At 50.4% G+C, this 230,686-nt stretch carries 235 protein-coding genes, 1 other RNA gene, 5 pseudogenes and 1 riboswitch (2 of these 242 cut by a window edge); of the genes and pseudogenes, 26 read left to right on the forward strand and 215 right to left on the reverse strand.

Annotated features, from left to right (window positions below; all coding sequences use genetic code 11):
• The 13 genes from deoD to BBI15_RS08930 form a co-directional block, all read right to left on the reverse strand.
• Positions 1-396 carry the 5' portion of a purine-nucleoside phosphorylase gene (gene deoD / locus BBI15_RS08870; RefSeq protein ID WP_058380644.1) on the reverse strand. 309 nt of this gene lie to the left of the window's left edge, so only the first 396 of its 705 coding nucleotides appear in the window; it begins with the start codon at positions 394-396; its stop codon lies beyond the left edge, outside the window.
• Between the two features lie 69 nt (positions 397-465).
• On the reverse strand, positions 466-681 hold the full coding sequence (locus tag BBI15_RS08875) for a YozE family protein (RefSeq protein ID WP_068869233.1): 216 nt from the start codon (positions 679-681) through the stop codon (positions 466-468).
• Positions 682-733: 52 nt separating this feature from the next.
• Positions 734-1,159, reverse strand: a complete 426-nt coding sequence (gene msrB / locus BBI15_RS08880) for a peptide-methionine (R)-S-oxide reductase MsrB (protein WP_068869234.1) — start codon at positions 1,157-1,159, stop codon at positions 734-736.
• Positions 1,156-1,686 carry a peptide-methionine (S)-S-oxide reductase MsrA gene (gene msrA / locus BBI15_RS08885; RefSeq protein WP_068869235.1) on the reverse strand — a complete coding sequence of 177 codons (531 nt, stop codon included), beginning with the start codon at positions 1,684-1,686 and terminating at the stop codon, positions 1,156-1,158. The genes msrB and msrA overlap by 4 nt, the downstream gene beginning before the upstream one ends.
• 16 nt (positions 1,687-1,702) lie before the next feature.
• A complete protein-coding gene (locus BBI15_RS08890) occupies positions 1,703-2,278 on the reverse strand; it encodes a YpmS family protein (protein ID WP_068869236.1) in 576 nt (191 codons plus the stop codon).
• Positions 2,279-2,289: 11 nt separating this feature from the next.
• Complete coding sequence (locus BBI15_RS08895; protein WP_068869237.1) at positions 2,290-3,087, reverse strand: GDSL-type esterase/lipase family protein; 798 nt, start codon at positions 3,085-3,087, stop codon at positions 2,290-2,292.
• A gap of 29 nt (positions 3,088-3,116) precedes the next feature.
• The gene (locus BBI15_RS08900) at positions 3,117-3,956 is read right to left on the reverse strand and encodes a DegV family protein (RefSeq protein WP_068869238.1); all 840 of its coding nucleotides are present in this window, start codon (positions 3,954-3,956) and stop codon (positions 3,117-3,119) included.
• A 53-nt stretch (positions 3,957-4,009) separates the two neighbouring features.
• Positions 4,010-4,729 carry a lysophospholipid acyltransferase family protein gene (locus tag BBI15_RS08905; protein ID WP_068869239.1) on the reverse strand — a complete coding sequence of 240 codons (720 nt, stop codon included), beginning with the start codon at positions 4,727-4,729 and terminating at the stop codon, positions 4,010-4,012.
• Positions 4,722-5,219, reverse strand: coding sequence for a dihydrofolate reductase (locus tag BBI15_RS08910; protein ID WP_084632806.1), 498 nt, complete (start codon positions 5,217-5,219; stop codon positions 4,722-4,724). Before BBI15_RS08910 ends, BBI15_RS08905 begins: the two co-directional genes overlap by 8 nt.
• 19 nt (positions 5,220-5,238) lie before the next feature.
• Positions 5,239-6,180, reverse strand: coding sequence for a thymidylate synthase (locus BBI15_RS08915; protein ID WP_068869240.1), 942 nt, complete (start codon positions 6,178-6,180; stop codon positions 5,239-5,241).
• 123 nt (positions 6,181-6,303) lie between these two features.
• Entirely contained in the window at positions 6,304-6,897 is a 594-nt protein-coding gene (locus BBI15_RS08920; protein WP_058380634.1) for a YpjP family protein, read from the reverse strand.
• Positions 6,898-7,148: 251 nt separating this feature from the next.
• Entirely contained in the window at positions 7,149-7,931 is a 783-nt protein-coding gene (locus tag BBI15_RS08925) for a class I SAM-dependent methyltransferase (RefSeq protein ID WP_068869241.1), read from the reverse strand.
• Positions 7,928-8,362, reverse strand: coding sequence for a BrxA/BrxB family bacilliredoxin (locus tag BBI15_RS08930; protein ID WP_068869242.1), 435 nt, complete (start codon positions 8,360-8,362; stop codon positions 7,928-7,930). Before BBI15_RS08930 ends, BBI15_RS08925 begins: the two co-directional genes overlap by 4 nt.
• A 272-nt stretch (positions 8,363-8,634) precedes the next feature.
• Between BBI15_RS08930 and BBI15_RS08935 the strand changes: the two are divergent.
• The 3 genes and pseudogenes from BBI15_RS08935 (at position 8,635) to BBI15_RS16270 (ending at position 9,785) form a co-directional block, all read left to right on the forward strand.
• A pseudogene (locus tag BBI15_RS08935) lies at positions 8,635-8,997 on the forward strand (VOC family protein).
• Between the two features lie 278 nt (positions 8,998-9,275).
• Complete coding sequence (locus BBI15_RS16265) at positions 9,276-9,488, forward strand: hypothetical protein (protein ID WP_084632808.1); 213 nt, start codon at positions 9,276-9,278, stop codon at positions 9,486-9,488.
• A complete protein-coding gene (locus tag BBI15_RS16270) occupies positions 9,489-9,785 on the forward strand; it encodes a potassium channel family protein (RefSeq protein WP_084632809.1) in 297 nt (98 codons plus the stop codon). It begins immediately after the preceding gene.
• A gap of 92 nt (positions 9,786-9,877) precedes the next feature.
• Here BBI15_RS16270 and BBI15_RS08945 read toward each other — a convergent pair whose 3' ends face one another.
• The 4 genes from BBI15_RS08945 to BBI15_RS08960 form a co-directional block, all read right to left on the reverse strand.
• A complete protein-coding gene (locus BBI15_RS08945; protein ID WP_068869243.1) occupies positions 9,878-10,183 on the reverse strand; it encodes a hypothetical protein in 306 nt (101 codons plus the stop codon).
• 69 nt (positions 10,184-10,252) lie between these two features.
• A complete protein-coding gene (locus BBI15_RS08950) occupies positions 10,253-11,383 on the reverse strand; it encodes a conserved virulence factor C family protein (RefSeq protein WP_068869244.1) in 1,131 nt (376 codons plus the stop codon).
• Positions 11,384-11,403: 20 nt separating this feature from the next.
• Complete coding sequence (locus BBI15_RS08955; RefSeq protein ID WP_068869245.1) at positions 11,404-13,296, reverse strand: ABC-F family ATP-binding cassette domain-containing protein; 1,893 nt, start codon at positions 13,294-13,296, stop codon at positions 11,404-11,406.
• Positions 13,293-13,928, reverse strand: a complete 636-nt coding sequence (locus tag BBI15_RS08960; RefSeq protein WP_068869246.1) for an HD domain-containing protein — start codon at positions 13,926-13,928, stop codon at positions 13,293-13,295. Before BBI15_RS08960 ends, BBI15_RS08955 begins: the two co-directional genes overlap by 4 nt.
• Before the next feature lie 162 nt (positions 13,929-14,090).
• Between BBI15_RS08960 and BBI15_RS08965 the strand changes: the two genes are divergently transcribed.
• Entirely contained in the window at positions 14,091-14,297 is a 207-nt protein-coding gene (locus BBI15_RS08965) for a cold-shock protein (RefSeq protein WP_058380613.1), read from the forward strand.
• Positions 14,298-14,411: 114 nt separating this feature from the next.
• Here the strand turns inward: BBI15_RS08965 and BBI15_RS08970 are convergent, their stop codons facing one another.
• Positions 14,412-14,609 carry a zinc-finger domain-containing protein gene (locus BBI15_RS08970; protein ID WP_058380612.1) on the reverse strand — a complete coding sequence of 66 codons (198 nt, stop codon included), beginning with the start codon at positions 14,607-14,609 and terminating at the stop codon, positions 14,412-14,414.
• Positions 14,610-14,750: 141 nt separating this feature from the next.
• On the opposite strand from BBI15_RS08970, the gene BBI15_RS08975 reads away from it, so the two are divergent.
• From BBI15_RS08975 to BBI15_RS08995, 5 genes are all read left to right on the forward strand, one after another.
• Positions 14,751-15,446, forward strand: coding sequence for a queuosine precursor transporter (locus tag BBI15_RS08975; protein WP_068869247.1), 696 nt, complete (start codon positions 14,751-14,753; stop codon positions 15,444-15,446).
• A complete protein-coding gene (locus BBI15_RS08980) occupies positions 15,443-15,832 on the forward strand; it encodes a ribonuclease HI family protein (RefSeq protein WP_068869248.1) in 390 nt (129 codons plus the stop codon). Before BBI15_RS08975 ends, BBI15_RS08980 begins: the two co-directional genes overlap by 4 nt.
• A gap of 104 nt (positions 15,833-15,936) precedes the next feature.
• The gene (locus BBI15_RS08985) at positions 15,937-16,149 is read left to right on the forward strand and encodes a hypothetical protein (protein ID WP_068869249.1); all 213 of its coding nucleotides are present in this window, start codon (positions 15,937-15,939) and stop codon (positions 16,147-16,149) included.
• An 18-nt stretch (positions 16,150-16,167) separates the two neighbouring features.
• Positions 16,168-16,494 carry a hypothetical protein gene (locus BBI15_RS08990; protein WP_068869250.1) on the forward strand — a complete coding sequence of 109 codons (327 nt, stop codon included), beginning with the start codon at positions 16,168-16,170 and terminating at the stop codon, positions 16,492-16,494.
• A 251-nt stretch (positions 16,495-16,745) separates the two neighbouring features.
• Complete coding sequence (locus BBI15_RS08995) at positions 16,746-17,759, forward strand: PQQ-dependent sugar dehydrogenase (RefSeq protein ID WP_068869251.1); 1,014 nt, start codon at positions 16,746-16,748, stop codon at positions 17,757-17,759.
• 44 nt (positions 17,760-17,803) lie between these two features.
• Here the strand turns inward: BBI15_RS08995 and BBI15_RS09000 are convergent, their stop codons facing one another.
• From BBI15_RS09000 to BBI15_RS09010, 3 genes are read right to left on the reverse strand one after another with little or no spacing between them, the layout of a single operon-like run.
• A complete protein-coding gene (locus tag BBI15_RS09000; RefSeq protein WP_068869252.1) occupies positions 17,804-18,301 on the reverse strand; it encodes a GNAT family N-acetyltransferase in 498 nt (165 codons plus the stop codon).
• Between the two features lie 16 nt (positions 18,302-18,317).
• Complete coding sequence (locus tag BBI15_RS09005) at positions 18,318-19,328, reverse strand: S66 family peptidase (RefSeq protein WP_068869253.1); 1,011 nt, start codon at positions 19,326-19,328, stop codon at positions 18,318-18,320.
• A 12-nt stretch (positions 19,329-19,340) separates the two neighbouring features.
• Positions 19,341-19,550, reverse strand: coding sequence for a hypothetical protein (locus tag BBI15_RS09010; RefSeq protein ID WP_068869254.1), 210 nt, complete (start codon positions 19,548-19,550; stop codon positions 19,341-19,343).
• A 172-nt stretch (positions 19,551-19,722) separates the two neighbouring features.
• On the opposite strand from BBI15_RS09010, the gene BBI15_RS09015 reads away from it, so the two are divergent.
• Positions 19,723-20,367 (forward strand): SDR family oxidoreductase, encoded by a 645-nt coding sequence (locus BBI15_RS09015; protein ID WP_068869255.1) that lies wholly within the window; start codon positions 19,723-19,725, stop codon positions 20,365-20,367.
• A 45-nt stretch (positions 20,368-20,412) separates the two neighbouring features.
• Here BBI15_RS09015 and BBI15_RS09020 read toward each other — a convergent pair whose 3' ends face one another.
• From BBI15_RS09020 to BBI15_RS09035, 4 genes are all read right to left on the reverse strand, one after another.
• The gene (locus tag BBI15_RS09020) at positions 20,413-20,670 is read right to left on the reverse strand and encodes a hypothetical protein (protein ID WP_058380602.1); all 258 of its coding nucleotides are present in this window, start codon (positions 20,668-20,670) and stop codon (positions 20,413-20,415) included.
• A gap of 152 nt (positions 20,671-20,822) precedes the next feature.
• The gene (locus tag BBI15_RS09025) at positions 20,823-21,023 is read right to left on the reverse strand and encodes a hypothetical protein (protein WP_237150855.1); all 201 of its coding nucleotides are present in this window, start codon (positions 21,021-21,023) and stop codon (positions 20,823-20,825) included.
• Between the two features lie 17 nt (positions 21,024-21,040).
• The gene (locus BBI15_RS09030) at positions 21,041-21,760 is read right to left on the reverse strand and encodes an SDR family NAD(P)-dependent oxidoreductase (protein ID WP_068869257.1); all 720 of its coding nucleotides are present in this window, start codon (positions 21,758-21,760) and stop codon (positions 21,041-21,043) included.
• A 2-nt stretch (positions 21,761-21,762) separates the two neighbouring features.
• On the reverse strand, positions 21,763-23,343 hold the full coding sequence (locus tag BBI15_RS09035; RefSeq protein ID WP_068869258.1) for an amidohydrolase: 1,581 nt from the start codon (positions 23,341-23,343) through the stop codon (positions 21,763-21,765).
• A gap of 166 nt (positions 23,344-23,509) precedes the next feature.
• Between BBI15_RS09035 and BBI15_RS09040 the strand changes: the two genes are divergently transcribed.
• Complete coding sequence (locus BBI15_RS09040; RefSeq protein ID WP_167358034.1) at positions 23,510-24,823, forward strand: hemolysin family protein; 1,314 nt, start codon at positions 23,510-23,512, stop codon at positions 24,821-24,823.
• 41 nt (positions 24,824-24,864) lie between these two features.
• Here the strand turns inward: BBI15_RS09040 and BBI15_RS09045 are convergent, their stop codons facing one another.
• The 12 genes from BBI15_RS09045 to BBI15_RS09100 all read right to left on the reverse strand — a co-directional run bounded on the left by BBI15_RS09045 (position 24,865) and on the right by BBI15_RS09100 (position 41,580).
• Complete coding sequence (locus BBI15_RS09045; protein WP_068869259.1) at positions 24,865-25,797, reverse strand: sulfurtransferase; 933 nt, start codon at positions 25,795-25,797, stop codon at positions 24,865-24,867.
• A gap of 1 nt (position 25,798) precedes the next feature.
• Positions 25,799-29,380, reverse strand: coding sequence for a dynamin family protein (locus BBI15_RS09050; protein ID WP_068869260.1), 3,582 nt, complete (start codon positions 29,378-29,380; stop codon positions 25,799-25,801).
• Between the two features lie 91 nt (positions 29,381-29,471).
• Positions 29,472-30,230, reverse strand: a complete 759-nt coding sequence (locus BBI15_RS09055; RefSeq protein ID WP_068869261.1) for an SDR family NAD(P)-dependent oxidoreductase — start codon at positions 30,228-30,230, stop codon at positions 29,472-29,474.
• A 46-nt stretch (positions 30,231-30,276) separates the two neighbouring features.
• Positions 30,277-31,770 carry a carboxypeptidase M32 gene (locus BBI15_RS09060; RefSeq protein WP_068869262.1) on the reverse strand — a complete coding sequence of 498 codons (1,494 nt, stop codon included), beginning with the start codon at positions 31,768-31,770 and terminating at the stop codon, positions 30,277-30,279.
• 162 nt (positions 31,771-31,932) lie between these two features.
• Positions 31,933-33,840: an ATP-dependent DNA helicase gene (locus BBI15_RS09065; protein WP_068869263.1), complete on the reverse strand. Its 1,908-nt coding sequence runs from the start codon at positions 33,838-33,840 to the stop codon at positions 31,933-31,935.
• A 50-nt stretch (positions 33,841-33,890) separates the two neighbouring features.
• Positions 33,891-35,027, reverse strand: a complete 1,137-nt coding sequence (locus BBI15_RS09070; RefSeq protein ID WP_068869264.1) for a THUMP domain-containing class I SAM-dependent RNA methyltransferase — start codon at positions 35,025-35,027, stop codon at positions 33,891-33,893.
• On the reverse strand, positions 35,024-36,775 hold the full coding sequence (locus BBI15_RS09075) for a putative bifunctional diguanylate cyclase/phosphodiesterase (protein WP_068869265.1): 1,752 nt from the start codon (positions 36,773-36,775) through the stop codon (positions 35,024-35,026). The genes BBI15_RS09070 and BBI15_RS09075 overlap by 4 nt, the downstream gene beginning before the upstream one ends.
• Positions 36,776-36,887: 112 nt before the next feature.
• Positions 36,888-37,266: RNase P RNA component class B (gene rnpB / locus BBI15_RS09080), an RNA gene on the reverse strand.
• 48 nt (positions 37,267-37,314) lie between these two features.
• On the reverse strand, positions 37,315-37,608 hold the full coding sequence (gene gpsB / locus BBI15_RS09085; protein ID WP_068869266.1) for a cell division regulator GpsB: 294 nt from the start codon (positions 37,606-37,608) through the stop codon (positions 37,315-37,317).
• 75 nt (positions 37,609-37,683) lie between these two features.
• Entirely contained in the window at positions 37,684-38,940 is a 1,257-nt protein-coding gene (locus BBI15_RS09090) for a ribonuclease H-like domain-containing protein (protein ID WP_068869267.1), read from the reverse strand.
• Between the two features lie 4 nt (positions 38,941-38,944).
• On the reverse strand, positions 38,945-41,215 hold the full coding sequence (locus tag BBI15_RS09095) for a DEAD/DEAH box helicase (protein ID WP_068869268.1): 2,271 nt from the start codon (positions 41,213-41,215) through the stop codon (positions 38,945-38,947).
• A complete protein-coding gene (locus tag BBI15_RS09100) occupies positions 41,212-41,580 on the reverse strand; it encodes a YppE family protein (RefSeq protein WP_068869269.1) in 369 nt (122 codons plus the stop codon). The genes BBI15_RS09095 and BBI15_RS09100 overlap by 4 nt, the downstream gene beginning before the upstream one ends.
• Before the next feature lie 189 nt (positions 41,581-41,769).
• Here BBI15_RS09100 and recU point away from each other — a divergent pair, with 189 nt between their 5' ends.
• Both recU and BBI15_RS09110 read left to right on the forward strand, forming a co-directional pair.
• The gene (gene recU, locus BBI15_RS09105) at positions 41,770-42,372 is read left to right on the forward strand and encodes a Holliday junction resolvase RecU (protein ID WP_068869270.1); all 603 of its coding nucleotides are present in this window, start codon (positions 41,770-41,772) and stop codon (positions 42,370-42,372) included.
• A 27-nt stretch (positions 42,373-42,399) separates the two neighbouring features.
• Positions 42,400-45,084 (forward strand): penicillin-binding protein 1A, encoded by a 2,685-nt coding sequence (locus tag BBI15_RS09110; RefSeq protein ID WP_068869271.1) that lies wholly within the window; start codon positions 42,400-42,402, stop codon positions 45,082-45,084.
• A 98-nt stretch (positions 45,085-45,182) separates the two neighbouring features.
• On the opposite strand, the gene BBI15_RS09115 is transcribed toward BBI15_RS09110, so the two are convergent.
• The 16 genes from BBI15_RS09115 to BBI15_RS09190 all read right to left on the reverse strand — a co-directional run bounded on the left by BBI15_RS09115 (position 45,183) and on the right by BBI15_RS09190 (position 59,544).
• On the reverse strand, positions 45,183-45,515 hold the full coding sequence (locus BBI15_RS09115) for a YpoC family protein (protein ID WP_068869272.1): 333 nt from the start codon (positions 45,513-45,515) through the stop codon (positions 45,183-45,185).
• Positions 45,490-46,170 (reverse strand): endonuclease III, encoded by a 681-nt coding sequence (gene nth, locus BBI15_RS09120; RefSeq protein ID WP_068869273.1) that lies wholly within the window; start codon positions 46,168-46,170, stop codon positions 45,490-45,492. Before nth ends, BBI15_RS09115 begins: the two co-directional genes overlap by 26 nt.
• A gap of 11 nt (positions 46,171-46,181) precedes the next feature.
• Positions 46,182-46,883 carry a DnaD domain-containing protein gene (locus BBI15_RS09125; protein ID WP_068869274.1) on the reverse strand — a complete coding sequence of 234 codons (702 nt, stop codon included), beginning with the start codon at positions 46,881-46,883 and terminating at the stop codon, positions 46,182-46,184.
• 292 nt (positions 46,884-47,175) lie between these two features.
• A complete protein-coding gene (gene asnS, locus BBI15_RS09130; RefSeq protein WP_068869275.1) occupies positions 47,176-48,471 on the reverse strand; it encodes an asparagine--tRNA ligase in 1,296 nt (431 codons plus the stop codon).
• 29 nt (positions 48,472-48,500) lie between these two features.
• On the reverse strand, positions 48,501-49,691 hold the full coding sequence (locus BBI15_RS09135) for a pyridoxal phosphate-dependent aminotransferase (RefSeq protein WP_068872562.1): 1,191 nt from the start codon (positions 49,689-49,691) through the stop codon (positions 48,501-48,503).
• A 14-nt stretch (positions 49,692-49,705) separates the two neighbouring features.
• Positions 49,706-50,179: a hypothetical protein gene (locus tag BBI15_RS09140; protein WP_068869276.1), complete on the reverse strand. Its 474-nt coding sequence runs from the start codon at positions 50,177-50,179 to the stop codon at positions 49,706-49,708.
• A gap of 8 nt (positions 50,180-50,187) precedes the next feature.
• Positions 50,188-50,358: a YpmA family protein gene (locus BBI15_RS09145; RefSeq protein WP_068869277.1), complete on the reverse strand. Its 171-nt coding sequence runs from the start codon at positions 50,356-50,358 to the stop codon at positions 50,188-50,190.
• A gap of 41 nt (positions 50,359-50,399) precedes the next feature.
• On the reverse strand, positions 50,400-53,162 hold the full coding sequence (gene dinG, locus BBI15_RS09150) for an ATP-dependent DNA helicase DinG (RefSeq protein ID WP_068869278.1): 2,763 nt from the start codon (positions 53,160-53,162) through the stop codon (positions 50,400-50,402).
• Between the two features lie 137 nt (positions 53,163-53,299).
• On the reverse strand, positions 53,300-53,683 hold the full coding sequence (gene panD / locus BBI15_RS09155; protein ID WP_068869279.1) for an aspartate 1-decarboxylase: 384 nt from the start codon (positions 53,681-53,683) through the stop codon (positions 53,300-53,302).
• 3 nt (positions 53,684-53,686) lie between these two features.
• Positions 53,687-54,523, reverse strand: a complete 837-nt coding sequence (gene panC, locus BBI15_RS09160) for a pantoate--beta-alanine ligase (RefSeq protein ID WP_068869280.1) — start codon at positions 54,521-54,523, stop codon at positions 53,687-53,689.
• A gap of 220 nt (positions 54,524-54,743) precedes the next feature.
• Positions 54,744-55,724 (reverse strand): biotin--[acetyl-CoA-carboxylase] ligase, encoded by a 981-nt coding sequence (locus BBI15_RS09165; RefSeq protein ID WP_068869281.1) that lies wholly within the window; start codon positions 55,722-55,724, stop codon positions 54,744-54,746.
• Complete coding sequence (locus BBI15_RS09170; RefSeq protein ID WP_335645711.1) at positions 55,702-56,751, reverse strand: CCA tRNA nucleotidyltransferase; 1,050 nt, start codon at positions 56,749-56,751, stop codon at positions 55,702-55,704. Before BBI15_RS09170 ends, BBI15_RS09165 begins: the two co-directional genes overlap by 23 nt.
• Before the next feature lie 79 nt (positions 56,752-56,830).
• On the reverse strand, positions 56,831-57,973 hold the full coding sequence (gene bshA / locus BBI15_RS09175; RefSeq protein WP_237150856.1) for an N-acetyl-alpha-D-glucosaminyl L-malate synthase BshA: 1,143 nt from the start codon (positions 57,971-57,973) through the stop codon (positions 56,831-56,833).
• 11 nt (positions 57,974-57,984) lie between these two features.
• Positions 57,985-58,389: a methylglyoxal synthase gene (gene mgsA / locus BBI15_RS09180; RefSeq protein WP_068869283.1), complete on the reverse strand. Its 405-nt coding sequence runs from the start codon at positions 58,387-58,389 to the stop codon at positions 57,985-57,987.
• Between the two features lie 13 nt (positions 58,390-58,402).
• Entirely contained in the window at positions 58,403-59,203 is an 801-nt protein-coding gene (gene dapB / locus BBI15_RS09185; RefSeq protein ID WP_068869284.1) for a 4-hydroxy-tetrahydrodipicolinate reductase, read from the reverse strand.
• A gap of 2 nt (positions 59,204-59,205) precedes the next feature.
• Positions 59,206-59,544, reverse strand: coding sequence for a nucleotide pyrophosphohydrolase (locus BBI15_RS09190; RefSeq protein ID WP_068869285.1), 339 nt, complete (start codon positions 59,542-59,544; stop codon positions 59,206-59,208).
• A 102-nt stretch (positions 59,545-59,646) separates the two neighbouring features.
• On the opposite strand from BBI15_RS09190, the gene BBI15_RS09195 reads away from it, so the two are divergent.
• On the forward strand, positions 59,647-60,510 hold the full coding sequence (locus BBI15_RS09195; RefSeq protein ID WP_068869286.1) for a YitT family protein: 864 nt from the start codon (positions 59,647-59,649) through the stop codon (positions 60,508-60,510).
• Positions 60,511-60,566: 56 nt separating this feature from the next.
• Here BBI15_RS09195 and BBI15_RS09200 read toward each other — a convergent pair whose 3' ends face one another.
• The 36 genes from BBI15_RS09200 to BBI15_RS09375 all read right to left on the reverse strand — a co-directional run bounded on the left by BBI15_RS09200 (position 60,567) and on the right by BBI15_RS09375 (position 91,119).
• Positions 60,567-61,250: a zinc metallopeptidase gene (locus BBI15_RS09200; protein ID WP_068869287.1), complete on the reverse strand. Its 684-nt coding sequence runs from the start codon at positions 61,248-61,250 to the stop codon at positions 60,567-60,569.
• Between the two features lie 63 nt (positions 61,251-61,313).
• The gene (gene lhaT / locus BBI15_RS09205; protein WP_068869288.1) at positions 61,314-61,922 is read right to left on the reverse strand and encodes a lipoprotein heptaprenylglyceryl N-acetyltransferase LhaT; all 609 of its coding nucleotides are present in this window, start codon (positions 61,920-61,922) and stop codon (positions 61,314-61,316) included.
• A 60-nt stretch (positions 61,923-61,982) separates the two neighbouring features.
• Positions 61,983-62,765, reverse strand: a complete 783-nt coding sequence (locus tag BBI15_RS09210) for a menaquinol-cytochrome c reductase cytochrome b/c subunit (RefSeq protein ID WP_068869289.1) — start codon at positions 62,763-62,765, stop codon at positions 61,983-61,985.
• Between the two features lie 36 nt (positions 62,766-62,801).
• Entirely contained in the window at positions 62,802-63,476 is a 675-nt protein-coding gene (qcrB, locus tag BBI15_RS09215; protein WP_068869290.1) for a menaquinol-cytochrome c reductase cytochrome b subunit, read from the reverse strand.
• 21 nt (positions 63,477-63,497) lie between these two features.
• Complete coding sequence (locus BBI15_RS09220) at positions 63,498-64,001, reverse strand: QcrA and Rieske domain-containing protein (protein WP_068869291.1); 504 nt, start codon at positions 63,999-64,001, stop codon at positions 63,498-63,500.
• A gap of 140 nt (positions 64,002-64,141) precedes the next feature.
• Positions 64,142-64,594: a YpiF family protein gene (locus tag BBI15_RS09225; RefSeq protein WP_068869292.1), complete on the reverse strand. Its 453-nt coding sequence runs from the start codon at positions 64,592-64,594 to the stop codon at positions 64,142-64,144.
• A gap of 4 nt (positions 64,595-64,598) precedes the next feature.
• Entirely contained in the window at positions 64,599-65,162 is a 564-nt protein-coding gene (locus tag BBI15_RS09230; protein ID WP_068869293.1) for a ReoY family proteolytic degradation factor, read from the reverse strand.
• Between the two features lie 14 nt (positions 65,163-65,176).
• Positions 65,177-66,430: a tetratricopeptide repeat protein gene (locus tag BBI15_RS09235; RefSeq protein WP_068869294.1), complete on the reverse strand. Its 1,254-nt coding sequence runs from the start codon at positions 66,428-66,430 to the stop codon at positions 65,177-65,179.
• An 84-nt stretch (positions 66,431-66,514) separates the two neighbouring features.
• Entirely contained in the window at positions 66,515-67,798 is a 1,284-nt protein-coding gene (gene aroA, locus BBI15_RS09240; RefSeq protein ID WP_068869295.1) for a 3-phosphoshikimate 1-carboxyvinyltransferase, read from the reverse strand.
• 14 nt (positions 67,799-67,812) lie between these two features.
• On the reverse strand, positions 67,813-68,901 hold the full coding sequence (locus tag BBI15_RS09245; protein ID WP_068869296.1) for a prephenate dehydrogenase: 1,089 nt from the start codon (positions 68,899-68,901) through the stop codon (positions 67,813-67,815).
• On the reverse strand, positions 68,898-69,281 hold the full coding sequence (gene aroH, locus BBI15_RS09250; protein ID WP_068869297.1) for a chorismate mutase: 384 nt from the start codon (positions 69,279-69,281) through the stop codon (positions 68,898-68,900). The genes BBI15_RS09245 and aroH overlap by 4 nt, the downstream gene beginning before the upstream one ends.
• A complete protein-coding gene (gene aroB / locus BBI15_RS09255; protein ID WP_068869298.1) occupies positions 69,281-70,354 on the reverse strand; it encodes a 3-dehydroquinate synthase in 1,074 nt (357 codons plus the stop codon). Before aroB ends, aroH begins: the two co-directional genes overlap by 1 nt.
• Positions 70,355-70,357: 3 nt before the next feature.
• Positions 70,358-71,530: a chorismate synthase gene (aroC, locus tag BBI15_RS09260; protein ID WP_068869299.1), complete on the reverse strand. Its 1,173-nt coding sequence runs from the start codon at positions 71,528-71,530 to the stop codon at positions 70,358-70,360.
• 225 nt (positions 71,531-71,755) lie between these two features.
• A complete protein-coding gene (ndk, locus tag BBI15_RS09265; RefSeq protein ID WP_058380561.1) occupies positions 71,756-72,202 on the reverse strand; it encodes a nucleoside-diphosphate kinase in 447 nt (148 codons plus the stop codon).
• Between the two features lie 86 nt (positions 72,203-72,288).
• The gene (gene hepT / locus BBI15_RS09270) at positions 72,289-73,263 is read right to left on the reverse strand and encodes a heptaprenyl diphosphate synthase component II (RefSeq protein WP_084632813.1); all 975 of its coding nucleotides are present in this window, start codon (positions 73,261-73,263) and stop codon (positions 72,289-72,291) included.
• Between the two features lie 22 nt (positions 73,264-73,285).
• Positions 73,286-73,984, reverse strand: coding sequence for a demethylmenaquinone methyltransferase (locus BBI15_RS09275; protein WP_068872564.1), 699 nt, complete (start codon positions 73,982-73,984; stop codon positions 73,286-73,288).
• 5 nt (positions 73,985-73,989) lie between these two features.
• A complete protein-coding gene (locus BBI15_RS09280) occupies positions 73,990-74,766 on the reverse strand; it encodes a heptaprenyl diphosphate synthase component 1 (RefSeq protein WP_068869300.1) in 777 nt (258 codons plus the stop codon).
• Positions 74,767-74,841: 75 nt separating this feature from the next.
• On the reverse strand, positions 74,842-75,063 hold the full coding sequence (mtrB, locus tag BBI15_RS09285) for a trp RNA-binding attenuation protein MtrB (protein ID WP_058380559.1): 222 nt from the start codon (positions 75,061-75,063) through the stop codon (positions 74,842-74,844).
• Positions 75,064-75,088: 25 nt separating this feature from the next.
• Entirely contained in the window at positions 75,089-75,664 is a 576-nt protein-coding gene (gene folE, locus BBI15_RS09290) for a GTP cyclohydrolase I FolE (protein WP_068872565.1), read from the reverse strand.
• Between the two features lie 233 nt (positions 75,665-75,897).
• Positions 75,898-76,170, reverse strand: a complete 273-nt coding sequence (locus tag BBI15_RS09295; protein ID WP_068869301.1) for an HU family DNA-binding protein — start codon at positions 76,168-76,170, stop codon at positions 75,898-75,900.
• Positions 76,171-76,334: 164 nt separating this feature from the next.
• The gene (locus BBI15_RS09300) at positions 76,335-77,054 is read right to left on the reverse strand and encodes a hypothetical protein (protein WP_068869302.1); all 720 of its coding nucleotides are present in this window, start codon (positions 77,052-77,054) and stop codon (positions 76,335-76,337) included.
• Positions 77,055-77,067: 13 nt separating this feature from the next.
• The gene (locus BBI15_RS09305) at positions 77,068-77,271 is read right to left on the reverse strand and encodes a DUF2768 domain-containing protein (RefSeq protein WP_058380557.1); all 204 of its coding nucleotides are present in this window, start codon (positions 77,269-77,271) and stop codon (positions 77,068-77,070) included.
• An 88-nt stretch (positions 77,272-77,359) separates the two neighbouring features.
• Positions 77,360-78,379, reverse strand: a complete 1,020-nt coding sequence (locus tag BBI15_RS09310; RefSeq protein WP_068869303.1) for an NAD(P)H-dependent glycerol-3-phosphate dehydrogenase — start codon at positions 78,377-78,379, stop codon at positions 77,360-77,362.
• A gap of 133 nt (positions 78,380-78,512) precedes the next feature.
• On the reverse strand, positions 78,513-79,823 hold the full coding sequence (gene der / locus BBI15_RS09315) for a ribosome biogenesis GTPase Der (RefSeq protein WP_068869304.1): 1,311 nt from the start codon (positions 79,821-79,823) through the stop codon (positions 78,513-78,515).
• Positions 79,824-79,916: 93 nt separating this feature from the next.
• Positions 79,917-80,951 (reverse strand): type 2 isopentenyl-diphosphate Delta-isomerase, encoded by a 1,035-nt coding sequence (gene fni / locus BBI15_RS09320; RefSeq protein ID WP_269466043.1) that lies wholly within the window; start codon positions 80,949-80,951, stop codon positions 79,917-79,919.
• 21 nt (positions 80,952-80,972) lie between these two features.
• Complete coding sequence (rpsA, locus tag BBI15_RS09325) at positions 80,973-82,118, reverse strand: 30S ribosomal protein S1 (RefSeq protein ID WP_068869306.1); 1,146 nt, start codon at positions 82,116-82,118, stop codon at positions 80,973-80,975.
• A 72-nt stretch (positions 82,119-82,190) separates the two neighbouring features.
• Positions 82,191-82,778 carry a lysophospholipid acyltransferase family protein gene (locus BBI15_RS09330; protein ID WP_068869307.1) on the reverse strand — a complete coding sequence of 196 codons (588 nt, stop codon included), beginning with the start codon at positions 82,776-82,778 and terminating at the stop codon, positions 82,191-82,193.
• Positions 82,775-83,455, reverse strand: a complete 681-nt coding sequence (gene cmk, locus BBI15_RS09335; RefSeq protein WP_068869308.1) for a (d)CMP kinase — start codon at positions 83,453-83,455, stop codon at positions 82,775-82,777. Before cmk ends, BBI15_RS09330 begins: the two co-directional genes overlap by 4 nt.
• A 145-nt stretch (positions 83,456-83,600) precedes the next feature.
• Positions 83,601-84,275: a glutamic-type intramembrane protease PrsW gene (prsW, locus tag BBI15_RS09340; RefSeq protein WP_068869309.1), complete on the reverse strand. Its 675-nt coding sequence runs from the start codon at positions 84,273-84,275 to the stop codon at positions 83,601-83,603.
• 29 nt (positions 84,276-84,304) lie between these two features.
• A complete protein-coding gene (locus BBI15_RS09345) occupies positions 84,305-85,276 on the reverse strand; it encodes an asparaginase (RefSeq protein ID WP_068869310.1) in 972 nt (323 codons plus the stop codon).
• A 21-nt stretch (positions 85,277-85,297) separates the two neighbouring features.
• Positions 85,298-86,278 carry a YpdA family putative bacillithiol disulfide reductase gene (locus BBI15_RS09350; RefSeq protein WP_068869311.1) on the reverse strand — a complete coding sequence of 327 codons (981 nt, stop codon included), beginning with the start codon at positions 86,276-86,278 and terminating at the stop codon, positions 85,298-85,300.
• Positions 86,279-86,311: 33 nt separating this feature from the next.
• Complete coding sequence (locus BBI15_RS09355) at positions 86,312-87,097, reverse strand: metallophosphoesterase (protein ID WP_068869312.1); 786 nt, start codon at positions 87,095-87,097, stop codon at positions 86,312-86,314.
• Positions 87,098-87,166: 69 nt separating this feature from the next.
• Positions 87,167-87,796 carry a CBS domain-containing protein gene (locus BBI15_RS09360; RefSeq protein WP_068869313.1) on the reverse strand — a complete coding sequence of 210 codons (630 nt, stop codon included), beginning with the start codon at positions 87,794-87,796 and terminating at the stop codon, positions 87,167-87,169.
• A 61-nt stretch (positions 87,797-87,857) separates the two neighbouring features.
• On the reverse strand, positions 87,858-88,589 hold the full coding sequence (locus BBI15_RS09365; RefSeq protein WP_068869314.1) for a LysM peptidoglycan-binding domain-containing protein: 732 nt from the start codon (positions 88,587-88,589) through the stop codon (positions 87,858-87,860).
• An 80-nt stretch (positions 88,590-88,669) separates the two neighbouring features.
• Positions 88,670-90,097 (reverse strand): RecQ family ATP-dependent DNA helicase, encoded by a 1,428-nt coding sequence (locus BBI15_RS09370; protein WP_068869315.1) that lies wholly within the window; start codon positions 90,095-90,097, stop codon positions 88,670-88,672.
• The gene (locus BBI15_RS09375) at positions 90,094-91,119 is read right to left on the reverse strand and encodes a YpbB family protein (protein WP_068869316.1); all 1,026 of its coding nucleotides are present in this window, start codon (positions 91,117-91,119) and stop codon (positions 90,094-90,096) included. The genes BBI15_RS09370 and BBI15_RS09375 overlap by 4 nt, the downstream gene beginning before the upstream one ends.
• Positions 91,120-91,225: 106 nt before the next feature.
• On the opposite strand from BBI15_RS09375, the gene BBI15_RS09380 reads away from it, so the two are divergent.
• Positions 91,226-91,477, forward strand: coding sequence for a ferredoxin (locus BBI15_RS09380; RefSeq protein ID WP_068869317.1), 252 nt, complete (start codon positions 91,226-91,228; stop codon positions 91,475-91,477).
• Between the two features lie 57 nt (positions 91,478-91,534).
• Here the strand turns inward: BBI15_RS09380 and BBI15_RS09385 are convergent, their stop codons facing one another.
• From BBI15_RS09385 to BBI15_RS09435, 11 genes are all read right to left on the reverse strand, one after another.
• Positions 91,535-92,116 carry an ECF transporter S component gene (locus tag BBI15_RS09385; protein ID WP_068869318.1) on the reverse strand — a complete coding sequence of 194 codons (582 nt, stop codon included), beginning with the start codon at positions 92,114-92,116 and terminating at the stop codon, positions 91,535-91,537.
• A gap of 142 nt (positions 92,117-92,258) precedes the next feature.
• A riboswitch (FMN riboswitch) is annotated at positions 92,259-92,394 on the reverse strand.
• Between the two features lie 76 nt (positions 92,395-92,470).
• Complete coding sequence (locus BBI15_RS09390; RefSeq protein ID WP_068869319.1) at positions 92,471-93,646, reverse strand: hypothetical protein; 1,176 nt, start codon at positions 93,644-93,646, stop codon at positions 92,471-92,473.
• On the reverse strand, positions 93,636-94,169 hold the full coding sequence (gene sigX, locus BBI15_RS09395) for an RNA polymerase sigma factor SigX (protein ID WP_068869320.1): 534 nt from the start codon (positions 94,167-94,169) through the stop codon (positions 93,636-93,638). Before sigX ends, BBI15_RS09390 begins: the two co-directional genes overlap by 11 nt.
• 46 nt (positions 94,170-94,215) lie before the next feature.
• Positions 94,216-95,991, reverse strand: coding sequence for an ATP-binding protein (locus BBI15_RS09400; protein ID WP_068869321.1), 1,776 nt, complete (start codon positions 95,989-95,991; stop codon positions 94,216-94,218).
• Complete coding sequence (locus BBI15_RS09405) at positions 95,984-96,700, reverse strand: response regulator transcription factor (protein ID WP_068485838.1); 717 nt, start codon at positions 96,698-96,700, stop codon at positions 95,984-95,986. The genes BBI15_RS09400 and BBI15_RS09405 overlap by 8 nt, the downstream gene beginning before the upstream one ends.
• Positions 96,701-96,801: 101 nt before the next feature.
• Positions 96,802-97,986, reverse strand: a complete 1,185-nt coding sequence (ccsB, locus tag BBI15_RS09410; RefSeq protein ID WP_068869322.1) for a c-type cytochrome biogenesis protein CcsB — start codon at positions 97,984-97,986, stop codon at positions 96,802-96,804.
• Positions 97,983-99,635 (reverse strand): cytochrome c biogenesis ResB family protein, encoded by a 1,653-nt coding sequence (locus BBI15_RS09415; RefSeq protein WP_068869323.1) that lies wholly within the window; start codon positions 99,633-99,635, stop codon positions 97,983-97,985. The genes ccsB and BBI15_RS09415 overlap by 4 nt, the downstream gene beginning before the upstream one ends.
• A 13-nt stretch (positions 99,636-99,648) precedes the next feature.
• Complete coding sequence (resA, locus tag BBI15_RS09420; RefSeq protein WP_068869324.1) at positions 99,649-100,200, reverse strand: thiol-disulfide oxidoreductase ResA; 552 nt, start codon at positions 100,198-100,200, stop codon at positions 99,649-99,651.
• An 89-nt stretch (positions 100,201-100,289) separates the two neighbouring features.
• Positions 100,290-101,021 (reverse strand): pseudouridine synthase, encoded by a 732-nt coding sequence (locus tag BBI15_RS09425; protein ID WP_068869325.1) that lies wholly within the window; start codon positions 101,019-101,021, stop codon positions 100,290-100,292.
• A 164-nt stretch (positions 101,022-101,185) separates the two neighbouring features.
• Positions 101,186-101,776 (reverse strand): SMC-Scp complex subunit ScpB, encoded by a 591-nt coding sequence (scpB, locus tag BBI15_RS09430; RefSeq protein WP_068869326.1) that lies wholly within the window; start codon positions 101,774-101,776, stop codon positions 101,186-101,188.
• Entirely contained in the window at positions 101,748-102,518 is a 771-nt protein-coding gene (locus BBI15_RS09435; RefSeq protein ID WP_068869327.1) for a segregation/condensation protein A, read from the reverse strand. The genes scpB and BBI15_RS09435 overlap by 29 nt, the downstream gene beginning before the upstream one ends.
• A 62-nt stretch (positions 102,519-102,580) precedes the next feature.
• On the opposite strand from BBI15_RS09435, the gene BBI15_RS09440 reads away from it, so the two are divergent.
• The gene (locus BBI15_RS09440) at positions 102,581-103,081 is read left to right on the forward strand and encodes a DUF309 domain-containing protein (RefSeq protein WP_068869328.1); all 501 of its coding nucleotides are present in this window, start codon (positions 102,581-102,583) and stop codon (positions 103,079-103,081) included.
• A 3-nt stretch (positions 103,082-103,084) separates the two neighbouring features.
• Here the strand turns inward: BBI15_RS09440 and BBI15_RS09445 are convergent, their stop codons facing one another.
• The 7 genes from BBI15_RS09445 to BBI15_RS09475 form a co-directional block, all read right to left on the reverse strand.
• Positions 103,085-103,444, reverse strand: coding sequence for a GNAT family N-acetyltransferase (locus tag BBI15_RS09445; RefSeq protein WP_058380529.1), 360 nt, complete (start codon positions 103,442-103,444; stop codon positions 103,085-103,087).
• 181 nt (positions 103,445-103,625) lie between these two features.
• Positions 103,626-104,948, reverse strand: coding sequence for a diaminopimelate decarboxylase (lysA, locus tag BBI15_RS09450; protein WP_068869329.1), 1,323 nt, complete (start codon positions 104,946-104,948; stop codon positions 103,626-103,628).
• A 63-nt stretch (positions 104,949-105,011) separates the two neighbouring features.
• Complete coding sequence (locus BBI15_RS09455; RefSeq protein ID WP_068869330.1) at positions 105,012-106,316, reverse strand: pyrimidine-nucleoside phosphorylase; 1,305 nt, start codon at positions 106,314-106,316, stop codon at positions 105,012-105,014.
• Positions 106,317-106,334: 18 nt separating this feature from the next.
• Positions 106,335-107,519 carry a phosphopentomutase gene (deoB, locus tag BBI15_RS09460; protein ID WP_068869331.1) on the reverse strand — a complete coding sequence of 395 codons (1,185 nt, stop codon included), beginning with the start codon at positions 107,517-107,519 and terminating at the stop codon, positions 106,335-106,337.
• 68 nt (positions 107,520-107,587) lie between these two features.
• Positions 107,588-108,490, reverse strand: a complete 903-nt coding sequence (gene xerD / locus BBI15_RS09465) for a site-specific tyrosine recombinase XerD (RefSeq protein WP_068869332.1) — start codon at positions 108,488-108,490, stop codon at positions 107,588-107,590.
• 73 nt (positions 108,491-108,563) lie between these two features.
• The gene (gene fur, locus BBI15_RS09470) at positions 108,564-109,031 is read right to left on the reverse strand and encodes a ferric iron uptake transcriptional regulator (protein WP_068869333.1); all 468 of its coding nucleotides are present in this window, start codon (positions 109,029-109,031) and stop codon (positions 108,564-108,566) included.
• Positions 109,032-109,135: 104 nt separating this feature from the next.
• On the reverse strand, positions 109,136-109,687 hold the full coding sequence (locus tag BBI15_RS09475) for an NUDIX hydrolase (protein ID WP_068869334.1): 552 nt from the start codon (positions 109,685-109,687) through the stop codon (positions 109,136-109,138).
• An 80-nt stretch (positions 109,688-109,767) separates the two neighbouring features.
• Here BBI15_RS09475 and BBI15_RS09480 point away from each other — a divergent pair, with 80 nt between their 5' ends.
• Positions 109,768-110,670: an aldo/keto reductase gene (locus tag BBI15_RS09480; protein ID WP_068869335.1), complete on the forward strand. Its 903-nt coding sequence runs from the start codon at positions 109,768-109,770 to the stop codon at positions 110,668-110,670.
• A gap of 350 nt (positions 110,671-111,020) precedes the next feature.
• The gene (locus BBI15_RS09485; protein WP_068869336.1) at positions 111,021-111,440 is read left to right on the forward strand and encodes a hypothetical protein; all 420 of its coding nucleotides are present in this window, start codon (positions 111,021-111,023) and stop codon (positions 111,438-111,440) included.
• A 65-nt stretch (positions 111,441-111,505) separates the two neighbouring features.
• Here BBI15_RS09485 and BBI15_RS09490 read toward each other — a convergent pair whose 3' ends face one another.
• Both BBI15_RS09490 and BBI15_RS16435 read right to left on the reverse strand, forming a co-directional pair.
• Complete coding sequence (locus tag BBI15_RS09490) at positions 111,506-112,993, reverse strand: flotillin family protein (protein WP_068869337.1); 1,488 nt, start codon at positions 112,991-112,993, stop codon at positions 111,506-111,508.
• 106 nt (positions 112,994-113,099) lie between these two features.
• Entirely contained in the window at positions 113,100-113,270 is a 171-nt protein-coding gene (locus BBI15_RS16435) for a hypothetical protein (RefSeq protein WP_157101645.1), read from the reverse strand.
• Positions 113,271-113,500: 230 nt separating this feature from the next.
• Between BBI15_RS16435 and BBI15_RS16555 the strand changes: the two genes are divergently transcribed.
• Positions 113,501-113,644 carry a hypothetical protein gene (locus BBI15_RS16555; RefSeq protein ID WP_167358035.1) on the forward strand — a complete coding sequence of 48 codons (144 nt, stop codon included), beginning with the start codon at positions 113,501-113,503 and terminating at the stop codon, positions 113,642-113,644.
• Positions 113,645-113,687: 43 nt separating this feature from the next.
• On the opposite strand, the gene BBI15_RS09495 is transcribed toward BBI15_RS16555, so the two are convergent.
• A complete protein-coding gene (locus BBI15_RS09495; protein ID WP_068869338.1) occupies positions 113,688-113,897 on the reverse strand; it encodes a DUF3886 domain-containing protein in 210 nt (69 codons plus the stop codon).
• Positions 113,898-113,909: 12 nt separating this feature from the next.
• A complete protein-coding gene (locus BBI15_RS09500) occupies positions 113,910-115,094 on the reverse strand; it encodes an acetyl-CoA C-acetyltransferase (RefSeq protein WP_068869339.1) in 1,185 nt (394 codons plus the stop codon).
• Positions 115,095-115,168: 74 nt separating this feature from the next.
• Between BBI15_RS09500 and BBI15_RS09505 the strand changes: the two genes are divergently transcribed.
• Complete coding sequence (locus BBI15_RS09505; protein WP_068869340.1) at positions 115,169-116,068, forward strand: hydroxymethylglutaryl-CoA lyase; 900 nt, start codon at positions 115,169-115,171, stop codon at positions 116,066-116,068.
• A gap of 12 nt (positions 116,069-116,080) precedes the next feature.
• Positions 116,081-117,040: an alpha/beta hydrolase gene (locus BBI15_RS09510; protein WP_068869341.1), complete on the forward strand. Its 960-nt coding sequence runs from the start codon at positions 116,081-116,083 to the stop codon at positions 117,038-117,040.
• 88 nt (positions 117,041-117,128) lie between these two features.
• Here BBI15_RS09510 and BBI15_RS09515 read toward each other — a convergent pair whose 3' ends face one another.
• The 5 genes from BBI15_RS09515 to yneA all read right to left on the reverse strand — a co-directional run bounded on the left by BBI15_RS09515 (position 117,129) and on the right by yneA (position 121,068).
• Positions 117,129-117,362, reverse strand: a complete 234-nt coding sequence (locus BBI15_RS09515) for a YneF family protein (RefSeq protein WP_068869342.1) — start codon at positions 117,360-117,362, stop codon at positions 117,129-117,131.
• Between the two features lie 360 nt (positions 117,363-117,722).
• A complete protein-coding gene (gene tkt / locus BBI15_RS09520; protein WP_068869343.1) occupies positions 117,723-119,723 on the reverse strand; it encodes a transketolase in 2,001 nt (666 codons plus the stop codon).
• Positions 119,724-119,808: 85 nt separating this feature from the next.
• On the reverse strand, positions 119,809-120,042 hold the full coding sequence (locus BBI15_RS09525; RefSeq protein ID WP_068462747.1) for a DUF896 domain-containing protein: 234 nt from the start codon (positions 120,040-120,042) through the stop codon (positions 119,809-119,811).
• A gap of 58 nt (positions 120,043-120,100) precedes the next feature.
• Entirely contained in the window at positions 120,101-120,754 is a 654-nt protein-coding gene (locus BBI15_RS09530) for a YneB family resolvase-like protein (protein ID WP_068869344.1), read from the reverse strand.
• The gene (gene yneA, locus BBI15_RS09535; RefSeq protein ID WP_068869345.1) at positions 120,751-121,068 is read right to left on the reverse strand and encodes a cell division suppressor protein YneA; all 318 of its coding nucleotides are present in this window, start codon (positions 121,066-121,068) and stop codon (positions 120,751-120,753) included. The genes BBI15_RS09530 and yneA overlap by 4 nt, the downstream gene beginning before the upstream one ends.
• A 166-nt stretch (positions 121,069-121,234) precedes the next feature.
• Here yneA and lexA point away from each other — a divergent pair, with 166 nt between their 5' ends.
• Positions 121,235-121,855, forward strand: a complete 621-nt coding sequence (lexA, locus tag BBI15_RS09540; protein ID WP_068869346.1) for a transcriptional repressor LexA — start codon at positions 121,235-121,237, stop codon at positions 121,853-121,855.
• A 162-nt stretch (positions 121,856-122,017) separates the two neighbouring features.
• Here lexA and BBI15_RS09545 read toward each other — a convergent pair whose 3' ends face one another.
• The 5 genes from BBI15_RS09545 to BBI15_RS09565 form a co-directional block, all read right to left on the reverse strand.
• On the reverse strand, positions 122,018-122,212 hold the full coding sequence (locus BBI15_RS09545; RefSeq protein WP_068869347.1) for a hypothetical protein: 195 nt from the start codon (positions 122,210-122,212) through the stop codon (positions 122,018-122,020).
• A gap of 60 nt (positions 122,213-122,272) precedes the next feature.
• A complete protein-coding gene (locus BBI15_RS09550) occupies positions 122,273-122,815 on the reverse strand; it encodes a hypothetical protein (protein WP_068869348.1) in 543 nt (180 codons plus the stop codon).
• 194 nt (positions 122,816-123,009) lie between these two features.
• Positions 123,010-124,344, reverse strand: coding sequence for a type I glutamate--ammonia ligase (gene glnA / locus BBI15_RS09555; RefSeq protein ID WP_068869349.1), 1,335 nt, complete (start codon positions 124,342-124,344; stop codon positions 123,010-123,012).
• 37 nt (positions 124,345-124,381) lie between these two features.
• Entirely contained in the window at positions 124,382-124,768 is a 387-nt protein-coding gene (locus tag BBI15_RS09560) for a MerR family transcriptional regulator (RefSeq protein ID WP_068869350.1), read from the reverse strand.
• Between the two features lie 114 nt (positions 124,769-124,882).
• Positions 124,883-126,115 carry a methionine gamma-lyase family protein gene (locus BBI15_RS09565; protein ID WP_084632816.1) on the reverse strand — a complete coding sequence of 411 codons (1,233 nt, stop codon included), beginning with the start codon at positions 126,113-126,115 and terminating at the stop codon, positions 124,883-124,885.
• Positions 126,116-126,224: 109 nt separating this feature from the next.
• Here BBI15_RS09565 and BBI15_RS09570 point away from each other — a divergent pair, with 109 nt between their 5' ends.
• Positions 126,225-126,833 carry a trimeric intracellular cation channel family protein gene (locus BBI15_RS09570; protein WP_068869352.1) on the forward strand — a complete coding sequence of 203 codons (609 nt, stop codon included), beginning with the start codon at positions 126,225-126,227 and terminating at the stop codon, positions 126,831-126,833.
• 32 nt (positions 126,834-126,865) lie between these two features.
• Here the strand turns inward: BBI15_RS09570 and BBI15_RS09575 are convergent, their stop codons facing one another.
• The 81 genes and pseudogenes from BBI15_RS09575 to BBI15_RS09970 form a co-directional block, all read right to left on the reverse strand.
• Positions 126,866-127,168, reverse strand: coding sequence for a rhodanese-like domain-containing protein (locus BBI15_RS09575; RefSeq protein WP_068869353.1), 303 nt, complete (start codon positions 127,166-127,168; stop codon positions 126,866-126,868).
• A gap of 39 nt (positions 127,169-127,207) precedes the next feature.
• A complete protein-coding gene (gene hfq / locus BBI15_RS09580; RefSeq protein ID WP_068869354.1) occupies positions 127,208-127,432 on the reverse strand; it encodes an RNA chaperone Hfq in 225 nt (74 codons plus the stop codon).
• An 18-nt stretch (positions 127,433-127,450) separates the two neighbouring features.
• Positions 127,451-128,395 (reverse strand): tRNA (adenosine(37)-N6)-dimethylallyltransferase MiaA, encoded by a 945-nt coding sequence (gene miaA, locus BBI15_RS09585; RefSeq protein ID WP_068869355.1) that lies wholly within the window; start codon positions 128,393-128,395, stop codon positions 127,451-127,453.
• A complete protein-coding gene (locus BBI15_RS09590; protein WP_068869356.1) occupies positions 128,388-129,308 on the reverse strand; it encodes an alpha/beta fold hydrolase in 921 nt (306 codons plus the stop codon). Before BBI15_RS09590 ends, miaA begins: the two co-directional genes overlap by 8 nt.
• Positions 129,309-129,387: 79 nt before the next feature.
• Complete coding sequence (gene mutL, locus BBI15_RS09595; protein WP_418312484.1) at positions 129,388-130,938, reverse strand: DNA mismatch repair endonuclease MutL; 1,551 nt, start codon at positions 130,936-130,938, stop codon at positions 129,388-129,390.
• Between the two features lie 2 nt (positions 130,939-130,940).
• Complete coding sequence (locus BBI15_RS16805; protein WP_418312485.1) at positions 130,941-131,267, reverse strand: ATP-binding protein; 327 nt, start codon at positions 131,265-131,267, stop codon at positions 130,941-130,943.
• A gap of 4 nt (positions 131,268-131,271) precedes the next feature.
• The gene (mutS, locus tag BBI15_RS09600; protein WP_068869357.1) at positions 131,272-133,797 is read right to left on the reverse strand and encodes a DNA mismatch repair protein MutS; all 2,526 of its coding nucleotides are present in this window, start codon (positions 133,795-133,797) and stop codon (positions 131,272-131,274) included.
• Between the two features lie 135 nt (positions 133,798-133,932).
• Complete coding sequence (locus BBI15_RS09605; protein ID WP_068869358.1) at positions 133,933-134,361, reverse strand: YlbF/YmcA family competence regulator; 429 nt, start codon at positions 134,359-134,361, stop codon at positions 133,933-133,935.
• Positions 134,362-134,590: 229 nt separating this feature from the next.
• Positions 134,591-135,388 (reverse strand): TIGR00282 family metallophosphoesterase, encoded by a 798-nt coding sequence (locus BBI15_RS09610; protein ID WP_068872566.1) that lies wholly within the window; start codon positions 135,386-135,388, stop codon positions 134,591-134,593.
• 66 nt (positions 135,389-135,454) lie between these two features.
• On the reverse strand, positions 135,455-137,014 hold the full coding sequence (gene rny / locus BBI15_RS09615; protein WP_068869359.1) for a ribonuclease Y: 1,560 nt from the start codon (positions 137,012-137,014) through the stop codon (positions 135,455-135,457).
• Positions 137,015-137,240: 226 nt separating this feature from the next.
• A complete protein-coding gene (gene recA, locus BBI15_RS09620; protein ID WP_068869360.1) occupies positions 137,241-138,308 on the reverse strand; it encodes a recombinase RecA in 1,068 nt (355 codons plus the stop codon).
• A gap of 175 nt (positions 138,309-138,483) precedes the next feature.
• Positions 138,484-139,736: pseudogene (locus BBI15_RS09625) on the reverse strand (competence/damage-inducible protein A).
• A gap of 24 nt (positions 139,737-139,760) precedes the next feature.
• Positions 139,761-140,339 (reverse strand): CDP-diacylglycerol--glycerol-3-phosphate 3-phosphatidyltransferase, encoded by a 579-nt coding sequence (gene pgsA, locus BBI15_RS09630; RefSeq protein ID WP_068869361.1) that lies wholly within the window; start codon positions 140,337-140,339, stop codon positions 139,761-139,763.
• A 49-nt stretch (positions 140,340-140,388) separates the two neighbouring features.
• On the reverse strand, positions 140,389-141,264 hold the full coding sequence (locus tag BBI15_RS09635; RefSeq protein WP_237150857.1) for a helix-turn-helix domain-containing protein: 876 nt from the start codon (positions 141,262-141,264) through the stop codon (positions 140,389-140,391).
• Positions 141,265-141,275: 11 nt separating this feature from the next.
• Positions 141,276-142,076: a YmfK family protein gene (locus BBI15_RS09640; RefSeq protein WP_068869362.1), complete on the reverse strand. Its 801-nt coding sequence runs from the start codon at positions 142,074-142,076 to the stop codon at positions 141,276-141,278.
• Positions 142,077-142,165: 89 nt separating this feature from the next.
• Positions 142,166-142,821 (reverse strand): annotated as a pseudogene (gene ymfI, locus BBI15_RS09645) (elongation factor P 5-aminopentanone reductase).
• Positions 142,822-142,880: 59 nt separating this feature from the next.
• Positions 142,881-144,182 carry an EF-P 5-aminopentanol modification-associated protein YfmH gene (yfmH, locus tag BBI15_RS09650; RefSeq protein WP_068869363.1) on the reverse strand — a complete coding sequence of 434 codons (1,302 nt, stop codon included), beginning with the start codon at positions 144,180-144,182 and terminating at the stop codon, positions 142,881-142,883.
• On the reverse strand, positions 144,175-145,449 hold the full coding sequence (yfmF, locus tag BBI15_RS09655; RefSeq protein ID WP_068869364.1) for an EF-P 5-aminopentanol modification-associated protein YfmF: 1,275 nt from the start codon (positions 145,447-145,449) through the stop codon (positions 144,175-144,177). The genes yfmH and yfmF overlap by 8 nt, the downstream gene beginning before the upstream one ends.
• Before the next feature lie 270 nt (positions 145,450-145,719).
• Entirely contained in the window at positions 145,720-146,679 is a 960-nt protein-coding gene (locus BBI15_RS09660; protein ID WP_068869365.1) for an ABC transporter permease, read from the reverse strand.
• Between the two features lies 1 nt (position 146,680).
• On the reverse strand, positions 146,681-147,730 hold the full coding sequence (locus BBI15_RS09665) for an ABC transporter permease (protein ID WP_068869366.1): 1,050 nt from the start codon (positions 147,728-147,730) through the stop codon (positions 146,681-146,683).
• Entirely contained in the window at positions 147,720-149,261 is a 1,542-nt protein-coding gene (locus tag BBI15_RS09670; RefSeq protein WP_068869367.1) for an ABC transporter ATP-binding protein, read from the reverse strand. Before BBI15_RS09670 ends, BBI15_RS09665 begins: the two co-directional genes overlap by 11 nt.
• 166 nt (positions 149,262-149,427) lie before the next feature.
• Positions 149,428-150,507, reverse strand: coding sequence for a BMP family lipoprotein (locus BBI15_RS09675; RefSeq protein WP_068869368.1), 1,080 nt, complete (start codon positions 150,505-150,507; stop codon positions 149,428-149,430).
• 45 nt (positions 150,508-150,552) lie between these two features.
• Positions 150,553-151,281 (reverse strand): GntR family transcriptional regulator, encoded by a 729-nt coding sequence (locus tag BBI15_RS09680; RefSeq protein WP_068869369.1) that lies wholly within the window; start codon positions 151,279-151,281, stop codon positions 150,553-150,555.
• Positions 151,282-151,457: 176 nt separating this feature from the next.
• Positions 151,458-153,875 (reverse strand): FtsK/SpoIIIE family DNA translocase, encoded by a 2,418-nt coding sequence (locus BBI15_RS09685; protein WP_068869370.1) that lies wholly within the window; start codon positions 153,873-153,875, stop codon positions 151,458-151,460.
• Positions 153,876-153,952: 77 nt separating this feature from the next.
• The gene (locus tag BBI15_RS09690) at positions 153,953-155,620 is read right to left on the reverse strand and encodes a ribonuclease J (RefSeq protein WP_068869371.1); all 1,668 of its coding nucleotides are present in this window, start codon (positions 155,618-155,620) and stop codon (positions 153,953-153,955) included.
• A gap of 245 nt (positions 155,621-155,865) precedes the next feature.
• A complete protein-coding gene (locus BBI15_RS09695; RefSeq protein ID WP_084632818.1) occupies positions 155,866-156,900 on the reverse strand; it encodes an aspartate-semialdehyde dehydrogenase in 1,035 nt (344 codons plus the stop codon).
• 82 nt (positions 156,901-156,982) lie between these two features.
• Positions 156,983-158,194 (reverse strand): M16 family metallopeptidase, encoded by a 1,212-nt coding sequence (locus BBI15_RS09700; protein ID WP_068869372.1) that lies wholly within the window; start codon positions 158,192-158,194, stop codon positions 156,983-156,985.
• 76 nt (positions 158,195-158,270) lie between these two features.
• Positions 158,271-160,379, reverse strand: a complete 2,109-nt coding sequence (pnp, locus tag BBI15_RS09705; protein ID WP_068869373.1) for a polyribonucleotide nucleotidyltransferase — start codon at positions 160,377-160,379, stop codon at positions 158,271-158,273.
• 139 nt (positions 160,380-160,518) lie between these two features.
• Positions 160,519-160,788, reverse strand: coding sequence for a 30S ribosomal protein S15 (rpsO, locus tag BBI15_RS09710; protein ID WP_068462811.1), 270 nt, complete (start codon positions 160,786-160,788; stop codon positions 160,519-160,521).
• 134 nt (positions 160,789-160,922) lie between these two features.
• A complete protein-coding gene (ribF, locus tag BBI15_RS09715) occupies positions 160,923-161,864 on the reverse strand; it encodes a riboflavin biosynthesis protein RibF (RefSeq protein ID WP_068869374.1) in 942 nt (313 codons plus the stop codon).
• Between the two features lies 1 nt (position 161,865).
• Positions 161,866-162,795 (reverse strand): tRNA pseudouridine(55) synthase TruB, encoded by a 930-nt coding sequence (gene truB / locus BBI15_RS09720; RefSeq protein ID WP_068869375.1) that lies wholly within the window; start codon positions 162,793-162,795, stop codon positions 161,866-161,868.
• A gap of 98 nt (positions 162,796-162,893) precedes the next feature.
• Entirely contained in the window at positions 162,894-163,247 is a 354-nt protein-coding gene (gene rbfA, locus BBI15_RS09725) for a 30S ribosome-binding factor RbfA (RefSeq protein ID WP_068869376.1), read from the reverse strand.
• A gap of 18 nt (positions 163,248-163,265) precedes the next feature.
• The gene (locus BBI15_RS09730) at positions 163,266-163,544 is read right to left on the reverse strand and encodes a DUF503 domain-containing protein (protein ID WP_068869377.1); all 279 of its coding nucleotides are present in this window, start codon (positions 163,542-163,544) and stop codon (positions 163,266-163,268) included.
• A complete protein-coding gene (gene infB / locus BBI15_RS09735) occupies positions 163,541-165,838 on the reverse strand; it encodes a translation initiation factor IF-2 (RefSeq protein ID WP_068869378.1) in 2,298 nt (765 codons plus the stop codon). Before infB ends, BBI15_RS09730 begins: the two co-directional genes overlap by 4 nt.
• A gap of 14 nt (positions 165,839-165,852) precedes the next feature.
• Positions 165,853-166,161: a YlxQ family RNA-binding protein gene (locus BBI15_RS09740; RefSeq protein WP_068869379.1), complete on the reverse strand. Its 309-nt coding sequence runs from the start codon at positions 166,159-166,161 to the stop codon at positions 165,853-165,855.
• Complete coding sequence (gene rnpM / locus BBI15_RS09745) at positions 166,158-166,439, reverse strand: RNase P modulator RnpM (protein WP_058380470.1); 282 nt, start codon at positions 166,437-166,439, stop codon at positions 166,158-166,160. The genes BBI15_RS09740 and rnpM overlap by 4 nt, the downstream gene beginning before the upstream one ends.
• A 19-nt stretch (positions 166,440-166,458) precedes the next feature.
• Positions 166,459-167,586, reverse strand: coding sequence for a transcription termination factor NusA (gene nusA, locus BBI15_RS09750; protein WP_068869380.1), 1,128 nt, complete (start codon positions 167,584-167,586; stop codon positions 166,459-166,461).
• A gap of 25 nt (positions 167,587-167,611) precedes the next feature.
• On the reverse strand, positions 167,612-168,091 hold the full coding sequence (gene rimP / locus BBI15_RS09755; protein WP_068869381.1) for a ribosome maturation factor RimP: 480 nt from the start codon (positions 168,089-168,091) through the stop codon (positions 167,612-167,614).
• A 126-nt stretch (positions 168,092-168,217) separates the two neighbouring features.
• Positions 168,218-172,525 (reverse strand): PolC-type DNA polymerase III, encoded by a 4,308-nt coding sequence (locus BBI15_RS09760; RefSeq protein WP_068869382.1) that lies wholly within the window; start codon positions 172,523-172,525, stop codon positions 168,218-168,220.
• 81 nt (positions 172,526-172,606) lie between these two features.
• Positions 172,607-174,310, reverse strand: coding sequence for a proline--tRNA ligase (locus BBI15_RS09765; protein ID WP_068869383.1), 1,704 nt, complete (start codon positions 174,308-174,310; stop codon positions 172,607-172,609).
• Positions 174,311-174,396: 86 nt separating this feature from the next.
• Positions 174,397-175,656: an RIP metalloprotease RseP gene (rseP, locus tag BBI15_RS09770; RefSeq protein WP_068869384.1), complete on the reverse strand. Its 1,260-nt coding sequence runs from the start codon at positions 175,654-175,656 to the stop codon at positions 174,397-174,399.
• 44 nt (positions 175,657-175,700) lie between these two features.
• A complete protein-coding gene (gene dxr, locus BBI15_RS09775; RefSeq protein ID WP_068869385.1) occupies positions 175,701-176,843 on the reverse strand; it encodes a 1-deoxy-D-xylulose-5-phosphate reductoisomerase in 1,143 nt (380 codons plus the stop codon).
• Positions 176,844-176,861: 18 nt separating this feature from the next.
• Positions 176,862-177,653, reverse strand: coding sequence for a phosphatidate cytidylyltransferase (locus BBI15_RS09780; RefSeq protein ID WP_068869386.1), 792 nt, complete (start codon positions 177,651-177,653; stop codon positions 176,862-176,864).
• Positions 177,650-178,444 carry an undecaprenyl pyrophosphate synthase gene (locus BBI15_RS09785; RefSeq protein WP_068869387.1) on the reverse strand — a complete coding sequence of 265 codons (795 nt, stop codon included), beginning with the start codon at positions 178,442-178,444 and terminating at the stop codon, positions 177,650-177,652. The genes BBI15_RS09780 and BBI15_RS09785 overlap by 4 nt, the downstream gene beginning before the upstream one ends.
• A gap of 152 nt (positions 178,445-178,596) precedes the next feature.
• On the reverse strand, positions 178,597-179,154 hold the full coding sequence (gene frr, locus BBI15_RS09790) for a ribosome recycling factor (RefSeq protein WP_068869388.1): 558 nt from the start codon (positions 179,152-179,154) through the stop codon (positions 178,597-178,599).
• A complete protein-coding gene (pyrH, locus tag BBI15_RS09795) occupies positions 179,154-179,879 on the reverse strand; it encodes a UMP kinase (RefSeq protein WP_068869389.1) in 726 nt (241 codons plus the stop codon). The genes frr and pyrH overlap by 1 nt, the downstream gene beginning before the upstream one ends.
• A gap of 79 nt (positions 179,880-179,958) precedes the next feature.
• Positions 179,959-180,843 carry a translation elongation factor Ts gene (gene tsf / locus BBI15_RS09800; protein WP_068869390.1) on the reverse strand — a complete coding sequence of 295 codons (885 nt, stop codon included), beginning with the start codon at positions 180,841-180,843 and terminating at the stop codon, positions 179,959-179,961.
• An 88-nt stretch (positions 180,844-180,931) separates the two neighbouring features.
• A complete protein-coding gene (gene rpsB / locus BBI15_RS09805) occupies positions 180,932-181,648 on the reverse strand; it encodes a 30S ribosomal protein S2 (RefSeq protein WP_068869391.1) in 717 nt (238 codons plus the stop codon).
• Between the two features lie 596 nt (positions 181,649-182,244).
• Positions 182,245-183,024: a GTP-sensing pleiotropic transcriptional regulator CodY gene (gene codY / locus BBI15_RS09810; RefSeq protein ID WP_068869392.1), complete on the reverse strand. Its 780-nt coding sequence runs from the start codon at positions 183,022-183,024 to the stop codon at positions 182,245-182,247.
• Between the two features lie 95 nt (positions 183,025-183,119).
• Positions 183,120-184,520, reverse strand: coding sequence for an ATP-dependent protease ATPase subunit HslU (hslU, locus tag BBI15_RS09815; RefSeq protein ID WP_068869393.1), 1,401 nt, complete (start codon positions 184,518-184,520; stop codon positions 183,120-183,122).
• On the reverse strand, positions 184,517-185,065 hold the full coding sequence (gene hslV / locus BBI15_RS09820) for an ATP-dependent protease subunit HslV (protein WP_058380455.1): 549 nt from the start codon (positions 185,063-185,065) through the stop codon (positions 184,517-184,519). The genes hslU and hslV overlap by 4 nt, the downstream gene beginning before the upstream one ends.
• 16 nt (positions 185,066-185,081) lie before the next feature.
• A complete protein-coding gene (gene xerC / locus BBI15_RS09825; protein WP_068869394.1) occupies positions 185,082-185,975 on the reverse strand; it encodes a tyrosine recombinase XerC in 894 nt (297 codons plus the stop codon).
• Positions 185,976-186,044: 69 nt separating this feature from the next.
• Complete coding sequence (gene trmFO / locus BBI15_RS09830; protein ID WP_068869395.1) at positions 186,045-187,355, reverse strand: FADH(2)-oxidizing methylenetetrahydrofolate--tRNA-(uracil(54)-C(5))-methyltransferase TrmFO; 1,311 nt, start codon at positions 187,353-187,355, stop codon at positions 186,045-186,047.
• Positions 187,356-187,375: 20 nt separating this feature from the next.
• Positions 187,376-189,445, reverse strand: a complete 2,070-nt coding sequence (gene topA / locus BBI15_RS09835) for a type I DNA topoisomerase (RefSeq protein WP_068869396.1) — start codon at positions 189,443-189,445, stop codon at positions 187,376-187,378.
• A 109-nt stretch (positions 189,446-189,554) separates the two neighbouring features.
• Positions 189,555-190,442, reverse strand: a complete 888-nt coding sequence (gene dprA / locus BBI15_RS09840) for a DNA-processing protein DprA (RefSeq protein WP_068869397.1) — start codon at positions 190,440-190,442, stop codon at positions 189,555-189,557.
• 85 nt (positions 190,443-190,527) lie between these two features.
• Positions 190,528-191,271 carry a hypothetical protein gene (locus BBI15_RS09845; RefSeq protein ID WP_068869398.1) on the reverse strand — a complete coding sequence of 248 codons (744 nt, stop codon included), beginning with the start codon at positions 191,269-191,271 and terminating at the stop codon, positions 190,528-190,530.
• Positions 191,272-191,425: 154 nt separating this feature from the next.
• Positions 191,426-192,328, reverse strand: a complete 903-nt coding sequence (gene sucD, locus BBI15_RS09850) for a succinate--CoA ligase subunit alpha (protein WP_068869399.1) — start codon at positions 192,326-192,328, stop codon at positions 191,426-191,428.
• Positions 192,329-192,346: 18 nt separating this feature from the next.
• Positions 192,347-193,506 (reverse strand): annotated as a pseudogene (sucC, locus tag BBI15_RS09855) (ADP-forming succinate--CoA ligase subunit beta).
• A gap of 121 nt (positions 193,507-193,627) precedes the next feature.
• Entirely contained in the window at positions 193,628-194,398 is a 771-nt protein-coding gene (locus BBI15_RS09860; RefSeq protein WP_068869400.1) for a ribonuclease HII, read from the reverse strand.
• A 41-nt stretch (positions 194,399-194,439) separates the two neighbouring features.
• Positions 194,440-195,330 (reverse strand): ribosome biogenesis GTPase YlqF, encoded by an 891-nt coding sequence (ylqF, locus tag BBI15_RS09865; protein WP_068869401.1) that lies wholly within the window; start codon positions 195,328-195,330, stop codon positions 194,440-194,442.
• A gap of 11 nt (positions 195,331-195,341) precedes the next feature.
• Positions 195,342-195,899, reverse strand: coding sequence for a signal peptidase I (gene lepB, locus BBI15_RS09870; RefSeq protein WP_068869402.1), 558 nt, complete (start codon positions 195,897-195,899; stop codon positions 195,342-195,344).
• Between the two features lie 196 nt (positions 195,900-196,095).
• The gene (gene rplS / locus BBI15_RS09875; RefSeq protein WP_058383570.1) at positions 196,096-196,440 is read right to left on the reverse strand and encodes a 50S ribosomal protein L19; all 345 of its coding nucleotides are present in this window, start codon (positions 196,438-196,440) and stop codon (positions 196,096-196,098) included.
• A 135-nt stretch (positions 196,441-196,575) separates the two neighbouring features.
• Positions 196,576-197,304, reverse strand: a complete 729-nt coding sequence (gene trmD / locus BBI15_RS09880) for a tRNA (guanosine(37)-N1)-methyltransferase TrmD (RefSeq protein WP_068872569.1) — start codon at positions 197,302-197,304, stop codon at positions 196,576-196,578.
• A complete protein-coding gene (gene rimM / locus BBI15_RS09885; protein WP_068869403.1) occupies positions 197,304-197,819 on the reverse strand; it encodes a ribosome maturation factor RimM in 516 nt (171 codons plus the stop codon). The genes trmD and rimM overlap by 1 nt, the downstream gene beginning before the upstream one ends.
• Positions 197,820-197,879: 60 nt before the next feature.
• Positions 197,880-198,113, reverse strand: coding sequence for a KH domain-containing protein (locus tag BBI15_RS09890; protein WP_068869404.1), 234 nt, complete (start codon positions 198,111-198,113; stop codon positions 197,880-197,882).
• A 12-nt stretch (positions 198,114-198,125) separates the two neighbouring features.
• Positions 198,126-198,398 (reverse strand): 30S ribosomal protein S16, encoded by a 273-nt coding sequence (gene rpsP / locus BBI15_RS09895; protein ID WP_068869405.1) that lies wholly within the window; start codon positions 198,396-198,398, stop codon positions 198,126-198,128.
• A 92-nt stretch (positions 198,399-198,490) separates the two neighbouring features.
• On the reverse strand, positions 198,491-199,849 hold the full coding sequence (gene ffh / locus BBI15_RS09900) for a signal recognition particle protein (protein ID WP_068869406.1): 1,359 nt from the start codon (positions 199,847-199,849) through the stop codon (positions 198,491-198,493).
• A gap of 12 nt (positions 199,850-199,861) precedes the next feature.
• On the reverse strand, positions 199,862-200,185 hold the full coding sequence (locus BBI15_RS09905; RefSeq protein ID WP_068869407.1) for a putative DNA-binding protein: 324 nt from the start codon (positions 200,183-200,185) through the stop codon (positions 199,862-199,864).
• Between the two features lie 67 nt (positions 200,186-200,252).
• Positions 200,253-201,269: a signal recognition particle-docking protein FtsY gene (gene ftsY / locus BBI15_RS09910; protein WP_068869408.1), complete on the reverse strand. Its 1,017-nt coding sequence runs from the start codon at positions 201,267-201,269 to the stop codon at positions 200,253-200,255.
• 11 nt (positions 201,270-201,280) lie between these two features.
• Positions 201,281-204,828 (reverse strand): annotated as a pseudogene (smc, locus tag BBI15_RS09915) (chromosome segregation protein SMC).
• A gap of 2 nt (positions 204,829-204,830) precedes the next feature.
• Positions 204,831-205,586, reverse strand: a complete 756-nt coding sequence (rnc, locus tag BBI15_RS09920; protein WP_068869409.1) for a ribonuclease III — start codon at positions 205,584-205,586, stop codon at positions 204,831-204,833.
• 139 nt (positions 205,587-205,725) lie between these two features.
• Complete coding sequence (locus BBI15_RS09925) at positions 205,726-205,962, reverse strand: acyl carrier protein (protein WP_068869410.1); 237 nt, start codon at positions 205,960-205,962, stop codon at positions 205,726-205,728.
• 40 nt (positions 205,963-206,002) lie between these two features.
• Positions 206,003-206,749: a 3-oxoacyl-[acyl-carrier-protein] reductase gene (fabG, locus tag BBI15_RS09930; protein WP_068869411.1), complete on the reverse strand. Its 747-nt coding sequence runs from the start codon at positions 206,747-206,749 to the stop codon at positions 206,003-206,005.
• A complete protein-coding gene (gene fabD / locus BBI15_RS09935; protein WP_068869412.1) occupies positions 206,746-207,684 on the reverse strand; it encodes an ACP S-malonyltransferase in 939 nt (312 codons plus the stop codon). The genes fabG and fabD overlap by 4 nt, the downstream gene beginning before the upstream one ends.
• Positions 207,681-208,673: a phosphate acyltransferase PlsX gene (plsX, locus tag BBI15_RS09940; RefSeq protein WP_068869413.1), complete on the reverse strand. Its 993-nt coding sequence runs from the start codon at positions 208,671-208,673 to the stop codon at positions 207,681-207,683. Before plsX ends, fabD begins: the two co-directional genes overlap by 4 nt.
• Positions 208,670-209,254 (reverse strand): transcription factor FapR, encoded by a 585-nt coding sequence (gene fapR, locus BBI15_RS09945; RefSeq protein ID WP_068869414.1) that lies wholly within the window; start codon positions 209,252-209,254, stop codon positions 208,670-208,672. Before fapR ends, plsX begins: the two co-directional genes overlap by 4 nt.
• A gap of 89 nt (positions 209,255-209,343) precedes the next feature.
• Positions 209,344-211,386 (reverse strand): ATP-dependent DNA helicase RecG, encoded by a 2,043-nt coding sequence (recG, locus tag BBI15_RS09950; protein ID WP_068869415.1) that lies wholly within the window; start codon positions 211,384-211,386, stop codon positions 209,344-209,346.
• Complete coding sequence (gene sdaAA / locus BBI15_RS09955; RefSeq protein ID WP_068869416.1) at positions 211,376-212,275, reverse strand: L-serine ammonia-lyase, iron-sulfur-dependent, subunit alpha; 900 nt, start codon at positions 212,273-212,275, stop codon at positions 211,376-211,378. The genes recG and sdaAA overlap by 11 nt, the downstream gene beginning before the upstream one ends.
• 16 nt (positions 212,276-212,291) lie before the next feature.
• Positions 212,292-212,954: an L-serine ammonia-lyase, iron-sulfur-dependent subunit beta gene (sdaAB, locus tag BBI15_RS09960; RefSeq protein WP_068869417.1), complete on the reverse strand. Its 663-nt coding sequence runs from the start codon at positions 212,952-212,954 to the stop codon at positions 212,292-212,294.
• Positions 212,955-213,179: 225 nt separating this feature from the next.
• A complete protein-coding gene (locus BBI15_RS09965) occupies positions 213,180-214,832 on the reverse strand; it encodes a DAK2 domain-containing protein (RefSeq protein WP_068869418.1) in 1,653 nt (550 codons plus the stop codon).
• Positions 214,833-214,850: 18 nt separating this feature from the next.
• The gene (locus tag BBI15_RS09970; RefSeq protein ID WP_058383552.1) at positions 214,851-215,213 is read right to left on the reverse strand and encodes an Asp23/Gls24 family envelope stress response protein; all 363 of its coding nucleotides are present in this window, start codon (positions 215,211-215,213) and stop codon (positions 214,851-214,853) included.
• Between the two features lie 220 nt (positions 215,214-215,433).
• On the opposite strand from BBI15_RS09970, the gene rpmB reads away from it, so the two are divergent.
• Positions 215,434-215,622 (forward strand): 50S ribosomal protein L28, encoded by a 189-nt coding sequence (gene rpmB / locus BBI15_RS16275; protein ID WP_084632821.1) that lies wholly within the window; start codon positions 215,434-215,436, stop codon positions 215,620-215,622.
• Between the two features lie 57 nt (positions 215,623-215,679).
• Here rpmB and BBI15_RS09975 read toward each other — a convergent pair whose 3' ends face one another.
• The 13 genes from BBI15_RS09975 to BBI15_RS10035 form a co-directional block, all read right to left on the reverse strand.
• Complete coding sequence (locus BBI15_RS09975) at positions 215,680-216,318, reverse strand: thiamine diphosphokinase (protein ID WP_068869419.1); 639 nt, start codon at positions 216,316-216,318, stop codon at positions 215,680-215,682.
• Positions 216,315-216,980 carry a ribulose-phosphate 3-epimerase gene (gene rpe, locus BBI15_RS09980; RefSeq protein ID WP_068869420.1) on the reverse strand — a complete coding sequence of 222 codons (666 nt, stop codon included), beginning with the start codon at positions 216,978-216,980 and terminating at the stop codon, positions 216,315-216,317. Before rpe ends, BBI15_RS09975 begins: the two co-directional genes overlap by 4 nt.
• Positions 216,973-217,869: a ribosome small subunit-dependent GTPase A gene (gene rsgA, locus BBI15_RS09985; RefSeq protein WP_068869421.1), complete on the reverse strand. Its 897-nt coding sequence runs from the start codon at positions 217,867-217,869 to the stop codon at positions 216,973-216,975. Before rsgA ends, rpe begins: the two co-directional genes overlap by 8 nt.
• A 35-nt stretch (positions 217,870-217,904) precedes the next feature.
• On the reverse strand, positions 217,905-219,881 hold the full coding sequence (pknB, locus tag BBI15_RS09990; protein WP_068869422.1) for a Stk1 family PASTA domain-containing Ser/Thr kinase: 1,977 nt from the start codon (positions 219,879-219,881) through the stop codon (positions 217,905-217,907).
• 2 nt (positions 219,882-219,883) lie between these two features.
• Positions 219,884-220,633 carry a Stp1/IreP family PP2C-type Ser/Thr phosphatase gene (locus BBI15_RS09995; RefSeq protein ID WP_068869423.1) on the reverse strand — a complete coding sequence of 250 codons (750 nt, stop codon included), beginning with the start codon at positions 220,631-220,633 and terminating at the stop codon, positions 219,884-219,886.
• Positions 220,634-220,651: 18 nt separating this feature from the next.
• The gene (gene rsmB, locus BBI15_RS10000) at positions 220,652-222,007 is read right to left on the reverse strand and encodes a 16S rRNA (cytosine(967)-C(5))-methyltransferase RsmB (RefSeq protein ID WP_068869424.1); all 1,356 of its coding nucleotides are present in this window, start codon (positions 222,005-222,007) and stop codon (positions 220,652-220,654) included.
• Complete coding sequence (gene fmt, locus BBI15_RS10005; protein ID WP_068869425.1) at positions 222,004-222,936, reverse strand: methionyl-tRNA formyltransferase; 933 nt, start codon at positions 222,934-222,936, stop codon at positions 222,004-222,006. Before fmt ends, rsmB begins: the two co-directional genes overlap by 4 nt.
• Complete coding sequence (gene def, locus BBI15_RS10010; protein WP_068869426.1) at positions 222,933-223,439, reverse strand: peptide deformylase; 507 nt, start codon at positions 223,437-223,439, stop codon at positions 222,933-222,935. The genes fmt and def overlap by 4 nt, the downstream gene beginning before the upstream one ends.
• 18 nt (positions 223,440-223,457) lie before the next feature.
• On the reverse strand, positions 223,458-225,854 hold the full coding sequence (gene priA, locus BBI15_RS10015; RefSeq protein WP_068869427.1) for a primosomal protein N': 2,397 nt from the start codon (positions 225,852-225,854) through the stop codon (positions 223,458-223,460).
• The gene (coaBC, locus tag BBI15_RS10020; RefSeq protein ID WP_068869428.1) at positions 225,851-227,050 is read right to left on the reverse strand and encodes a bifunctional phosphopantothenoylcysteine decarboxylase/phosphopantothenate--cysteine ligase CoaBC; all 1,200 of its coding nucleotides are present in this window, start codon (positions 227,048-227,050) and stop codon (positions 225,851-225,853) included. The genes priA and coaBC overlap by 4 nt, the downstream gene beginning before the upstream one ends.
• Positions 227,051-227,125: 75 nt before the next feature.
• Positions 227,126-227,350, reverse strand: coding sequence for a DNA-directed RNA polymerase subunit omega (rpoZ, locus tag BBI15_RS10025; RefSeq protein ID WP_068869429.1), 225 nt, complete (start codon positions 227,348-227,350; stop codon positions 227,126-227,128).
• Positions 227,350-227,970 (reverse strand): guanylate kinase, encoded by a 621-nt coding sequence (gene gmk / locus BBI15_RS10030; protein WP_068869430.1) that lies wholly within the window; start codon positions 227,968-227,970, stop codon positions 227,350-227,352. The genes rpoZ and gmk overlap by 1 nt, the downstream gene beginning before the upstream one ends.
• 1 nt (position 227,971) lies before the next feature.
• Entirely contained in the window at positions 227,972-228,241 is a 270-nt protein-coding gene (locus BBI15_RS10035; RefSeq protein WP_068869431.1) for an extracellular matrix/biofilm biosynthesis regulator RemA family protein, read from the reverse strand.
• Positions 228,242-228,363: 122 nt separating this feature from the next.
• Between BBI15_RS10035 and BBI15_RS10040 the strand changes: the two genes are divergently transcribed.
• Positions 228,364-230,019: an Rqc2 family fibronectin-binding protein gene (locus tag BBI15_RS10040; protein ID WP_068869432.1), complete on the forward strand. Its 1,656-nt coding sequence runs from the start codon at positions 228,364-228,366 to the stop codon at positions 230,017-230,019.
• Positions 230,020-230,176: 157 nt separating this feature from the next.
• Positions 230,177-230,686: the 5' portion of a transporter substrate-binding domain-containing protein gene (locus BBI15_RS10045; RefSeq protein WP_084632823.1), read on the forward strand. Its footprint extends 339 nt past the window's final position; only the first 510 of its 849 coding nucleotides appear in the window; the start codon lies at positions 230,177-230,179; its stop codon lies off the right edge, out of view.

Here is a 230,686-nt window from a genome sequence, read left to right on the forward strand (position 1 = left end):
ATCGAAGTTGGCGATCGGCGCATACGAGATGCCGTTGAAGATGATATCGTTCATTTTTGAATCTGTCGAAGCTGCCTGTGCAAGGATGACGTCGCGAACTTTGACATCTTTGTGGATCGAGCCGCATGTGCCGACACGGATCAATTTTTGCACGTCATACTCTTGCATCAATTCCGTCACATAGATCGAGATGGATGGTACACCCATGCCCGTTCCTTGAACGGAAATGCGTTTGCCTTTGTATGTACCCGTATACCCGAACATATTGCGGACTTCGTTATACAATGTTACGTCTTCTAGGAATGTCTCCGCGATGTACTTTGCGCGAAGCGGGTCTCCCGGAAGCAGGATTGTATCGGCGATATCGCCTTTTTTAGCATTAATGTGGACACTCATCATAAAACCTCACTTTATTTTAGTCGATCTAATCATACTGTTTTTTTTCCCCAAGTGCAATGAAGAGCCTCAACCGGCCTCGTATTCTTCCCATATTCGGTCGAATGTGGAGGCTTGGAGAACGGGATGTGCCTTCTCTTCGATGTATTGCGAGATTTCATGGAAATCCTTGCTCGTTTTCGGGAAGCTGTGATCCAAAAACATCGCTTCGGCAAATCGGGAATACTCATCTTGCACGAGCTTGCCGCGGTATTTCAGTGCGAATTGATAAAACGGGCGCTCCATGAGAGGCTCCTCCTTTCAGCAAAAAGCCCGGACCGGAGTCCAGGCTGCCGTTTTATTCGAATAATTGCAGGTATTCGCCATAGCCTTGCTCTTCCAATTGGTCTTTCGGAACGAAACGCAAGGCTGCGGAGTTGATGCAATAGCGCAAGCCGCCGAGTTCAGATGGCCCGTCCGGGAACAGATGCCCGAGGTGCGAATCGGCAGTTGCAGAACGCACTTCCGTCCGTCTCATCCCATGGCTTGTATCGAAGCTTTCTTTGACTTCTTCGTCTTCGATCGGCTTAGAAAAACTTGGCCATCCGCAATGGGCATCGAATTTGTCTTTCGAGCTGAACAAAGGTTTGCCGGAGACGATATCGACATAGATGCCTTCTTCGAAATGTTGGTCGAATTCGCCTTGAAACGGCGGTTCAGTGCCGTTTTCTTGCGTGACATGGTATTGCATTGGCGTCAATTTCGCTTTCAAATCGTCTTTCATTTCGCTTCCCCCCAGTGATTTTGGATAAATGCCTTACGGCCGGATCCAGTCGCATAACGGTTATAATGAGTTGGGTTTTTCTGGTAATAGTCTTGGTGGTAGGTTTCTGCCGGGTAGAATTCCTTCGCCGGCAAAATATCGGTTGCGATCGGCTTGTCGAATTTGCCCGACCGCTCCAATTGCTGTTTGGATTCCTCAGCCGCGATCCGCTGTTCTTCCGTATGATAATAGATGGCTGTTTTATAGGAATCGCCGCGGTCGAAAAATTGGCCGCCCGCATCGGTCGGGTCAATCTGTGACCAATAAACGTCAAGCAGCCGCTCATAAGGGTATAGCTCGGGCTGGAACGTGATCTCCACAGCTTCCCGGTGGCCTGTCAGGTTTGTGCAGACTTGCTCATAGGTCGGATTCGGCAAATCGCCGCCGGTATAACCGCTTACGACTGCTTCGATTCCTTCAAGTGAATCGAACGGCTGCACCATGCACCAAAAACAGCCGCCGGCAAATGTCGCTTTTTCTGTTTTCATCTTACTCCTCCTCATATTATGGCTGGATCGTTACTAAAAGACGGATGTCGTCGTCTTCAAGATCGAACGATGTTGCGCGTACTGAAACGCCGCCGTTGATGGGAATTTCGGTGAGATTCAACACGACTTCCTCTTCTTTCGGCAGTACTTCCATAAATTCTGGAAGATCCACGGAGTCTCGAAGCAATTTTAACGCTGATTCCGGTGGTATGTCGAGCTGACCGACTTCAACTGAACGCTGTTCCAACAGCAAATTGCCATCCGACAGCACGACCGGGTCGAATGCCAAAAGGATCGGCAAGGTCACGCCGAATACAGTCAATTCGGTAGACAAGCTGACGTTATCGGTGACCGATAAACGCAACGGCATCGGTTGCCCTTCCATCGCATCCGCGATATAGGTATTCGCGATGCCTTCGAAATCGGATTTGGTCGTATTGACGACGACTGTATTGCCTGCAGGCGGCGGCACGCTTTCTGCCTGATAAGCATTAAAATTATCGGATGGTGTCGTGATGAACAGGAAAAATCCGATAGCAGCAATAAGGTTCAACACCAATAGCAAGAAGAATGCAAAGCGCCATTTCTTCATTTTTCCACCCCCTATCCCTGGAAGCTGATTCCGCATTGCCCCATCCTCTCCGATACCCGTTCAGCCATCAAGTCATAGCCTTTGCTGTTCGGGTGAAAGAAATCGGTGTGGTAGACCAAGTTCTCGTTGCCGACGAATAGGTCGCTGACGGGCACGAAACAGGCATGCGGGTCATCTTCCAATGTTTCTTGCATGACTCCGTTATAGGAAGCGATAATTTGGTCGAATTCCTCGACTTCATCCGTCACCAATGAAAATGGGTTGTACAGGCCGACGACGATGAGCGGCGCTGACGGGTTCAATGTACGGATCGATGCATAGATGGTCTCGAAGCGGTTCTGGTAGAGGACAAGTTCTTCGCTGAACGCTTCGATATTAAGTGAAAACAGATCGCGTTTGACGATGCGCATGACGTCGTTTCCGCCGATCGTCATGAAAATATAATCGGAAGCGAGCAGCGGACCGGACAGCTTGCCTTGCTGGAACAACGCCAATAATTGGTCGCTTCTCCTGCCGCGTTTCGCTGTATTCTCAAGGGCGATGCCTTCAACCCCCGGCCATTCCGCCATCTCGATCGCCAAGCGGCCGGCATAACCTCCGCGGTTTTCCGTATCGCCGACGCCTTGCGACAAGGAATCACCAAGGGCCGTGATGATGACCGTTTGCGGAATGAAATTGGGCGGGATCGTATAGGGTGTGAACTCTACCGGCAAACGTGCCGCCGCTTCTTCTTTACCGAAATTGAACGTCGAAGCACATCCCGCAAGCACAATCGATAAAGCGATGACAATATACAGGATGCGTTTCACGTCCGTCTCTCCTCCGTATTTCTTTTAGTTTACTCCGTATAATACATAAAACCGATGGCACCGATTCCGGTATGCGTGGATATGACCGGGGTCGTGAAATCATAACGGATATCGGTGAATCCGGTTTCCTTGATTTTCTCGCGCAGCGGCTCAGCCATTGACTGGCCATTCGCCTGTGCGATGCCGACGCCTTTGACCACTTTGCCTTTGGTGCGTTCGACAAAATCTTTCACCAAATAGTCCACCACTTGCTTATGGCTGCGCATCTTGGCGACAGGGGTATATTCGCCGTCGTCGAGCGAAGCGATCGGCTTGATCTTCAGGAACGAACCGATCATCGCACGGCCTTTGCCGATGCGTCCGCCTTTGACTAGATTATCGAGCGTATCGACCACCACATACAGCTTCGTATTGCGGCGTACCTGGTCTACTCGTGCAACGATTTCCTCCACCGATTTTCCCTCTTTTGCCATTTTCGCGGCTTCAAACACTTGGAACGTCAAGGCGTGGGAAATATAGCGGGAATCGATGACCGTTACATCGGTATCCGTCAATTCCGCTGCTGTGCGCGCCGATTCCACGGTGCCGCTCATGCCCCCTGTCATATGGATGGAAATGATTTGGCTTCCATCCTTGCCGAGTTCATCATACAGCTCTTTAAAGACGCCCGGTGCTGGTTGGGAACTTTTCGGGAATTCATCTGAATTTTTCATCAGGTCAAGAAAAGCTTCGGGTTCCAAATCAACGCGGTCGAGGTAGGTCTTGCCCCCGATCTGGATCGAAAGAGGGACCACGTGAAGCCCGTATGACTCTATTTCTTCTGCTTTCAAGTCTGCAGTCGAATCCGTTACGATATGAATTTTCGACATTCGATCACTTCCATTTCCTCTGCATAAATGATGTGGCACTTCTTGTAAAAATTTCACTGCACCTTAGCCAGCGCTTGCTCGATGCGGCTTTTGACCACTTGCGCCGCTTTTACGCCCGCAATGTCCATCTCTTCCGGGGTGATCGGCTTGAGCACCTGGACAGTCACATGTGCCGGGCAAATACGGTTGTTATTGTTTTCCATAATGCGCGCTGTGCCTTCGATGGCGATCGGCACGACGGGCACTTGCGCTTCTTTTGCGATGCGCATGAAGCCGGCTTTGAATTCCTTAAGCCCCTGACCTTTACTTCTCGTTCCTTCCGGGAAAATCAGGATGGAATGGCCTTCCTGAAGCTTGCCGATGGAATCGGTGATGGACTTGAAAGCGCTGCGCCGGTCGGTCCTGTCAAGAAACACGCAATTCATCTCTTCCATATAAGCTGGGATGATCGGAAACTTCTTCACTTCTTCTTTCGAGATGAAGCCGAACGGTTTCGGGATCGACGACAACAGCACCGGAATATCGAAATTGCCTTCATGGTTGCTGACAAACAGTACCGGCCCTTTTGGCAAATGCCCGAGCCCGCTCACTTCGACTTGGCTGCCGGTGCGTCTCATGATGCCTGTTGCCCATTTCTGGGGCTCACTATGGATCAGCCGGCTGTACTCCTCATGGCTCAAGCCGGCTTTACGCTTTTTAAACTTCGCCAGATTTTTGGCGGCAATCGGCAAATAGCCGAATAGATAGGAAAAGGTTCGGGCAGACTTAAGCACCTGTTTCTCCTCCTGCGTTTCGTTCGTACACTAAATACGAATACGGGATGCCGTCCGATTGATGGCGTTCAGACTCCGATACTAAGGTCCATTCCCTTCCGTATTCAGGGAAAAACGTATCGCCCTGGAATCGTTGATGGATAAGGGTAATGTAAAGCCTGTCCGCAATCGGCAAGGCTTCCCGGAAAATCTGTTCGCCCCCGATGACCATCACTTCTTCGTGCTGCTGTTTTGCCAATTCGATTGCATCGGTCAGGTTGTGGGTGATGTCAGCGCCTTCAGCCGTATACGCCGTATTGCGCGTCACGACAATATTGCGCCGCTTCGGCAGGGGCCGTCCGATCGATTCGAATGTGTTGCGCCCCATCACCATGCCTTTTCCGATGGTATGTTTTTTAAAATACGCTAAATCTTCCGGAATATGCCAGGGCAATTGATTGTCCTTGCCGATCACGTGATCTGGGTCATGCGCCACCATTAATGAAATCATCAGTTCTCCTCCTTGGCCGTTATACTGCAACAGGCGCTTTGATCCGCGGATGCGGGTCATAGCCCTCGATTTGAATGTCTGACATGTCCATGTCGAACATCGATTTGCCTTCTGTTAATTTTAAAGTCGGCAAAGCTTTCGGTTCTCTGCTCAACTGCTCCTGCACTTGCTCCAAATGGTTCACATAAAGATGCGTATCGCCGGTCGTGTGGATGAATTCCCCAGGCTCGAGCCCGCATTCCTGCGCGACGAGGTGCGTCAGCAGCGCATAAGAGGCGATATTGAACGGCACGCCGAGAAAGACGTCTGCGCTTCTCTGGTATAGCTGGCACGATAATTTGCCGTCCGCTACGTAAAACTGGAACATGATGTGGCAAGGCGGAAGCGCCATGTCGTCGATGAATTCCGGATTCCAAGCCGTCACCAAATGGCGGCGGGAGTCCGGATTGTGCTTAATCGATTCGACGACGTTTTTCAACTGGTCGATCTGGCCGCCGTCAGTCGCTGCCCACGATCGCCATTGCTTGCCGTAAACCGGCCCCAAATCACCGTATTTTTTCGCAAACTCGTCATCTGCCAGCACTTTTTCCTGAAATAGCGCCATTTGCTGTTTGTACAGCTCCGCAAATTCCGGATCGCGCTGTGCCCGCCGGCCGAAATCACTCATGTCCGGCCCGTCGTATTCATCGCTTTCGGCCCACTGCGCAAATGCCCACTCATCCCAAATATGGTTATTATCCTTCAATAAGGTCTGGACGTTCGTATCGCCTTTGATGAACCATAAGAGTTCTGAGACAATCAGCCGGAACGCCGTTTTCTTGGTGGTCATGAGCGGAAAGCCCTCCGCCAGGTCAAAACGCATCTGGTGGCCGAATACGCTCAGTGTCCCGGTTCCCGTACGGTCTTCTTTCTTGGCTCCTTGGTCCAAAATATGTTCACACAACGCTAAATATTGTTTCATGCAATTCCCTCCATTATTAGTATCATCATAACAAAAACAACTCGAATAAGAAAAACTTTAAGAATATCACATCTTAAGAAAGAAATGGGCGCATTAAAAAAAACCGTTATGGTGATAACGGTTTCAGGAAAGCCATTTAGGCGGTGTATTTTTTGACCAGTAGATGTCCCCGATGCTGATGTGACGCTGGTACTGATCGCTTGCCAAATGGTAATGGAAATTGAATGAATAGCCTTCAAGCGGTTTTTTCTCGGTCCGGACATGGAAGCGGATTTCATCTTGCCCGCTGTCTTTATCGTAAACGTGGAAAATTTTTTCGGCATGGTCGCCGGATGGTTTTTCGGAAATCGTCAAATTGCGCAATCTGTCTTTGCTGTATCCGGCCAGTTCCGTGTCGATCACGTCCTGGATCGTCGGCAAAATGCGCGTACGGAATTCCGAGTCGATCACCGGGCCGATGCGCGATCCGAATTTTATGTAGGACTGCTCTTCAGCGGCTTGGCGAAAATCGGCAAGAATTGAGTCTGCCGTCACATAATATTCTGCAGGATCGATCCATTCAAGCGTATACTCTTTTGTTTGCCCTTGGCTTGCATGCGTTTTTGGGCCATCCTCTTCATCGAGCAAGGATTCCCAAATCATATGGTTTGGCGTAATGGCTCCTAGCGTCAGAACCGTTACAGCAACCATCAAGGACTTCTGCCACCAACTCTTCACTAAACATCACCCTCAATTTTGAACATTTTGTCAAGATAGTTATAGTAATAAACGATTTTTAAGTGGAAAGGTTTCATCTTGCTCCATTTCATTGTACAATAAAGCGAGTAAGTACGCCTTGTTTTTTTCAAAAAGGAGGAATTTTCATGGACGCGTCATTATTGATTGGATTGGGTCTATTGTTTATGCTTGTGTATTTGACTTCGCTATCCTTTACAGACTAAAAAAATCTCCCGCTTTGGGAGATTTTTTTATTGGGTCTTATTCATTTGTATGACGCCGAAATGGAATTTCGTATTTGGGCGTACGCGCCGCTTGAAGCCGAACGACTCGAAATCAGTCGAGCGGAAATGCGCTTTCAAGACGACGCTTTTCCTTGCGACGCGCTTCGCTTCCTCTACCCACTCTTCCGTCAGTTGGCCGTGATCGGCGTTGTTCCGCAGCGGCGCGAAGTTTGACGCTTCGGCGATCTGTTCCGTGAACATCGGATCCATATAAACGACATCGAAGGAATTATCATTAAGGCCATTCAGATAATCGACGGCATTTTGCGGGATGACTGTGATGCGCCTCATCGAATCGTGCAGCTTCGGCATGTCCTCATAATTTTTCAAGCCTTCACGGATGACATGGGCGATAACCGGGTCGCTTTCACAGCCAACGACTCTTCCTGTGTCCCCAACGACAAGCGAAGCGATGAGCGCATCGCTCGCCATGCCGAGCGTGCAATCGAGAAAAGCGTCGCCCGGCTCGAGTCCTGACACTTCAATAAGCGGATCGTTTCCGAGCGGCCGCTTTGAGCGGAATGCTGCCGAATTGGGATGAAAAAAGAACGGCTCGCTTTGTCCGACTGGATAAAGCTCGAGCCGTTCTTTTTTGCAGACGATGACGTCCGCAGCTAGTTCTTCGTGCAGTTTGTAGATCGGCCGCTTATTGCGCTCGACTGCCTGCAACCCAAGGAGCTGTGCGGTCTCTCGTGCACAGAGCTTGGTCGCATCCGTCGGCCGGTAAGCGGTCGTGACGATCGTCTTCACTGCGCTGCTTCCTCGATCGCTCTTTTCACGGCATCACGTACTTGTTCCATTTCAAAGCCTTCAATTTCTTCGCGCGGGATGAAATGCGCAAGCTGCCCGTCTTTCAATACCGCGATCGAAGGTGACGATGGCGGAACTTCCTCGAAATACTGGCGCATCTGCGCAGTCGCTTCCTTGTCCTGTCCTGCAAATACCGTTACCAAATGGTCTGGCTTCCGCTCAGCCAGTTCAACCGCTTCACGTACCGCTGGTCGCGCAAGCCCTGCGGCGCATCCACAGATCGAGTTGATGATCACGAGGCTCACGCCTTGTGCAGTACTCATATGTTCGTTGACGTCTTCTGCTGTCGTCAGCTCCGTGAATCCGGATTCCGTCAATTCTTTGCGCATTGGGACGACAATGCCTTTCATGTACTCATCGTAAGCGTTCATATATCTCCCTGCTTTCTTTATAATTTCTGGTAGCTTGAATATACTTCTTCCATTAACATTCTAACTTAGTTTTGCTTTAATTTCATTGATTCAGATGCGTTTAATTGCCACTGCTGTTTACAGAATCTCCGAATTGGGATATTATTGCGCACACCGGGACCGTTCAACAGAAGGCTAAGCGAATACTCAGTCTAAAAAGTTAGGAGTTTTCGATATTTGACTAGCATTATCGAAAGTTCTGATAAACTAAAGCTAAAAAGGAAGTGACATGCATGAAGCCAAGAATCTCTGTCATTACGATCGGTGTGGACGATCTCGTGCGATCACTGGAATTTTACCGGAACGGCCTGGGCTTACCGACAGAAGGAATTGTCGGGGAAGAATTCGATAACGGCGCCGTTGCATTTTTCGATCTTCAGCATGGGCTGAAACTCGCCATCTGAAAACGCCAAGATATCGCCCACGAAACGAAAGTAGCGATGGGCCCGCCAAGCCCTACAGAATTCACGCTTGGCCATAACGTCAACAGCAAAGCGGAAGTCGACGCGGTAATGGACCAGGCTGAACAGGCGGGAGCCCTGATAACGGATCCGGCACATGACACGTTTTGGGGCGGCTACTCTGGCCATTTTTAAGACCCGGACGGTCATTTATGGGAAGTCGTCTGGAATCCTGCATGGGGAGAAGTGGATTAATTCCTGTCTTAACTTAAAGGGGGATTAACATGAAATTACGCAATTTCTTTTACGAGGCTTTCCTATTCCTGCTGGTAATCGTATCCGTCGTCATTGCGCTCGTTTCCAATGAACGTTTCACCTTAGTTCATTAGGTCATCTGGGGAATTTTCTTCGTTGATTATTTCATCCGCTTCGTTGCAGCAGAGCGCAAATGGCAGTTCGTTAAATCCCCCCCATTGGAATTGGTCGCCATCATTCCGCTCGATGCGATTTATCAGGCAGCACGCTTTTTCATGTTTTTCCGGATGTTGAAATTATGGGGCATCCTCCCCCGCTTTTTGAAACCTGTGTATGTCGTCTTAAAAACGAATGGCTTGGAAAAATTGCTGATTTTCGCGGTTATTTTGATCTTTCTCGTGCCGATCCCGATGATCCTAATCGAGCCTTAGATCGTTACTTATACTGATGTCATCTGGTGGGCAATTGTGACGATTACGACTGTCGGATATGGCGATATCTACCCCGAGACCGGCGTCGGGCGCTTGTTGGCAGCTATTTTGATGTTTGTCGGAATTGGTATTATCGGAACGTTCACCAGCGCCATTTCTGCCTATTTCGCCTCCCGCAGGCGAGCAATGGAAGAAGACCACGTGCTCGACATCGTCAATTCGATCAAGAAAATCGACAAACTGACTGAAGAAGACCACCAGCTCATTCAAGCTTATCTAAAGAAAAAAATGGAATGATGTACTCTAGAAGCTTATACCGCTATGCAAAAAGAGTCGGCCGCCTGTGAATTCCACAAGCGGACGACTCTTTTTTTATTCTCATTTACTTCTTATTTGTTCTTATACTGCCCATTGATGTAAGACAGCATATCCCCGAAACTATCGTAATGGAACCAGTCATAGCGCATTTTCTGGTCCACTTCGCCTTCGTCATCGATATGGACGGAATTGGCGCTCAGCTGCAGGATTTCCGTGTCTTCCACATCTGTCGGTTCTTCTTCGAAAGCGTGATCGGCGAATTTTTTCTTCACCGACTCATAAAACCTGTCGCGCTCTTCTTCCTGTTCAAATTCCCACGATTCGTATTTGCCGCGGCAAAGCACTTCTATTGAGTACACTTGTTTATTATTCACCATTTTCTCTCCTCCAAGTAAAGCGTCGTATTGCTCTTTACCTCAAGGAAGCAGGCGGGAAACATTCCCCTCTTACTTATTGTCTTTCATCGTCTGGCGGGCTTCGGTCATTTGCTTCCATACCGAACCGCGCGCTTCTTCGCCTTGTTCGATGCGGGCGATCGCCATCTTGATCTGGAGCTTCACTTCGAACTCAGGGTCATTTTCCGCTTCCTTAAGTGCCGGAAGCGCTCGTTCTGTCCCGGTTTCATACAAGAACATCGCGGCACGCCAGCGCACGAGCTTGTTCTTGTCTTTCAAGGTTTCGATCATGATCGGCTCGAACGCTTCGAAGCCAAGGTCGCTGATGGTGTCACCAGCTGTGCGGCGGACCGCCCATGACTTGTCTCTCATCGCCTGTTCTGCATACGGTACGACTGCTTCGTCGTCGATATCGCCAAGATAGATGGCTGCTTGGCGGCGGATCGACATTTTGTCGTCTTCCAATGCCTTGCCTAACAGCGGCAAATCTTCAAGATCCGCTTCAACCAATTGGCCGAGCAATTGGAAGCGTGTCTCCCAATCCGGTGCGTCGAATTCTTCCAGCGACACTCTGCGTTTGTTGATTTTGCCAGCCGATTCATTCGATTCGGTTTTGCTTGTCAAAGACACCAAACGGTCATCGGGGTAAGCCGCTTCGATTTCTTCGACGATGCTTTTGCCGATTTCTTCTTTTTCGCCGTAGCGGACGCCGTAATCTGCCCATTTACGCTGGAAAATGAAGTTTTCATCGGTTGGATCCATGACTTTGTTCATCGCCTGCACAAACCGTTCCGGCATCGCAAAGCGCTCTTCCGATTGTGAATCGAACACTTTTAATTGCAGCGGAATGCCTTTGAATTCCTGGACATGGACATACACTTCGCCGAAATGCTCATCGATCTCGAGTTCTTCTTCGGAGCCATTGCCTTCGCCGAAGACTTTACGCACATCCGCAAGAATGCCTTCCCAGTCGGATTTCGCATTGCGTTCGACTGCGAGGAAATCTGCCACATGGTAGACGCCTTTGACGCCATCGATTTCTAAGATTTGCTGCACTTCTTTCGGCGCGCCTTCTGTTTGGTCTTTCTTGTAATTATGGCTTTTCCCGAACGGCAATTCCTGATCGATGATCACTTTCATCGTATTCGGGCTTGGTGTCGGTTCAATAGCTACTATTTTCAAGATAATCCCTCCTGTGTAAATTACGCTTCTGCCAGTTCCTGCAGATAGCTCCACCGTTCGATCAATTCATCGTACTGGGCGGTGTAGGCATCGATTTGGTTGGTCAATTCCTGCAATTTATCAAAGTCAGACCCAGCTTTGGACATTTCTGCCTCGGTCTGTTCGATCTTCTCTTCCACTTCCGCGATTTTGTCGAGTATGCCGTCATATTCCTTTTTCTCGAGGAAACTCATCTTTTTCTTTTTTTCCGGTGCCTGCGGTGCAGGTTCAACAGCCGGTGCTTCATTTGCCACAGTAACAGCTTGCGGCTCAACTACCGGCTTCTTTTCTTTCAGCCAGTCCGTATAGAGTCCTTGGTACTCGTCGACAGTGCCGCTGCCAAGCGTCCATAGCTTTTTCGCAATTCGGTCAAGGAAAAAGCGGTCATGGGAAATGGTCAAGACGACGCCTGGGAAATTCTCCAAAAAGTCCTCTAAAACAGATAAAGTCTGGATATCCAAATCATTTGTCGGCTCATCGAGCAATAAGATATTCGGTTTTTCCATCAATAATTTCAGTAAGTACAAGCGCTTGCGCTCGCCTCCTGACAATTTGCCGATCAAAGTACCGTGTGCATTCGACGGGAACAGGAATCGTTCAAGCATTTGTGTCGCGGACAAGCGTACGCCTTTTTCCGCTTCAAAATCGCTCGACACTTCCTGGATGTACTCGATCATGCGCTGGGATTCGTCCATTTCCGGCAAACGCTGCGTGAAATGGGCAATCTTGACGGTACTTCCGTAGTCCAACGTGCCGCTTGTCGCTTCCAAGTCGCCAGCGATCAATTTCATAAGTGTCGATTTCCCTGCGCCATTCGGGCCGACGATGCCAATGCGGTCGCCGCCTTGCAAGAGGAAGTCAAACGAATGGAAAATTTCATGGTCGCCGTATGAAACGCCCAAGTTTTCCCCTTCAATAATCTTCTTGCCGAGTCGCTGGCTCTGCATTGATAATTCAAGGCTCGTATTATCGGACGTTGATTGCAGATCTTCCGACAATTGGTCAAAACGCTGGATGCGTGCTTTTTGTTTCGTGCTGCGGGCTTTCGCGCCGCGGCGGATCCATTTTAGCTCCGAGCGGAAACGGTTGTGCATCTTTTGTTTCGTCGCTTCGGCCATTTCTTCTCTAACAGCTTTCGCTTCTAGGTAATCGCCATAGTTTCCTTTATGCGTATACATCGTCTGATCCGCCAATTCAAAGATATGCGTCGAGACAGCATCGAGGAAGTAGCGGTCATGCGTCACGAACAGCATGGCGCTGTTCATGCGCAGAAGCGTTTCCTGCAGCCATTCAGTAGAGCCTGCGTCCAAATGGTTGGTCGGCTCATCCAAAAGGATCAAGTCGGCCGGTTCAATCAAGGCTTTCGCGAGTGCTACTCGTTTGCGCTGGCCCCCAGACAATTCGCTGATCTGCTGGTCGTACATATCGATGCCAAGTTTGGTCAAGGCCGTTTTCGCCAAGGCGTTGATGTCCCAAGCGTTTTCGCGTTCCATGCCTTCCTGGATTTTCATCAATTCTTCCTGCAATTGTTCGGATCCCGAATCGGCGATCATGTTTTGCAGCGCTTTTTCATAGGAGCGGTTGAGTGCGAGCAGCGGCGAGTCGCCGGAGAAGACAGTCTCAAGGACGGTCAACGATTCATCGAACTCAGGCTCCTGCATCAAATAGGTAATCCGGTATTTTTTCGGATGGTCCATTTCCATCGTGTCGGATTCGAGATCTCCTGCCAGGATCGACAAAAGAGTCGACTTGCCGGTGCCGTTGACGCCAATCAAGCCTGCGCGCTCTCCCGGGTACAGCGAGAATTCGACATTGGTGAAAAGGGTTTTGACCCCCACTGTTTTGCTTAAGTTTGTTATGTGTAAATGGCTCATTTTTTCCCATCCGTTTCGTTTTGTAGTTGCTCTAGAAAGGATAGCATAAATCGGTGGCGTTCTTCAGCCATTTGCTTTCCGCTATCCGTCACCATGCGCTCTTTCAACAACAAAAGCTTTTCGTAAAAATGCGTTACGGTGCTCGTATCGCCGTTCCGGTATTCGCTTTCAGTCATCGCTGTGCGTGCTTGTTCATCCCGGTCATATAATTTACGGCCTTTTGCGCCGCCGTAGGCAAAGGCGCGGGCGATGCCGATGGCGCCAATGGCATCGAGCCGGTCAGCATCCCGGACGATTCTGCCTTCGATTGATTGCGGCTCCTCGTTCGTCCCGCCTTTAAAGGAAACGGTCCTGATGATTGAGCGGATGTCACTGCGCTCTTTGTCTGAGAGCTCGAGCTGCAAGAGGATTTCTTGTTCCGGGTCTTCCCCTGCTTTTTTGTATTTCGGATCGGAGACGTCATGCAACAGCACGGCAAGCTCGATCAGCGCCAGATCGCCGCCTTCCGCCTGTGCAATATGGCGGGCATTTTCCAGCACGCGCTCGATGTGCTGCCAGTCGTGGCTCGCGTCAAACTGTTCATAGATGCTTTTTACTCTCATGCGGCAGTCCGCAATTACTTGAGGATTCATGGATTCTCTCCTTTAAGGTGTCCTGACTCCATTATAACGCGAAACGGGCTGAAACGGCGCCCCATCGCTGTATTGACCTTGTATGCACCATCATGTATAGTTAAGCCATCCATTGGCTCTATGGCTGAGGGGTTGACAATCTGAATATTAGGGGGAAGGTCCATGCACCACGGAATTGTGAAATGGTTCAATTCAGAAAAAGGCTATGGCTTTATCGAATGTGACAACGGTGATGATGTTTTTGTCCATTTTACCGGCATCCAAGGTGATGGTTTCCGATCGCTGCAAGAAGGCGCAGCTGTCTCGTTCGATATTATCGACGGCAATCGCGGACCGCAAGCAGCAAACGTCGTGCAGGACCAACCATAACAATAGAAACTGCAAAAGACCCAGGAATTTTTCCTGGGTCTTCTTTTTATTCAGGCAAATCCGTGCATACTGGATTGCTATGCTAATGAAAACACCCTGCAACTGCTCGAGGATTTACTTACCGCCCGTGCCAATTTTATTTAATTCCTGCCCCAAAAACTGCAATTGGGTGCCGACTGTGCATTCGCTGATGCAAAAGCGGTGCGCCGCCGTTTTTCCTTCGTCCTTGCGGAGTTGGGCTTTGACAAAGCAGCCTTCACAATACGTATTGAGCATTTCATCGATTTCGTTGATGATGGATACTTTTTTCATTCGGGTCCCTCCGCAAAATGTCATTCTATTATTCTACTATGAATTTGTTTTTTTCTGCAACAATCGGTATACTGGCTTGGGACATTTTCGTCCTTAGCGGTTCGAAACTTCCCGCTCTACCAAAACTAAGGAGGAAGCAGTTTGTTTAATGAATTTTTAGGGCTAGGCTTCGCCCTGTTCAATTTTGTGTTATTGCTCATCATGTATAAAGTGTTCGGCAAGACCGGGCTGTTCGCCTGGGTCGCGTTCGCCACCATCCTGGCGAATATTCAAGTGACAAAGACGATTGAGATCATCGGTTTGACCGCAACGCTCGGCAATAGCTTGTACGCCTCGACTTTTCTCGCAACCGATATTCTCAATGAAAAATACGGCAGAAAAGAAGCGAAGAAAGCAGTATGGCTCGGCTTTTCCTCACTTTTGATCATGGTCGTGACGATGCAGTTCGGCCTTCAATTCATTCCGGCGGACAGTGATTTTGCGCACGAAGCACTCGAGACAGTCTTCGGATTGGTGCCGCAAATCGCCATTGCCAGCATGATCGCTTACTTGCTCGCGCAGCATATCGACGTCATCGTCTTTTCGGCTTTGCGAAAAATCTTTCCGAAAGACAGCCAGTTCTGGATTCGCAATAATGGCTCGACTTTGCTTAGTCAATTGATCGATACCTTGATCTTCACATCGATCGCTTTTTTCGGCGTCTTTCCGTTCGATGTCTGGATCCAGGTCTTTATTTCAACGTATGTATTGAAATTCATCGTGTCGGTGCTGGATACGCCGTTCGGCTATATCGCGAAGAAAATTCGGCCGCTCGATGAACAGGAGGCCGTGCGATGATCGAATTGTTCGTGGACGCATCGACTGCTGGCGGTGTCAACGTCAGCGCAGTCGGCGTATTTTTAAGAGGCGAAGGGCATTCCATCAAATGGAGTGAATACGTCGGCGAAATGGATAATCACCAGGCCGAATTCACGGCGCTATTAAAAGGGCTGGAGCTCGCTCGTCCGCTCGCGACCGGCATGGTGTCCATCAAATCGGACTCAAAACTCGTCGTTGACGCCTTCGAAAAACGCTTTGTGAAAAATCCGGTCTACAAAAAATTGCTGGACGAGTCCTTGTCGATTGCGGACGAATTCGATTATTGCTTCATCAAATGGATCCCCGATTCCCAGAACAAGGCGGCTCACACACTTGCTAACGACAAACTAAAAGAGCATAAATAAAGAAAGCAGCCGTTCAACTTTGAGCGGCTGCTTTTTGCTTTGGGCATGCCAGGTACATGCGATTCTGATATGATGGTGACATACTGATTTACTGGAGGCTATTTATGAGATCGAAACTAGGAACCGCACTCGATATTTTCATCATCCTGATCGGCCCATTCATCATCTATGCACGCATCGTAGACATCATGCAAAACGGCGTATCGCTCTATCCCTTATTATCGGTGATCATCGTCGGGCTTGCACTCGCTTTCGCCGTCTACAATTTGATCCAGCTATTGAAAGAACGGCAAAATAGCACTCCGCGCAAAAAATAGCAGAAATGAGGATCTCCCTTGAAAACGCTTTTATTGTATCTCGTTCCATTAATCGTTTACGCACTGATGAATAATCTGGTCAACGACAGCTTTACTTGGCCACAATACTTGATTCTGTTATTCGCTTTTCTGGCGTTCCAGCTCGGCCGGCTGCGCTATCCGAAAAACGAAGTGCCGCCTGCTGCAAAAGTTACACAGGCCGTCTTTTACGTCTTGACGGTCGCCATCATTTTCCGCGATAAGTATTTGGATGCTGGGCTGATCAATTTGATGATCGTCCTTGTAGCAGTGTTCGTGATCGTCGAATGGATCATTGCCAAACCGCAGCAAAAAACAAAAGCTTAACTACAAAAACGCGAAGCCCGTAGTTTGGGCTTCGCGTTTTCCTATGCATTCCCTTTAAATTACATACCATAGGATGAACAGCACGACTGCGATGCTAATCCACGTGATGATGCGGACCAAATTGCGTTTTTTGCGCAGCTCTTCTTGTTCTTTGACGTCTTTTAGCAGCGGCATTTTTCGCCCTCCTTGCTGTTTTACATTTCCCATCGCTTCCTGCTTAGATTATGATGAATAAAAAGGAGGTTTTCAAGTTGAAAAAATGGCTTTTTCCCGGGATTCTTGCAGCAGCTCTTGCCGGATGCAGCAATGGGCCGGCGAATCCCGATGAAGCGACCGCACCTGCAGATGTAATCGCGACAGACCTTGAAGCCCCTTGGTCAATCAACAAACAAGGAAACGCTTTCTATATATCAGAACGCCCAGGCACAGTCGCTTATATCGATGCCGAAGGAAAGTTGGAGCGCCAGGATGTCAATTTCTCTTCGCCTTTGTCTTCGGCTTCTGAAGCAGGGTTTCTCGGATTCGTGCTGAAGCCGGATTTCGATGACTCACAGGAAGCTTACGGCTATTATGTTTATGAAGACAATGGCAATTCCTATAATAAAATTGCGGAATTCCGTTTAGACGGCGGAAGCTGGTCGGAAACGGCCGTTCTCTTGTCAGGCATTCCGACAGGCAATGTCCATCACGGCGGCAGGTTAGAATTCAGTGAAGACGGCACGCTTTATGCGACTATCGGAGACGCATCCGAACCCGACCTTGCGCAGGACCCCGCTTCAGTCAACGGGAAGATTCTCCGTCTCAACGAATTCAATGAATTTGAAATCTACTCACTCGGCCACCGCAATCCACAAGGCTTGGCGTGGGACGGGGAGACGATGTATGCAGCAGAACACGGCCAATCCGCGAACGATGAAATCAATATCATCGAACAGGATGCCAATTATGGCTGGCCCGATATCGAAGGAGAAGAAACGGCGGATGGCTTAGAAGCACCTCTGGCGACGAGCGGCGCCGATGATACGTGGGCGCCAAGCGGGATCGATTTCCATGACGGTGTACTGTATATCGCAGCGCTTCGCGGGACGGCGATCAAAGTGCTGGATCCGGAATCAGCAGAAATCACCGATTCCATCGAAGGCTACGGCCGCATCCGCGACGTCCATTCCGACGGCGACGATTTGTATTTCATCACGAATAATACCGACGGCCGGGGCACCCCGACAGAAGGCGACGACAAATTGTATATTTTAAATGAACAGTAAAAAAGCGGAGACAAATGTCTCCGCTTTTTCTATTGCTTTCATTACTACAGCTTCAGCACCATCAACAATTCATCGATATAACGGCCCTCCGCCTTTTGGGCATTCGGCGTGATGCCGATGGGCTGAAAGCCGGATCGTTCGTAAAAACGGATTGCGCGTGGGTTTGCTGAATTGACGGCTAGTTCGAGCTGCTCGAGCCCATCCCATTCACTTGCAAACGCCAGCAAATGGTCAAATAGCTTTGACGCGACTCCTGTTCCTCTTGTTTCTTCCGCTGCATAGACAGCGAGTACTTCGGCTCTGTGGCTGGTCTTTTTCCCAGATAATCTGAGCAGCGTCATCATGGAGAGCAAACGGCCTTCGTCGTACGCACCGAATGTCACGGCTGAAGGATTGCTGAGATTTTTAGCCGTCGCACTCACCGGCCTTTGGTTTGCTTCATTGAAATCAGTCGAAAACGCATCGGCATCTGTCTGCAATGCCGTCAAGCGAAGTTCTCGGTACTGTTCGGCATCATCTTGCGTTAATCGGCGATAGTCCATGACATTCATCCTTTCTTTAGCGGAATTCCTGGACGACACGCCCTTTTCCATCGTCAACGTGGAAAATCGCATGCGCCCCGTTGACAAGAATCACTTGCGGCGGTTGATGGCCGATATCGGCATCATAAACGATGGGGATTTTTAATTGCTCTGCAAGTTCCTCGTACACCATCTCCGCGCTATAGCCTTGTACGGCATCATTCGCTTCGCTTCTGCCAAAGACAATTCCAGAACAATTATCGAACCAGCCTGCATACTTCATCTGCAGCAAACTGCGCTTCAAATCCGGTGTGTTCATTTCGCAGTTTTCCAAAAACCACACGACCGGCTCCCCTGAAATGAATTTCTTCCGGAAAGCATCCACGTTACCATATGGTGTACCAATGAGGTGGCGGATCACGTCGATGCATCCGCCGAGAAGACGGCCTTCCAGTCGTTCGGCTTGTCCCGATACGGTTTTCCATTCGGTCGGCTCGGTCAAATTGAAAACGCCAGCAGCCGGCTTGTCATGGCTCCAATTTTTTTGGTATCGCTCAGAAGAGACTTGTTTAATGACTGAGGCTTTCGTCGAAGACAACACATCCACCCAGCGAGCTGTGGTCGCATCGGTTTCACTGCCGCGCAAGTCGACAATATTGGTGCCGTGTGCTGTCGCGATCCCGGTATTTAACGTAATCGCCAAGGCCAGCAAGCTGACATCCGAATACCCGAGAAGCCATTTCGGCGTGAACTTCTGGAAATCAAGATACTCCAAAACTTCCAATAATAGCTCCCCACCCCATGGCGGGATGATGGCGTCGATTTGGGAATCACGCCAAATGCTGATCAGTTCTCTCGCACGGACAGCTGCAGGCGACGATTTGGCTTCCTTTTGGCTCCAGGCGTTCGGTGTGGCTTTGACAGCAAAGCCTTGCCGCTCCAATTGGGCAATCGCCCCTTCCAGCAAATGATGGAGTTCTTCAGGCACCCCTGAAGAAGGTGCCGTGACGCCGATGGTTCTTAACGCTCGATCGGGATAGCGGATCATTGTCTCTCCTCCTTACCAATTGATATAATTGAACAACACATAAACGATGCCCAGCAGTAAAGCGGCTCCAAAACCGGTTAAGACCACGTGGACCAATCCGTCCACTAAAAGATTCGGCTGCTTGTCGAGACGTTTGCCTTTGAACTGTGAAAAATCCGGAGGCGTTTCTTTTAGATTGCGTTGCTTTATGGACAGGTCATTTTCCTCGAATTGTTTGCTCATATATAAACACCCCTATAATTTAACATTTTTAAATTATTTTTCTTTTTACAATTATACTAAAAGTTGCGCCAAGAAAACATGCTAGTTTTTTGCATCATATCCTATATTTTGGCTATAGTCCGATTTTTCGGGTATAGGGTGTAGGTAGCCAAATTTTAAGGAGGAAATTGAAATGAAGACACTCGTAATTGGAGCAAACGGCAAGATTGGACAGCATTTGGTGCGCCTGCTTGCGAAACATCCAGAGCACACAGTGAAAGCGATGATCCGCAAACCAGAGCAACGACCGTTTTTTGAAGAGTTAAAAGCGGAAACTGTCGTGGCAAGCCTCGAAGGAAGCGTGGAAGAACTGCAAAAAGCGATGACTGACTGCGATGCAGTAGTCTTCACAGCTGGCAGCGGCGCTTCAACCGGTGCAGACAAAACGATGACTGTCGATTTGGACGGCGCGGCAAAAGCGGTAGAAGCGGCAGAACTAGCCGGCATCGATCGCTTCATCATGGTCAGCGCCATCCATGCCGATGACCGCTCCCATTGGACCAAGGAAATGACGCCGTACTATATCGCCAAACACCACGCTGATCGCATCTTGCAATCGAGCAGCTTGGCGTATACGATTGTCCGGCCCGGCTTATTGACAGACGATCCGGCAACAGGGCAAATTGCTGCAGCCGGGAAACTCGATTCCGGCAGCATTCCGAGAGAAGACGTCGCAGCTGTCATCGTCGCGTGCCTTGAATCCACGGATCTTACAGACAAAGTATTCGAGCTGACCGCAGGCGCCAGCCAAATCGAAGACGCCTTAAAACAAATTTAATGAAACGAAAAAGCAGGTGAAGACTTTCTCTTCACCTGCTTTTTTTCATGCTTTTGTATACTCCTGGCCTTTCCAATTGCGGTAGCCGATCACCACTTGGAAAACGAATGCGATCGAACAGACCACAATGGCGATATAGCCAAGTATCGTAATCGGCTGCATCAAAATCGACTGAACGACAAGCAATAGCATCAAAGCCGCGATTCCGAAATTGACGATATAGGGTTTATCGTAGTATTTCTTTGACGCGATCCCGACAAAAACCGCCACCCCAATTATTGCGATAAATAACAACGTGTCCATTGAATTCCATCCTTTTGTTGAAAGATTAAGTCATTTTTTAACATCAACTACAGCTACTATAGCATAATTCACATCCAGAAAGCGGCTTGCTTTCGGCTGAAACAACAGCCAAAAATCCCCAATCCACAAATACTGGATTGGGGGTTTTTAGCTTAATGCGCTTTTAATTCCGCTACAAGCTTCCGATAGTAGTCAAAATCGAATTCAACGCTTCCTTTTTTATAGAACCATAGCACGGCTTCTTTATCCCCGCGTTCGAGCATATGTGTGACAAGGGCTTTTGGGCTCGACACATCGATGCCTGCTTGGTCCGCTTCACGCAATTTCGTTAGCATTTGCTGTTTCGTAGCCAATTGGGCTTCCCCCTTTTTCATTTCGGCAGCTCCCTCAAATCAAGCAATACCGGCAGTTCATTGAAATCAGGGCGTTGCATCAACTGGATCAAGCCTGATGCTGTGTCTTCCGGGGTGCTCAGTTTGCCGCTGCGCTTATAATCACGGAAATGCTCGATCTGAGGGAAATCCTCTTCCCCGCTTTCCCGTATTTTTTCTTGCATGCCGGTATCGATGATGCCCGGTGCGACTGAAACCGCTTTAAGGTTTTCGTATTCCGCATCCAGACAGGTCGTGTAATGGTCGAGACCCGCCTTGCCGGCGCAATAGGCGCTCCAGCCTTTGATTTGTTTTCTACCGGCACCTGATGAAATATTAACGATGCGGCGCGTCTTTATGGACTCTGTCCCGCCCAAGAAAGCGGAAGACAAAGCCATTGGCGCCGTCAAGTTCAAAGTGATGCTCTTCTCGATGTCCTGTCCGTCGTTCGCGGCGGCAAAGCCGATTGGTTCGACCGTCCCGGCATTATTGACCAAAGTAACCGCTTCGGCTTCCGCTGAAATTTCTTTTGCCGCTTTCGACATGACATGTGAAATCCCTGCGATATTGGTCAAATCATGGGTGATGAAGAGCCCGCCCGCCCATTCTTCAGGTTCCGTGCGGGCGATGCCGATGACTTGATGGCCCGATTCTGCCAATTGCTTGCTGAGAGCAAGGCCGATGCCTTTGGATGCACCGGTAATGATAAAGGTTTCCATCGTTATACCTCCACCCCATTTTTCTCGTACATGACTTCGCCTGCGACAACGGTCATTTCCACTTCGGCTTCAAGCAATTGCTCCTCAGGCCCATTGAATAAATCACGATCGAACACGGTGAAATCCGCATCGAACCCTTCTTTGATCAAACCGCGGCGATGCTCCATGCAAATGGCTTGCGCACTGCCATAGGTATACAGGCGGATCGCTTCGAAACGGCTAAGTTTTTGTTCAGGCAAATACCCTGCATGTGTATCTTCAGGATTTCTGCGTGCAACAGCCGCAAACAAGCCTTGGCGCGGGTCGACTTCCTCGATCGGCGCATCGGATCCGCCAGCGCAGATAATGCCCTCATCCAATAAGGTCTTCCAGGCATACGACAACGCGAGCCGGTCGTCGCCGAGCCGTTCCACTACCCATGGAAAATCCGAAGGCACGAAACTCGGCTGCAGGTCAAGTGCCACGTCAAGCCGTTTCAGGCGTTCAAGCAAATCTTCTCTCAGGACCATCGCATGGATGAGCCGGTCCCGTTTGCCTTCAGGCGTCGGATGCGCTTCGATGGCATCGAGCGCTTTTTCCATGGCGAAATCGCCGATGACATGGATAGCGACCGCTTCGCCGTGCTTTCTCGCAACCGATACCAGGCGCTTTAATTCTTCATCGGAATGGATCGCGACGCCGCTAGTCGATGGGTCGTCTGTATAAGGGCGGCTGAGCAAAGCCGTTCTGCCGCCGATCGACCCATCTGCAAACAATTTCATCGGGCCCGGATCGATAAACGGTTCCAAATACTCGGCGTTTTCCATCATTTCCTCAAAAGCCACGTGTGCCCGCAGCAAATGGGCACGGAACTTCGTTTCCTTGCCGATCACGTTTCGGAACGCTTGCAGCGGCCGTGAGTAATGGCCGTAATACCCCATATCTTCCGTATGGCCGCCCGTCAAACCGAGCTTGAGTAAATCATCGACTGAAGTTTTTAACGCTTTGGTCAAGTACTCGACGCTCACTTCCGGAACGACTCCGGCGACGAGTTCCTGTGCAGCGTCCAGCAAATAGCCCGTCGGTTCCCCATTCGTATCGCGCACAATGACACCGCCTTCTGGATCTTCGGTTTCTTTCGTGATGCCAGCCAGTTCGAGCGCGCGCGAATTGGCAAGCACTGCGTGTCGGCATACACGTTTCAGCATCATCGGCGACTCGCAGATGGCATCAAGTTCGCTGCGGTGGAATATCTTCCGGTCCGGGAAATTGTTCTCATTCCATCCTTCACCGATAAACCATTCATCGCCCGTATGGCCTTCGGTCGAACGGATCAATTGCTGTTTCATGTCTTCCGAGCTCTCGATTTTCGACAAATCGACGCGCATCAGTTTCTCTCCGTGCTGGATCAGATGCAGGTGGCTATCGACCAGCCCTGGGTACATGGTGCGGCCGGCCAGATCGATTTCCTTATCGGCTAAATGACGCAATTCTTCGTAAGCCCCAGTTTTTTCTATGCGGTCATCAGAGACCAGCACCGCTTCTACGGTCTCGCCTTCTGTTTCCATCGTATAAATCTGTCCCCCGTAAATAAGCACCTTCATCTAAAACCACTCCTTTTCTCTTTGTTCATCATAAATATATTTTTCAGTGCATTCAATAAGTTTGGCTGGAAATGGCTAAATTTTTCTGCGCCTGCCCGCAGATACAAGCCTCCTTATTTATGATATACTATGCACAACTTTAGAAAGCTGAGGTGAGCTCCCGGACATGGGGGACGAATTGGACAGTATATTTTATCTTTATATCACAACCGCAAGCATTCTTTTATTTTTCACCGCTTTTTTTGTAGGGGCGGAATTCTCCATCATCCGGGTGCGTTTGTCGCGCATCGAGCAAGCCTTGTCGGAAGGGCGCAAAAATGCCGTTTGGATGGAAAAAATCAGCAATAATCTCGATTATTATCTGTCCGTTTCACGCTTTGGCATCGCAGTGACGGCAATCGGCCTTGGCTGGCTGTCAAAAAACATTGCCGAGCTGCCTTCTGTACAGGCAGTGGCGGACAGGGCCGAATCGAATGCGGCAGGACCGATCGCTTATATTTCCGTGCTCGTCCTGGTATTTTTCATCCGCGCCATCATCGGTGAGCTGGCGCCGAAAGCCTTGGCTGCCCAGTACGCAGAACGCGCGGCGTTTCGCCTCGCTCCTGCGCTGAGTCTCGCCGGCAGTCTATTCGCACCCGTATTATGGCTCCTCAATGCTTCGGCACGGCTGTTGTTGCGCCCGCTCGGCATCCGGACTTTGCAGCCGGCCTATGGGCATTCCGAAGAAGACTTAAAGCATTTGATGCACGAGAGCTACCAGAGCGGCGAGATCAACCACAACGAGTTGGCGTATATGCAAAACATCTTCTCGTTTGATGAACGCTTGGCCAAAGACATCATGTTGCCGAGAACGCAGATGATCACCATCTCTATTGAAATGGATCATGATGAATTAATGGAAATCATTGAAGAGCATCAATATACGCGTTATCCGATAACTGAAGACGGCGATAAGGATGCCATCATCGGCTTTATCAACATCAAGGAATTATTGACGAGCTATACGACTGCAGGGGATCTCTCAAAAAGTTTGACGGTCCATGATTTACCGTTTGTCCATGACCAGGCACCGATCCAGGATGTCCTGCTGCGTATGCAAAGCCAGCACGTCCATATGGCGATCGTTGTCGACGAATACGGCGGGACAGCCGGCGTCATCACCATGGAAGACATCCTTGAGGAAATTGTCGGCGAGATTCGCGATGAATTCGACCATGATGAAACCGATGATATCAAACGTTTGGACCATCATAATTTCCTCGTTAACGGCCGGGTGCTGCTGTCAGAACTCGAAGCCCGCTTCCCGATTGAATTCGAGGAAAGTGAAGACATCGATACCATCGGCGGCTGGGTCCAGATGATGGACACGGATATCGCGGAAGGCGGCGTCATCGACTTAAGTGATTTCCGCTTTATCGTGCGTGAGATGGAAAACCACCAAATCATCACTGTCCAATTGAACAAGAAGAATAAATCATAAAAAAACGGCATTGCGAGTCATCAGCAATGCCGTTTTTCTATTTATTTTTCATCTTCCAACAATGATTTTTCGTACTCGAATTTCTTCATCAGCATCTCGCCGGTATAGCCTTCTTCGATCAACCTCGCCAATACCGCTTTCGTCCGGTCATCGGCCGCTTCCGGATGATCATCACGGTCGAATTCCACTACGCTGTCCTCATCGGAAATCCAGTCGGAATAGCTTCCGACATAGAGCTTCAGGTTTTCATGCTGTTTTTCGGCAAGCACGGCGTACAGCGCAGCCGCTGTGACGCCGCTGCCGCAATACACAACAGCCGGCTCTTTCGGTTGCAATAGGCTGCTGAATTCTTCGTCGGTCCGGAATGCTTTATTCGACACCAATTGGGACCAATCGTAATTGCGCGCGCCTGGGATCCGACCGGCGACAGCGTCAATCGGTTCATTGATGCCGGCATAGCGTTCAGGGGAACGGGCGTCGATCAAGACGCCCAATTCTTTGCCGTCGACGATTTGCTGGACATCGCTGCGCGTTGCGAGCAGCTCGTCATGGAAAGCTGGCATCACCGATGAAACCGGGTAGGATGCCGATTCTGTCGTCGTCGCAATGCCCTGCCGTTTCAACTCGTCAAAGCCGACGCGGCTGATATAGGCATGTTCGAATCCGGCATACTTGAGCAGCCACCATGCCCGCGCTGCGTAAGGAGAACCGCCTTGGTCGTAGACGACGATCGAATCGGCCAATTCCAAACCGGCTGCTTGGAATAATCGCGTCAACTGATCTTTAGTTGGCATCGGATGGCGCCCGCCTTTGGATGCCATGTCGGATAGATCGTTCTCCAAATCCCAGTGGGTTGCTCCTTCCACATGTTCCGCGGCAAAGCTTCCACTTCCCCATCCGGAATCCTTCAAGTCAAAACGCGCATCGATCCAACGGTAATTTTCTGTATCTATCGTTTCAATAAAAACAGTCATGTTATCCCCTGCCTTCCATCAATTTTTCATGCAATTGCTTCCATTGCACCAGAATTTCGCCTTGCTGCAACAGGCTGCGCTCCGAATCAATCTGCTCGATCGCCTGGCGCAACAAATGTTGCCGGAGGCCTTCAGCTTCCTGCTCAATCCAGAATTCCGCCCATTCCAGGAGTTCGGCCTTTTCCTGATCCAAATAACGGCTGGCATCGGGTTCCATCATGCCCTGCAAAGCGTCGCGCATCGCTTCTTTCTCATTTTTCTCGAAAAAGCTCTTGTTGTTTTTATAATATGATTTTGCCGCGGAATAATCGGCATCGCCAAACGGCTGGCCGGCTTCGAGAAGCTGTGCTTCCTTCACTTCATATGGAAGGAACGAAAACTCGTGGTTCCAGTCCTTCAGTTTGGCAGCATCGTCCTTGAAACGTTCCGTCAATTTCTGCTCGACAAATCGCGCAAGCCGCAAGTTGGTCACTCTCATCTCCTGCTGGAAATCAAAAGCCGTCATGTCACGCAAATCGCGCAATGCCATATCGAGCGCCTGCTTGGAGGATTCCCTCGCGAATAGCGAAGGGTTGAATGCTTCCTTGAAGAAATCGTTGAAGCGGTAGAACACACGCTGTTTCACATAGTACAGCAATTCGCCGAGTTCTTGGCCCGCTTCTCGCTCCAATACCGGTGCCATTGTTTCACTATAGCGTTTTCGCACTTTCTGCTCTAATTGCTTTAACTCTTCCAGGCGCTCATCTTTGCGTTCCAGGTTCTTTTCCGTGGACTGGATCAAATTGCGGAAACGGTCCACCGTTTTCTGCTCTTCTTCCGACAAAGACTGGACCGCCATCCCTTTCAGCTCTTCTTTCAGGAAATGCTGGAAATCTTCTTCGAACTCCGGCATGCCTGAAATAGAGCGGTCTTTCAAGGCTTGCAAGCTTGAGACGCCGTACAGGCGCGGGAAACGGATTCCGAAGCGCTGCAATTCATTGCCGACATAGTCGATGACTGCCTGTTTTTCTTCCTCATCATTCGCCAAATCGATGGCATTGACCACAAAGAACATCTTGTCCATTTCGAAAGCGTCTTTTACGCGGCCGAGCTGGATGAGGAATTCGCGGTCCGCGCGTGCAAACGCGTGGTTGTAATACGTGATGAACAGGACAGCGTCCGCATTGCGGATGTATTCGAATGCAACGTTCGTGTGGCGCGCATTGATGGAATCCGCTCCTGGCGTATCCACCAAGGTAACGCCATTTCTTGTCAGCTCGCAATCGAAATAAAAATCGATTTCTTCGACAAAGCAACTGCGTTCCTCTTTGGCGACATACAAGCCGAACTCTTGACGATTAACGCGCAAAGTTTCCCCGAGATGCCCGCTAAAGGATTCGTACCCGCTCCTGAATGCCAGCAAGAACGATTTATGGATTTGCTGCTCAGTCGTTGCGTCATCCGGCAATGCTTTTGTTTTCGCATAGGCCTCTTCGAGGGTCTCTACTTTCACGCCAAAGATTGCAAAGGAGTTTTTGACATCTTCCGTCATCGCCGCTACGGTTTTCAATCGCACGTCTGCCGTCTCATGTGGATGTGCTTCCGTCACGGGGCGGATGCGGTTGATGGTCGCGGTCGTCGGGTTCGGAGATACCGGAAGCACCGTCTCGCCCATCAAAGCATTCGAGAACGATGATTTCCCCGCACTGAAGGCGCCGAACAAGGCAATCGTGAATTCCTGCCCTTCCAGCCGCTTCGCTTTCCGCTTCAAATATTCTACCGTTTCCGAAAACCCTCGGACAGGCTCCAGAATATCGGCGGTTTTTTTCACGCGCGACAACACTTCCTGTTCATCAAACGATGCCAGTTCATGTGTCGGGGCGGTCTCGCCACCGTCCCATTGCTGCTGTACTTCCTCTTCGAGCATCGACGGCGTGAATTCTACCATGTCTTCCGCCGACAAATGAAACGCATCTTGCCAAGCGGCTACTTGTTTTTCCGCCGCGTCCATCTGCTTCGGCAAAATGGCGGTGAAGGATTTCTTCACTTTATCGATCGCTTCGTCCATTTCCTCGAGCGTGCGGATCGCGAGCACCTTTTGTTCAAGCGACTCGGATTTCATGTCGATTTCCACACCCGCATCGTCCGGCAGTCCTTCAAAGCCTTCCTGTTGGCGGGCTTTCCAGGGATCGGTTTCCTGGATGAGCCAGCGCTGCACTTGGGCAGTCAAGCTCTTGCTGACATTGAGTACAGTATCTGCAGTCATCGTAGCCGTTTCCGGCACATTTTCTTCGACAACTTCAAACGGCAAGCCGAATTGCATGTTATCGATTTCAAGCGATTCGGTATCCGTCAACAGCCCAGCTTCGCGCAGGGAGGTTTTCATCAATTTTTTCAAATGGCCCGACATTTGCGAGTCGATCGTTTTCGACAATTTGTCTTGAAGGTCTTTTCTGCGGTTTTCCCGTTCTTCTTCGGTTTTCTTGCCGCTGAACAATATGCCCACTTTGAATCCCGGTTGGCGCGCTTCGATATAAGCACTTAGCGCGTCCCTCACTTCATAAGGCATAATGTTGGCGTTTTCGAGCAGCTCTTTGCGCTTTTTCTCGAAATTCAACCGCCAATTATCATAATCCTGGACAGAACTGCGCCGCTTGATCAATTCGTGTTCTTTTTTCAAGTCTTCCCGCATATTCCATTCTTCTTCTGATAGGACCTTCGAAAATGCTTCCAGCCGCTCCGCTTTTTCGTCTTCTAAAAAGCCGATGTGCTCATCTTTCAATTGGCGGAGCGCAGAAGCCGAAGCTTCACCGATATGTCCTTGCCAATTATCCATGACCGAGGAGACGAGCTGTTTTACTTCAGGAAATTCATTGCCCGGGAAGTCGTGCACTTTCAAGGAAGTGAAAAAGATCCCTTTCGGTTCGACCCCCCATGCCGCAAAACTATCCGCCACCGATTGCTGGAATTCCGCAAACGACATTTCGCTTTCCTGATGCTTATCGATCTGGTTGACGATCAAGTAAAGGTCCGTGTATTTCTGCAATTCCCGCGTGAAATTGAAGTTGAGCTCTGATTGCACATGGTTGTAATCCATGACATAAAACACCATGTCGGCTACATGCAAGGCCGATTCCGTCGACATCCTATGGGCATCGTCTGTGGAGTCGACGCCCGGCGTATCCATGACCGTGATGCCTTCAGGCAACACCGAAGTCGAATGGCCGATGTCGATTTGTGTGACATCGCCGCTCTTGCAGAAATCCTTGACCGCTTGGAAATCATAGTTTTCAGGGAAATACACAGGGCGGTCGCCCCTGCGGTTGACGATGGCATAGTCTTTTTCTGCCTTATGGACGTTAACGATGTTTGCACTCGTCGGAATCGGGCTCGAGGGCAAAAGCGTCTCGCCCGTCAAGGCGTTGATCATCGATGATTTTCCGGAAGAGAAGTGGCCCGCAAAGCCGATGATGAATTGGTCTTTCAGGATTTTACGCGCAAATAATTCCGCTTTCTCTTCACGCTCCGTGTCTTCGTTGTCCTTGAAAATCCGGTAAAGATGCGCTGTTTCGATTAATTCCTGCTTATGGTCTGTCGCTGTCATATGTATATCTCCTTCACCGTTACTTCTATTCATCATATCATTTTTTCCAGCAGAACGAAAAACATCCTTCCAGTGATGGAAGGATGTTTTCTCAGGAAAATCCGTGAATCGACATGCCGCCGTCGATGAACAAGGTCTGTCCGGTCATATAGCCCGCTGCATCCGAAGCGAGGAACACGACAGGCGAAGCCACTTCCGGCAACTCGCCGACGCGTTTCAGCGGTGTCACTGCAAGGATCGAATCCAGGTATTCCTGATCCGACAGCAAACTCTCCGTAAGCGGCGTACGGAAATACCAAGGACCGATTGCATTGACGCGGATGCCCCGCTCGCCCCATTCCATGGCCATCACTTTGGTCATTTGAATGATCGCCGCTTTGGAAGCCGCATAGACAACGCCCGTCTTCAGCGCCCGGTCACCGCCGACGGAGCTGACATTGATGATCGATGCCCCTTTTTTCATATGCTTCGCTGCCTCCTGGGAAAACATGAATACGCTTTGCGCATTGGTATCCATGATCTTATGCCATTCGCTGTCAGTCGCATCGTCCAGTTTCGAACGGATATTCATCCCTGCATTATTGACGAGAATGTCCACACCGCCGAACCGGCTGACGGCTTTTTCGACCGCTGATTGGATATCGTTCCGGTCGGTCACATCCGCGACTGCATAGGATGTGCGGTCAGCCGCCATTTCATGCATCACATGCTCCAAATCGCTTTCGGTCCGTGCCACGAGCAACACATTCGCCCCTGCTTCACCGAGTGCCAGTGCAATCGCACGCCCGATGCCTTTTCCGGCTCCGGTCACGATTGCGGTCTTGCCTTCCAAACGAAAAGATGCCAACACAGATAAATCCCCCTTTAGTCATTTCACCCAATTTTCCATAGTTTTTTTAGTCCAATTGATAGATTTTGGCGTATTTTGCTTCTAAATAATCGGCCAAATGATTTCCATTCAAGCCTTCACCCGTCGCATCTTGTAAGAGCTCAAGCGGCTTCTTGACAGCTCCGTGCCGATGGACTTTATCCGTCAGCCATTCGGTCAACGGGCCGATTTCACCGTTTGCCAGTAATTCATCGAAATTCGGGAGGTCTTTTTGCATCGCCTTCTTGAACTGCGCTGCATATAACAGCCCCAATGCATAGGAAGGGAAATAGCCGAAGCTGCCGCCAGCCCAGTGGACGTCCTGGAGCACGCCTTCACCATCATGTTCCGGGCGGATACCCAGGTATTCCTCATATTTATCGTTCCATAATGCTGGCAGGTCCTTCACTTCGTAATCTCCGTCGAATAAGCCTTTTTCCAATTCATAACGAATCATGATATGCAGTGCATACGTCAATTCATCGGCTTCGATGCGGATCAAGGAAGGCTTTGATTCATTGATGGCTGCCAGGAATTCATCCAGCGCCACGTTCTGGAACGAATCCGGTGCATAAGACAGGAATTTCCCGTAGTTATGGCGCCAGAATGATTCATTGCGCCCGACAAAGTTCTCATAGAACAAGGACTGTGATTCATGGATGCCCATCGAGGATCCGTCATCAACCGGCAACCCGCTCAACTCATCGCTGATGTTCTGTTCGTACAAAGCATGGCCTGCTTCGTGGATCGTGCCGAAAACGGCTGTACGGAAATCTTCTTCATCGTATTTCGTGGTGACCCGGACATCGCCGCGGTTCACTGCGATCATGAACGGATGGACTGTCTCATCCAGCCGCCCCGCCTCGAAATCATAACCGAGTTGGTTTAGCACTTCCAAGCTGAAATCCTGCTGGGCTTGTTTCGGGAAATGGCCATATAAAAATCGGGTGTCCGGCTGATTATGAGACGCCTGGATTTTTTTGACGAGCGGCACGATGCGCTCCCTCAATTGGCCAAATACCCGATCCAGCTGTTCGGTTGTGACGCCTGGCTCATATTGGTCGAGCAAAGTATTATAGACGCTGCCATTTTTAACGCCCCAATAGCCGACAAAGCGTTTCGTCGTCTCCACGAGCTGTTCTAAATATGGCTGGAACATGGCGAAATCCGCCTGCTCTTTCGCTTGTTCCCATACGGATTCCGCTTTGCTCGTCAAGACAACGAACGCACGGTACTCTTCCGGGGGTATTTTGGCATTCAATTGGTATTCGCGCTCTGCCTCTTCCACCGAGCGTTTCATCGCGATCGACAAACCGTCCTGTTCTTTCAACCCGGCAATGAGCTTGCCATATTCTTCAGAGGTCGACATCGCGAACAATTCTGAAGATAAGGTTCCAATCGTCTCTGAACGCAAGTCCTGTCCTTTTTTGGGCGCGCCTGTCCGCATATCCCAATAAAGTAATGAGAGGGCTTCGTTATAACTTGTCATTTTTTGATGAAGATCCCTGAATTGTTGTTCCATTGACACAATATTCCTCCTTCTTTTCCGCTCTATTGTATCATAAGGGGTCTTTTCTCTGCCGCATCAGCTTTCGGGAATTTCATTTCTAAGGGGAGGATATCGGAAAAAGACATAAAAAATCAGCGGAGGAGTTCCCCCGCTGATTCGTCACTTCTATTCTATTTAGCGATTTTTCGCCGGCACCGGCAAGACAGTCTTCCACAGGTGTTCAATGCGCAGTTCCTCTTCGGTCAGAAGCAAATGGATTTCGCCGTGGTCGGATGAAGAACGGATCAATCGCCCGACGCCTTGTTGCAGGCGCAGCTGCATGAACGGCAAGTCGATTTCTTCAAGTGGATGTTCGCTGAATTTGCGCTTGGCGTCGAAGACTGGATCGCTCGGAGGCATCGGCAAATCGACGATGATGACTTTCGTCAAGGCATCTCCAGGCAAGTCCATTCCTTCCCATAGGTGGTGGGAACACAGCACTTGGAATTTGCCGTCCTGGAAATCGCGGACGACAGATGAAAGCTCGCGGTCGCCTTCGAATTCGATGGCAAGTCCGGAAGCTTCCGGCATTGCTTGTTTGAAGGCCTGCATGGCGGCTTTTGACTTGAACAATACCAAGGTCTGGCCGCCTTCTGCTGCGAGTTCCAGCACTTTTTGCGCTTTTGCTTCCGGTGAAACCGGATGCTTGAAAATCTCCATGACTTCGTCGTACTCGAACGGGGACGGCACCGAGAATGATTCGAAATGATCGATGCCCAAAGTGTCCGCCAGGTAAGTGAAATCCTTCGCGACGGATAAGGTCGCGGAAGAAAAGACGATCGGCAATTTGCCATCGAATAGTTTCTCCTCAAGAATATCCGTCACGAGGCGCGGCATGATGACCAAGGTCTCGATTTCGTCTTTTTCTTCCAGCCAGCTGATGGCATCGCCGTTCTCGACAAACAAGCCCATCGAGAAATTATACTGCTCGAAATATTCCTCAGCCAAATTCAGTTCATATTCGGGAATGCTGAACAATTCGCCTTCAAAAACAAATTCCTCCAGCAAAGTGTCGACGGTTCGGATCAATTCCGTGCCGATGCGTTTCAACAGCGGATCGTCCTGGATCGCTTTTCGATCCTCTTCGCTCGGGACCAGATCATTGCGCAACACACGGAAAAATTCGGTATGCAAGTCGATGGTCCGTTCAATAAGGGCCATCGTCTTTTCACGGACGCCGTCGACCATGATCTTTTCCGTCACATCGTATAGCGAGCTTTCCTGCACTTCATAAGTGAGTGCGCGCTGTGCCGCAAATTCGAGTAAATGGCCTTCATCGAGCACAATCTGGGAAACTTCGGGAAGCAAGGGCGCCTGGCCCTCGTGCTTGCGGTTTTCCTTCGTCCAAATATGCTCCATCAGGAAGTCATGTGAGCAGATGACGAGGTCGGTCGCTTCCCGGTAATGGTTGCGGTGAAGCGTTTGCCCGCATTTATTGCGCATATCGCAGGCATTGCAATTTTGGATCGGATGGTAATTGACTTGCTGCCACTGGTCATCCGTGAGTTCCGGATAACTCGACCGTTCGCCGTATGGATACATATGTTGCATCGAATAGGTTTTATTGACGAATTCGGGAAGCGTGTCTTCGATATGGTCGAGAAATTCCGCTTCGCTGCGTTTTTTCGCCCCTTCGAAACGTTGCAGGCATAAATACTGGTCGCGCGATTTCGCGAGGCGGACGTCCAGGTTCAAATCGAATAATTCATCCAAGCGGTCGATGTCCCCGCCTTTTTTCACCAACTGTTCGATCAACGCCTCATCCGCACAAGAAATGAGCGCCGGTTTGCCGGTATAGCGGGCGTATGCAATCGCCGGCAATAAATAGGCCATCGTCTTGCCTGTCCCGACGCCGGCTTCTGCAAATAGCACTTGGCGTTCTTTCAATGCTTTTTCCAACTGAAACGACATGAAAATCTGCTCATCGCGAAGTTCATACCCTTTTTCAGGCAAAATATCGTAAAAGATATCCCCGATCCAATCGTTCAATGAATCAAAGAAGGTTTTATCCTTGGATAACGGAAATGGCAATGCTTGTCTCATATAAAACTCCTCACAGAGAAACGGAAGGGCGCACAGCCCTTCCGTTTTCTTCATTTATTTTTCGGGCGCTCTCCCCAGAATTGAAACAGGTCTGTACGGATAAAGCCATTATACAATTTGCGTTTTTTTGTCGCTTTCTGTCCGTAGAGCTTTTCAAAACCTTCCATCGACGATAGCATATAAACGGACCATGTCGGGTATTTCGAGAACATCCGTCCCATATCGCCGATCATTTCCTCGATCACTTCCACTTCACCAATCCGTTCCCCGTATGGCGGATTTCCGATGACGACGCCATTCTCTTCGGTCGTCGTGAAATCCTTCACTTGCCGCTGCTGCAAACGGACAAGCCCGGCGAATCCAGCTTCGATGACGTTTTCCTCGGCGATCTGGATCATCCGGTGGTCGATATCCGTGCCGAGAATATTCAGCGGCTGGTCGTAATCCGCTTGTTCTTCCGCTTCCGCACGAACTTCCTCCCAGATCTTGGAACCGATCCATGGCCATTGTTCGCTGTCGAATTCACGGTTATAGCCCGGCGCGATGTTCTGCCCGATCATCGCTGCTTCGATGACGATGGTTCCCGAACCGCAGAACGGATCGACAAATGAGCGGTCTGGCGTCCAGCGGGATAATTTAACAAGCGCTGCTGCCAATGTTTCCTTGAGGGGGGCTTCGCCCTGCCCGACACGGTATCCGCGTTTATGGAGTCCCGCTCCACTGGTGTCGATCGATAATTGCACTTTATCTTTCAGGATCGATACTTCGATCTTGAAGCGCGGTCCAGATTCGTCCAAAAAAGCGTTGCGGTGATAAGCTTTTTTCATGCGTTCGACGATGGCTTTCTTGACGATCGACTGGCAGGTCGGCACGCTGTGAAGTTTCGATTTGACCGATTTCCCTTGCACAGGGAATTCAGCATCGACCGGCAAGTATTTCTCCCATTCGATCGCTTTCGTCTGTTCAAACAACTCATCGAAAGTGGTCGCTTCGAATTCACCGGCGATCAATTTCACGCGGTCGGCGGTGCGCAGCCATAGATTCGCTTTGGCGATATCCCGGGCCGTGCCTTCGAAAAATACTTTTCCGTTGTCTGTCGTCGTTTCGTATCCAAGTTCCTTTACTTCATTCGCCACTATGGATTCCAGCCCCATCGCTGCAGTGGCCAGTAATTTATAACTAGTCATAACAACTTCCTTCCTTTATCAACGATTGCAAGTTCTTCTATATAACCTTGGATCTCTTCGGGCGGCATCGGCTTGGCAAAGACATAGCCCTGTACCCTATCGCAGCCAAGTCCCGCCAGAATCTCCACTTCCTCGTGCGTTTCAGCGCCTTCTGCGACTACTTTCATCTGGAGGCTGTGCGCCATCTTGATGATCGCTTCGACGATATGCCGGTTTTCTTTTTTTCCTGCGATGCCGTGGACGAAACTGCGGTCGATTTTCAGCCAGTCCACCTGGAAACGCTGCAAATAACTTAGCGAGGAGTAGCCAGTGCCGAAGTCGTCGATCGACAGCCCGAAGCCCGCTTCGCGCAAACGCGCCAGCAAGTCTTCAATGGCTTTGCCTTCACCCATCACGGCGCCTTCCGTCAACTCCAGTTCGAAATGGCTTGGGCTGCAATTCATTCGTTCGAAAATGGACAACAAGCCTTCATATAGAGCCGGATGCTTAAAATGGAACGCCGATATGTTCAAGGAGATTTTGGCTGGGGAGAGTGTTGCAAAATCATATTTTAGAAAATCGGCGCACGCAAGTTCGATAATCTGCTCACTTAGCGGGATGATCAGCCCGGTCGTTTCGGCCAGCGGGATGAACTCGCCAGGTGAGACGGGCCCGAGGCGGTCACTATTCCAGCGTACCAATGCTTCCATGCCGGCGAATGAACCATCGCGAAGCGCAATTTTCGGCTGGTAATGGACCCTCATTTGCTTGTATTCGATAGCGCGCCGAAGTTCATTTTCCAAAATCAAGGTACGTTTTGCCGTGTCATGGGAATCGCCATGGAAGAAAGAGAACTGCCCCGAGCCGAATTGCTTCGCTGAACGGAGTGCATGTCCCGCTTTCTGGAGAAGTTCTTCTCCGGACTTGCCGTCATCAGGGTAAAGGCTGATGCCGATACTGGTCGAGATGCGCACTTCTTGCCCTTCGAACTGGAACGGCTGTTCAAGTTCATCGACCAATTCTTCCGCAAGCTGTGCGGCTTCTTTCGGATGTTTCAAAGCGGACATCGCGATGACAAACTCATCGCCTCCATAACGCGCCAATAAATCCTTGCTTCTGAGCTTTTTGCGGATCCGCCCCGCCACTTCCACAAGCAAGCGGTCGCCCGCACGGTGGCCAAGTGATTCGTTCACTTGCCTGAAGCGGTCAAGATCCATGAACAGGAGAGAATGCCTGAAACCATAGGAAGCGGCCGTCTTGATCAAATGGTCCATGCGCTCCGCGAAATCGTAGCGGTTCGAGACGCCTGTCAACGGGTCGGACAAGGCCAATTCCTTCATTTCACGTGCAGCCGCCTTGCCTTCGGTCAGGTCCGTGAAAATGCCGCAATAATGGCTCACTTCGCCATCGTTACCGGGCACGCCGGTAATCATCAGCCACTCCGGATATAGATCGCCGTTTTTTCGGCGGTTCCATATTTCACCTTGCCACTCCCCGTCCTTTCGGATAGCCTGCCACATCGTTTCATAGAAAGCCGAATCGTGCTTGCCGCTTTGAAGGATTTTAGGCGTTTTGCCAAGAACTTGCGTTTTTTCATATCCGGTGACCAATTCAAAAGCAGGATTCACAAAAAGGATCTCTCCCGTGAGGCTGGTCACCATCATGCCTTCTGCCATCTTTTCAAATACACGCCCCTGCAATGCGGCCGGAAAGCCATAGCTTCCCGCTTTTTCCTGCTGGGCATCATCCGTAAAGCACATATCATCCATCACTGTCCCGTGTCTGATTTAATTCCAATCAACTTCGTTTAAATTGCTTCATATGAAGAAAAGCTCCCCGACAGGAGAGCCTTTAAAAAAGATAAGTTAAGACCATTCAAAATTCTATAAGCCATGTTTTGTCTCCGCGTACTCAAGCGGCCGAAGCCTCGTACTGGCGGATGGCAATCATCTATCTGCGGATTCACTCCGCCTCTTCCGTCGGTTCATTTCCCTTGGAAAAGTGCCCCTACCATAATTTGGGTTTCTCACTCGCGGGGTTTACCTCGTTCCACCTGCATAGTTTCCTAGACAGCTCCGTCACTGTGGCACCTTCAGGGTATTTCGGCCATATCCGAAGACTTAGGCGTTCTACCCGCCGTCAGCATAAATGCTGCCCCAGCTTATTGTTTCGCTGGGCGCGATCACTACGGTCATCGCAGATCCGTGTGAGCATGGACTTTCCTCTCCTGCATCAAGTGCAGGAGCGATTGCCAGAATTTCAAATGGCTAACTAAGTATACGCTATTCGGCTGCCGTTGACAAGCTTGTTATCTATTGTCGAGCTTATTGCCGAATACGTGGTTTTCCAGATGGGACAATCTGCGCAAAATATCAAAATTGGTCGTTCCAGGCGCGGGAGTCGCTTGCTTTTTTGGCGATTCCTCCAGCTCCGCGCGCAATCGGCGGTTTTCATTTTGCAATTGTTCGATTTTTTTGTTGTACAATTCATAGTCTTGAATGATTTCATCCAGGAAATGGTCCACTTCGTCCTGGTTGTAGCCGCGCATGGCTGTTTTAAAGTCTTTTTCGAGAATGTCTTTTGCTGCATATTTAATATCCATTCGAATCGTCCTTCCATTAAAAGAAACTTCGTGAAATATGTCTATTCCTTACGGCTAGTATAGCATAAGCGATATTTATCGTGTTCTGTGAACCGTAGATTCGGCGGCTTTTTTTCGTTTTTTCTCCTCGAGCCGCAATTCGCGCTTGGCCAAGTCATCCAATATCGACTTTCTGACTTTTGTATGGCTGGCTGCTTCTTTTGCAAAGCCGGTCATGACGAGCGCCTGCGCCGGGTCTTTGAATTGATGTTCATGAAGTTTCGCTAGATGTACCCATGCCTCGACTTCGACCGGGCCGCGCAGATGGGGTGCTGCTTCTTTGAACAATTGAAGCGCTTCCGCAAATTCGCCTTTGCGTTTTTTTTGGACTGCCAGCAAAAAGCGGGCAAGCGCTCCGGCGTCTCCGCGCTCTAGCGTGACATGCTCGAGATAAGCGGCGCTTTGGTCGAATTGCTTCAAGTCCGCATACCATTTGCCGATATTCGTATAAGCGCCGCTCGATTCGCTTGAAAGATCCTCCATCAACAAATCGGATGAACGGATATAAAGTGACACGAGCGACAGGATGTCCAACTCATTATGGTACAGCACTTTCGCCAAGCCTTCCGGAAATCCACTTTTCACCGCATCGAGATAAATCGCGGGGATCAAATACCCGGGCACGTCTCCGCTACGGGCAAAGCCGAGCTTTTCTTCTTCGATGACGCTGAGCTTGAGCCGTTGCAATTCGTTTTTCCAGATCCGTTTCGTGCCGTGGAATAAATCGATCTGCTTTGGGTCGGGCAGTTTCGGCAAGGCCCCACGGTGCATCGTCCAGCGTGAATGAAGCTGCGGCCAGTCGAAGCTTTTGCCATTATAAGAGAAAATGACCGAGTCCTGTGCCTGCCATAAATTCGACTCATAGAGAAACGCCGCTTCCTGCGAAGGATCCGGCATGATCCATTGGGTCATTTCAAAACCGCCTTGTTTCCTTTCCAACACACCGAGCAGGAAAATATATGCTCCTGTCCCTCCAAGACCTGTCGTTTCCGTATCGAAAAACACCAAAGGGGCTTCTTCCGATAGTTTGAACGGATGGTCGTAATCGGTGTTCTGCCATGCTTCAAGCACACGGTCGAGTTCGCCCAACACGACATTGCCGTGGAGGTAATCAAGCGGATACTCGATTTTCTTCTCGAAGACAAAACCGAATTTATTTTCCTTTAAGGTCAGTCCGATTTCCTTCCATTGCGTTTCATGAGGCGGCCGAGCAGGAGCGGTTTGCGCTTTTCGGGCTGCCGGTTTTTTGTTCAGCATGCCTTTCATCTGCATCAGCTTGTTTTCAAAAGACATACGCTCACCCCTCTTTCTCCAATTCCATGAGCAATTCGATGACGCGCCCTTTCATATCCGTCGCCGCATCCTGTGCCCCGATGCACGACGGGCAACCGTCGAAGCATGGACATTCGGTGACGTGCTGGCGCGCTTTTTCGAGCAGCGGCTGCCATAGCTCATAGATGCGTTCGCTGATGCCGATGCCGCCTGGGTAGGAATCGTGAATGAAAAATGACGGCTGGTCATTATGCGGCGATTTCACTTGCGGCACGACATGGACGTCCCTCCGGTCACATTGCACGAATATCGGGATAAAGCTTTCGATTGCATAAGCCGCGCCGGTCATCATATCCGACAAATCCGAATCGCTGAAATCAGCAGGCTTGTCGAAGCTGAGCCAAGTCGATGAGGTATGCAATTCTTCGGCTGGGAGTGAAATTGGCCCCGAGCCGATATTGTCATGCGTATCGAAACGGATTTTCTTGAAAATCGTCGGCATGGCAAGAACCGCCACATCGCCGTAATACACATTGGATTGATGAAGTTTCCGGTGTTTGTCTTCGCTGATCACTTTCAATTCGATTGCCAGATTCGCATCGGTGAAATAATCGACATCCACTTCGCGCACATACGCTTTTTTCTCTTCCCAGTCCAAGATCTCCACTTGGAACTGAGTGCCTTGGTGAAGGTAGATCGCTTCTTCGTGCAAAAGCGTCATGGCGCTGAAGCGGTCCATCTCGCCGATGACTTTCGTATCGGCCGGAACCGATTGGTCGACGATGACGACGTTTTCCTGCGTCGCTGAACGCAAGGAAATATCGTGCGCCGGGAAGCGGTCGCTCATCCAATGCCAACGATCCGATGTCCGGACCAGAACACCTTCTTCCTGAAGGTATTCAAGCAAAGACTGGACATCGAATTCCCCGTACATATCATCTGTCGAAAACGGCAGTTCGAACGAGGCGCATTTCAAATGATCCATCAGGATGATGATGTTCTCCGGATGGATGCGCGCTTCTTCCGGTGATTGGTCGAGAAGATATTCTGGATGGTTGATGATGTATTGATCGAGCGCTGTCGACTGAGCGACATAGACGACAAGCGATTCGTCCTGGCGCCTGCCCGCGCGTCCTGCCTGTTGCCATGCGCTCGCGATATTGCCTGGATAGCCGGTCATGATGCAAGCCTGCAATTGGCCGATGTCGACGCCGAGTTCTAATGCATTGGTCGATACGACGCATTGGATCGAGCCGTCGCGCAAGCCTTTTTCGATGGCGCGCCGCTCCGAAGGCAAATAACCGCCGCGGTAGCCTTTAATCGATTCGTCCTGCAACTTATATTTCGTAATTTCGTTTAAATAAGTTACCAGCATTTCCACGCGCACACGTGATTTAGCAAAAACGATCGTTTGGACGCCTTGCTTGACAAGATATGTCGCTAAATCACGCACTTCGAGCACCGCACTGCGCCGGACGCCGAATGTCGGGTGGACGATCGGCGGATTATAGAACAGGATATGCTTTTTGCCCGCCGGCGCCCCATTCTGGTCAATCAACTCGTGATCGGTATTGGTCAAACTTTCAGCCAGCTGCTTCGGATTGGCGATGGTCGCCGACGTACAGATAAAGACTGGATCGCTGCCGTAAAAGTTGCAGATCCGTTTCAAGCGGCGTATGACATGCGCCACATGGGTGCCGAATACGCCTTTATAAGTATGCAGCTCATCGATCACTATATAATGAAGGTTCTCAAAAAGAGACACCCATTTCGTGTGATGAGGCAAGATCCCCGAATGGAGCATATCGGGATTGGTCATGACGATCTGCCCCGCCTTTCTCACTTTCGTCCGGATCGACGGGGACGTGTCGCCGTCATAGGTATAAGACAGGATCGACTGCTCGGTCTTTTCAATCAAATCGTGCAAATCGCTTTTTTGGTCTTGCGCCAAAGCCTTTGTCGGAAACAAGTACAAGGCGCGTGCATTCGGGTCATTCAATATTTTATGCAGCACCGGCAAATGATAGCAATACGATTTGCCGGAAGCGGTCGGCGTGACGGCTGTGAACGAATTACCGGCTTGCGCCAAGTCGAACGCCTGCCGTTGATGGGTATACAATTGTTCGATGCCTTTCTTGCGCAATGCCTGTTTCAGGCTATCGTGCATCGCTTCCGGAAAATCGGCATAGCTTGCCGGTTTTTCAGGCTTCGTATGCCAATGGTAAATGCGCTCCATCATCTCCGGCTCCACTTTCCATTCTGCGAGGATTTCCGGTATCGTCTTTTTGATTCTCATTGTTTCTCATCGCCCTTTTCATCTATCGCTGTAAGCAAGGTCTGTATCGTGTACTGAGCCGCTTGTATCGTCTGGACAAAACGTTTTTTGCTCGTATCTTTATAGAAACTTTGGACGAATACTTGCCCCATGCCTTCTGCCGCATTGTCGATTTGCAGCTTATGGACGTATTTTGGCCGTTCGTTTCGGATAAACAATAGCGAAGCATCTTGCCATTCATCTATGACAGCATGCCATTTATCGGCATACGGTTTTACCTCTTGGAAAAAATCGGGATCGGCGTCCAGTTCACGCATTTTCTTAAAGCGTGCGAGACACATATCGCATTCTTGGTAAAGATTGGTTGATAATTGCTTGAGGTCCATTTTCTTCCCCTCCATAGCCATTAGTTTATCACAATCCCGCACGCCATATACAGTTTGCCGAACAGGTATTCTTTTCAGTTGGAGATGGCTCGAAAATCCGCTATTATTAGGAATAAAGTTCGGAAACCTTTCATCATATTTGTCGTCTATGAGCGTGTGATATGATAAAGTAAGCGAGGTGTATCACAAATGGCGATCAATTACCCAAACGGAAAGAAATTTTCTCCACCCAAGGATCAACCGGTGCAGAAAAAGAAAAAAGATGTTTCATTCAGCAACCGTGGAAAGACCCTGGAAGATGAACTGAACGAAACGAATAGTTTTTATTTGCAGCGCGGGCTTGCCGTTATCCATAAAAAGCCCGTGCCGGTGCAAATCGTGCGGGTCGAGTATCCGTCCAGGAGCGCCGCGGTCATCCGGGAAGCATATTTCCAAGCCCCGTCGACGACCGATTATAACGGCATCTGGCAAGGCCGCTACGTCGATTTCGAAGCGAAAGAAACCGAGATCCGGACTTCCTTCCCGCTGAAGAACATCCACGAACACCAAGTGCACCATATGGCGGACATCATCCGCCACGGGGGGCTGGCCTTTCTGATCATCCGGTTTTCGTCGCTCGACCGTTATTTTGTCCTGCCTTTCGAAACACTGGAAACGTATTGGAAACGCATGGCGGCAGGCGGCCGGAAATCGATGACACTTGCGGAAGTCGAAGAAGCATCGGTCGAGGTAAAACCGGGCGCTTTCCCGAGAATCGACTATTTATCCGTACTCCATCAGCTAATGAATTAGCATATACATGAAAGTGAGGAAGCGCTTGTGAGTGATAAGAAAATATCGCGTGAAGAACGCAGAAAATCAATTGAGCGACAGCGGAAGCACTCGAACAAACAAAAGAAATCCGGTGCAAAAACATGGATCAAGAGAGGGTTTCTGGCGATTGCCGCATTAGCCGTCGCAGGATTTCTATTCGGTGCTGTTCTATTCGCTGTTTATGCAGCCAGTGCGCCTGAGCTCGACGAAGAATTGTTGAGGGACCCGATCAGCCCCGTCTTCCTGGCCAATGACGGCGAAACCGAAATTCCGTATTTCACCGCACAGAACCGGGAATATGTGGAATATGAAGACATTCCACAAGTCATGGAAGACGCAATCCTCGCAACCGAAGACAATCGCTTCTATGACCACTCGGGGATCGACTTGATCCGCCTCGGCGGTGCAGTCGTCGCCAACATCACAGGCGGCTTCGGTTCCCAAGGTGCCAGCACCATCACCCAGCAGGTCATCAAGAACTCCTTCCTATCCAATGAAAAGACATTGAAACGGAAAGCACAGGAAGCTTACTTGGCATTCAAGCTGGAACAGGAATACTCCAAAGAAGAAATTTTCGAGATGTATTTCAACAAAATTTTGATGTCGGGCAATACTTACGGCTTCGGTACTGCCGCAGAGCAATTCTTCGGAAAACCGTCAGCTGAACTGGAACTGCACGAAGCAGCCTTGCTTGCCGGCATGCCGCAAAGCCCGAACCGATACAACCCGTTCAAGAACCCGCAAGCCGCCGAAGAGCGCCGCGATGTCGTCTTGAACTTGATGGAGCAGCATGGCAAAATCGATGAGGCCCAAAAGGAAGAAGCATGGAATACGCCAGTCGAATCGACCCTTGTTCCTGAAGAACAACGTTCAACAAATGAAGAAAGCAACGAATATACAGCATTCATGGAAATGGTTGTCGATGAGCTTGAAGCACTTGATGGCGATTATTCGCTTGATGAAGGCTTGACGATTCACACGACACTTGAACCGTATGTGCAAGAACGTGTCAACGAGACGATGGCTTCAGATCTCTTCTTCGATGACGAAGTCGAATCCGCCATGACGGTTGTCGACACAAAGACCGGCGGCATTAGCGCAGTCGGTGCAGCCCGTGAATACGAAGGCGATGTGCGCAGAAACTTTGCCACGGCGAGAGACCGTGTAATCGGCTCGACGATCAAGCCGCTTGTCAGCTATGGCCCAGCCATCGAGTATTTGGATTGGTCGACCGGGCAGACATTGGTCGATGAAGAATATTCCTATAGCAGCGGCCAGGAGATCCGCAACGTCGATGGCCAGTTCCTTGGGCCGATGACAGCGCGTGAAGCCCTATACCGCTCACGCAATATCCCAGCAGTCAAAGCACTGGCTGAAGTCGGATCCGATAACGCCAGTGAGTTCACCCAAAAGCTCGGCCTGGATTTTGGCGGGATTTATGAGTCAGCAGCACTTGGTACGCCAGAGAATCAAATTTCAACAGTGGATATGGCAGGTGCTTTCGCAGCATTCGGCAATAACGGCGTATTTACCAAGCCGCACACGATCAAGAAAATTGTCTTCCGTGACGGTTCGACAGAAGAAATCGTCGCCCCTGAGCCGGTGACGGCGATGAAAGACAGCACCGCCTATATGGTGACTGACATGCTTCGTGATGCAGTCGACACAAGCATTGCCGGAGCGACCGGCAAAGAAGCCGCCATCAGCGGGCTCGATATGGCCGGTAAAACCGGTACATCCAATTATTCTGAAGATAAACTCCAAGAATATAATCTTGATGCGACTTCTGCACGTGATGTCTGGTTTGCCGGATACACAACTGATTATTCAATCTCTGTGTGGAGCGGCTACCCTGATGTCCGTACACCGATCGACACCGCTTCAAACGAACGCTTGCTTGCACAGCGTTTATTCAAGCAAGTGATGAGCCAGATCTCCTCACCGGAAACGGCAAGATTCCAGCAGCCGGATTCTGTGACACAGGAAGTCATCGAAGTCGGCACAGAGCCGCTCCGCCTGGCGAGCCCGTTCACTCCGTGGAGCATGCGCAGTGAAGAATTGTTCGCCAGGGGGACGGAGCCCAGTACAGTATCAGAGCGATTTGTGGCAGACCCTGACCGACCTTCTGGATTAAGGGCAGACGTCAGCGGCAACACCGCGAACTTGAGCTGGAGCCATGGTTCGGATGATGTATCATTCGAAGTGTCCGTCAACGGCGAAGTGCTGACGACGACAGATGATACCAGCTATTCCTACGATGGACTTGAAGGAGGCGTCACTTATACTTTCCGCGTGGTCGCCACCCAAAATGGCAGACGCAGTGACCCGGCTTCCACGACCATTGAGATTTCCCCTCCGCCTGAAGAGGAGCCGGAGGAAGAACCTGAAGAAGAACCGGTAGAGGAAGAACCGGCCGAAGAGGAACCAGCGGAGGAAGAGCCGGCCGAAGAAGAGCCAGCCGAAGAGGAACCCGCTGAAGAAGAATCTGCAGAAGATGAATCCGCAGAGGAAGAACCAGCCGCAACCCCTGATGAACCCGTAGACACTCCAGAGCAGCCGGAAGAACCTGAAGAAGGGTCAGGCAGCAATGCTTCATCTAATGGAAACGGCAATACTAACGGGAACGGCAATGGAAATGGCAATAACAATGGCAACAATTCAGGTGATGGAGACAGCGAAGAGCAACCTTAAGCTTCCCCCTCTACCTTTTCGAAGGCCTGCCCTCAATGGGGCAGGCCTTTTTCTGCATAAAAAACCCCGGACAGATGGATTTTCTGTCCGGGGTTCGTTCATTCAGCCGGATAGCTGATCTTTGTGCGCGCGATTTTCTTTTTTAACTCTCCGAATAATTGCTCTAGCTGCCGGGAAGCTGCATGGGCACTCCTGGAGTTCTTAACAAACGCTAGCCGCTCGCCTTCATTCAGTGGACAGGGCGCTGAGTCCCCGAACAAGCCATGAAGCGCTTGTTTCAATGCTTCATAAAGCTGCCAGCCTTCAGCAATGAGCTTCCGGCAATCACCAGTCCCCTCGCCAAAACAGGCGTTTATCGCCTGCGATAAGGCAGCCCAATCTTCATAAAATGGCGAAACCGCTTGATCAATTGATTTTCGTGACGGCATCATGTTTTACAAGCCCTTTTTTATCGCGCTTTTTCCCTTCCCGGCAACGGTCGAACAACGGGCAGACATGGCAGCCGGGATTTTGCGCCTTGCAATGGTAGCGGCCGAAGAAAATAATTTGGTGATGGGTTTTCGACCAATCCTCTGCAGGCGTTTTTTTCATGATCGTCTCTTCCACTTGCAGCGGCGAATCTTTCCAGCGGCACAAACCGAGCCGCTTCGAGACGCGCTCGACATGGGTATCGACTGCCAAAGCCGGCTTATTGAAGGCGACGGAAACGACGACATTGGCCGTCTTTCTGCCAACGCCTGGTAAAGTCATCAATACATCCCGGTCTTCCGGGACACGCCCGCCATGCTGCTCGATCAGTATCCGGCTGAGCGCTTGGATGTTTTTCGCTTTATTGCGGAACAAGCCGATGGAACGGATGTCCTGTTGCAATTCTTCCAACGGGACCGACAGATAATCTTCCGGTGTATGGTATTTCTCGAAAAGATCCGCTGTCACTTTGTTGACGAGCTTGTCGGTACATTGTGCGGACAACAAGACCGCAATGACCAAATCGAACGGATTGCGATGGATCAATTCACAATGGGCATCCGGAAACATATGGTCCATTTCCTCCAGGCAAGCGAGCCATTCTTTTTTTGTCATCATCCTATCACCTGCTAATTCCGTTCCTCCAGCCAATTATAGAATTGCACTTTTTTCGCTGTGCTTTCCTGCGGCTGGATGCGGATGTTTTTTTCCCGGAACGAATTTGCATGCCGTGATACTTGGCTTGACGTCCGGATATTCTTTTTCTTCCACTCGAACAGGATCCTGTCGACATAGCGCAAGCTGATCTTCTGCGCAATGACCGCTTCTTTCAAGGCCATGCGGATGACTTCCGGTGTATGGCCGTCCTGGTCCATCCACATGGAAATCGTCTCGATCTCCATCGGCGATAGAAAACGCCCGAATTCCTGTTCAAAGAGCTGAAAGATCTCGCCTTCCTGCTCTTTTTGCGTATGCTCTTTTTCGGTTTGCGCTTGAACTTCCAGGCAGTCCACGAGCTTGTCCCATAAAGGTTGAAGTGAAATCGTCTCTGTCAGCATGCCATCTACCGTCTCTTGGCGTATGGTCAAATAGCCTTGTTGCATTAATTTCTGCAGCATTGTCGTCACCCCGTTCGGGTTCGCGGACATGCGTGAAGCAATTTCATCGGGCGTCGGAAATGCATTTCCTGCCTGCTGAAAGGAATGGATCTGCAATAGCATCATCGCTTCCTCATCACTGATTTTCAAGCGCCGGTAAAACTGAAAAAAAAGCTGGGAAATGGTCACATTTCCCTGCTCTATCCATTGCTGCAATCGGTCAGTCTGTTTCATATCCCAACCACCTTTCTGTATGCAAATTTCTAGCTGTCTTAATCTTTTAGGATATTTCATCTCGTCGAGAAATTTAAGATATTGTATTTTCCGAAGCTTATCGCACGACTCCGCGGGCGGGAATCGAGCGAACACTTCTCCAAATACTTCGAGAGAACATTAATTTTTGATTGTAGAAACGATGATTCCCTTTTGATCTACTGCAAATTATAGACTTCTTTGACACTCTGATTTTTTATCCGCCGCGGCAGAAATCCCGTTGAAAGGATTTCTCGAGCAGTCGTTTAACTTTTTAAGGGTACAGGCGGTTCAACAAGCGCGGGAATGGAATCGATTCACGGACATGTTCCGCTCCGCTGATCCAAGCGACCGTGCGCTCGAGGCCAAGGCCGAATCCGGAATGCGGCACCGCTCCGTATTTGCTGAGGTCCAAATACCACTCATAAGCGGCTTCATCTAAATTATGCTCCTGGATACGCTGCTTCATCAAATCATAGTCATGGATCCGTTCAGACCCGCCGATGATTTCCCCGTAGCCTTCCGGTGCGATCATGTCAGCGCACAGCACGACATCGTCACGATCCGGATGCGGCTGCATATAGAACGGCTTGATCCCTATCGGGTAATGGGTGATGAAAATCGGCTGATCGTAGCTTTCAGCTAAGGCCGTTTCATGAGGAGCCCCGAAATCTTCGCCCCATTTGATGTCGTCGAAGCCATTGTCGTTCAGCCATTTAATCGCTTCATCGTATGTGACGCGCGGGAACGGAACTTGGATTTTCTCCAGCTTCGTCGTATCGCGGCCAAGGCGTTCGAGTTCAAGCTTGCAATTCTTCAAGACGGACTGCACGATATGCGCTACATACTGCTCTTGTACTTCCAAGCTCTCAGCATGCTCCACAAATGCCATTTCCGGTTCGATCATCCAGAATTCGATCAAGTGGCGGCGGGTTTTCGATTTTTCGGCGCGGAAAGTCGGGCCGAACGAGAATACTTTCCCGAGTGCCATCGCGGCCGCTTCCATATAAAGCTGGCCGGATTGTGACAGATACGCATCTTCATCGAAGTATTTCGTCGCAAACAATTCCGATGTGCCTTCCGGCGAAGATCCCGTCAAAATCGGCGGGTCCACTTTGACGAATCCATTGTCATTGAAGAATTCATAAGTCGCACGGATGATTTCGTTGCGGATTTTCATGATGGCATGCTGTTTTCTCGAACGCAGCCACAAGTGGCGATTGTCCATCAAGAACTCCGTGCCGTGTTCTTTCGGTGTAATCGGGAAATCTTTCGCTTCCTGGATGACTTCGATCTCTGTAATCGCGAGCTCGTAACCAAAAGCCGAACGCTCGTCTTCTTTCACTTCACCAGTCACATACAATGAAGTTTCTTGCGTCAACGCTTTTGCTTTGGCAAAGATTTCATCGCCCACTTCTGCTTTGACGACAACGCCTTGCACAAATCCGGAACCGTCGCGCAATTGAAGGAAAGCGATTTTGCCGCTTGAGCGTTTATTGGCGACCCAAGCGCCAAGTTTAATCGTTTGTCCGTTATATTTTGCCATTTCGGCGATAGTGATTTTTTTCATCTGTCAATTAGCCTCCAAAAGTATAATGCTTATTCTTTCCAATGTTTGTGCACAAATTGGCTGATGCGGTCGACTGCCTCTTCCAACAGCTCCAGTGATGTCGCATAGGACAAACGGATGGTCGAGTGGGCACCGAATCCGGACCCCGGGATTACCGCGACATTTGCCTCTTCGAGTAACGCTTTCGCAAAATCATCCACCGAAGAAAAGCCCGTTTTCGCCGCAGCTTCAGACACATCCGGCAGCAAATAAAATGCTCCCTGCGGACGCAATACGGTGAAACCTGGAATTTTTTCCAGTTTCGGGAAAATGGCTTCCAGCCGGCTTTCAAATGCCTGGCGCATTTCTTCCACGGCATCTTGCGGCCCGTTATAGGCTTCGATCGCCGCGTATTGCGAAGTGGTCGTCGGGTTAGAAGTCGAATGGCTCGCAAGGTCGGTCATTGCTTTGATCAATTCTTTATCGCCGGCCGCATAGCCGATCCGCCATCCGGTCATCGAATGCGATTTCGACACGCCATTGATGATCACCGTACGGTTTTTAGCATCTTCCGACAGTTCTGCCACGGAAACATGAACAGCATCGCCATAGACCAATTTTTCGTAGATTTCATCTGAAACGATGAGGATATCCGCCTCTCGGCAAACTTCAGCCAATTCTTCAAGCTCTTCTTTCGAGTACAGCATGCCTGTTGGGTTGCTTGGCGAATTGATGATGACGGCTTTTGTGCGGTCTGTGATTGCTTCGCGCAACTGTTGCGGTGTAATTTTATACGATTGGCCGGCTGTCGCTTCTATGTAGACCGGCACGCCTCCTGCCAGTTTCACCTGTTCAGGGTAGCTGACCCAATAAGGGATCGGGATGATGACTTCGTCGCCTTCATTCAAAAATACTTGGAATAACGTATAAAGTACATGTTTCGCCCCGACGCCGACCAGGATTTCATTTTTCTCGTAGCTTAATCCCTGGTCGCGCTGCAATTTATCCTGTATCGCTTGCTTTAACGCCGGCAAACCGCCCGCAGGGGTATATTTGGTCTTGCCTTCTTCCATGGAACGCTCGGCTGCATCAAGAATGTTTTGAGGCGTATTGTAATCAGGTTCTCCTGCCCCGAGCCCGATCACATCGACGCCTTGTGCTTTCAGTTCATTCGCTTTTGCCGTAATCGCCAAAGTCGTCGATGGCGTTAAGGTTTGTACACGGCTTGCTAATTTCAACAAATTGATCAACCCTTTCACAAATTCAATATGCGTTTCCACCAAGTACCGTCTTCCGCCAAAAGATAGACGTAATTCAAGCGCCCAGCTTCGTTCAAAAAGGCGATTTCCCATACGGCACCGGCCTCTTCCATGCCAAGCTTCGTATGGAGGATTTCCTCGACTTCCATATCTTCCTGAACGATTTCGCGCGCTTGCTGTGCGGTCACTTGGCCTTCCAGCATCAATGCTTCGATCTCTCCTTCTTCAGGAACGAAGGCAGCTTTTATCCGTCCTTCCCCGTCTGTTCCAAGCACCGTCACGGATTGGGCCGAGCTGGAATAGACATAGGCCCGTTCCACTTCATCGAGCAGCCCTTCCGCTTCCACTTTTTCAACGGCTGCTTGTTCCGCTTCCGAAAACGGTTTATTGCCGAGGAATAGAATGGCCAGTACGATCGCGACAGCCAAAAAAGACAAAAAAACGATGATGAATTTCGTCCATTCTTTCATATGATCACCTAGGTTTTATAAATTGTGAAAACCGCTTTTGACTGGTCGTCTTTATCAAGCGCCAAGCCAAACATCAAATCGCGGTCTTTCAATGTCCGGTTCAATGCATCGACCACTTTGTACAGGTCGGATTGATACTCGACTTGCACGGTATTTAATACTTCGATCTTGGATTCCATTGTTCGGCACTTCCTTTCGGTTGGGGAAATAATCCCCCTCTTTATCCTTGCCTATTATACCAATGTTCAATATCGGTTACCATCTTTTCCAAAGACACTTTGGCGACCGGCACCTCAGGCAGGGCATGCAGGAATTCCTCCCCGTATGATTTGGTTTCGATCCGGCGGTCCAGCACGATGAACAAGCCTTTGTCCTCTTTCGAGCGGATCAGGCGGCCGAATCCCTGGCGCAGGCGCAGCACCGCTTCAGGCAAGGCATAATGCATGAACGGATTGATGCCTTCCTTGGAGATGATCCGCGATTTCGCTTTGAACACCGGCTCTTCTGGAGAAGTGAAAGGCAGCCTTACGACGACGACCGCGCGCAGCGCATCGCCCGGCACATCGACGCCTTCCCAGAAACTATTCGTCCCGAACAATACCGATTTCTGGAATCGCTGGAACGATTTCAATAATTTCATGCGGCTGCCTGAAGACATGCCTTGCGCAAACAGCATATAATCATCGAGAAGTTGGGAGTCCTGTATCAAATCGACCGTTTTCCTGAGCATGTCCTGTGAAGTGAACAACACAAAACAACGCCCTTCGGTAACGAGCACCGTCTGGGTGACCGCATCCGCCACGGATTCGATGTATTCCTGCTGGGACACATGCTGGATATCCGGCATGTCCTCGACAATATACACTTTTGCGCCACTGTAGAATTGATCGGCAGGTTCGAACTTATCGATCGCCACATGATTCGGTATGCCGAGCTGATTGACGATAAAGCGTTCATTCGATGGGACGCTCATCGTGCCCGATAGCCAGATGACCGCTCGTTCGCCTCTCGCCTGGCCGATGAATTTATTGACAAGCGAGGCGACTTCATAGGGCCGTTTATAGAGTGATAGGCTCGTTGGCATGCTGCGCAAATCACCTTCGATCCAGGACACTTCATCTTCTTTCGGGAACAGGAAGATCTCACTGAACTCCACCGATTTCAGCATCAATTCCTCAGTCCAATACCGGAAATCCGCAAGCACCAGCCGTTCATCCATCGTCAGTTCCGTATAATGTTCCGCTTTTTGCAGGATGGTCTGCGCGATGTCGATCCAGCTATTCAAGAATCTCAGGAAATCCATGAAGCGGTCCCGTTCAAAATCCAACTCATCCAATAGGGACGCGCATTTCCGGGAGCGGCTGTTATGGAATTTATTCTGGAAGGCCTGTGCCAGATAAAGCGTCACTTCATCGAATAGACTGGTGTATTTCATATATAAGGATTCCATCTGCAGAAGATCGGGTACTCTGCCAAAGCCGTGAGAGTCGGCAACCCGGTAGAATTTCGAAAACAGCTGGTTCTCATCGAAACTTCCCAGCTGGCCGAACACATAGCGCCATTGTGTATAGACGAAAGTTTTTTCTTTATGGGCTACCGCCGCCTGCACGACTTGATGCGCTTCATCCCATATATAAGCGTCCACGTTTTTCAATATGGCCCGTTTTTGGTTATGGGGGTTCAATAAGAATGCATGGTTGGTCACGATGACATGGGCACGTTCAGCTTGTGTCAATGCGTGTTCATAGAAATCGACGGTCTTTTCCAGCTTGGTCAATTTCCTTAAATGCGAACGCCTCACTTTGTCGATGAGCAATTGCCCGCCGCTCGACACATTCAATTCGTTTAAGTCGCCGGTCCGTGTCGATGTCAGCCAGACCATGACTTGCATAATCGTGAACGTTTCATCGTAAGACTCATCATCCCCGTGGAGCAGCTCGAAAAAGCGGCCCAAATCGATATAATGCGACAGCCCTTTGACGAGCGCCACTTGGATTTTAGCTCCGAGAAATTCTTCCGCGAGCTTGACCTCTTTCGAGACGAGCTGATCCTGCAGATGGGTCGTATACGTACTGATGACCACTTGCTTGCCGGATTCTTTGGCATAGGCCGCTGCCGGCAACAGGTAGCCGAGCGTCTTGCCCATTCCTGTCGATGCTTCGATCACCAATTCGCTGCGCTCGCGGATCGCACGCTCCACCGCTTGCATCATCGCGACTTGGCTCGGCCGCTGTTCGTATTCCGGATTGACCTTCTCCAAGCCTTTTTTCCAAGCGGTTTGTTGCGGTGAATCATCCAGGGCTTGCGCCCGCTCGGCTTTCGGGACGATCGGGATGCCCCGGAAACGGCCGAACCGGTCAGCTTGCCCATTGCGTTTTTCCTGCGTGATCTCAAACAGCAGGCGCGACAGGTCCGATTTCAATTGGAAAGACCGCTTATGCAAAAGGACCAATGTATCATAAGGAAGTGCGGCCAGTTCCTGTTTTGCACGCAAAAACAATTCAGCAGTCGCCAAGGCATCGTCATCTGCGCGATGCGCATTTTTCAAATGGATGCCTTGTTCTGCCGCTATGTCCTGCAATTTATAGCTGAAGGCAGTCGGATAGACGAGGCGTGAAAGCTCCACTGTATCCATTGCCAGCCCCTGCCATTTCGGCATGCCGGCGCGGCTTAGTTCCGCTTGAAGAAACGGCAAATCGAAGTGGATGTTATGGGCAATGAAAATGGATCCTTCCAATTGCCTGTAAATCTCCTCTGCGTACGCTTCGAAAGGCTCCGCCCCTTCCACGTCACGCTCCGTGATATTGGTCAAATCCTGTATGAACGCCGGAATTTTTCGCTGCGGATTGATGAATTTCGTATATGTATCAACGATTTCTCCTTGTTCGATCGCCACCATCGCCAATTGGATGATCCGGTCACCTTTTGCAGGGGAATGGCCCGTTGTTTCGATATCGACAACGACATATTTTTGGGAATTCATGATAACCCCTCTTTCTCAGGTGATTCTCTCAGGAGAAATTGTAACATATTCCCCAGCAGTTCGCCGGCAGGAGCACGGCAAAAAAGAAACACTCCAAAAGGATGGCTTTCCTTATGGAGTGTTTCTAAGCCGAACTATTACATGACCGTCGCTTCCGGTTCGTAATGGATGATTTCTTTGATGGAATTGTCGGCATCCATGATGGCAACGGTCGGTTTGTGGCTGCGCGCATCTTTGTCCATAACATAGCCATAAGACAAGATGATGACGATGTCACCGCGCTGCACGAGCCGCGCTGCCGCACCGTTGACGCAGATAACGCCGCTTCCGCGTTCCCCGGCGATGATATAGGTCTCAAAGCGTGCACCGTTGTTGTTGTTGACGATATGGACTTTCTCGTTCGGCAGCATGCCGACTGCATCCAGTAGATCCAGGTCGATGGTGATGCTGCCGACATAATTCAAATCGGCTTCAGTTACCGTCGCGCGGTGGATTTTGGAATTGAGCATCATTCTAAGCATAGGTCAGTTCTCCTTTAAAGTGAAAATGATATTGTCGATGAGCCGGGCTTTTTGGAATTGGACAGCGAGCGCAAGTATCGCCTGGCCGTCCGGCGCTTCGTTCAAGTCGGGGTAAGACAGCAGCTCGATGTAATCGATCGTGCCGGATGTTTCCGATTGGATAAGGCGGGCCATCTCCGGGACCGGGTCTTTGCCTTCCCGGGCAGCCGCAGCCCCTTGCTGCAGGGCTTGATAAAGTTTCGGGGCTTCGGCGCGTTCCGTTTCACTCAAGTAGACATTGCGTGAGCTTTTGGCAAGCCCATCCTGTTCACGCACTGTATCGACACGGCAGATTCGAAGCGGAAAGTTGAAATCTTGCACAAGCGATTCGACGATCGCCAGCTGCTGTGCATCCTTCTGCCCGAAATAGGCAGAGTCGGGCTGGACGAGATGGAATAATTTCGTCACCACTTTCAGCACGCCATCGAAATGTCCCGGCCGGCTTTTGCCGCATAAGACATTGGCAAGCGTTCCTGCCCCCATCGTGATCGGGGATTCTCGCGGATACATCTCTTCTGCCGATGGCGCAAATATCATATCGACGCCCGCCTTCTCAGCGAGCTGGCTGTCCCGCTCAAAATCACGTGGATAGCGTTCAAAATCCTCATTCGGCCCGAATTGTGCCGGGTTGACGAAAATGCTCATGACCACGAGATCATTTTCCGCTTTAGCGGCTTCAACCAACGATAGATGCCCTTCGTGCAAGAACCCCATTGTCGGCACCAAGCCAATCGACCGTCCGCTTTCTTTTGTATGCCGGACCCAATTGTTTATATCCTTCACCGTTTTTGCAACTTGCATGTTTTCCTCTCCTTTTTAGGAGAAAACCATATAAAAATCCTTCTGTTAGAAGACAGAAGGACAGAAAATTTCAATTCGGTTTCCTCCGTCCCTGTCACGTAATGATCAAGGCAGATTCCTATTCATTTATTGCTTGCTGTTACGTGCCACGGTGCAGTTCACATCGGATACTGCCCGTTATTCTCACTATAGCAGAATTTTTGTCAAATGCCTATATCCCTTACTTCAGCTCGATATCTGCCGAATAGATGCCGTGGACCTTGCCGTCCGCCGTACGCAGCTGCAAGACCCCATCTTCTGTAATGCCTTCTGCAATGCCTTCCAAGGTTTCACGCGACATGCGCGCGCGGACGGCTTTGCCGATGGTCGCAGAATGTCCTTCCCATAATTCCTTTAACGGGGCAAAGCCCTCTTCGATATACATATCTGTGTATATTTCAAGGCAGTGCAGGATTTCCTGCACCAGCTTCCTGCGGTTGACCGGCTGGCCGGATTCAAGCCGCAACGATGTGGCAATGTCTTGGACCTCGGCATCGAAATCTTCCCGTTCCTGATTGACATTGACGCCGATGCCGATGATCAATGCCTGGATGCCGTCTGCGTCCGATTGCAGCTCCGTGAGGATCCCTGTCGCTTTTTTCGTGCCGAACAGGATATCGTTCGGCCATTTTATGGATGCATCCAAGCCGGTTACTGACTGTATGGCACGGACAATCGCCACCGCGGCGACCAAAGTGAATTGGGGCGATTTATGGGGCGGGAGTTCGGGACGTAAGATGATGCTCATCCAGATTCCTTGACCCTTGGCGGAATCCCATTTCCTCATCAAGCGCCCCCTGCCTTCTGTCTGGAGTTCCGAAATGACGGCCGTCCCGTCCGGAGCGCCTTCTTGCGCCAATTGATGCGCAACGATCTGAGTCGAAGCACATTGTTCCAGATATTCGATACGCTGACCGATTTTTTTCGTCTTGAGCCCGGCCTGGACTAGGAAAGCTTCGAGGCTGTCCGGGCTGTTGTTGATACGGTAGCCTTTTTTACGCACTGATTCGATTTCATACCCCATTGCTTCCAGTTCTTTCATATGCTTCCAAATCGCTGTCCTTGAAACGCCGAATTCTTCTGCCAATTGTTGGCCGGACACCGGTTCCGTCCCCGCTGCCAATAGCCGGGTCGCCAATTCATGTGTGACGTTGATATTCATCTATAAACCAGTCCTTTATCCGTTCTTTATTATTGGCCAAGCGGCGTTCGACCACCGCTTTTTCCATTTGCCGGGTCCACTCTTTCAGCCAAGGCCCTGCTTTTTTTCCTGTCCATTCCATTAAATCGCGCCCATTGGCCGCAAGCTCCGATTTCGACCGGACCGGCAAAGCCTGTTGCCGCCTTTTCACTTCTACCGTTTTATGGGAGACCGCCTGGACGAGGGCCAATTGCCGTTCCGTGAAGCTGTAAAACACCCAGTCATCCCAATGTGGCAGGCGGCTCGCTTCCAATGCGTGTTGAAGGTCTTTCCTATCCTGATTGGAAAAACGGTAGTCACGAATGGAGTTGAAAGTTTCGCCGTTTTGATACAGGAGATAAAACCAACCCGACAATGGGTCGTTGCCGGCCGGGTATTCAGACCAATCAATTTCAAATAAGCCGCCGGAAGGCAAATAACAGCTCAGGCGGGTCTCGGTCAAATATTTCATGCTGATATCCGGCGCTACGGAAACCATGATTTTATCCAATTCCGCCTTGATGCGTTCCATCGCAACGAACTGTAAATTCTCTGCATGCTCGCTGATGGCCTGTTTGGTCGATGGATCAATCCGGAAATTCAACTGCCCCGAAAATCGGATCGCCCGCAACATCCGCAAGGCATCTTCCGAGAAACGCTCTTCCGGAACACCGACTGCACGGATGATGCCGGAATCCAGATCTCCCCTGCCGCCAAACGGATCGATGATTGCCATTTCCTCAGTCATTGCCATCGCATTGATGGTGAAATCACGGCGTTTCAAGTCTTCAATCAATGAATTGACAAATTCCACCTTGTCCGGGCGCCGATTATCCGAATAACCGCTTTCAGTACGGAACGTGGTCACTTCTGTGCCTTGCCCTTCAATGACGACCATCACGGTGCCGTGTTCGATCCCCGTATCGATCGTCCGCTCGAATAGGGCTTTTACTTGTTCAGGAGAAGCGGATGTCGCTACGTCGATATCATGTGGCGTAGCTCCACGCAGATGATCACGGACCGCCCCCCGACCATATAAGCTTCATAACCCGCTTCTTTCAATCGCGCGATGATGCATTTGGCCTTTTTCATTGTCCCTCACCCTTGTTCAGCAACCGTTTGTAAAGCGCTTCGTATTCAGCCAGGATTTTCTCTGAACTGAAGCGTTTGCTTGCCGTTTCCAAAGCCTGTGCAGACATTTCTTCATGTAGTTTGCCATCGGTCAATACGCGGATCGCCGCTTCAGCAGCCGCGCCGACATCGCCGAGCCCGACCAAAAAGCCGTTTATACCGGGCTCGATGATTTCAGGGATGCCGCCGACCTGCGTTCCGATCGCCGGCACGCCGCATGCCATCGCTTCAAGCAAGACGAGGCCGAATGCTTCTTTTTCAGACATCAGCAGTTTGACATCGCTCATGCTGTACAGTTCCGATAGGTTGTCACGTTTTCCGAGAAACAGGACTTCCTGCTCGATCTGCAGGTCTTTCACTTGTTGATGGATGCGGCTCATCTCCGGGCCGTCGCCGACCAACAACAATTTGGCACCCACCTTTTCCTGCACTTTCGCGAAAGTGGCGACCACATCTTCCACACGCTTCACCTTGCGGAAATTCGATACGTGGATCAAAACTTTCTCATGCGCTTCGATGCCCAGCTCTTCTTTTAATTTCGCTGAATCGTGCTGATGGTATTCCCGTTCATCGACAAAATTATGGACGGTTTCAATCCGTTTATCCGGCGCAATCATGTCATAGGTCTGCTGTTTCAAGGAATCCGAAACCGCCGTCACGATATCGGATTTCTCGATGCCGTAACGGATTGCATCCTTCAATGAACTATCGGTGCCGAGAACGGTGATGTCCGTGCCGTGCAAGGTCGTGACGATGCCGATATCGGACCCTGCCATATCGCGTCCCAGTATCGCACAGACGGCATGGGGGATAGCATAATGCACATGCAGGAGGTCCAATTCTTCATTTTTGATCACTTCCGCGATTTTGGTCGCCAACGCAATATCATATGGTGCATATTGAAACACCGAATAGCTGTTGACATCCACTTGGTGGCTGAATATATTCGCATACAGGCGGTTTAGCCTAAACGGCGTACTCGAAGTGATGAAATGGATTTCATGGCCTTTTTCAGCCAGCATTTTCCCCAGTTCCGTCGCCACTACGCCAGACCCGCCGACTGTCGGGTAACATGTAATTCCGATCTTCATTTTTCGCAAAATCTCTCCTCCTATTTCCGGCGGTCACTCAGGAGCCGCCAATCGACCAAGCCATTTTCCAAGCCTTTCAGGAGGACCTCTGCTGTTCCCATATTGGTCGCGAGCGGGATTTGGTAAACATCACAGAGACGGATCAATGCCGTGACATCCGGTTCATGCGGCTGCGCCGTCAGCGGATCGCGGAAAAAGATGATCATATCCATCTCGTTCCGGGCAATCATCGCCCCGATCTGCTGGTCGCCTCCAAGCGGGCCCGATTGGAAACGATGGACAGATAAACCTGTCCCTTCGACCAACCGGGAACCGGTCGTACCGGTAGCATATAGGTGATGCTTTGCCAAAATGGGCTTATAGGCGATGGCGAATTCAATCAAGTCATCTTTTTTCCGGTCGTGTGCTATCAATGCGATATTCATCCTATCGTCTCCTCTAGCCGATGATGTGTTCCAGGCCATAAATTAATTCCTTGCGCTTCACGACTTCCTGAATGGACAAAGTGACGCCTGACATGAATGAGCCGCGATTGAATGAATCATGGCGCAGCGTCAATAGCTGCCCTTCCCCTCCGAGAAGCACTTGCTGGTGGGCAACCAACCCCGGAAGCCGCACACTGTGTATGCGCATGCCTTCATAATCTGCGCCGCGAGCGCCTTGCAAAGTTTCCTTTTCATCCGGATGCCCTTGCTGGTGGACTGTCCGCGCCTCGCTCATCATATGTGCCGTCTTCATCGCGGTACCTGAAGGCGCGTCAAGTTTTTGGTCATGGTGCATCTCGATGATTTCCACATCCGGCAAATACTTCGCCGCCTGTTCTGCAAACTTCATCATCAACACAGCTCCCACTGCGAAGTTCGGCGCGATAATGCAACCAAGCTCTCTGCTTTTTGAAAGTTGCGTCAATTCTTCAAGCTCTTCAGTCGAGAAGCCGGTAGTCCCGACTACGGGCCGGATGCCCAGTTGAAGCGCTTGTTTCGTATGGGCATAGACATGCTCAGGTGTCGTCAAGTCCACAAGCACGTCAGGTGCGTGCTGGCCGTGAAGCGTTTCCAGCTCGGTAAAGACCGGCACTTGAAAGCTTTCCGGAAACAGCCCGGTGTCTGCCAGTGTCGCTCCGATGTCTTTATAATCCAGTGCCGCCACCAGCTCCATATCGGCATTTTCCATTACAGTATGTACAGCTTCTTTGCCCATTTTCCCGCGGGCCCCGGCAATCGCCACTTTTATCATCATCATTATTCTTCCTTTCTTGTCCAGCGGTCTTTATCACGGGTACGGAATTTTTCCATGACCCCATCATGGGCTTTTTGTAAATCGATGTCCATGGAATTGGCCATGCAGATCAAGACGAACAGCACATCGCCCATTTCCTCTTCGATCAATCTTTCGGCCTCTGTCTCTTTTTTCTTTTTCGGCCCGTACACGTGATTGACTTCACGCGCGAGTTCCCCGAGTTCTTCCGTCATCCGCGCAAGCATCTCCATCGGCGCAAAATACCCTTCCTTGAACTGCCCGATATGGCGGTCCACTTCTTGCTGCAATTGCCTCATGCTTTTATCTGCGTTCACTACCATCACACTCCCATTCAATCGTAAAGAAAACAGGGGTTGTTGTCAAAAGCGGCATTATGGCAGATAATACAGAAGTTGACGACAAAATAGGGAGGCTGCTTTATTATGAAAGACCTGCAATTGAAAAATATCTTTTTCATCCTTCTCGGCTCAGCAATCTATAGTTTCGGCTTTGTCCATTTCAATATCCAGAATGAGCTCGGGGAAGGCGGCTTCGCAGGGATTACGCTAATCCTGTATTTCCTCTGGAATTGGGATCCGGCATTGATGAACCTGTTGTTGAATATCCCTTTATTCTTTATCGGCTGGAAACTGCTCGGGCGCAAAGTGTTTCTCTACACAATCATCGGCACGGTCGCTGTTTCTGCATTCTTGAAAATTTTCCTAATCTATGAAGTCCAAATCCCGTTGCGAGATGACTTGTTCCTTGCCGCATTGTTTGCGGGCGTCTTTGTCGGGATGGGCCTTGGCATCATCTTCCGTTACGGCGGGACGACCGGCGGGGTCGACATCATCGCACGGCTCGTCCAGAAATACTTCGGCTGGAGCATGGGCAAGACGATGTTTCTCTTCGATGCCCTGGTCATCCTGCTGTCCTGGCTGACCTTCCTTGACTACCGTTCCATGATGTATACGCTCGTCGCGGTCTTCGTCGGCGCACGCGTCATCGATTTTGTGCAGGAAGGGGCCTACTCCGGACGCGGCGCATTGATCATCTCCAACTCGCAGGAAGAAATTGCGAGCCGTATCGCCATCGAAATGGATCGCGGCATCACCATTCTCCGGGGCTATGGCCACTTCACCAAGGAAGAACGTGAAGTCCTATACTGTGTCGTCGCACGCAACGAACTCATCCGGCTGAAAAACATTGTCAATTCAGTCGACCCGCACGCATTTGTCTCGTTGATCGAGGTGCATGACGTAATGGGCGAGGGATTCACGCTCGATGAACAAAAACAGCCCCTTTAGCATGGCCAAAAAGAAACGGGCGGGAAAAGCATTCGCTTTTCCCGCCCGTTTCCTTATTATGAACGTTCCATGCTCGTATAGATCAAGATCAGGCGAGCAAGTTCGATCACAGCAACAGCAGTTGCTGCTACATACGTCATTGCTGCAGCGTTCAATACTTTCTTAGCGTGCCGTTCTTCTTCGTTGCGGATGATATTATGCGACAATAGCTGGTCCATCGCGCGGTTCGATGCGTTGAATTCGACCGGCAAAGTCACCAACTGGAATAATACGCCTACCGCCAGCAGCGCAATCCCGATCAACATGGCGCCGCTGATTTGGGCGAAAATCCCGATCATGATGAAGATCCACGACATATTCGATGAAATATTGACCATCGGCACCATGCGATGGCGGAAACGCAGGAAGGAGTAATCCGTTGCATCCTGGATCGCGTGCCCGACTTCGTGTGCAGCAACAGCCGTGCCGGCTACCGATGGTTCATGGTAGTTATGGCTGCTGAGAGCAACCGTTTTCGTCATCGGGTTGTAATGGTCGCTGAGCATGCCGCGGCTTTCCACGACTTTTACATCGCTCAAGCCATTCTGGTCAAGAATGATGCGCGCCACTTCAGCACCTGTGTGGCCGGAAGTCGACCGTACTTTGGAATACTTCTTGTATGTGCTTTTCAGCTTCATTTGAGCCCAAATCGGCACAATCAACAAGACGATAAAATAAATTATATAGCCGCTCAATCCCATTTTATTGATCAACCTCTCTTTGTGTTTCTATATGTCCATTTTACTTGTTTTTCTGACTTTTGGTCAACTGATACGCCGTGGTTCCAGGTGGCGGTTCTGTGACGCCGTGAACCATGCGAACACGATGCAGGCAATCGACAGCCAGAACGTGAAATAACCGATTTGTGCGCTAAATTCGCTTAAGCTCGAGTAAATCGGCATCTGCCCAAACACATAATCAATGACGTCGTTATGTAAAGTCCAGATTGCGGCGAGTGCTACAGACAGATATCCGAAGCGGTAATGCTCAAAGTACAACACAGCTTGCAGCGCCATGGCAAAATGGGAAACGACGAGCATCCAGCCAAGCCAGCCGATCGACCCGGTATGCAGCAGCGTCAATAAATTCATGACGACAGCCCACAATCCATATTTGATCAAGGTGACAAAAGCGAGCGCTTCGATGAGTGAATTGTGCTTGCCGATGATCCATAGGCCGAGGACAATCGTGAAAAACAGGCTGGCCGTCGGGCTGTCGGGCACAAATATCAGGAATATCGGCTCCGTGATGCGCAATTGCCAACTGTACCAAATGTACCCATAGACCGTACCACCCAAATTTATGAAGAACAGCAATATCAAAAACGGCCGGAACATCAGCCAAGCAGAAATTTTTGCCGCGAACTCCACCATCCAATCTCCCTTTCCTGTGCAGAAAAAAAGAGCCGGTTTCCCGGCTCTTTTTCTGTAAGTTTATTCGGCTTCAAGGCCAGAGATGAACTCTGTCATGACTTGAAGGTCTTCTTCTGAACCATCCCATGATGGCGGCATTAATTGAGTGCCCCCATCTTCGATACCGTTCACGGCAATTTCAGCGATTTCTTCTGGTGACAGGCCAGTTCCGATCAAGCTCGGCCCGACTGCCCCTTCCAAATTGTCGCCGTGGCAGCTGATACATGCAGAAGCGGAATAGATTTCATATCCAGGATCCGCTGTATCGATTTCCACTTCTTCCGTGATTTCCCCTTGGCGAGCCGCTGCTTCCCAGTCATGGTTAGCGACGGATTCCCAAGTAAGGAAGACGATGGATGCGACCGCCAAAAGCATAAAGCCTGTCGGCAATGGGCGTTTGGACGGACGGCGTTCCGGTCCACGGTCAAGGAACGGAGCAAGCATCAAGGCACCGAACGCAAGGCCCGGTATGATGATTGCGCCGACGATGTTGAACGGTCCGGACGCAAATTCATATTTCAATAATTGGTATAAGAACAAGAAATACCAGTCTGGCAATGGAATATAAGCCGTGTCTGTCGGGTCAGCCTGGCCTTCAAGAGGCGATGGATGGGCGACAGTCAAGAGCAGATAGCCAATCAGGAAGACAGAACCGATCATCCATTCTTTTAGAAGGAAGTTCGGCCAGAAGGCTTCTGTTTTGCCAGGATATTCGGAGTAATCTTTCGGGATATTCGGTTTCCTGAACTCTTTGCTCGGAACACGTGAATCCCCTACAAATTTCATCCCTTTTCCGCGGTGCATAGTGTCCCCTCCTTAAAATCCTTGGTCAAGGATGAATTACAACGGTCCTGAAATACCTTGTCTTCTGATCATGATAAAGTGTGCTGCGAGCAACCCAAGCAAAGCAGCAGGCAAGAAGAAGACGTGGATCGCGAAGAAGCGAGTCAAAGTTTGTGCCCCAAGGATCGTTGAATCCCCTGCAAGCAAAATCTTGATCGTTTCGCCGATCACCGGTACAGAAGCTGCAATTTCAATCCCAACTTTTGTTGCGAACAATGCTTTCATGTCCCATGGAAGCAAATAACCTGTGAAAGATAGGCCGAGGATTACGCCAAACAGCATAACGCCGACTATCCAGTTGAGCTCACGAGGTTTCTTATAAGACCCTGTGAAGAATACGCGCAGCGTATGAAGGAAAATCATAACTACGACTAAAGAAGCTCCCCAGTGGTGCATCCCACGCACGATTTCCCCAAAAGCGACTTCATTCTGGAGATAATAAACCGACTGCCAAGCATTTTCGATATCCGGCACGTAATACATGGTAAGGAACATGCCAGACAGGATCTGGATGACTGTGATAAAGAACGTCAGCCCTCCGAAACAATAGACAAATGCTGAAAAGTGGTGTGCGGGGTTAACGTGTTCCGGTACTTCATGGTCTGCAATATCGCGCCAGATCGGCGTGATGTCCAATCGCTCGTCTACCCAATCATATAACTTGTTTAGCACTGGTGTCGTACCCCCTAACTATTAAACTAAAGTATTTGGTTTTACTTGTCCGATGGCCACAAAACCATCCTGCTCCTGAACGTCGTACTCATCAAGAGGTCCGAGCGGTGGCGTACCTGGAATGTTCTGGCCGTTTTTCTCATAGCGTCCAGCGTGGCACGGGCAGAAGAACTGTGTTGGCTGTTCTGGGTCCCCGCCCCAGTTGACTGTGCATCCCAAGTGTTTGCAGACAGGTGAAAGCGCGATTAGCTTGTCGCCCTCTTTGTACACCCATGCAGAATTCGTGACTTCAGATGTATACCATGCGTCCACTTGTTCAAATGTAAAGTCGACACGTACAGGCTCTTCTGTGATATCGGCAACAGCCTGGTCAGTCAAGACATAGTCCCCAGCGTCATGTTGCTGCAATACTGGATCGACTGCAAAACGCACCATCGGCATTAACATTCCCGCTGCCATGAAACCACCTACACCAGTCAGTGTGTAACCCAGGAATTGGCGTCGTGATACACGATTATTACTCATTCTTTTCCCCCCTCTAACATTCAAGGTCAGTCCAATGGACATACTCATTCAAATATAATTACTAGGACAACCTAATGATATATCAATCAAAACTTAAGGTCAATATTGCATTCAGTCTATTAGAACAGTTTGTGAACATTTCATGAATGATGTGTCCATTCTTTCGTGAACAGCGGCAGCACCTGGCGCAACTGGTCTTCCATGACCGATTTCTTGAAAGACTGGTCCATATCCCCGGTCGGGATGGCCGGCAGCCATAAAACATTGTCCAATTCCTCGACAGAACGCCATTTGGGGTCTGTGGTCAAGTAAAAAACGTGCTTGAATCCCGTTTCCGAAAGCTCTTTTTTCAATTGTCCGCCCAGTTCTGTTCGGTCTGCCGCCCGGACATAAGAAATAGGCGGAAGCAAAAGGATCCGCCCTTTGAATTGCTTTTCCAATATAACGGTTAAGGACTGCAAATATTCAGATGCCCCGGCACTCGCCTTCATGCCGGAAGCAGTCAGGTTTAATTCGATCAACGGGACGACCGCAGTATCGACATAGTCTTTTTGGCTATCATATAAATCGATGTCTTTGCTGTTAAAATGCATATCTTCAGTCACTCTCCATTTTTTTAGCCGATTTCACCGCTGACAGCAGGGCAGACAGTTCGAAGAACCGCTCTTTGTCCCCTGCGTCCAGCGCTTCGTCGATTTTTTTGAGGATCGTTTCTTCCTGGTAGGACGATAAACTTTCATCCAGTACCCTTTCGGCAAGCAACCGGTCCTGTTCGCTGATTGCGGCCCCTTTTGGCATATGCGGGTTTTCTTCCAGCACCGCGAGATATAGCGGTGCTGGCGGGATGCTCGGGAAATTCAATTGCACATATAAAGGTTCATCGGGATGGAGCCTAAGGTCGTGGAAAGACTTTTCGGCATCGGCAGTCATCAGCTTCCCTTTATAGAATTGGAATGGGACTTCCTTCGATTCAGTAGTCGACATGACCATGGCACGGGGGCAATAATGCGCTTCTTCCACAAAATGCGTCTTCTCCAGCAATTCATCGTTGCTCAGCAAATAATTGAGAATCCATATGCATTCGCGCCTTTTCATCTTATAGGACCCGAGGAACCAGCGGACGAATTGTTTTTTCTCGCCTACAGAAACAGATGCAGTCATACCGTCTCCCCCTTTCATTCAAACGATTGGAGCCAATCGAACCATTGCGGGTTTTCCGGTTCCAGCGCTTGCAGCTGTTTGATTATTTCGAGAGCGCGGCCGCGTTTCCCTTCTTCCACTAAAAATAAGGCGTAGGATTCGAGGAATTCAGGATCATCGGAAAATGCCGGATGGGCTTTTTCGTAATACTCCAAGGCTTTTCCGAATTGTTCTGTCCGGTCATAAGCCTTGGCGATCATAGGATAAAGTGCATGCCAGTCGTTGCCGCTTTCGACAGCCATCGAGGCGAGTTCAAGCAATTCTTCATCCCGTTCTTCTGTATGGAAATAAGAGATTAATGCGTAAAGAGCTTCCATATATTCGGGATCGAGCGCGATCGCCTGACGGAGCATTTCGACACCTTCTTCGCCTTTACCCAGCTTCAACGCGAGTTTGCCAGCGAACAAATACAATTCCTTGTCGAGCTCATCACGCGCGAGCCCTTCCTTGATGGCATCGTAAGCACGTTTATAGTCTTCCAACATATTGAAGCATTGCGCTTTCAATAAATAGGCAGAGAAGTAATCGGGATCGGCATCCAAAAGTTCATCGAGCCGCTTTACCGACAGTTCGTATTGTTTCGCCTGGAAAGCGGCAAATGCAGCGCCGTATAATACATCTGGCTGTGCTTCGTCTTCCAGCGCACGCTCATAATAAGGCAAAGCTTCTTCGTAAGCCGCACCGGCGCTATAGACTTCAGCCAAGCGCTCGCTCAAGTTGACGCCCTCGATCTTGACATTGCGGCTTTCCAATTCCTGATAGATCCGCGCAGACTCCAAGTAGCGCCCGGAGTCGAGCAAAAGTTCCGCTTTTGCCTGCTGCAGGAGCGGTTCGTCCGGCATCAGCCCGATCGCTTCATCCAGGCGCAATTCCGCTGCCTCGAGAAGGCCTTGCAGCTGAAACAGATCCGCTAATGTAACGAGTGCTTGAGGGTATAGTTCATCATCTTTGGGAATCGCCATCAACTCGTTCAGTGCCTCATCTTCACGGTCGGCATCGATCAGCAGTTTGGAACGGTCGACACGCAATTGCGCCTCTTCCGGAAACATATACTGAAGATGTTCCACGACACGCAGCGCCTCCTCGATAAAGCCGATCTCCTGCAGCCATTCCATGACTGCATATTGTTCGTCGGGATCGCCTTTCAGCAAATACTGTTCGAGCATTGCGTCAAGTGCAGCCGTATCTCCCGCCTGCACCGCTTCTTGGATATTTTGTAAAGTTGCCATTTGCATCACCTATTCTTTGCCGTTATATAGTTATCGTACACGAAACCATCATTCTAGCATAATAAAAACTCCCCCGAAGGAGAGTTATTGCGCCAGCTTATCCAGATGTTCAAAAAAGTTCGGATAGGAGATCGAAATACATCCTGGGTCATCAATCGTCACGGGGCTGTCGGCAATGAGCGCAGCGACTGCTGCCATCATGCCGAGACGGTGATCGCCGTAACTCTTCATTTCCGCGCCATTCAATGGAGTCGGGCCTTGTATGACCATCCCATCTTCCGTCGCTTCGATATCGGCACCGAGTTTTTTCAGCTCAGTGACGACCGCCTGGATGCGGTCGGTTTCCTTGACGCGCAATTCTTCCGCATCGCGGATGACAGTCTTCCCTTGAGCCTGCGTCGCCACAAGCGCAATGAGCGGGATTTCATCGATCAATCTTGGAATGACGGCGCCTCCGATTTCAGTGCCCGTCAAGGAAGTGCTGCGGACCCTTAAATCGGCCGCCAACTCCCCTTCAGGTGTATGGCCCGTTGCCTGGATGTCTGCACCCATGGCTTCGAACACATCCAGCAAGCCTGTTCTCGTCGGATTAACCCCGACGTTTTTCAATTCGATTTCACTGCCTTCAGCAATAAGCGCGGCGCCGATCAGAAATGCAGCGGATGAAATATCACCTGGCACCTGGACGTGAGCGGCACGCAATTCCTGGCCGCCGGTCATTGAAATGACATCTCCAGTGCGCGTAATGTCCGCACCGAAATGCTTCAGCATGATTTCTGTATGGTCGCGGGACGGCACAGGTTCGCGGACGGTCGTCGTCCCTTGTGCCGACAATCCAGCGAGCAGCACTGCGGACTTCACTTGCGCGCTTGCGACAGGCATCGTATAGTCGATCGCCTGAAGGGCTGTCCCTTGGATGGCGAGCGGCGTGAAATGCCCGTTGGCGCGACCGCGGATATCCGCCCCCATCAAGCGTAGGGGTTCGACGATGCGCTTCATCGGCCTGCGGGCGATGGATTCATCCCCGGCCATGACCGAATGGAAATCCGTGCCCGCGAGCAAGCCGAGCATCAAGCGCGTCGTCGTGCCGGAATTTCCGGTATCCAATACGACATCCGGCTCTTTCCATGCTTTACGTCCGCCGCTTTCCACTGTCACATGGTCGCCATCTATTTGGATATCAATTCCGAGAGAACGAAAACAGCTGATGGTGCTCAGACAGTCATCTCCCATCAGGAAACCTTCAATGGTCGTCGTTCCCTGTGCCAGCGCACCGAACATGATGGCTCGGTGTGAGATGGACTTATCCCCAGGCACTTGAACGCTGCCCGTTAGCGCAGGTTTTGCGTAGCTGATCGTTTTGGACATGAATTTCATTCCTTTCAGGAGATATACGTATCGTAAGCGGTGCGTTCGGAAAAAACGCGTTGCGCACTTTCCCGGTCTTGCGCTGTCTGGAAACTAAGCACGAGAATCCCGAAGACATCTTCACGGGTTTCCAGAATCCTCAAATTGACGATGCTGATATTGGCTTCCGCCAAATAGCCCGTCATCTCCGAAATGATTCCCGGCACATCCGGAATATCGATGTAAAGGTCGAACACGGAATACATGGCCCCGTGCCCCGCAACCGGCAATTCATCGCGCGTTTTTTTGGCTTTAGCGAAAAACCGGTGAATCGGCTCGGGTTCATTGTTTTGCAGGATCTCGCGCAAATGCGCCATCTGGTCCATCCAATGGTCCAGCTGCTCGACAATCATTTCATTGTTTTGTGTCGTGATGTCACGCCACATATCTGGATTTGCAGAAGCGATGCGCGTCGTGTCGCGAAAACCGCCCGCTGCGAGCTGACGCGCAAAGGGGAATTGCTCTTCGCGGTCCAGCTGATGGACCAAGGCAGCGGCGATCAAGTGCGGGAAGTGGCTGACGATCGCCGTCATATGGTCGTGTTCTTTCGCTTCCAGCACTTTGATTTTCGCTTTGGTGACAGACAGTAGGGCTATCAGCTTGTCGACCTCTTCCTCTGCGGTTTCCTTGCCGGGTGTCAAGATGTAGAAGGCATTTTCGAACAACATCTCTTTGGCGGCTTCAACACCGCTTTTATGGGAACCGGCCATCGGGTGCCCACCAATGAAAGTGTGATCCAGTTTTTCAGCAGCTTCCATGATTTGTGCTTTAGTGCTGCCTGTATCCGTCAATATGACATTTTCCTTTAAATCCCAGTATTTGCTTTGTTCCATTAATTTGACAGTCGCCCCGACCGGTGTGGCAAAAATGATGACATCAGCCGCAGCGGCTGCCTGTTCGAGAGAAGGCGGAGCGCTTTGGGTGATGCCCATCTTAAAAGCTTTTCTGGCAGTCAATGCGTCGGCGTCATAGCCCGATACATGAACACCTTCATGGCGCTGCAATGCTTTTGCCAGCGATCCGCCGATCAACCCGAGGCCGATAATGAGGATTTCTGTTTTCACGCTTGGCTCACCTGGCTTTTTTGCGATAGGTCGGGACGCAGTTTTACAGCGTCATTCATGTAGATATGTTGGATTTTATCCTGGGCAAGTTTCGTATTGACATGCATCATGACACGGATGCATAATGGCATACTGCCCGGTACATCCATTTCATGTGTGCACATGACCGGCACGTAGGTCCAGCCTTCGATGGTGCGTACGGCTTTCGCGGGAAAAGCTGCAGAAATATCCGTCGTCGTCGACACGATGACCGAAGCCACTTCATCCGGTTCGATGCCGTTTTCCTTGGCCATTTCCAAGACCAGGCGGCGCGTTTGCTCCAAAATTTCAGGCGCTTCATCTTTCGTGATGGTGATGGCGCCTCTGACTCCTCGAATCATCAGATCATCTCCTTGATCGTTTTTCTCAGCTTGCCGTAAGCCGCTTGCGCTCGTTGTTCCGTGATGGTTTCCATAAACGGCTGGCCCACTGCTTCAAGCAAGACGAAGTTCAGTGCTGCAGCCGTCGATTTTTTATCTTTTTTCATATAGGGCAATAGTTCATCAAATGGCATGTCAAGCAATAGCATGAGTGGGTAACGGTTCGCTTTCGCCCAGTTCAAAAAACGCGGCAATTGCGGGCTTTCGGATAATTCTAGCGCATAGGCCATGCCGAGCACGACTGCTTCGCCGTGCGTCAGTTTGCCATAGCCCAAATGCGCTTCGATGGCATGGCCCAGCGTATGGCCGAAGTTGAGGAATTTACGGACACCGCCTTCGAATTCATCTTCTTCGACAATCGCCGATTTGACGGCAATCCCTTTCTCCAGATGCCCCTCGAGGCCCTGGCCGAACATTTTGCTTAAATCCTCATAGGCTAAAAGTTCATCCAGCCACCCTTCGTTTGAAATGAACGCATGCTTAATCACTTCAGCCATCCCAGAGCGGATTTCGTTTTCAGGCAGCGTTTGAAGAAAATCGGCGTCGTAAACAACCGCATGCGGCTGATAAAAGGTTCCGATCATATTCTTGCCAAGCGGGTGGTTAATAGCGGTTTTCCCGCCCACCGCGCTGTCATGCGCCAAGATCGTTGTCGGCACCTGGACGAAAGGCACTCCGCGCATGAATGTTGATGCGACAAAGCCTGCCAGATCCCCGACTGCGCCTCCCCCGAATGCGAGAATAACCGTGTTGCGCGAGCAATTCTCTGTCAGCAAAAAGCTATGGCAATCCATAAAGGTTTCAGCGGATTTTGCCTCTTCACCTGCCGGTACTCGGAAAACTTTCGGCTGAAAATCAGCCAGCGCTTCGAATAGCTGAGGCAAATGCAATTCAGCTACCCGGCTGTCAGCGATTACAACTACTTGATCGGCTGCAGCGAGCAAATCACGATAGTGCTGCCCCAGCAGTCCAACCGCCCCTCGCCCGATATGCACTATATATGGATGCTCAGTCTCGACGCGCAACTCCCTCATGGATTAAAACTCCTTTGTATAGGCTTTATAGCTTTCGATGTTTTCTTTCAATCGCGGCAATTGATCCGCGTCGAATTGTTCGAGCAATGCGTTGGCCGCTTCAAAAGCGACGACGTGTTCAGCGACGATCGAAGCTGCAGGGACTGCACAGCTGTCCGAGCGCTCGATGCTTGCCTGGAACGGCTCTTTCGTTTCGATGTCCACGCTCTTCAAAGGCTTATAGAGCGTCGGGATCGGCTTCATTACGCCGCGTACGATGATCGGCATGCCAGTCGTCATCCCGCCTTCAAAACCGCCGAGATTGTTCGTGCTGCGGCTATACCCGTTCTCTTCACTCCACACGATTTCATCATGCACTTCACTGCCCGGGCGGCGTGCCATCTCGAACCCGAGGCCGAATTCCACCCCTTTGAATGCATTGATGCTCATGACAGAAGCCGCGATTTTCGCATCCAGTTTGCGGTCATAATGTACATAGCTGCCAATCCCAGCTGGCATGCCTTCCACGATGACTTCGACCGTGCCGCCGATCGAGTCGCCATTTTTCTTCGTGGCATCAATCAAATCGGTCATTTCTTTCGTTTTGGAAGCATCCGCACAATAGACAGCATCCTGTTCGACGATGTCCCGGATTTCATCTGCCGATTTTCCGAGATAGCTTGCCGGGTCGACTTTAATGCCGCCGATTTCTGTCACATGTGACACGATCTTGACGCCAAGTTCAGCGAGAAGCTGCTTGGCCACTGCACCGACCGCCACGCGCACAGTCGTTTCCCGGGCAGAAGAGCGCTCCAATACGTTGCGCAGGTCACGGTGGCCGTATTTCATGCCCCCGTTCAAATCAGCATGTCCCGGACGCGGGCGCGTCAATTGGCGTTTCACTTCATCGGTTTCTTCAATCGGCTCGATGCCCATGACATTCGTCCAATGCTTCCAGTCGTCGTTCTTGACGACCAATGCGACAGGCGACCCCAAGGTCTTCCCGTGCCGGACTCCGGAGACGATTTCCACCGTATCTGTTTCGATCTGCATGCGGCGGCCGCGGCCGTGGCCTCCCTGGCGCCGTTTCAACTCTTTATTGATCATTTCCGCCGTCAAAGGCAGTTGTGCCGGCAACCCTTCAATAATGGCGGTCAATTGTGGACCGTGTGATTCTCCTGCTGTTAAATAACGCATGTACGCTTTCTCCCTTCAACGTGCTAAAGTATTTAACTATCACTATACCATATGGCATTTGTTCAATTCTATCCTAAATATGAAGAAAACTAAACATTCTAATAGCAACAAACCCGCGCCACTAAAAGAAACCGCTTTCATTTTAGCTTTTGCGACAATGCCCAATCGCTTTCCTGAAATAAAAAAATGCGGCCGATTGCGCGGCCGCATTTTTCAGAATCCGGATCAGTTGACCCAGCTATTCATTGTTTTTTCATAAGATACCAATTCTTCCTCTTTGAAGAACAAGCCGATTTCGCGCTCAGCGCTTTCAGCTGAATCGGAACCGTGGATCATGTTTTTGCCGACAGTGACTGCGAAGTCGCCGCGGATCGTTCCTGGAGCTGCATCTTTCGGGTTTGTAGCTCCCATCATTTGACGCGCAGTCAAGATGACGTTTTCGCCTTCCCAAACCATTGCGAAAACTGGACCGGAAGTGATGAAGTCTACTAGTTCGCCGAAGAATGGGCGCTCTTTGTGCTCGCCGTAATGCTGTTCAGCAAGCTCTGTCGGGATTTGCATCAATTTAGCACCTGCCAAATGATAGCCTTTTTTCTCGAAACGGGAAACGATTTCACCGATGACATTGCGTTGTACACCATCAGGTTTTACCATCAAAAATGTTTTTTCCATTATAGAACACTCCTCTGTTAAAAAGCTCGGGCATTTAGCCCACCTTAAAAAATACTATCATTGTCCGAACATTTGTCAACTGGAAACTAAAACTTTCGCTTGCCGATGAAGAATGCGATTTTGCGCATCGTTTTTGTCGCCGTCCCTTTCGGTAAATGTTCCAATTCTTTCAACGCCTTCTCCAAGTAACGTTCACTCATCCGCTTCGCTTCATCCACCGCTGCGCTTGTGCGGATCGTGCGGACGATTTCCAGGCGCTTCTCATCTGAGATGTCCCGGTTCAAATTGTCGCGAAGCAGCCGGTAGATCATGGGGTTTCCGCGCGCGAAAAGGATCGGCAACGTAATATTGCCTTGGATAAAATCACTTCCCGCCGGTTTGCCCAATTCCTGGTCGCTGGCCGTAAAATCGAGGATATCATCGATGATCTGGAACGACATGCCGATGAAGTAGCCGAAACGGCGCAAATGCGCGGCGGTTTTTTCATCTGTCCCCGACACCAATGCCCCCAATTCGCAGCTCGACGAAATCAACAAGGCGGTTTTGCGTTTAATGCGCCGCAAATAATCCCGCAAACTTTGGTCGAGCTTGTATTTATGTTCAATTTGGATGATTTCCCCACGGCATACTTCGATCAATGTTTTCGACAGGATGTCATGGATTCTCGGTGATTCGATTTCTGTAATGCGTTCCAGCGCCCTTGCTAGGATGAAATCGCCCGTATACATCGCCACGCTATTATTCCATTCCGATTTGACGGTCGGGCGGCCTCTTCGGATTTCCGAATCATCTATGACATCGTCGTGGACCAGAGACGCCATATGTATAAGTTCCAAAGGCACAGCGACGCGCTGCAGCAATTCGACGTCATAGTTCCCGAATTTTCCTGCAAGCAAAACAAAAACAGGGCGGATCCTCTTTCCTCCGGCCTGCAATAAATGAAGAGAAGCATCATTTAATAGTACGGATTCGGAATCCACTGCCTGTTCCAATTCTTTTTCGATCAGTTCCAGCTCTGGTTTCAGGTCGGAATAGAGCAATTTCAACTTCATCTTTTCCACTTAATAACCTTCTCCCGCTTGTTTACTTTTTCAATCCCATATGGAGGGCAGCAGCCCCTCCTGAGTACGGTTTATATTTCACTTTGTCGAAACCGACTTTACTGAAGAGCTTCGCAAGCTCCTTCATGCCAGGGAATGTCTTTGCCGATTCCTGCAGCCATGAATATTCTTTATAGCTTTTCGCGAAGAGCTTCCCGAATACCGGCATGATAAAACGGAAATACATGCGGAAAAACGGCTTGAATAGCAAGCTTTCAGGCTGTGAAGTCTCCAGGCAGGCGATCATGCCCCCCGGTTTCAAGACACGGTGCATTTCTGATAATACCTGTTCGTAATCCGGCACATTGCGCAACCCAAAGCCGATGGTCGCAAAATCAAAGGAATTGTCCGGATACGGCAAAGCCATCGCATTTCCCTGCACTAATTCCACTTGGGGCATATGGGCTGTCTTTTGATGTCCGACATTCAGCATATTCTGGCTGAAGTCCAATCCGACCACACGCCCTGTAAGACCTGCAGCTTCACCGAGCGCAATCGTCCAGTCCGCGGTGCCGCAGCAGACATCGATACATGCCGAGCCAGGTGCCACTTGCATTTTGTGCATCGTATCCTGCCGCCATTTATTGTGCTGCTGAAAACTGATGACGGAATTCATCTGGTCATAGTTTTCGGAAATTTTCTCAAACACTTCGTGAACTCTTTGTTCTTTCGTTTTCTGCATCATCGTCATCCTTCTCGCGTCAGCGGTTCAGCACTGTGCCGATGCGGAATAATTTGGTGGAGCAATATATTCTTGAGCTCAAAGCCCAATTCGCAATCGTTGATGGATTCCAGTATATCGTTGCCCAAAATTTCCAAGCGGCCTGTGAGCCATCGCTCGATGAACGTCGGATGTGTCAGCGTCTCATTCAGCAAACGCAGCACATAACTGAACTTCCCATCCCTCAGCGCTTCGAGCTCCTCTGTATACCGGATATACAGCAAGGATTGTTCCATCAGCTGCTTGTAATGGCTAAAACCATTCTCTTCGTAGAATGCGTTCAATAAAGCCGTTTCGATCACCAAGGCGGTTTCTTCCACTTGTTGCGGCTGCTGGATCGCAAGTTCATGGAAAGACGCCTTCTTCTCGCTCACTTGGATAATCGCCGTAGCAAGCTTTTGAACCATTTCAATATTTTCGCCTTCCGCCAGCAATTGGTAATAAATGCCGCTGTAAAAATCTCCGGCGAGTACCGTCAATTGCTGTTCCTTGCTGATGGGCATGTCTTCTTTCACACGGTCATGCGCGTGCAATGCAGCGTAGACGATCGCCACCGTCCGGGCGCTTGTCTCCATCTTGTCCGACCATTGCTCCCCGTTAAAAAACGGCAGCAGCAAGAAAAACAGGCGTGCCTCTTTGACATAAGGCCCTTCCGTCAACTGGTCTAGCGTGCGTTGGCGGACTGCTTTTAGTACGTCGATTTCCATGGAGATGATTTTGGATTGTATTTGTTGTCCGTTCATACTGCCTGCTCCATTCATAGGTTAGCCATAACTCATATTATAGCATAATGCCCTTATGGCCTTCACCATTAACGCTTATTTTTTCGCGTCGCTTTCAATGATGCCGTGTGCGGAATGGATTTCCGCTTTGCCGCGAATCTTCATCGCCGATGTATGCTCGGTGAATTGGGCGATCATCACTTCGCCCCGGTCCAGCTTTTCCGTATGATGGAATTTCGTATCGTTGCCGCGTGTCAGCCCGATGACGTTGACGCCGTCTTCCTGTGCACGGATAACTACATATTCAGTTTGTGCCATTGTTTACACCTGCTTTTCGATTTTATTAGTCCATATTGATATAAGTGATGACTTCCGAACGTTTGATGTCGTCAGTCTCCAATAGCCCTCTCGAGACAGCCGTTACCGTTTTTGACCCGGGTTTCTTGATGCCGCGCATCGTCATGCACATATGCTCGGCTTCGACCATGACATATACACCATGAGGGTTCAAGGTTTCCATCATCGAGTCGGCAATGGTCGAAGTGATGCGCTCTTGCAATTGTGGGCGTTTTGCGACGGTTTCGACCGCTCTCGCCAATTTGCTGAGGCCGGTGACCACTCCATCGCGCGGGATATAAGCGATATGCGCTTTCCCGAAGAACGGCACCAAATGATGCTCGCACATGGAATAGAATGGAATGTCTTTCACCAATACCAACTCTTCATGGTTTTCATGGAACACTGTGCGAAAATACTCTTTCGGGTCTTCCTTCAAGCCCGCAAAAACTTCCGCATACATTTTCGCGACGCGTTTAGGGGTATCCTGCAGCCCTTCACGGCCGACATCTTCTCCGACTGCCTCCAAAATCATCCCGACAGCTTGCTCTATTTTATCCAGATCTACGTTGTGGCTTTTCATATCTATCACATTGTTTCCTCCTGTAGAAAATCACTCTATTGGGGCAGCGGTTGAAAACAGCCATACATCATTGCAGTTTCATGCGCCTTTTCTGCAGAGCTTTGTGCAGCTCCGCAATTCTCACCTGAATTGTAGCATTTACGGGGGGTATTGGCAAAAACGGGGCCGAAAAAAAGAATGGCTTCTGCAAGATTAGATCTCGCAAAAGCCATTCTATGTACAATAGCCGAAGCTTATTTCACTGCGTCTTTAAGTGCTTTACCTGGCTTAAAGGCAGGAACCTTGCTAGCGGCAATCTCGATTTCAGCACCTGTCTGTGGGTTGCGTCCTTTACGGGCCGCGCGCTCACGAACTTCAAAGTTACCGAATCCGATCAATTGTACTTTTTCACCTTTAGTTAGAGCATCTTGAATCGCCTCAAATGCAGCGTCAACTGCTTTCGCAGCATCTTTACGAGAAAGTTCAGCCGCTTCTGCAACAGAGTTCACTAATTCTGTTTTGTTCATGCTATTCACCTCCTCTCAAAGGGGATGCTTGCCATCAATCCTGTAAAAAGAGTATCACAACGAAAATCGCATAGCAACAACAAATAGGCCGCATTTCAAAGAAAACCACCAAATACTCCCAATATTTTCAAAAACATGTGGATTTCAAGTGAATCCGTGCTATATCAGGGTTTTTCCTCGGTCAAAAAAATGGGCTCGCCATTTTCATCAATCGTGTAAGGAAGTGAATATGCTGGCACGACCGGGCTGTCTTCGTAGAGAATGAAACGGATATCCTGCCCTTGTTCGAGTTCGCCATCATAATTCTGGATCGCCTCATACAAATCGATTGAATAATCGATGTAAACCTCGCCGCGTCCCGTGATCACCATCGGCAGCATTTTTCCGCTGTAAGGGCTCTGGACCATCGGCTCTTCATTGAAGCCCATTGCTTCATGGTTGAATTTATACACATTATCGGCAATGATTTCGGAGATTGGGGCCCTTCCGCCATTTGCGCTCTTCCTGACGTTGACCGAGCGGATCCCCTCAGCGACCCGTAAGTCCACAAGCTTGACGGTCGGGTTTTCTTCCACATCCATCAAGACATACTGATAGATCCCGCCGACTTCAAATGCATTGCTCGGGATTTCGGCCGTGAAATCCGGTACAATCTTGGAGAAATCGATCGGATATTTGATGAATTGGTCGACGTCCATATCACGCGTCTTGATCGGCAATAGGCCGCCATTGGCTTCCTGGTAGCGTTCAACCGCCTGTTGCGCGGTAGCCAGCTGATCTTCATAGGGAATCTGATTTTCCGCACGCTCGCTGCTCGGGTATGCACAAGCCGTAAGGAGGCTTGCTGCAAGCAAAGCGAGCAGCAGCACTGTTGTTTTTTTCATTATGCCCATCCCCTCAGGCGCCACCGGTCGGTCCGCTGAATACAGTGAAAACCATAATAAAGAAGCCTAGGATCAGCAGGACGTACGCGATCAGCGCAAATAGAAATTTCAGGATGCCGTTTTGCAATTTGTATCGGCTCAAGTAGATCATCCCCATGGAAATGATCAAAAAAGCGATGCCTGCAAACGACACCCACATTTTATCCAAAGAACTCATGAATAAGCCGCCTTTCGTCGAGTTTCAGTCCATAGTATAGCATAAAAAAAGAAGGGGCAGCAGCAAGCAGCCCCTCCGTTTGTGACAATTAAAGCAAGTCGATCAAATCTTCCATTTCATTTTTCTTCATCCTGCCCATCAAGGCTTCCACGGCATTCTCCGGCTTGACGCCTTCAAACAATACCGCATATAAAGCTTCCGTTATCGGCATCGGCACCTGGTATGCTGCAGCCAATTGATGGGCTGCTTTTGTCGTCCGGATCCCTTCGACGACCATGCCCATCTCATCCAAAACCTCATCGACACTTTTCCCTTTTCCGAGCATATTGCCTGCACGCCAGTTGCGTGAATGGACGCTCGTGCACGTTACGATCAAGTCGCCTACGCCGGTCAAGCCCGAGAAGGTCAGGGGCGTTGCGCCCATCTTCACGCCGAGGCGGGCGATTTCCGCCAGGCCGCGTGTCATGATGGCGGCTTTGGCATTATCCCCATAGCCGAGGCCGTCCGTGATCCCGACCGCTAAAGCGATGATGTTCTTCAAAGCCCCGCCGATTTCCACACCGATTACATCAGTATTCGTGTAGACCCGAAAATAGGAGTTCATGAACAGATCCTGGATGCGGTTCGCCGCTTTTGTGTTTTCGCATGCTGCGGTGACGGTCGTCGGATGCTCCTGGACGACTTCTTCCGCATGGCTTGGCCCGGACAAAACGACCACTTCCTCGATCAGCTCGGCTGGAATTTCTTCCCGGATCATTTCGCTGATCCGCTTAAGCGAATCCGGTTCGATGCCTTTTGACACATGGACAAACAAGGCTTTTTTCGTCATCCGTTCACGGATATCCCGCGATACTTCGCGGATCGCCTTGGTCGGTACGGCCAGCACGAAAATATCGGCGTGCGCCACCGCTTCATCGAGCTTAGCTGTCGCTTTCAAGGTATCCGGCAAGCGGACCCCTTTCAGGTAGCGTTCATTCGTATGCCGGTTGATCTCAGCCGCCTGCTCTTCCCGATGGGTCCATACCAGAAGATCGTGGCCATTTTGCGCCAGCACGTAACTGAGCGCAGTTCCCCAGCTCCCTGCACCAAATACAGTAACTTTTTCCATCTTTATCTCTCCTTTATACCGCTCTAAGACAACAAACTCCCACCTCTTCAAGTGGGAGCATGAGGGTCTTTAAAGCCCGATTGGATCAATGAAGCTTCAGCAAAGAAACGGAGACATTTGCTGATTGAAGCGTTTATGTGCGCGCACGGGTAATCAAGCGCAGCGGTGTGCCTTCGAAATCGAAACTTTCCCGGATGCGATTCTGCAAGAAGCGCTCATAGCTGAAGTGCATCAATTCCGGGTCGTTGACGAATACAACGAAAGTCGGCGGTTTAACTGCCACTTGAGTGACGTAGTAAAGCCGCAGGCGGCGTCCTTTATCGGACGGTGCCGGGTTCATCGCCACGGCATCTTCGATTACTTCATTGAGTATGCTCGACTGGATACGGCGTGAATGGTTGTCATTGACGCGGTTGATGATTTCAAGAATGTTATGCACACGCTGACCGCTAAGTGCAGAAACGAAAATGATCGGCGCATAATCCAGGAACAGGAAATGCTCGCGGATTTGCTGCGTGAATTTATTCATGGTCTTGTCATCTTTTTTCAGGGCATCCCATTTATTGACGACAATCACGATCGCTTTCCCTGCCTCGTGGGCATAGCCTGCAATTTTCTTGTCCTGTTCCTGTATGCCTTCTTCGGCGTTAAGGACAACCAAAACGACGTCGGAACGTTCAATCGCACGCAAGGCGCGAAGCACACTGTATTTTTCAGTGCTTTCATACACTTTCCCTTTTTTCCGCATGCCCGCTGTATCGATGATGACGTAAGGCTGTTCGTCGAATTCATATTGCGTATCCACAGCATCGCGCGTCGTCCCAGCCACTTCACTGACGATGACACGGTCCTCCCCGAGGAATGCGTTGACCAAAGATGATTTCCCGACATTGGGACGCCCGATCAATGAAAACTTAATGACATTGTCCGGGTATTCCTCTTCGTCTTCTTTCGGGAAATGTCTCGCCACTTCATCCAACAGATCCCCAAGGCCAAGGCCGTGAGACCCCGAAACCGGGTATGGTTCTCCAACCCCCAGAGAATAGAAATCATAGATCATGTGGCGCATATCGGGGTTGTCGATTTTATTGACAGCCAGCACCACTGGTTTTTTTGTACGATAGAGGATTCGCGCTACTTGCTCGTCCTGTTCCGTCACTCCATCCCGCCCATTGACGAGGAAAATGATGACGTCCGCTTCTTCCATGGCCACTTCTGCCTGGCTGCGAATCTGTTCAAGGAACGGCTCGTCGCTCAGGTCGATGCCCCCTGTATCGATGATGTTGAATTCATGCGTCAGCCAATCCGCCGAACTGTAGATGCGGTCACGCGTAACCCCTGGAATATCTTCCACGATGGAAACACGTTCCCCGACCACGCGATTAAAAATCGTGGATTTACCTACATTCGGCCGGCCAACAATTGCTACTACCGGTTTTGACATAATTAATTCATCCTTCCACTTCTGATAAGCCTATTATACACGAAAAAGGGGATGGCATCTGAATAATGTCCATCCCCTTAAATTGTCCAATATTCAGTTTTTCGATGGAGCGGCAAAATGTCCCGTCTCATAGCCGCGCTGCTGCAGGTAGGAAAGCAATTCTCCGCTGATAACAGCCGGGCTCGTGCGGATGTCTTCAATTGTGCGGGCACCGAGCGCCGTCATGAGCATGCGTAAATCTTCATGCAGGCCTTCGATCTCTTCGATCAAGCCGGTTTCCCCAAGGCTGACCGCATGCTTCAGGAAGCTGCCGGCAATGCCTGTAGCATCTGCGCCGAGCCGGAATGCACGTATCAGGTCGCCGGCATCCTGAAGCCCTCCTGAAGCCAATACGGTGCCGCCGAAACCTTGGCGGCATTCGACGATAGCCGCAGCTGTCGGGATGCCCCAGTCTTCGAAATAAGCCAGCTTGCGTTTCCTGCGCTCATTTTCGATGCTTGCAAAATTGGTGCCGCCGAAGCCGCTCACATCGATGGCCGATACCTGGGTCCCCGCAAGCGCCTCGGCGGCTTCCTGTGAAATGCCGAAGCCGGTTTCCTTGACGATGACCGGCACATCCAGCTCTTCCGCAATCCTCCCAATGCGCTCCAGCGCTCCGCGGAACTCGCGGTCGCCTTCTGGCATCGTCAGTTCCTGTACGACATTCAAATGCACCTGAAACGCATCGGCTTCGATCATTTCAACCGCTTCAAGCGCTTGTTCAACTGTCGCTTCGCTCCCGAGATTGCCGAAGATGATCCCTTGAGGATTTTCTTTCCGGACGACTTGATAGCTTTCGCGCTCATTCTTGTCTTTCAAGGCAGCCATCTGCGAACCGACAGCCATCGCAATTCCCGTTTCTTTTGCAGCACGCGCAAGCATGGCGTTCAGCTGCAAAGTCTCGGAACCGCCGCCCCCGGTCATGGCATTAATAAAAACAGGTGATTTTAGGTTCAAATCACCTGTTTTCGGTTCCAATGATACATCGGCGACGCCGGTGCCCGGCAACGCCTGATGGACAAAACGGACGCAGTCGAGCCAAGTGGCCCGGCATTGCCCTGTGGACAGTGCATAATTGATATGATCCATCTTTCTTTTTGCCCGTGACATTTATTCGGATTTGAATCCTTTTAATTTATCACCGATGACATCGCTGATGGAGAATCCGGATGCTTCTTCCGGCATATCGTATTGGGAGAAATCCTGTTCCGCTTCTTTTTCCTGGAGCTCTTTGATGCTGAGTGACAAACGCTTGTCTTCTTTGTTGACTTCCAGCACTTTCACTTCAACTTCCTGGCCTTCCTGAAGCACTTCATGAGGCGTAGCGATGTGCTTATGCGCGATTTGCGAAATGTGCACAAGGCCTTCTACTCCCGGAAGCACTTCAACAAATGCACCGTAGCTGACCAAACGCTTGACTGTCCCTTTATGGACTGAGCCTTTTGGCGCTTTTTCGTCGATGGCATCCCATGGCCCCGGCAAAGTATCCTTGATCGACAGCGAGATGCGTTCAGAGTCACGGTCAACAGAAAGCACCTTGACTTTCACTTCCTGGCCTTCCGTCACGACATCCGATACTTTGTCGACATGCTCGTGTGACAGTTGGGAAATGTGGACAAGCCCGTCCACCCCACCGATATCGACGAATGCGCCGAATGATGCGATGCGCTGGACTTTGCCGTCAAGCACGTCTCCGGCATTGATTGAATCCATCACTTGTTCTTTCTTGGATTCTTTTTCACCTTCCACAACAGCACGGTGGGAAAGGATCAAGCGGTTGTTCTCTTTTTCCATTTCGACAATCTTAAAGGTCATGACACGGCCTTTGTAGTCCTCAAAAGATTCGACAAAATAATCTTCCACGAGTGAAGCCGGCACAAAACCGCGCACGCCCAGGTCGATGACCAAGCCACCTTTAACGACGTCCTTCACTTCAGCTTCGATGATTTCACCGGATTCGAATTTCTTCTCGAGATCGTCCCAAGCGGATTCGGCATCGACTTTGCGTTTCGACAACACAAAGTTCTCGTCTTCCACTTTCGTGATGATCAATTCAAGCTCGTCCCCTTCTTGGACCGAGTCTGAAGCTTTTTCGATGTGGAGGCTCGATAACTCGCTTATTGGGATGATCCCGTCGAACGGAGCTCCGTCAATTGTCACCGTTACCGCTTTTTCCTCGATCTTGGCGACTTTTCCTTTTACGCGATCTCCTGTTTGGAAGTCACGGTTTTCCATCAAATTCATATCCTCTGACATAAGTAGCCCTCCTTCACAAACTATCCAACTTCTATTTTATTCGAATTCTCTAATAAAAACAAAAATAATCACTTATTTTTGGGTGTTTTCATCCAGAATTTTTTGAATACTGGCCATGATGGCTTCCGTCACTTCTTCAGCTGAAGCTTTGCGTTCCCGATAAGGGCCCATCAGGATCGGGTCGCCGTATACCACTTTCACTTTTCTAAACGGTTTATACGGCCCGATGATGGCACATGGCATGACATCTGCATTGCCTCGAAGCGCAAAAAAACCGGCGCCGCTCAAACCTTTTTTCAAAACGCCGTCAGTCGAACGCGTGCCTTCCGGGAACAGCCCGACGACTTCGCCACCTTTTAGCAGCTTCAACGCCGTCCTTAGCGCTTCCCTGTCGCTCATGCCGCGTTTTACCGGAAACGCGTTGACTTTCGGCAGGATCGAACCGAGCACCGGGGCTTTGAACAATTCCTCTTTCGCCATGAAATGGACGGTTCTCGGTGCGGTCATGCCGACTACTGGAGGGTCGAGCGCATGGATATGGTTGCTGCACAGAAGCACACCGCCCGTTTTCGGGAATTTTTCGATGCCGCTGACCTGGAAGCGGTATAGCGGGCTCAGTGCCGTTTTCACAAGTGTTTTTCCTACTGCATACAAATTCATGACGCCATCAGCCTCTCTTCCGCTAATTTCAAGATGGCTTCCGCCGCTTCGGCAATCGTCAGCGGCGTCGTGTCTAGGTACACGGCATCCTCCGCTTGCTTCAAAGGCGCCACCTCACGCTCGGAATCCATCTTATCGCGCATGGCGATTTCCTCCTGGAGCTCAACAAGCGGCGTCAGGATATCGCGTTTTTTATTTTCCTCGAAACGGCGCCTTGCGCGTTCTTCGACCGTGGCGGACATGAATACTTTCAGGGCAGCGCCTGGCAGGACATGTGTCCCGATGTCGCGGCCATCCATCACGACGCCGCGGCTTTCCGCCAATTTCTGTTGGAGCTCGACCATGCGCTTTCTGACCAATTCATGCGCAGCCATTTCCGATACGGCCTTCGTCACGTACTGGGAGCGGATTGCCTCCGACACGTCTTGACCATCAAGCAGCACTTTCTGCCCGCCTTCCACTGGAATCAAATCGATTTCGGTCTCCTCGAGCAACGCGCCGGCTTCTTCATTGCTCGCCAGGTTGATGCCGGAATCCAAAGCTTTCAGTGTAATGGCGCGATACATCGCGCCGGTGTCGATATAAATATATCCTAATTTCTCTGCCACTATTTTAGCGATCGTGCTCTTGCCGGCAGCGGCCGGCCCGTCGATCGCGATTTGTATCGCTTTTGTCAAAACTGTCACCTCATCTTATGTAATGATTTCATTTTATCACATTCCCGGCGAAGGTTTCGGGCAAAATAACAGTGCCTTCAGAATAGATCCGGATCCACTCCTCGGCAACAAAAAAACAAAAGCCCCCGACGGAAGGCTCTTGCTCTTAATGTGGCGTATGCTTATGGTAATGGCTGACCGATAATTGGTGGGCTTGGCGGACTTTCCGCAATCCGAACCACCATAAGAACAGCATGAATGGGACTGCGCCGTACAATAGGTTATCGTTGGCATAAAGCGAAGCGTTGTAAGCGATGTGCAACAACGTTGAAGCAAACAGAGCTGCTGCGAGCCACCATTTGCTTTCCCTTCTTTCGGTGAATTTCGCCTTCCCGTAATAATAGCCCATGACGACACCGAACAAGGCATGGCTCGATACGGGAAGGAATGCCCGCAGGAAAGCTGCGCCAAGCCCGAACTCGAGCAGATAGAGGATGTTTTCGACCGTGGCGAAACCGAGCGATAAACTGGCACCGTATAAAATCCCGTCATATGGGTCTTCAAAGTCGATATGGTGGAAAACGGCCACAAACAGGACAATCCACTTGAAGAACTCCTCGAGTAAACTCGAGAACAAGACCGATTTCACGAAAACGTTTTGGAATACATTCTCTGCTTCAAACACATACTGGATAAATAATATCGGGAACGTCAGAAGGGCGCCGTATAGAAAGCAGTGGAAGATCAGCTTAGACGGTTCTCCTGCAAATTGATCACGCAAATAAAAATAACTGAACAATGCGAGCCCTGGCGCAATCGCCACCGTCAACAACTCCAACATAGGCGCCCTCCTCCCATCACCCGTGGCGGTTAAATTTCAAATGCTTCCTTGTCGATCGCTTCATTGCCCGACAGCAGGATCGCCAATTTGATGCGCGCTTTCTTGCTGTCATAATCGCTGCCCAATATGACGCCGCGTGTCAACAGGTCGTGTGCGCTTCCCGGATAGCTGTATGCCGGATAGGCATTGCCTTCTTCGGCGCTTGTCGTCACTACGACGGGAATGCCCGATTTCACGGCACGCTCGACCGCATCTACCATATGGGGGGAAACTTGGCCGCGGCCAGCTGCTTCGAGGATGATGCCTTTTGACCCGCTATCAACCAACATATCGACAATCGACCCTTCCTGCCCGGAATAGCATTTGACGATATCGACGCGCGGCATGCCGCCCGGTACGCGATGCACTTCACGCAGCACCGGCCTCTGGTAGATGCGGACTTTATCATTGTCGATGATGCCTAAATAGCCATGACCGAATGAATCAAATCCTTGCAAATTGCTGGCATGCACTTTCTTGACGTATTTCGCGCTGTAGATCCGCTCATTGAAGACAACGACCGTGCCGACACCTTTGATCACAGGGTCGACCGCTACATAGATCGAGTTGCGCAAATTGGAGTAGACATCCGTCCCTACGGCTTCCGGAGCACGCTGGCTCCCTGTCACCACGACCGTCCGTTCATCGCCTACGGTCAAATCCAGGAAATAGGCCGTTTCTTCCAAGGTGTCGGTACCATGTGTGACGACTACACCTTCAACTTCCGGGTCTTTCAATTCTTTTAAGATTGCTTCTTTGACGATGTTCATTTCATCGAAACCGATGTGCATGCTCGGCAACTGATATACATCGATCACTTTCACTTCGATCTCGGTCGGCAATTGGCAAAGCTCTGCCAATTCCTTGCCCGAAATGGCACCGGATTTCAGCAAACCTCCGTCGGAAATGGCTTTACTGGCAATCGTGCCTCCTGTCGTAATTAAAGAGACTTTCTTTTTCATATTGCACCTCGTTTGGATATTCTAGTCTTTCCGGTTCTGCAACGCTTCTTTTTCCGCGATTGCGGCAGCGATCTGCCGGCCATGGAAACGGCCGTTCTCGATGAAGATTTCATTGGCATTATTACCGGCTGCAATGACCCCTGCGATGAACAAATTTTCGATATTCGTTTCCATCGTGCCCTCATCGAACGATGGCCTTCCGCTTGCCTCATCGATCCCGATTCCCATTTGCTGAAGGAAACGATGGTCTGGATGGTAGCCGATCATCGCGAAGACAAAATCATTCGGCAAGGTCTCTTTCGTATCGTTCACGGTCAATTCCACTTCTCCATCGCGGATTTCATCGATAATCGAATCGAATAGCATGGTAATCTCCCCCTGGCGAACGAGCCCATCGAACTCTGGCAAAATCCATGGCTTGACGCTTTTCGAGTAGCTCGTGCCGTGGTAGGACACCGTCACACGGCTCCCGGCTTTGTGCAATTCGAGCGCTGCATCCACCGCTGAATTCTTGCCGCCGATCACCAGCACGTCACGATCGAAATAAGGATGCCCTTCCTTGAAATAATGCATCACTTTCGACAAATCGGCACCCGGCACGTCAAGCTTGTTCGGATGGTCATAATACCCAGTCGCCACCACCACGTATTTTGCTTTGTACTCGTTTTTGGACGTCTTCACGAGAAAACTGTCCGACCGTTCGATTGATAACGCCATTTCATAGGCACGGACATCCAAGGCATGCCGCTTCACGACTTCTCGGTAATAAACGAGAGCGTGGTTGCGCTTTGGCTTTCGCTCTTCGGTTATGAAAGGCACATCCCCGATCGCTAATTTTTCACTGCTGCTGAAGAAAGTCTGATGTGTCGGATAATGATAGATGGCGTTGACGATATTGCCTTTTTCGATAATGACGGGGTGGAGGCCCAGTTTTTGTATTTCGATGGCGGCCGATAAACCGCACGGGCCCCCACCTACGATGATGACATCTGCATTTTCCATATAACCACTCCTGTATTAATGTCCATATCCATCTTATCCGATTGAAGAGCTTTGTGCCAAATCCCGAACGGCTGGGGAAGGACATATTTCCAATATATGGAATTCTGCTTTCGCGCCCAGCCGGAGTGGCAAAGTCGTCGTGCCGAAGCCATTGCTGACGAGTTCCGTGACCCCTTCCGAAACAACCAAAGACCCCCGCTCGAATATCCCGAATCTCCCCAACCTGATCTGGCCGCCATGAGTATGTCCGGCCATCAACAAACTGGCCGGATAATGCTGTTTCACATGCTTGAATACAAAAGGCGTATGGGAAATGAAGATGTCGGAATCATGCTTATCGACAGTGCAAAATGCCTCTTCAATACTATTCTCACGGAAAGCGAAATAATCAATTCCGGTCAATTTAAGTTTAGGGTTCCCGAACAGTTCCACAGATTCGTCATCAAGGATGGTGACGCCTTGTTCTTCGAGCAGCTTCCTTAACCGTCCTTCGCCGATTTCCCTGTCGTTATTCCCGAACACGTAATAGACTGGGGCGAGCCCGCTTAAAACCTTCAAGTTTTCAAGGATGCGCTGCTCCGGAACCCCGTGTTCAACAAAGTCTCCTCCTATGACTACAAGATCGACTTGATCGCTGAACATTTTGTGCCGAAGCTTGCGCCGATGGACATCGGAGATGAAAAGCAGCTTGAATGGAGGGAATTGGGCATCTCCAGATAAATGGACTGCGGCCACTCTCTTCTTTTCGGTATGGGCAGAACGGAACATCCACGCCAATAACCCCACGCCCGCCAGTGCCATCCGTATAATCCATTTCATATTGCCACTCCTTCCCGAGGCAACAAAAAAACATAAGCTGCGCTTATGTTTTCCTGTTCAAGCCGCTATTCAATCTTCAGTGATATCCAGAATACGGAAGCCGGATTTTTCCAGCTCTTTCGTGAATTTGTCGATATTGTCCTTTTTCTTGACTTTCAACACGATGCGGCGTACCACTTTGTCCGTCTCATCGAAAGTAACGAGCGAAACGACGGATTCCTTGTATTTTTCGATGATTTCCCCGAGCCGCCCGATACGCCCTTCTGACTCCACCGATGTGAACGTGATACGGAAGCCTGATTGCTGCATGCCGAATGCGCTTTGCAATTGGTTGACGACATCAAACCGAGTAACGATGCCAATGAATTTCCCTTCGTCGACAACAGCGATGATCGGGAAATCCCTCAATTCGACCAACGCTTTTTCGTATACATCGTCAATATTCAAATAGACATCCTGGTTGACCATGATATCTTTCACTTTTGTCGAACGGATAAAATCATCTTTCTTGGCATCCGAATAAAAGAAAGCGCGGTATGCGTGATACCAGGTGAAGATTCCTTCGAATTTGTCGCCATCAACGACAGGCAAAGCATCAACGGAATGCTGTTCCAACAGCTCAAGCCCTTTTTGCATGGTATCTTCCGGCCTTACAGTAAAGCATTTCTCTTTTTTCACTAAAGCACTTTTGACAAACATCTGCTCACCTCTTTTTAGATTCTATCTATCATTTCCCCCACAGGCGGCATTTAATCTCGCTTTACGGCAAAATCAATGTTTGTCCCGGGCTGATGTTATTGGATGCCAATCCATTGGCTTGCTTGATTTTCTCGACAGCGGCGGCTGCCCCGCTGGCACCATAGTTATTGACGGCGATACGGTAGAGCGTTTCACTCGATTGGACGGTGATCGTCTTGCCGCCTGCAGTCGGTGTTTCCTCTTGCTCTTCTTCGGCTTTTTGTTCAGCCGATGCACGCCGTTCCGCTTCGGCTTTTTCTTTCGCTTCAGCTTCTTCGCGGGCTTTTTGTTCTGCACGTGCTGTGTCTTGCGCTTTTTTCTCTGCTTGTTCCTTAGCGGCTGCCTGTTCTTTCTCTTTTGCAGCTGCCTGTTTTTCACGTTCGCGCGCTTTTTCTTTCAGTTCTTTTTGCTCTGCCGCTTCTTTTGCTTTCGAATTTTTCTTTTCGTCTTCGTCCTGGCCTTCTGTCGCGGCAAGTACGGTGCTTTCGGAAGGCGGCTGGGAGTTCAGTTCGAAACTGACTTCATTTTCGTTGGTCTTGGCAGTTAGCGTGTCATCCGGTTCATAGTAAAACGCAACGTAGATCAACAAAGTGACCGGAATCAAGATAAAGATGAAAAACAAGGAAGGCAATAATAAACCCTTGCTTTTCGGCTTGGGCATTTGGCGTGCGCGCCTCGACAATTCTGCCATTCGTTCCTGTGACAATTCCTGGCGATTCTTTTCCATTGATTCATGATAATTATCGTTTCCCATTTCATGACTACCCCTATCTGTACTAATATATCTATTATGACGAAAAAAGGCTTATTTGTAAATAATAGAAATAGAGATTTTCATATAGGAAGAAGGGCCTCCAAACGCTCTTTCCAAGCTCCGCGCGGCGATGCCTTCATTTCGCTTTTCCCGCTTTGGAACTGACTTCGGTCGATTCCATGGAAACTGCAGCAATTGGGCGGTATGTCAGGGGTTTCCTGGTCAAAGCTTATGCTGATGTAGTGCCGGATGCAGCCATTCGAATGCACGAGTCCGCGGACGGACGCAGCTTGCCTTTGCTTTTCTTTTCTCAATTGGTCAATCTGGTTCAATGTGCCTTCAATGGGAAGGCGCTCACGCCAATAGGAGACGATACGGTATGCAGTTTCCCTTATCATCCCCTGCTCAATGAGCTGTTTCGCTTCTTCCCCGCGATCATAGACCAATTCGATTTCATGTGGTTCCGGTAAATCGTCCATGATCAAGCTTTCCACCAGCTGCTCATCGCCCGCCGCATACAATAAAGTCGCAAGCGATGGCAACGAATCGCGGCCGGCACGCCCGACTTCCTGTACATAACCTTCTATCGATGAAGGCAATTGGAAATGGATGACGTGGCGGATATCGGGAATATGGACCCCCATGCCAAACGCATTGGTCGCGCATACCCACTCGAGCTCTTTATTGGCAAATTGCTGTTGGACGAAAATGCGGTCCTGCTGCTCCATTCCGCCATGATAAAATGCCGCGCGGATCCCAAGCGCGAGGATTCGCTCCGCCAGTTCCTGCGATTTCCTCCTAGTTCCGGCATAAATGATTCCCGGCCCACCGTATTCTGCGACCAGTGTCATCAATGCTTCCTGCTTTTCATTATCGTTCTCGAATTTCCGAATGTCGTAACTGATATTTCCCCGGTCCATGGGATGGGAGTAGACGAATGGATCGCTCAATTTTAAATAATGCTTGATTTCATCCGTTACTTTATTGGTAGCCGTCGCGGTTAATGCCAAAGTTTGCGGGTTGCCAAGCTTAGGCAGAACTTCGGCAATGCGCAAATAATCAGGGCGGAAATCAAAGCCCCATTGAGAGATGCAATGTGCTTCATCAGCGACTAGCAGCGAAATGTCTAGTGCTTCCAGCTTGCCAAGTACATACGGCTGGACGAGCATTTCAGGGGCCACGAAGATGAATTTATAATTGCCCAGCGTATTCCATACCTTTTCACGATCTTCGGTTTTCATGAAGGAATTGATGGCGACGACCGATTTCTCCCCCATTTTCTTTAACTGCGCCACTTGGTCCTGCATCAGCGATAACAGAGGCGAAACGATGACGATGGCTCCAGACAGCACTTTCCCCGGCAGCTGATAACAAAGCGATTTTCCCATGCCTGTCGGCAGCAATGCCAAGACATCGCGGCCCGTAAGCACTTGCTCGATCACCTGTTTCTGGCCGGGGCGGAATTCCGTGTAGCCATAAGTATCGTATAACAGCTTTTCCATATTCATTTGCCGGCACCCTTCATCGCGAGCGCCAACCGGATCTGGAAATAGCTGGCTTCCGGTAAACGCTCCTTAATATCGCGTAGCCTCATCGACTTCAGCTCCTCGCTGGTTTGATGTATCGATTCGATTAACTGTCTATCCATAAACGGCGCAGCGCTGAAGGCTGGGTCATTCATCGCCATCTCGACGAAATGATCCTCGATCGTACTGGTCTTCAGCTGCCTGAGCCCGGCGATCTGGCCGAGTGAAAACCCGCGTTCAGATAGGTTCCGTGTCCGTTTCGCCGATTCGGTCAACGCGGATTGCTGGATGATGCCTTCAAGCATGCCGGATAGCAAGGGATACTCCATGCCTTCGAGCACATCCAGCCAAGCGTGTAATGTTTCCACTGCCGCAATTTTCACATCAATCGGCATGACACTGTGCTCCATGGCTAATTGATCCCATGTGAGCCCGCCGACACCGAACCCCGATAGCCGCTTGACCAGGATGTCTTTATGGTTTTCCGATATTTTCGCCAAGGCCAAACTGGTTTCGATTTGGCTTTTCAACGCCCCTTGGATAGCCGCTGAGCGAAAGTCGATGCGGTTCAAATAAGCCTTGGTCCATGCCTGCACCGTTTCATCGGTAACGACTGGATCAAAGCGTTTATGGTCCTGCATAAAATTGGACATCGTTTGGAGCACCAGGGAAAGGCGCGCAAAGAACCGGCTTTCATTGCCCCTGTATTTCCAGCCGTTCAGCGGCGTAGGCGGTATATCCAAGCCGGATGCAGCGCGGCCGAGCCGGATGGCATGTTCATCCGGCAGCAACAAGCCTTGTGCCTCGAGCCTTCCGATGGACGCTAGATAATCTTGCTTATCCAGTTTAGGGAGCACGGCGAAATAGGGGTGGAGCCCAAAATAACCGATGTCCTGAATCGTTTGCCCTGATTTCTTTCCTTTAATTAAATGATAAGGGGAAGATACGGTCCGTTGACCGTCAACCGCTTTCATGATTGCTAAAACGACTTCATCGAATCGCACTGAATTACCCTCCCGGCGGTTTTGGGTTGAAAAAACCTTAGAATATCTATAGAATAAACACGATAGTATAACTGAACTTGTTCGGAGATAAAGGAGAGGAACTGGAATGGCTAAATATACCATTGTTGATAAGGATACGTGTATCGCATGCGGAGCTTGCGGAGCAGCGGCACCGGACATTTACGATTATGATGATGAGGGCATCGCCTTCGTTATTCTTGATGATAACACGGGGACTGAACAAGTGCCAGATGAGCTGATGGAGGATATGGAAGACGCATTCGAAGGATGCCCGACCGATTCCATCAAGGTTGCAGACGAGCCATTTGAAGGAGATCCACTTAAATACGAAGACTGACCAATGCTTGGTCCATAGAAAAAAGCGGCTGGAAGAATCATCTTCCGGCCGCTTTTTTTATGATAAATAATAGGAACGTTGTTTTTCAATCCAGGTATGCATGCTACCGAAGATCAACAAGACGACCGTCGTAAGCGCCAGCCCTTTGATCAAGTTGAACGGCAGGATGCCGAGAACGATGGTTGTATACAAGGCGTTCCCAGTTTGTTCAGGCATGTTCAGGAAATACGTGTACATCGGCAGAAAGACGAAATAATTGAGCAGGCTCATGCCGATCGCCATCGAGAATGTCCCGATGACCAAACCGAACGCGATTCCTTTTTTCGTGGAAACTTTACGGTAGATTGCATAGACCGGCAAGATGAACAATAGGCTCGTCGCGAAATTCGCCATATGCCCTACAGGCACGCCAGTCGGGCTTCCAGAAAAAACCCAGTCCAATACATTTTTAAAGAATGCTACCAGGACCCCTGCAACAGGCCCCATCGTGATCGCCGCAATCAGCGCTGGCACGTCACTGAAATCCACTTTCAGAAATGCCGGCAACGCCGGCAGCGGGAAATTGAATAGCATCAACACAAACGAGATGCTGCTCAGCATACCGATGACGATCATCGATTGCAATTTCTTGTTCTTCATATTCCTCTCTCCTTGTCGTGATTCACCAGAAGAAAGGTTCGGATCGCATTGCCGTGAAAAATCCCTTAAGCAAAAATCACTTAAGGGAGAGTCAGGCACACTGAAATAAACGGTCCGCCTTCAAAACGGCATGCGTCCGTACCTTCACCTTCTCCCATCCAGACTATACTGTCGGCTTTGGAATCTCACCAAATCCTGCTTTTTACGGCTCGCGGGCTGATGGACTGCAAGGTCCAAATACCGCCGGTAGGGAATTGCACCCTGCCCCGAAGATGAATCGATATTTTATTATACAATTTCATCTTATAAAAAAATGACAGCAATGTAAACCATAGTGCTTACATTGCTGTCATTTTATTTTTCCGGCCAGTCGATGCGGTTGGGCGAAACCGGCAGTTCGAGTTCTTTCGAGAAATCGAAGCCAGCCCATTCGGCTTGAACTGTATTGGATATCCTCAGCGATGTATCATAGGATTGCGCCGTGAGCGCCATGCTTTCGATCATTTGCATCGCTTCAACTCCATCGAGCGTCTCTAAGTCCAACAACTCTTCAAATACCAATGTAGCATTCTCCCCGTCCATCTCAACGCGGTAATTGATCTCTTCCGGAACCGGCGAATGGTAATCATCGTTCGGCGATTGCTGAAGCGCCATTAGCGCTTCTTCCACATTTTCCGGCGACATCCCATAAGCTGGAGCCAGATGCCAGTCACCCGTTGAAGTGGCTAGCAAATAAAAGCTTTGCCCCTGCTCCCCGGGGACGAATGGTTCCACTATCCCTATATGTGATAATTGCGCAGCCTCGCCGCCTTCATCCAATACACGGATTTCCTGCTGATTCATGAATGTTTCTTCCAAGCTGGATAAATACAGCAAAGTGGAAGCCGAACCTTGGTCATAGGAATGGCCATCCGGCAGGAAATGGCTGATCACCGAATCATTTTGCTCAAGTTCGCCTGCATAAGGGTGATACTCATCAAACCCCAATGCGGATTCATCGATTTGAATGGCGAAAGTTTCATATAATTCGACCGCATCCGGTTCTGCCGTATCTGTCAACTGTTCTGGGATGACAAAACTTATCGGCACCACATAGCCATTGTAGGCAAGTCCGACGCGCAAAATATGGGACTGCTCCACGTCTCTTTCATAAACCGCTGTCCGCAGCGCCACCGGTTGTTCCGCGGCCAAATTAGCGTCCTCTTCAGACTCCCCTTCTGGCCCTTCCGGCGGCTCTGCCTGTTCCGTCTGCGCCTCATCAGTGGACATCGTCGGCCCGGAGTCACTGTTTTCGGTCTCGCTGCTAGAATCGGTTCCTCCTTGCTGAAGCAAAGAGGCGACAAGCACCGAGATGCTCAGGAATGCGACAATGGCCACAAGCAGCGGCAGCCATCGCTTCGGCTGCCTTGGCATTTTCTCTTTCTGGGCAAGTTTGTTGTATACCTCGGCTTTTTGCCGGCCATCTTGTATCTTGGGGAAATCCCGCAACAAATTTTCGATTTCTTCATCGTTCCATTTGTCATTCGGCATATTCTCCTCCCCCTTCTGCTTCCAGTAATTTTTGGCGGAGGGACCGGATCGCCCGGTGCTGTGTCGTCTTGACTTTGCCTTCCGACCACTCCAGGACTTCAGCCGTTTCCGCAATGGAGAGATCTTGGAAATAACGCATGATGATGACGAGCTTCTGGTCGCCTGTACAGAGGTCGAGCGTCCGATACAAGCGGATCTTGTCTTCATTAAGCAATGAAACTTCTTCTGGAATTCTTTCAGTTGAAGTCAATTGCTGGGTTTCCCAGTCGAAGAAATCCATTGAATGCTTTTTCCTCACTGCAGCTTTGCGGAAATGGTCGATGGCTACATTTTTTGCGATTGAGAAGAGCCACGTCTTTTCCGAACTCTTTCCCTGGAACCGGCCATAAGCGCGCAGTACCCTTACATAGACTTCATGCATCAGATCTTCTGCCACATGACGGTCCTTCACTAAATACACTAAAAATTGAAAGACATCCTGGTGGTATTGGTCATATAGCCGATGAAACACGGAGTCATTCACGCAACTCCCCCCGTTCCTTGGATTAGTCGTCGCGACTACGGAAAAGTTACATCGCCTTCAGCGGCAATGTGAAGATAAACGAAGTGCCTTCGCCCAATTTGCTTTCGGCACGGATTTCTCCCGAGTGCGCTTTGATGATATTGCTCGCAATCGCGAGGCCGAGCCCAGTGCCGCCCTTGCCGAGCGTTCTTGCCTTATCGGCTTTATAGAAGCGCTCAAAGACAAATTCCAGATCCTTCTCTGAAATTCCGGCTCCGGTATCGTTGATCGAAACTTTTGCGCGGTCTCCCATATTTTCGACATGTACATGCACTTGCCCTCCCTCGGGGGTATGGCGGAGTGCATTATCGATCAAATTCGTCATGACTTGTTCGATGCGGTCTTCATCCAGTTCGGCGGCCGCCCAATCGTCGAGTTCTGTCGTGAAGCTCAATTCAATGCCTTTTTCTTTTGCTGCTTGGCTGAACTTCAAGCTCATCCGTTCGATGGCATTATTGAATTGCACCAATTCCTTATAGAGCCGCATATGGCCCGATTCCAATCGCGCCAAGTTCAAGAGGTCCGTGACGAGTCTACCCATGCGCTGGGATTCCTCATAGATGATCTTGGTCATTTCGTTGCGCTCTTCTTCGCTTGCGCCGACGTCATCGAGCAAGGCTTCGCTATAGCCTTGGAGCATGGCAATCGGTGTCCGCAATTCGTGCGAAACATTGGCGATGAAATCTTCCCGCAGCTTCTCAAGACGGTGCTGTTCGGTCATGTTATGAAGCACGGCCACCGCTCCGCGCACGCTTTCACCGCTGTAAAGCGGGCTGAAATTGACTGCATAATAAGCACCTTCGATTTCAAGCTCTTCCTCGATCTCCTCTTGAAAAGTCAGGACATGATCGAGCATATGGAGCATTTCCGACGGCAATGCCTTAGCATCCGTGCCATCCTTAAAGAGCCATTGCCGCAGCAGCTTTTCAGCCGGGGGATTGCTAAGCAAGATGGTCTTATCCTGATTGAAGGTGATGACGGCATCCGCCATCGAGGTCAAGATGCTCGATAATTGTTCTTTTTCCTGATTGATCACTTCGAGATGATGTTTCAGCTGGCGGCCCATCTGGTTAAAGGCAATCGCCAATTGGCCGATTTCATCTCCCGAAGAGACTTTCACTTTCGTGTCGAAATTCCCTTTCGCCAATTCAAATGCCCCTTCACGCATATTGCGCAGCGGGGAAGTGATGCGAGTCGACAGGAAAAACGCAAAAAACGTCGTCAGTAATAAAGCGATGAATGCGGACAGGAAAACGATGTTGGTCGTCCTTTCAGCCGTGCGGTCCATCACTTCCAATGACTGGTAAATGAAAACCGTCCCGTGAAGTTCATCACTCGTCTGAAGGGGCGAAGCCATGACTATATACGATTCCATGCGGTCTGCTTCCGATAAGGAAGGCAACAGCATTTCTTTTGTGACGGTCTCATCGCTTTCGAAAACTTTCTGGAACTCTTTTTCACTGACGATCTTTTCCCTGATTTCCTCGCCATTCAAGCCATCGTGCAAATAATAGGAGATTTTCCCCGGTTCTTCGGCGATGACGGCATTGGTTTCAGGGCCGAGCACTTCATCGACAATGGATAAATTGCCTTCCCCGGATTGTTCGTTAAAGATCCTGGCAATCATATTCGCCTCGTTATGCAGTGCTTCTTCCACTGTTTCGCTGTGGAAGTTCCCGAGAAACTCCAACAGCAACACCGTCACAATAAACAAGACAAAGGAAACGAGAAGCAAAATGGTTACCCACAGCTTCCCGACGATGCTATTCCATATTCTATTCATTGCCGACCTCGAATTTATATCCAACACCCCATACGGTGACAATCATTTTAGCTGCTGATTCGGAGACCCGGTTCAATTTCTCCCGCAAGCGTTTGACGTGGGTATCCACGGTACGCAAATCGCCGAAAAAGTCATAATGCCATACCTCTTTGAGCAGATGCTCCCGGTCGAATACTTTATCCGGTGATTTTGCCAGGAAATACAATAGTTCATATTCTTTCGGCGTCAGGTTTACTTCGACACCGTCTGCGGTCACGCGGTGCGCATCATGGTCGATCGTCAGATGCGGAAACACGACTAAATCTTTCGAGACGGTCGAACTCGTAGAAGGCGAATACGCAGAAGAACGCCGCAAAATCGCTTTGACACGCAGCACCACTTCCCGCGGGCTGAACGGTTTGACGATATAGTCGTCTGCTCCGGATTCAAAGCCTTCCACGCGATTTGCCTCTTCGCCTTTTGCCGTCAGCATGATGATTGGCGTCATTTTCGTCTCACGGAGTTCAGTCGCCACTTCGATACCGTCTTTCTCAGGCATCATGAGGTCAAGCAGGATGCAATGATAATCCGTTTCCATCGCTTTTTCCAAAGCTTCCACGCCATTTTCCGCTTCTTCCACCATATATCCTTCACGCTCCAGATACATCTTCAACAAGCGCCGGATCCTCTCTTCGTCATCCACTACAAGAATCGTGATTTCTTCAGACATCCTAATCCCTCCAACTTTCATCTCTATACCTTTCATTGTACCGATAAGGGTACCAAAAATAAACGAAAAGCCTTTTCCATGAAAGGAAAAGGCTTTTGTCGTCAAGCGTATGAATGCAGGCCTGCAATAATCAGGTTAACAGCCACCAAGTTGAACATGATGATGACAAAACCGATGACCGCGAGCCACGCAGACTTTTCGCCTGCCCAGCCCCTGCCAAGGCGCAAGTGCAGATAGGCTGCGTAGAACAGCCATGTAACGAGTGCCCATACCTCTTTCGGGTCCCATCCCCAGAAGCGCGACCAGGCGATTTGCGCCCAGATCATCGCGAAGATCAAAGCCCCGAGAGAGAAGATCGGGAAACCGATGATGATCGAGCGGTAATTGATCTCATCCATCAGCTGCAGATTGACGTTCTTCGTGAACGGCTGGAGCATTTCGGAAATACGTTTGCGGAAAATCAGCCGGATCAATCCGTAGAGCACTGTCCCAACCATGACCGACCAAAAGACAGTCGTCAGTTTTCCCGCATGGACAATCGGCGGCATTTCCACCAGCGGCGTAAACGCCCCGTCCGTCATTGGCTCGAATTCGTTCATGCCGAAGATCGCTGGCATATTGTAGGTGATTTCCGACGGTTGGCCGTCTTTATTGACATAAGCGAAATCGGCTTCGTAATTCGTCAAGGTGAAGAATGTGCTCGTCACGACAAAGCCAAGGACGAGAACAAGCGAATACATGATGGCTTCAAGCCAGAAGCGCTGTTTCGACTTTTTCTTTTGGTCGACGACTTTGAGCAAATAAATTAAGCCGGCTGCCGCACTGATCGCAAGGATCCCTTCTGCGATGACGACTGTGATGACATGGATCGCCAGCCAATTCGTCTGAAGTGCCGGGATCAGCGGGCTCACTTCACTCGGGAACATACTGGCATAAGCAATGATCAATAACGCGATCGGCAGGACGATCATGCCGAGTACTGCGGTTTTGTACAATGCGTAAAGTACGATGAATCCGCCGACAAGCGTCATCCCGAATGCTGTCGTGAACTCGAACATATTACTGATGGGCGCGTGACCCGTGACCATCCATCGCGTGATGAAATAGCCTAGTTGCGCAAGGAAGCCGAGGACCGTAATCGTCATGGCGACTTTGCCCCACCGCTGTTCGGATCGGTAGGTGCCTTTCTTGTTGCCTTTGACGGCTCCGCCGAATACAAATGTCGCTAACAGATAGGCGAAAAACGCTGCATATAATAGATTGGAACTGATATCGGCTAATGTCATGTCAATTGTTCACCTTCCCTTTTCTCCTGTGCTTCCATGTCTTCCTGTTGGTCGCGATATGCCGGAAGAGAAGCGTGTTCAGTCACCTGATCCAGGTCTTTCTTAAGCCCGAACCAGTTTTTATTTGTGTGGCCTGCAAGCAAAATGCTGCCATCTGCCTGCTGCTGGATCCAGAAGCGGCGATGGTTGAAGTACATTCCTTGCGCCACGCCGATCATGAAGATCAAGCCGCCGAGCCCGAGAATAGGCAAGGTGCGGTCTTTGCGTACCGTTAAGCCCGAAGCGTCTCGGGTTTCGACTCCTTGGAAGGCAAGTTTGTACTCGTTATCGCCGAGTGGTTCCACTGTGTTCTGAATGGTAATGAAACTCGTTTCGCCATCCGGTGTGTCCGGGGTCGTCATTTTAACTAGGAAGCCCGGATTTTTCGGCAGCGGCGTCGCTGTTTGCGGTTCACCGTTTTCAAAACCGGAGAAGTCAGGATAGTAGCCGAGCAATTCCACAACCGAGCCGTCTGCAAGCTCGTACGTCGTTTCCGGATTGACCAAGTCGATCGTCAAATCTCCACGGCTTTCGCCGGTCTCCTTGTTCTGAAGCGCGAAGCTCATCGTTTTCAGTTCATCCTGCTGGAAATCCATCTGATACAAAGCGTAGCCATCGAACTTGAACGGCTGGTTGACCCGGATGGCGTGCTCCTCGACCATTTCCATATCGTCTGTATCGCCAGGCAATGCACCCTCTGGTATTTTGTAGAGGACGACATCCGTCTGGTAATTTTTCGCGACCGTACCGACACGGTCGATCGCTTCACCGAATTTCTCTTCTTCGCCCTCTCCTGTGTAGGTCTCCAAAGTGAATCCTTTGCTCTCCAACACATAACCGGGCGCATCCGGGATCGCACGCGTTTCGCCTTCACGGATCCATAAGGTTTCATCTACGTAGAAACCGGGCATCATGCGCAGCATGACGCCGAACAGGAAGATGATCAACCCGATGTGGTTGACATAAGGGCCCCACCGCGAAAAACGGCCTTTTTCAGCAAGCAAACCATTCTTATCGGTCGACACCTTATATTTCAATTCGCCCAATTTCTCTTCGGCTTTCTTTAGCGTATCCGCATCTCCTGGCCCTTCCGCGAAAATGCGCTGCTTGCGCATAAAGCTGGAATGGCGCAGCACCCGCTGGTTTTTCAATGATTTATAAAGCGGCACGAAACGGTCAAGGCTCGCAATGATCAGCGAGATTGCCAGCATGCCGACAAGGGTGATAAACCAAAACGAATTGTATAGGTCATGGAAGCCGAGCGCATGGTAAACCGTCCCGACGCTTCCATAGATATCGGTATAATAAGCTTCGATATCCGCTTCTGTCGCTGCCGGCACATATTGTTTCTGCGGCAGGATCGTGCCGAGGGCAGCTGCGATCAATAAGACGATGATAATCCCGACGCCCACTTTAACACTGGAAAAGAAATTCCAAATCTTGTCGATGATCGACTTGTTATACGTCTGGGAGCGTCTAGCCGTCCCTTCATAGCGCATGTCCGCCAATTTCTTGTTTTCTTCTTGCTCATTGAGCGGCCGTCCGCACGATTCACAGAGAATTGTGCCCGGCGGGTTTTCATGGCCGCATTTGCAAATCAATTTGTCCATCCCAAAAATCTCCTTATTCAGGTTTGATTTCTTCCATAAAACCTGCGATATCCTGCTCTGTCATTTCACCGGTCACGATGCGCTGGATTTCGCCTTGCGGATTCACCAGCATGGTCGTTGGAAGCGGGCGGATATTATATGCTGTCATGACGCTTTTGTCGCGGTCGATGACAATCGGGAAATCGAGGCCGTATTGACGTGCGAAGGTCTCCACTTCAAAATTCGATTGCGCAATATTCACCGCCAGGATCTGGACGCCTTGATCTTCGTATACATCGTACTGGCTGGCCATCGCGGGCATTTCCTTGATGCACGGTTCACACCACGTGCCCCAGAAATTCAGGAATACGCCTTGCCCTTTGTAATCGGACAGTTTATGTGTTTTCCCGTCCAGGTCCGTAAGGGTGAAATCCGGTGCCGGGTCTCCCACTTTCAGCACTTCCACTTCATCCGCTGTCACGCTGTTGTAGATCGTATAGCCGATGGCCGCGACCAATAGCAGCAAAATAACGGAACGCATAATCGTCCGGTTTTTCTTCTTGTTCCTTTTTTTCTCCGTACTCATAAAGATCCTCCTTCGAAGGATTGGATGCACATCAATTATAGCAAAGTTTCAAAGTGCGCCTGGCTGCAGTTTTGAAGGGTTTGTGAACGTTAACGTCGTTTACCGGTATCCGCAAGCACGCGCAATTGCTTTACTTCGTGGGGGCTGAGCTCTCTCGATTCACCGGCATTCAAGCTATGCAAAGTCAAGAAGGCGAATTGTTCGCGGCTCAGTTTCTGGACCGGATAGCCGATTGCCTCGAACATCCGGCGGACTTGTCGGTTGCGGCCTTCATGAATCGTGATCTGGACGATCGCTTTTGCAGCCTTCGAATCGGCCGACAATAATTTCACTTTCGCGGGCGCTGTCATGCCATCTTCCAATTTGATGCCGTGCTCGAGTTTCTGGAGGTCTTCCTTTGACGGGATGCCTTTCAAACGCGCGACATAGGTCTTGTCGATTTCGAATTTCGGATGCGTCAGGCTATTGGCGAATTCACCATCGTTCGTCAAAAGCAACAATCCTGACGTATCGTAGTCAAGCCGCCCCACTGGATAAATCCGTTCTTCGACATTCGGGAAGAAGTCCGTCACCACTTTGCGGTTCTTATCATCGGAAACCGCCGAAATGACACCGCGCGGCTTGTAGAGTAGATAGTATACTTTCCGTTCTTTTTCCATTTGGACGCCTTCCACTTCGATTTTATCGGAAGGTGTCACTTTGACGCCCAATTCCTTGACGGTCTTTCCGTTCACTTTCACTTTCCCATCAAGAATCATTTGTTCCGCTTTGCGCCTGGATGCAATCCCTGCATGCGCCATTACTTTCTGTAATCTTTCCATTTCCTGTTCACCCCATCTGATTAAATACCGCCTCCACAGGCGGCCGATTCACGTTCTTCGCGGTCTTTCTAACCGGAATTATGGCACAATTCCGTTCAAAGAGAAAGCGCGTCGCTCAAAAGAAAAGAAGACTGTACATGCGCCCCAGTCTTCCCAGTAAGCTCCTATGCGTTTACTTCTTCTTTGAATGCTTCCTGAAACTTTGTCATGAAGAGATCGGTATCTTCCTCCGGTTCTTCAGCCAACTCTTCCGGCAGCGGTGGCAACCCATCCAGGTTCTTCAAGCCGAAATAATCGAGGAACTCGTCGGTCGTGCCGTACAAAATGGCACGGCCGGTACCTTCAGCACGCCCACATTCCTGGACCAGCCCTTTGGCAGCGAGGGTGGCGAGCGCTTTTTCGCTTTTTACGCCGCGCAAGTCCTCGAGCTCCACCCGGGTGATGGGTTGTTTGTATGCTACAATCGCGAGCACTTCAAGCGATGCTTGCGACAAAGATTGAGGCGTCGGATTCTCCACTAGCTTCTGGATGGTTTCCGCCATTTCCGGTTTGGTCACCAGCCGATACACGCCTGCCAATTCTTTCAGCGTCACACCGGCTACTTCTTCATCATAGCGTGCTTTCAACTCAGACAGTGCCTGCTCCACTTGTTCCGCTTCTGCTCCAGCCAAGAACTGCAGTTGGCTGAAACTCAAGCCATCATCTCCTGTGACAAAAAGCAATGCTTCAATTTGGGCCGATAGGTTCTTCTTCATCTTGCCACGTTTCCTTTCTCAGTTCCACCGACAATTCAGTGAAATTCTTTTGCTGCTCGACGGCAATCACTTGACGCTTCATCAATTCAAGCAAGGATAGGAATGAAACGACGAGTACAGCCTGGTCATCTGATGGGAAAAGGTCGGAAAAATTCGCCCGTCCCTTAAAAGACTTCAAACGGTCGACCATCGAACCCATCTGTTCCTTAATGGATACTTCCTGCCGTGCGACACGGGTCGATAGCGGTGCCCTTAACTGTTTCCGTCGCAGCATCTTCTGGAAGGCCCCAAGCATGTCGTAGGCATTTGCGTCGTAATCCATGGCGTCGGGCTGCTGGAGATCCGATAGATCGGCGGGCGCTTTCGAATACAGCACCGCCCTGTCTTTTTCCAGCTTCTTCAGTTCGCCTGCCGCTTCTTTGTATTTCTTGTACTCGATCAGCCGCGACACCAATTCATCGCGCGGGTCTTCTTCATCGAATTCGTAATCGACTTCGTCGATTTCCCCTTCATGCACCGGCAGCAAGGTTTTACTTTTGATCGCAAGCAATGTCGCCGCCATCACGAGGTATTCGCTCGCCTCGTTAAGTTCGAGCACTTGCATTGCACGGATATGCTCCATATACTGTGTAGTGATTTGGGAAACGGGAATATCGTAAATATCGATTTCCAAACGCTGGATTAAATGCAATAATAAATCAAGCGGGCCTTCAAAGGCATCCACTTTCACTTCATAAGACATGTGACTACCACCTGACTGTTCATATTCCTGCTATAACTGATTATAAAAGAAAGGAGACCGAAATGCATCCGCTTAACCATCCCTTATTCCTCCAGTACATCATCCATTTCAATGATGAAAGAGATTACTTCGAATGCCATGAAGTCGGCGAAGAGTATTGGAAACAAATCGCACCGAAAGACAAGGCGCATCCTTTGACCGGATGGATCCAACTGGCGGTCGGCATGTATCATTGGCGCCGCAGCAATTATCCCGGGGCGCTCCGTTCGCTCATCCGGGCCAAACCGAAACTCGCCGAAGCAGGCGTCTGGAGCGAGGGTTTCGACCATGAACAATTGGCACTGCTCCTGAACGAATCGATCCAGGGCGTCACAGACCGCGAGCCATTCGAACCCCGCGACCTCCCGCTTTTGCCGGGCGACTTGGCCCAAGCCATCGAAGCCCGCAGGCAACAATATATAGCCCCTGCACATGACGAGTATTACTTGATGCATAAGCACCGCTTGCGCGACCGCACGGAAATCATCGCGCTCCGGCAACAGAAAAAAAGGCGGAACCTTTAAGAATTAAAGGCCGCCTTTTTTTACTGGGCATTTATTCAGGAAAGCTTCGGTTTCGTCTGTAGCCCGCATTTCCCGGTGCTGCATCATGTCTTGGATTTTATCGATCATCTGGTGGCCGATCCCGTCGCCTCGATGGGATGGATTCACCGATACATGATGGATGGTGTAATGATCATCTGCGACCTCCACACCTAATAACCCGACGAAATCATCCTCTTTTTTCCATAGGAACAATTGCCATTCCGGATTTTCTTCATAGATGTGCATGGTCTGCTGCAGCTTTTTCAGTTCGCGCTCTTTGGGCATGAAAGACAATAAACCCATGGCGATCTTTTCAAATGATTTTTTGTATCTGTACAACATAATTGATCCCTCATTTTCATCTTAAAAGCAGCTTTACCCATACTACTATAAACGCCGCAATAACTCAAGTTTATGCCCGGTCAGCCTCCTGTGACATTGTCCGCAAAAAACAGCCAGTAGGCGATACCCCAGGCAACCGCCATCAACAGGACGAACAGGAAGAGCATAATATTTTGCTTTCTCAACGCTTAGCCCCCTCCTGCATATAACCCACTTCATTTTTGATCAAGTCTTCAAAGCTTTCCCTCCGGATGACGAGCTGGTGCTTGCCGCCTTCCGCGAAAACGACTGCCGGGCGGGTGATCCGGTTGTAATTGCTCGCCATGGAATAGCCGTATGCACCGGTGCAAAAAACAGCCAGGATATCCCCGGCGGAAACTTCGGGCAATTCCGCTTCTTCGATAAGCTTATCACCGGATTCGCAGCATTTTCCGGCAATCGTATACACTTGACCCGCTTCCTCTTCTGCACGGTTGGCCAGCAAGGAACTGTATTTTGCCCCGTACAGTGCCGGGCGGATATTGTCTGACATGCCGCCGTCGACCGCTGCATAACGCCGTGTATCGGGCACATCTTTTGTCGAACCGATCGTATAGAGTGTCGTGCCGGCATCGCCGATCAACGAACGGCCCGGCTCGATCCAGATCTCGGGCACCGGGAATGCGGCCCCCTCGGAAGCTGCTTTGACCGTACGGATCATATCTTTCACATACACGGCAGGTTCAAGCGGCGCATCTTCTTCCGTGTACCGGATGCCGAAGCCCCCGCCCAGATTCAACACAGTGCATGTGTAGGAATGGTTTTGCTGCCAAGAAGCCATTTTCAGCAATAGCTTTTCAGAAGCCATCTGGAATGCCGCAGTATCGAAGATCTGGGACCCGATATGGCAATGGAGGCCGATCAAATCGAGGAATTCATGGGCATAGGTTTCCTCGAAAGCCCGGTCTGCCTGGCCGTTGTTCAAGTCGAACCCGAATTTCGAGTCTTCCTGGCCGGTCGTGATGTAGTCATGCGTATGGGCTTCAATGCCCGGCGTGACGCGTAGCAGGATATTTATTTTCTGCCGGCGCCGTTCCGCTGTTTTTTTCAACAGCTCGATTTCATGGAAATTATCGACGACGATACAGCCGATTTGTTCATCAAAGGCCATGTCGATTTCCGCCTGGCTCTTGTTATTGCCGTGGAAATGGATTTTCTCTTTCGGGAACCCGCTCTGGATGGCGGTATAAAGTTCGCCGCCCGATACGACATCGAGCGACAAGCCTTCTTGTGCCGCGACTTGGTAAATGGCAATCCCCGAGAACGCTTTACTGGCATAAGCGACTTGAAAGCCTACCTGTTCGTTTTCGAATGTTTGCTGGAAGGCCTGTGCTCGTTCGCGGAATAATGCGATGTCATAGACGAAAAGCGGTGTGCCATATTGCGCTGCCAGGTCTACCGTGTCTACTCCCCCGATCGTCAAATGGCCTTGTTCGTTGATTGTTTGTGTCCCGTATAGATGCATGTCGACTCCCCCTGGGCTATGTAAAGTAAAAATCCTGCTGGGCCAAAACCCAGCAAGATTCGTTTAATCGGTGATCAAAGCGGAGACGAGTTGAATCGGTTCAACCGGCTCGTTTGAATACTCGATACTATTGTATAACATTTCCTGGCATTCCGCGAGGTCTTGTGTGTTGGAATAAATTGTCGCCAAGGCTTCGCCTTTTTTGACGAAATCACCGACTTTCTTGTGCAGCACCAGGCCGACCGACAAATCGATGGTCGAATCCTTCGTTGCGCGGCCTGCGCCGAGCACCATGGCTGCCGTCCCGATTTCATCCGCTTCCATAAAGGAAATATAGCCGTCCTGCTTTGCCGGGAGTTCCGTAACGAATTCTGCTTGCGGCAATAGGCTGAGGTCATCGACAACAGCCGGGTTGCCGCCCTGGTCTTCGATCAGTTGGCGGAAGGCTTGCAGTGCGGAGCCGTCACGGATGGCGCCTTCTAGCATTGCACGCGCCTCTTCCAAAGTTTCCGCCTTGCCACCGACCACCACCATTTGGCTGCCAAGCACGAGGCATAGTTCCGTCAGGTCTTCCGGGCCTTTGCCTTGCAGCGTTTCGATCGCTTCTTTCACTTCCAGCGCATTGCCGATCGCAAACCCGAGCGGCTGGCTCATGTCCGAAATGATGGCCATCGTTTTGCGCCCTGTCGCATTGCCGATGCCGACCATGGCATGCGCCAGTTTTTTGGCATCTTCTTCGGTTTTCATGAATGCACCTTCGCCTGTTTTCACGTCAAGGACGATGGCGTCTGCGCCGGCTGCAATTTTCTTGCTCATGATCGAACTGGCGATCAATGGGATGCTGTTCACAGTTGCCGTTACATCGCGCAAGGAATACATCTTTTTATCGGCGGGCGTCAAGTTGCCGCTTTGGCCGATGACCGCCAATTTGTGTTCGTTCACTTGGCGAATGAAATCTTCTGTCGACAGCTCAACGTGGAAACCGTCGATCGCTTCGAGTTTGTCGATTGTTCCGCCGGTATGCCCGAGGCCGCGCCCGCTCATTTTCGCAACCGGCACGCCACAAGCTGCTACCAGCGGCCCAAGAACGAGCGTCGTCGTGTCGCCGACGCCTCCTGTTGAATGCTTATCCACTTTAATGCCATCAATGGCTGATAAATCGATCTGGTCGCCCGACTCTGCCATCGCCATCGTCAAATCTGCCCGTTCACGCTCGCTCATATCCTGGAAAAATACCGCCATCAAAAAAGAGCTCATTTGATAATCGGCAATTTCGCCATTCGTATAGCCAGAGACGATAAAACGGATTTCTTCTGTGGACAGCTCATGGCCATCGCGTTTCTTTTCAATCAAGTCCACCATTCTCATTGATCATTACCGCCTTTTTTAGTTTAGTTTCGTTAGAAAGCTTGTGCCGAATTTCGGCAGTTCACAAGCGAAATTCTCGGCAATGGTCGCACCGATATCCGCAAACGTCGATCCTGTTCCAAGGTCAGACCCACCGTTGAAACGCGGGGAGAATGCGAGAAGCGGAACATATTCGCGGGTATGATCGGTTCCCGGGAAAGTCGGGTCGTTTCCATGGTCTGCCGTGATCAGCAGCAAATCGTCTTCACGCAACTCCCCAAGTACTTCCGGCAGGCGTGCATCGAATGCTTCGAGCGCTTTTGCGTAGCCTTCCGGGTCTCTGCGATGGCCGAAAAGCGCGTCAAAATCGACAAGATTCAAAAAGCTCAAGCCGTTGAAATCCTTGCCGGCCACTTGGACCAGCTTGTCCATGCCGTCAGCATTATCGGCTGTTCTCAATGCTTCCGTCACCCCAGCACCGTTGTAGATATCGTTGATCTTGCCGATGGCGATGACATCTTTGCCGGCGTCCTGCAATTCGTTCATGACGGTGCGGTCGAAAGGCGTCAAAGCGTAATCGTGGCGGTTGGATGTGCTCTTAAAGGCTCCAGGTTCGCCGAGGAATGGCCGCGCAATGACTCGCCCGACCAGGAATTCGGGATCGAGGGTCAGTTCACGTGCCATTTCGCAAATCCGGTACAGCTCTTCCAGCGGAATGACTTCTTCATGTGCGGCGATCTGGAGAACCGGGTCAGCTGAAGTGTAGACGATCATCGCCCCTGTTTCCATATGCTCTTGCCCGAGTTCATCGAGGATTTCCGTACCGCTTGCCGGTTTATTGCCGATGACTTTGCGGCCAGTCGCCTGTTCAAGCTTGTCGATCAACTCTTGCGGGAAGCCTTCCGGGTATACTTTGAACGGCGTGTCGATATTGAGGCCCATGATTTCCCAGTGCCCTGTCATCGTGTCTTTTCCGACAGACGCTTCCTGTAAACGGCCGAAATGGGCGGCTGGCGTATCCTGTGCCTCAAGCCCCTCGACCGGCACGATATTGGCAAGCCCCAGTTTTTCCATATTCGGCATCTTGAGGCCACCGACCGATTGGGCGATGTGGCCGAGCGTATCTGCCCCTTTGTCACCGAACGCTTCGGCATCCGGCGCTTCGCCGATGCCAACAGAGTCCAGAACGATTAAATGTATACGAGTAAACGGTTTCATTGTCATGTAAGTTCCTCCTTATTTGCTCTTATATTCTATCATATGAATATCCCATGTCGGAAGTCAGACCTCTGTTATGCGCGTGGATGGAATTGCGAGTAGACATCTTTTAATCGCGTCTTGCTGACATGGGTATAGATTTGGGTCGTTGAAATATCGGCATGACCGAGCATCTCCTGCACGGCACGCAGGTCAGCGCCGTTTTCGATCAAATGGGTGGCAAATGAATGGCGCAATGTGTGTGGCGTCAATTCTTTTTGGATGCCCGCTTTCTGAGCGTGCTGCTTCAGCAGTTTCCAGAACCCTTGGCGCGTCAAACGTTTGCCGCGCTGGTTGATGAACAAGGCATCCGTTTTCTCAGCCGGGTTCCTCAAAGCGAGCCGCCCCGATTCAATGTATTCGCGGTTGGCTTCAAGCGCAGCCCTCCCGAGCGGGATGATCCGTTCCTTGCCGCCTTTTCCTGTGCAGCGCACGAACCCCATCGTCAAATGAACATCTTCCATATCCAAGTTGATGCATTCACTGACACGCATCCCGCTTGCATAAAGCAATTCCAGCATGGCCCGGTCGCGCAGCCCATTAGCTTTTGAGGTATCCGGGGAATTCAATAACGCATCGATTTCTTCTATAGATAGAACATTTGGCAACTTCTTATCCATTTGAGGCATTTCCAGATGGACGGTCGGATCCGAATCGCTGCGTTTTTCCCGTATCAAGAATTGGTGGAAACTGCGGATCGAGGAAATATGCCTTGCCACCGTACGTGAAGTTTTCGCCATTTCCTGCAAGTGCCGCAGATGATTTAAGATATGTACGCGTTCGATGTTCCCAAGCCGCTCCAATTGCTCGACTTCACTCATATATTGTATGTAAACTTTCAAGTCGCGTTCATAAGAAGTCAGCGTATTATCAGACAGCTGCCTTTCCACACGGAGAAAATGCAAATAATCGTCAAGTGCATCTTTTGCATCGTTCATAGTGATTCCTCCTTTTCGCCTTTAATTAAATGAAAATGAAGATGAAAAAAGACGGCCTTCTACAGGCCGTCTTTTACGCGTCTTTTTCTGGCTTATCAGCACCCGAATCATTGCAGCGCCAGCAAATGCCATGAAAAGTCAGACGGTGGTCCTTGATCTGGAAATTCCAGCGCTTTTCAACAACTGCTTCAACATCTTCAAGCAAATCTTCCTGTATTTCATCCACTGCCCCACACTCCAGGCAGACCAAGTGATGATGGAAGTGTGCTGCGCCTTCCTGACGCAAATCATAACGGGAAACGCCATCCCCAAAATTTATTTTATCGACAATCTTCAATTCGGTCAGAAGTTCCAATGTACGGTATACCGTAGCCAAGCCGATTTCCGGTGCGATGTCCTTGACCAAGAGATAGACATCTTCAGCGCTTAGATGGTCTTCTTCATGATCCAATAAAATTCGTACCGTTGCTTCACGCTGTGGCGTCAGCTTATAACTCGCAGCGTGTAATTGCTTTTTTATACGATCTATCCTTGTTTCCATGCGACGCCCTCCCTCAAACTGTATTCATTATATCAAAAGGGCGTTCTCGATTACAACAATCGATGCCGTTTATTATTTAGAATCATTATCATCTAGTTATTGGATTAATTCTTATCTGATAAGTAGTTTTTAACCCATTGCACAGCGTAAGCGGTTTTCGCATCATAAATCTGCTCATTATCAATTAAGCTTTGAGCTTCTTCCACCGTCACTTCGAGCAATTCCACGAATTCGTCGTCATCCGTCACGGCACCGTTTGCCGCTCGGTGCAAGCCCGTGGCAAAGAAAACGTGGACCACTTCATCGGCAAATCCGGGAGATGTCGAGAAGCTGATCACTTTTTCGAGCTTTTCCGCTGAATAGCCTGTCTCTTCTTCCAGTTCACGCATAGCCGTGTACTCCGGTGCCTCGCCGAGTTCCAGTTTTCCGGCCGGAATTTCGACCAGTGAGCGTTCGAGCGCTTTGCGGTATTGTTCGACCATGATGATTTTTTTGTCGCTTGTCAATGCGATGACCGCCACTGCGCCAGGGTGCTCGATCAATTCGCGCTTGGACTGTTTGCCATTCGGCAGCATCACATCGTCAACTTTCAAATTGATGACCTTGCCTTCGTATAAACGTTCGCTATGGATGGTTTTTTCTTCAAATTTCTTCATGCTGACCCTCATTTCATTTGTAGTTTCAATACTGCAAAGTATACCATAGAGGAAACAAATTTTTACAATGAGGTGAAATGATGAAATACAATACACTGGGAACCAGCGGATTTGAAGTTAGTGAAATTGCACTCGGCTGTATGTCATTGCCGGAAGACCCGAAACAAGCAGGAGCCATTATCGACGAAGCGATGGACAATGGCGTCACTTATTTCGACACAGCCGATTTCTACGGCAAAGGAAAGAACGAGGAAATCGTCGGCGGCGCCCTTGGCAATCGGCGCAAAGACATCATCCTTGCCAGCAAAGTGGGCAATGAATGGTCAGAAGGATCGGATGAGGTGAAATGGAATCCGACGAAAGCTTACATCAAAGAACAGATCCATAACTCGCTGCGCCGGCTCCAGACCGATTACTTGGATTTATACCAGCTTCATGGCGGTATGATCACCGACAATTCGGAAGAGACGATCGAGGCGTTCGAGGAATTGAAAAAGGAGGGCCTCATCCGCGCATATGGAATCTCATCCATCCGCCCGAATGTCATCCATCGCTTTTTGGCTGAGAGCGAGATCGCTTCCGTCATGATGCAATATAGCCTCCTTGACCGGCGCCCCGAAGAATTGCTTCCGGAAATCGGCCAAGCCGGCCGCTCTGTCGTGGCACGCGGCAGCCTGGCAAAAGGCTTGCTGACGGCTGAAGGGTTCACACGCGCAGAAAAGATGGGCGACTACCTGCAATACGGCTCGAACCAGCTGACGGATACTTTGAATAAGCTTACCGCTATCCATGACAATATCCATGCGCTCGCCCTGCATTCGGTGCTATCAGACAACACCGTCGCAGCCGCAGCGACCGGCGCGAGCAGTCCTGGGCAATTGCGCGAAACCTTGCAGGCTTATCAACAGCCTGTCAGCACGCAGCAGATCGAAGAAGCCAAGAAAGCGACACGGCTTGACCGCTATGAACAACATCGCGATTAACTCGTCAATCGTTTTACAACCGGTGCCCCGCTTGATGCGGGGCGCTTTTTTCAGCCTTTTGACGCACCTTTGCTGAACTTGAAATTCCACTAAGGACCTTTGTACCTTTTTTCACCGGCAAACTTTATACGGCGAATTTGACAGTCCGGCCCACCACCTGTCAACTCCTTTTACGATGGGGTTCTTCTCTATTTCTGCTTCTTTTTCTAACCAAATTCCCTTGTTTTTCACCGGAACATTAAATTTATCGAAAAGGACTTTTGCAGGTTTGAAAGAATACTTAGAAGTGAATATACTGATTACGACTGAAATTTTCAAACCTAATTATCATGAAATCGGGGGCGTGCAAAATGATGAATTTTTATTTGACCCAATCCAAAAAATCTTATCAGTCAGCAGACGGAGATGCCATTTCCATGCATTCCTACCTCGTTGTTGAATCTGTGACAAGATCCCTTGGACAGGAGTTTAAAAATCATAAGCTGGCTTGGGAAGCAGAAGACCACTGGCTGCTTGCAGACGCCCCTGAGAAAATCATCCATATGCCGAATGGCTATCAGCGTTTTGAACTCTCCGAGCCGGTGTTTGCTTCATTGCGCTTACTTGCTGAAACCCAACCGAAAGAGCTTCATACCTTGACGCCTTTTTCCAGAAAGCGCACTTCCGAAACATTCATCGAACAGCAGCAAGCTGAGGCGCGGAGGGAGTTTCACCTCAACGATGTGGCCAAGAGCTTAAAGCAGATGTTCAAGGACATCATGACGGTCTAGAAGCTCTTCATATAAAAGAGCCGGAGAACATAAACTGTTCTCCGGCTCTTTGTGTTTCATCCGTATTAAATTTGTTCCGGGTCTTCTTTTGCCGCCTCGTCTACAGGCTGGTCACTCACCGGTTGAGTTACTGGCTGTACAGCCGCTTGTGTAGCTTGTGTATTTCTTGAAGTGTAGGACTTCAGCATGTCAGCAATATCAATGCCCGTCATTTCTTTCAACGGTTCCTGCATATCGACCATCGTGCGTGTGACGCTTCTGCCGAAAGACGGAACGCCTTGCCCGTTTCCGGAATCGATGATTTTCACCGAATCGATATTGTTGAGCGGCTGTGCCACTTTTTCGGCGAAGACTGGCAGCATGTCGATCAGTTTCTCCGCAATGATGACATCGCCATGTTCTTCCATCGCTTCCGCTAGCAATTTGCGGGATTCGGCTTCCGCTTTCCCGCGCTCACGGATGACTTCGGCTTCTGCAGCCCCTTCATCGCGCTTGATCTTCGCTTTCGCTTCCCCATCGATAACAGAACGTCTCGCTTCCGCTTCTGCCGTCCGCGTCGTTTCGTAATAGCTGGCATCCGCTTTGGTTTTGCGTACCTTGCTTTCTTCTTCTTCCAGACGGACCGCACGTTCGCGCTCCATGAACTGCATATTCAATTCTTCTTCCTGGATCTCCATCGCGAGTTTCGCTTTTTCGAGTTCATACGACTGCTCAGACTTGGCGCGTGCGCGTTCGGTTTCTTCCTTGAACGCCGCGTCTTTCAAGTCTTTCTGTTTGCGCGATTCGGCAATGGCGATTTGGCGCATATACTCTTCTTCTTTCGCTTCCTGGTCGGTTTGGGCACGGTGGATGCGTGTTTCCCGCTCCGTATTTGCCTCCGCGATTTCCGCCTGCTTGCGCACTTCAGCGATGCGCGGCCGTCCAAGATTTTCAAGATAGCCATTGTCTTCATCGGCATCGCGGAGGTCCGTCAATCCGAGTGAAGTGATTTTAAAGCCCATTAAATCAAGTTGTTTTTGCGCGATTTCCTGGACATCGGTATTGAATTTCTCCCGGTCGCTATTGATATCTTCGACGGTCATCTTAGACAGGATGGCCCGCAGATTACTGCCGAGAACTTCGATGATCTCGCGCTCGATCTCATCCTGCTCTTTTCCGAGAAATTGCTCTGCATAATTGGCGATGCCATTCAAAGTATCTGCAACTTTGACCATCGCGACAGCATCCGCGACGATCGGCACCCCGGCATTCGTATAGACGCGTGGCGTCGACAGCTTCAACTGGAACGAGGTCAAATTGACCGGCGTCGAAGTCTGGAAACGCCGCAGCAAGTACCCTCCGCCCCGGATGATCTTCATGGAACGCCCTTCATCGTCCGTAAAGATGTTCGTGTCTTTTTTCGGGTCCCCTAGTTTCGGCCCTGTAATGATCAAGGCTTCATTCGATTTGGCTGTGCGGTAGCGGAGCTTCATCCAGAAGAAATAGCCGACGCCTGCAAGTGCCGCCAAAATGAGAATGACGATTAATACTGAAATAATGCCGATTGACTCCATTCGATCCCATCCTTTTCTAGTTACTGATTTTATCCTGCCCTTCTACATACGGATAGATCAGTAAGATGTTTCAAAAAAGGAAAAGTATAGCCATTATTTTTAAAATTCAATCTGCCATGACTTTAATTAGCGAAAAAATAATGGATAATGCCATTAACACAAAGACAAAATATCCGAAATGAATCCATGGATTCGCATGTCGCTGGCTGAGCTTGGATTTCATTTGTTGCTGGCCTTCTTCCAGCCCCGGAATTGGCGGCATCTCTTCGTCCCTCATCTTCTTATCCTCCTGTGATCAAGTCTTCAATCTTTATGCTTCGTTGATGTATCTTGATAGTCACGTGCACTCCTTTTATTATATCAATTGAAAAGAAATGGAATATAAAAATATTTTGTAAATAATTAACTAAAAAAACATTAACTTTTAGACTGCTCATTTGATAAGATTGAAAAAACGCTCGGCTTGCAACCGGTTATTACTCATATGAAAGGAAGGGGGGGAAGACCATGGGAATCATCGATGATTTGGCTGGCGCAATCTATGACGTCTTGGCTTGGATTTTATGGGGTTTTTCCTATCTTGCCGCCGGGGCCCTCATTGTAGGTGTGCCTTTATATTCAATCGCCTTTCTTTTCGAATGGCTAGGCTAAACGAAAAACCCCACTGTCGCTAGAAATGACAGGGGGTTCTTCGTCAATATTTATTTCCTGAATCTCCATGCCGCTCAAGCAATTCGGCAAACGTCATGTTTTTTTCACGTTCTTTGCGTTCGAACTGGCGTTGCGCTTCTTTTTCTTCCTCTAGCTTCTGCTGGTCCTTCAATAACTCTTTTTTCGTAGCTTTCAACTTCAACAACTGGTCTTCCGAGAAAAGGCCTTTATCGTTCACTTTATCTTTTGCCATCCTGCTCTCTCCTTATGGGCGTTTTACGATCGTCGCGACACCTTGACCGCCACCGATGCACAATGTCGCTAGGCCTGTCTTGGCATCGCGTTTTTTCATTTCGTGGAGAAGCGTCACGAAGATCCGTGTCCCGCTTGCGCCGATTGGATGGCCGATTGCGATGGCTCCGCCGTTGACGTTCAATTTTTCATGGTCGAACTTCAATTCACGGTCTACCGCAATCGACTGCGCCGCAAACGCTTCATTCGCCTCGATCAAATCGATGTCCCCAAGTGCCATGCCCGCTTTATCCAAGGCGTTTTTCACTGCTTGGACCGGGCCGATGCCCATGACCGCCGGATCGACGCCTGCATTGCCGTTCGCCGAAATGATGGCAAGCGGTGTGATGCCGAGCTCCTCTGCTTTTTCTTTCGTCATGACGATCACAGCTGCTGCGCCGTCGTTGATGCCGGAAGCGTTGCCGGCTGTTACACTGCCGTCTTTTTTAAATGCCGGGCGAAGTTTCGCCAGCTTTTCTTCAGTGGAAGAAGCCTTTACGTATTCATCCGTGCTAAAGATGACCGGATCGCCCTTACGCTGCGGGATTTCCACCGGCACGATTTCCTCGTCAAAACGTCCAGCTTCGATGGCGGCTGAAGCCCGGGCCTGCGAACGGGCCGCAAAACGATCCTGTTCTTCGCGTGAAATCTCGTAGCGATCGCAAAGGTTTTCAGCTGTCACGCCCATATGATAATCATTGAATGCACATGTCAAGCCATCATGGACCATGCTGTCGACCACTTTCTGGTCTCCCATGCGGTAGCCGCCTCTTGCGCCTTCTAACAGATACGGTGCACAGCTCATGTTTTCCATGCCGCCTGCGACAACGATATCGGCATCACCCGCGAAAATCGCTTGGTACGCCAAATGGATCGATTTCAAACCCGATCCGCATACTTTGTTGATGGTCATCGCCGGCACCGTCTCCGGCAGACCTGCTTTAATGGATGCTTGGCGCGCCGGATTCTGTCCGAGCCCTGCTTGCAGGACATTGCCCATGATGACTTCTGATACTTGATCGCCCGCTACCCCTGCGCGCGATAAAGCTTCCTTGATGACGATGGCGCCGAGATCCGTCGCCGGCACATCTTTCAAAGCCCCTTGGAACGAACCGACCGCCGTTCTGACAGCGCTTGCAATTACGATTTCTTGTGACATGTTCATTTTCCCCCTTGTCTACTTCTTGCTCTTTTATCCCCCCTATCGCTACAATGAAGCTAAGGGGGGATAGTATGTTTAGTTTACCAAAAACAACTACGATAATCGAGGTCGGGCCGCGTGATGGCCTGCAAAATGAAGCCAGGAATGTCAACACGGAAGACAAATTGGACTTTATCAGGGCTTTGCAAGAAGCCGGCTTACAGGAAATGGAGCTGACGTCTTTCGTATCGCCGAAATGGGTGCCGCAAATGGCCGATGCACGGGACATCATTGCCGGCGTAAAAAGGGCCGGGCGGCAAATGGTGTTGACGCCGAATGAGCGGGGCATCACGTCTGCCCTGGAAGCCGGTGCCGACGCAATCGCCGTCTTTGTCGGTGTGTCCAATTCATTCAACGAAAAGAACATCAACAAGACGACTGCCCAGTCGATGGAGGCGTTGAAACCATTGATTGAAAAGGTGAAGCGGGACGGTGTCTTTGTCCGCGCCTGTATTTCAACAGCGTTCCACTGCCCGTTTGAAGGCAAAGTCGACCCGCGCGACACGGTGGAGCTATGTCGCCAATTCGTCGATTGGGGAGTCGATGAATTGAGCGTCGCCGATACGATTGGGCTTGCGGACCCGCAAGAAAGCCACGAATTGTTCAGCCGCTTGAAAGAACAGTTTCCGGATGTACTGATTGCGGCACATTTCCATGACACAAGACGCATGGCACTTGCCAATGCTTATGCGGCACTTCTCGCAGGAGTGGATCGTTTCGACGCATCCGCCGGCGGGCTCGGCGGATGCCCATTCGCACCGGGCGCAACTGGAAATGTCGCGACAGAAGACCTTGTGCATATGTTTCACCACATGGGCGTCGACACAGGCGTCGATCTCGAGAAACTTTACGAAGCAATTTCACTTATCGAGCCCCATGTCTCGAACCCGCTGCAAACAGGCATGTATACGTTATACAAAAACAGAAAATGAGGTGTGTGCGCCATGAAAAAGCGATTATTGTTGACTTCAGCCGTCGTCTCGAGCACCTTGACCGCTTCTTTTGCCGCTTTGGGTTTTGCCGCAAGCAACCGTCTCATGTACGTGAAGAATAAAGACGCATCTTTGATTTTGGAACGCGAAACGGCCGCCAAACGCTACGACGAAGCTTGGTATGCGAACGCCAAAAAAAGTGAACGGTGGATCGAATCCGAAAATGGCTATCCGATCAAAGCGATTTTCCTGGAGCCGCACAACACGAACCGTTACGTCATCATTTGCCATGGCGTCACGGAAAGCAAAGTGAACTCGTTCAAATATGCACGCATGTTCGAACGACTCGGCTTTAACTCTGTCGTCTATGACCATCGCCGGCACGGGGAGTCGGGCGGCAAGACAACGAGCTTCGGTCATTACGAAAAGCTGGACTTGCAGGCCGTCGTCAAGGCGTTGAAACTCCATGTGGGGCCATCTTTGTTCTTCGGCATTCATGGCGAGTCGATGGGCGCTGCAACGACGCTATTGTATGCCGGAATGGAGGACACGGCGGATTTTTATATCTCTGACTGCGCCTATTCCGACATCAGCGAACAGATTTTGCACGTCATGCGCACGACGACACCGATGCGTACGTCCTTGGCGCTTCGCCTTGCCAATGTATTCCTGAAACTGCGTGACGGCTATTCCATTACCACCGTATCGCCGAGGGAAGTCGTGAAAAAGATTGCAAAGCCTGTACTGTTCATCCACAGCCTGCCAGATGAGTTCGTCTTGCCGAAAATGACGAAAGAATTATTCGAATTGAAACAAGGCGCCAAACAGCTGAAATTGTTCGATGTAGGCGAGCATGCCCAATCATTCAATAAAAATCCCGACGAATACGAAGGGACGGTGGCAGAATTCCTTATGGCCCATGATTTATTAGTGCCTAAAACTGCGGACGGGGTTTCGCAGATTTCCAGCTGATCCCAATACAAAAAAAGAACCACCGTTCAGAAACGAACGGTGGTTCTTCTTGTATTCATCACCTATGGGCGAATAATTGCATAAGCGTTTATTTTTTGCCCGGTTTTGTCGAGGCTTTGTTCATTTGAGCCATCATTTGGTTGATTTTCTTTTGAGATGGTTTTTGTCCCATTTGCATCATCATAATCCGCAGCATCTCTTCGTTGATCGGTGGATTGTCCTCCAAATATTTCATCATGTATCGGCGAGCGATAAAGAATCCAAGTGCAACACCTGCGAGTAAAGCCACAATAACGATAACGATCCAGATCCATGTATCCATACAAATTACCTCCTTCGTGTTGCCAATTAAATCATGCACCAAAAAGGATTATACTATAAATTTCAGGACGTGACTATATGAACGGCATTAAAATTGCGGAGAAACAGAGACAGCCGTTTCCTCACCTTGAAGCATGCCGCTCTTTGAAAACCGGTAGTGCCGGAAGCAGCCAACAAAGTTGAGAACGGTATATCCGCAAAATCCCTCCCTTTTTGTGGCTGTTATAGAAGCGCAAGTGAAATGCATGACAGAATCAGAATATTCCCCAGCACAAACAAAAGCCGCCAGAATAGGATTCTGGCGGCTTTCTTCTATCAGATGAAATTAGGCTAGAACAAACGAATCATCGGGCAATCGTGATTAACCGTTGATCAATTGTTTCACTTTAGCCGCTACGTTTTCAGGCGTGAAACCGAATTCTTCCATGATCTTCTCACCAGGGGCACTTGCACCGAAATGATCGATTGCAAGAACATCGCCTTCAAACCCAATGTAACGGTCCCAACCGAACGATGAGCCCATTTCGATGGCAAGGCGTTTTGTGATATTTTTCGGCAAGACGGACTCTTTGTACTCTTTATCCTGCTGTTCAAAACGATCCCATGATGGCATCGACACAACAGACACCGAGATGCCTTGCTCTTTCAATTGCTTCTGTGCATCGATTGCCAAGCTGACTTCAGATCCAGTCGCAAGCAGCAAAGCTTGTGCATCATCAGCTGGAGACACGACGTAAGCGCCTTTTTCGACGCCTGCTTCTGCTTTTTCACCAGTTGTTTCAAGGACAGGCAAGTTTTGGCGGGACAATACGAGCAAGGTCGGCTTGTCTTTAGACGTGAGCGCCAAACGCCATGCCGCTTTGGTTTCGTTTGCATCGGCTGGGCGGATGATGCCCAAGTTTGGCATTGCGCGCAGTGATGCAAGCTGTTCGATCGGTTCATGTGTCGGGCCGTCTTCCCCGACCGCTACGCTGTCATGCGTGAACACGTAGGTAACCGGAAGCCCCATCAATGCGCCTAGGCGGATCGCTGGGCGGACGTAATCACTGAAGACGAAGAACGTACCGCCGAAGACGTGCAAGCCACCGTGGAGCGCCATGCCGTTAAGTGCAGCACCCATCGCGAATTCGCGGACGCCGAACCAGATATTGCGCGCTTCTGGATGCTCCGCGTCGAAATCGCCGCCGTCTTTGATATTGGTTTTGTTCGAACCGGCAAGGTCTGCGCTGCCGCCGAAGAACGAAGGAACCGTTTTCGCGATAGCATTGACCATGTCACCTGACGACGCACGCGTCGCTTGTTTTTTGCCGACTTCATATTGCGGGAACTGGGAATCGAAATCTTCCGGCAAGTCGCCGCGGATCGCCGCTTGCAATTGGGAAGCAAGTTCCGGATGTTGCTCTTCGTATTGCTTGTAAAGGTCGTTCCAAGCCGATTCCGCTTTCACGCCAAGTGAATCCGTCGCTTCTTTGAATGTGTCATAGACTTCTTCAGGAACGTGGAAATCTTCTTCGAACGTCCATTTATAGTATTCTTTCGTCAATTTCATTTCATCTTCGCCGAGAGGGGCACCGTGTGAATCCGCTTTACCGGATTTGTTCGGTGAACCATAGCCGATGACCGTCTTGACTTCAACCAATGTCGGTTTGCCGGCCGATTTTTTCGCTTCAGCGATTTTTGAGGAAAGATCGTCCATGTCATTGCCGTCATCTACTCGAAGATAGTTCCATCCATATGATTCAAAACGCTTCTGGATGTTCTCTGAGAAACTCATCGACAAATCACCGTCGAGTGAAATGTCGTTGCTGTCATACAAAACGACCAATTTATCCAGCTTGAGATGCCCTGCAAGCGAAATCGCTTCTCCGGCTACCCCTTCCATCAAATCCCCGTCTCCGCAAAGTGCGAAGGTGTGGTGGTCGATAATGTCGAGGCCGTCTTTATTGTATGTAGCTGCCAAATGGCGTTCTGCCATTGCCATGCCGACTGCCATGCCGATCCCTTGTCCGAGCGGGCCTGTCGTCGCTTCGACACCGACTGTATGGCCGTACTCAGGATGGCCCGGTGTTTTTGAATCCCATTGGCGGAAATTCTTGATTTCGTCCATCGACAATCCATAACCGCTCAGATGAAGCAAGCTGTATAGAAGCATTGATCCATGCCCTGCCGATAGCACGAACCGGTCGCGGTTGAACCAGTTAGGGTTGCTTGGGTTATGGTTCATATGTTTTGTCCAGAGTGTATACGCCATTGGAGCGGCGCCCATTGGAAGTCCCGGGTGTCCCGAGTTAGCTTTTTCAATAGCATCGATTGAAAGTGTGCGAATGGTGTTAACTGCAAGTTGATCTGCCTGGTTTGACATAGTGACATCCTCTCTGAAACTAAATTTAATCCTATTCTAGTTTAGTCAACTCTAGGGAAGAATACAACGAAAAAGAGAATAAGTATTAATTCAAATACTTATTCTCCCGTTTATTTTTAATTTTATCTGGTGTTACGTCTTTCCCTTCCGGATCGATGACAGTGACATTTTCAATCGTCCCACGCATCGACTTGCGGAAACTTTGCAAGTATTCCTGGCGCAGCGCTGACTGCTCTTTCGCTTCTTCTTGCGTCAGGCCATCACGCTTGGACTTTTTCGATAGTTCATTGATGCGGCCGATTTTATCTGGAGATAGCATGTAAAGTCCCCCTTTCTACTGCTCCATGGTACAAAAAAAGGCGGGACAGTGCAAGATTTCAGCTTTCTTTCATCTGCTGATACTCGCGGAACCGGCGGTGCACCGTCGCTTTGCTAGCTTGGTAACCGAAACCTTGCAGCGTGACGGCGATTTCCTGAAAGGTCAAGCCGCTCGCTTTCAAGCTGACGATCTGGTCTACCGGGAGTTCGAGGCGTTCGCGGCCGTCAGGATTGCCTTTTCCTTTCAAATTGCGTTCGGGCTTATAGCCATTTTCCACGGCCCGCTTCATGCCCCGCTTGATTTTGGCATTATGGATCTTGCGCTGGTATTCCTCCACGATAGCCAAGATTTCAAGCACCATGTCATCCATATCGTTCAAGGCGATCGGGCCTTGGTCGGACAGTGTATAGACATCGACTTCATGCTTTTTCATGACATGCAGCAACGCGATGCGTGCATGCCCCCTGCCGAGACGCGTCTCATCCTGGATGAAAACAGCATCGACTTTTTCGCTTTTGACCTGGTTGAGCATCTCGAGAAGCCCTTCCCGGTCCATTTCGTAGCCGCTGTGCTGGTCAGAGTAAACATCTTCAACCAGATAGCCTTGCTTGAATGCAAACGAGAGCAATTCTTCCTCCTGCCGTGCGAGTGAAGTTTCCTGCTCGTCTTTCGTGGTGCTGACACGGCAGTAAACTAACGCTTTCTTTTTCATTCTGCATCACCTGCGTAGTATTTAGTTTCATCCGGAGAGAAGTTCAGTTGTTCTGCCGGAATCTTCAATGATTGACCTGCCACGATTTTGGTCGTCTTTAAATTATTCACTTCCATGATTTCTTCTATCCATTCATGATGGGGAGTTTCGCCGCTGAACGATTCAGCCAGCTCCCATAGCGTATCACCTTTTTCGATTTGCAGCTCGCCCATTTGCTGTTTCTCGGCATTATGGCTGATCACCGCGTAAAACGTAAACACCACTATGAGTGAGAAAAAGAAAACCAAATATGAGTTCTGTCGAAAGAATGTCATTCAAGCCGCCTCCTTAGAATATGTGTTCGGAATATATGTTCTCATATTAAAGCGAACAGGCGTTTCTTGTCAAGATTAAATTCGAACCTATGTTTGCATTTCAATGCCCGAGTTGCTATACTATAGATAGTTAATCTTGAATAAATCCTATAAAGAGGTGAAACTGGTGAAAAAAGTATCTAAGCGTCAGGAAGACATCCTGAATTTCATAAAAGATGAAGTCCGTGCAAAAGGATATCCACCTTCCGTCCGGGAAATCGGCGAAGCGGTCGGCCTTGCATCCAGTTCGACTGTCCACGGCCATCTAGCTCGACTTGAAAGCAAAGGGCTGATCCGCCGTGACCCGACCAAACCAAGAGCCATCGAAATCATCAGCCCGGAAGAGGCCCTTATCGATAAAAGCCCTGTCCTCCATGTGCCGCTGATCGGGAAAGTCACAGCGGGCATGCCGATCACTGCGATTGAGAACGTCGAAGAATACTTCCCGTTGCCTCAGACTTATGGTACGGAAGAAGACCATATCTTCATGCTGGAAATCATGGGTGAAAGTATGATCGAAGCCGGCATCTTAAATGGCGATTATGTTGTCGTCAAACAACAGCAGACTGCCAACAACGGAGACATCGTCGTCGCGATGACCGAAGAAAATGAAGCGACTGTCAAACGCTTCTTCCGCGAGGACAATTACTTCCGCCTGCAGCCTGAGAATTCATCGATGGACCCGATCATCGTGGACCAGGTGAGCATTCTCGGGAAAGTTGTCGGCGTCTACCGACAAATCCACTAGGAAAACAGCTTCGATTCATGGAGCCATAGAAAAAAGGAGGAAAGCACGGCTTCCTCCTTTTTTCTATGGCTCTCACTTTTATATAATCATCTTATGTCACCTTAATGAACCAAAACGACCGGGAGAATCATCTCCCGGTCGTGGATCATCCTATCTGATTATTCAAGTTTCCGTTACAACGATGTATTTAACCAAATTAATGGTGATGCGGTAAATCTTGCCATTCGCTTCGTCTGTCAATTCATAGGTACCGTTCGATGGAACTTGGCTGATCGCCGATTCCTTATCGATCGCTTTCACGGTATGGACGATGGTATTTCCCTGATCAAAAAAGAATTCTACTTGAAACGTTTTCACCGCGACCCCTCCCTTCGAAATGAATGGAAATGCACTTATTAGTGTAGCATAAACAGACCCTTAATTTCGGTTTTGCCATTCTTTGAAAATCATCACCTTAAGTGCAAGCATTTCTTCTTCATTCAGGTCATCGTCGAGTTCATCCATCACTTGTTCAGCTGTCATGGTATCGTTTTCCACCGCATTTTTCATTTTCAGCAAATTGCGGAAACCGACTTTTTCCATTATGACGCTGGCTGCATCTTCTTTCGTATCAAAAGCCAGTTCCTGCTTTTGCGTGTCTTGTGGCGGATCGCCCGCGAAACTATCGCTCTCTCCCATGTTCACTTCATCCACGTTCTCTTCAACCAGATGCTCATCCAATTCACTATCAGACGATTCAGAAAACACATCCTGCGATCCGAGCTCTTCCATATAACGATGGACCTTTGGGTCAGCTTCGATCTGCCGCACCATTTCCTCCATCTTGCCGCTTTGTTCAAGTTCTTCGAATGCTTTTTGCGCTACCGCGTCCGATGACAGCTCAGGCCCCACCGCATATAAGGTGATGCCTCCGAACGAAAAGGCGATGAGAAAAACGATGATGACATTCAATAAGCGCATTTAATCCCTCCACATATTAAAAGTTCTTTCATATAAGTAAAATCTTACCACGTTTCCATCATTCAGCGTATGTGTGAAAGGACGCAATCTTTCTCCAATTTGCCAAAGGCTCCCCCCATTCCATTTACCGGAAGGCCTAAAGAATTCGCAATCATCAATAAAACCCGGAGCACAGGGCTCCGGGTTTCGCTTCATTAATACATTTTCAGGTATTGCTCGCGTTCCCAAGGATGGACGTTGGTTCTGAACATATCCCATTCGATCTCCTTCGCTTCCACGAAGTTATTCAAGATGTGCGAACCGAGCGCTTTTGTCATGACTTCATCGTTTTGCAGCTCATCAAGCGCTGCATACAATGTGCCTGGCAGATCTTCAATGCCGACTTCTTTGCGTTCTTTGCGGTTCATCGCATAGATATTGCGGTCTACAGCTTTTGGCGGAGTCAAGTCACGCTTGATGCCGTCAAGGCCGGCCCCAAGCAACACAGCCATGGCCAAGTACGGGTTCGCAGCCGGGTCGACTGAACGAACTTCAACGCGCGTTGACAAGCCGCGTGAAGCTGGAATGCGGATCAAAGGACTGCGGTTCTGTCCAGACCAAGCGATATAGCAAGGCGCTTCGTAGCCAGGTACGAGACGTTTATAAGAGTTGACTGTTGGATTCGTCACAGCAGTGAATCCTTTGGCGTGCTCGATGATGCCTGCCAAGAATTGGAAAGCTGTTTTACTTAATTTCATGTCGCCATCTTCGTCAAGGAAAGCATTTTCGTTGCCTTTGAACAAGGAAACGTTCATGTGCATGCCCGAACCGTTGACGCCGAACAATGGCTTCGGCATGAACGTCGCATGCAGGCCGTGCTTGCGCGCAATCGTTTTAACGACGAGCTTGAATGTCTGGATATCATCGCAAGCCTTGATGGCATCCGCGTATTTAAAGTCAATTTCATGTTGTCCTGGCGCTACTTCGTGGTGGGAAGCTTCGATTTCAAAGCCCATTTCCTCCAGCTCAAGTACGATGTCGCGTCGGCAGTTTTCACCAAGGTCCATCGGTGCCAAGTCAAAATAGCCGCCGTGGTCATTCAGCTCAAGGGACGGTTCGCCTCTTTCATCGAGTTTGAACAGGAAGAATTCCGGCTCTGGCCCCAAGTTGAAATGAGTGAATCCAAGTTCTTCCATCTCTTTCAATACACGTTTCAAGTTCGTGCGCGGGTCGCCAGCAAATGGCGTGCCGTCTGCATTGTAGATATCGCAGATTAGGCGCGCGACTTTTCCTTTACCTGTGATCCAAGGGAATACAACCCATGTATCAAGGTCTGGGAACAAGTACATGTCAGATTCCTCGATGCGGACGAAACCGTCGATTGAAGATCCGTCGAACATCATTTTGTTGTCAAGTGCTTTTTCTAGCTGGGATGTCGGTATTTCCACGTTTTTGATAACGCCGAGAATGTCGGTGAATTGCAGGCGGATGAAATTGACGTCTTCTTCTTTTACCAATCGAATAATGTCTTCTTTTGAATACTTGCTCATGTACTGTTCACTCTCCTAGTTATATTATGTAGCCCGTTCATTTAAAGAAACGGGATAAATCACCGTGTCGTTGGGACGCCTGGCTGAATGGCCGGGCCTGATGCTTCAACTCCTCGCGCAATAAGCTGCGAAGTTCTGCATCGCTCAATGTTCTTGGCTCAGCTTGATCGTTGCTTGGCGTCTCCTTGGTTTCGTATAGTTTTCTGATGCCCGCGACATTCAGCCCCTGCTCGAGATAATCCTTGATCTCAAGCAGCGCGTCGACATCATTCAACGAAAACATGCGCTTATTGCCTTCTGTCCTGGCTGGACTGATCAACTTCTGCTCTTCGTAATAGCGTATTTGCCTTGCTGTCAAATCCGTTAATTGCATTACGATGCTGATCGGGAGAATGGGCATGGTGCGGCGAACCCGATTTGTCATAAGTTTCACCCATTTCAATAATTACTACATTTTCAGTTTATTACATGTCAGTTTATTTGTCAAACAGATGTTAGATTTTCTGACACGTTTTCTTAACCGTTAAAATTTCCATGTTCAAAGCAATTGTTCCTTCTCTAAAGTCATCATTGCGTTAACGACTGCGATCTTTACATGCTCATAGGTCAAGCCGCCTTGGACGAATGCCGTAAACGGCGCCCTGATCGGGCCATCAGCCGTCAATTCGATGCTCGCCCCCTGGACAAACGTGCCGGCTGCCATGATGACATCGTCTTCATAACCCGGCATGTATGCCGGTTCCGGCAAGAATTGGGCGTTGACGGGTGAGTTCGCCTGGATTGCGCGGCAAAACGCTACCATCTGTTCTGCTGTCCGGAAGGAAACCGATTGGATTAAGTCCGTCCGCGCTGCACTGTAATGGGGGCTGGTCACCATGCCTGCCGCCTCCAATAAAGCTGCAGTGAAAATCGCGCCTTTCAATGCTTGGGACACGATATGCGGAGCCATGAAAAACCCTTGATACATGTCAGGGAGCGCATTGAGAGAAGCGCCAGCCTCCCCTCCTATACCCGGAGAGGTCATCCGGTAAGCGCATTTTTCGACAAAAGCGCTTTTTCCGGCGATATACCCGCCAATTTTTGCAAAGCCGCCTCCGGGGTTCTTGATTAATGAACCGGCCATGAGATCCGCCCCTGCTTCGATCGGTTCTTCGGTTTCCACAAATTCGCCATAGCAATTGTCCACGAAGATGATGGCATCCGGCTTGATGTCGCGGATCTTCCCTATCATTCCCCTGATTTCACTGACCGTGAAAGACGGCCGGTTATCATACCCTCTCGATCGCTGTATCGCTATCATTTTCGTCTTATCGTTAACTGCCCGTTCGACCGCCGGCCAATCCACTTTATGTTGGCCGTTTAGTTCCACGTGGCGGTAGGAAATTCCAAAATCTTCGAGGGAGCCGGTATCTTCCCCTCCCCCCGAAACGATCGAGGCGAGCGTATCGTAAGGTTGCCCTGTGATATACAATAGCTCATCTCCAGGGCGCAGGATGCCGAACAGCGAAATCGTGATGGCGTGGGTGCCCGATATGATCTGCGGTCGCACAAGCGCCGCTTCTGCCCGGAACACATCCGCATAGACCCGTTCCAATGTATCCCTTCCTTCGTCGTCATAACCATAACCTGTAGAAGGGTGGAAGTGATGGTCGCTTACTTTTTGGCGATGGAATGCCTCGAGCACTTTCTGTTGGTTGTGCAAGGCTATGCAGTCTGCAGCTTCTAATTGCGGGCGGATCCTGTCTTCAGTCTTTCTTATCAGGTTATACATAAAAATCTCCATTTCTCTTAGGTGGTTATTTACGCTGCGTGCTATTTGAAAATGTCTTTAATTCTGCTACAATTCATAGAGTTGTTTAAGTAAAGGAGGGCGTCGAATAATGGCTTGGGAAGTACTAAGCGCCATCGGGACCATTGCTTTTGCCATATCCGGTGCGATCATCGCCATGGAAGAGGAATACGATATTTTCGGCGTCTACCTGCTTGGCGTCGTCACCGCATTCGGCGGAGGGGCCATCCGCAACCTATTGATCGGGGTACCCGTCTCCGCTTTATGGGAGCAGGAGTTCATGTTCCAATTAGCGCTCATCTCCATCACCATTGTGTTCTTGTTCCCGCATAAAACGCTCGGCCACTGGAATCGCTGGGGCCATTTCTTCGATGCAATCGGCTTGTCTGCTTTCGCGGTGCAAGGCGCTTTATTTGCGGTCGATTTGGGTTTGCCTGTTTATGCGGCGGTTGTGGCGGCTGTGCTGACGGGATCAGGCGGCGGCATGGTGCGGGATTTGCTTGCCGGAAGGAAGCCCTTGGTCTTAAAAGCGGAAATATACGCCGTATGGGCTGCGATTGCAGGATTGTTGATCAGCATTGATATTATCAGGACTGATTTCATGCTCTATGCCTTGTTCTTGGCCATTACACTGTTGAGGATCTTATCCTATACGTATAAGTGGAAATTGCCGACACGAAAAATACTCACCACAACATAAAAGCCGACCGGCAATTGCCGATCGGCTTTTTCTCATCCGTAAACTGTGACGCCGCGCCATGATGACATGCCGCCATCGACATTGACCGAATGGAATCCATTCGACTCCAAGTATTCTGCAGCTTTTGCGCTGCGGCCTCCTGCCTGGCAAACGACATAATACTCTTTCGAGGAGTCCAGTTCTCCTGTGCGCTCCGGTAATTCACCGAGTGGGATATGCTTGGCTCCCGGAATCATGCCTGCAGCCACTTCGTCTTTTTCACGAACGTCGATGATGTGAAGTTCATCTCCAGCATCCACTTTCTGGTTCAGTTCATCTGTACTGATCGATTTCATCCGCTATTCCTCCCATTGATTATTTTTACATGGTGCTATTTATTCCTGATGCTCGATCGATACCGGTTTCGAAGGCGAAAATGTCGAGATGGCGTGTTTGTAGATCAATTGCTGCTTGCCTTCCGTTTCCACGAGCACCGTGAAATTATCATAGGATTTGATGATTCCTTTCAATTGAAACCCGTTTAGCAAAAAAACGGTAACGAAAATATTATTCTTACGCAGCTGGTTCAAATAGACATCTTGGATATTAACCGGTTTCATGGAACTCCCCCTGTTTCTCTAGCGTATAGTTTTGGCCATCTGTTCAATTCGACGATTCCGGTCATTTTCCTGCCAGAAACGCATAATTTCTTCCAACTTGTTTTCCGGTCCCGCTGTTGCATCCAACCATAGAATCGGCATTTTATTGCGGAAATAGGTGAATTGGCGTTTGGCATACTTCCTGGAATTGCGTTTCAGTTTCAAGATCGCCTCTTCCAATGTATCGATACCATCAAAATATGCATACAATTCCTTATACCCGATCGCTTTGATGGATTGTACATCACGCAAACCACTGTCATACAAACGCCGGACTTCTTTCAGCAAGCCCGCTTCCATCATCCCTTCGACGCGGTCGTCGATGCGCTTATACAGTTCGTCCCTTGGCACATCCAGGCCGATGATCATTTCATCATATATCGGCGTCTGCGCCAAGCTGCCATCCTCTTTTTCCTCGCCGCTCAACAGGATCTCCAAAGCGCGCAGGACACGCCGCGTATTGTTCGGGTGGATGTCGATGTCCGGATCCAGCTCCATCAGCTTGCGGTGCATCGCCCCAGGGCCAGAGCGTTCGAGCTCGTCTTGCAGCCCCTTCCTTAATTCCTCATCCACCTGCCGCTTGGAGAAGCGGTAATCGAAGAGCACTGACTGGACATAAAGCCCTGTCCCGCCGACAATGATCGGCAGCTTGCCACGGCCCTGGATTTCAGCGATTTTTTCGCGGACCAGTAACTGATATTCAGCAACCGAGAAGGATTCGCCGGGGTCCCGGATATCGAGCAGGTGATGTGCAATGCCCCCCATCTCCTCCGGCCTGATCTTGGCGGTCCCGATATCCATTCCACGGTAGACCTGCATCGAATCGCCGTTGATGATCTCCCCGCCAAACCGTTTGGCCAGTTCGATGCTGAGTGCGGTTTTTCCTGAAGCGGTCGGCCCGACAATCGCAATCACTTCAACCATGGTCATTTATCCAATCGATGATGACTTGCTGATACGTTTTTGCGTTCATCTCATGCAGCACTTCGTGGCGCCCTTCTTCTGCCAGGTAAACTTTTACGGTTTCCAAGCCGGCCCGGTTGAATTGGCTAGCTGCTTCAAATACACCGTTCCCTTTCGCCCCGACCGGGTCCATGGATCCGCTGATAAACAGTACGGGCAGATTTTTGGGGATCCGCCTGACCTCATCCATGCGGTGAATGATTGCCAAGCCTTCGAAAAGATCGACGTAAAACTGGTTTGCCATTTCAAATCCGCACCATGGATCCGCTTCGTATTGTGCCACCGCTTCACTTTTCCGGCTCAACCAGGAAAACTTGGACTTTTCATCCTGGAAGTCTTTATTGTAACTGCCGAAGATCAATTTCCCCAAAACCGGGCTGCTTGCCGTCTTTCCTTCGAGCCTGCTGAAGCTCTTCGCGGTTGCGATGCCAGCAGACAATGAAAACCCTGGATGCCCACCGGTTCCGGCTAACACCGCACAATCCACTTCATCACCGTAAAGCTGAAGATATCGCCGCGCTACAAAAGATCCCATCGAATGCCCGAGAAGCGTGAACGGCAATTTGCCGATGCCTGCCTGGACATTCCGGATTATTTCATGTGCATCTTCGACAACCCGCAAGAAGCCTCCAGTATCCGCGAAATACCCGATCCCCCCATTATGTTCCGCCGTTTTTCCGTGCCCTCTTTGGTCATGTATGGACACGGTGAATCCTTGCTCGTTTAGCGCCTGGATGAAATCCTTGTAACGGCCGCTATGTTCTGCCATTCCGTGGATAATGTGAACATGGCCTTTCGGATTTTCAGCACTATGCACGCTGCAGAAGAGTTCGTGGCCGTCCGACACCCGAACGAATGAACTGCTCATTTCCATCGATCCACACCCTTTCCCTACTCTTTTGGTGAAACCTCTTTGTTCAAACGCTTAAGCTCATACCGGCAAGTGAGAGCCATCAATTCATCACACGCTTGAACATTTTTTCGATATCGTAAGTCTTGAAATGAATGATGACCGGCCGGCCGTGCGGGCAGGTGAATGGCTGTTCCGCATTCTTCAAATCGGCCAATAACCGTTCCATGTCGTGTTTTTGCAAAAAGTGGTTCGCTTTGATCGAACGCTTGCAGCTCATCATGATGGCAGCTTCTTCACGCAGTTTCTTGATATCCACTCTGCGCTCAGTCAACACCTGCTCAATCAAATCCTCGATGACTTCCTGTTCGAAGCCCTTCGGGAACCAGGTCGGGTATTCCCTGACAATGAACGTCGTCTCGCCGAATTCCTCCAGGAACACGCCACTTTCCTCCAGCGCATTCAATTGTTCTTTCAAATGCAGCGCTTCGTCCCGGCTGTAATGGAATGTTAACGGCAAAAGCAGCGACTGGCGTTCATTCGAATCGATGTCGCCGACTTTCTCGCGAAAAAACTCATACTTGATGCGTTCCTGCGCAGCATGCTGGTCAATCAGGTAAAAACCGTCTGAACTTTGCGCCACGATATAGGTCCCGTGAATCTGTCCGACGACTTCTAGTTCCGGAAATTGCGGGCTGGCGTCCACTGCAGGATAGTTTTCGGGTTCCTCATAGGGCATCTTCCCCTCTTCTGCCGGTTCCCGGTCCGGTTCCCGGTCCTGTTCCCAGCCCTGTTCATGAGCTGTCTTCACGACCGGTTCCAGCTTCGGCTCCAAATGAAAATCCTCGCCCCGTTCCTGTAGCTTCTCCTGTTTCCAATCCATCGACTTCAAGGTTTCCGGCTCACGTCTCACGGTTTCTTCAACCGGGCGCTTCCAGAGATCCAATTGCCGGCTCGGTGCCTGCTTGGCAGGTTTCGGTTTTTCGATGACCGGCGCACGCACGGCGGTCTGGATGGCCTTGCGTATTGTATCGTGGACAAGTTCCAGCAATTCCTTCTCCTTGCTCAACCGGATCTGCTGTTTGGAAGGGTGCACGTTGACATCGGTCAAATACGGATCCCCTTTGATGTTCAACACGACGATCGGCTGTCGCTCGAGCGGCAGGAAGGTATGGTAAGCCTTGTGCACCGTATTGGCGATGGCGTATTGCTTGACCCACCGGCCATTGACGAACAGCGAGATGTAATTTTTATTGGCGCGTGTAATTTCCGGCAGTGAAGCAAAGCCTTCGATTTGGTAATCGGGTGATTCACCTTCAAAAGCGACCATTTTCTTCGCGATTGCGACACCATAAATATCCGCCAGCACACGTCGGACCTCGCCGCTACCCGCTGTCTGCAGCAATTGTTTGCCGTCGTTGACCAAACGGAATGAAACCTCTGGATAACTGAGCGCAAAACGGTTCATCAAATCAATCGTATGGCCGAGTTCCGTCTGCAGTGTTTTCATATACTTCAATCTTGCCGGCGTATTGAAAAACAATTGGCCGATGCGGATATCCGTCCCTTGCCGCAATGCCCCTGCACGCTGTTCAGTTAGCCGGCCTCCTTCGATCTCCAGATAGGTCCCTGCCGTTCCATCGGATGTATGCAATATCACTTTAGAGACAGAAGCGATACTAGCAAGTGCCTCCCCCGGAACCCAAGTGTACGGATGCGGAACAGGTCGTGTTCGTTCTCAATTTTGCTCGTGGCGTGTCTTGAAAAAGACAAGAGCGCGTCTTCTTCGTCCATTCCCGCCCCGTTATCGATAATTTGTATCGATGTCAGCCCTGCTTCTTCAAGGAGTACTTCTATAGCTGTGCTGTCGGCATCGATTGCATTTTCCACCAATTCCTTGACGACGGAAGTCGGCCGTTCGACGACTTCCCCTGCCGCGATTTTATTGGATAGCGGTTCGTCCATTAACCGGATCTTGCCCATGGAATCAGCCTCCTCCGCTTATTTTCTCCTGCAAGTCGTTGATCAGCTGCAATGCTTCGAGCGGCGTCATACGTGAAACCGACACATCTTTGATCGTTTGCAGCACTTCTTCATTCGCCGTATCGCGTTCATCAAAAAACGATAATTGTTCTGCTTGCTGCTGTGTTTTACGGTTATCAGCCTCGAAACTTATCAATAATTCACGTGCACGGCTCAAGATCGCTTCCGGCAAATTGGCCAGTTCCGCTACATGGACCCCGTAGCTCTTATCGGCAGGCCCGCGTTTCACTTTGTGCAAAAAGACGACTTTCCCGGATTGTTCCATGGCCGAGACGTGGACGTTGCGCAAGTTCGGCAGCGTTTCTTCAAGTGCCGTCAATTCATGGTAATGTGTCGAGAATAACGTATTCGCCCCGATATGTTCATGGATGTACTCGATCATCGATTGAGCCAGTGCCATCCCATCATAAGTCGAGGTGCCGCGCCCAATTTCATCGAATAGCAATAAACTGCGTTCTGTTGCATGGCTGATGGCGTATTGCGATTCCATCATCTCCACCATGAACGTACTCTGGCCGGAGACGAGATCGTCCGCAGCGCCGATGCGCGTAAAGATCTGGTCGACGATCGGCAATTCCGCAGAAGCCGCCGGGACGTAGCTTCCGATTTGCGCCAAGACGATCGTCAGCGCGACTTGCCGCATATAGGTGCTTTTACCCGACATATTCGGCCCGGTAATCAACAGCATATTGCCATCGTCATCGAGTTCGCAGTCATTCGGGACATAATGCTGCTTGTTGAGCATCTTCTCGACAACCGGGTGGCGGCCTTCGCGGATCGAAATGTTCCGCCCGTCGTTGAATGCCGGTTTCGTGAAGCGATATTTCTCCGCAACTTCCGAAAAGCTGATATAGACGTCGAGCGCGCTGATTTTTGAAGCCAATTGCTGGATTCGTGAAATGTATTCCTTCACTTGCTCGCGCACACTGACGAATAATTCATATTCCAATGTCAGGCTTTTTTCTTCAGCCGTTAAGATCAGGGCTTCTTTTTCCTTCAGCTCCGGCGTGATATAGCGTTCTGCGTTGGCCAATGTCTGCTTTCGTTCGTATCGTTCGAGGTCCGCCAAATGCATATTCGCTTTTGAAATTTCGATATAATAGCCGAAAATCCGGTTATAACCGACTTTCAAGGAACGGATTCCGGTCTTCGCCCGTTCTTTTTGCTCAAGTTCCGCAATCCAGTCCTTGCCATTCCGTGAAGCGTCCCGGTATTCGTCCAATTGCGCGTTGAAGCCGTCGCGGATGACACCGCCTTCTTTCGCCGATAACGGCGGATTGTCGCTGATCGCAGCTAACAACTCGCATACTTCCGGGCACGGGTCCAAACCGGCGCTGAATTGCTCGAGCGAAGAGTGCCCCGAGCCTTTAAGCTCACGCACAAGCTCTGGAATCTTTTCCAATGAATTGCGCAGTTGCGCCAAATCCCGGCCGCTCGCACTGCCGAATGCCACACGGCCGGATAAGCGTTCCAGATCATAAACTTCTTTCAATAATTGCTGCAATTCCACGCGCACGAAATAACGGTCCATCAAGGCTTCGACCATTTGCTGCCGCGATTCAATCGCAAGTCGGTCCGCTAAGGGCTGATGCAGCCATTGCTTCAATTTCCGGCTGCCCATGGCCGTGACCGTTTCGTCCAACAGCCATAAGAGCGTGCCTTTATTGTCCCCTCCACGAATGGATTCGATCAATTCCAGATTGCGTTTTGAGTAATAATCGATGCCTAAGATCCGTGTGTTTTCCCGGTATTTAAAGGGCTGGATATGGCCCAGTGATTGCTTTTGCGTCGCGGCGATATAGGCGAGCAGCCGCTTGCCGCACGTCTCGAGCTCTTTTGGGCAGTCCACGAACAAGGACGCTTCAGCCATAAATGGCGCTTCCATGTGCTCGACTGATAAGATGAGCTGTTGGTCTTCTTCTGCGAGCAATAAACGCAATTGCTCGGAGACGACAAGTTCGCGGATATGCAGCGCCTGGAGTTCGTTGAGCAATTCCTTTTCATTGCCTGCTATGTAAGTAGCGGTCGATTCGCCGGTTGAAATATCCAAGTACGCAAGACCGAAACCGCCTGCCACTTCATCGGCTGCCGCAATGAAATTATTCGCCTTGGCATCGACGCTTTTGCCTTCGGTATGCGTGCCGGGCGTAATCAGGCGGACCACTTCACGTTTGACGACGCCTTTCGTCGTTTTCGGGTCTTCCACTTGTTCGCACACCGCGACTTTATGGCCTTTTTGGATCAATTGATCGATATAGTTTTTCGCGGAATGGTGTGGGACCCCGCACATCGGGATGCGGTCTTCACCATTGCCTCCGCGGCTCGTCAATGTGATTTCCAGCAGCTGGGACGCTTTGATGGCGTCGTCGTAAAACATTTCATAAAAATCGCCCAAACGGAAAAACAGGAACGCATCCTGGTATTCGGATTTCACTTGCAAATATTGTTGGATCATTGGTGTCGGTGCCATTGTCTACCCTCTCTCATTCAATCAATTGTTCGTTTCCCCATTATAACAAACTCAAAGGCAGAAACGAAAAAACTGAAAGAGCTGGGCTCTTTCAGTTTCTATAAAATCCTTACGCAAGTTGTTCTGGGCAGCGGGTTATGAGCAGCTTCCGCCGCCATCGTTTCTCACTTTGGACCCTGTTTCGCCGCGCAGCAAGTCGCCGCCGGTATCGGTGATGATATTGTTCGTCACTTGGTTGGCGATTGCCGTAGAAACCATTTGCAATAGCGAATTGACATCGCTTTGTGATTGCTTGAATTCCTGCACGATCGGCACGGCATCGATTTCGTCTTCGATTTTCTGGATTTTCTTCTCGATCAGTTCAAGTGCGCGTTCTTTCCCGTAATGCTGGAAATTAACCGCTTGCTTTTGAAGGCTCTTCAAGCTGGCGATTTTTTCGCGGATCTGCTGATTTTCGTTGATCTGTGCTTCCGCACGCTTGAAGAAATCGACTTCTTCTGTTGCAGCGATCATGTCCGCTACTTCACGCGCTTTATCGACGATTTGTTGTTTTGTATAAGTCATTTCCGTAAACACCCATTTCCCGGTCCGATGCCAACGACTGGCATCAGACGCTATATTTTGATTTTCTTTATCTGCCAGAACACGTTCGCTTACGATTGTACTGTGAATCCGCTAAGTCAGACAACAATTTCGCCTTGAGCGGGCGGTTTGTCCATCTTCACTTATTATACTGAACGATTGTGCTTCGTTACAAGCCGTCTAGCCAATTGTCGTTAATTCGACACCGGGATCAAGCCTGGAACGGATAATCTTCGTTGATGTAGATTCTCTCGCATCCCAAAGCTTTGCCGGTATTATCATCAATCTCTGTGAAAAATCCGCTGACGACCGAACGGCCCGATTTTGGCACTTCAAAGCGTGCCGGCATGTTCGTCTTGAAACGGTACAAAACGGCATCCTTTTTCATGCCAAGGATTTCGTCGTATGGCCCAGTCATGCCGACATCCGAGATATACGCCGTGCCACCCGGAAGAACCCGCGCATCCGCAGTCTGGACATGGGTGTGCGTCCCGACAACGGCAGACGCACGGCCATCCAGATGCCAGCCCATCGCGATCTTCTCGCTTGTCGCCTCCGCGTGGAAATCCACGAAGACAAGCGGCGATATTTGCTTCGCCTCTTCGATCAATTCATCTGCCATCTTGAACGGATCGTCATGCGCAGGAAGGAACACGCGGCCGTGCAAATTGATGACCGACAAGGTTTTGCCGTTTTTCGTGACTGTGGCCATGCCGCGGCCAGGTGCTTCTTCCGAAAAGTTCGCCGGCCGGATCAGGTAATCCGCCTCGTCGATGAAATCGAAAATCTCCTTTTGGTCCCACGTATGGTTGCCCATCGTCACCATGTCAACGCCCATGAACAACAGGTCCTGATAAATCGACTTCGTGATGCCGCGGCCTGCCGCGGCATTTTCGCCGTTTGCGATGACGACATCCGGCGCATATTTGCGCTTGAGTCTCGGCAAATACGATTCCAGCGCTTCTCTCCCGATGGATCCGACAATGTCCCCGATAAATAAAATTTTCATGCAATCACCTTTCCCCATAAGAAAAAGGCTTCTTTGAATGGATATTCAACGAAGCCTTTTTCGTTTTTATTTTGCGTATTCGACGGCGCGCGTTTCGCGGATGACCGTCACTTTGATATGTCCTGGATAATCCAATTCTTCCTCAATGCGCTTGCGGATATCGCGCGCAAGGCGGTGAGCTGTCATATCATCGATCTGCTCTGGGCGAACCATGATCCGGATCTCGCGGCCTGCTTGGATGGCGAACGATTTCTCGACACCTTCGTAGGACTCTGAAATCTCTTCCAGCTTCTCGAGCCGGCGGATGTAGTTCTCAAGCGTTTCGCTTCTGGCACCCGGGCGTGCTGCGGATAGCGCATCCGCTGCTGCGACGATGACCGAGATGACCGAAGTCGCTTCCGTGTCCCCGTGGTGGGAGGCGATGCTGTTGATGACAACCGGATGTTCCTTGTATTTCGTGCCGAGCTCGACACCGATCTCCACGTGGCTGCCTTCGACTTCGTGGTCGATGGCCTTGCCGATATCATGCAGGAGACCTGCGCGTCTCGCGAGTGTCACATCTTCCCCAAGCTCTGCTGCCATGAGGCCTGACAAGAACGCCACTTCGACCGAGTGCTTCAGGACGTTCTGGCCATAGCTTGTGCGGTAGCGGAGACGGCCAAGTATTTTGATCAAGTCTGGATGCAAGTTATGTACACCTACGTCAAATGTGGTTTGTTCCCCAATTTCACGAATTTGTTCATCGACTTCGCGTCTTGACTTCTCGACCATTTCCTCGATTCTCGCTGGGTGGATACGTCCGTCCGACACCAGTTTCTCAAGTGCCAGACGTGCTGTTTCGCGGCGGATCGGATCAAATCCGGAAAGAATGACCGCTTCCGGCGTGTCATCGATAATCAAATCGATGCCGGTTAAGGTTTCGAGCGTCCGGATGTTGCGTCCTTCGCGCCCGATAATGCGGCCTTTCATCTCGTCGTTCGGCAAGTTGACCACGGAAACGGTCGTTTCCGCCACATGGTCAGCAGCAAAACGCTGCATTGCGAGCGACAGGATGTTCTTCGCTTTTTTGTCCGATTCTTCTTTGGCACGGGCTTCCGATTCCTTGACCATCACCGCGATATCTGTCGACAGCTCATTCTCTACTTGTTCCAGAATGATGCTCTTCGCTTCCTCGCGTGTCAACGATGAAATCCGTTCCATTTCGGTTTGTTGCTGCTGAACCAAATTCTCAGCTTTGCTCTCCATCTGTTCAATATGCTGTTGTTTTTCGGCAAGTGCCTGATCCTTGCGCTCAAGGCCGGCCTCGCGTTTGTTTAATGCATCATCCTTGCGATCCAAATTTTCTTCTCTTTGCAACAACCGATTTTCATGTTTCTGCATTTCCGATCGGCGTTCACGAATTTCAGATTCAGCTTCAGTACGCAATTTATGATTTTCGTCTTTCGCTTCCAGCAAGGCTTCTTTTTTCAGCGCCTCTGCTTCCCGTTTTGCATCTTCGATAACTTGCTCTGCGGAATGTTTGGCGCCTGCCATTTTGGAATCGTTTGCCTTTTTCAATGCAAAATACCCAACAACTACACCGACGATGATACCAAGCAAAGCGAAGATGAACTCAGTAATACCCATTCGGACACCTCCTCTTGCTATTGATTTTTTACATTTTCAAAGGATGAATCGATAACTCGTTGTCTTTCATCAATCGTTTAAAAATTAGTAAATAATACAATTTTAATTGTATAGATGGACCTATTCCCTGTCAACCCTGCCAAACCGGCGCCAGCGCTTGTAAAAAGACTGCGAAGCATTCGCTTCGCAGTCTTTTGGAAAGGCTTTATGGAGTTTCAGCTGAAGCTTATTCCTCTTCGTCGATAAGCAAGTTGAATTCTTCTGCATCCTTCTTGTCATCTTTAGGGACTGAAACCGAATACGAAGCTGCGGACATGCCGTAATGCTCACGGACTTTCCCCGCGATTTCATTGCGGATGTCTTCATGCTCGCGCATGAATTGCTTGGCGTTTTCACGGCCCTGCCCAACACGTTCGTTGTTATAGGAATACCATGAACCGCTTTTTTGGATGATGTCCAGGTCTGCTGCAAGGTCGACGATCTCTCCTTCACGCGAGATCCCTTGTCCATACATGATGTCGACTTCGGCCGTACGGAACGGTGGAGCGACTTTGTTTTTGACGATTTTGATCTTCGTGCGGTTACCGATGATGTCATTGCCGGATTTCAATGCTTCCGCACGGCGCACTTCGAGGCGCACGGACGAGTAGAATTTCAATGCACGTCCGCCTGGCGTTACTTCCGGGTTCCCGAACATGACACCTACTTTTTCACGGATTTGGTTGATGAATACGGCAATGGTATTCGATTTATTGATGGCACCCGAAAGTTTACGGAGAGCCTGTGACATGAGGCGGGCTTGGAGGCCGACATGGGAGTCGCCCATTTCGCCTTCGATTTCCGCTTTTGGCACAAGTGCCGCTACGGAGTCGATGACGACGATGTCTACCGCACCGCTGCGCACGAGCGCTTCCGCGATTTCAAGTGCCTGCTCGCCTGTGTCCGGCTGGGACAACAATAGCTCATCCAAGTTGACGCCCAGCGCTTTTGCATAGACCGGGTCAAGGGCATGCTCTGCATCGATAAATGCGGCTGTCCCGCCGGAAGCCTGAACTTCTGCAATGGCATGAAGCGATACCGTCGTTTTACCCGAACTCTCCGGCCCGTAAATCTCGATGACACGCCCGCGCGGGTATCCGCCTATGCCAAGCGCGATATCAAGGGACAACGAACCACTTGAAACGGTCGAGACATTATGACCTGTACTTTCACCCAATTTCATGACAGACCCTTTACCGAATTGCTTTTCTATTTGTTTTAGCGCCATATCCAGCGCTGCTTTACGATCGCTCAAAAGAAATCCTCCTCTTATGTGAAAACCAATTTTCTAACTGATTTCAGTATACTAGTTTATTGAGAAATTTACAAGAAAAAAGCGAACGTTTATTCGTGTCCGGATGATCATTTCACGAATTTGATTCCCACTATCCTATGATTCCCCCAAAATGGGCATGAAAAAACACGCAAAATTAAATTTTGCGTGTGTCTTCATTTGCCAATGTGCGGATCAAATAGTACAAGGCCAGTTTCACCGCGCGGATGCGGTTCGTGTTTCTCATCCCCGACAGCTGGAGGCGATAGGCTTTCGTCCCTTCATCACTTGCGATGCCGATCCACACCGTGCCGGCCGGTTCCTCGCCGTGCGCGTCCGGGCCGGCTGCCCCGGTCAGGCTGACGCTGATGTCGGTATCGAATTTCTCCCGGACAGCCAAAGCCATCGCTTCAGCCGTTTCCTCACTGACGACGGAATGCGCTTTGAAAAATTCCCGCGTCATGCCGAGCTGCTGGATTTTCATTTGCTCATTATAGGTGACGACACCGCCATTCAACACGGCGCTCGCCCCAGCGATGGAAGCGAGTTCCGACTGGAACAACCCTGCCGTCAGGCTCTCTGCCGCCGAAACCGTTTTGCCTTGTTGCTTCAACAAATCGATCGCTTTCGAGGCGAGTGAGTCATCATCATAGCCGTACAGATAGTCGCCGACGCGTTCCAGGATTTCTTCTTTCGCGCCGTTGATCAATTCCCATGCCTCATCCGCCGTGTCCGTCTTCGCCGTGATGCGTAGCGTCACTTCACCCGCGGAGGCCAAGGGGGCAATTGTCGGGTTGGTCTGCTTATCCAGGATATCCTGCAGGCGGTCTTCGAGTTCAGCTTCGCCGATCCCATAGAACCTGAGCACGTGTGAAAGGATGACGTTTTCCTTATTGAGCATGCGTACCAATCTCGGTTTCGCCTCGAACTGGAACATCGGCTCCAGTTCATGCGGCGGCCCCGGCAGCAGCATATACATATGACTGCCGTTTTGATACATCATTCCCGGCGCCATGCCGTTCTCGTTGACCAGCACCTCGCTGCCATTAAGCACGAGTGCCTGTTTTTTATTGTTTTCGGTCATCGGGCGGCCAGCGCGCTCGAAAAACGCGGCAATCGATTCCATTGCCGCCTCGTCCATCGAAAGCGTCGTGCCCAGATGACGGGCGATCGTCTGTTTGGTCAAATCGTCTTTTGTGGGTCCAAGCCCCCTGAGAAGATGATCAAGTCAGCACGGGATTCCGCGATGGCGATCGTCTCTTTCAGGCGCTCAGGATTGTCGCCGACGACAGTATGGTAATAGACGTTGATTCCGATTTCAGCGAGATGTCCTGAAATGAAGCGTGCATTCGTATTGGTGATCTGGCCCAGCAGGAGTTCTGAGCCCACTGCAATGATTTCAGCGTTCATAGCGGTCTTCCTTTCATGTGTCGCTTATTTGGATGCCATAAGCCCTTTGCGGTTGGCGTAGAAATAATCCCAACCGGACCAGACCGTAAACAGCAATGCGATATAGAGCATGATCTCGCCGAATGGAATGCCGACCAAGGCAAAGAGCATATTGTATAGCAACAGCGAAATGATCGCGAGCAGCTGCGTGACGGTCTTGATTTTGCCTAAACTCCCGGCTGCCACGACTTCCCCTTCGCCTGCCAGCACCAATCGCAAGCCGGTTACGGCGAATTCACGGCTGATGATGACGATGACGACCCACGCTGGCGCAAAGCCGAGCTCGACCAGAATGATCAGCGCGGCAGAGACGAGCAATTTATCGGCAAGAGGGTCCAAGAATTTACCGAAGGTCGTGACTAAATTGTATTTGCGTGCGTAATAGCCGTCGACCCAATCGGTAGCGGATGCGAAGATGAAGATCAATGCCCCGATGAAATGTGCGACCGGCAACGTCGCACCGAGTAAGGTGATGTCTCCCCATCCGAAATCGATGAGCATGAACGCCATGAAGATCGGGATGAGCAAGATCCGGGAAATGGTGATTTGGTTTGGAATATTCATTTGTTATTCTCCTTTCAATCCTTGCAGAAAAATAGCCATCGGGTGATGGCTATTCGGCATCATCGAAACGGATGATGATGTTTTGCGGTTTTCGTTGTTGTTCATACGGCACCTTTTCACCGTTCAGTTCAATTGAAAGCATGGCATAATCTCCAACGCGCATGAAGACGCTCGCTTCATCGGATACATCGACGGCTTCTGTCTCTCCGGCTTCGAACACGCGGGCGAGGCTCAGTAGCTCTGTTCCGTCATCATTCAATACGGTCAGCCAGGATTCCCCATTTGCAGCGAATTCAAGCTGCCTCTCAGCTGGTCCGATGAAGGTATACGTCGTTGTTTCCCCCGTTACGCTTTCAAGTTCCAATTGCGCTTTCGGCTCTTCAGGTTCCGGTTGTTCTTCCGGTTCCTCAGCAGGGGCTTGTTCTTGTTCCTCTGCCGCTTCCGGCTGTGCTTCCGGCTGTTGTTCCGGCTGTGCTTCGTATTCCACACCGCCGCTTTCCTCTTCCGGCTGGACATCGTTGCCGGATGTGCTGAGCAGGTAGAAATACCAGATAACCAAAAGGATAAACACGATAAATAATGCCACCAACACTTTCGGCATCGATTCTGCGACGGGTCCAGAGCTGCTTCTTTTCTTTTCGGGCCTGCGTGTCAAATGCTCGACAGGGGCGGTAACCGGCTCGTCTTCCGGCAATTCGTTGTTATGCTCCCTTAACAGGGCATCTCCGTCCAAACCGACCGCCTGTGCATAGCGCTTGATGAAAGCACGCACATAAAAGCCTCCAGGGATCGAGGAATAATCCCCGGTTTCGATGCCTTCCAAATGATGCTTTTGGATTTTCGTCCGCTCATTAAGCTGTTCCAAGCTCATGCCTTGGTCCAGCCTTGCCTGTTTCAGCTTCGTGCCCAATTGCCCCATCGTCATCACCTGCCTGCTTAAAAGTTGAAACCGTCGCCGAACATGTCCATCTGGTCTTTATTGTCCATAAACGTATTTTTCTCCAATACTTCGTATGTGATCTTTTCTTCCGGATGATGGCGCAATTCGATAATATAATCGAAATCGTCGATGCTGTACTCGGAATGCTCGACGAATTTATCGGGATGTTCCACCACTTTGATGGTCGGCATGCGCATCATTTCCCGCACAAGCTGGAGATGGCGCTCATCGGATGAACGCCTCGTGACAATGCCGTCCAGGATGAAGATATTGTTATCGTTGTGTTCGTCGCCCATCAATTGATTGCGGACGGTCTGCTTGATCATCGTCGAGGATAGGAAAATCCATTTCTTATTGGCACTGACGCTCGCTGCGACGATGGATTCGGTCTTGCCGACACGCGGCATGCCCCGGAGCCCGACCAGTTTATGGCCTTCCTGCTTGAAGATTTCCGCCATGAAATCGACGAGCAGCCCAAGTTCATCCCGTACGAAGCGGAACGTCTTCCGGTCATCTGCATCGCGCTGGATGTAACGGCCGTGACGCACAGCGAGAATGTCCCGCAATTTCGGTTCACGGAACTTCGTCACCGCGATGGTTTCGATCGTCGACAGGATCTGCTCAAAACGTTCGATCTGCACGTCATGCTCTGCACGCAATAGCATTCCCCGGCGACCTTGGTCCACGCCGTTGATGGTGACGATATTGACCCGCAGCATGCCGAGCAGCGATGCGATGTCCCCGAGCAAGCCCGGGCGGTTGACTTGGATTTCATACTCAAAATACCATTCTTTCATGCTTCACTCCCCTCCCCATATATGTGCCATCCTATGGTCCATTGCCTTTATGATAGCCTACATCAACAATGATGAAAAGCTTGCGTCCGTTAAATGAGCCAGCCGCCGTTGACACGGATCGTCTGCCCGGTAATATAATCGGCCTTGCCACTGGCTAAAAACACGACCGCATGGGCAATATCTTCCGGAGTTCCTGCCCGAGCGGAATCTCTTCTTCGAGCGCCAGCCATTCCTGTTCTGTCAATCCAGCATTCATTTTCGTGCGGATCAAGCCGGGCGATACGGCATTGACACGTGTGCCGGACGGCGCCATTTCTTTCGCGTAGGCTTTCGTGAATGCGAGCTGCGCGCCCTTCACGGCTGAATAAGCCGTTTCCATCGAGGCTCCCGTCTCTCCCCAGATCGATGCAATGAAAATGACATAGGACTTTTCATGCCTCCTGAAATACGGCGACAATAGCCGAACCGTCTCGATCGGGTTCTTTACGTGGACACGCCACAGCGCTTCTTGATCCGCACTGCTCGTGTCTTGCAAGAGGCCCGATAGCGCATGGCCGCTCGCACAGATGACGCACGAGCAGTCGAAAACCTGGCTTGCAACGTCCTCGGCGCCGCTGTCTTGAGTGAAATCGCCCCGCACCGGGATGAATTCCTGCTGTGGATGGTGCATGCTGAGATCCTGCGCAAACGCATTCAATGCATTCGAATGGTAATGAAGATATAATGACCAGCCCTCATCCGCCATTTGCTTGGCAATCGTGCGGCCGATGTCTCCGGATGCCCCGAGAATCAGCGCGAATCGCTTCACGCCGGATCCTTCTCCGGTGATTTGATTGTAAAGACGGATTGTTGGCTTTCTGTGCTGACTGCCGCGAATGCTTCCTGCAGATCGGCCACTTCGATCTCCTCAAGCACCGGCACTACATCGAATAGGTTCATGCCGTTGAACGCATATTGCGTAAATTGGTTGGCGATGTATTCAGGCGAATTCAAGGCACGCATGAAAAAACCGATTTTCTTGCGGCGCACGCGGTCCAGGTCTTCCTGACCGAAAGGCCATTTTTCCACTGCCTGTCGGATCGTCTTTTTAATCTCTTGCGCAAATTTTTCGGGATGGTTCGTGTCCGAACCGATAAGCGCATAGCCGAATCCGCTTTCCAGTGAATAGTCGAATGAATACGATTCATCGATCCATCCGTTCTCGTATGCCTCGTGGTAAAAATCCGAAGTCCTGCCAAACAATAATTCATATGCAAGCTGAGCAGACAATTCGTGCTTAAGCATCTCCGGCCCGTACAGGTCAAGCCGCTCCGGCTTGACGCCAACGAAGACTTTCGGCTTTTGGACCGCCATTTCCAGTGTCCGTTCTTTGATGGCCGCCTCTTTCGGCTCATCCGGGAAAATGCGTTCGATCGGTGCAGGCGCATCGAAGGTTTTCGCCGCCTGGTTGTCCTTGACGAACTGCATCATGCTATCTGGCTCGACGTTCCCTACGATGAACAACGCCATATTCGACGGGTGGTAGAAGGTATGGTAGCACGTGTAGAGATGTTCCGCCGTGATGTGCTGGATCGATTCGACTGTCCCCGCGATATCGATTTTGACGGGATGGTTCTTGTATAGATTCTCGATCATGCCAAAATACAGGCGCCAGTCGGGCTGGTCGTCATACATGGTGATTTCCTGGGCGATGATCCCTTTTTCCTTCTCTACCGTCTGTTCGGTAAAATACGGGCTCTGGACGAAATCGAGCAATGTCGTGACGTTCTCCTGGATGCGCCCGGTTGCCGAAAACAGGTACGCCGTCCTCGTGAACGAAGTGAACGCGTTGGCGGAAGCGCCATTTTTGCTGAATTCCTGGAAAACATCGCCTTCTTCTTTTTCAAACATTTTATGCTCAAGGAAATGGGCAATGCCATCCGGTACTTGAATAGCTTCTTTTTCGCCGAGCGGGACGAAATGGTTGTCGATCGAGCCATATTTGGTCGTGAACGTCGCGTATGTTTTCGAGAATCCACGCTTCGGCAAAATGTAGACCGTCAAACCGTTCGGCAATTGTTCATGATAGAGCGTTTCTTCAAGTTGATTGAATTCCATTTTATTCATCGCTTGCTTCCTCCTTGCCGGACAAGAAATAGGTCATTTGCAGGCTCAATTCCTGTGCCGCCTGTGCTATCTGTTCTTTGGATACCTTTTCCCATCTTTCGATCAGATAAGCGGGTTCAAAGTCTTCCGATAGTTCCATGTATTGATCGTATATATCGATCTGGCCTCTTGCCGAATCGAGCGCTTCCTTTAATTGATTGGTAAGCAAGGCCTTGGTCTGTTCCAATTCGGTGTCGGTGATGTGCCCGTTCTTGACTTCCTCCAATTGGCCGAGGATCAGCGATACGGCTTTTTCTTCGAGCTTGCGGTCGATGCCGGCGAGGACGAACACCAGCCCGAACTGGGAGGCATATGAACTCGACACGTAGTACGCCATGCTTTCTTTCTCCCGGATATTGGCAAATAACTTCGAATGGGCATAGCCACCGAAAATGCCGTTCATCAATTGCATGACCGGGAAATCTTCATCGCGGAAAGTGACCGGCGTGAAGAACATCATATGCAATTTTCCTTGTTTCATGTCTTCATACTCGAGCACGCGTGACTGTTCAGGCGGCTGCAATTGGCTTTCCGTCTTCACAGGAAGTTCCTTGCGGTCGGCAAAATGGAAGTAGTCGCGGATATGCGCCGTGATCACTTCTGGCGAAACGTCTCCCACGACATAGATTTCCACCTCATTATTTTCGAGCATATGTCGGTATGCCGCAACAAGCGACTCATTCGTGACTTGCTTCACCTGCTCGATCGAGCCGTTGGACGTAATCGCTGCCGGATGCCCCGGAAGCGCGAGTTCCATCATGCGCTGCTGTGCATAACGGGTTTTGTCGTCAAATACCGATTCAATGCGCTGGACGATCGATTCCTGTTCGCGTTTGAAGATGTTTTCCTTGAATAGCCCATTCTCGAGATTCGGCTTGAACAGGACGATATACATCAAATTCATCACTTTCTCAAGTACGCCTTTATCCGATAGGTATTGGTCGTTGACAGTCTCGACGTTCAAGTTGATGATATGGTCGTCACCGCGTTTGGTGGAATCTATGTATAGCGATGTTCCGTATAAATCATCCAGCACCATGCGCAGCGCTGTATGAGATGGGTACATTTCGTTGCTATGCTGCAAAACGTTCGCCAGGATCGCGCGCTCCGAAGCGTTCTTCACGGTGAGCCGATCCTTGAAGCGGATCGAGAAATTTATTGTCTTGAATTGCGTCGTTTCATGTACGTGAACATGGACGCCTTGAGCAATCTTATTTGTTTCAAACATGTTGGATCCCCTCTCGTGATTCTTACACTAACTATACCGGACTTTTTCCTTTAATTGCAATGAAACCGGAGGAAACGGCTGGAAAAAAGCATGCGGATTTCAAGCAACTACCCGGCAATGCGCTTTCCTGTCAAGATCACCATCCCTGCGGTTTTCTATTTAATGAAGGATTCTCCCGGCTCGCCTTCCTTTACAGTTGATTTTTCCCATAAAAAAACTGGCGGGGACACCCCGCCAGTTTGATCTGCCGCTAGTTGGCGGCATTGAACCTTAACGCTGCCCTTTTATATACGGTTTCCCGTTCGCTTTAGGGGCATTGGCGCGGCCGATGAAGCCTGCCAGTGCGAAAATCGTCAATACGTATGGAAGAATCAACAGGAAGACATTCGGGATTTCCTGAATATAAGGAATCGAGGAACCGACAATGCTCAAGGATTGTGCAAATCCGAAGAATAATGCCGCACCCATCGCACCGAGCGGATGCCATTTCCCGAAGATCATCGCAGCAAGTGCCATGAATCCTTGGCCATTGATCGTAGCATGCCCAAAGTCTCCTGTAATGGTCTGTGCATAAATCGCGCCGCCGATTCCGGCTAGCGCACCGGAAATCATGACCGCTACATAGCGCATTCTTGCGACATTGATCCCCATCGTATCAGCCGCCATCGGATGCTCGCCGACCGCGCGGAGGCGCAAGCCGAACGGCGTCTTGTAGATGACGAACCACGCAAGGAAAGCGACACCGATCGCAAAGAATGAAGTATTGTAGACCGATGTGAAGAACAATGGCCCGATGACAGGGATTTCAGACAATACCGGCACATTATAGCGTGCAAAGCGTTCACTGATGAAATCCGTCTGGCCTTTATCGAAGATGCTTTTCACTAGATAAAGTGCCAAAGCAATTGCCAATAAGTTGATGGCGACACCTGAAACGACTTGGTCGGCGCGGAAGGAAATCGATGCGACGGCATGAAGCAGCGACAAGAGCAGCGCTGCGACCATCGCGGCTACCAATGCCAGCCATGGCGTCATCCCGCCGAATGTATCCGCGAACAGCAAGTTGAACAAGATCCCGACGAATGCGCCGATGACCATCAAGCCCTCAAGGCCGATGTTGACGACACCCGAGCGTTCAGAGAACACCCCGCCGATTGCCACAAGGATAAGCGGTGCTGCATAGAAAATCGCCGAAGGGACGATGAAATATAGGATATCCATAAAGCTCATATCACTTCGCCTCCTTCTTTTTGCCGGCTGCTCGGAGCAGCAGCAAACGAATGATATAACCGGATGCTACAAAGAAGATGATCACGGCGATGACGATCTCGACGATTTCGATCGGGATGCCCGCAGCATTCGGCATATTGAGCGCACCGTATTTCAAGGAACCGAATAAAGTAGCCCCGAAAATGACACCAAGCGGCGTATTCATGCCGAGAAGCGCAACGGCGATGCCGTCAAAGCCGATCCCTGTGAATCCGCCCTTGGACGAAACATACTCGAATGTCCCGAGCGCTTCCATCGCGCCTGCAAGGCCGGCAAATGCACCTGAAATGACCATTGCCAGGATGATGTTCTTGTTGACGTTCATGCCGGCATATTCGGAAGCATGCTGGTTGAAACCGACCGCTTTCAATTCGAAACCGAGCGTCGTCTTCTCCAGGATGAACCACATGACGCCGACCATGATGAGCGCCAGCAGCAATCCCATGTGCAGACGGGAGAATTCCGTCAAGTTCTCGAGGAACTCAGACCGCAGGGAAGCACTGGTGAAAATCCGCTCCGTGCGGTCCCCGCCATCCGAGACGGTCTTGATCAATGCGTTTGTTACGTGAAGTGCAATATAGTTCATCATGATGGTGACGATAACTTCGTGTACACGGAACTTGGCTTTCAATAGCCCTGGAACAAAGCCCCATAAAGCCCCTGCCACGGCCGCTGCCAGAATAGCCAGCGGCAAATGGATGATTTTCGGCAATTCAACCGCTACGCCGACATAAGCAGCGGCGAACCAGCCGACAATCAATTGCCCTTCGACCCCGATATTGAAGAGGCCTGAGCGGAAAGCAAATGCAACGGCTAAACCAGCCAGTAAATAAGGTGTAATTTGGCGAAGCGTTTCGCCGATGGTGTATAGGTCTCCAAAAATACCGTTCCATAATGCAGCATACCCTTCGATCGGGCTATAGCCGCTGACGAGCATGATGATCGCCCCTACAATCAGGCCGAGCACAACGGAAACGATCGGGACCAGCAAGTTTGTCGCTCTATTCGACACGGTGCTTCCCGCCTTTCTTGTCTTTTTCCGCATGTCCTGCCATAAGAAGACCCAGTTCTTGTTCAGTCGTTTCTTCAGGAATGACGACATCGACGATTTCGCCGTCATGGATCACGGCAATCCGGTCGGAAACGTTCATGACTTCATCCAATTCAAACGAAATCAACAAGACCGCCTTGCCGTTGTCCCGCTGTTCGATCAAACGGCTATGGATGAATTCGATTGCCCCGACATCCAAGCCTCGCGTCGGAAGCGCGGCTATGAGCAGATCAGGGTTGCGGTCGACTTCCCGCCCGATGATCGCTTTTTGCTGGTTGCCCCCTGATAACGCCCTGGCAGGTTCATGCGGCCCTTGCGTACGGACATCAAAATCTTTGATGATTTGCTGGGCTTTTTCCGTAATCTTGTTATAGTCCATAATCCCTGACTTGGAGATCGGCGCTTTGTAATAGGTTTGCAGCGCAATATTATGCCCAATCGGGAAATCGAGCACCAAGCCGTGCTTATGGCGGTCTTGCGGGATATGGCCAATGCCGGCTTCCGTCACTTTCCTCGGTTTCATGCCTGTGACATTCTTGCCATGTATCAATATCTCCCCGCTTTTGACTTTGCGCAGTCCAGTGATCGCCTCGATCAGCTCCGATTGGCCGTTGCCGTCAATACCCGCAATCCCGACAATTTCGCCTTTGCGGACGGTCAAGTTCAAGTTTTTCACCTTCGCTACGCCCCGGTAATCTTCGACAACGAGATCTTTGACGGTCAAGGTCTCCTCTGACGGAAATGCCGGCCCTTTTTCGGTCTTGAACGTAACTTGGCGCCCGACCATCAAGGCTGCCAATTCATTCGGGTTCGTTTCTGCCGTGGTCACGGTGCCGATCCCTTGGCCTTTGCGGATGACCGTGACACGATCTGAAACGTCCATGATCTCTTTCAATTTGTGTGTGATGAGGATGATCGATTTGCCTTCAGCGATCAAACGTTTCATGATCTGGATCAGTTCCGTGATTTCCTGGGGCGTGAGCGACGCAGTCGGCTCATCGAATATCAGGATTTCAGCACCGCGATAAAGCGTTTTCAAAATTTCCACACGCTGTTGCATGCCGACCGAGATATCCTCGATAATGGCGTACGGGTCGACATTCAAGCCATATTGCTCAGATAACTTCGCCACTTTTTGCGCGGCATCTTTCTTATTCGTCACGCCCATCTTTGTCGGCTCGCTGCCGAGAATGATGTTTTCGGTTACGCTGAAATTCTCGACCAGCATAAAGTGTTGGTGCACCATGCCGATCCCGAGATCGTTCGCTACGTTCGGGTTGGAAATATCGACTTTCTTGCCCCTGACGCGGATTTCGCCGCCTTCTGGTTGATACAAGCCAAACAAGACGTTCATCAAGGTGGATTTCCCTGCCCCGTTCTCACCTAGCAGTGCATGAATCTCCCCTTTTTCGAGTTGCAGCGTGATATTGTCGTTAGCGACAAAATTCCCGAACTCTTTTCGGATATTCAGCATTTCAATAACATATTCCACGGTTTTCACTCCCTCGGAGACTGGTTGTTTCTTGATTTAATGAATTAATACATGAAAGGCTTCTTTTGGCAGAAACCTTTCATCTATTAATCTTTCGAAAAATAGACGAAAAAAAATCATAAAGACCGGATACCCGGTCTTTATGATGACCGTATTTGACTACAGTTTATTCGGAAAGCGTTTCAGGAACTTCGATCTCGCCGGAAACCACTTTCTCTTTGTATTCTTCGATCTGGCTCATGACATCTTCTGGAATCGCTCCGCGTGAATCCGCAAGGCCTACCCCTTCGTCAGACAAACCGTAAGTGACCGTTTCCCCACCTGGGAATTCGCCGTTCATCGCTTGTTCTGAGATATTCATAACCGCAGTATCTACGCGTTTCAAGACTGAAGTCAAAGTTACGTTTTGATCGCCAGCTTGTCCTTCTTCGTATTGGTCAGCATCAACGCCGATAACCCATACTTTTTCATCAGGGTTAGCTTCGATGCGCTCTTTTGCTTCTGTGAACACGCCGTTACCCGTTCCGCCTGCCGCGTGGAAGATGATGTCCGCTCCAGCACTGTACATGCGGTTTGCAGTCGTTTTACCCAATTCCGCTTTATCAAAAGCACCTGTGTATTGAACATCGACTTCGATTGAATCATCAACAGCTTTTACCCCTTCAAGGAATCCGGCTTCAAAACGCTCGATAACCGGGATTTCCATGCCGCCGACAAAACCGATCTTGTCGGTTTCAGTCATAAGTGCTGCAGCAACGCCTGCAAGGAATGCGCCTTCTTGCTCTTTAAACATGACGCTTGCCACGTTTGGTGCATCCACTACTGCATCGATGATAGCGATTTGTGCATCCGGCTGCTGCTCAGCGATTTCCTTAACAGCACCTTCCATCAAGAAACCGATACCGAAGACGACATCGAAGTCACGGCGGATCAAGTTGTTCAAGTTGGTGTTATAGTCGGCATCAGAAGCGGATTGGAGGTAATCATACCCGCCGTCTCCTTTTTCAAGGCCGTTTTCTTCACCGAACTGCTGGATCCCTTCCCAAGCTGATTGGTTGAAGGATTTGTCATCGACGCCGCCGACATCCGTAACCATCGCTACCGAGAAATCACTTGCTTCTTCAGTGCCTTCTCCGCCTTCAGCAGAGTCGCCGCCGTTCGAAGTATCTTCTTCGCTTCCACATGCTGCAAGTACTCCAGCAGCCAGCATTAATGATAAACCTACGCCAAATTTACGTTTAATCAATGTAATAACCCCAAGGTTTTTTTGATAATAGCAGGAATCAGATGTTTACAGACGTTTACGAACTACATGAAAGCGGAATTTATCAGCCCGGAAGTAGTTCTTTGAATACAGCACTAAGCGATCGTTCTCATCGTAATGGTGCTGTTTTAATACCAGTAATGCAGTTTCCGGATCGCATTCAAGAATCGGCGAGGCTTCCTCGTGGTAACCAGTCGGGTCGATAAAAGTGACGGCATACGAGATGCGGATATCGCCGGATTCTTCAAGCGCCGAAAAAATGGAGCTTTCTTTGCGCCCGAGAAAGCCTTCAGGCAGATAAACAGAAGGCACTTTGTCGATACAATAGACGACAGGTTCCCCATTTGCCGTTCGGACGCGTTCGATTGTAATGACAGTATCTTCCGGATTGCAATGAAAGCGGTTAACATCTTCCTCAGAACAAATGGACTCTGAAGTGCTCAAATAGACCACTCCAGGTTCCATTCCCGCCTGCCGGATCATATCGGATACGCTTGTCAATTCCTCGATGCCCGATGAAAAAACCGGTTTCGAATTGACAAACGTCCCGACACCGTGGCGCCTGACGATTACATTATCTTCTTCCAGCAGCCGCAGCGCCTCGCGGAGAGTCGCGCGGCTCACTCCAAGGGATTTCGAAAGTTCGAACTCGGATGGCAATTTCTCTTTCTCTTTGTAGACACCCGAAGCGATATCCTGCTTCATTCGATCGATCACTTGGAGATACAATGCACGGTGATCCGATTTGATTGTCATACGATTCACCACCCATGACAGAGATCAGACATCTGATGTAAAACATTCCTACTAATCAGAAATACTATACCATTTAATAGAAGTGAAATAAATAGCAATTTGTCGAATTCTGCGAATTTTCCTTAACGCGCTTGCTCAAATACTAAACATTTTGTCACAAAACGGCTATTGACCGATCAATATTCTTCCTGCTTAGGAACCAGGACTTGCCGCGGTTTACTGCCTTCATACGGCCCGACCACCCCGTGCTGCTCCATTTGGTCTATGATGCGGGCAGCGCGCGAATAACCGACACGGAACCTGCGCTGCAGCATCGAGACGGATGCTGTCTGCATTTCCGTCACCAATTGCACTGCTTCATCGTAAAGTTCGTCCGTTTCCTGGTCGATGCTTACTTCCTCGACATCCGACGGGATCATGTCTTCCTGGTATTGCGCTTTTTGTTGTTCGATCGAAAAGTCCACGATTTTCTCCACTTCGGTATCCGATAGGAACGCCCCTTGTACACGCACCGGTTTTGACTGGCCTGCCCCGAGGAACAGCATGTCTCCGCGGCCCAACAGTTTTTCAGCACCACCCATATCAAGGATGGTCCGTGAATCGATGGCGGATGATACAGCAAACGCGATGCGCGATGGGATATTTGCCTTGATCACGCCAGTGATGACGTTAACGCTCGGCCGCTGGGTGGCGATGATCAGATGAATACCCGCTGCACGCGCCATTTGCGCTAAGCGGGTGATGGCATCTTCCACCTCATTCGATGCGACCATCATCAGGTCCGCCAACTCATCGACGATGACGACGATAAATGGCAGTTTCGGATGCTTTTCATCGTTCTCGGCGTTGAAGGTGTCGACGTAATCGTTATAGCCTTCGATATTGCGTGTGCCGGTATGGGAAAACAGCTCATAGCGCCGTTCCATTTCCGACACGATTTTCTTTAAGGCTTGCGCCGCCTTGCGCGGATCGGTCACGACCGGCGCAAGCAGATGGGGGATGCCGTTATAGACATTCAGTTCGACCATTTTCGGGTCGATCATCATCATCTTCACTTCGTGCGGCTTGGCGCGCATGATGATACTCGTGATGATGCCGTTGATGCATACCGATTTCCCGCTGCCTGTCGATCCTGCCACAAGGAGGTGGGGCATCTTGTTCAGTTCGGTCATGACTGCCTGCCCTGTGACATCGCGTCCCAGGCCGAACAGCAATTTGGAATCGGGTTTATTGTTTTCTTCCGATTCCAGTACTTCCCTTAGGCTCACGACTGCCACTTCCGTATTCGGCACTTCTATGCCAATCGCCGATTTCCCGGGGATCGGTGCTTCGATGCGGATATCGCGGGCGGCAAGCGCCAACGCCAAGTCGTCGTGCAGGCTGACGATTTTGCTGACCTTCACGCCGACATCGGGCAGCACTTCGTATTTCGTGACGGCTGGCCCCAGGTGGACTTGTGTCACTTTCGCGCGGACGCCAAAGCTTTGGAAAGTTTTTTCAAGTTTCTTGGCATTTTTCTGGATGCCCGAATACTCGCCGCTTTGGTCGCTATGCGGCGGCAATGTCAACAGGTCCATCGGCGGCAACGCATAATCTTCATTTTCCGCTTCCTCTTTCATCGACATGACCGGCTCTTTCAAGATTTCCCCTGTTTCCGGATCGACATGCCTGATTTCATCAGCTGTTTCGGCTTTTGGCTGTTCCTCTATCGCGTCCTGGCGCTTCGGCTTGACCTTTTCCGTGAATGCCGAGATGATCGGCTCTTTATCCGATTCTTCTTCCGGTTCCCGCTCGGTCTCCTGATCAAAGACCAGCGTGGTCTCTGTTTCCTCCTCCAGGGCATCGTCATAAGCCAATTGCTCATTCATTTCCAATACCTTTTCAGGCGCATTTTTTCTGCGCGGCTGTTTTTTCACCGGTTTGCGTTCCGGTTTGAAACGTTCTGCGAGAGACCGCATCGCTTCGCCGGCTGCCGGCAAGCGCTCTGCAATCACTGGCGCTGCCGCTTTGCCGGTCAGGATGATGGCGCCGATCGATAATAAGATGACAGCAATGACCCATGTGCCGGCTGTCGCGAACAACACATGAAGCAGCGCATACAATAAGGCGCCGAAAAAACCGCCCCCGGCCGCTTCGTAATTGCCCCAGATCGTGCCGGACATTTGTGTCATTTTCGATGTTTCCGATATGACATTTGCGGAAGTGATCGGCAAGATCGAACCGGCTGCCCAGATCAAGTGGCTGATCAATAATGCGCCAGCAAACAGGAACAGCGAGCCGACCGCAATTTTCGCGCGGATTTTCGGCAGCCCACGCTTGACCATGATGTGGAGAGCGGCTGCAATCAATGCCAGTGGCGCGAGAAAGGCCAGATAGCCGATCAGGTATTCAGCGATATTATTGAACATGCGGCCGATCAATCCGAGCCGGAAGACCATCAAGATCGCAATGCCGATCATGATGAGCCCTGTCACTTCATAAGCGATCATCGGCACCGGCTGCCGCTTCTTCGCCTTCGCTCTCGGTTTCGGTTTAGTGCGCGGCTTGGTGCGCGGCTTGGTAGTACTTTTTTTGTTCGTGCGGCTTGGCGCCATGGGATTCCCTCTTTTCTTACGTAATGAAAAAGGATTCCTGCCGATAAAATCGGTATGGAATCCCTTTACTTGTATTTTTAGTATTCCATGATGATCGGGATGATCATCGGACGCCGCTTCGTCTGCTGATACAGGTACGAATTGAGCGTGTCGCGGATTTCCTGTTTGATGTTGTTCCATTCGAACGCGTCGCGCGTCACATATTTATCGACGATCTTACGCACCAATTGGCTCGACTCATCAAGCAATTGCTCCGATTCACGGACATAGACAAAGCCTCTTGATATGATCTCAGGTCCTGAAGCGATGCGCTTCTCCTTGCGGTTCAAGGTGACGACGATGATAAAGATGCCATCCTGGGACAAAAGCTTGCGGTCGCGGAGGACGATATTGCCGACATCCCCGATACCGATGCCATCGATCAATACATTGCCTGTCGTAACGCGGCCGCTCATGCGGACTTTTTCTTTCCGGTATTCGACGATATCGCCTTTATCGGCGATGAAGATATCCGATTTCGCGATGCCGACTTGCTGCGCCAATTTCGAATGGGCGATGAGCATTTTGTATTCCCCTTGGATCGGGATGAAATACTTCGGCTTCATCAAGTTCAGCATCATTTTCAAGTCTTCCTGGCTGCCGTGGCCGGAAACGTGGACTTTCTTATTGGACGTCAATACTTTCGCCCCGGCTTTCGCCAATTTATTCATTGTCTGGAACATCGGCACTTCCATGCCCGGCGAAGGCGTGAAGGTAATCAATACCGTGTCCGTCTCATTGATGCGCACATCCTTGTGCTGGCGTCTGACCATCTTGTCGAGCGCTTCAAGCGGTTCGCCCTGGTTGCCGGTCACGATGATGACGACTTCATCATCGTTGTATTTTTCGGCATCCTTCATGGAGATGACCGTGTCTTCGTCCACCTTGAGGTAGCCTAGCCGCAAGCCGACTTCGTAGCTCTTCTCCAGGCTTTTGCCGATGACGGCTACTTTCTTGCCTGTCTGATGTGCAATATCGAACACTTGCTGGATACGGATGAAGTTGGATGAATAAAGCGAGACGAGAATGCGCCCCGGGGCCTGGTGGAATGCCGTCAGGATATGGTCAGCGATAACCGTTTCGGACGTTGTGTAACCCGGGCGTTCAGCTTCGGTGGAATCCGACAGCAGCATCAAGACGCCGTCTTCGCCGAGCTTCGCCATTTTGGCGTAATCCGGGCGGTAGCTTCCTTGCATCGACTGGTCGAATTTGAATTCACCGGTATGGACGATGGCGCCTTCCGATGTATGGAAGACGATCCCGAGTGCATCCGGAATGCTGTGTGTCGTATGGAAAAAGGTGACGTGTGTTTTATCGAAATTCATGCGGCTCTTGTTCGTGACTTCAAAGAATTTGTAATGCTTGAGCGAGCCGAGCTCTTTCACGTGTTCTTTTGCAAGCGCGATGGTCAGCTTCGAACCGTAGACCGGCGCTTGGACTTTCTTCAATAGGTAAGCGATCGACCCGATTGCATCCTCATGCCCGTGCGTCAGGAAGATCCCTTTGACCCGGTCTTTATTTTCTTCGAGATAGGTAACGTCCGGAATGACGATATCGACGCCAAGCATCTCATCTTCCGGGAACATCAATCCGCTGTCGACGACGAACAGGTCCTCGTCGATATCGATGACGTACATCGCTTTACCGATCTCTCCTACTCCGCCAAGCGGAATGACTCTTATGACTTCATTTTTAATTTTACTCAATTGATTTCCTCCTAAAAATATTTCACCCGTACAGATCCATAGACTTCATTATACGGTAATCACCGGTAACAGTCCAAATAAAAAAACAACCACTGCCATTTGCCTAGTGTGCCTGCCGTAAAAACATCCGTTCATGAAATAGAAAAGCCATCCGCATGCACGAGGAAGAACGGCTTCCAAGCAGCACCGGATGGCGATAGATTCAAACATCAGCCGATTATTCACGGCCACATGACGTTAACGGCTCACAGCAATTGTTCCTCGATAAGTGCTTCAGCAATTTGAACCGAGTTCAATGCCGCACCTTTGATCAAATTATCGGAGACGATCCACAAATGATAGCCATTCGGGTTGTCAAGGTCTTTGCGGATGCGGCCGACGAACACCTCATCTTTCCCGGCTGCCATCAATGGCATCGGGTATTCCTGATTGGCGGGATTGTCTTGCAATACGACGCCTGGCGCGCCGCCCAGTGCATCTCTCACCTGTTCGACAGACGGCGTGTCATCCAATTCCACATAGACGGATTCGGAGTGGCCTGTCACGACCGGCAAGCGCACACAAGTCGCCGCGACCGCCAAGTCTTGGTCGCTCATGATTTTCTTCGTTTCGTTGATCATTTTCATTTCTTCGAGCGTATAGCCGTTCTCCGCGAACTGGTCGATCTGCGGCACGGCGTTAAAGGCGATCGGGTAATGGCGATCGGATGACTTCACGGGCAAGACGTTCGCTTCGGCAGTTGCTGCGTTATCGAAATCCGCTGACTGTTCTTTCAATTCATTGATCGCATCAATTCCGGCGCCCGACACTGCCTGGTAAGTGGACACGATGATTTTCTGCAAGCCGAACTGTTCTTTTAGCGGCTGCAATGCGCACACCATTTGGATCGTCGAGCAATTGGGGTTGGCAATGATGCCCGTATGGCCTTTTAGCGCCGATTTATTCACTTCAGGGACGACGAGCGGCACGTCCTTATCCATGCGGAATGCACTCGTATTGTCGACCACGACTGCGCCGCGTTTCACGGCTTCAGGGGCAAACTTCTCTGAGATGCTGCCGCCTGCGCTGAACAAGGCGATATCGACGCCCTCGAAAGATTCTGGCACCGCTTCTTCCACTGTATGGGATTGTCCGTTGAATTCGATTTGCTTGCCGGCAGAGCGTGCGGAAGATAGGAACTTGATGTCCCCCACAGGGAAATTGCGCTTCTCCAGCTGTTCTTTCATTTGCTGGCCAACGGCGCCGGTTGCGCCCATGATCGCTACATTATACGTTTTCACTCGACTCTCTCCTTCTTGGCTGATTTGCGTTATTGTAACATAATTTATCGCATCAGCGCGACAAATTGTCGCAATTCATTTTTCATTGTGAACGGATGATGGAGACCGCTGGTGCGGCGATAGTCAATTGCATCAAATCCAGCACGTGTTTACGCTCCACTGCATCGATCAATCGGATAATGTCATCTGCGGATTGATGTTTGCCGTGAAGCAGTTCGTATTTCCCGTTACGGCTCATACGGGACCCTGTGCTTTCAAGCCCAAGCAGCAAATTGCCTTTTAATTGCTCACGGGAATCGGTAATCTCCACGTTGCTGATATCCCCCTCCCGCATGCGCTGCAGCGAGGCCCGGATCAATTCCTCGACTTCCCCGACTTGATGGTCGGCAGTGCCCCCGTATATGGCGAGCGTTCCATGGTCCGAGTAGGCCGAATGATAGGAATAGACCGAATAAGCAAGGCCACGGTCTTCGCGTATTTCCTGGAACAGCCGGGATGACATCGAGCCGCCGATGATATTGTTCAATACGGCCAGCGCAAACAGCCTATCGTCCTGAAGCGACAACCCTGGATACCCGAGGCAGATATGGGCTTGTTCGGTCTCTTTATGTTTGATCGATTGTCCTGGGACGAAGGTCGGCAGGACATGGGCATTGCCCGGGCTTTTCCGTTCAAAGGAACCGAATAAGGCTTCGATTTGGGTAAGCAGTTTAGCATCGATATGGCCTGCTACGGAAATTACCGTATTCGCTGGCGTGTAATGGCGCTCCATATAATCCAAAATCTGTTGTCGCGAAAAACGGTCCAACGTCTCGGCAGTGCCTAAAATCGGCGCCCCGATTGAGTTATCGGGATACATGACCCGCCACAATTGCTCGTGGACATCGTCATCTGCCATATCTTCGGTCATGCTGATTTCCTCTTTGACAACAAGCCGCTCTTTATCGATTTCCAACGGGTCCATCACCGAGTTGAAAAACATATCTGCCAACACTTCAACTGCGAGCGGTGCATGATGGTCCAGCACTTTGGCGTAATAGCAGGTACATTCCTTGGATGTGTAGGCATTCAAATCCCCGCCGATGCGGTCGAATTCCCGCGCGATGTCTTTGGCGCTGCGTGTCTTGGTGCCTTTGAACAAAAGATGTTCGATAAAATGCGTGATGCCGTTTTCTTCCGGCCGCTCATCCCGAGATCCTGTATTGACGAATACGCCGACCGCCACGGAGCGGAAATGGGGGATGTGTTCAGAGACGATACGCAAGCCGTTCTGGCATGTATAGGTGGTAACCATTGAAAGCCCTCCTGTATATGAAAAAAATTGCCGGCGAATGCCACCGGCAATTTTCCCACTTTTTTTATTTAGCGTTTCAAGCTTTTTCAGCTGCTTCTTTTTCTTCTTTCAATACTGTTTTACGGGACAAGTTGACGCGTCCCTGGCGGTCGATCTCGATGACTTTCACTTTGACGATATCGCCCATCTTCAGAACGTCTTCCACTTCCTTCGTCCGTTCTTCCTGGATTTCCGAAATGTGGAGAAGCCCATCTTTCCCTGGGAACAACTCAACGAATGCGCCGAATTTCTCGATGCGCTTGACTGCGCCTTCGTAGTATTCGCCGACTTTCGCTTCGCGTACAATATTCTCGATCATCGCTTTCGCTTTGGCGTTCATTTCTTCATCAACGGAAGAGATGAAAATCGTGCCGTCTTGTTCGGTGTCGATCTTGACGCCTGTTTCATCGATGATTTTATTGATAACTTTTCCACCCGGTCCAATGACGTCGCGGATCTTGTCTGGATTGATTTTCACCATGATGATCTTCGGCGCGAATTTGGACAAGGTCGTGCGCGGCGCGTTGATCGTGGCAATCATCGATTCCAAAATATGAAGGCGGCCGATTTTCGCTTGCGTCAATGCTTCTTCTAAGATTTCGCGCGACAAGCCATCGATTTTGATGTCCATTTGAAGGGCTGTGACGCCTTCTGCGGTTCCCGCTACTTTAAAGTCCATATCGCCGAGATGGTCTTCCATCCCTTGGATATCGGAAAGGACGGTATAGTTCTCGCCTTTTTTCACAAGGCCCATTGCAATTCCGGCTACTGGTGCTTTAATCGGCACACCCGCATCCATCATCGCCAAAGTGGAAGCGCAGATACTTGCCTGTGAAGTCGAACCGTTCGATTCCAACACTTCGGAAACGAGGCGGATCGTATAAGGGAAATCTTTTTCATTTGGAATGACCGCTTCAAGCGCTCGTTCGCCTAGAGCCCCGTGGCCGATTTCGCGGCGGCCGGGGCCGCGCAGGAAGCCGGTTTCCCCAACGGAGAACAATGGGAAATTATAATGATGCATAAAGCGTTTCGTCTCTTCCAATCCGAGGCCGTCGATGATCTGTACATCGCCGAGTGCGCCGAGTGTACAGATGCTCATCGCTTGTGTCTGGCCGCGCGTGAAGAGTCCCGAGCCGTGAGTGCGTGCAAGGACGCCGACTTCAGAAGAAAGCGCTCGGATTTCGGATGGGCCGCGGCCGTCCGGGCGGATTTTTTCATCCGTGATCAAGCGGCGGACTTCATCTTTGACCATTTTATCGAGCACTTGGCCCGCTTGTTTTTTAATATCGTCTTCTGAATCTGCGTAAGCTTCGAGTGCACGTTCACGCACAGCTGCGATGGCTTCGTTGCGTGCCTGCTTCTCGTTCACTTGGACTGCGGCATTCATGTCTTCTTCAACCGCCGTTTTCAATTCGGACGTCAAGTCAGCATCCAATTCGTATAGTTGGACCGCCGCTTTCTCTTTGCCTACTTCCGCTGCAATTTCTTCCTGGAAAGCGATCAATTTCTTGATTTCTTCGTGGCCGAACATGATGGCTTCCAGAATGGCCTCTTCAGACACTTCTTTCGCGCCGGCTTCTACCATGTTGATGGCATCTTTCGTGCCGGCAACCGTCAAGTTGATGGAGCTTTTTTCCATTTGCTCGCCTGTCGGGTTGATGATGTACTCGCCATCCACCATTCCGACGATGACGCCGGCGATCGGCCCGTCAAATGGGATGTCTGAAATCATCAAAGATAAAGAAGAACCGAACATCGCTGCCATTTCAGACGGGCAATCCTGGTCGACGGACATGACCATAGAAATGACCTGTACTTCATTGCGGAAACCGTCCGGGAATAGCGGGCGCAGCGGGCGGTCGATCAAGCGGCTGATCAAGGTCGCTTTCTCGGATGGGCGCCCTTCGCGCTTGATGAAGCCACCCGGGATTTTCCCGACAGCGTATTGGCGCTCTTCATAATTCACCGTCAGCGGGAAGAAATCCAGAGGCTTCGGTGATTTCGATGCCGTGGCAGTGGATAGCACGGCTGTATCGCCATAACGGATCAATGCCGCTCCGTTTGCTTGTTTTGCCAGTTGACCGACTTCAACCTTCAGTTCGCGGCCGGCCCAGTCAAATGTGTAAACCTTTTTTGTTTGCTCCATAGTCGAGCTCCTCTCTTACCGTGTTTCGTGTAGTATGTATCTTTCAATAGTGTATCAAAAAAGCACATCAAGTGCGATTCAATGATAAGTTTTGAGCATAAAGAAAAAGCGGGACGAATCCCGCTTTCTCTGCTTGCTATTATCGGCGTAGGCCAAGTCTTCCGATCAACTCACGGTAGCGTTGTACATCGTTCTCGCGTAGGTATTTAAGCAAGTTACGACGGCGTCCGACCATTTTGAATAGACCACGGCGTGAATGGTGATCTTTCTTGTGGGTACGCAAGTGCTCGTTCAAGTTGTTGATGTCTTCTGTAAGAATGGCGATCTGAATTTCTGGAGAACCAGTATCAGTGTCATGCACTTTGTATTCATTGATCAATTCATTTTTACGTTCTTGAGTGATTGCCATGCTGTTCCACCTCCTAATCTCTGATAGCCCCTATTACCTAGCAAACGTTGGTGATTCGATTTGCCAAGCAACGGTTAGTACGTTCAGTACTTTGATATCATAGCACAGTGATTTTCTGAAATCAACTGTCCGACTTATACTTCAAAATATCGCTTGGCAGTATCTTTATCCCGGCTGATTTGGGCTTTCAATTCATCAATTCCTGAAAACTTCTGTTCATCGCGGATGCGCTTATGCCATTCAACAACCACTTTCTCACCGTAGATCGACTTGTCGAACTCCAGGATATGGACCTCGATGACCAAATTTTTGACATCGGGATTATTGAAGGTCGGCTTATAGCCAACATTGCAGACGCCGTCGAAATAAGCACCTTGCACTTCAATCCGCACCGCATAGACACCGCGCTTCGGAACGAATGTGCCAAGTTCCGGTTCGACGTTCGCTGTTGGAAAACCGATCGTCCGTCCCCGTTTGTCACCGTTGACGACCGTTCCGGAAATCCGGTACGGCCTGCCGAGCAGATGATGAACCGGCTCGACCAGACCATCTTTCAACAAATGGCGAATGCGGGTCGAACTGACCTTTTCATTTTCCGCTTCGATTTTGCCGACTGTCGTGACCTGATACCGGCCATTGCCGTGCGATTCCATCAACGCCATATTGCCGCCGCCTTTATGGCCGAACGAGAAGTCAAAGCCGGCAACGACTTCTTTAACGTTTAAGCCGTCGATGAAATGCTCGATGAATTGTTCTGGGGAAAGTTTCGCGAACTCTGAAGTAAAGCGGACGATATAGCAGATATCAACGCCCATTTCCTCCAAGATGTCCATCTTCTGGCCAAGTGGCGTGATATAAAAAACTTCTTCTTTCCGGCCGCCGAGCACCAATGAAGGATGCGGATCGAAGGTCATGACAGCGGACTTCATCCCGCCTGCTTGCGCTTTGTCAATCGCCGTGCCGATCACTTGTTGGTGGCCCTTGTGGACGCCATCAAAAAATCCGATCGCCATGGACAGCGGCCCTTGTTCTTGTGCTTTCATCTCGTGAGGATAACTCAAGTGAATGATTTTCATACTACACCTCGTCCGTTGGAGGAAATCCAAACATTTTTTCGGGTTTCATTTTACCCGGCTTCTCGGGATGCCGTTTGTACAATGCTGCCGGTTTGCCATGATAAGTGAAAACGACAAACGGTTCTGTCTTCAAGACCGGATGCGCCTCGAGCACTTGGCCATTTTTGATGCCGAACAGTAGATCCGGCGTGATTTCTTCAAAAGGAAATGCACTTAAGCCGTATGCGAGAGGCTGCAAAATAGAACCGATATCCCCATTTTGCGCAATTTCCTCCACTTCGGCAAGCGTCACACATTGTTCTTTCGTAAAACTGCCGGACTGTGTGCGCGTCAGCTGTGACATATGGGCCGGATATCCAAGCGCTTCGCCGATCTGGACGGCAAGTGTTCGGATATAGGTCCCTTTGCCGCAGCGGATGCGGATGCGGAAACGAATATTCTGCCCTTCCCATGTGTCCGCCTCATCCAATAATTCGATAGAATCAATATGCACCGTGCGTACAGGGCGCTCCACTGATTCGCCTTTGCGCGCATATTCATACAGCTTTCTGCCGTTCACTTTGACCGCTGAATACATCGGCGGGATTTGTTCAATGTCGCCGGTCAGGCTTTGCAATACCTCTTCTAGCTGCTTGCGTGTAATCATTTTGTCGCTCAGGTCTTGTTCCACTACCGCGCCTTCTGCATCTTCTGTTTCCGTTGAAGCTCCGATCAACACTTCCGCTTCGTAAGTTTTCCCTTGATCCGTGATATATTCTGCCACCTTGGTCGACCGTCCCAAACAAATCGGCAACACGCCGTCCACTTGCGGATCGAGTGTTCCGGTATGCCCGACTTTTTTTGTTCTCAGGATTTTTCTCAGGCGAAAAACGCAATCATGCGATGTCATGCCCGGTTCTTTCCATAATGGAAGGATCCCATTCGGCTCCATATCGGAACCCCCTCTCTTTCATCGATTCCCCTGAGGAACCGTTTAGTATTATGTAGAAAAAAGCCTGCTGTCTAAAAATAGACTGGCAGGCTTTCTGTTTATTCTTCTGATGGATCTTTAATATCCCGCAACAAGGATTCAATCCGATTGCCGTATGCGACAGATGAATCGATTTCAAACGCCAATTCAGGAGTTTTGCGCAAACGGATCCGCTGCCCGATTTCCGAGCGGATGAATCCTTTGGACTTCGCAAGGCCGAGCAAAGTTTGCTCTTTTTCCTTATCATCGCCCAACACGCTGATATAGACGGTTGCCTGCTGAAGGTCGCCTGTCACTTCGACATCTGTCACGGTGACAAATCCGATGCGCGGGTCTTTCAGTTTTCTGCCGATAATTTCGCCGAGCTCTTTTTTCATTTGCTCAGCTACACGATTCGAGCGCATTGATGACATTTCGAATCCACTCCGTTCTTACAAATATTCTTTCTCTATTTCCATGCATTCCCACGACGGGTTGCTTTCCAGAAAGCGCAGCACATGCTCCATTTCCCGTTCCGCCGCTTCCTTCGAGGAAGAAACGGTGACAAACGCGAGGCGCGTGCGCTGCCAAACTTGCTGATGATCGACTTCCGCCGCCGATACATTGAATTTCTGCTTGGTGCGGGTCATCATGCTTTTGACGACCGCGCGTTTTTCTTTTAATGAATGCGCAGTAGGGATAAAAAATTCGCATTCCATCAACAGGATCATTTTCGTTCGATTTCTTCCATGATATAAGCTTCGATGATGTCGCCTTCTTTGACATCGTTGAAGTTTTTGATCGTCACGCCGCATTCATAGCCTTTTGCGACTTCTTTCGCGTCATCTTTAAAGCGTTTCAAGGTATCGATTTCCCCTTCGAAAACGACAATGCCGTCACGGATGATGCGCACGCCGCTATCACGGGTGATTTTGCCTTCCGTTACATAGCTTCCGGCAATGGTCCCGACTTTAGAGACTTTGAACGTGCTGCGGATTTCCGCCTGGCCGATGATTTTTTCCTCGAACTCTGGGTCCAAGAGGCCTTTCATCGCCGCTTCGATTTCTTCGATCACTTTGTAGATGATGCGGTGCAAGCGGATATCGACGCCTTCCGCTTCTGCTGCGCGCTTGGCGTTGGCATCCGGGCGGACATTGAAACCGATGATGATCGCATTGGAAGCTGCCGCAAGTGATACATCGGACTCCGTAATGGCACCGGCGCCTGTGTGGATGACTTTGACGTTGACGCCTTCCACGTCGATTTTCAAGAGTGACGCAGCCATGGCTTCGACCGTCCCTTGAACATCCGCTTTGACGATCAAGTTCAACTCTTTCATCTCGCCTTGCTTCAATTGGTCAAACAAGTTGTCGAGCGTGACACGGTTCTTTTCAGAACGCATTTCCTGCAAGGCTGTAGCGGAACGCGCCTCACCGATTTGACGGGCCGTTTTCTCGTCTTCAAAGACAACGAAACGGTCGCCGGCTTGCGGCACATCGCTAAGCCCGGTGATTTCAACAGGTGTTGAAGGGCCTGCAGTCTTCACGCGGCGCCCAAGGTCGTTGACCATGGCACGGACGCGGCCGAATGTATTGCCGACTACGATCGGGTCGCCGACATGCAAAGTGCCATCCTGCACGAGCAAAGTGGCAACAGATCCGCGGCCTTTATCAAGCTCCGCTTCAATGACCGTACCGATTGCCCGGCGGCCAGGGTTCGCTTTCAATTCCGCAACTTCCGAAACGAGCAAGATCATTTCAAGAAGCGTGTCGATTCCATCTCCCGTCAATGCGGAAAGCGGAACGAAAATCGTATCGCCGCCCCATGCTTCAGGAACAAGGCCGTGCTCGGTCAATTCCTGCATGACACGGTCCGGGTTCGCGGATGGTTTATCCATTTTATTCACTGCGATGATGATCGGTACTTCTGCAGCTTTTGCGTGGTTGATCGCTTCAACTGTCTGCGGCATGACGCCGTCATCCGCAGCGACAACGATAATGGCAATATCCGTTACTTTCGCACCGCGCGCGCGCATCGTCGTGAATGCTGCGTGGCCTGGCGTATCCAGGAACGTGATTTTCTTGCCGTCTTCTTCGACTTGGTATGCACCGATATGCTGGGTGATACCGCCCGCTTCTCCAGCAGTCACTTTCGTGTGGCGGATTGAATCGAGCAAAGTCGTTTTCCCGTGGTCGACATGCCCCATGATCGTTACGACAGAAGGACGTTCTTCTTTCTTGGCTTCTTCTTCAGGTTCGAAGTAAACTTCCAAATCGGTTTTGTCGACCAAGATTTCTTCTTCCACTTCAACATCGTACTCTGCACAGACGAGTTCGATGGCATCTTTATCCAACTCTTGGTTGATTGTTGCCATCACCCCGAGCATGAACAATTTCTTGATGATTTCTGAAGGCTCACGGCCGAGTTTTTTCGACAATTCGCCTACAGTCAACGATTCACTGAAAGTGATTTTTGACGGCAATTCCTTTTCCTTTTTCGGCATCGGCGGCATCGGGTTGACCGGGCGCTGTTGCTTGCCTTTGCGGTTGCGGTTTTGACCGCCGCGTCCTGGCCCGTTCGAACGGCCGCGCTGGCCTGGCCCTGGAGCCGGTTTAGCAGCTTTCGGCGTGAAATTGGAGCCGCGCCCCGACTGGCCAGTTCCTTGCTGGTTCGATTGTGAACGTGCTTGGCCGCCTTGTGTGCGGTTTTGGCCGGACGGACGGTTCTGGCCTTGCCCGCCTTGCGTACGTGCCTGTCCGCCTTGCGTGCGGTTTTGGCCGCCCTGGCTTCCTTGTCCGCTTTGCCCACGGCGCTGGTTTTGGCCTTGCGGGCGGGATTGTGAACCTTGCCCGCGGTTTCCTTGCGCAGGTTTTTTGTAAATGCCGTCCAATTTCGTTACAGCAGCATCTTCTAGTGTAGCCATATGGTTATTGACTTTAATATTCATTTTTGACAATTCATCGATAATGTCTTTGCTCGGTTTATTTACTTTTTTAGCGTATTCATGTACTCGAATTTTGGTCATCTGCTCACCCCCGGTTAGTTTTCATCAAACAAGTGCGTCATTTTCTTGGCAAAACCGTTATCGGTAATCGCCAAAACGACGCGTGCTTCTTTCCCTATAGCATGGCCAATCTCATAGCGGCTAGCGCCTATGCGCACTGGCACATTATAGGAATTGCATTTATCGTGCAGTTTTTTTCTCGTGTTTTCAGAGGCATCTTCAGCCACAATGACTAATTTCGCATTGCCCCGGCGCACTTCGCTGATGACGAGCTCTTCGCCGGTCACCAGTTTGCGCGCACGTGTTGCAAGCCCCAAAAACTGCAGGATTTTTTCTTTATTCATGATTTCAGCTGCTCTCTGCGTACGGCGTGGACAAGTTCTTCATAAATTTCGCCTGGAACTTTCACTTCAAGCTGCTTATCCAATACCTTCTTTTTTCGCGCCAATTCGATGGCATCCTCCGATTTGGAAACATATGCGCCTCTTCCCGACTTTTTGCCGGTAAGATCGACGAATACTTCCCCTTCTTTGGAACGCACCACGCGGATCATTTCCTTTTTGGGATGCATTTCACCGGTCGCGACGCATTTTCTTAACGGAATCTTCTTTTGCATAGCCAACGGATATCACCTTCTCAGCTTATTCTTCTTCGTCGTAAAAATCAAAGCCATCCGCATCTTCGTCATCGGCTGATTGAATAGCTGCTGACTCTGCAGACGGATAAATCCCTAGTTCACGGGCATCCGTTTCACTCTTGATATCGATCTTCCACCCTGTCAACTTCGCCGCCAGACGCGCGTTTTGGCCGCGTTTGCCGATTGCAAGGGACAATTGGTAATCCGGTACGACGACTGTCGTCGATTTATCGTCTTCACTCACTTGCACATCCAACACTTTAGATGGGCTCAGGGCGTTCGCTACGAATACGACCGGGTCTTCCGACCATTCCACGATGTCGATTTTCTCGCCTCCGAGTTCATTGACGATTGTCTGCACGCGGCCGCCTCGTGAACCGACACATGAACCGACCGGGTCCACTTCTTCATCGGTCGCATGTACCGAGATTTTCGAACGGTCTCCCGCTTCACGCGCGATCGATTTGATTTCGACAATGCCGTCATAGATTTCAGGCACTTCGTTTTCGAACAAACGGCGCAAAAGCCCCGGGTGCGTCCGTGAAACGAACACTTGCGGGCCGCGTGTCGTCCGTTCGACTTTCGTGATGTAGACCTTGATGCGGTCATGCGGCTGGTAGCTTTCATTCGGCATTTGTTCCGTCTGCGGCAAGACCGCTTCGACTTTGCCCAAACCGACATACAGATTGCGGGCATCCATGCGTTCGACAATGCCGTTGACGATATCATCCGCACGGTCGACATATTCTTCAAAGATCAAGCCGCGCTCGGCTTCGCGTACGCGCTGTGTGACCACTTGCTTCGCTGTTTGGGCAGCGATGCGCCCGAAGTTGCGGGGCGTGACTTCTTCTTCGACGATATCGCCGATTTCATAAACTGGATTGATGGCATGCGCATCTTCCAATGAAATCTGCAAGCGGTCGTCTTCGACTTCCTCCACTACATCCTTGCGGGAATAGACAAGCATCGTCCCCGTATCGAGATTCAAGTCGACACGGACGTTCTGCGCTTGGTTAAAATTGCGCTTATAGGCTGTGACCAGCGCCGCTTCGATCGCTTCGATCAGCACGTCGCGTGAAATCCCTTTTTGTTTTTCCAACACTTCTAAAGCATCCAATAGCTCACTGCTCATGTTTTTCACTCCTAAATTCTTCTATTCAGCTTGCAGAAAAATCGATCGCCAGACGGATCATGGCAATTTTCTTTCTCGGGATGCTGATGGTTTTTCTGCGGGTCTTGATTTTGATCTCGATCTCCACTTGTTCTTCATCAAATGACTTCAAATATCCTTCGAATTCTTTGGCGTCTTCCACCGGCTCATACGTTTTGATGTAGATGAAACTCCCCAAAGCTTTTTCGAAATCCTTTTCTTTCTTCAATGGGCGCTCAGCACCCGGTGAAGATACTTCGAGGAAATAGTTCTGCTCGATCGGGTCGGTTGCGTCGAGCTGTTCGCTCAAGCGTTCGCTGACGATTGCGCATTGGTCGATGTCGATCGGCTCCTGTGGATTGTCCACATAGACGCGCAAGAACCAGTTCTTACCTTCTTTCACAAACTCGACATCGACCAATTCAAGTTCCAGTTCATCGATGATCGGTTGTGCCATTGCTTCGATTTGTTCTGTAATTTTGCTCATAAAATGCCTCCTGCCAATAATATGCCATAACAAACAGAAAAGAGCGGGAGAACCCACTCTTCTGCGACAGAGCTATCAGTAAATGTTACTACAATAATACCATGATTGGCGGAGCGGCGCAACTGACTAGAACAAGGACAGCTGATTGGCATCAGGCATCCCTTCCAGGCAACCGTGGTCATCCATGTACTCGATGATCGTTTTTGAAACGCGGCCGCGCTGCTGCAAATCTTCCTTCGACAGGAACTCGCCTTCCGCTCTCGCTGCGACGATCGACTTCGCAGCGTTCGTGCCAAGCCCTGGAATGGCGTTGAACGGCGGAATCAAGGTATTGCCTTCGATCAGGAATTCATCTGCGGAAGATTTATACAAATCGACTTTCTGGAATGAATAGCCGCGCTCGACCATCTCTAGCGCCAGCTCCATGACCGTCAGCAAGTTCTTTTCTTTCGTCGAGGCTTCCAGTCCTTTGGAATTGATTTCATCCACTTTGGCACGGATCGACTGGGACCCTTTCGCCATGGCATTGACATCGAAATCTTCTGCCCGTACCGTGAAATATGCTGCGTAATAAAGGACCGGAAAATGCACTTTGAAGTAAGCGATGCGCACCGCCATCAATACATAAGCGGCAGCGTGCGCTTTCGGGAACATGTACTTGATCTTTTTGCAGGATTCGATATACCAGTTCGGTACGGCTTTCTCTTTCATCGCCGCTTCCATCTCCGGCGTCAAGCCTTTCCCTTTCCGTACCGATTCCATGATCTTGAACGCTAGTGATGATTCAAGCCCCTGATAGATCAAGTAGACCATGATATCATCCCGGCAACCGATGACGTCCGACAGCTGGCATGTGCCATTGTGGATCAATTCCTGGGCATTGCCGAGCCACACATCCGTACCGTGTGACAATCCGGAAATCTGCACGAGTTCCGAAAACGTCGTCGGTTTCGTATCTTCGAGCATTTGGCGGACGAAACGCGTCCCGAACTCCGGAATGCCAAGCGTCCCGGTTTTGCAGCCGATCTGCTCTTTCGTGACGCCGAGCGATTCAGGCCCTGCGAAAATCTTCATCACTTCCGGGTCATCCGTCGGGATCGTTTTCGGGTCAATGCCGGACAGATCCTGCAGCATGCGGATCACCGTCGGGTCATCGTGCCCGAGAATATCAAGCTTCAGTAAATTATCATGGATCGAGTGGAAGTCGAAATGCGTCGTCTTCCATTCGGAATCCTGTGCGTCCGCAGGGAACTGGATCGGCGAGAAATCATAGATGTCCATATAATCCGGCACAACGATGATCCCGCCCGGGTGCTGCCCCGTGCTGCGCTTGACGCCGGAACAGCCCTGCACCAAGCGGTCGATTTCCGCGCCGCGTATGGTCATATCCCGGTCATTGGCGTATCCGCGCACGTACCCATACGCCGTTTTCTCGGCTACGGTGCCGATCGTGCCTGCCCGGTAGACATTGTCTTCGCCGAACAGCACTTTCGTGTAATTATGCGCTTGCGGCTGGTATTCGCCACTGAAGTTCAAATCGATATCGGGTACTTTATCGCCTTTAAATCCAAGGAAGGTTTCAAACGGGATGTCCTGCCCGTCTTTTTTATACGGAATCCCGCAATCCGGGCAATCCTTATCTTTCAAGTCAAAACCGGAACCGACAGAGCCGTCATCGAAGAATTCGGATTTCTTGCATTTCCGGCACACATAATGAGGCGGCAGCGGGTTGACTTCCGTGATCTCGGTCAGCGTAGCGACAAGCGAGGATCCGACAGATCCGCGCGAACCGACGAGATAGCCATCATCAAGGGATTTTTTCACCAGTTTATGCGATATCAAATAGATGACCGCAAAGCCATGGCCGATGATCGACTTCAATTCCTTCTCGATCCGTGCCTCAACGATTTCCGGCAACTCATCCCCGTAAATCGAACGCGCCATCGTATAGCTGAGTTCACGGACCTCCTCGTCCGCGCCTTCAATTTTCGGCGTGTACAATTCATCTTTGATCGGCTTGACGACATCGATCATATCCGCAACCTTAAGGGAATTATCGACAACGATCTCACGCGCTGTCTCTTCCCCGAGAAAATCGAACGCATCGAGCATTTCATTGGTCGTCCGGAAATGCACTTTCGGCAATGTCGAACGGTTCAGCGGGTTCGCACCGCCTTGCGAACCGATCAGCACTTGACGGAAGATGGCATCCGTTTCATCAAGGTAATGGACATTCCCCGTCGCGACCAACGGCTTGTCGAGCTTGCGGCTCACTTTGACCAGCTTGCGGATGATGTCTTCCAAGTTCCATTCATCACGGATCATTTCCCGGTCGATCAAGGGTTGATACACTTCCTTGGGATGCACTTCCAAATAATCATAGAACTGTGCGGTGCGCTCCACTTCTTCCATCGATTTTTGCATGACCGCTTCGAAAACTTCGCCTTTATCGCAGCCCGAACCGACGAGCAGGCCTTTACGGTGGCGTTGAAGCAGCGAACGCGGGATGCGCGGGACGCGGTAGAAATAATTGATATGCGAAGCTGAAACGAGCTTGAACAGGTTTTTCAAGCCTTCCTGGTCTTTTGCCAAAAGCGTGCAATGCGTCGGTCGTGAACGTTTATAGGAATCCCCCGTCCCGACGTAATCATTCAATTGATCGTGGTAAAGGATGCCTTTATCGTCCGCTTCTTTCAGTAGATGCGTCAAAAGATACGCGGTTGCTTCCGTATCGTAAATAGCGCGGTGATGCTGCGTCAATTCGATATTGAATTTTTTCGCCAGCGTATTCAACCGGTGGTTTTTCATTTCCGGGTGAAGCATGCGGGCAAGTTCCAATGTATCGATCGTGGCATGCGTTTTATCGATGCCGTATTTCTTGTAGGCAACATACAGGAAGCCCATATCGAATGATGCGTTATGGGCGACCATGATGTGGTCGCCTGCCCATTCGTGGTATTCACGGATGACCTCCTCGACTTCGGGCGCGTTCCGGACCATATCATCCGTGATGCCCGTCAAGTCGATCGTCGTCGCCGACAAAGGATGGTGCGGGTTGGCGAAACGCTCGAATTTATCGATGATCTGGCCGCCCTTGATCTTGACCGCTGCCAGTTCGATGATCGTGTCGTAAACGGCAGATAGTCCGGTCGTCTCCAAGTCAAAGACGACGAAAGTTTCTTCTTCGAGCAAGGCATGGCGTTCTTCGTAGGCAATCGGTACGCCGTCATCGACCAAATTCGCTTCCAGTCCGAATATCGCCTTGATCCCGTGCTTTTGGCTTGCGGCATATGCGTCCGGAAATGCCTGGACGCCTGCATGGTCTGTCACCGCAATGGCCGGATGCCCCCATTTCGCCGCTTGGGCGACCAAGGACTCGACAGAAGACACAGCGTCCATCTGGCTCATCGGCGTGTGCAGATGCAATTCCGCCCGTTTGACTTCGGCGGTATCCTTGCGTACAGCAGGATTGATTTCGACCATGTCATTCGACATCATGACGAGATCCCTGACGAATGTATCGGTTTGGATGGAGCCTCTCGCTCTCAGCCACATGCCTTTTTTCGCCTGGGCCATGAGCTCGGCGTCTTCTTTGTCGCGCGAGAACATTTTGACGAGAATCGAATCCGTGTAATCTGTCATCTTGACGGTCAATAATGAACGGCCGCTGCGCAGCTCGCGGACTTCGACATCGAAAACGAAGCCTTCGATCGTCACGCGGCGTTCTTCGTCGACGATCGAACGGATTTCGACAATCGGCTCATCCGGCTTGATGGCGGCACCCATCTGGAACGGTCCTGATGGCGCGCCATTTTCTTTGCGTTCGGTCTCGCGTTTCTTCATATCCGCGACAGCCCTTTTGGCCATCGCTTCCTCTTCGGCTTTGCGTTCTTCCATGAATGCGGCGCGCGCTTCCTGCTGGTCTTCAGCCGATAGCTGAAAATCGATTGAAAACGCCGGGAACCCGAATTGCTGGAAAACCTGTCCCAGCTTCTCCGTGTACTTCGACTTCAAAGCCATCATTTCATGTTCATGGCAGCAGTCGACGATCAATTTATTGCCATTCCACACAGGCGCTTGAGCCAATAGCCGTTCCCTTAACGGCGGGGCCATATCCGCCAATTCGTCGACGACATGCCGCCAATAAGCGGCAACTTGATCCCCGTCTGTTTGTTGCGCGGGCGTTTCGATATATATTTGAACGCTTGCAATCGAAGAAAACTTGGTGTGCAGGCGTTCGCGGAACGTAATGAATAATTCCAACGGCAACACTTGCTTGAGTTTGACGATAAAGCGCCATGCCCGGTCTTTTTTATGGACCGTCATACGCGTCAATTCCGCCCCTTCAAAATATGGCATATGTACATCATCGGTTAGCTCCAGATGCTGCAGCAGCAATTTAAATCTCATTTTGGCGTCTTGCTCATTTATCATGGTTATCCCCTTCGCCATTTATTTCAGAAAAAGAAAGGAAAGTACGGATGTACTTTCCTTTTTATCATATCAGATTATTATTCATTTCTTAAAGAATTCGCGCACCTTGTCGAGCACTTCATCTTTATGCCATTCGACCGTTTCGTCGGTTTCGCGAATTTTCACTTCCAGGATTCCTTCAGCGGCACGCTTGCCGACAGTGATGCGGATCGGCAAGCCAATCAAATCGGCATCAGCGAATTTTACGCCGGCGCGCTCTTTGCGGTCATCGAGCAGCACTTCGAATCCTTGCGCTTTCAATTGCTCGTAAATTTCTTCGCCGGTTTCGCGTTGCACATCGTCTTTGACGTTGACCGGCACGACATGGATTTCATATGGCGCAACTGCAGTCGGCCAAGTGAAGCCCGAATCGTCCTGGAATTGTTCAGCGACAGCTGCGACAATGCGTGAAACCCCGATGCCGTAGCAGCCCATGATATAAGGCATCGCTTTGCCCTGGTCATTGAGGAAAGTCGCTTTCATCGGTTCGCTATAAGTCGTGCCGAGCTTGAAGATGTGGCCGACTTCGATTCCTTTAGCAAATTGGATCGTGCCGTTTCCATCAGGCGATGGGTCGCCTTCTTTCACAAAACGCAGATCTCCATATGCTTCTACCGTGAAATCTTCATCAGGCGTAACGTTTTTCAAATGGACGCCGTCTTCATTGGCGCCAGTGACGCCGTTGACGATCGATTTGACGGCGTTGTCCGCAAATACGCGGACGCCTTCAGGCAAACCAACCGGACCGATCGAGCCGATATCGCAGGACAGCATTTCACGCACGTCTTCTGGAGTCGCCATATCGATCAGCTTAGCGCCTGAAATATGCTTGACTTTTACGTCGTTCACTTCATGGTCGCCGCGTGATAACACGACGATAAGTTCGTCGTCCGCTTTAAACACAAGCGTTTTAATGCAGTTTTCAGGCGTCGTGCCGAGGAAATCTGCCACTTGTACAATGGTCTTCTGATCAGGCGTCGCAACTTTTTCGATTGGATGCGCTTGTTCATCGGATTTAGGATAATCCACATTTACGGCGGCCATTTCAATATTCGCTGCGTATGGCGAACTGTCCGAATACGCAATCGTGTCTTCCCCGATGTCCGACAGCACCATGAATTCATGGTTGTCCTTGCCACCGATTGCGCCTGAATCCGCGATGACGGCACGGAAGTTCAATCCGAGGCGGCTGAAAATATTGCTATAGGCTTGCATCATATCATCGTAAGTTTTATCCAGGCTCTCTGGCGTCGCGTGGAAGGAATACGCATCTTTCATCAGGAATTCACGGCCGCGCAACAACCCAAAGCGTGGGCGTTTTTCATCGCGGAACTTCGATTGGATCTGGTACAAAGTGAGCGGCAATTTCTTATAGGACTTGATTTCGTCTCGCAACAGGCTCGTGATGATTTCTTCATGCGTCGCGCCTAGCGCGAACTCACGGTCGTTGCGGTCTTTTAAACGCATCAATTCATCGCCGTAGGAATACCAGCGCCCCGTCTCCTGCCAAAGTTCAGCCTGTTGAAGGGCGGGCATGAATACTTCCACGCTATTGATCGCTTCCATTTCCTCGCGGATGATTTTCTCGACCTTGTGCAATACACGTTTGCCAAGCGGCAGGAATGAATAGATCCCGCTTGTATTCTGGCGGATGAATCCTGCGCGCAGCAATAATTGATGCGATTTCACTTCAGCATCGGCTGGAGTTTCCCGTAACGTCGGGATAAAGCTTAATGTTTGTCTCATATCCAAATACACCTCGACTGATTTTTGTATTTTTGAATCCCTATGTAGCAGAGAAAGGAAAGCGATAGACGCTTCCCTTTCTCACGTTAAAAGAAGAATCGCTGAATGTCGTTCCATGTGACGACTATCATCAAGAGCATCAACAGCATGATCCCGACAAAATGGACCATCCCTTCTTTCTGCTTATCGACCGGCTTGCCTCTTAACGCTTCGAGGAAGAAGAACATGAGGCGGCCCCCATCAAGCGCTGGCAGCGGCAAAAGGTTCATGATCCCCAAGTTGATGCTGAGCATGCCAGCCCAGCTCATAAGCGTAAAGATGCCGTACTGGGCGACTTCTTCAGTTGTTTTATAAATGCCGACTGGCCCGGAGAGCGCATCGATAGTGAATTGGCCCGTCACGAGCATGCCGAGCAAGCGGAATATCTCTTTAAACCAAAAGACTGTCTGCTCAGCGCCATAGGCGAATGACCCGAAAAAGTCTTTTTCCACAGGGCTTTGGTACAAGACGCCGATGACACCCACTTGTTCTGCCGATTGCTCGGACAATTCAGGCGTGATCGTGAAACTCAAAGGTTCCCCGTCACGCTCCACTTGGAAATCAAGCGGCGTTCCTGCGCTATCTTGAACAGATTCCACCAACTCGTCCCATGTGCTAATCGGTTGGCCTTCGATTTCTGTCACCAAATCACCGTCTTGCATGCCGGCCTGTTCAGCAGGGCTGTCTTCTGTCACTTCGGAAATGACCGGCTCAAAAGTCGGTACTCCTTGCATCATGCCGATTGCCGTAAAGATGAAAAAGGCCAGGATGAAGTTGAAGAACGGCCCGGCAAAAATCGTCATGAAACGGTTCGGCAAATTTTTCGCATCGAACGTGCGGTCATAAGGCGCCAAAATCGTTTCACGGCCGTTTTCTTCCACTACTGCATCCCGGGCTACTTTGATATTCACCAATTGTTCGTCTTCGTCATACCCCTTGATATATAACTCTTTTTCGAGATCTGCTTGTTCCACTTCCAGAAACAGGATATCGGGATAGACACGCTTTTGGTTGAGAATGACTTTTTTCGCCAGTCCCTGATCATCCAATAGCAATCCGATGCGGTGGCCTGCCTGCAAGTGGATGGCATCCATCTCTTCGCCCGCCATGCGGACATAACCGCCGATCGGCAGCAACCTGACCGTATACAGCGTCTCGCCTCGCGTGATGCCCAAGATCTTAGGGCCCATCCCGATAGCGAATTCACGAACAAGAATCCCAGCCCGCTTAGCGAACAGGAAATGGCCCAGTTCGTGGAAAAACACTAATGCGCCGAAAATGATGATGAACGCTAATACTGTCTCCATTTTGAACCCATCCTTAATAAACCATATTCGGTTTTAATCTGTCGCTATTTTAGCATGTTTTCCACGGTTTTTCTCGTTTCAGAATCTGCCGCGAGTATCGTCTCGAGATCAGGTGAAGCGATTGTCTTATGCTCAAGCATCGCCCGCTCAATAAATTCCTCGATCTGTAAAAAGCCGATTTGGCGGTTCAAGAACATTGCGACCGCTTGCTCGTTGGCAGCGTTCAAGACGGTCGTCATCGTCCCGCCTTCCCGCCCGGCATCGAATGCGAGTTTCAATGCACGGAACCGCTCGTAATCCATCGCTTTGAAGTTGAGCTGGGAGATTTCCGCCAGGTCCAGCCGTTTGGCAGCCGGGCGCGGAAGGCGATCGGGATAGGACAACGCATATTGGATCGGCACCCGCATATCAGGCGTCCCGAGCTGCGCCATGACGCTCGTATCCTGGAATTCGACCATAGAATGGATGATGCTCTCGCGGTGCAAAAGCACATCGATATCGTCATAGGCGAAATCGAACAAGACATGTGCTTCGATTACTTCCAAACCTTTATTCAACATCGTCGCGGAATCGATCGTGATTTTGGATCCCATCGACCAGTTCGGGTGGTTCAGGGCATCTTCTACCGTGACATCGGCAAGTTCATCGCGCGTTCTATCACGGAAGCTGCCGCCTGAAGCTGTCAGGATCAACCGGCTTGCCTGTTCGATCTTTTCGCCGTTGAGCGCCTGGAACAGAGCCGAATGCTCACTGTCCACCGGCAGGATGTCGGCGCCGTATTTTTTGGCGCTTTGCATGACCAAATGGCCTGCTGTCACCAATGTTTCTTTATTGGCGATGGCAATCGTGCGGCCAAGCTTGATCGCTTCCAAGGTTGGCTCTAGCCCAACGCTGCCGATCACGGCATTGACCAAAACATCCGCGTCATAGGTCGCTGCATCGATCAAGCCTTTGCTGCCATGGACGAATTGAACGCCTTCGAATTCCTGCTGTAGCTGCTGCGCGTCTTCCGCGAGTTGGACGCAAACGATTTCCGGCCGGAACTCCTGAATCAGCTTTCGCGTAACTTCCATGTTCCTGCCGGCAGAAAAACCGGCCAGCGTAAACTCTTCGGGATGTTCACGGATGATATCCGCCGTTTGGACGCCAATTGAGCCTGTCGCGCCGAGTAGTATGACTTTTTTCATAAATGAAACAATCCTCTCTTAAATAAAATGCAGGAAGTGCAATAACGGCATGACAAAAAGGATGCTGTCGAACCGGTCCAGGATGCCCCCGTGCCCCGGCAGCATCTTTCCGGAATCCTTGACATTGAAATGGCGTTTCAATGCTGATTCCACCAAATCGCCCAATTGGCCGAAGATCGATGCCACAATTGCGACGATGACGACCAATGCCATGGATTGCTCCATGCCGGCAAAATAGGCGAAAACAAGCGCGATGCCCACAGCCCAAATGATGCCGCCGAGAAACCCTTCAATCGTCTTATTCGGAGATATTTCGGGCCATAGCTTGCGTTTCCCGATTTTGCGCCCCGTAAAATAAGCGCCGGAATCAGTGAACCAGACAACCAAGAGCGCAAATATCAACACCGCAAGTCCCGATTCACGGGTTTCGATTAAGTAATAGAATCCCAGTCCTACATAAAGGGTACCGAGGATCGCGAACGCGGCATCATCAAACGTAAAGCTGTTTTTGACGACCACCGTATGTATAAGCAGTAGGATGACTGCCATGAAAACAAATTCCACTTTCAGATAGCCTGTCCATTCATACACTTGCTGCGACCAATCGCCCGGCAGCATGAATGCATACAAAGCCACAAGAGAAATAAGGCCGGGTATGCTCATCAAGCTCCGGCCTTTCATTTTAAGCAATTCCTGAAAACCGATTGTCGCAAGAATGTAGACTAAAATAATGAATGGAATCCCGCCGATGATGACAAATGGAATAAATAAGGCAGCTGCTATAGCTCCCGTGATAATGCGTTGCTTCAATGTGTTTCTTCCTCCTTCAAGCCACCATAGCGACGATTTCGTTTCTGATACACTTCGAATGCTTCAAGCAAGCAGTCTTCCCCGAAATCCGGCCACAAGGTATCGGTAAACCAAAATTCCGTGTAGGCCAATTGCCACAGCATGAAATTGCTAAGACGGACTTCCCCGCTCGTCCGGATCAATAAATCAGGCTCAGGCAATTCGCTCGTCATGAGGCGGTTTGTGATCATCTCTTCTGAAATTGCGGATGGCTCCAGCTTGCCTGCCTGCACCAAAGCGGCCAAACCTTTTACGGCATCGACGATTTCGGCCCGGCTGCCGTAATTCAACGCAAAGTTCAGCACCAAACCGTCGTTATGCTTGGTCGCTTCTTTCGCTTTTTGGATCGCCTGGATCGTGTGGGCTGGCAGGTCTGCCACATACCCCATCATTTCCACGCGGACATTTTCCTCGATGAGCTCCGGTAAGAAGCTGGATAAAAACTCTTCCGGTAAACGCATCAAGAAGTCCACTTCCATTTTCGGCCGCTTCCAATTTTCTGTTGAAAAAGCATACAGTGTCAAGACATCAACGCCGAGATGGCTCGCAAGTTTGGTAATCTTGCGGACCGTCTTCATGCCTTCATGATGTCCCGCCACTCTCGGCATGGAACGCTTTTTCGCCCAGCGGCCGTTGCCATCCATGATAATTGCCACATGGGATGGGACGCCTGCGCCGGCAACAGCCATGGCACGCTCTCCGTATTCCACCATTACGGGCTCTATATTTCTCTTTAATAGTTTATTGAACATAATTAATCCTCCACTTGTAACCAATCGGAATGTCTATTGCTTATCATATCAAAAAAATGCGCGTTGTGCGTGAACTTTCAAGGCACTTCCGAAATTTTGGCATGAAAAAAGCGTCCTGCTTTACAGGACGCCCGGTAACAGATGAAGTTCGCTTAAACTGCCATAATTTCAGTTTCTTTATCTTTGACCATGTCGTCGATTTTAGCGATATGCGTGTTGGTCATGTCTTGCACATCATCTGAGTATCCACGCAAATCATCGGCTGTAATCTCACTCTTTTTCTCAAGCTTCTTGAACTCGTCGTTGGCATCGCGGCGAATATTGCGGATCACGACTTTTGCATCTTCGCCTTCTTTTTTCACTTGCTTGACTAAATCTTTGCGGCGCTCTTCTGTGAGAGCCGGTACAGCAAGACGGATGACGTTGCCATCATTTGAAGGGCTGAGTCCAAGATCCGATTTCATGATCGCTTTTTCGATTTCAGGCAATACGGTTTTATCGTAAGGCTGGATCATGATCAAACGCGCTTCCGGCACAGAAATGCCCGCTACTTGGTTGATGGGTGTCGGGGCACCGTAATACTCGACCGTAATCTTATCAAGTAAAGAAGGGGTCGCACGCCCTGCGCGGATGGAAGCCAAATCACGCGAAAAAGCTTGAATGGCATTTCCCATTTTCGTTTTCGTATCGTTCATGATTGCATTCGGCATTATAATGATCTCCTCACTACTGTCCCGATCTTTTCACCGAGTACAGCTCTTTTTATGTTTCCTTTTTCCATTATAGAGAATACTACGAGTGGAATGTCATTGTCCATACATAATGTGGAAGCTGTCGAGTCCATCACTTGAAGCCCTTGCTGAATGACGTCAAAATACGACAATTCATCGTATTTGATTGCTTCAACATCGGTTTTTGGATCGGCGGAATATACGCCGTCCACATTGTTTTTCGCCATCAAGATGACATCGGCCTCGATTTCTGCTGCACGCAAGGCAGCTGTCGTATCCGTCGAGAAGTAAGGATTTCCGGTTCCGGCCGAGAAAATGACGACACGTTTTTTCTCAAGGTGGCGAATCGCTCTTCTGCGGATATACGGTTCTGCGACTTGCCGCATTTCAATCGATGACAATACACGTGTTTCCACGTCTTGCTTCTCAAGAGAATCCTGCAATGCGAGTGAATTCATGACAGTTGCAAGCATGCCCATATAGTCAGCAGTTGCCCGGTCCATGCCCATCTCCGAACCGACTTTGCCTCGCCAGATATTTCCTCCGCCGACAACTACGGCAACTTCTATGCCCAGGTCTACGATCTCCTTCACTTGCGCAGCGACAGATTTGATGATTTCAGGGGAAAGACCGAAACCTTGTCCGCCTGCCATCGCTTCTCCACTTAATTTCAGTACAATGCGTTTGTATTTTGGAACACTCATCGGTACCCTCCGTTACACGTTTATTGAAAAACAGGGAACACAACATTGTGCTCCCCGGATGACTCATATAGATATTGGCTTATTTTTTGTTGACTTGGCTCATAACTTCGTCAGCGAAGTTATCTTCGCGTTTTTCGATGCCTTCGCCCACTTCGTAACGGATGAACTCTGTTACAGTACCGCCGACAGATGCTGCGAATTCGCGGACTTTCTGGTCAGAGTTTTTGACGAATGCCTGGTCAAGCAAGCAGATGTCCTCGAAGTATTTCCCGAGGCGGCCTTCAACCATTTTTTCGACGATTTTTTCCGGCTTGCCTTCGTTCAAGGCTTGCTCAGTCAATACTTTACGCTCGCGCTCTACTTCGTCAGCTGAGACTTCGTCACGTGAAACGTATTTCGGGTTAAGTGCAGCGATGTGCATAGCGATATCGCGTGCAGCTTGTGAATCTGAAGATCCTTCCAAAAGGACTAGAACGCCGATGCGGCCACCCATGTGCAAGTAAGGGCCGAAAGCGTCATTGTCAGTTTTCGTGCGGATTTCGAAGCGGCGCAAGGTGATTTTTTCACCGATCTTAGCAATCGCATTCGAAATGTGGTCCGCTACTGTCAAGCCGTTCGACATAGTAGAAGCGTTTGCTTCATCGATTGTCGCCGGTTTTGTCGCAAGCAAGTGCTCGCCGATTTCTTTGACTAATGTCTGGAAACCTTCGTTTTTCGCTACGAAATCCGTTTCAGCGTTAACTTCATAGATGACTGCTTCGTTGCCTTCTTCAAGGATCGACGTGATCCCTTCAGCAGCGATGCGGTCAGCTTTTTTAGAAGCGCTCGCCAATCCTTTTTCGCGAAGGAAATCTAGGGCTGCGTCCATGTCGCCGTCAGTCTGTACCAATGCTTTTTTGCAATCCATCATACCTGCGCCTGTTTTTTCGCGCAATTCTTTAACCATTTGAGCTGTAACTGCCATGATTAAATTCCTCCTTCAGCTTGTCTGTGTTTTCTCAAAAAAAGGTGATAAGTGGGGTTGGCCGCTTATCACCTGTAAACATTGCGAATTACTCAGCTGTTTCCGCTGATGCTTCTTCGTCTTCTTCAGGCTTAGACTCAAGAAGAGCGTCAGCCATTTTGCCAGTCAATAGCTTGACTGCACGGATAGCATCATCGTTTGCAGGGATTACGTAATCGATTTCGTCCGGATCGCAGTTTGTATCGACGATACCTACGATTGGGATGTTCAATTTCATAGCTTCTGCTACTGCGATGCGTTCTTTACGAGGGTCTACGACGAACATTACGTCTGGAAGACCGTTCATGTCACGGATACCGCCTAGGAATTTCTCCAAGCGTTCGTGTTGTTTTTTCAATTGGACTACTTCTTTTTTCGGAAGGACTTCGAAAGTGCCGTCTTCTTCCATGCGCTCGATCTGCTTCATGCGGTTAACACGTTTTTGGATCGTGCCGAAGTTAGTCAATGTACCGCCCAACCAGCGTTGGTTGATGTAGTAGTTGCCAGAACGTTCTGCTTCTTCCTTGATAGCGTCCTGAGCTTGTTTTTTAGTTCCTACGAACAAGACTTTACCGCCTTCTTCGCCCACTTGTCTCATGAAGTTATAAGCTTCCTCGAGTTTGCGGACCGTCTTTTGAAGGTCGATGATGTAGATGCCGTTACGTTCCACGAAGATGTATTTTTTCATTTTCGGGTTCCAGCGGCGAGTCTGGTGGCCAAAATGAACACCAGCTTCGAGCAATTGTTTCATTGAAATTACTGCCATGATGTGTTTCCTCCTAATAGGTTTTTGTTTGCCTCCGCATTCTTCGCTTCTGAACCGTTACCAATAAAGGCACCTGCGGAACAGATCGGAATGCGTGTGTATTTAACACCATTTGAAATTATACCACGCAGTTGCTGGTGCCTGCAACTGATATTTATAAAAGTTAGTGAAAGCTCGGAAAAGGTATAAAGGCTTTTAAGAAACCTCGGCTATTTTTTCGTTCCGCTCCAGCCGGACGCTTTCGGGCCCACAGGATGTGGGTCATGCAGCTGGCGCGACAGTACGTCGCGTTGCCAGCTGCCAGGGCACGATTCGTAGAATAAGTCCAGCATTGAAAGCCGCTGCTCCCACATCTGCTAGCAGATGCGTCGCAAATGAACATACTCAGCAAGGCTTCGCATATTCATTAGTCGCCGGCTTCCGCTACACTAGCGCCGAAGGATGATTTATTCCCCCTTTTTACATTCCCTTAATGATAAACAGGAAATGGAACAGGCAAGTTGTAATGAAAAGCTGTAACTTCTTCAACATTCCGAGATAGTACAAAACGTAAAAGCCGCCCCGGAACTATCGGATAGTCCGGGGCGGCGATGGAATTAATTCATTTTCAATTGTTCGAGTTCTGCAAGGAACTTCGTATTCAATACTTTGATATACGTTCCTTTCATGCCGAGTGAACGCGATTCGATGACGCCGGCACTTTCAAGTTTGCGAAGTGCGTTGACGATGACCGAGCGCGTAATGCCGACGCGGTCAGCGATCTTGGATGCAACAAGCAAACCTTCGTTGCCGTCAAGTTCCTCAAAGATATGCTCGATCGCTTCAAGTTCACTGTATGAAAGCGAGCTGATTGCCATTTGGACAACTGCTTTGCTGCGCGCTTCCTCTTCGATGCGGTCGCCTTTTTCACGGAGGATCTCCATGCCGACAACTGTCGCGCCGTATTCGCCAAGGATCAAATCGTCATCGCCGAACTGGTCGTTGACGCGGCCAAGCAGCAATGTGCCAAGGCGTTCGCCGCCGCCGATGATCGGAACGATTGTCGTCAAGCCGTCCTTGAACAGTTCACGCTCTTCCACAGGGAAGATCGTATGTTCACTGTTAACGTCCAAATTAGCGGATGTTTCAGTGATGTTCGATAGGTTTTGTGTATATTCGAGCGGGAATTGGCGCTCTTCGAGCATATTCTTCATGCGCTCGTTTTCGATCTGCTGGTTGACAGCATAGCCAAGAACTTTCCCTTTGCGGCTGACGACGAAGACATTTGCTTCGATGACTTCGCTCAATGTTTCAGCCATGTCCTTAAAGTTTACCGGCTTCCCGGCTGCTGCTTGCAGCATAGAGTTAATGCGTCTTGTTTTTCCCAATAAATTCATAATTATGAACCTCCTACATGATTCGTACGTATTTCGCACCGTTTATTCAATATTCTAAAGGTTTTTACACTTTAATGAAACCAATACGCCTCGCTTTACAGGATAAATTGTGACAAATCCTTATTTTTTGCCACATTTTCAAGTTTTTCATTAACATATTGAGGCGTGATATCGATTTGTGCAGGTGAAATCTCAGATGCTTCAAATGATAGGTCTTCCAATAAGCGTTCCAATATTGTATGAAGCCGGCGGGCGCCGATATTATCCGTCTGTTGATTTACTTCATAAGCAATTTCCGCAAGTCTGACGATTGACGCATCAGTAAAGTGTACCATAACTCCTTCTGTTTCGAGAAGGGCTTTGTATTGATTGAGCAAGGAATGTTTCGGCTCCGTCAAAATCTTCACGAAATCACCGACTTCGAGCTTGGTCAATTCGACGCGGATCGGGAAGCGGCCCTGCAGTTCCGGAATCAGGTCCGACGGTTTCGACATATGGAACGCACCAGCTGCGACAAACAGCATATAATCCGTTTTCACCGCGCCGTATTTCGTCGAGACCGTCGAGCCTTCGACGATTGGCAGAATATCGCGCTGCACGCCTTCCCTCGATACATCGGCAGAGGAACTGGAACTCTTGCTTGCGATTTTGTCCATTTCGTCGATGAAGATGATGCCATGCTGTTCAGCCCGGCGGATCGCTTCGGATGAAATCTCCTCACTATCGACCAGTTTTTCCGATTCTTCAGCCGTGAGTATGCGGCGGGCGTCTTTCACTTGCATGCGGCGCTTTTTCTTTTTCTTCGGCATCAAGGAAGAAAGTGCATCTTGCATGTTCTCCCCCATCTGCTCCATTCCCGATCCTTGGAACGCGTCAAACATGGAAGCTGTGTTTTCCGTCACTTCCACTGTCACCCATTCTTCTTCGAGCTTTCCGGCTTTCAGGTCAGCGGCAATTTCGCGTCGCTTGACGCGCACTTCCACTTCCGCTTCCGGGTCTTCTTCTTCCTGCTCCTGCTGCTTTTGGCCGAAGAACATTTCAAGCGGATTCTGTACTGGTTGCTTTTTCTTCATCGATGGCGCCAGCAATTTCACCAGGCGGTCGTTGGCTGCGGTTTCTGCGCGTTCTTTCACGGCTTCGTATTTTTCTTCTTTGACGATGCGCACGGATGCTTCCACCAAATCGCGCACCATCGACTCGACGTCGCGGCCGACATATCCGACTTCCGTGAATTTCGTCGCTTCGACTTTGATGAACGGCGCGCCGGTCAGTTTTGCGATGCGGCGCGCGATTTCCGTTTTCCCGACGCCGGTCGGGCCGATCATCAAAATATTCTTCGGGATGACTTCATCCTGCATCTCCTCGTCGAGGCGGCTGCGGCGGTAACGGTTGCGGAGGGCAATCGCAATCGAGCGCTTGGCATCTTTTTGGCCGACGATGAAACGATCCAGATGATCAGTGATTTGCCGCGGAGTTAAATCGGTTTGTGTTTTCATTCTGACAACTCCTCCATGATGATTTGATGATTGGTGTAAACGCAAATGTCGGCAGCCGTCTCAAGCGCGGATTGGGCGATCTCGCCCGCCGTCAGCTGGTCGCCGGCATATTTCTTCAATGCCCGGCCGGCCGCAAGTGCATAATTGCCGCCTGAACCGATTGCCAAAATCCCATCGTCGGGCTCGATGACTTCACCTGTGCCTGACACGAGCAATAATTCATCTTTGTTCATGACGATGAGCATCGCTTCCAGCTGCCGCAGCATTTTATCGCCGCGCCATTGCTTCGCGAGTTCAACCGCAGCGCGCTGAAGATTGCCGTTGAATTCGGTGAGCTTGCCTTCGAACATTTCAAAAAGCGTGAAAGCATCCGCGACAGACCCGGCAAACCCGGTCAGCACTTCGTTGTTATAGAGCCGGCGCACTTTTTTCGCGGTGTGTTTCATGACGACCGCATTGCCGAACGTCACTTGCCCGTCTCCAGCCATCGCTGACTTGCCTTTATGTTTGACCGCAAAAATCGTGGTTGCATGAAATTCCTGCATGGTAAGGTTCTCCTCCTTATGCCCTTGGATGGGCTTTTAAATACGTATTGCGTAAATGGTCTTTCGTGACATGCGTATAGACTTGCGTGGAACTGAGGTGCGCGTGGCCCAGCAGTTCTTGGACGGTGCGCATATCCGCCCCGTTGTTTAACAAATGGGTCGCGAACGTATGGCGGATCATATGGGGATAGATGGATGAATTAAGCGATGCCTTTTTCATGCATTCGTTCAGGATATGGCGGATGCCACGGTCCGTTACCCCGTCACCCCGGCTATTGACGAATAGCATGTCGTGTTCTTTTGACTTCATCAACTTGGGACGCGATTGGCCAATATAAAGTTCCAGCGCGTCATGTGCAAACTGGCCGTAAGGGATGTAACGTTCTTTCCGGCCTTTGCCGAGTACTTTGACAATGTGCATGTGGCGGTCCAGATCTTTCATCTTGATCGACACGCATTCACTGACGCGCATGCCCGTCGCATAAAGCAATTCCAATAGAGCGCGGTTCCGGAGCGACAGCGCATCCTCGCCGGTGAGTGATGCGAATAGCTGCTCCAATTCTGCCTCGTAGAAAAACTGCGGCAGCCGCTCTTCTTTCTTTGGATGGAACAGCGATCGGAACGCGGCTTCGCTAAGCCCGAACTCGCGGTTGCCGTAGCGGAAAAACGACCGGATGGCGGAGATTTTCCGCGAGATGGACGTTCTGAATAATTCGGCTTCATATAATTTCGTGACATAATTTCTCGCATGGAGGTATTCGACTTCGTGCAGATCGTTCACGCTTTCTTGTTCCAGGAACAGAAAAAAACCCTCCAGATCCTGTAGGTACTGGTGGACAGTGTGGGCGGAATAATTCTTTTCCAATTGGATATAGCTCATGAACGATTCGAGCATCTGTTCTTTTGTCATCTGGCACGCCGCCTTTCAGGCATTTAAAAAAGCCTCTAAAGTATACCAATACTTAGAGACTTTTTTCAATTAAACCGTCACTGAATTCATATAATTTTGAATTGATTCCAAAGCGCGGTTGGCGTGGCGTTCAGCGCGCTCCTGCTTGGACTTGATGCGTTCACCGAGATCCGGGAACAGGCCGAAATTGATGTTCATCGGCTGGAAGTTCTTCGAATCCGCTTCGGTAATATAACGCGCCATGCTGCCAAGCGCCGTTTCCGCAGGCAATACGACCGGCTCTTCGCCAAGTGCCAGCTTCGCTGCGTTAATGCCTGCAAGCAAGCCGCTTCCCGCCGATTCCACATAGCCTTCGACGCCAGTCATTTGGCCGGCGAAGAAAATGTTCGGATCGGCTTTCAATTGATAGGTCGGCTTGAGGACATTCGGCGAGTTGATGAACGTATTGCGGTGCATGACGCCGTAACGGACAATTTCGACATTCTCGAGACCCGGGATCATGCGCAGGATTTCCTTTTGCGCTCCCCATTTCAAGTGGGTCTGGAATCCGACGATATTGTACAACGTACCCGCTGCATCGTCTTGGCGCAATTGAACGACTGCGTAAGGGCGCTTGCCGGTTTTCGGGTCTTCGAGCCCGACCGGTTTCATCGGCCCGAACGTCAAAGTCTTGTCGCCTCTGGCAGCCATCACTTCGACCGGCATGCAGCCTTCGAAATAGATTTCTTTCTCGAACTCCTTGAGCGGCACGACTTCCGCTTCCACTAATGCCGTATGGAAGCGGCGGAACTCCTCTTCTGTCATCGGGCAGTTCAGGTAAGCGGCTTCGCCTTTATCGTAGCGTGATTTCAAATAGACTTTATCCATATCGATGCTGTCTTTTTCGACGATCGGCGCTGCCGCATCGTAGAAATAAAGGTATTCTTCGCCTGTCAACTTGCGGACTTTCTCCGCAAGAGCCGGGGAAGTCAACGGACCGGTGGCGATGATGGTGATGCCTTCCGGGATTTCCGTCACCTCTTCGTTGATCACTTCGACGAGCGGATGGTTGCGGACATTTTCCGTGACCATCCCGGCAAACTCATGACGGTCGACCGCAAGCGCGCCACCAGCCGGAACCGACGCTCTATCGGCTGCGTCGATGATGACCGAATCCAATTTGCGCATTTCCTCTTTGATGACACCGACCGCATTGGTCAATGAATTGGCGCGCAGCGAGTTGCTGCAGACCAATTCCGCGAATTTATCCGTATGATGCGCTGGCGTCTGTTTGACCGGGCGCATTTCATATAGCCTGACATTGACGCCGCGTTTGGCGATTTGCCATGCCGCTTCGCTTCCTGCAAGTCCGGCACCGATTACATTTACAATTTTCGTCATGATAAAACACCTCTATATTATTATTGAACTTCTTCTTTGTAGTCGCACGCTGTGCAATTGATCTGCACGCCTTTTTTCACTTTCTTTTCGACCATCAAGCTGCTGCATTTCGGGCAGGGGCGTTCGATCGGCTTGTCCCAAGAGACGAATTCACATTCGGGATAGCGTTCGCAGCCATAGAACACGCGCCGCTTCTTGCTTTTTCGTTCGACGATCTCGCCTTCTTTACATGTCGGGCATTTGACGCCGATATGCTTGACGATCGCTTTCGTATTGCGGCATTCCGGGAAATTGCTGCAAGCCATGAACTTGCCGTAGCGCCCTAGCTTGAACACCATCGGCGAACCGCATTCCTCGCAATCCTCGCCTGCCGGCTCATCTTTGATCTGGACTTTCTCCATCTCGTTCTCCGCCACTTCAAGGTCCTTGGCGAACTCTTTATAGAAGGCATCGATGATGGCACGCCAATCGACTTCACTTTCTTCGATGCTATCCAAATCGTTTTCCATTTTCGCGGTAAACTCGATGTTCAAAATATCCGGGAAGAAATCACGCACCAATTGATGGACGATTTCCCCAAGCTCTGTCGGGATGAACCGCTTGGCATCAAGTGCGACATACCCGCGTTTTTGGATGGTATCCAAAGTCGGCGCATAAGTCGACGGGCGGCCTATGCCGAGCTCTTCTAGCGTCCGCACCAGGCGTGCTTCCGTATAGCGCGGAGGCGGCTGTGTGAAATGCTGGTTCGGCGTGATCTCGGTCGCCTTGACTTTGTCGCCTTCCTCCATTTCAGGAAGGATATTGTCTTTTTCTTCTTTCTTGTCGTCGGTCCCTTCAATGTATAGCTTCATGAAACCCGGAAACTTCACTTGTGAACCGTTGGCACGGAAAATCGCTTCGCCGTTTTGCAGCTCTGCCATTACCGTATCCAGTACCGCTGGCGACATCTGGCTTGCTACGAAGCGGTCCCAGATCAGCTTATACAAGCGGTAAAGATCGCGCGACAGGATACTTTTCAGCGATTCGGGCGTGCGGTGGACACTGGTCGGGCGGACAGCTTCGTGTGCATCCTGCGATTTTTGGGATTGCTTGGCTGCAGGTTTTTGCGTTACATATTCTTCGCCGTATTTATCAAGGATGTAACCGATGGTGTCTTGCTTGGCCGAGTCGGAAATGCGCGTGGAATCCGTACGCATATACGTAATCAAACCGGTCACGCCTTCTTTGCCGACCGAAATCCCTTCATAGAGCTGCTGGGCGAGCATCATCGTCTTCTTGGCACGGAAATTCAGTTTGCGTGCGGCTTCCTGCTGGAGTGAGGACGTAGTGAAGGAAGGGGAAGGATTGCGTTTGCGTTCCTTTTTCACAACGCTCTTGACGAGGAAATCCTTGCCTTTTATCGTAGCCAAAATGTCTTTGACATCTTCTTCGTTGGAAAGCTTCAGTTTCTTTTCCGAAGTCCCGTAAAACTGGGCTTCGAATGTTTTCTTCGCTTTTTCGAACTCTCCGGTAATTGACCAATACTCTTCCGGCTCGAAGTTCTTAATTTCGTTCTCGCGGTCGATGATGAGGCCGAGCGCAACCGATTGGACGCGTCCGGCTGACAAGCCTTTTTTCACTTTTTTCCATAGGATTGGGCTGATGCTGTAACCGACAAGACGGTCTAGGATACGCCGCGCCTGCTGGGCATCGACCAAATCCATATCCAGTTTGCGTGGATGTTTGAAGGCGCCTTTTACAGCATCTTTCGTAATTTCATTGAATACGACGCGGCAATCGGAATCGACATCCACACCGAGCGCATTCGCCAAATGCCAGGCAATCGCTTCACCTTCTCTATCGGGGTCAGCCGCGAGAAAGACTTTTTTCGCTTTTTTCGCTTCTTTCTTCAAATCTTGCAAAATCGGGCCTTTTCCGCGAATCGTGATATAGCGGGGCTCGTAATTATTTTCGACATCTACCCCCATCTGGCTGCGCGGCAAATCACGCAAATGGCCGAGAGAGGCTTTCACTTTATACTTTTTTCCCAAATACCGTTCAATTGTCTTCGCCTTTGCGGGCGATTCGACAATCACCAAATAATCCGCCATCTATACTCCTCCTCATAGAGGTCTCTTCAAATTGTGTAAAGAATCACCTGATGCAAAATGTATAACAGTTTTTGGCTGATTGCAAGGCTTTTCGTCGAACCGTGTGTTTTCAGCTTCTCAATTGGCGGTATTCTTCCAGCACTTGAGCACCGTCCCAGACAGGTTTTGCGCCTTCCGCAATCAATTTATGCGGGCCCGCGGAAAGCGGAGAAAAGATATCCCCGGGCACCGCAAAGATATCTTTCCCATGGTCGAGCGCATGCTCGATGGTGCTCAAGGTGCCGCTTTTCACTTCTGCCTCTGTGACGATGACGCCTTTTGACAAGCCGCTGATGATGCGGTTGCGCTTCGGGAAATTCCATTTCCTGGGCGGCATATATGGCGGGTATTCTGTCAACAGCAATTGAGTTTCTTCTATTATAAAGAATAGCTCTTCGTTGATTTTCGGGTAGCGATGGAAAAAGCCGCTACCTAAGACCGCGATGGTTTTTCCACCGGAATCGATGGCGCACCGGTGCGCCATCGCATCGGCGCCTTTGGCTAATCCGCTGACCACCACAAAACCTTCCGCCAGAAGAGGGGGAAGCAATTTTTGGATAGCCGATTGCGAATAGCGTTGCGCTTTTCTCGAACCGATAACCGCGATTTTCTCGGGCGCGCATAATAATCCGGCATCTCCTTTCAAATACAGCACGGCCGGCGGGTCGATCAATTCGCGCAGTGAAGGGGGGTATTGGGGATCGCGATAGGTGAGGGCTTGGATGTTTTGCTGCCCATAAATAGGCAAAAACGGGGTATCCATGTACTTGAGGTATGCTTGCTTTAAGGTGTTTGCTTTTTCCAAAGGAATTTGGAGCGTTTCAGCGATGTCATACGGGCTTCGCAAATCCAAGTACACCAAATCCGGATCGCCCCTTAACAAAGGCTTCAAGCGGTTCAAAGCTTGTGGGTATACATAATGCAGTGCCAGCAGTCGTTGCGTGAATTCGTCGTTCATGACATTCCTCCTCAACAAGGTATAGCGCCTGAAGACCTGCGCTTCCCTTTATCATAGGGCTTCCATCGCCATCCGTAAATCTTTTTTAAAAACGGATGAGCCCTTTATTGCGATGGGTATAGCGCTTATTGAAATGTTCATGAAATTGTTGGATAGCTTCCAATTCCGCTTCGCTGCACGCTTCCATCTCAAAAGCCTGGAAAATGATCCTCGCAAAATTCCCACGCCGTTCGCTGCGCAGTTCCTCATCCGCCATCAGCTCCCTAAAGACCCCCGCTTCGATTTCTTTCAATGCATCGGCAAAATAAGAGCTATGGCGAATCAATTCAAGGACGCTATCCGGCGCATCGCCCTGTAATTCCTCATGGCAAATAAACCACGCCGCGAATTGCTTCTCAAGCAACTTGGCTTCGCGTATGCGCGGATCCGTTTGGTTTAGCACATCCTCAAGAATGTTATTAACAAAATCCAAATACCAAAACAAGAAATGAAGCAACTCCTGCCGCTCGCTCTTGGCAAGTTCGGGAAAAGCCCGCATATGGAAAAGCGCACCGTGCCGGTCAAAGCGCCGATACGCCTCTTTGTCGCTTAGGCGGTATATCCCGTCTACGAGTTTTTCTTTATCCACCGTAGAAAAAGGGTCTTTCCCCAGTACCTCCAATTGGTAGAAACCCATCACGTCCGGCAGGAACGGCACGATGAATTCATTCATGATTTCCTGCTCTTGCGATTCCCGCTTATTGAACTTCACCTTATCATTCGCGATCTTCATTCCCGAAATCGCGGCTATCGCCCCTGCCGCTATCCCCACGACCCATTCTGCATCCATTCCGTGCCCTCCTACATGCGCTGCCTGCTATTGATTCCATTATAAATCAGTCATGGCCAATACTGCCGCATATTCGCTTGATTTCTTTATGCCTGGCTGCATTAAAGCAAAAAATCCCCGAAGCATCAAAAATGATGCTTCGGGGATTCGTTCATTAATGAGTCTTACATGCGTCGTAAAGGCCTTTTTCCTTGATCACTTTGATCAAAGTTTCGCCGATTACGGAAGGTGTGTCTGCAACTTCGATTCCAGCAGCGTTCATTGCCTTGATCTTGTCTGCAGCGGTTCCTTTGCCTCCGGAAATGATCGCACCGGCGTGGCCCATGCGTTTTCCTTCAGGAGCTGTCTGCCCGCCGATAAAGCCGACAACAGGTTTCGTCATGTTCTCTTTCACCCATTGCGCCGCTTCTTCTTCTGCAGTACCGCCGATTTCACCGATCATCACAACAGCGTATGTGTCTTCGTCTTCATTGAATGCTTTCAATACATCGATAAAGTTCGTGCCGTTGACCGGGTCTCCGCCGATTCCGACAGCAGTCGATTGGCCGATTCCTTCTTCAGACAATTGGTGAGTCGCTTCGTACGTCAATGTACCAGAGCGTGATACAACACCGACATGTCCTTTTTTGTGGATGTATCCAGGCATGATGCCAATTTTACATTCGTCCGGAGTGATGACACCCGGGCAGTTCGGTCCGACAAGACGTGTTTTCTTGCCTTCCATATAACGTTTCACTTTGACCATATCGAGTACCGGGATATGTTCAGTGATGCAGATCGCCATATCCAACTCAGCTTCTGTTGCTTCTAGAATTGCGTCAGCAGCAAAAGGAGCCGGCACATAAATTACAGATACATTGGCACCTGTCGCTTCAACGGCATCTTGAACGGTGTTGAAAACAGGTACGCCTTCAACTTCAGTTCCGCCTTTGCCTGGTGTTACACCCGCAACGATTTTCGTTCCGTATTCAAGCATTTGCTTTGTATGGAAAAGGGCAGTTGACCCTGTAATTCCCTGTACAAGCACTTTTGTGTCTTTATTAATGTATACGCTCATTTTTGTCCCTGCCCTTCTTTAGCCTACAAGTTCTACGATCTTTTTCGCGCCGTCTGCCATAGTGCCGGCAGCGACGATGTTCAGACCTGATTCGTTCAGCAGTTTTTTACCGATTTCCACGTTTGTTCCTTCAAGACGAACGACAAGCGGCACTTCCAGGCTGACTTCTTTAGCCGCTTGGATAACGCCTTCCGCAATGATGTCACACTTCATGATCCCGCCGAAAATGTTAACGAAGATCCCTTTGACATTCTTATCGGAAAGGATAATCTTGAAAGCTTCCGTTACTTTCTCAGCAGTGGCACCGCCCCAACGTCAAGGAAGTTAGCGGGTGAGCCGCCGTAATAGTTGATCGTATCCATTGTTGCCATAGCAAGGCCGGCACCGTTAACCATACAGCCGATGTTTCCGTCTAAAGAGATGTAGCTCAAGTCATACTTGGAAGCTTCGATTTCTTTAGCATCTTCCTCATCGTAATCGCGCATCTCCATGATGTCCTGATGACGGTATAGCGCATTGGCATCGAAGTTGAACTTCGCATCCAAAGCTACTACCTGCCCGTCGCCTGTCACGACCAATGGGTTGATTTCGACGATTGCTGCGTCTTTTTCAAGATATGCCTGATAAAGGCCGAGCATCAATTTGGCTGCTTTGTTGACAAGCTTAGCCGGGATATTCATGTTGAATGCCATGCGGCGGGCTTGGAAGCCAGTCAAACCGACAACCGGATCGATTTCTTCGTAGAAGATACGGTCTGGCGTGTTCGCTGCAACTTCCTCGATGTCCATACCGCCTTCTTCCGATCCCATCAACGTGACACGTGAAGTTTCACGGTCAAGGACCAGTCCAAGGTAGTACTCCTTCTCGATATTGCTGCCCGCTTCGATGTAGAGGCGTTTGACTTCTTTACCTTCCGGGCCTGTCTGATGCGTCACGAGGACCTTGCCAAGCAATTCCTTCGCGTATTCACGCACTTCGTCCAAGTTTTTCGCCAACTTGACGCCGCCTGCCTTGCCTCGTCCACCTGCGTGGATTTGGGCTTTAACAACGACAACATCCGAACCAAGTTCTTTCGCTGCTTTAACTGCTTCTTCAGGTGAAAAAGCAACATGGCCTTCTGGAACTGCTACGCCATATTGTTTCAGGACCTGTTTTCCCTGATATTCATGGATATTCATCTGTCATCCTCCAATCAAACATCTGTCTCTTAATTTTATTGCCTCTACCATTGTATTAAAGTTGCCACAGAATGTCCACAGCTGACAGCCACTCTGCATAAAACTTCGAATTTTCCGTCTCTTACAGTCCTTCAGCCATCGTTTTTACTGGTTCAAAGGTTTTTCGGTGGATCGGGCACGGGCCGTGCGCTTCAAGGGCAGCCAAGTGGTCTTTCGTGCCGTATCCCGCATGCTTCGCGAAACCGTATTGAGGGTATTGCGTCGAGTATTCGGCCATCAGATGATCCCTCCCGGTCTTCGCCAGAATCGAGGCCGCAGCGATACATAAACTTCTTGCGTCGCCTTTGATGATCGCTTCGGAAGGCATCGGGAGCGCCAGTTCCATGGCATCGGCCAATACGGCGTCAGGCGCAATGGCCAATTCCTTCACGGCCGCTTCCATCGACTGCTTTGTCGCCTGGTAAATATTCAGCCGGTCGATAACTTCAGGCGGCTGGACATGGACTGACCAACTGACCGCCCGCGCCTTGACGAGCTGCGCCAGTTCGTCGCGCCTGGCTTTACCGATTCTTTTCGAGTCATCCAATCCGATGAATGCGCTGCAATCTTCCGGCAAGATGACAGCGGCCGTCACTACAGGGCCGGCAAGCGGGCCACGCCCTGCCTCATCGATGCCTGCCACGAGCGAACCGGGATGTTCTTTGAACTGCCGGTCGAAAGCCTGTTTGTCTTCCAGGTCCTGCAATAGGGAAAGTCTTTTATCATAACGGCGCTGCCAAGAAGCGAGCAATTGCCGGACGCTTTTTCGCGAATCGCTTTTCAGCCCTTCCATCCAAGCTTCATGGCTTTCTGCCTTCAGTAATTTCTCCTTGATCGATGCTATCGTCTCCATCTCGCCACTTCCTTTTTCCAAAGAAATAGCGGGCCCTGTTTTTAGGACCCGCTGTCTTCCGCCAATTCTTCTTGCCCTGTAACCATTTCATCACGGTAATCGAATGTAACGCGCCCCAGATGCTGGTTGCGGATGTCACGGATGATGATTTCAGCCGTCATTTCATAATCGACTTCGCCATCAGGGCCGATCATATAGCGCTTCTTGCCAATATGGTCGAAAGTCTTCACCAGATCTTCGTCGATGTGGTCAATGCCGTAGCGGTCCATCAAACGGTCCGGGTAGCGTTTTTCCAAAAACTTCAACGCATAGATCGCCAGTTCCTGCATTTGGATGACCGAGTCTTTGATTGCCCCTGTCACCGCAAGCTTCTGGCCGGTCTCCTGGTCTTCGAACTTCGGCCAAAGAATCCCCGGCGTGTCGAGTAACTCGATTTCCTTGCCGACCTTAATCCATTGCTGTGCTTTCGTGACGCCCGGCATATTGCCTGTTTTCGCCAGGCTTTTCTTGGCCAAGCGATTGATCAATGTCGATTTCCCTACGTTCGGGATGCCGACAATCATGGCGCGTATAGCACGCGGCTTAATGCCTTTCGCTTCCATCCGGTCCCATTTTTCTTTGAGGATCTCCTTCGATGCCTTGGTGACCGCCTGAAGCCCTTTCCCTTCCAAGGAATTTATCGCCACGGCGCGTGTGCCTTCACGTTCGAAATGCTCGATCCACTTTTTTGTTTCCCGCTCATCGGCCATATCCATTTTATTGAGGATGATGAGACGGGGCTTTTGCTGGATGACTTGGTCGATCATCGGGTTGCGTGATGACAACGGCAACCGTGCATCCACCAATTCAAAAATGATATCCACCAATTTCAGTTTTTCCGTTACTTCCCGGCGCGCTTTCGCCATATGCCCGGGAAACCATTGAATCGTCATGACATCACTCCTTATTTTACGATGCCGGCTTCATCCACCGGCCAAAAAACGAAATTCGTATTGCCGATCACTTCATCGATCGGCACCAGCCCGATATGGCGGCTGTCCTTGCTCGCCCTTCGGTTATCGCCCATGACGAATACATAGCCGTCCGGGATAGTGGAGTGGCTGGTGATATCCTCAAGCACGAAATCTTCCGTCAAGGTGCCGGTAATGCCGGTCTTATATTGGTCCAGGTAAGGTTCTTCAACTGCTTCCCCATTTATAAAGAGCTGGTCTTCCTCATAGGCAACGTGGTCGCCCGGCAAGCCGATGACCCGCTTGATATAGTCTTTTTGTTCCGGCGCATGAAAGACGATGATGTCGAATCGATCCGGTTCGCCGATATCATAGCCGATTTTATTGACGATCATCCGGTCGCCATGCTCTAGAGTCGGCATCATCGATTCCCCGTCCACCACAATGGGGGTGAAGAGGAAAAACCGGATAATTGCCGCAAGGCCGAACGCGATCAGTAGAGCTTTGGACCATTCCCATACTTCATTTTTCTTTTTTCCTTCAGCTTCCATGCGTGTTCCTCCCCGCGCTTAATGCTTTAATTGTACAGCGAAACAGGGTGTTTAGCAAAGAAAAGAAAAGCCATCTCCTTGCAGGCGCTGTGCTCTTAGCGCCTTGAAAACAGTACAATAAAAGGCCCTGGCGAGAAGCCTGGGCCTTTTAAATGCAAAAGAAGAAGGCATTAAGCCTTCTCCCCTGTTTGCAATATTAACGGATTTCTTTGATGCGAGCTGCTTTACCGCGTAGGTTGCGCAAGTAGTACAATTTAGCACGACGTACTTTACCACGGCGAGTAACTTCAAGCTGAGCGATTTTCGGTGTGTGTACAGGGAATGTACGTTCAACACCTACACCGTACGAGATTTTACGGACAGTGAATGATTCACTGATTCCGCCTCCGCGACGGCTGATAACGACTCCTTCGTATACCTGGATACGTTCGCGAGTTCCCTCGACAACTTTCACGTGGACGCGAACAGTATCTCCTGGACGGAAATCTGGAAGATCCGCACGAAGTTGTTCTTTAGTGATTTCAGCAATGATGTTTTGCATGTTTTTTCTCTCCTTCTACAGATGCTCTTGCAATCCGTAATCTTTGCAGCGGAACACCGTGATTCGTGTACTTTACATAAAAGTACATTCTCCATACTATCACTTCGTGCGTCTGGCTGCAAGAGCTATCGCGATTTATTTTTCGGCTTGTAAACGAGCCAATATGGTTTTCTGCTTATCGCTAAGTTCTACATGGTCAAGAAGGTCCGGGCGGCGCTCAAGTGTGCGTTTCAGCCCTTGCTCCTCGCGCCAGTCTTCGATTTTGGCATGGTTTCCTGAGGTCAGGACACTAGGGACAGCCATTCCCCTGAAGTCAGCCGGCCGCGTGTAATGCGGATGCTCCAACAGCCCGGTCGAAAAGGAATCCCGGACCGGGGAATCGCTATTGCCGAGCACGCCCGGCAATAGCCTTACGACGCTGTCGATCACGGTCATGGCCGCCAGCTCCCCGCCTGTCAGCACGAAATCGCCGATGGAAATCTCGTCAGTGACCAAATGCTCCCGGATCCGTTCATCATAGCCTTCGTAATGCCCGCAAATGAAAACGAGTTCGTCTTCGCGGGCCAGTTCTTCCGCCTTTTTCTGCGAGAAGCGTTCGCCTTGTGGGCACATCAAGATGACACGCGGCTTTTTGCCCTCTTTCGTGATGCTTTCTACTGCATTGAAAACCGGTTCAGGTTTCAGCACCATGCCGGCGCCACCGCCGAACGGGTAATCATCCACCTGGCGCTTGTTGTCGGCAAACTCCCGGATATCGACGACCCCCAAAGTTACCGCCCCTTTGTCCTGGGCTTTCTTCATGATCGAATGCTGGAACACCCCTTCGAACATGGGCGGAAACAGGGATAATACTTGAATGTTCATCATGATAACAGGCCGTCCAATACATCGATGGTAATTTTCTTTCCTTCGATATCGACTTCTTTGACCACGTCTTCGATGTAAGGGATGTAATGCTTTTTGCCTTTGGCCGGCGTCACTTCCCAAACATCATTCGCTCCGGTCTCCAATATTTCCGTCACTTTGCCTATTTCCTCGCCTTCCTCAGAAAACACATGGCAGCCGAGGATTTCGTGATGGTAAAAAGCGCCTTCTTCCAAGTCGCCGAGGTCGTGTTCGGCGATTTTCAGAAAGCCTTCCTTGAACGGTTCGACATCATTGATGGTCGGGTAGCCTTCGAAAGATAAAAGGTCGAAGTTTTTATGGGTACGGTGGCTCGCCACTTTCACCATGATCGGTTTTTTTGCCCCTGCCGTAAAAAGCCCGAGTTTATTGCCGATCGCAAACCGTTCTTCCGGGAAGTCGGTGCGCGACATCACGCGCACTTCCCCGCGGATCCCGTGGGTATTGACTATTTTTCCTACGTTAAACCATTCCACGCCTATACACCCTTCCTGTTTTTTTCCTGAAAAAAAGGAAGGAACCGGGGCTCCTTCCTTTCAATCCACAATATCAAGGTACGTTTTCTTCTTATGATAATTCCCTGCTGCTGAATAGACGACAGAGCGCACGGCTTTCGCCACACGTCCTTGCTTGCCGATAACTTTCCCTGTATCGCTTTGATGCACGGAAAGCTTGTAGACGACTCGGTTAGTGTTTTCGTCTTTTTCAATACGAACTTCTTCCGGATGATCAACTAGCGGCTTGACGATCGTTTCAATCAGCTGCTCCATAAGAACGCTCCCTTACTTGTTTAGTTTTTCGTTATGGAATTTTTCCATAATGCCGTTCTGAGAGAACAAGTTGCGTACTGTATCAGACGGTTTAGCGCCATCGTGAAGCCATTTCAACGCCAATTCTTCGTCGATTTTCACTTCAGCTGGAACTGTCAGCGGGTTGTAAGTACCTACTGTTTGGATTTGACGGCCGTCACGTGGAGCACGTGAATCAGCGACTACGATACGGTAGAAAGGAGACTTTTTAGCTCCCATACGTTTTAAGCGAATTTTTACTGCCATTTTATAAAGCACCTCCGAATAGTTTCACACAAGATATTATATTAGCAAGCTTTAAAAGGTTTGTAAAGTATTTTTTCTTAACACTATCAAATTTACTTGAAAAGCGAGTCCAGCCCTGGCATCGACATCTTTTTCTTGCCCTTTTTGCCGGCCATTCCGGACATTTGTTTCATCATTTTCTTCATGTCCTCAAACTGCTTGAGCAGCCTGTTGACGTCTTGGATGGACGTTCCGGAACCACGCGCAATCCGTTTCTTCCGGTTTGCATTGATGATTTCGGGAGTCGTCTTCTCCTGGACCGTCATCGAGCGGATGATCGCTTCGACGCGGCCCATTTGGCTCTCATCCACTTTGGCGTTTTCAAGTCCCTTGATTTTACCCGCGCCTGGGAGCATCTTCAAGATTTCGTCGAGCGGACCCATTTGCTTCACTTGATCCAATTGCTCAAGGAAATCATCGAACGTGAACGAAGACGTGCGGAATTTCTCTTCCAATTCCTTTGCTTTCGCTTCATCGACGCTCGTTTGCGCTTTTTCGATCAAGGACAGCATATCGCCCATGCCGAGTATGCGGGAAGCCATGCGCTCTGGGTGGAATGGTTCAAGTGCGTCCATTTTTTCGCCTGTCCCGATATACTTGATCGGCTTTTCAGTGACCGTGCGGATCGACAGTGCTGCACCGCCACGCGTATCGCCGTCAAGTTTCGTTAAAACGACGCCTGTGATGCCGATTGCGTCATCGAAGCTCTGAGCTACGTTGACAGCGTCCTGGCCGGTCATTGCATCGACGACAAGGAAAATCTCATCCGGCTCTTTGATCGACCGGATATCTTTGAGTTCCTGCATCAATTGCTCATCGACATGCAGGCGGCCTGCCGTATCGATGATGACTGTATCGAGATGTTCCGCTTTGGCGTGTTCGATCGCTTCGCGCGCGATATCGACAGGATTCGCATCTGTGCCCTTGGAAAACACAGGCAACGATAATTGCTTGCCGATCGTCTCGAGCTGGTTGATCGCTGCCGGGCGATAAACATCCGCTGCGACAAGCAATGGCTTGCGGTTGTTCTTCTTGCGGAGCACGCCTGCAAGTTTACCGGTCGTTGTCGTCTTACCGGCACCCTGCAAGCCGACCATCATGATCACTGTCGGCTGTCGCGTGGAAAAATCGATCTTGCTTTGCTCGCCGCCCATCAGTTCCGTCAATTCGTCCTTGACGATTTTCACGACTTGCTGCCCTGGCGTCAAACTTTCCATGACTTCAAGGCCGACAGCCCGTTCACTGACTTTCTTGATGAACGACTTGACTACTTTCAAGTTGACGTCCGCTTCGATCAAGGCAAAGCGGACTTCGCGCATCATCTCTTTTACGTCTGCTTCCGACAATTTCCCTTTGCCCTTGATTTTGGTCATCGTCCCTTGCAGGCGTTCAGATAATCCTTCAAATGCCACTATTACCGCCTCCTAGTCCCATTCCTTCAATTCATCCAGAAACTTCTGGACATTGTCATCCGTGAATGGCTGTTTTTCAAAAGTCGAGACGAGTTGCTTTCGCCGCTGGAATTTCTCGAACAGCCGCAACTTCTCCTCATATTCTTCTAGCATCGCTTCGGTCCGGCGGATATTGTCATACACCGCTTGGCGGGTGATTTCATACTCTTCGGCAATTTCGCCGAGCGAATGGTCATCCAGATAATACAAGCTCATATAGCTGCGCTGTTTGGGCGTCAGCAGTTCCTGATAGAAATCAAAAAGATAATTCATTCTTGTCGTTTTTTCCAGTCCCATCAATGACGCTCACCCCATTCATACTCCTGTATACCATACTGAATCCCAAAGCCTCCGTCAAGTAATTTTACTTGTCTGAGCTCATTTCTTCCTGTTCTTCATGATCGAGGCCTTCGGCAAATAAACCGTAAACATATTTCTGCGGGTCGAACGGCTGCAGATCATCGAGCTTTTCACCGAGCCCGACGAATTTCACCGGGATGTTGAGCTTGTTGCGGATCGCCAGGACGATACCGCCTTTTGCTGTCCCGTCGAGTTTCGTCAAGACGATACCGGTCACTTCCGTCACTTCTTTGAAGGTCTGGGCCTGGATCATGGCATTTTGGCCTGTCGTCGCATCGAGTGCGAGCAGCACTTCATGAGGCGCTCCCGGGATTTCACGGGCAATGACGCGATGCACTTTCTGCAATTCGTTCATTAAATTGACTTTGTTCTGCAGGCGTCCTGCCGTGTCGCAGATCAGGACGTCAATATTGCGCGATTTTGCGGCGCGTACGGCGTCGTACATGACCGCTGCCGGGTCGGACCCCTCGCTTTGCTTAATGGTCTCGACGCCGACGCGCTGCCCCCACACGTCGAGCTGGTCGATCGCTCCGGCACGGAACGTGTCGCCCGCTGCAAGCATGACGGTTTTGCCTTCGTTTTTCAGGCGCTGTGCCAATTTCCCGATGGTGGTCGTTTTGCCGACGCCATTGACGCCGACCATCAAGATGACGGTCGGGCCGGATTCGGCAAATGTCAATTCGCTCAATTGCTGGTCGCCCGCCTCATAGATTTCGACCAATTTCTCGGAAATGACCGACTGCACATTGGACGTGTCTTTGACATTCTGGCGTTGCACTTCAAAACGCAATTCTTCCATCAAATCCATGACTGTCTCGAAGCCGACATCCGCCTGGAGCAGCACTTCTTCCAATTCCTCGAAAAAGTCTTCGTCGACTTTGCGGTAACGGGCGACCAGGTCATTGATCTTCGATGTGAAGCCGGTACGCGTTTTGCTCAGGCCTTCGCGGTATTTCTCTGTTGATTGTTCCTCTTCAACATTATTGCTGAACTTATCTTTCAATTTTTTAAAGAAACTCATCGAATCACTCCTTATTTGATGTCTTCCTGCAATTTCACGGAAACCAGTTTGGAAATGCCTGATTCCTGCATCGTGATGCCATATAATACATCAGCGCCTTCCATCGTGCCTTTACGGTGCGTGATGACGATGAACTGTGTATCTTCACTGAATTTTTTCAAGTACTGACTGTAACGCACGACATTCGATTCATCAAGCGCCGCCTCGACTTCATCCAGCACGCAGAATGGCACCGGCCGCACTTTCAAGATGGCGAATAGCAAGGCGATCGCCGTGAGCGCCCGCTCCCCGCCGGACAGCAGGCTCAGGTTCTGGAGTTTCTTGCCTGGCGGCTGCGCGATGATGTCGACACCTGTCATGAGCAGATCGGACGGTTTAGTCAATACCAGATCCGCCGATCCCCACCGAACAACTCACGGAACACATGGCGGAAATGACTGCGGATCGCGTGGAATGTTTCGTCGAAGCGCAAAGTCATCTCTTCATCCATTTCCTCGATCAGATTGCGGAGCGTGTCTTTCGCTTCATTCAGGTCATCCCGCTGCTCACTCAGGAAGCGGTGGCGTTCTGCGACATGTTCATATTCCTCGATGGCGCCGATATTGACGCTGCCGAGTTCTTCGATCGACTGCTTGAGAAGCTTCACTTGCTTTCTGACAGTCGCTTCTTCTCCTACTAGCGGGTAGTGGCTTGCCGCTTCAAGGTCCATTTCATAATGTTCCTCAAGCTGACCGAGCAGGCCTTGCAATTGCACTTCAAGGCGCGTCGCTTTCACTTCGCAGATGCGCACAGCTTCCGTAAACCCTTTATGGATGCGGCTTTGTTCACGCAACTGCTGTTCCTCCCCATCGAGTGCATGCTGCAGTTTTTGGCGCTCTTTGCGGGAAGCGTCGACGGTTGTGTTCGCTGACTTTCGTGCATCGGACCATTTCTGGATTTCCGCCTCAATTTCTTCATCCGAAAAGCTTTTTGAAGCTTCTTCCGATTGGATCCATTCCAGCTCGCGTTCAAGTTCCACGAGCCTATGGTCGCTGGTTGCCCGGCGTTCCGATAATTCACCCACTTGCGCAGTGAATTGCTGGATACGTTCTTTGTGGACAGCCATGTCTGATTTGAATTCCGCAAGTTTCGCCAGCAATTCGCCTCTCGCAGTTTCCTTCTGCTGCTTAAAGCCGGTCAATTCCTCAATTTCGCCGTTCAACCCTTCCAGTTCAAGGGCAATCGCTTCCATGCGCCCCGCCGCCTCTTCCTTGCGTGAAGCAAGTCCCAAGAGATCCTGCTTGGTCTGCTGTTCGGCACGGAACAGCGCAAAGCGGCTGTCGGTCGTTTTCCATACCGCTTCGATTTCCCGCAGATGAATCGCGCTTTCCGCTTCAAGTTCCCGGTAGCGCTCGCCTTCCATACGAAGCTGCTCTAATTGCTCTTTTGCCATTTCTGCACGCGATTGCAATTCCCGGACTTTCCCTTCGGCTTCTGCAATGGTGCCTTGAAGTTCAGCTGCCTGTTGTTGCAATTGCTCGAGTTCCGCTTTTCTTGTAAAGAACGAGGCCTGGTTTTTTGTCGCACCGCCTGTCATCGAACCGCCGGCATTGATGACATCGCCATCGAGTGTCACGACGCGGTACCTATGGCCGATTGCTTTGGCGATCGATGTTGCGCCTTCCAAGTCTTTCGCGACAAGGACATTGCCGAGCAGATTCTGGAAAATCATCGCATATTGATCGTCATAGCTGACGAGCTGTGCAGCGATATCCACAAATGCCGGATGCGCCGAAACCGATTGCACCGCTTGGGGGGAGATCTGTCTCGCTTTCATGACCGTCATCGGCAGGAATGTGGACCGCCCTGCCCGTTTTGTTCTTAAAAAGCGAATCGCTTCGCTGGCGCTTTTTTCATCGCTCGTAACGATATGCTGGCTGGCTGCGCCAAAAGCCGTTTCAATCGCTTTCGCATAAGGCTTCTGGACATCCGCGAGTTCCGCGACAGCGCCGATGATACCGCCCAGTTCATTGCGTTCCCGGGCCTGTAAGACTTCACGCACGCCGTGGAAGAATCCGGAGTAATCTGCCTCCAGGTCCTGTAAGGTCTCGATGCGCGCAGCTAATTGTTTATGGGATTGATATGCCTGGAATAACAAGGATTTCTTATGGTCATAATCCGCTGCCAATTGTCGTGCGCCGTCTTCTTGTTCTTTGAAATGTCGGCGCTTGAGTTCCAGGTCTGCATGGATTTCTTCATACGCTTTTTCCGCCTGCTCTTTTTCGCTCAATAAGCGGGCCAGTTCTTTCTTGAATGACGCTTCTTGTGCGGCAATGCGGCCGCTCGATTCGGTCATTTGCTGCTGCTGGAAATCGATGTTTTTCAGTTCGTTCTTGAGTCCAGCCTGTTCATTCATCAATTCGATATAGAGGGATTTCTTCGCTTCGATCTCATTGTCGATATCGGCAGGCGTCAGGTTCAATTGGGCCTCTATTTGCTGAATCGACTTGCGGATCTGCTGTTGCTGCAGTTTCTGCTGTTCGAGGGAAGCGCTTTGTTCCACATGGCGTTGCCCGAGTATAGCCGCTTCCTTGCGCTCAAGCTTAATCGACTCTTCCAATGCCTGTCGCTGGCGGTCTGCATTATGCTTTTTCTCGGACATCAGCAATTTGCGGCCTTCCCATTTTTCGGACTGTGAACTCGCTTCAACGAGTGACGCTTGTGCAACGTCGATTTTTTTGTCCAGCGCATGCACCGAGCGTTTCGAAGCCGCAATCAATTGTTCCGTTTCTGAAATTTCTCCCGCAAGCCGCTTTTCTTCCTTTGCATGCTGCAAGGCTTCCTGGGCCAGTTCCGAAAGCTCTGCCTTCAGCGTATTGGCGTCATGTGCCAATAATGCAATATCTGCGTCTTTCAACTGCGCACTCATGTCCAGATAATCCCGTGCCGCTGAGGCTTGCATCTGCAGCGGCTCCATCCGGCCGTCAAGTTCGTGCAGGATATCCAGCACACGGTTCAAGTTCTCGTCCGTTTCATTCAATTTGAACTCGGCTTTCCGCTTGCGTTGTTTGTATTTCAAGACACCGGCCGCTTCCTCGAAAATCGAACGCCTCTCGTCCGCCTTGCTGTTGAGGATCTCATCCACCCGACCTTGGGAAATAATGGAAAATGCTTCCTTGCCCAATCCCGAATCCATGAACAGATCGGTGATATCTTTCAGCCGGCATGCTTGCTTGTTCAGCAAATAGGCGCTTTCCCCACTGCGAAAAACCCTTCTCGTTACGCTGATTTCGCTGTAATCGAGAGGGGCTTTGCCGTCCGTATTATCCAAAACCAATGTGACTTCCGCAAAATTAAGCGCTTTCCTTGAATCGCTCCCGGCAAAGATGACATCTTCCATTTTCGCCCCACGCAGCGATTTTGCGGATTGCTCGCCGAGGACCCAGCGGATCGCATCGGTGACATTGCTCTTGCCGCTGCCATTCGGCCCGACAACGGCTGTGACGCCTGGGACAAAATCGATGCCGACACGGTCAGCGAATGATTTAAACCCGATTACTTCCAATCTCTTCAAAAACATGTTCAATCCTCCGCTGTTTCCTGCAATTTACGGATGGCAAGCTGTGCCGCCTTCTGCTCCGCTTCTTTTTTGGAGCGCCCATCGCCAAGGCCGAGTTCCTGGTCGCCCAATGATACGCGCGTCACAAAAATCCGGCTATGTGCAGGACCCTTTTCTTCGATGATTTCATAATTCAAGGTGCCGGTATTCTTTTGCTGCACCAGCTCCTGCAATTGGCTCTTATAATCCATCGCATGAGAAAAAGCACCGACTTCCACTTTCGGGAATAGCACTACCTCTAGAAAGCCCACGACCTTTTCCAGTCCCTGGTCCAGGTAAAGTGCGCCGACAAACGATTCAAAAACATCCGCAAGAAGTGCCGGGCGCGTCCTGCCCCCTGTCAATTCCTCGCCTTTGCCGAGCAGAATGTATTTGCCGAAGCCCAGTTCATTGGCGAATAGGACAAGTGACGGCTCGCAGACGATCGATGCGCGCAGCTTTGTCAGTTCACCTTCAGCCATATCGGGATATTTCATATAGAGGAAATGCGATACCGACAATTCCAATACAGCGTCGCCCAGGAATTCGAGGCGTTCATTGTCCGTGAATTGTCTTCTTCGATGCTCATTCACATAAGATGAATGGGTAAATGCCTGCTGCAGAAGGGCAGGTTGTTCAAACTGGATATCCAGCTCTTTTTGCAATTGCTCAAATGCCTGTTTCGCGCTTTCTTTAAGCGCCATTTGCTTGGTGTGTTTCGGTTTTCGTTTCATCGCCATTTTTATCTGCCTTCCTCTATTGTTCTCTTGTTGATTTTACCTGTTTTTGGGGCATTGTGCAAAAAGAGAATTGACGCACAGCTAGGCTGTGCGTCAATCTTTTGTGCTATCAAGCTGGGACGGATCCCGTTTATTCAACTTAAGCTTGTTTTTTTTCGATGTAAGTTACTGCGTCGCCTACTGTTGACATTCCTTCTGCGTCTTCATCGGAAATTTCCATATCGAATTCGTCTTCTAGCTCCATGACCAATTCAACCACATCCAGTGAATCCGCTCCAAGGTCGTCTGTGAAAGATGCTTCAGGTTTCACTTCGCTCTCTTCCACACCAAGACGATCTACGATTACTTTGGTTACTCGCTCCAATACTGTTGACAATGCCGTCACCTCCCCTCAAATCAGTATACATAATTGTGGTCTACATGACCATGCCTCCATCAAGATGCAGCGTCTGCCCGGTTACATAGCTTGCTTCGTCCGAAGCCAGGTACAAGGCCGCATTCGCCACATCTTCAGGCGCCCCGAAACGGGCAAGCGGAATCTGTGCGAGCATGCTCGATTGCACATCGTCGCCGAGCTTTTCCGTCATATCGGTCGTGATGAAACCAGGAGCCACAGCGTTTGCGGTAATCCCTCGGCTCGCAAGTTCCCTTGCGGTCGTCTTCGTCAAACCGATGACCCCCGCCTTCGCCGCCACGTAATTGGCTTGGCCTGCATTGCCCATGACGCCGACGATGGACGCGATATTGACGATGCGCCCTGCGCGCTGTTTCATCATTTGGCGTGTCACCGCTTTCGTGCACAGGAAGACGCCTTTCAGGTTCGTATTGATGACATCGTCCCATTCATCTTCTTTCATGCGCATCATCAAGTTGTCGCGGGTGATGCCGGCATTATTTACGAGGATGTCAATTGAACCGAATTCCTTCATCGCCACGTCCGCCAGCGCTTTCACCGCTTCGGCATCTGCGACATTGGCCTTTACGGCAACGGCTTTTCCGCCCGCCTGTTCGATTTCGGCTACAACAGCTTCCGCCTTTTCCTGGCTGCCGCTATAGTTGACGACGATATTTGCGCCTTCTTCGGCAAAACGGCGGGCGATGGCTGCGCCAATCCCGCGCGATGCCCCTGTAACAATGGCTGTTTTCCCCGTTAATCTGCTCATGATGTCAACTCCTCTACCGCTTTTTCGAATGACTCCAAGTCATGGACCGGGATGACCGTGACCGATCGGTCGATTTTTTTCACCAAGCCGCTCAGCACTTTGCCAGGGCCTACTTCGACAAAGGTGGTGACACCAAGTTCGATCATCTTGCGCACCGATTGTTCCCATAAAACCGGCGAGTATAATTGGTGGATCAACATGTCCTGCAATTGCGTCGCATTCGTTTCGGGCTCTGCCATAAAGTTCGTCACGACGGGAATTTTGGCATTGAGCAGGAATGAATCACTGAGCACTTTCGCCAAATCCTGCGAGGCCGAACGCATCAGCTCCGAATGGAACGGACCGCTAACATCGAGCGGAATGGCACGTTTCGCACCGCGCTCTTTCGCCAGTTCGCATGCTTTCTCAACGCCTGCTTTCGTTCCCGAAATCACGATTTGCCCCGGGCAGTTCAAGTTTGCCAACTGGACGACCCCCGCGCTCTCGGTCGCATCGTCGGTCACTTCTTCGAGCTTATCTGCGTCCATCCCCAGGATCGCAGCCATCGCGCCTTCACCTGCAGGCACCGCTTCATTCATGAACAATCCGCGCTTATGGACCACTTCAACCGCTTTCGGGAATTCCAGGACATTCGAAGCGACCAGCGCGCTGTATTCGCCGAGGCTGTGCCCCGCTGTATAATTCGGCCTTACGCCTGCACGGATCAAGCGTTCCGTAATCATCGAGCTGACGGTCAACAGTGCCGGTTGCGCGTTATAGGTCAATGTCAATTCTTCCTGAGGGCCTTCAAGCATCAGTTTCGACAAGCCCATGCCGAGCACTTCATCGGCGCTTTCGAAAAATTGGCGGCTCTTGTCATCTTCCAGGAAGCTTTCGCCCATGCCCACCACCTGTGAGCCTTGCCCGGGATAAATAAATGCGATTTGCTTCCTCATGATGGTTGTTCCTCCTTCAAAGTGCTGTATATCTTGCCGGCCACGTCGTGTTCGACCATCGTACGCGCCTGGCGGATGGCGTTATAGAATGCGGTGCCGTTGGATGAGCCATGCGCCTTGATGACAGGCGCCTTCAGCCCGAACAATCCTGCGCCGCCGTATTCGCTATAATCGAGCATCCCCTTGAGCGCACTCAAATCGTTTTTCACGAGCATCGCCGCAAACTTGGTTTTGGCCGAAGCCATGAAGACATCCTTGATCATCGCGAAGACGTTCATCGCAGTTCCTTCGATCGTCTTCAAGACCATGTTTCCGGTAAAGCCATCCGTGACGACCACATCGGCGGCACCGTTCAGCAAGTCACGTGATTCCACGTTGCCAATAAAGTTGACAGGCGCTTCTTTCAATAGCGGAAATGCCGATTTCGTCAATTCATTGCCTTTTTTCTCTTCCGTCCCGATATTCAGCAAGCCGACAGTTGGGTTTTGGACGCCGCGCACTTTCTCGGCATAGATGCTGCCCATGATGGCGTACTGGACCAGATGCTCCGGTTTGGCATCGGCATTGGCGCCGAGGTCGAGCATGAGAAAGCCTTTTCCGTCCATCGTCGGCAAAGTCGGTGCAAGCGCCGGACGGTCGACACCGTCGATGCGTCCGACGATGAACAAACCGGCGGACATCAAGGCACCTGTATTGCCTGCGGATACGGCTGCGTCCGCTTTTCCTTCTTTAACCGCTTCCGCCATGCGCACCATCGACGCATCCTTCTTGCGGCGGACTGATCGCACCGGGTCATCTTCCGCTTCGATCACTTCACTGCAGTGGATAATGGTCAAACGGTCTTGCGGTTTTATGTATTCATCGATTTTTTCCTGCTGCCCATAAAGCAATATCTCCACGTCGCTGAATGCTTCGAGGGCTTTTTTGACACCGTCGATAATTTCTTTTGGGGCGTTGTCCCCGCCCATTGCATCGATTGCTATTTTCACGTATGGTCACCTTCACTTTGTTCAGTCATGCGGTACATTTCAAATGTCCCGATAAATACTACTGCCTGGTCGACTGTCGACACCACTTTGACGAACGCGCGGTTCTTTTGCGGCTGCCTGTCGGTCACTTGGGCTTTGGCAACGACCCGCTGTCCTGCTTTAACAGGCTTCAGGAATTGCAATTCCGATTTCACCGTCAATGCCAATTCTTCGTTCATCACGGCCACCGCCAAGGAATTCGCCTGCGCGAACAGATGGTGCCCCCTGGCAATCCGGTTGCGCTGGAAAACATGTTCCGGTTTGACATCGAAAATCGAGATGGCTTTATTGTCCAGTTCTATATCGATTATCTCCCCGATCACTTCGTCGATCGGCAAGGATTTCACTTCATCGTCAAAGGTCTTCTCGGCCACATGCTTGATGCGCTCCCGAAGTTCCGGTATCGAAAGCTCCATCCGATCGAGACGGATCGTCTGGACACTGACCCCGAACTCCGCCGATAATTCTTCATCGGTCACGAACGGATTGTCTTTGATGGAGGATTTCAGCGCTGCTTGTCGCTCTTTTTTAGGTTTTCTCACTATGTCACCGCCCGCTATTAGCACTTGGTACTAATATGAGTATATAAACAACAAAAAAAGAATGCAAGGAAAATCGGTCTCCCTGCATCCTAATCAAGCCTTCCGCCTTCGAGAATGCCCGAGTCCTCAAGCATTGCCCGCAAGCATTTCGTTTCATCCGAGACCCAAAACGCTTCACTCGCGATCAATTCTTCAGCATCTTTTCTCGCTGCCTCAAGCGCGCGGTAATCATGCACCAGATCCGCCATGCGGAATTCGGGAATGCCGCTTTGCTTGCGGCCGAAGAAATCGCCGGGGCCGCGCAGCTCCAAATCCTTTTCAGCGAGAATGAAGCCGTCGTTCGTTTCGGTCATCGAGTTCATGCGCTCCTTGCCGATTTCCGTTTTCGGGTCCGCCAATAACACACAATACGACTGATCGCTACCCCGCCCGACACGCCCACGCAATTGGTGGAGCTGGGACAATCCGAAGCGTTCGGCGTCATAGATGAGCATGAACGACGCATTCGGGACATTGACGCCGACTTCGACGACTGTCGTCGACACGAGCACGGCGATCTTCCCTTCGGCGAATTCGCGCATCGTCTCCTCTTTTTCATCCGGGTGCAGGCGGCCATGCATCAAGCCGACCGTATGGCGCCCTTCAAAATAAGCCGTCAATTGCTGATACAGTTCCACTGCATTTTGGTATTCCAAAGTTTCGGATTCCTCGATCAGCGGCGCGATGACATAGGCCTGGCGCCCGGCGAGCAGCTCTTTCTCCATTCGGCCGACAATTTTGCCGAACATTTCTTTTTTCATCCAATAGGTTTCAATTTCTTTTCGCCCGGCCGGCATTTCATCAATGATCGAGACATCCATCTCACCAAAAGCCGAAATCGCGAGCGTCCGGGGAATCGGCGTCGCGGTCATGAATAGGACATCCGGGTTCAATGCTTTATCTTTCAGCACACGCCGCTGGTCCACGCCAAAACGGTGCTGTTCATCGGTGATGACGAGCCCGAGGCTTTTGAACAGGACTTCCGGCTGGATCAAGGCATGGGTGCCGATCAGAATGTCGATTTCTCCGTCCACCAGACGCTTCAGCACTTCCTTGCGCCTCTTGCCTTTGACGGAACCTGTCAACAGGGCGACACTGACGCCAAATGGACGGAACCATTCCTCGAGCGTATTGGCGTGTTGTTCGGCAAGGATTTCCGTCGGCGCCATGAGCGCCCCTTGCTTGCCTGCTGTTACGGCGGCATACAAAGCGATTGCAGCGACGACGGTCTTGCCCGACCCGACATCGCCCTGCAATAGACGGTTCATCCGGAACGGTTCTTTCATGTCGCGGCAGATTTCATTGACGACGCGTTTCTGGGCGCCGGTCAGATCGAATGGCAAGGCGTCGATGAATGCTTTCAGGCGCACAAGATCATAATCGATGAAAGAGCCGCCTTCCGCTTCCCGGTTTTTCTTGCGCAGCGCCTGCATCTTCAATTGGAACAGCAGAAGTTCCTCATACACGAAACGACGGCGCGCCTGCTTGAGCGATGCCGCATCTTCAGGAAAATGCACGGTTTCGAGCGCTTGCTCAAACGGCAACAATTGGTATTCTTCGCGGATTGACGCAGGCAGGCAATCCTGCAGGCTGCCTTTCGTCGCATCCAGCGCTTGCCGCATCAATTTACGGAAGGTTTTCTGGTGCATCGAACCCTTCAGGCTGTATACCGGCTCAAAATCTGCGCCGTCGGTCCGCGGTCCGATGGAATGGCTGGAAACCGTGATCAATTGGCGGCCACGGTCCCATTTGCCGGTCAAGGTGACGACCGCTCCGATTTGCAATTTAGCTTTCACGTAATGCTGGTTGAAGAACACGGCCTTGACGAGGTGACGCCCGACGAGCACCGTCACGGTCGTCCGCGATTTATTTTTCCCTAAAAAAAGGACGGAAGGCTCATTTTCGACCCTTCCCTCCACCGTTACCCGTTCATTATGGGGCGTTTCAGCCAGATCTTTCAGCTGGAAATCCTCGTGGCGATACGGGAAGGTCATGATCAAGTCTTCAAGACTTTCAATCTTCATGTCCCGCAAGGTTTCAGCCGCTTGCTTCCCGACTCCCTTCAATGAAGAAACGGGCGCTTTATTGTCCACTGCCGACTACCGATCCGCCGAAGATTTTCGATTCAAGCCATTTGCCGGTCGGTGTCGCGGCCAATCCGCCTTTTGCCGTTTCGCGGAACGCGCTAGGCATCGCTTGCCCGATTTCGAACATGGCGCTGATGACTTCGTCGCACGGGATGCGGCTGGTCACGCCGGCGAGCGCCATATCGGCAGCGACGACCGCATTGGATGCACCCATGGCGTTGCGCTTCACGCATGGTACTTCCACGAGCCCCGCCACAGGGTCGCAGACTAGACCGAGCATATTCTTCAAGGTGATGGCAAACGCTTCGGAACTTTGTTGAGGCGTGCCGCCAGCCATCTCGATGATGGCCGCAGAAGCCATCGCCGCCGCAGAGCCGACTTCCGCCTGGCATCCGCCGGCCGCGCCGGAAATCGAAGCGTTGTTGGCCACGACAAAGCCGAACGCCCCCGATGTGAACAGGTAACGGATCATCTGCTCACGCGTCGGGTTCAGTTTGTTCTTCACGGCAAACAATGTGCCCGGTACGACTCCCGCGGATCCTGCCGTCGGGGTCGCACAGATCGTGCCCATCGCCGCGTTCACTTCATTCGTCGCGACAGCTTTGCTGACGGCATCAAGCAATAGGTTGCCGGACAGGCTGTCGCCGCGCTCCATGTATTTCTGCAACAGGACTGCATCTCCGCCCGTCAGGCCCGAAACGGAATGGACGCCTTTAAGCCCCTTTTCCACCGCTTCTTCCATGACGGTCAAATTGCGCTCCATCTGCTGCATGATTTCTTCCCGTGAACGGTCGGTGATAAGCATCTCCTGCTCGATCATGATTTCGGAAATGAGCTTGCCTTCTTTCTCTGCCCGTTCTACGAGTTCCCTTACATTCCGGAATAGAACATCCATTTCTCATACCTCCAGTTTAGTCGGCGATGCGTGTGACTTGCGTAATATTCGGCAACTCGCGCAACTCGCCCATCACTTCTTGGCCGACGGTTTGGTCGACTTCGATGACCATCAATGCCATGTCCCCGCGTTCTTTGCGTGACACTTCCATATGGCCGATGTTGATATCGTATTTATATAAACAATTCGCTACATTTGCGATACAGCCCGAGCGGTCGTCATGGACGACAAGGATCGCCGGGTGGTTGCCAGATAGCCTGAGCGGGAAGCCGTTCAGTTCCGTGATCTCGATCTTGCCCCCGCCGATGGAAATCCCCATCATCGACATTTCGGATTTGTCGTCCCCAATGACGATGCGCGCCGTATTCGGGTGATCGACGTGTCCCGTCTCCGGAATGAATTCAAAGCTCAAACCGAGTTTTTCCGCTTCTTCGAAAGCGGTCTTGATGCGTTCATCGAATGTATCATAGTCCAATAACCCGCCGACGATCGCCACATCGGTCGAATGGCCTTTATAGGTTTCGGCGAAAGAACCGTATAAATGGATCTTCGCCCATGCCGGCTGCCTTCCGAACAGGTCGCGTGCTACCCTGCCGATGCGTGCCGCACCTGCAGTATGCGATGATGATGGCCCGATCATGACCGGGCCGATTATATCAAAAACAGATTTGAACTTCATGCCCAAACCCCTCACTTTCCGTCTCGTATAATTTCATTTTACATGAAATGCCCCAAGGAAACAAAGATAATAAAGCGCATACATTGTCTTAGCCGTGGGCTTTCACGCTCCGGTCGGCAATTTTCACTCGCTCGCGATATTTTATATATTGCCCATTCCTTCTCTATTTTGCCAAAATAAAAAAAGCGGAAACCCGCTGTCTGGTTCCCGGGCCTCCGCCTAAACTTATTCAACTGCCAGAATGTATGGATAAAGCGGCTGTTTGCCGTTGTGGATCTCCACTTCGACATCGCCGTTCAATGATTCGATGAATGCGCCTAGTTTTTCGGCATCTGATTCATTGACATCTTCGCCGAAGAGAATCGTGACGATTTCCGCCTCCGCATCGACCAATGTTTTGCACAGCTCTTCCGCGACTTTCTCGAGGCTTTGATCCGACACGACGATCTTGCCTTCGGAAATCCCCATGAAATCGTCTTTCTTGATGGAGATGCCATCGATTGAAGTATCACGCACCGCAAAAGTGACCGAGCCGGACTTGACGTTCTTGATCGCCTCGCCCATCGCTTGTTGATTGTCCGCAACAGCGGCTTCTGGGTTGAAGGCGAGAAGCGCCGACATTCCTTGTGGGACATCTTTCGTCGGCACGACTGCCGCCTCGATATCCAGAAGCTCTGCTGCCTGCTCCGCCGCCATGATGATATTTTTATTGTTCGGCAAGATCAATACGCGTTCCGCGCCGATCGAACGGACCGCATTGACGATGTCTTCGGTAGACGGGTTCATCGTCTGGCCGCCTTCGATGACGTAGGAAGCGCCGATCGAACGGAGCAATTCCGCTACGCCTTCTCCCATCGCTACCGTGACAATCGCATAAGGATGCTTCGCCTGTTCAGCCGGAGTGGCCTTTTTATGGTCTTCACCGACTATATCGGTGTGTTGCTGGCGCATGTTTTCGATCTTCATGCTGATCAGGCTTCCGTATTCCTGGCCATATGTAAGGACTTTACCCGGTTCTTCGGAGTGGATATGGATTTTTGCGATCTCGTCGTCTGAAATGACCAGAAGCGAATCGCCATAAGCGCTTAAGTCCGTCCGGAACTCGGCTTCATTGAATGGTCGTTTGCCTTCTTCGAATTTGACCATGAACTCCGTGCAATAGCCGAATTCGATATCTTCCGTGTTCATGAATCCTGCGATATTCTTATGGTGCTCGGCGCTGACCAGTTCATCCATCGAATTATCGACATGCTTCTCCGGCAATGCTTCGCCTTTCAATGATGCAAGAAATCCTTCATAGACATAGACAAGGCCTTGCCCGCCACTGTCGACAACTCCGACTTCCTTCAGTACCGGCAGCAGGTCCGGTGTTCTCTCAAGCGATGCTTTCGCTTCAGTGACGATCGCTTCGAACAGCACGATGATATCTTCTTCATTGTCTGCTAGGCTCATTCCTTTAGCCGCCGCATCTTTCGCGACCGTCAGGATAGTGCCTTCGACCGGTTTCATGACAGCCTTATAAGCGGTCTCGACGCCGTGTTGCAAAGCGTGCGCCAGTTTCTTCGCAGAAAGCTCCTGCTCATCGACAATGAATTTGCCGAACCCGCGGAACAACTGCGACAAAATGACGCCTGAGTTGCCGCGTGCGCCCATCAAAAGGCCTTTTGATAAAGCGCTCGCTGTTTTCCCGATATGTTCTTGCGCGTGGGCTTCTGTCTCTTTTGCTCCGGATGTCATCGATAAATTCATGTTCGTCCCAGTATCGCCGTCCGGCACCGGGAAGACGTTCAATGCATCTACATAATCCGCATTTTGGTATAGATGGTGCGAACCCATCTGCACCATTTCAGCGAATTTCACTCCGTTTAATGACTTCATAACCGAATTTTCCTCCTCTTACGGGTTCGTCACACGAACGCCCTGGACATAAATGTTTACCGCACTAACCGGCATGCCCAATGTTTTTGTAATTGTATATTTCACTTTGGATTGGACTTGATACGCCACTTCCGAAATTTTCGTTCCGTAGCTGATGATTACATACATATCAATGACCAAATCGCCGTCTTCCTGGCGCACAAGGACTCCTTTGGCGAAGTTCTCTTTGCGGAGAATGTCCGTGAGGCCGTCGCGGATCTGGTGTTTGGTTGCCATTCCTACGATGCCGTAGCATTCGATTGCAGCACCGCCGGCTATTTGGGCTATCACATCATTGGAAATATCGATTTGACCATATTCATTATTCAACTCAATCGACATTAAAATTCCTCCTCGAGTCCTATTTCACTCTTTTCATTCTACATGAAAGCCCTTTATAAGAAAAGCCAACGTTTTAGCCTGTAAAGGTTTTTTTCTTGAAAGGCTATGAATTTCACTTGCGCCCCTCTTTTTTCTATGGTAAATTATTAAAGTATGTGAAACGAAAAACGAACTGAAATTCTATTATAATTTTCAGCTTCACTTGTGAGGAGGGACTTACATGCCAAAAGTATGTGCAGTATCTGGACGTAAAGCTCGTTCTGGAAACAGCCGTTCACACGCGTTGAACTCGACAAAACGTACATGGGGAGCAAACCTTCAAAAAGTTCGCATCCTTGTTGACGGCAAGCCGAAACGTGTATGGGTTTCCGCGAGAGCATTGAAATCAGGAAAAGTTGAGCGCGTCTAAACCGCTCATGAATAATGCCAGGCCTGACATCTGTCAGCCTGGCATTTTTTCGTGCGTTCAATCTGAACTTTCGATGACGATCAGATGCCCGCCCGTGAATTCAAGCGTGCCGTCTCGCATTAATTCATTGCTGATAAAGCGCGTCGAACCAAATGGTATCCGCTCATCCTCCACTGGATATCTGAACCCTTCCAACGTGAAGCCGCTCACTTCTTCCGCAAACGGGTAAAAGGAGATGTACTTGAATTCCCCGCCCGCTTCAAAGTTGTACTTTCCGGGTTCCATGAAACGGATGCGGTTCTGCTTGTTCAATACAATGAAATCGATATCCGGATAGCTTCGTTGGTAAGCAAAGACAATATGCAGCGCAGCCATGTAATGGTCCAGCCTGCCGCCTGTCACGCCGGTGATGATGACCGTATCCGGGTTGTAATGCATCGCTTTTTTCAAGGCCAATTCCGTATCCGATTCATCCTTTTCCGCCGGCGACCGTTCAAGAGAAGGAAAAGCCGAGCGGATTTTTTCGTATTCGCGATCTGTCACCGAGTCAAAATCCCCGATCGCTTCCACCGGTTCGATCCCCAGCCCAAGCAATGTCATGACCCCTGCATCCACCCCGATATGTGAGGCTCCTTCATATAGAGAAAGGTCCGGCAATTCGTCTGCCGGACCTCCTGCTGTTAAGACGACAATCACGAGAGAGCCCCTTGCCCCGCTTTTTTGATTGCCTGCAAAGCTTGCGTGCGGTCTTGCTTGCCGAAAATGGCAGACCCGGCCACAAAGACGTTCGCTCCTGCCTGTGCACACGGAACGATCGTTTCTTCATTGATGCCGCCATCGATTTGGATATCGACAGACAAGCCTTTGTCTTTGATCAATTGCGACAATGCAGCAACTTTCGGGACGACTGAATGGATGAACTTCTGTCCGCCAAATCCTGGGTTAACGGTCATGAACAGCACCAAGTCGATATCTTCAAGAACATGCTGGATCGTTTCGATCGGCGTGTGCGGGTTCAAGACGACACCCGGTTTGACGCCGAATGAACGAATCAATTGGATGGTGCGGTGAAGATGTGGGCACGCTTCGACATGGACGGTAATATAATCCGCTCCTGCCTTGGCAAAATCTTCGATGTAGCGGTCCGGGTTCTCGATCATCAAATGGACATCGAGCGGAAGCTGTGTCAACGGGCGGAGCGCATCGACCACAATCGGTCCCATCGTGATATTCGGGACGAAATGGCCGTCCATGACATCGATATGGATCCAATCGGCTCCGGCTTTTTCGACTTCCTGTACTTCTTGTCCAAGTTTCGCGAAATCTGCTGCTAGTATAGACGGTGCAATTTTAATCATGTGAATACCTCGGCTTTCGATTCATTATTTCTTCCAAGAATTTCAAGTAATGCTTGTAACGGTATTCCGGAATCTCCCCTGTCTCAACCGCTTTTTTGATGGCACATTTCGGTTCATTCAAATGAAGGCATTCACGGAATTTGCAGCCCCCTGAACGCTCTTCCATCTCCGGGAAGCATGCCGATAATTCCTCTTTTTCCAGTTGCTCGAAATCGAATGAGCTGAATCCCGGCGTGTCCGCCAGCAAACCGCCGTTGACTTCGATCAATTCAACATGGCGCGTCGTATGCTTTCCGCGGTTCAAGGCTTGCGAAATGTCATCGGTCTTCAACTTCAACGATGGCAAGATCGTATTCAGCAAAGTCGATTTCCCGACGCCCGACTGTCCGGCAAGAACGCTTGTCTTGCCGTCAAGAACCGGCATCAAGCTTGCACGCAAGCTCGGATCGTCTATGAAAGTTTCAATGACTTCGTAGCCGATTGCCCGGTAGTCGTCTGCGTAGCGGTCCAAATCTTCGCGTTCCGTCTCAGACAATAGATCGGTTTTCGTCAGGCAAATCACCGGCTCGATACCGAACGATTCAACCGCCACGAGAAAACGGTCCAAGAGCAAAGGATGAAAATCTGGCTGCTTGGCTGAAAATACGAGAATCGCTTGGTCGATGTTGGCGATCGGCGGGCGCACCAGCTCATTGTCGCGTTCTTCAATGTCCAGTATCGTCCCTTCGCGCTCGTTTTCTGCCTTGTATTCCACGAAATCGCCGACGAGCGGCGTGATTTGGCGATTCCGGAAAACCCCGCGGCCGCGGCATTGCGTATAACGCTCCCCGTCTTCATCCAATACATAATAGAAACCGCTTAACGCTTTCCTGATCTGACCTTTCGGCATAGCACCACTCCTTATCCCTTTTTTGTTTGGTTTGCTTAATCAGCGTTCTCATACTCGACCGTCTCTTCCAGAATGATCGTGGCATCCCTGACGATGCGGTAGGAAGCGCTGCCGCCCTCGACGATCTGCATTTCAATCTGGTGTTCGGTCGTTTCCGTGATGGTGAACTCTTCGACAGGCTCGACCATACTTTGGTTCTGGTCCTGGATGTAGACACGGATTGTCTGCTCCACCGGCTCCTCGCCTTCTTCTGCCGGCTCTGCCGGCTCATAAGGGATTTCAACCGTTTCGACATAAGTCTTCACGGGAAGTTCTGCCCTGCCGGAAGATAGGACGACTTCGATCGTACTTCCCACTTCAAGCGTCTCCCCGCCCGCTACGTTCTGCGACAGCACCAATCCCGCTTCTACGGTATCGGACTCTTGTTCACGGACGATGCGGATATTGAATCCTGATGAACGGGCGTATTCGTTCAACTCCGCTTCCCCATATCCGCTCAAGTCCTCCACCTCACGCATATCCGGCCCTTTACTGACAACAAATTCGACCGCAGTCTCGCTGATGACCACTTCGGTCCCCGCTTCGGGGCTTTGGCTCAAGATCGTTCCGGGCGCTTCGTCGGAAAATTCCTCCCGTGAATCGATTGAAGCGAAATTCTTGCCTTCAAGCATGCGCTGGGCCTGTTCTAGCGAATCGCCGACATAGTCGCCGAATTCGGTTGTTTCTTTCCCCCTACTGATGAATAAGCTGATGCTCGCTTCGGGATCTCGCATTTTCCCGGCTTCGGGAATGGTGCGGATGACGTGGTTCTCTTCAACCTCTTCAGAGAATTGCTCGGATTCCTCGGCAACGACAAAGCCAGCGGCGGTCAACTCCTCATGTGCCGCTTCCCGGTCCATGCCGGAAACATCCGGCACAGCTACTTGACGCGGTTCGAACAGTCCAGGGAAAGCCAAGGCAACGATCAACCCGGTCAATAACAAAGCTCCCACTATCGCCAGGACAATCGGCATTTTCTTGCGCTTTTTCTTTTTTGCCGGTTTTGGCTCCAGTTTTTTTTCTTCTTTTAAAGGCAAGGCCATCGTTTTGGTTGCGTCGGCCTGTTCGTACGTGCCTGAATCCTTGATCGCCGGCATGGCCCGCGTTTCACCTTCATCTACAGGAATCATGAATTTCGGTTCGTTGAGCCGTTCCGGAGTGAGTGCCGTCGAAAGGTCTTCTGCCATTTCATCCGCTGATGCGTAGCGGTATTGCGGGTTCTTTGCGGTGGCTTTCAATACGATATTCTCAAGGCTTTGCGGAAGGCCGGGAACTGTATCCTTCAATGAAGGCGTTTCCGTCTGCAGATGCTTCAAGGCGATGGCGACAGCCGACTCGCCGGAAAACGGCAATTTTCCGGTCAATAGTTCATACATGACGATGCCAAGCGAATAAATATCGGATTTTTTATTGGCCGTACCGCCCCGTGCCTGTTCCGGGGACAAATAGTGCACGGTCCCGAGCACCGAGTTCGTTTGTGTGTAGGAAGTGGCACTCAAGGCCATGGCTATGCCGAAATCCGAGATCTTGACATTTCCGTCCTCGTCGACCAGCACGTTCTGTGGCTTGATATCACGGTGCACGATATGGTTGTGGTGGGCATGCGCAAGGGCAGAGGCCAATTGCTTCATGATTTCCACGGCGCGTTCCGGTTCGACCGGGGAGTGTTTGATGATGTATTCCTTCAATGTATCCCCTGGGACATATTCCATGACGAGATAAGGCAGGTCATTGTCTTCCCCGACATCGAATATACTGACGATGTTGGGATGGCCGAGGCTCGTCGAGGACAGCGCCTCCCGCTTAAAGCGGCGCCGCAATTCCTCTTCATTGCTGAAGTCGTAGCGCAGCACTTTGATGGCGACGTCGCGGTCAAGGATCATGTCATGTGCCAAATAGACATTGGACATGCCTCCGCTGCCGATCGCTTCAAGCACTTTATATCGGCTATTGATTCTTTTTCCGATCAACATCGCTAAACCTCCTCACCAAGCGCCGTCAACAATACGAATGAAATATTGTCTTCTCCGCCGAGGTCATTGGCAAGCGCGATCAAGGCTTTGCCTTTTTGCGAGAGCGATGCTTTCGAGCGGACGATCGATGAGATTTCCCGCTCGCTTAATTTATTGCTCAATCCATCTGTGCAAATCAGGAAATAAGAGATGCCGGCAAGAGAAAAATGGTGCATTTCCCGCTCGATATCCGGTTCCGTGCCGAGGGATCGCAATATCCAGTTTTTCTTCGGATGGTCTTCAGCCTGCTGTTGCGTGATTTCACCGTTATCGACGAGCACGTTGACATAGGAATGGTCACGCGTCATTTGAACCATGGAGGGGCCGATGGCATATGCACGGCTATCACCGATATGGCACAGCACGCAATCTTCCCCTTCGATCAATGCGGCGATCAATGTCGTGCCCATCCCTTTGCATTCGCTATGGGTGATGGAATGTTCATAGATGGCCCGGTTGACCTGCAGCACTTGTTCAGAGAGCCAGGCCATCTTCGCTTCCGTCGTCCCAAACATCTCTTCGCCGGCTTCCATGAACCTTTCGCCAAGTTCATCGACGGTCATCCGGCTCGCGACATCTCCGGCATTGTGCCCGCCCATACCGTCCGCGACAAGGGCGAGCAATAATCCGCCGGGGCGTTTGAGCACAGCGACGCGGTCTTCGTTGACTTCTCTTTTTCTGCCGGTATCGCTTTCAATTACATACTGAAACAATAGTGGACACCCCGCTTTTTAGCTTTCGGCAATGCTGCCGTCGGTTTTTCTGAAGCTTGCGATAAAAAATCCGTCACTCCCGAAATCCTGCGGGAATACTTGGACAAACCCTTTGCCCTTGCTTTTGAAAGCAGCAGGCAATTCAGCAGGGATCTGTTCCATTTGCGGATGTGTGTTCATGAATTTCTCGGCAGTTCCGCGGTTCTCTTCGGTATCGACCGTACACGTACTGTAGACGAGGATGCCGCCCGGCTTCAGTAGCTTCACCGCTTCATCGAGAAGCGCAAGCTGAATCGTCTGCAAGCGGCCGAAATCGTCCGGCGTTTTCGTGTATTTGATATCCGGCTTGCGCTTGATGACGCCAAGGCCACTGCACGGTGCATCCACCAGGATGCGGTCGAAGGTTTCTTCACCGAAACGTTCACTGCTTTCCCGGCCGTCTCCGACTGTGGTCTCGATTGTCTGGTGGCCCAAGCGCTTCGCGGTTTCTTCGATCAATTTGACTTTATGGGCGTGCAGATCCATCGCGAGCACATTCCCTTGCCCTTCAAGCTTTTCGGCGATATGGGTCGTCTTTCCCCCAGGCGCCGCGCACATATCGAGCACTTTCATGCCAGGCTGCACTTGCAATGCATAAGCTGGCAGCATCGAACTTTCGTCTTGTATCGTGATAAAGCCTTTTTCGAACGTTTGCGTGCGCACCGGCTGCCCGCCCGTGACGACGAGGCATTCCGGGATGATCTTGCTCGATTCAGCAGTCAGCCCTTCCGACTCAAGCATTTCGATCACTTCGCCAGGAGTTGCCTGGACGGTATTGACGCGTACCGTCTGTAGTGGCGCCCTGTTATTCTCGAGTGCCATTTCGCGGGCTTTTTGCATGCCGAATTGTTCGGACCAGCGCTTGATCATCCATGCCGGGTGGCTTGTTTCGATGGAAATCTTTTCGATCGGATCGGCAATTTCGTTGAATGAACGCACGCCTGACCGTTGGATGGAGCGCAGAATGCCGTTGAAAACAGACGCGATTCCCCCGTGCCCGCGCCTTTTGGCGATTTCCACCGCTTCGTTGATGACAGCGTGGAACGGGATGCGGTCCAAGTAAACGATCTGGTAGAGCGATAACCGCAGAAGCGTCCGCACCCATGGATCGAGCTTGCCTTTGATATACGGTTCCAGATAGTAATCCAAAGTCATTTGATGCTGCAGCGTACCGTAAGTGATTTCCGTCAACAAGCCTTTATTTTTGGCGGAAATGCCGTAGCTATCCATTGTCGAATTCAATAGGAGGTTGCTATATGCCTGTTTGTTTTCAACGGCATAGAGAATCGACAATGCTGCATCCCTCACATTGCCGTGAATTTTTTTGTTTTTCATTCGAATCGATCCCCTGCCTGTAATTTCGGCCCACGCAAATAATCTTCAGCTGTCATGCGTTTTTTACCGGCCGGCTGCAATTCCTTGATGGCAAGTGTGCCTTCGCCGGTTTGGACGATGATGGCATCTTTTGTCAATTCGACGATTTCACCCGGCGCACCGGTTTTTCCGCTGTTGGCGATCTCCGCCCACCACAATTTGACATTGGCGCCTCCAAACGTAGTGAACGCGACCGGCCATGGATGCAAGCCGCGCACTTGGTTATAGATGTCGCGTGCGGATTTGTTCCAGTCGATGCGTTCCTGCTCCCTTGAAATATTGCGCGCGAACGTGACATGCTCCTCGTCCTGCGGAATCCGCGGATTCGTCCCGTCAATGATCGACGGCAAAGTATCGCGCAATAAATCCATCCCTGCCGCACTCAATTTCTCGAACATGCTACCGGTATGGTCCGTCTCTTCAATCGCCACCGATTTTTGCGAGATGATGTCTCCTGCATCCAATCGGTCGACCATGTACATGATCGTCACACCGGTTTCTTTTTTGCCGTCGATGATCGCCTGGTGGATCGGCGCGCCGCCCCGGTATTCCGGAAGCAGCGAGGCGTGCACATTGATGGCGCCAAGTTTTGGGGCTTCAAGCACGGATGTCGGCAGAATCTGCCCGAACGCTGCCGTGACGATGAGGTCCGGATTCAAGTCGAGGATTTTCTGCGCCTGTTCGGGGTCTTTCAACTTCTCCGGTTGGTATACTGGCAATCCAAGTTCGAGCGCTTGTTGTTTCACCGGCGTCGGCGTCAGGATCTTCTTTCTGCCGACAGGGCGGTCGGGCTGTGTGACGACCGAAACGATGTCATATCCTTCTTCGGCAAGCATCTTCAGGATCGGCGCCGAGAATGCCGGCGTTCCCATGAATACGATTTTGGTCAAAGCACATCCTCCTCTTCCTGTTGGCGGATCAGTTCATCCAATTCTTCTTGGCTGACGTACTTCTCGATTTTGCTCGTGAACAAGACGCCATCCAAATGGTCCATTTCATGAAGGATGGCACGCGCTTCGTAACCTTCCGCCTCCAGCTCGTACCAGGAGCCGTCGCGTTCCTGTGCCTTGATTTTGATGCGGCCATGGCGTTCGACTTCACCGAAAATACCGGGGAAGCTCAAGCACCCTTCGATATCCGTCTCTTTTCCTTCGAATAGCGCGAGTTCCGGGTTGATCATTTCAATCGGTTCTTGCCCTTCCTGGAAATCGACGATCGCGACGCGCAGTGAGACACCCACTTGCGGTGCGGCAATGCCGACGCCGTCCGCTTCGATCATCGTCTCGTGCATGTCGTCCAATAGGTCTGCGAGCTCACGGTCGAATTCAGTGACCGTCTTGCACGGGGTTTCTAATACTTCGTTCGGGTGTTTCACGATTTCACGGATTGCCATTTCTATTCCTCATTTCTATTACATGACTGCTGTCGGATTCATGTCGATGGACAGAGTCGCACCTGTTTTGATCCAGTCGCTGCGGTAGATTTTAATCAATTGCTGCAGCACTTCAGCCAGCTTAGGTTCATTTTTGTATTTTATCAAACATTGATAGCGATATCTATTGTTCACGCGGGCGATGAGCGATGCCGAAGGCCCGATAATAATGGTTTTAGGCGACAGCCGGTGGCGCAGGTATTCGGTCATCTGCTCGGCATAGCCCGACACCGTCATCAGATCCTCATGGGTGAACTGGATATTGACGACGTAATAATACGGCGGGTATCCGCTTGCGCGCCTCATGGCCATTTCCTGCTCGTAGAACGGTTCATATAATTGGTCCTTGGCGAGCGTGATCGCGTAATGCTCCGGCGTATAGGTCTGCACATACACTTCCCCAGGCAGAATGTCGCGTCCCGCGCGCCCGCTCACTTGCGTCAATAATTGATAGGTTTTCTCGGCTGCCCGGAAATCCGGCAGATGCAAAGTCGTATCCGCCGATAAGACACCGACCAAGGTGATATTCGGAAAATCCAATCCTTTGGCGATCATTTGCGTACCGAGCAGAATATCGGCTTTGCCTTCGCCGAACGCGGACAAGATTTTCTCGTGCGCGCCTTTATTGCGGGTCGTATCGACATCCATCCGCAAAACACGCGCATCCGGCACGAGCTTCGCCAGTTCCTCTTCGACTTTTTGCGTTCCTGTGCCGAAAAAGCGGATATGGTCGCTCTCGCATTCCGGACAGCTCGTCGGTACGGGTTCATCATAGCCGCAATAATGGCATTTCATGCGTTCGCTCGCCCGGTGATAGGTCAGCGAGATATCGCAGTTCGGGCATTGCAGCACCGTCCCGCAATCGCGGCATAAGACGAATGACGAGTAGCCGCGCTTGTTCAAAAACAGCACGACTTGCTCTTTGCGCGCAAGGCGCTCGCGTATCGCTTCCGCCAATTCTACGGAAAACATCGACCGGTTGCCGGTCCGCAGCTCCTCGCGCATATCGACAATATGGACCTCGGGCAATGGCTGGTTTTTCGCCCGGTTTTTCAGCGCGAGCAATTCGTAGACGCCTTTTTTTGCGCGCGCATACGATTCCAGTGAAGGCGTCGCGCTCCCGAGAATAACAGGGCATTGATGCTGCTGGCTGCGCCAAATCGCCACATCGCGTGCATGATAGCGCGGCGAGTCGTCTTGTTTATAGCTCGATTCGTGCTCTTCGTCGAGGATGATCAAGCCGAGATTTTGAAATGGCGCAAAAATCGCAGAGCGCGCACCCACTACGACTTTCACTTCCGCACGCTGGATTTTTCGCCATTCATCGTATTTTTCCCCGGCCGATAAGCCGCTGTGCAGCACCGCGACCGAATCGCCGAAACGCTCCTTAAAGCGGATCGTCATCTGTGGCGTCAAGGAAATTTCCGGGACGAGCATGATCGCTTCCTTGCCTTCTTCAATCACTTGGGCGATCGTCTGCAAATAGATCTCCGTTTTTCCGCTGCCGGTGATGCCATGAAGCAAAAAAGTCTTTTCGGTATTGAGCGAGGATTGAATGGCATCAAAAGCCATTTGCTGTTCATCTGTCAAATCCAAGGCGATTTTTTCTTCAATGGCTGTCAAGAGCGATGGATCCCGGTACGATTCCATCGATGAAAAAGTGGCCAAGCCTTTTTCCGCCAGCGCATTGACCGTCGGAAGCGAAACATCTGCCTGCTTTTGCAGTCGGGAAGATTCAAAACTTTGGCCCACGTGTTTCAGGAAAAACTCCTGCAGCTTCAATTGCTGCTTGGCGTTCGCTCTTATGGAAATATTTTCTATATCCTCTATGGAGTCCGTAATATGGACCATGCGTACTTTTTTCACGCCGGTTTTCTGCTGGATGTTCGTATCCGCAAGCACCGTGCCTTTGTCCATTTCCTTTTTCATGAGCCCATATACAGCTTCCGCTTCCTGGGCACGGACAAAGTCACGCGTGCCGAAATACGGGTGCAGCTCTTTTGGCAGCTCTTCAATAGGAACGTTTAGCACGAAGCGCTTTTCGTATTTGGCGCGCAGTGCGGCAGGGACCATGACTTGCAGGGCATCGATTTCAAAACACACCGTCTGCCGTTTCATCCACTGGGCAAGCTCGAGCATTTCCCCGTTCAACACGGGCACGACATCCATCAATTCGTGGATCGGCTTCAAGCGTTTCGGGTCAAATTCCGACGTTTCTTTGATTGCTGTAATGAAGCCGAGCACTTTGCGGTTGCCAAAAGGCACTTTGACGCGCATGCCCGGCTCGGTGAGTGCCTGGAATTTTTCCGGCACTGCATAATCGAATGGCCGGTCAATTGGATGTGCGGCAACATCGACAATGACTTCGGCAATCATTTTGAAAATTCCTTTTCGGTGATGAGCGACAGCAACTCAAGCGCAAGCGCTTTTTTCGGCATGACCGGGAAAGCTTTTTCGAAATCCCCGCGGCCATAGACCGTCACTGCATTCGTATCGTGGTCAAAGCCTGCTTGGTCGGCGCTGACGTCATTGGCGATGATGTAATCAGCGTTTTTCCGCTCGAGTTTGTCTTTGGCATACTGTGCCACATGATCGGTCTCTGCCGCGAAGCCGACCAGGATTTGACGGCTCTTCAGTTGGCCGAGCTGCTGGAGAATGTCTACCGTGCGCTCCAGCTCAAGGACCGAATTGCCTTCTTTTTTCTTGACCTTCTGCCCGGCGATGGCCGCTGGGCGGTAATCTGCGACAGCCGCCGTTTTGACGACCATGTCTGCGCTTTCGTATTCGCCGAGCACCGCTTCGAGCATTTGCTGTGCGCTTTCGACTTGGATGCGCTTGACGCCGTTTGGCACCGGCAAGGAAACCGGGCCGCTGATCAAAATCGTGTCAGCGCCTAGTTCCGCTGCCGCTTCTGCCATCGCATAGCCCATCTTGCCACTTGAGAAATTCGTCAAAAAACGCACCGGGTCGATCCGCTCGCGTGTCGGCCCTGCCGTCACGACCACTTTTTTCCCTTTCAAGGGCTTAATTTTAGTAAAATGGCCGGCGACCAGTTCAGTGATCTTTTCCGGTTCTTCCAGTCGCCCTTTGCCGACATAACCGCAGGCCAAAAAGCCTTCAGACGGCTCGATGAACCGGATGCCGTCATGATGCAAACGGTCGATATTGCGTTTCACGGCCGGATGGTCGTACATATGGACATTCATCGCCGGCGCCACCCAAATCGGCGCAGTCGTCGCAAGAAGCACCGTCGACACCATATCATCGCCTAAGCCATTCGCCATTTTCGCGATCATATTGGCAGTAGCGGGTGCAACAATGACCAGGTCCGCCCAGTCCGCCAAATCGATATGGGCGATGACCGAAGAATCCTTTTCATCGAAGGTATCAAAATAGACATCGTTTCTGGACATCACCTGGAAGGATAGGGGCTGGACGAATTGCTTCGCCGATTCGGTCATGATCACTTTTACGTCCGCTCCCGCCTGGGACAGTTTGCTGACGAGAGCGACCGCTTTATAGACGGCGATGCCGCCGCTCACACACAATAGGATTTTTCGATTTGCCAACACCGCTAAACACCCTTTCTAAACAACAAACTCCCAAAGAACAGGTTCGCTCTGGGAGTCGTCAATTGAGATCATAAGTTAAATTTCGTCTTCGTAAATCGCGGATGCATCTTGCTGTACCGGCGTCAATGCGCCTTCCGCAATTTCTTCAAGCGCTTTTCCAACCGCTTTATGGGATGTGTAGGCATCCAGTTTTTCATCTCCATGTTCGTGCAATTGGCGGGCTCTCTTGGAAGCCAAAGCGACCAAAGAGTATTTCGAATCGATGCGGCTTTTCAGTTTATCAACGGATGGGTATAACATCAGGCATTCTCCTTTAGCATATCTAAGTATCTTTTCTCGACGCGTTCCCGCTTGCAATGCTCCGCGATGATGATGGCATTGATACGGTCGCATGCATTTTCGACTTCATCGTTCTCGACGACGTAATCGTACAAGTTCATCATCTCAAGTTCTTTCCTGGCGGCGTGGATGCGGGAAGCGATCACTTCGTCCGATTCCGTGCCGCGGCCGACCAAGCGCTCTTCGAGTTCCGAGAGGCTGGGGGGCGCAAGGAAGATGAACAAGCCATCCGGCACCTTATCGCGCACTTGCGCTGCCCCTTGCACTTCAATCTCCAGGAACACATCACGCCCGGCATCACGCATTTTATTGACGTATTCGAGCGGCGTGCCGTAATAATTGCCGACATACTCGGCATATTCGAGCAATTGCCCTTGGTCGATCAGTTCTTCAAATTCATGACGGGTCTTGAAGAAATAATCGACTTCGTCCACTTCCCCTTCGCGCGGTGCGCGCGTCGTCATGGAAATGGAATATTCATAATTCGTATCCGGCTGTTGGAACAGCTCTTTTCGCACCGTGCCTTTGCCGACCCCCGAAGGCCCGGACAGCACGATGAGCAGTCCGCGTTGTTTTCTCATTTTATCCCTCGCTTGCCTCATCATCATTTTCTTCAATCCGCGCTAGTGCCGTCTCGACCGACAAAGCGGAAATGACCACATGATCGCTATCCATGATAAAGATCGACTTGGTCTTCTTGCCGCCTGTCGCATCGACGAGCAAGCCTTTGCTGCGCGCTTCCTGTATTAGGCGTTTGGAAGGCGCCGAGTCCGGCTGGATCATCGAGACGATGCGGTCCACTGATACCGCATTGCCCGACCCGATGGATATGAACTTCGGCTTTCTCTTCATCTTCCCCACCGCCATCAATGCTCGAGTTATATGTTCGCGCTTAAAACTAACTGTCTTATTATATCATATTCTTCCGTGAAAATGATAAGATGGAACAAAACGATTTGAAAGAGGGATTTTTCATGGCATTTGATGGATTATTTACGAAAGCGATGACGAGCGAATTGCAACAGCTCATCACCGGAAGGATTTCAAAAGTTCATCAGCCTAATCAGCTCGAACTGCTCCTGCATATACGCGCACAAGGAAAAAACCATAAATTGCTCATCTCGATCCACCCGTCCTATTCGCGGATTCATTTGACCAACACGACAAACGTCAATCCATCGGAACCGCCGATGTTCTGCATGCTGCTCCGGAAGCATATTGAAGGCGGTGTCATCACAGGTCTCGAGCAACACGGTTCCGACCGGCTGATCATCTTGCGCATCCGCGCACGCAATGATATCGGCGACGAGATCGAACGCGAGCTCCATGTCGAAATGATGGGCCGGCATTCGAATATCATTTTAGTCGACGCCGAACGCGACATGATTCTCGACAGCCTCAAGCATTTGCCGCCGAGCGTCAACTCCTACCGGACGATTTTGCCGGGCCAGGATTATATGTTCCCGCCGTCCCAAGATAAACAGGATCCATTTGCGGCGGATGCAGACTTCAGCGGGCTCACCGACAAGGAAATCGTCTCCCGGTTTGCCGGCTTTTCCCCGTTGACGGCGAAAGAGCTGAACTACCGGCTCGAACAGGATCCAGAAAGCGCAGCTGCCTTTTTGCAGGATTTCAATGCTCCGGAACCGACCGGCTATTACGTCGAACAGCAAGGAAAAAGCTATTTTTCCGCGACTGAATTGACGCATCTCGGACAGGACAATATGCACTTTGACAACTTGTCAGAAATGCTCGACCGGATTTATTATGCGAAAGCCGAGCGCGACCGCGTCAAGCAACAGGCAGGCGATTTGGAGCGCTGGCTGCAGAACGAAATTTCCAAACTGAAACTGAAGCTGAAAAAACTCCAGAAAGAACAGGACCAAGCACAAAAACGCGATCAATTGCAATTGAACGGCGAATTGATCATGGCCAACCTGCACACCATCAAGAAGGGAATGAAACAGGCGGAAGTCGTCAATTATTATAATGAAGAAACTGTGACCATTCCGCTCGATCCGCGCAAGACGCCGATCGAGAATTCCCAGAAATATTACTCACGTTACCAAAAAGCCAAAACGGCGGTCGTCAAAACGCTCGAGCAAATCGAAAAGACGGAAGAAGACATCCGTTACTTCGAATTGCTCATGCAGCAAGTGCAACAGGCAGGGCTGTCTGACATCGAAGAGATCCGCGAAGAATTGTCGGAACAAGGTTATATGAAAGCCCAGAAATCGAAGAAAAAGAAAAAGCCGCAAAAACCGAATGTCGAGCATTATGTATCGAGTGCCGGCATCCCGATATCAGTTGGCAAGAACAATAAACAGAATGATTACGTGACATTCAAAGTCGCAGCGAAATCCGATACGTGGCTGCACACGAAAGACATTCCGGGCTCGCATGTCATCATCCACTCGCAAGACCCGGATGAAGAAACCATCCTGGAAGCTGCCAGCATCGCTGCTTATTTCAGCAAAGCACGTGAATCGGCCTCGGTCCCGGTCGACTACACGGAAGTCCGCCAAGTGAAAAAACCGAGCGGCGCCAAACCCGGTTTCGTAATTTATTTTGAGCAGAAAACCGTTTATGTCACTCCGGACGAAGATTTAGTATTGAAATTGAAAAAGTGATTCCCCCCTGCCCATGCCAGCTTAGCGTTGGCATGGGCCTTTTACCCATGTCTGTTTACATAATAATATTATATGAACACTTCATGCCGATAAAGCATTGCCTCGAGCCATGGTTAATGCTATCTTTTTATAGGACATAATATAAGGAGGCTTTACATTGATTACTTTCACGAAACGCACATACATAACTGCTGCTTTGGCCAGCACGGCAGCACTGGCACTTTCAGCATGCGGGGACGAAAATGCGGAGACCGAACAGCCATCGGAGTGGGACCGCATCCAGGAAGAAGGCGTCTTGACTGTCGGCACCTCGGGAACATTGCTCGCCACTTCGTTCCGAGATGAGGAAAGCGGCGAATTAACCGGATTTGAAGTGGAAGTCGTACGCGAACTCGGCGAACGGCTCGGCCTTGATATCGAATTCCGCGAACTCGGGTTCGATGAGATGTTGACGAGCGTCAGCACGGGACAACTCGACATGGCAGCGAACGATATCGAAGTGACCGATGAAATGACCGATCAATTCCTGTTCTCAACGCCGATCAAGTATTCGTACGGTACAGCCGTCGTCCGGAAAGATGACCTGTCCGGCATCGAATCACTGGAAGACTTGGAAGGCAAAAAAGCGGCCGGCGTCTCGACATCGGTCTATATGCAAATCGCCCGC

Source organism: Planococcus plakortidis, assembly GCF_001687605.2.
Taxonomy (GTDB): Bacteria; Bacillota; Bacilli; order Bacillales_A; family Planococcaceae; genus Planococcus; species Planococcus plakortidis.

What these genes read in the sequence shown, in the direction of transcription:
- BBI15_RS08875 (WP_068869233.1), bottom strand. Translation starts at nt 681, where the DNA reads ATGGAGCGCCCGTTTTATCAATTCGCACTGAAATACCGCGGCAAGCTC.
- msrB (WP_068869234.1), bottom strand. Translation starts at nt 1,159, where the DNA reads ATGAAAGACGATTTGAAAGCGAAATTGACGCCAATGCAATACCATGTC.
- msrA (WP_068869235.1), bottom strand. Translation starts at nt 1,686, where the DNA reads ATGAAAACAGAAAAAGCGACATTTGCCGGCGGCTGTTTTTGGTGCATG.
- BBI15_RS08890 (WP_068869236.1), bottom strand. Translation starts at nt 2,278, where the DNA reads ATGAAGAAATGGCGCTTTGCATTCTTCTTGCTATTGGTGTTGAACCTT.
- BBI15_RS08900 (WP_068869238.1), bottom strand. Translation starts at nt 3,956, where the DNA reads ATGTCGAAAATTCATATCGTAACGGATTCGACTGCAGACTTGAAAGCA.
- BBI15_RS08910 (WP_084632806.1), bottom strand. Translation starts at nt 5,219, where the DNA reads ATGATTTCATTAATGGTGGCGCATGACCCAGATCACGTGATCGGCAAG.
- BBI15_RS08915 (WP_068869240.1), bottom strand. Translation starts at nt 6,180, where the DNA reads ATGAAACAATATTTAGCGTTGTGTGAACATATTTTGGACCAAGGAGCC.
- BBI15_RS08930 (WP_068869242.1), bottom strand. Translation starts at nt 8,362, where the DNA reads ATGAACGCTTACGATGAGTACATGAAAGGCATTGTCGTCCCAATGCGC.
- BBI15_RS08945 (WP_068869243.1), bottom strand. Translation starts at nt 10,183, where the DNA reads ATGGTGAATAATAAACAAGTGTACTCAATAGAAGTGCTTTGCCGCGGC.
- BBI15_RS08955 (WP_068869245.1), bottom strand. Translation starts at nt 13,296, where the DNA reads ATGAGCCATTTACACATAACAAACTTAAGCAAAACAGTGGGGGTCAAA.
- BBI15_RS08960 (WP_068869246.1), bottom strand. Translation starts at nt 13,928, where the DNA reads ATGAATCCTCAAGTAATTGCGGACTGCCGCATGAGAGTAAAAAGCATC.
- BBI15_RS08965 (WP_058380613.1), top strand. Translation starts at nt 14,091, where the DNA reads ATGCACCACGGAATTGTGAAATGGTTCAATTCAGAAAAAGGCTATGGC.
- BBI15_RS08970 (WP_058380612.1), bottom strand. Translation starts at nt 14,609, where the DNA reads ATGAAAAAAGTATCCATCATCAACGAAATCGATGAAATGCTCAATACG.
- BBI15_RS08980 (WP_068869248.1), top strand. Translation starts at nt 15,443, where the DNA reads ATGATCGAATTGTTCGTGGACGCATCGACTGCTGGCGGTGTCAACGTC.
- BBI15_RS08985 (WP_068869249.1), top strand. Translation starts at nt 15,937, where the DNA reads ATGAGATCGAAACTAGGAACCGCACTCGATATTTTCATCATCCTGATC.
- BBI15_RS09000 (WP_068869252.1), bottom strand. Translation starts at nt 18,301, where the DNA reads ATGGACTATCGCCGATTAACGCAAGATGATGCCGAACAGTACCGAGAA.
- BBI15_RS09005 (WP_068869253.1), bottom strand. Translation starts at nt 19,328, where the DNA reads ATGATCCGCTATCCCGATCGAGCGTTAAGAACCATCGGCGTCACGGCA.
- BBI15_RS09010 (WP_068869254.1), bottom strand. Translation starts at nt 19,550, where the DNA reads ATGAGCAAACAATTCGAGGAAAATGACCTGTCCATAAAGCAACGCAAT.
- BBI15_RS09015 (WP_068869255.1), top strand. Translation starts at nt 19,723, where the DNA reads ATGAAGACACTCGTAATTGGAGCAAACGGCAAGATTGGACAGCATTTG.
- BBI15_RS09020 (WP_058380602.1), bottom strand. Translation starts at nt 20,670, where the DNA reads ATGGACACGTTGTTATTTATCGCAATAATTGGGGTGGCGGTTTTTGTC.
- BBI15_RS09030 (WP_068869257.1), bottom strand. Translation starts at nt 21,760, where the DNA reads ATGGAAACCTTTATCATTACCGGTGCATCCAAAGGCATCGGCCTTGCT.
- BBI15_RS09035 (WP_068869258.1), bottom strand. Translation starts at nt 23,343, where the DNA reads ATGAAGGTGCTTATTTACGGGGGACAGATTTATACGATGGAAACAGAA.
- BBI15_RS09040 (WP_167358034.1), top strand. Translation starts at nt 23,510, where the DNA reads ATGGGGGACGAATTGGACAGTATATTTTATCTTTATATCACAACCGCA.
- BBI15_RS09045 (WP_068869259.1), bottom strand. Translation starts at nt 25,797, where the DNA reads ATGACTGTTTTTATTGAAACGATAGATACAGAAAATTACCGTTGGATC.
- BBI15_RS09050 (WP_068869260.1), bottom strand. Translation starts at nt 29,380, where the DNA reads ATGACAGCGACAGACCATAAGCAGGAATTAATCGAAACAGCGCATCTT.
- BBI15_RS09060 (WP_068869262.1), bottom strand. Translation starts at nt 31,770, where the DNA reads ATGGAACAACAATTCAGGGATCTTCATCAAAAAATGACAAGTTATAAC.
- BBI15_RS09065 (WP_068869263.1), bottom strand. Translation starts at nt 33,840, where the DNA reads ATGAGACAAGCATTGCCATTTCCGTTATCCAAGGATAAAACCTTCTTT.
- BBI15_RS09070 (WP_068869264.1), bottom strand. Translation starts at nt 35,027, where the DNA reads ATGACTAGTTATAAATTACTGGCCACTGCAGCGATGGGGCTGGAATCC.
- BBI15_RS09075 (WP_068869265.1), bottom strand. Translation starts at nt 36,775, where the DNA reads ATGGATGATATGTGCTTTACGGATGATGCCCAGCAGGAAAAAGCGGGA.
- gpsB (WP_068869266.1), bottom strand. Translation starts at nt 37,608, where the DNA reads ATGGATATTAAATATGCAGCAAAAGACATTCTCGAAAAAGACTTTAAA.
- BBI15_RS09090 (WP_068869267.1), bottom strand. Translation starts at nt 38,940, where the DNA reads ATGTCTTTTGAAAACAAGCTGATGCAGATGAAAGGCATGCTGAACAAA.
- BBI15_RS09095 (WP_068869268.1), bottom strand. Translation starts at nt 41,215, where the DNA reads ATGAGAATCAAAAAGACGATACCGGAAATCCTCGCAGAATGGAAAGTG.
- BBI15_RS09100 (WP_068869269.1), bottom strand. Translation starts at nt 41,580, where the DNA reads ATGGACCTCAAGCAATTATCAACCAATCTTTACCAAGAATGCGATATG.
- recU (WP_068869270.1), top strand. Translation starts at nt 41,770, where the DNA reads ATGGCGATCAATTACCCAAACGGAAAGAAATTTTCTCCACCCAAGGAT.
- BBI15_RS09115 (WP_068869272.1), bottom strand. Translation starts at nt 45,515, where the DNA reads ATGATGCCGTCACGAAAATCAATTGATCAAGCGGTTTCGCCATTTTAT.
- nth (WP_068869273.1), bottom strand. Translation starts at nt 46,170, where the DNA reads ATGATGACAAAAAAAGAATGGCTCGCTTGCCTGGAGGAAATGGACCAT.
- BBI15_RS09125 (WP_068869274.1), bottom strand. Translation starts at nt 46,883, where the DNA reads ATGAAACAGACTGACCGATTGCAGCAATGGATAGAGCAGGGAAATGTG.
- asnS (WP_068869275.1), bottom strand. Translation starts at nt 48,471, where the DNA reads ATGAAAAAAATCACTATCGCCGAAATGGCAAAATATAACGGACAAACG.
- BBI15_RS09140 (WP_068869276.1), bottom strand. Translation starts at nt 50,179, where the DNA reads ATGAAAGAATGGACGAAATTCATCATCGTTTTTTTGTCTTTTTTGGCT.
- BBI15_RS09145 (WP_068869277.1), bottom strand. Translation starts at nt 50,358, where the DNA reads ATGGAATCCAAGATCGAAGTATTAAATACCGTGCAAGTCGAGTATCAA.
- dinG (WP_068869278.1), bottom strand. Translation starts at nt 53,162, where the DNA reads ATGAATTCCCAAAAATATGTCGTTGTCGATATCGAAACAACGGGCCAT.
- panD (WP_068869279.1), bottom strand. Translation starts at nt 53,683, where the DNA reads ATGCTTAGAATGATGCTCAATTCCAAAATCCACCGCGCGACGGTAACT.
- panC (WP_068869280.1), bottom strand. Translation starts at nt 54,523, where the DNA reads ATGCAAGTTGCAAAAACGGTGAAGGATATAAACAATTGGGTCCGGCAT.
- BBI15_RS09165 (WP_068869281.1), bottom strand. Translation starts at nt 55,724, where the DNA reads ATGAATATCAACGTCACACATGAATTGGCGACCCGGCTATTGGCAGCG.
- mgsA (WP_068869283.1), bottom strand. Translation starts at nt 58,389, where the DNA reads ATGAATATCGCATTGATAGCACACGACCGGAAAAAAGATGACTTGATT.
- dapB (WP_068869284.1), bottom strand. Translation starts at nt 59,203, where the DNA reads ATGATGATAAAAGTGGCGATTGCCGGGGCCCGCGGGAAAATGGGCAAA.
- BBI15_RS09190 (WP_068869285.1), bottom strand. Translation starts at nt 59,544, where the DNA reads ATGGTAGTGAACGCAGATAAAAGCATGAGGCAATTGCAGCAAGAAGTG.
- BBI15_RS09195 (WP_068869286.1), top strand. Translation starts at nt 59,647, where the DNA reads ATGAAAGACCTGCAATTGAAAAATATCTTTTTCATCCTTCTCGGCTCA.
- BBI15_RS09200 (WP_068869287.1), bottom strand. Translation starts at nt 61,250, where the DNA reads ATGGGATTGAGCGGCTATATAATTTATTTTATCGTCTTGTTGATTGTG.
- lhaT (WP_068869288.1), bottom strand. Translation starts at nt 61,922, where the DNA reads ATGGTGGAGTTCGCGGCAAAAATTTCTGCTTGGCTGATGTTCCGGCCG.
- BBI15_RS09210 (WP_068869289.1), bottom strand. Translation starts at nt 62,765, where the DNA reads ATGCACCGCGGAAAAGGGATGAAATTTGTAGGGGATTCACGTGTTCCG.
- BBI15_RS09220 (WP_068869291.1), bottom strand. Translation starts at nt 64,001, where the DNA reads ATGAGTAATAATCGTGTATCACGACGCCAATTCCTGGGTTACACACTG.
- BBI15_RS09225 (WP_068869292.1), bottom strand. Translation starts at nt 64,594, where the DNA reads ATGCATTTTAACAGCAAAGACATCGATTTATATGATAGCCAAAAAGAC.
- BBI15_RS09230 (WP_068869293.1), bottom strand. Translation starts at nt 65,162, where the DNA reads ATGACTGCATCTGTTTCTGTAGGCGAGAAAAAACAATTCGTCCGCTGG.
- BBI15_RS09235 (WP_068869294.1), bottom strand. Translation starts at nt 66,430, where the DNA reads ATGGCAACTTTACAAAATATCCAAGAAGCGGTGCAGGCGGGAGATACG.
- aroA (WP_068869295.1), bottom strand. Translation starts at nt 67,798, where the DNA reads ATGTCCAAAACGATCAGCTACGCAAAACCTGCGCTAACGGGCAGCGTT.
- aroH (WP_068869297.1), bottom strand. Translation starts at nt 69,281, where the DNA reads ATGATTCGAGGAGTCAGAGGCGCCATCACCATCACGAAAGATGAAGCG.
- aroB (WP_068869298.1), bottom strand. Translation starts at nt 70,354, where the DNA reads ATGAGGGAGTTGCGCGTCGAGACTGAGCATCCATATATAGTGCATATC.
- aroC (WP_068869299.1), bottom strand. Translation starts at nt 71,530, where the DNA reads ATGCGTTATTTAACAGCAGGAGAATCACACGGTCCACAATTGACCGCC.
- ndk (WP_058380561.1), bottom strand. Translation starts at nt 72,202, where the DNA reads ATGGAAAAAACATTTTTGATGGTAAAACCTGATGGTGTACAACGCAAT.
- BBI15_RS09275 (WP_068872564.1), bottom strand. Translation starts at nt 73,984, where the DNA reads ATGCAGAAAACGAAAGAACAAAGAGTTCACGAAGTGTTTGAGAAAATT.
- BBI15_RS09280 (WP_068869300.1), bottom strand. Translation starts at nt 74,766, where the DNA reads ATGAACGGACAACAAATACAATCCAAAATCATCTCCATGGAAATCGAC.
- mtrB (WP_058380559.1), bottom strand. Translation starts at nt 75,063, where the DNA reads ATGGCACAAACTGAATATGTAGTTATCCGTGCACAGGAAGACGGCGTC.
- folE (WP_068872565.1), bottom strand. Translation starts at nt 75,664, where the DNA reads ATGAAAAGCCACAACGTAGATCTGGATAAAATAGAGCAAGCTGTCGGG.
- BBI15_RS09295 (WP_068869301.1), bottom strand. Translation starts at nt 76,170, where the DNA reads ATGAACAAAACAGAATTAGTGAACTCTGTTGCAGAAGCGGCTGAACTT.
- BBI15_RS09300 (WP_068869302.1), bottom strand. Translation starts at nt 77,054, where the DNA reads ATGAAAAAAACAACAGTGCTGCTGCTCGCTTTGCTTGCAGCAAGCCTC.
- BBI15_RS09305 (WP_058380557.1), bottom strand. Translation starts at nt 77,271, where the DNA reads ATGAGTTCTTTGGATAAAATGTGGGTGTCGTTTGCAGGCATCGCTTTT.
- BBI15_RS09310 (WP_068869303.1), bottom strand. Translation starts at nt 78,379, where the DNA reads ATGGAAAAAGTTACTGTATTTGGTGCAGGGAGCTGGGGAACTGCGCTC.
- der (WP_068869304.1), bottom strand. Translation starts at nt 79,823, where the DNA reads ATGTCAAAACCGGTAGTAGCAATTGTTGGCCGGCCGAATGTAGGTAAA.
- fni (WP_269466043.1), bottom strand. Translation starts at nt 80,951, where the DNA reads ATGGATCATATCAATTATGCACTGTCCACAGGGCAATGCCGGGCCACT.
- rpsA (WP_068869306.1), bottom strand. Translation starts at nt 82,118, where the DNA reads ATGTCAGAGGATATGAATTTGATGGAAAACCGTGACTTCCAAACAGGA.
- BBI15_RS09330 (WP_068869307.1), bottom strand. Translation starts at nt 82,778, where the DNA reads ATGAATTTGTATGCAGTAGGAAAAACACTTGTGAAAACGGCACTGAGC.
- prsW (WP_068869309.1), bottom strand. Translation starts at nt 84,275, where the DNA reads ATGTTGGAGTTGTTGACGGTGGCGATTGCGCCAGGGCTCGCATTGTTC.
- BBI15_RS09345 (WP_068869310.1), bottom strand. Translation starts at nt 85,276, where the DNA reads ATGAAAAAGAAAGTCTCTTTAATTACGACAGGAGGCACGATTGCCAGT.
- BBI15_RS09350 (WP_068869311.1), bottom strand. Translation starts at nt 86,278, where the DNA reads ATGGAAAATGCAGATGTCATCATCGTAGGTGGGGGCCCGTGCGGTTTA.
- BBI15_RS09355 (WP_068869312.1), bottom strand. Translation starts at nt 87,097, where the DNA reads ATGAAATGGATTATACGGATGGCACTGGCGGGCGTGGGGTTATTGGCG.
- BBI15_RS09360 (WP_068869313.1), bottom strand. Translation starts at nt 87,796, where the DNA reads ATGTTTGTCAAAAGTGCTTTAGTGAAAAAAGAGAAATGCTTTACTGTA.
- BBI15_RS09365 (WP_068869314.1), bottom strand. Translation starts at nt 88,589, where the DNA reads ATGGGAAACGATAATTATCATGAATCAATGGAAAAGAATCGCCAGGAA.
- BBI15_RS09370 (WP_068869315.1), bottom strand. Translation starts at nt 90,097, where the DNA reads ATGAATATGGAAAAGCTGTTATACGATACTTATGGCTACACGGAATTC.
- BBI15_RS09380 (WP_068869317.1), top strand. Translation starts at nt 91,226, where the DNA reads ATGGCTAAATATACCATTGTTGATAAGGATACGTGTATCGCATGCGGA.
- BBI15_RS09385 (WP_068869318.1), bottom strand. Translation starts at nt 92,116, where the DNA reads ATGAAGAACAAGAAATTGCAATCGATGATCGTCATCGGTATGCTGAGC.
- BBI15_RS09390 (WP_068869319.1), bottom strand. Translation starts at nt 93,646, where the DNA reads ATGCCGAATGACAAATGGAACGATGAAGAAATCGAAAATTTGTTGCGG.
- BBI15_RS09400 (WP_068869321.1), bottom strand. Translation starts at nt 95,991, where the DNA reads ATGAATAGAATATGGAATAGCATCGTCGGGAAGCTGTGGGTAACCATT.
- BBI15_RS09405 (WP_068485838.1), bottom strand. Translation starts at nt 96,700, where the DNA reads ATGTCTGAAGAAATCACGATTCTTGTAGTGGATGACGAAGAGAGGATC.
- ccsB (WP_068869322.1), bottom strand. Translation starts at nt 97,986, where the DNA reads ATGACATTAGCCGATATCAGTTCCAATCTATTATATGCAGCGTTTTTC.
- BBI15_RS09415 (WP_068869323.1), bottom strand. Translation starts at nt 99,635, where the DNA reads ATGGACAAATTGATTTGCAAATGCGGCCATGAAAACCCGCCGGGCACA.
- resA (WP_068869324.1), bottom strand. Translation starts at nt 100,200, where the DNA reads ATGAGTACGGAGAAAAAAAGGAACAAGAAGAAAAACCGGACGATTATG.
- BBI15_RS09425 (WP_068869325.1), bottom strand. Translation starts at nt 101,021, where the DNA reads ATGGAAAGATTACAGAAAGTAATGGCGCATGCAGGGATTGCATCCAGG.
- scpB (WP_068869326.1), bottom strand. Translation starts at nt 101,776, where the DNA reads ATGAAGAAGAACCTATCGGCCCAAATTGAAGCATTGCTTTTTGTCACA.
- BBI15_RS09435 (WP_068869327.1), bottom strand. Translation starts at nt 102,518, where the DNA reads ATGTCTTATGAAGTGAAAGTGGATGCCTTTGAAGGCCCGCTTGATTTA.
- BBI15_RS09440 (WP_068869328.1), top strand. Translation starts at nt 102,581, where the DNA reads ATGCATCCGCTTAACCATCCCTTATTCCTCCAGTACATCATCCATTTC.
- BBI15_RS09445 (WP_058380529.1), bottom strand. Translation starts at nt 103,444, where the DNA reads ATGTTGTACAGATACAAAAAATCATTTGAAAAGATCGCCATGGGTTTA.
- lysA (WP_068869329.1), bottom strand. Translation starts at nt 104,948, where the DNA reads ATGCATCTATACGGGACACAAACAATCAACGAACAAGGCCATTTGACG.
- BBI15_RS09455 (WP_068869330.1), bottom strand. Translation starts at nt 106,316, where the DNA reads ATGAGAATGGTGGACTTGATTGAAAAGAAACGCGATGGCCATGAGCTG.
- deoB (WP_068869331.1), bottom strand. Translation starts at nt 107,519, where the DNA reads ATGACAATGAAACCGTTTACTCGTATACATTTAATCGTTCTGGACTCT.
- xerD (WP_068869332.1), bottom strand. Translation starts at nt 108,490, where the DNA reads ATGAACGATGCAAAAGATGCACTTGACGATTATTTGCATTTTCTCCGT.
- fur (WP_068869333.1), bottom strand. Translation starts at nt 109,031, where the DNA reads ATGGAAACAAGGATAGATCGTATAAAAAAGCAATTACACGCTGCGAGT.
- BBI15_RS09475 (WP_068869334.1), bottom strand. Translation starts at nt 109,687, where the DNA reads ATGAAGAAATTTGAAGAAAAAACCATCCATAGCGAACGTTTATACGAA.
- BBI15_RS09480 (WP_068869335.1), top strand. Translation starts at nt 109,768, where the DNA reads ATGAAATACAATACACTGGGAACCAGCGGATTTGAAGTTAGTGAAATT.
- BBI15_RS09485 (WP_068869336.1), top strand. Translation starts at nt 111,021, where the DNA reads ATGATGAATTTTTATTTGACCCAATCCAAAAAATCTTATCAGTCAGCA.
- BBI15_RS09490 (WP_068869337.1), bottom strand. Translation starts at nt 112,993, where the DNA reads ATGGAGTCAATCGGCATTATTTCAGTATTAATCGTCATTCTCATTTTG.
- BBI15_RS16435 (WP_157101645.1), bottom strand. Translation starts at nt 113,270, where the DNA reads ATGAGGGACGAAGAGATGCCGCCAATTCCGGGGCTGGAAGAAGGCCAG.
- BBI15_RS16555 (WP_167358035.1), top strand. Translation starts at nt 113,501, where the DNA reads ATGGGAATCATCGATGATTTGGCTGGCGCAATCTATGACGTCTTGGCT.
- BBI15_RS09495 (WP_068869338.1), bottom strand. Translation starts at nt 113,897, where the DNA reads ATGGCAAAAGATAAAGTGAACGATAAAGGCCTTTTCTCGGAAGACCAG.
- BBI15_RS09500 (WP_068869339.1), bottom strand. Translation starts at nt 115,094, where the DNA reads ATGTCACAAGAAATCGTAATTGCAAGCGCTGTCAGAACGGCGGTCGGT.
- BBI15_RS09505 (WP_068869340.1), top strand. Translation starts at nt 115,169, where the DNA reads ATGTTTAGTTTACCAAAAACAACTACGATAATCGAGGTCGGGCCGCGT.
- BBI15_RS09510 (WP_068869341.1), top strand. Translation starts at nt 116,081, where the DNA reads ATGAAAAAGCGATTATTGTTGACTTCAGCCGTCGTCTCGAGCACCTTG.
- BBI15_RS09515 (WP_068869342.1), bottom strand. Translation starts at nt 117,362, where the DNA reads ATGGATACATGGATCTGGATCGTTATCGTTATTGTGGCTTTACTCGCA.
- tkt (WP_068869343.1), bottom strand. Translation starts at nt 119,723, where the DNA reads ATGTCAAACCAGGCAGATCAACTTGCAGTTAACACCATTCGCACACTT.
- BBI15_RS09525 (WP_068462747.1), bottom strand. Translation starts at nt 120,042, where the DNA reads ATGCTATCTCCAGATAAAATCGGCCGCATCAATGAACTATCGAAAAAG.
- BBI15_RS09530 (WP_068869344.1), bottom strand. Translation starts at nt 120,754, where the DNA reads ATGAAAAAGAAAGCGTTAGTTTACTGCCGTGTCAGCACCACGAAAGAC.
- yneA (WP_068869345.1), bottom strand. Translation starts at nt 121,068, where the DNA reads ATGACATTCTTTCGACAGAACTCATATTTGGTTTTCTTTTTCTCACTC.
- BBI15_RS09550 (WP_068869348.1), bottom strand. Translation starts at nt 122,815, where the DNA reads ATGCGCTTATTGAATGTCATCATCGTTTTTCTCATCGCCTTTTCGTTC.
- glnA (WP_068869349.1), bottom strand. Translation starts at nt 124,344, where the DNA reads ATGAGCAAGTATTCAAAAGAAGACATTATTCGATTGGTAAAAGAAGAA.
- BBI15_RS09560 (WP_068869350.1), bottom strand. Translation starts at nt 124,768, where the DNA reads ATGACAAATCGGGTTCGCCGCACCATGCCCATTCTCCCGATCAGCATC.
- BBI15_RS09565 (WP_084632816.1), bottom strand. Translation starts at nt 126,115, where the DNA reads ATGTATAACCTGATAAGAAAGACTGAAGACAGGATCCGCCCGCAATTA.
- BBI15_RS09570 (WP_068869352.1), top strand. Translation starts at nt 126,225, where the DNA reads ATGGCTTGGGAAGTACTAAGCGCCATCGGGACCATTGCTTTTGCCATA.
- BBI15_RS09575 (WP_068869353.1), bottom strand. Translation starts at nt 127,168, where the DNA reads ATGAAATCGATCAGTACAGATGAACTGAACCAGAAAGTGGATGCTGGA.
- hfq (WP_068869354.1), bottom strand. Translation starts at nt 127,432, where the DNA reads ATGAAACCGGTTAATATCCAAGATGTCTATTTGAACCAGCTGCGTAAG.
- miaA (WP_068869355.1), bottom strand. Translation starts at nt 128,395, where the DNA reads ATGGTTGAAGTGATTGCGATTGTCGGGCCGACCGCTTCAGGAAAAACC.
- BBI15_RS09590 (WP_068869356.1), bottom strand. Translation starts at nt 129,308, where the DNA reads ATGGAAATGAGCAGTTCATTCGTTCGGGTGTCGGACGGCCACGAACTC.
- BBI15_RS16805 (WP_418312485.1), bottom strand. Translation starts at nt 131,267, where the DNA reads ATGGGCAAGATCCGGTTAATGGACGAACCGCTATCCAATAAAATCGCG.
- mutS (WP_068869357.1), bottom strand. Translation starts at nt 133,797, where the DNA reads ATGGCACCGACACCAATGATCCAACAATATTTGCAAGTGAAATCCGAA.
- BBI15_RS09605 (WP_068869358.1), bottom strand. Translation starts at nt 134,361, where the DNA reads ATGACTTATACAAAACAACAAATCGTCGATAAAGCGCGTGAAGTAGCG.
- BBI15_RS09610 (WP_068872566.1), bottom strand. Translation starts at nt 135,388, where the DNA reads ATGAAAATTTTATTTATCGGGGACATTGTCGGATCCATCGGGAGAGAA.
- rny (WP_068869359.1), bottom strand. Translation starts at nt 137,014, where the DNA reads ATGGGTATTACTGAGTTCATCTTCGCTTTGCTTGGTATCATCGTCGGT.
- pgsA (WP_068869361.1), bottom strand. Translation starts at nt 140,339, where the DNA reads ATGAATATTCCAAACCAAATCACCATTTCCCGGATCTTGCTCATCCCG.
- BBI15_RS09635 (WP_237150857.1), bottom strand. Translation starts at nt 141,264, where the DNA reads ATGACGATGGGGCAATTGGGCACGAAGCTGAAACAGGCAAGGCTGGAC.
- BBI15_RS09640 (WP_068869362.1), bottom strand. Translation starts at nt 142,076, where the DNA reads ATGAAAGAATGGTATTTTGAGTATGAAATCCAAGTCAACCGCCCGGGC.
- yfmH (WP_068869363.1), bottom strand. Translation starts at nt 144,182, where the DNA reads ATGAATAAAATGGAATTCAATCAACTTGAAGAAACGCTCTATCATGAA.
- yfmF (WP_068869364.1), bottom strand. Translation starts at nt 145,449, where the DNA reads ATGTTTGAAACAAATAAGATTGCTCAAGGCGTCCATGTTCACGTACAT.
- BBI15_RS09660 (WP_068869365.1), bottom strand. Translation starts at nt 146,679, where the DNA reads ATGAGCTTTATGGATATCCTATATTTCATCGTCCCTTCGGCGATTTTC.
- BBI15_RS09680 (WP_068869369.1), bottom strand. Translation starts at nt 151,281, where the DNA reads ATGACAATCAAATCGGATCACCGTGCATTGTATCTCCAAGTGATCGAT.
- BBI15_RS09685 (WP_068869370.1), bottom strand. Translation starts at nt 153,875, where the DNA reads ATGGCGCCAAGCCGCACGAACAAAAAAAGTACTACCAAGCCGCGCACC.
- BBI15_RS09700 (WP_068869372.1), bottom strand. Translation starts at nt 158,194, where the DNA reads ATGGTTACCACCTATACATGCCAGAACGGCTTGCGTATCGTCTCTGAA.
- pnp (WP_068869373.1), bottom strand. Translation starts at nt 160,379, where the DNA reads ATGGAGCAAACAAAAAAGGTTTACACATTTGACTGGGCCGGCCGCGAA.
- rpsO (WP_068462811.1), bottom strand. Translation starts at nt 160,788, where the DNA reads ATGGCAATCACTCAAGAACGTAAAAATGAATTGATCAATGAATACAAA.
- ribF (WP_068869374.1), bottom strand. Translation starts at nt 161,864, where the DNA reads ATGAAAATCATTCACTTGAGTTATCCTCACGAGATGAAAGCACAAGAA.
- truB (WP_068869375.1), bottom strand. Translation starts at nt 162,795, where the DNA reads ATGGAGCCGAATGGGATCCTTCCATTATGGAAAGAACCGGGCATGACA.
- rbfA (WP_068869376.1), bottom strand. Translation starts at nt 163,247, where the DNA reads ATGTCATCAATGCGCTCGAATCGTGTAGCTGAGCAAATGAAAAAAGAG.
- BBI15_RS09730 (WP_068869377.1), bottom strand. Translation starts at nt 163,544, where the DNA reads ATGATCCTGTTGATGGAATGCGAATTTTTTATCCCTACTGCGCATTCA.
- infB (WP_068869378.1), bottom strand. Translation starts at nt 165,838, where the DNA reads ATGACCAAAATTCGAGTACATGAATACGCTAAAAAAGTAAATAAACCG.
- BBI15_RS09740 (WP_068869379.1), bottom strand. Translation starts at nt 166,161, where the DNA reads ATGAATAAAGAAAAAATCCTGCAGTTTTTGGGGCTTGCAACACGTGCG.
- nusA (WP_068869380.1), bottom strand. Translation starts at nt 167,586, where the DNA reads ATGAGCAGTGAGCTATTGGATGCTTTAGAAGTGTTGGAAAAACAAAAA.
- rimP (WP_068869381.1), bottom strand. Translation starts at nt 168,091, where the DNA reads ATGAGCAAAATTACAGAACAAATCGAAGCAATGGCACAACCGATCATC.
- BBI15_RS09760 (WP_068869382.1), bottom strand. Translation starts at nt 172,525, where the DNA reads ATGATAAATGAGCAAGACGCCAAAATGAGATTTAAATTGCTGCTGCAG.
- BBI15_RS09765 (WP_068869383.1), bottom strand. Translation starts at nt 174,310, where the DNA reads ATGAGACAAACATTAAGCTTTATCCCGACGTTACGGGAAACTCCAGCC.
- rseP (WP_068869384.1), bottom strand. Translation starts at nt 175,656, where the DNA reads ATGGAGACAGTATTAGCGTTCATCATCATTTTCGGCGCATTAGTGTTT.
- dxr (WP_068869385.1), bottom strand. Translation starts at nt 176,843, where the DNA reads ATGAAAAAAGTCATACTACTCGGCGCGACAGGCTCAATTGGCGTCCAA.
- BBI15_RS09785 (WP_068869387.1), bottom strand. Translation starts at nt 178,444, where the DNA reads ATGTTCAATAAACTATTAAAGAGAAATATAGAGCCCGTAATGGTGGAA.
- frr (WP_068869388.1), bottom strand. Translation starts at nt 179,154, where the DNA reads ATGCCGAATGCAATCATGAACGATACGAAAACGAAAATGGGAAATGCC.
- pyrH (WP_068869389.1), bottom strand. Translation starts at nt 179,879, where the DNA reads ATGAGTGTTCCAAAATACAAACGCATTGTACTGAAATTAAGTGGAGAA.
- tsf (WP_068869390.1), bottom strand. Translation starts at nt 180,843, where the DNA reads ATGGCAGTTACAGCTCAAATGGTTAAAGAATTGCGCGAAAAAACAGGC.
- rpsB (WP_068869391.1), bottom strand. Translation starts at nt 181,648, where the DNA reads ATGGCAGTAATTTCAATGAAACAATTGCTCGAAGCTGGTGTTCATTTT.
- codY (WP_068869392.1), bottom strand. Translation starts at nt 183,024, where the DNA reads ATGAATTTATTGGGAAAAACAAGACGCATTAACTCTATGCTGCAAGCA.
- hslU (WP_068869393.1), bottom strand. Translation starts at nt 184,520, where the DNA reads ATGAAAACACAAACCGATTTAACTCCGCGGCAAATCACTGATCATCTG.
- hslV (WP_058380455.1), bottom strand. Translation starts at nt 185,065, where the DNA reads ATGCAGGAATTTCATGCAACCACGATTTTTGCGGTCAAACATAAAGGC.
- xerC (WP_068869394.1), bottom strand. Translation starts at nt 185,975, where the DNA reads ATGACAAAAGAACAGATGCTCGAATCGTTCATGAGCTATATCCAATTG.
- trmFO (WP_068869395.1), bottom strand. Translation starts at nt 187,355, where the DNA reads ATGACGAAAATTGTAAATGTAATCGGTGCCGGACTTGCAGGAAGCGAA.
- topA (WP_068869396.1), bottom strand. Translation starts at nt 189,445, where the DNA reads ATGGCGGATTATTTGGTGATTGTCGAATCGCCCGCAAAGGCGAAGACA.
- dprA (WP_068869397.1), bottom strand. Translation starts at nt 190,442, where the DNA reads ATGAACGACGAATTCACGCAACGACTGCTGGCACTGCATTATGTATAC.
- BBI15_RS09845 (WP_068869398.1), bottom strand. Translation starts at nt 191,271, where the DNA reads ATGGATGCAGAATGGGTCGTGGGGATAGCGGCAGGGGCGATAGCCGCG.
- sucD (WP_068869399.1), bottom strand. Translation starts at nt 192,328, where the DNA reads ATGAGCGTATACATTAATAAAGACACAAAAGTGCTTGTACAGGGAATT.
- BBI15_RS09860 (WP_068869400.1), bottom strand. Translation starts at nt 194,398, where the DNA reads ATGGAGACGATAGCATCGATCAAGGAGAAATTACTGAAGGCAGAAAGC.
- ylqF (WP_068869401.1), bottom strand. Translation starts at nt 195,330, where the DNA reads ATGACGATTCAATGGTTTCCCGGGCATATGGCGAAAGCGCGCCGGGAA.
- lepB (WP_068869402.1), bottom strand. Translation starts at nt 195,899, where the DNA reads ATGGAAGCTGAAGGAAAAAAGAAAAATGAAGTATGGGAATGGTCCAAA.
- rplS (WP_058383570.1), bottom strand. Translation starts at nt 196,440, where the DNA reads ATGCAAAACATCATTGCTGAAATCACTAAAGAACAACTTCGTGCGGAT.
- trmD (WP_068872569.1), bottom strand. Translation starts at nt 197,304, where the DNA reads ATGAACATTCAAGTATTATCCCTGTTTCCGCCCATGTTCGAAGGGGTG.
- BBI15_RS09890 (WP_068869404.1), bottom strand. Translation starts at nt 198,113, where the DNA reads ATGGAGCAGCTGATTGAAACGATCGTCAAGCCGCTAGTTGATCATCCG.
- rpsP (WP_068869405.1), bottom strand. Translation starts at nt 198,398, where the DNA reads ATGGCAGTAAAAATTCGCTTAAAACGTATGGGAGCTAAAAAGTCTCCT.
- BBI15_RS09905 (WP_068869407.1), bottom strand. Translation starts at nt 200,185, where the DNA reads ATGGGACTGGAAAAAACGACAAGAATGAATTATCTTTTTGATTTCTAT.
- ftsY (WP_068869408.1), bottom strand. Translation starts at nt 201,269, where the DNA reads ATGAGTTTCTTTAAAAAATTGAAAGATAAGTTCAGCAATAATGTTGAA.
- rnc (WP_068869409.1), bottom strand. Translation starts at nt 205,586, where the DNA reads ATGGCGATGAAACGAAAACCGAAACACACCAAGCAAATGGCGCTTAAA.
- fabG (WP_068869411.1), bottom strand. Translation starts at nt 206,749, where the DNA reads ATGAGCAGATTAACGGGGAAAACAGCCATTGTTACAGGGGCATCGCGC.
- fabD (WP_068869412.1), bottom strand. Translation starts at nt 207,684, where the DNA reads ATGAGGAAGCAAATCGCATTTATTTATCCCGGGCAAGGCTCACAGGTG.
- sdaAA (WP_068869416.1), bottom strand. Translation starts at nt 212,275, where the DNA reads ATGGATGTTCTATTCCGGAATGTAAGGGAACTCGTAGAACGGGCAGAG.
- sdaAB (WP_068869417.1), bottom strand. Translation starts at nt 212,954, where the DNA reads ATGAAGTTCAAATCTGTTTTTGATATAATCGGCCCGGTCATGATCGGG.
- BBI15_RS09965 (WP_068869418.1), bottom strand. Translation starts at nt 214,832, where the DNA reads ATGAAGTCATTAAACGGAGTGAAATTCGCTGAAATGGTGCAGATGGGT.
- BBI15_RS09970 (WP_058383552.1), bottom strand. Translation starts at nt 215,213, where the DNA reads ATGTCGATTGAGTTGAATAATGAATATGGTCAAATCGATATTTCCAAT.
- rpmB (WP_084632821.1), top strand. Translation starts at nt 215,434, where the DNA reads ATGCCAAAAGTATGTGCAGTATCTGGACGTAAAGCTCGTTCTGGAAAC.
- rpe (WP_068869420.1), bottom strand. Translation starts at nt 216,980, where the DNA reads ATGATTAAAATTGCACCGTCTATACTAGCAGCAGATTTCGCGAAACTT.
- rsgA (WP_068869421.1), bottom strand. Translation starts at nt 217,869, where the DNA reads ATGCCGAAAGGTCAGATCAGGAAAGCGTTAAGCGGTTTCTATTATGTA.
- pknB (WP_068869422.1), bottom strand. Translation starts at nt 219,881, where the DNA reads ATGTTGATCGGAAAAAGAATCAATAGCCGATATAAAGTGCTTGAAGCG.
- rsmB (WP_068869424.1), bottom strand. Translation starts at nt 222,007, where the DNA reads ATGAAAAACAAAAAAATTCACGGCAATGTGAGGGATGCAGCATTGTCG.
- def (WP_068869426.1), bottom strand. Translation starts at nt 223,439, where the DNA reads ATGGCAATCCGTGAAATCGTGAAACACCCGAACGAAGTATTAGAAACC.
- priA (WP_068869427.1), bottom strand. Translation starts at nt 225,854, where the DNA reads ATGATTGCCGAAGTCATTGTCGATGTTGCCGCACATCCAATTGACCGG.
- rpoZ (WP_068869429.1), bottom strand. Translation starts at nt 227,350, where the DNA reads ATGTTATACCCATCCGTTGATAAACTGAAAAGCCGCATCGATTCGAAA.
- gmk (WP_068869430.1), bottom strand. Translation starts at nt 227,970, where the DNA reads ATGAGAAAACAACGCGGACTGCTCATCGTGCTGTCCGGGCCTTCGGGG.
- BBI15_RS10035 (WP_068869431.1), bottom strand. Translation starts at nt 228,241, where the DNA reads ATGAAGAGAAAGCCGAAGTTCATATCCATCGGGTCGGGCAATGCGGTA.
- BBI15_RS10040 (WP_068869432.1), top strand. Translation starts at nt 228,364, where the DNA reads ATGGCATTTGATGGATTATTTACGAAAGCGATGACGAGCGAATTGCAA.